Genomic DNA, 230,686 nt, shown 5'->3' with positions numbered 1-230,686 from the left:
ACTTTCTAAAAGAGGAAGAGGGAGAGTATATATTAAATAGAATAAAGGAAAGCAATAGATTTGATTATAAGGGATATTCTTATAAATATACTAAATATAATAATATATCTAAGGGTTGTACTCAAAAAAATGTAGATGTGGAAATTCCTAAGGAAAGTATAGATATAATATTAAACGGAGATAGAGTACACCTTGATTTAATATACAAATTTTACACAAAGAAATTAGAGGATCATATTAGAATAACTACTAGAATAAGTGAAAAAACAAAAGAGGTTTCTTGTCTTTTATATATAGATTATATTCAGGCTAATGATTTTATAAAGGAATTAGAAAACATTAAAAAATTACAAGAATATAATATGAAAAGCTAAAGTAAAAGCACCTATTCCAATGAATTGTAATAGGTGCTTTTACTTTTATATATTTTATATTGACAAATAAGATAAAAAACTATTGACAAAGTATTTTTATAGGAGTATATTGTAGTTAATAAATTATTAGCACTCAACTCAATAGAGTGCTAATAAGAAAATTCTAAATAAAATAAATAATTAAGATTTTACTGAAAATAATATATATTATGATAGTGGAGGGATACATATGGATATAGAAAGAATGACTGTAAGGGTACAAAAAGCTTTAAATGAAGCTTATAATATAGGTGTTAAAAACCATAATCAACAAATAGATGTTATACACTTATTAAGTGCATTAGTCAATCAAGAAGATGGACTTATACCTAATATATTAGAAAAAATGGGTGTATCAGTAGATTCAGTAAAAAATAGTATAGATATGGAACTGAGCAAATTACCTCAAATTCATGGAGAAGGTATAAGTTCACAAGGTGTTACAGCTACAAGAAGAATAAATGAAATTTTAATAAAAGCAGAAGAAATATCTAAAGAATTTAAAGATTCTTATATAAGTGTAGAACATGTAATGCTTGCTATGATAGATATGGAAGGTAATACACCAGTAGGAAAAGTATTAAGACAATACAATATAAATAAAAGTAATTTCTTAGAAGTACTATCACAAGTTCGTGGAAGTCAAAGAGTAGAAACTCAAGATCCTGAAGGCACTTATGAAGCACTAACTAGATATGGAACTAATTTAGTAGATTTAGCTAAGAAAAATAAATTAGATCCAGTTATAGGTCGTGACGAAGAAATAAGAAGAGTTATAAGAATATTATCAAGAAGAACTAAAAATAATCCAGTACTTATAGGTGAACCTGGTGTTGGTAAAACTGCAATAGTTGAAGGATTAGCAGAAAGAATAGTTCGTGGAGATGTACCAGAAGGACTTAAGGATAAAGTTATTTATGCACTAGATATGGGTTCATTAATAGCAGGTGCAAAATATAGAGGGGAATTTGAAGAAAGATTAAAAGCAGTACTTAAAGAAGTTCAATCTTCAGAAGGAAAAATAATACTATTTATAGATGAGATACACACAATAGTAGGTGCTGGTAAAACTGATGGAGCAATGGATGCTGGTAACCTAATAAAACCAATGTTAGCTCGTGGAGAACTTAATTGTATAGGTGCTACTACATTTGATGAATATAGACAATATATAGAAAAAGATAAAGCACTTGAAAGACGTTTCCAACCAGTTATAGCAGAGGAACCAAGTGTATCAGATACTATATCTATACTTCGTGGGCTTAAAGAAAGATTTGAAATACATCATGGTATAAGAATACATGATAACGCAATAGTAGCTGCTGCTAAATTATCAGATAGATATATACAAGATAGATACCTTCCTGATAAAGCAATAGACTTAATAGATGAAGCTGGTGCTATGATTAGAAGTGAGATAGATTCTTTACCAACAGAACTAGACACTGTAAGAAGAAGAATATTTACGCTTGAAACTGAAAAAGAAGCACTTCTTAAGGAAAATGATGAAAAAAGTAAAAATAGATTAGAAAATCTAGGAAAAGAGTTAGCAGAGTTAAAATCTAAGAATGATGAAATGACTGCTAAATATGAAAATGAGAAAAAACAAATACTTGATATAAGAAATTTAAAAGAGGAATTAGATAAGGCTAAAGGCGATGTTGAAAGATATGAAAGAGAATATGACTTTAACAAAGCAGCAGAATTAAAATATGGTATAATACCAAAGTTAGAAGAACAAATACAAAATCATGAAGAAAAAATGGCATCAAGTTATGAAAATGCATTATTAAAAGAAGAAGTAACAGAAAATGAAATATCTCAAATAGTAGCTAAATGGACTGGCATACCTGTAACTAAATTAGTAGAAGGTGAAAGAGAAAAGCTTCTTAAGTTAGAAGATGATCTTCACAAAAGAGTTATAGGACAAGATGAAGCAGTAACAGCAGTATCTAATGCAGTAATAAGAGCTCGTGCAGGACTTAAAGATGAGAAAAAACCAATAGGTTCATTCATATTCTTAGGGCCAACAGGAGTTGGTAAAACAGAGCTTGCTAAAACTTTAGCTAACAACTTATTTGATAGTGAAGACAACATTATAAGAATAGATATGAGTGAGTACATGGAAAAACATGCAGTATCTAGACTTATAGGACCTCCTCCAGGTTATGTAGGATATGAAGAAGGAGGTCAATTAACAGAAGCTGTTAGAAAACACCCATACTCTGTAATACTATTTGATGAAATAGAAAAAGCACATGAAGATGTATTTAATATATTCCTTCAGATATTAGATGATGGTAGACTTACTGATAATAAAGGTAAAACAGTAGACTTTAAAAATACACTTATAATAATGACATCAAACATAGGTAGTCATCATCTATTAGAAGCTGGTGAAAACATAGATGAATTTACAAAAGATATGGTTATGAATGAAATGAAACATAGATTTAAGCCAGAATTCTTAAATAGAGTTGATGATATAATAATGTTTAAGCCACTTAGTTTAGAAGGAATCAAAAAAATAATAGATATATTTGTAGATGCATTAAGAAAAAGACTTAGTGAAAAAAATATAGATATAAAAATAACTGATGGTGCTAAAGAAGTTATGGCAAAAGAAGGGTACGATCCAGTATATGGTGCTAGACCACTTAAGAGATATATATCAAATACATTAGAAACAAAAATAGCTAGAAAAATAATCTCTGGAGAAGTTTATAGCGGATGTACTGTAGTTATAGATGCCGATGGAGAAAATATAGAGGTATCTACTAAAAACTAGTTAAATAAAATTGAAACCGCAAAAATAAAAGACTTAATAAGTTATAACTTATTAAGTCTTTTATTTTTATGTAAATGATAGTTTTAACCAATAGTTAAAAAATTTAATCAGAAGTTAATTATACGTCCATTGTTAACATACAAAACTTAATTTATACTATAAATATAACACATAAAAGGAGTAAATTAATGGAGAAAATAAAAATAGGGGAAAATATTAAGTTATTAAGAAGAAAGAAAAATATTACTCAAGAACAATTAGCAAGTATTATTGGAGTATCAATACCAGCAGTATCTAAGTGGGAAAAGGGTGTAAGTTTTCCGGATATAACATATCTTCCTGTACTAGCAAATTACTTTGAAGTAAGTATTGATGATTTGTTAAATTATAGAAAAGAACTTGATGAAAATGATATCGCAAAAATAATTAAAGAGTGTGAAGAATTAATATCTATAAATTCAATAGAAGAGTCTATTAAACTATGTGAAAGTTATATGAAAAATTATCCATCTAATTACAAACTTAAATTTAAACTAACTCATATTTATTCTCTTGCTATGATAAAAGAAACAGATTTAAATAAAGAAGATATAACAAATAGAATAATAGAAATTTTAGAAGATATAGTAGATAATACAAATGATATAGAGTTAAAAGAATATTCTCTTATGCAATTAAGCAGTAACTATATGATAGTAGATAAAAATGATAAGGCTGAAGAAGTTTTAAAAAAAATATACAAACCAAATTGCAATCCAGATGTAATGCTACCTCTTATATATATGCAACAGGATAAAATAAATGAAGCAAGAAAACTTATGCAACAAAATTTAAATACTTCAATTGGAGAAGCTATAACGTCTTGCATGGGACTAGCCATTTCTTACTATAGTTACAAAGATGATATGGACGAGAATAGTATAGATTACTCTAAAGCTAGTATGTATTATCAATTAGCTATCGATATTGACAAGTTAGTATATGATGGAAATCAAATGGGTTCATTTTTAAATTCAAACTTAGCACATATTAATTTAAAAAAAGGAGATATAAAAGCTTCATTAATGTACTTAAATAGATTGGTAGATAGTTTAGAATATTTGGGTACAGATATACCTAGGCAACTTAATCAAATAGCATACTTTGACAATCTTGATGATATAAAGAAAGAGGAGTCAGTAAATGTAGATGTACTACAAATACTAATAGATTCACTAAATACAACATTTATCAATTTAAAAGGAAATAAAGAGTTTGAAGATATAATATCTAGAATAGTAAATTTAAGAAAATTAGTTAATAAAGATAATAAATAATATAATATTTATTATATACAAGTTAATATTAAATGCCTTTGAAAAGAAAGTAAATTATAACTAATAAGTAATAATGGTACATAGGAGGAATAAATGGAAAATATTAATTTAAACATCAATATCCTAGAATTTATATTTGGTTTTATAGCTCTATTATTAATCCTTTTCTCTATAGAACTATACTTTAAGATAAAGAAAGATAAGACAATAAAAAAAGATATATTAAAAAAATATGGTAAAGAATTAGATATAGAAGATATTAACTATAAAATGGATAGTGTCTCTAGTTACTTTAAAAATATTAATGAAAAAGAATTTATAGATGATATAACATGGAATGATTTAAGCATGGATGACATATACAAAAAAATAAATAATACTCAAAGTACATCAGGAAGAGAAGTTTTATATAATATTCTAAGAATACCTTTATACGAAAAAGAAGAACTTATAAAAAGAGACAACTTAATAGAATATTTTATGAAAAATCCAGATAAAAGATTTGAAGTACAATATATATTAGCAAAATTAGGAATAAGCAATGATTTATATACTACAAATTGTTTAATTAATAAAAGTGATAATAGCAAAAGTAGGTTACTAAGGTATACTATATTATCATACATACCAATAATAAGCTTAACACTAATATTTTTTAATAGGTATTTTATACTACTTTTAATAGCATCTGCTACATACAATGTATTTATAAGTCAAAGAAATGAAAGATACAATTATAATGTAGACGGTTTTACATATATGATATCTTTAATAAATGCAACTAAAAAAATAACAAATTTAAATATAAATGAAATAAATGATAACTTAAAAGATATATCAAGAAACTTAGATAATATTAAACATATTAGAAAAAAATCGCTAGGCGCAGATAGTAATGCAATGATGGATGATATGAAAATATTTAGTGAATATATGAACTTAATATTTTTAAAAGAGCTTAAGAGATATGAAAAAGTCAAAAGTACTGTTATAAAAAATGCAGATGACTTTAAAGCTATATATGATTATGTAGGGACTATAGATGCTCTTATAGCAATTGCGTCATTTAGAGATAGTCTAGATTATTATTCTAAACCAAATCTTGAAATTAGCACAAGTAAATACAATAACCATATAAATTTTGTTGATATATATCATCCACTTATAAAAAAACCTGTATCTAACTCTGCTAACTTTGATAAAAATGTGTTAATCACAGGTTCAAACGCGTCAGGAAAATCAACTTTTATAAAGACTATAGCAATAAATGCAATACTTGCTCAAACTATATATACAACTACTTCAAGGGAGTACAACTCATCATATTTTAACATATATACATCAATGGCTTTAAAGGACGATATATTTAGCAATGAAAGTTATTATATAGTAGAAATAAAATCTCTAAAGAGGATAATAGACAACTCTAAGAAAGATATACCATGCTTATGCTTTGTAGATGAAATATTAAGAGGAACTAATACCATAGAGCGTATAGCTTCTTCTTGTGAAGTACTATCAGCTCTTTATAAAAGTAACACTTTGTGCTTTGCGGCAACTCACGATATAGAACTTACTCATATACTTGAAGATAAATTTGAAAATTATCACTTTGAAGAAACTATAACAAATAAAGATATAAAATTTGACTATAAATTGCATAAGGGAAGATCAGAAACCAGAAATGCTATAAGACTTCTTGAATTTATGGGCTATGATAAAAATATTGTAATTAAAGCAGATGAAAAAGCTAAGAACTTTTTATTAAGTGGAAAGTGGTAAATAATATTATAGTTATACACGAAAAAATAAACATAGCAAAGCTATAACTTTGCTATGTTATTTAATTTGTCAAAATCTAATATACTAATTTTACCTCTACTTGAAATAAGTATACCTTTATTCTTAAAATCAGTAAGTATACGACTTACAACCTCCCTACTAGTTCCAAGCTCCTGTGCTATTTTTTCCTGAGTTAAATATAAGTACTTGCTGCTATTATCTTTTTGAGAAATTAATAATAAATATTTTGCTATTCTAATATCTACACTTTCAAAAGCTAATTCCTCTAATACTTTTAATACATTGTTAAATTTAGTATAAAGATTTTCAAATATATACTTTTGAAATTCTAATGTATTATAAATATACTTATTAAATATAGAACTTGGTATAAAAGTAATAACTGTTGGTTCTATAACTTCTGCAAATGCTGGAAAATGTTTATTAGTTAGCATACAAGACATAGAAAGATAACAAGTATCACCCTTCTCTAATTTATAAAGTGTCACCTCTCTACCTTTATCCGATAATTTATACACTCTTATAGATCCGCTTATTATAAGAGAGAAACCTAAGCAAGAAGAGCTTTCATATATTAATGTATAATCACTATCAAATTCTCTAATTATTAAAGAATTTTTTATAATTGATTTAGTTTCTTCATCTAATGTATTTAAAAATGGATATATATATATTAATTCATTCCAATGATTCATTAAATACCTCCAAGTAAATTTACTCATATTAAAAATATATCAAATTTATATATAATATACTACTATAAGTTAATTATACTTAATCTTAATACAGATAAAAAATAGTTTTTAGTGCATAAAGTAAATATTAAGATAGATTAATATTAGTTTGATAATTCCTGTAAAAAACAAAATTCAATTATTAAAATTATATTTTAAGTTATCATATATGAAAAAAATATTCTCATAAAAAACAAAATAAGGAGATAATTGTAGATAGAAGCACTTATATTTTGATTATGGCATTTTTAGTAGGCGTTAAACTTATATATGAGATAATACTTTAATAATATAACAAAATTAAATTACTATATTTAATAAATATTTGTATTATTATAAACTTTTGCAAAATAAAAGGTGCCTAAATTTATTTGAATTTAGGCACCCTTTACTTTAATGATAGTCCTTATCTATTATTATTTTACATTTATAATGAGGATGTATTTTTTTAACTTCATCTTTTATATATTTTATTATTTCGTCATCAGATGTATCTTTATCATGGGAAGTTACCACATCAAATACTAAAGTTTTTACATCATCATTACCAATAATTCTAAAATCATGCATAGATTTAATATCTTTATGTTTTTTTAATATCTCATTAAGCTCATTTCTTGTTTTAACTATTTCACTATCTTTCATACATATAGGATCCATGTGAATAACTAAATGGATATTAAGTTCCTTAGATATATCATATTCGGCATTATCTATAATATTATGTATGGTCATAATATCTATAGTAGCAGGAATTTCAACATGTACAGATGCTATACGTCTTCCAACACCATAGTTATGAATTATTAAGTCGTGTACTCCTGATATATAGTCGTAAGATAATAATTTTTCATTTATAGCTTTAACTAAATGTGGATCTGGAGCTTCTCCAAGTAAAGGACTTATAGTTTCCTTGACTAACGTAAATCCTGCATAGATTATAGCTAGAGAAACTAAAACACCTATATAACCATCTATCGGAAAAGATATATACTTTGATGCTAGATAAGATAATACAACACAACTTGAAGTAAATACATCACCAAGTGCATCTGCTGCAGATGCTTTAAGTGCAGATGAGTCAATTTTTTGCCCAATATACTTATTAAATCTACTTAGCCAAAGTTTTATTGCAATTGATATAATTAATAATATAAATGGTACAAATTCAAATACTACAACTTCTGGGTTTAGTATTCTTTGTATAGAAGTTTTCGTAAAGCTTACACCAACAAACATAACCATAAATGCAACTATTAAGGCTGATATATACTCTATTCGTCCATGCCCAAAGGGATGCTCTTTATCTGGAGGCATACTAGCTAACTTAAATCCTACTATAGTTATAATAGAAGATGCCATATCAGAGAAATTGTTAAAAGCATCAGCTGTTATTGCTATACTAGCTGTTATAAATCCTACTGAAAATTTAATTATAAACAGTAGTAAATTTAAAACTATACCAACAATCCCAGCTAAGTAACCATATCTATTCCTAACACTTTCATTATTAATATCCTCACTATTTTTAATGAAAGATTTAACTAAAAAATTAGAAATCATAAAATACTCCTTCCTTAATCTAATTCTTAATATAATTGTTTGCAAATTACAATTATATAGTCTAATGTAATATTGATTAGTAAATGGTAAATAGCTACAATAATTTATTCCCAAAATTTACAGTAATAATCATATATTCATAATTATACATAATAACTCTCTATTTATAAACCAAATATTAATATATAAATTATTAATTTAGTATAATTAAAAATAAATCAATATTGTAAACTATTTATCGGTTTTTATTAAATAGTATGTACTTTTTAATGAATTTGATAAAAAATATATTGACCCTTTTGTTACACAAGAGTTTATAATTTTAAAAGAAAGAAAGTGAAAAGGAGTGATATTATGATAAGTGAGTTTTTAAAATATGCAATCCCTTCTGCCTTCGCTATGCTTGTATCGGCATTATACACTATAATAGATGGAATTTTTGTTGGGCAAGGTGTAGGAGATAACGCGTTAGCAGCAGTCAATATAGTACTGCCATTTACAGTAATGTTAGTTGGTATAGCTAATATGATGGCTGTAGGGGGAGGAGCTTTAATCTCTAAAAATATAGGAGCTAAAAATATTGAAAAAGCAGTAAATATATTTAGACAGGTATGTAAATTCTTACTTATAGTAACTGTATTTATAAGTTTAGTATGTGTTATATTTGCAAAGCCTATAGTAAAAATGCTAGGAGCGACGGAAGCTCTTGAAACATTGGCAGTTGACTATTTAAAATACTATGCAATATTTTGTATTCCTAACCTAGTAGGATTAGCACTTAACAGTTTCGTAAGAAATGACGGAAAACCAAAATTAGCAATGTATTCCATAATAGCAGGTGCTATAACTAATATAATATTAGATTATGTATTCATATTCCCATTTGGACTTGGAATAAAAGGTGCAGCTATAGCAACAGGACTTGGACAGATAGTAACAGTAGCTATAATGCTTCCTCATTTTATACAGAAAAAAGGTTGTTTAACTTTTGGGAAAGTAAAAATAGAAAAAGAAGTTATAAGTGATTTATTAAAGATAGGGTTTCCTTCTTTCTTATCTCAAATAAGTTTCTCTTTTATAGTGCTTGTTCATAATTTGACATTAGTAAATGTTATGGGAGAAATAGGAGTATCGGCATATAGTATATTAAATTATATTGGAACTAATATATATATGGTACTATTTGGATTGACATTAGGAGCACAACCTCTTATTAGTTATAACTTTGGGAGAAAAGATAAAGATAAGGTGTTAAAATATTACAAAATTAATTCTATGGCATCTATAGTTACAACAGCTGTATTTGTAGTAATATGTTATGTATTTGGAAAACAAATAATAGGAATTTTTACAAATGATAAACAAATATTAGAAATAGCATATTTTGCTGTTAAGCTAGGAACTTTAAGTTATTTCATGGTTGGGTTAAATATAGGAACAATAGTGTTTTACCAAGCTATAGAAATGCCAAAGTTATCTACTTTAATATGTTTATTTAGATCTGTTATATTCTTACCGATATCTTTATTTGTACTATCTAAAGTATTCGGTGCAGATGGTATATGGGCAGGTACATTAGTATCTGAATCATTAACATTTATAGCAATAAACTTAATAGCTAATATAAAAACTTCAACAACTAAATCAATAAATAAACTTGTAGAAACTGCACAGTAAAAAGTAAAGCTATGAACAATAGAGTAAAATCTTTATTGTTCATAGCTTTTTATTATTTTTGTAAATTAAAAATGTATAGTTTATTTTAATGTTAATTTTATTTTTGAAACTGTTCTTTTATTAGATTTATTTTATAAAAGCATGTTATCTCTTTAAGTATATGGTCATTTAGCATATACTATAAAAAGATATAAATTTAGAGGTGATTAAATGGAAAAATACTTTTCAATAGGAGAAATGGCTAAATTAAATAATATATCCATAGAAACATTAAGACATTACGATCGATATAATTTATTAAACCCAGATTATATAAATGAAAAAACAGGATATAGATATTATTCTATAAAAAGTTTTATGAAGCTTGATATTATAAAAAAATGTAAAGCAATAGGTCTATCCTTAGATGAAATAAAGGATGTAATGAATGACTATGATTCATTAGGATCTATACTAAAAACACTTGAAAAACAAAAGGATCTTGTAAACAAAAAACTACATGAGTTAAATACTATAAAGGAAAGTATAGAACACCTTGAAAATGATATAAAAGACTCGCTTGCTATTGGACTTAATAATGTATTCATAAAATATAATGAAGAAAGAAAAATGATAAAATATAATTACTCTGGAAGGTATACAGAAGAATTTGAAATGAATCTTAGAAAAAGTCTAGTAGAAATAGAAGAAATGTATAATACATTTAATTATCAAATAGTTTTTTCAACATCTTACAATGACTTAATAAATAAAGATAAATTAACTTATACAAGAACTATGATAAAAACAGAAGATGTATTAAATACAGATGAGAGAATAATAATCCTACCTAAAGGAAACTACCTTACAATGTATTTTGATGATACCTTTTATGATATTAAAAAATACTATAATTTAATAATAAACTATATAAAGGAAAAAAATGTAAAAGTTATTGGAGATTTCCATGAAATATATATAATAACAAGAGCAAATAGTAGTGGTGAAATAAAAGCACTAGCACAAATAGAGATACTTATTGAAAATAATATTTAGGGAATAGTTAAAAGGATATATCTTTTTAATAAATTATATTTATGGTATAATAAAAATTTAGTAAAAGATAAAAATAACTATATACAACATAGGAGGCAACAGATGGCTAATACATTTTATATAGTAAGACATGGACAAACCAATTGGAACATATTAGGTAAAACGCAAGGGCATGGAAACTCTGATTTAACAGCTAAGGGAGAAGAACAAGCAATTTGTCTTGGTGAAGCTTTAAAAGAGTACCCAATAGATTACATATACAGTAGTGATTTAGGAAGGGCGCTACAAACTGCTAATCTTATAGGAGAAAAAATAGGTGTTAAGGTAAAAGAAACACCTGCACTTAGAGAAATGGGATTTGGTGTTTGGGAAGGTCTTTTAATAGATGAAATTAAAAAAGATTATTTAGAAACTTATAATACTTGGAGAAATGAACCTCATCTAGTAAATATAGAAGGTGGAGAAACTCTTCATTTAATAAAGGATAGATTAGAAGTATTTATAAAAGAATTAAATGAGAAATATAATGACAAACATATATTATTAGTCAGTCATTCTGTAACTGTTAGAGTATTACTATTATCATTTTTAAACTCAGGTATGGAAAATATATACAGAATAAAGCAAGATAATACGGCTTTAAACATAGTAGAATATAGAGATTATGGCCCAGTAATAATAAAAATGAATGATACTAATCATATAAAAAACAATGAAAAGATAAACAACTCTGCATTAGAATAGGAGATATTTATGTCAAAAGTAATAGTAGTTGGTGGTGGTCCATCAGGTATGATGGCAGCTATTACAGCTTCAAAAAATAATAATGAAGTTATACTTATAGAAAGAAATGAAGAATTAGGAAAAAAGCTTAGAGTCACGGGCGGAGGAAGATGTAATCTTACTAATTATAGAGATATAGAAGATTTCTTTGATAAGATAGTAACTAACAAAAAATTTTTATATAGTAGTTTTTATACATTTACTAATCATAGCTTATTGGGGTATTTTAAAAGTAATGGATTAGAATATATAATAGAAGATTTTAATGATCATAAGGTATATACTAAATCAGGTAGATCAGAAGAAGTTATAGATATCCTAAAAAATGACTTAAAAGATAACAGTGTTAAAGTTATATATAATAAACAAGTTATAGATATAATAGTAGAAAATGATGCAGTTTCTGGTGTAATACTTAATGATGGTCAAAATATAAAGGGAGATAAGGTTATAATATCAACTGGAGGGAAAAGCTACCCTCATACAGGTTCGGATGGATCAATGTATGATATATTAGTTAAACATAATCACACATTGAAAAAAATATATCCAGCACTTACTCCACTTACTATAAAGGAGCATTGGATAAAAAATTTACAAGGTGTATCTATACAAAATGTAGAAATATCTTGTAAGATAAGAAATAAAAAGATATATCAAGTGGGAGATATATTATTTGCACACTTTGGCCTAACAGGTCCTTGTGTACTTAAACTATCTTCTTATATAAATAAATATGTAGAAGATAACTTAATAGAACTTAACATAGACTTCTTGCCAAATACTAGTTCAGATGAAATATCTAAAATAATAAGAGAGAATCCTAATAAAAATATAATAAATAATTTAAGAAGATTACTTCCACAAAACTTTTTAAAAGAAGTGCTTAAGATTCTTAATTTAACTGATAAAAAAGCAAATGAATTAACAAAAACAGATGAAGAGAAAATAATAAGCTATATAAAATCTATGAAACTTACTTGTAATGGTACTAAAGGAATAAAAACATCGCAAGTAACAAGTGGTGGAATATCAGTTAAAGAGATAAACTCTTCAACTATGGAATCAAAAATAATAAAAAATTTATATCTTACAGGGGAATTAATAGATATAGATGCAGAAACAGGGGGCTATAATTTACAAATAGCCTTTTCAACGGGATATTTAGCGGGAATAAGTGTATAGGTGATTAATATGAAAACATTAGCGATAAGAGGTGCAACAACGGTTGTTTCTAATACTAAAGCAGATATACTTGATGAAACTGCAAAGTTAGTACAAACTATAATAATAGAAAATGCATTAGATATTGATGATATAATAAGTATGTGTTTTACAATGACAAATGACTTAGATAAAGTATATCCATCAGTAGCAGTTAGGGATATATTAGATATAACAGATATTCCTATGCTTAACTTTGAAGAAAAATATATAGATGGAAGTCTTAAAATGTGCATAAGAATTATGATGCATGTAAATACAGACAAATCTAAAAAAGATATAAAACATATATATTTAAACAATGCTAAAGACTTAAGAAAAGATCTAATAACAAATATATACAAATAAATTTTATTAGATAATAGATAAAAAGTTAGGAGAAACAATTATGAGAAATTTAGTAATAGCAGTAGATGGTCCTGCAGGAGCAGGTAAAAGTACAATAGCTAAAATAATAGCAAATAGGTTAAATATAAACTATATAGATACAGGTGCAATGTACAGAGCAATAACTTACAAGTGTTTAAAAAATAATATAGATATAAATAACGAAGAAGAAGTAGTTAAGCTAGCCAAGGACACAGATATAGATTTTAGAGATAATAATATATATATAGATGGAAATATATTAAAAGAAGAAATAAGAACTATGGAAGTTAGTAATAATGTGTCTAATGTAGCTAAAATAAAAGAAGTTAGATATTTAATGGTAGATGTTCAAAGAGAAATAGGAAAAAGAAATTCTGTTATATTAGATGGAAGAGATATAGGTTCATATGTATTCCCTAATGCAGATTATAAATTCTATCTAGTAGCAACTCCAGAAGAAAGAGGTCAAAGACGTTTCAAGGAATTAAAAGAAAAAGGATATGAAACAACTCTTGAAGAAATAATTAAAGATATAATTAAGAGAGATGAAATAGATTCAAATCGAGAATTTGCGCCACTTGTTAAGGCTGATGATGCTATAGAAATAGATACAACTGGAAAAACTATAGATGATGTTGTTGAAAGTGTAATATCTAAAATAAATTTATAATAAGTTTAGTTTTGAAGGGAGATAGATGTGAGTTTTTATAATTTTGCAACAAAAGTTCTTTTAATGTTTTCAAAAACATTTTATAAATTTGAAGTAATAGGAAAAGAGAATATTCCAAATGAAGGAAATATAATAATAGCTTGTAATCATAAATCAAACTTAGATCCTATATTTATAGCATCAGCAATACAAAATAGAGAAATAGCAGCTATTGCTAAGAAGGAATTATTTAAATCAAAACCGCTGGCATTTATTTTAAATAAATTAAATGTTATACCGATAAATAGAGATAAGCCTGACGTGTCAACCATAAAAAATATTTTAAGATCTATAAAAGATGGGTATATATTAGGTATATTCCCAGAAGGAACAAGAGTTAAAGAACCAGGATTTGGACAGGCCAAAGGTGGGCTTACAGTATTTGCCGTAAAAGGAAAGGCTGATGTTGTTCCTATATCTATAATAAGTAATTATAAGTTTTTTAATAGAGTTACAGTATATATAGATAAGCCTATATCATTTAAAGAATACTATGGTAAAAAGCTTACTACTGAGGATAATGAAAGATTAGCTCAAAATGTATTAGAAGTTATTAAAGAAAATTATTATATACATTCAAAATAATTATTTTAATATAGGGAGAATGATATGAACGTAAAAATAGCTAAAGAAGCAGGATTTTGTTTTGGTGTAAAAAGAGCTATGAAAATGGCTTGGAATGAATTAGAAAAAAATAGTGGTGGCATATATGCACTAGGTCCACTTATACATAATAAACAAGCAGTTAAAAAGTATGAAAATAAAGGACTTTTAACTATTGATGATATAAACTCTGTTCCAAATTCAAAACATATGATAATAAGATCTCATGGAGTAAGTGAAGATGTATATATAGAAGCGAGAGAAAAAGATATAAGCATAATAGATACAACTTGCCCGTTTGTAAAAAAGATTCATAGAAAAGCTAAATCTTACTATGATAAAGGGTATCAGATAATAGTTATAGGAGACTATAAACATCCAGAAGTCATCGGTATAAATGGATGGTGTAAAAATAATGCTATAATAATAAAAACACTAGATTATGCAAAAAATTTAGAATTTGATAAAACTAAGAAATATTGTGTAGTAGCTCAAACTACAATAAATATAGAATTATATAAAGAGATAACAGATTACTTAGAATCTATTTTAGATAATGTAGTATTAAATAATACTATATGCTCAGCTACAAAAGTAAGACAAGAAGCTGCTAGAGAATTATCAAATGAAGTAGATTGTGTAGTTGTAATAGGTGGAAAACATAGTTCAAACACTCAAAAACTAGTTAATATATGCAAAGAGTATGTAGATACATATGCAATAGAAACAAAGGAAGAATTAGATATAGATACATTAAAAAAATATGAAAATATTGGAATAACAGCTGGTGCATCAACACCAGATTGGATAATAGAAGATGTTGTTACATTTATAAAATCATTATAAGAAGTAAATTACTACTCAAAGCTTAGATTAAATATCTAAGCTTTTTATTTGTATAAAAATAATAATATGGATTTAATGCTTATAATATAGTAAACTAAAACAAAAAAGTAACATACAATTGTTAATTATAGAATAATTTATATAAGTAATAGTTATTTAAATAACGATATTTATAATAATATATAGATAACTATAGCTAAATAAGATAATACTAATATTAATAATTATGTTTTTTTATATAAAGCTTTGGGTATATATATAGTATGTTAAAAATATATCAATATGGAGGTATAAATAATGAAAGTTATAGTTGTAGGATGCACTCATGCAGGAACAGCTGCAGTTATTAATATAAAAGAAAAATATCCAGAAAGTGAAATAGTAGTATATGAAAAAAATGATAATATATCATTTTTATCATGTGGTATAGCATTAAGTATTTCAAAAGTTGTAACTGAGCCAGAAAAGCTTTTTTATAACTCTCCTAAAGGTTTAGAAGATTTAGGAATCAAAGCAAATATGAAACATAAAGTTTTAGATATAGATTTTATTAATAAAAAAGTTAAGGTAAAAAACTTAATGGATAATGAAATATTAGAGGACACTTACGATAAGTTAATATTAACACTAGGCTCATGGCCAATAGTCCCTAGATTTGAAGGAGGAGAGTTAGAAAATATAGTATTATGCAAAAACTACGACCATGCAAAAACTATAATAAATAAAAGTAAAGATGCAAAAAATGTAGTTGTAATAGGTGCGGGTTATATAGGTGTAGAACTAGCTGAAGCCTTCAAAATTCAAGGCAAAAATACTATATTAATAGATGCAGAAGATAGGATAATGTCTAAATATTTAGATTCTGAATTTACAGATATAGCAGAAAAAACTTTTACAGAAAAAGGTGTAAGGTTAGAGCTAGGTCAAAAGGTCGAAAAATTTGAAGGTAAAGATGGTAAGGTAAGTAAGGTTATAACAAATAAAAGCAAATTTGAAGCAGACTTAGTTGTACTTTGTATTGGGTTTAAACCTAATACTCACTTACTTAAAGATAAAATAGATATGTTACCTAATGGAGCTATAATGATAGATGAGTATATGAGAACAAGTGCTAAAGATGTTTTTGCAGCAGGAGATTGTTGCGTAGTTAAATATAATCCAGCTAAAGATACTAGATATATACCACTTGCTACGAATGCAGTTAGAATGGGAACTTTAATAGCTAAAAACTTAGTTGAACCAAAATTAAAATATCTCGGAACACAAGGAACTTCAGGAATAAAGATATATGATTTATCAATAGCATCAACCGGACTTACAGAAGAAATGGCAAATAAAACAACTAAATTTAATGTAGGCTCAGTGATAGTTAAAGATAATTATAGACCTGAATTTATGCCAACATTTGAGGAAGTAATCTTAAAATTGGTATTTGATAAAGATAATCATAAAATTTTAGGTGGCCAAATTATATCTAAAGTAGATTTAACTCAATTTATGAACACATTATCTGTAGTTATACAAAATGAAATGACTTTGGAAGAATTGGCTGTAACAGACTTTTTCTTCCAACCTCACTTTAATAAACCTTGGAGTTTGTTAAATATAGCTGCACTTGAAGCTATAAAATAGAAATTAGAATAAGTATTATAAAAATATAATAGCATATAATATATAAAAAGACATGAATTAAACTTCATGTCTTTTTATATATTTAGAAGAAAAATTCAAGGATGGTATATAAATGAACTTAAAATCCATAAAACTTAAATTATTTAATATAGGCAAAACTATAACTAATAGCTATATAAAAGATAATAATATAAAAGGGAAAATTATTAGATATGGTAATAATAAAAGACAATATTATAAGGTATACACTCCTTATAGCAGTAATTTAAAGTCAACTATATTTTTTATACATGGTGGAGGCTGGTGGCATGGAAATCCATCACTTTATAGTGGTGTAGGGAAATTTTTTTATAAATTAGGATATCAAACTGTATTATGTGGATATAGGCTAGTTCCTTTTCATAGATATCCAACTCAGATAGATGATGTATTTAAAGCTTTAAAACACTATATAGAATGTAATAAAGAAATAAATAGTATAGTAATTGCAGGATATTCGGCAGGTGGAGAATTAGCTTCTCGTTTAGTGTTCGACCATGATAGACAGTTAAAATATAATATTAATAAAGATTTATTAAAGGGTTTTATATCATTGTCTGGAGTGCTTGATTTTTCAAAATGTACTTCTATATACTCTAAAACATTGGTGAACAATTATGTATATAAAAGTAATATTAAAAAAGCAAATCCTATAAGCCTTTTAAACAAAGAAGTTAATTTACCTATACTGTGTATTCATGGAGAAAGTGATTCTTTAATTAATGTTAATACTTCTATATCTTTTATTAAAAAAGTAAATAATCTAGATGAAAATACTATACTTAAAACAATAAAAAGAGCAGAACACGAAGATACAATAGATATAGTAAGAGGAGATGGAAATAAATATTCTGAATATATATTAAGATTTATAAAGGAAATAGATGATATAAAGAAAATAGATATATAGATACATTTTTATGAATAATGATTATAGTAAGTGTTTTAAAAGTAAAGGAGTAACCATGAATAAAATTGAAAATAATTACTACATAGATAATATAAAGTTTGTACTCATATTCTTTGTAGTATTTGGTCATCTAATAGAACGATATATGGAAGGAAATTATATTTTAATGGGTATATATATATTTATATATACTTTTCATATGCCTTTATTTATATTTATATCAGGGCTACTTTCGAAAAATATAAACAAAAGCAGAAAGTTTCTTTTAAGAAAGTTACTTATACCGTATATTGTATTAAATATAATTTGGTATTCCTTGGCATATCTATATACAAAGGAAACTTACATACCAGTTATATATCCGGGATGGACCTTATGGTTTTTATTAAGCCTATTTTTTTGGAGGATATCTCTTAAATATTTAATAAAGATTAAATATATACTTCCTATAAGTTTTATACTTGGTATTTTTATTGGGCTTGTTCCTAATGGTTCAATGTTATCTTTTTCAAGAACAATAGTATATTTGCCCTTTTTCTTATTAGGATATTATACTAATATAAATACATTAAATAAGTTATATAATAGTATAAATATATGGATTAGCATTTTGGGAATAAGTATGTTTATAGCATTAGCTTTATTTATATCCGAAAATAATATTATAAGCTATAGCTTTTTATATGGTTCATACTCTTATTTAGAACTTGGAATGAATATATTTAAGGGTAGTGTATATAGGGTTATTTTATATTTATGTAGTATAATACTTTCTACATTTATATTAACTGTGATACCTAATAAAAAGACCTTTTACACTTCAATGGGAAAGTCGACTATGTATGTGTATGTTTACCATATATACGTAATATTAATAATATTTTATTTAGTACCTGCTTGGAATAAAAATATTTTGACTATGTGGATTATACTTGCAAGCCCTATATTTGTAACATATATATTATCTAAAAAAGTTTTTGCAAGAGTATACGATAAATTCTTTAATAGCATATTTAAGTTAATAAAGTAACAAATACACTCATAAAAGCAACAGCTTAAAGCTGTAGCTTTTTATTTTTGATATCCTTATATTATAGTTTCTTTATATAAATTATAGATGTTAAAGGTATATACAAGTCGTAATTCTTATTGGATGCTTTATCTATATGTTTTCTATTTAAAACAACTTCTATAGGAGTTACTCTTATGATTTCACCGTATAGTTTTTCTTTAGATAGATATGAGTATATTTCAACATATTCATTTAAAAAATCTAAAGCATATTCATACATAGTGTCAACTCCTTAAAATATATTTACTATAAATATATTAAATATATAAACAGATTGTTACATATATTATGAAATTATTTATTAATTTATATAGCTAATAAATTATCATATCTAAGTAAAAGGATTAAAAGTGACTTATGTAGAATAAGAAATAATCTTAAAATAAATCTATTGAAAAACTACGATAAAATATATGGGTATAAATGTAAACTTAGATAAAATCAGTATTAAAACTGGTGCAACAGTAATACTTCCTCATGAGAGCAATATATTTAAAGAAAAACTGTTGACTTAATCTTATTTAATAAATAATTTTGGAAAGAGTAGAGGGTTCATGCAAGTAGAAAAACTTGGAATCATTGAAACACTAATAATACTTACAAATACTTTAAGTGTAGTAACTTGAATTATAGCTTTAGTAAAATATATGATAAAGCAAAATGAAGATTTGAATAATTATTTAGATATAAAATAATAATACAAAAGCTACATTAATTTACATATTTATATGTTAATATATACTTATATACAGCAAGGGAGATGATAATATGAAATGGATTAAACCTATAAAAGAATATAAGCCATTTAATGAACAAGAAAGTAAAGATAAGGAAATAATACTAAAAGCTATAAATGATTTTGACGATGTGTTAACTAGAAATAATGAAATAGCTCATCTAACATCTTCTACATTTGTAGTAAATAAATCACGTGATAAAGTTTTAATGGTACATCACAATATCTATAATACTTGGTCATGGATGGGAGGACATAATGATGGAGATGATGACTTTTTAAGGGTGGCTATAAAAGAACTAGAAGAAGAAACAGGTGTTAAAAATCCAAGGATAATAGGAAATGATATATTTTCTATAGACATATTAGAAGTTAAAAGCCACATCAAAAGAGGAAAATATGTAGCCCCTCATCTTCATTTATCTATAGCATATTTAGTGGAAGCTGATGAAAATGAAGAATTAATAGTTAAAGAAGATGAAAATAGTGGGGTTATGTGGATACCTATAAATAAATTAGATAAATACGTAAAAAATGAGCCTCATATGTTAAGACTATACAATAAATTTATAGATAAAATGAATACCAAATGATAAAGAGGATGAAATTTTATGAAAAATTTAGACGGTTATATTAATATCATAAAAAGATTGCCAAATAAAGAAAAATACACTAGAGAAGATTTGTTAACAGAAGGCTTACTGCTAGATAGGGATAAAAATCTAGAAATATACTATATTCCAATAAGTGAAAAAATAAGTATTTGCACTAGAGTGTTTATAGTTGGTATAACACCAGGATTTGAGCAGATGAGTACATATATATCTAACTTTAAAAATGGATTAGAAAATTCTTATAACATATATAACAGACAAAGTAATTGCAAAATCTCTTCACCATTTAGCAAAAGTTTGACTAAAAATATTATATACATGTTAGATGAAGTTAAATTAAATGAAGCTTTAAACATAAAAAGTTGTGAAGAATTATTTAATTCTAATAGTCATTTGTTATACACAGATGCTCTTATTCCTTATCCTGTTTTTGTAAATGGCAAAAATTATACAGGCCATACTCCAAAGCTTATGAAAAATAAGCTACTGATGAAATACATTAATAACAACTTTAAAAATAAATTAGAAGATTTAAAAGGGGTTTTAATAATACCTATGGGAAAAGCAGTAGAAGAAGTTTTGATACATTTAGCAGATGAAAAAATATTAGATAGAGATCAAATACTAATAGGATTTCCTCACCCATCAGGTGCTAACGCTCATAGATTAATCCAATTAAAAGAGAATAAAGATAATATGATTAAAATAATAAAAAAGCATAACTTTAACTTATAATATTAGGGGGATAACATGGGAGTATGTAAAAATGAGATGAAAAAACTTATTAGAGGAGAAGTGGAAGCTGTATATATAACATCAGAGATAGAGTTACATGATACTACAGCTATTTCTGTTCAAGTATGGAATTATGATAAAGAAAAAGATATAATATCATATACCACATTAACTAAATCAAATATGAGTAAACCATACCTTATAAAAATAAAAAATGGAACTGAATTTGTAGATAAAAAGTATGTAGGTGAGAGTTTAACAGATGATGCGAAACTTACATTAACGACTAAAGAGAATGCATATAAACTTTTAGAAAGTTTAAAATAGATAAAATATCCTACATATATCTTGGTTAAAGATATATGTAGGATATTTTAATATAAAAATTAAATGTATGTATATTTAATCATAAATAAAAGGAATAATATAACATAGGTGATAAAATGTATATACTTAATCTAGATACTAGAGATAAATATGATAATTTTACTGAAGGATTTTACAATAAAAATAATTCTTATATTATACTAAGTGATCCTAAGCAATTAAATCTACTTAAAAATATATTAGAGATAGATGAAATTACTTTTAATGATTGCCTTAAATTTGATGAAAATATAAAATTAGATTTATTTGATAATTATGATTTTCTTAGCATAAATACCTTTGAAATAATGAATAATGATATATACGTAGAAGAAATAAATATATACTTATCAGAAAATTTTGTATTAGTTATATGCAATGAAGAAAATTTTATATTCGAATTTGTAAAAAATATAATAACTAATAATATTAAATTAAATAATACTTCTAATATAGTTATTTTATTTAATATTAATTATTTAATACTTAAAAATATAATAATGCATCAATTTGAAATACTAGAAAAGATAGAAGATATCATATTAAAATTAGAAGATGATATACTTGAAAATGCAATAGATGAACATGTAATAAAAATAAATCATATAAGAGGCATAACTAGATCTATCGTAAAAAATACAAGACCCCTTTTATATATAGGTGATAGAATATTAAAGGAAAATATAAGGTACTTGAAATACTCTGATATAAGGAAGCAAAATCTCGAAAACTTTCAAAGTATAGACTTTGGTATAGAGAAACTTTATTCATTTTCTTTATCCACTAGAGAACTAGCAGATAAGCTTCTTGATATTTATTCTTCTCAAGTAGCAGAAAAAACTAATAGCTTGATAACAAAACTTACTTTACTTACAGCAATATCATCGCCATTGACTATTATAACAGGTATATATGGGATGAACTTTAGATTTATGCCAGAACTTGACTTTGTATATGCTTATCCAATAGTTATAACTGTTATGATTATAATAGTTATAATAGGCATTCTAATATTCAAACTAAAAAATCTACTTTGATTATATCTCTTAATTTAATATTTTAATACTACAAATACTGGAATATAATGGTTAAAACTATTTTTTAATTGAAAATGATTTATTAATATATTTTTTAGAGGGTTTAAACCCTCTTTTTTATTTTATATTAGATTAACTTAATTATTTTAAGTCGTCTCATTTGATCAAATGGCATTTTAGTTTATTTAATTAAGTTAAAATACTTAAAAATTAATATTGTTAAGAAAGCTTTATTCTTTATAAGAAGTAGTGTAAAATTACAATTATAAATAAATTCACAGTAGGAGGTAATATGGAAAAATTATACTATACAAATCAATATATAAAAGAATTCGTCGCAGAAATAGAGGAAATATTAGAAGTAAATGGAAAATATCATATAGTATTAGATAAAACAGCATTTTTCCCTGGTGGTGGTGGACAGTTTTGCGATTTAGGAAAGATAGATGTTCATGATGTTTTAGATGTATATGAAAAAGACAATAAGGTATACCATGTAGTGGAAAAAAAACCTATAAAAATACATAAAGTAAAATGTTTTATAGATTGGGAAAGAAGAGAAGATGGAATGCATCAACATTTTGCACAGCATATATTATCAGGATGCTTTTATACTTTATTTAAAAAAAATACAACTGCTTTTCATTTAGGTAGTGAGATAAGTACTGTCGATATAAAAGGTCCTCTTACTATTGATGAAATAAGAGAAGTTGAAAGAATGGCAAATGATATAATAAGTGAAAATATAGAGGTAGAAACATTGATTCCATCTAAAAAAGATTTAAAAAAGATATGGATAAGAAGAGATTTACCAGATACTTCAGAAGAAATAAGAATTGTTAAAATAGGTGATTTAGACTCTAATGCTTGTTGTGGTGTTCACCCAAAGTCTACACTAGATGTTAGAATGATAAAGATAAGAAGATGGGAAAAAAATAAGGATTCTATAAGAATCGAATTTTTAGCAGGAAAAAGAGCTATAAACAGCTCTCTAAAAAGAGATATTTATTTAACGGATATTTGTAGATATTTAAGTTCAACTGAAGAAGAAGCTATAAATGGTGTTAAAAAACTTCACGATAAACTTGAAGATGCCCTTTATGAAAAAAGGAAGATTGAAGATGTTATTGTTAATTTTGAAATAAAAGAGATGATAAATAATTCAGATAAGGTAAATGATATATCTATTATAAAAAAGATATACATAGATAAGGATATCAAGTATATATCTAAAATAGCATCTAAAATAACTGAGTCAGAAAATGTTATATCTTTAGTTGGAGTTAAAAATGATGATAGAGTTAATTTAGTTTTTGCTAGTTCTAAAAATATAAATAATATTAGTATGAACAATATCTTAAGAGATACAATGACACTGCTTGATGGAAGAGGAGGAGGAAGTACATTCTTAGCCCAAGGTGGTGGTAAAAATAACGGTAACTTAGAAGTAGCTATTGATTATGCTTTTGATAAAATAAAAAAAGAGTTGATTTAGTTGTTAAAGGTAAGTGTAGATTTCTATAAGTGCTATACTTACCTTATTATGTATGTTTTGGATTCTAAAATATATATTTTTAATTATATAACTTACTTTAGTTTACATAATTAAATTATTTTAAAACCTTTTTCTATTTAAATGATTAAAATTAAGTAAAAATACTTAGATTAGATTATAAGTGCATATTATTTATTCTAGATATAAATCAACATGATTTTTATAACTCTCTCTTAAAATCTAATTTAAACATTCGAATTTAGAATAAAACTTATAGAATTTTTATAAAATAATTTACAAATTAAGTCGAGATCATTATTAGACATTTTCAGAATAAAGGAGAATTTATGTTTATAAAAAATAGAGAAAATATAAATTTATATATTGAAGAATATGGGGAAGGTAAGAATTGTATATATATACATGGTGGTCCTGGGTCTTGGAGTGAAGATTTTAAAATTTATTGTAAGGACGAGTTTAGTAAATTTTGTAATATGATATATTTAGACCAAAGAGGGTGCGGACGTTCTGATGGAAACTTGGATGATGACTATTCTATAAACAGTTTAGTTGATGATATTGAGGATATACGTAAAAATCTTAAATTAAATAAACTTATTTTAATAGCACATTCTTTCGGTGGGATAATAGCAGTAAATTATGCATATAAATATAAAGAGCATGCTGAAGCTTTAATATTAACTAATTGCACTTTGAATTTAAATGATTCTTTACAAAGTCAAGTAGAGTATGGATGTAAGTTATTAAATATAGATATTGATATATATAAATATGACGAACTTATAACTAAGTGGACTTTGGTTGCCAATAAACTGATCAGAGATGATTTGTATTATAAATTACAGTATATGAATTATTCTAATTATAAAAATATTGAAATAATAGATAAAAATATGGTTAATGAAAATTTAGCTAAAAAAGCATTTTTTAATGAAGACTATTTTTACGACTATACAAACCTAACTAGAAGCTTAAATGTAAAAACACTTATAATCTGTGGTGATGAAGATTATTCTATTGGAATTGATCATTATAAAGATTTTAATTTTAAAAACAAGACCGTAAAAATATTAAAAAGTAAACACAATCCATATGTAGAAAATACAAAAGAATATATTTCTGTTGTTAGGGAGTTTTTAGAAAGTATTTAATAGTTTACTGAACATAAATTTTATTAAATAATAGTGATGTTAGAAAAGATATTAGTTTTGAACTAACATCACTATTATTTTGTTTTAAAAATTTGATATATAATTTAAATTTGGCATAATTGATGTATCATACATACTTAAGTTTACATAATTAAATTATTTTAAATGTTTTTCTGTGTTTTATAAATAAAACAACTTCAAAATATTAAAAAACTTCCTTAATTCAATTTAAAAGTTATAATTTTTATTAACATATTTACTGTTGAATAAATTTAAATATCGCCTTAAAAACGAATATAAAAAGTTAGTTTTATTATTATTTCATTTTAGAATATTTATCATCATCCTAACTTGAATAAATTTTCAGAGATTTTTTCGCTAGCTTCAACATCCATATTTTTAAGTGCGTGAGCGTAAATATTTAATGTTGTATTTATATTAGAATGACCCACTCTTTCTGATATAACTTTTATAGGTACTTTTGAATTTATAAGTAAAGTTACATGTGAATGTCTTAAATCATGAAATCTTATATGTTCTAAATTATTCTCGCATAAAAATTTACTAAACTTTTTGCTAAGGACATCTTGGGCTATAGGTTGTCCATTTTTATCATAGAATAACAAGTTAAAAGGATTTTTTATGCCTTTTAATTTAGCTTCTAATTGTTTTTTCTTATGTTCTTTTAGTAAAGATATAACCTCTATAGGAACTGATATTGTTCTTTCTGAACTTTCAGTTTTAGGTTCTTTAAGTATAACTTTGCCTTCATTTCTTACAGTTATTTTATCTATTGTTATAGTATTTTCATTAAAATCTATATTATCCCAAGTTAGCCCTAGTATTTCAGATATTCTAAGTCCTAATCCTGAAGCTAGATATATAGGTAGTTTTAAAGGTGTATTTTCACAAGTTTTAAGTAATTTTACCATATTATCTTTATCATATATATTATTTTTAAACTTTCTAATTCTTGGAGTTTCTACACAATCTACAATATTTTCTCTTATAAGTCTTAATCTATAAGCCTTTTTCATAGCTAAATTTAATATATTTATGTGTATCTTTATAGTTTGAGGGCTAAGAATTCCAACTAAATCATCTACGTAATTTTGTATATGTATAGGTTTTAAATCTTCTAACTTATGATTTCCTAGCTTAGGTATTATATACTTTTTGCATATTCTTAGATAACAATTATATGTAGTTATAGATAAATTTATCTTATGTTTTTCTAAAAAATCCAACAAAAAATTACCGAATTTTATAGAGTTTGGTGTAGCTAATTCATCGTTTAAAATGGATTCTTTTAATTCTATTAACTTCTTAGATGCATCTCTTTTTTTATCAAATGAACCCATATTTTTCTGTATCTTTTTTCCACTTTCAACATCTTTATATTCTAAATAAACTATATAGTTTTTGCTTCTTTTTCTTATAAATGCAAAGCTCATTCAATTCCTCCATATTATTACAATTATATATATATATATATTATATCATAAAAGAAAAAATAAAAACATTTAAAGTTCTGACATACAACTGACATAATATGTTATGTATTGCTCTAATATGTTGAAAATACTTCACTTTATTTTTTTGGCATAAAACTATATATTTTATGTTTATAAAGAACAGTTAATGCATAAATCTCATAAGTTATATAAAAGTCTTTTGATTCTATATTGTTTTTTTATAATCAAAATTAAATTTCATCAAAGGGGAGTTAAAAATGTACAACTCTAAAATGAATGTTTTAGAAACAAAACGATGTATACTTAGACCTATAACTTTAAAAGATGCTCCAGATTTACATGAGTGTTATAAGCAAGAAATAGTCGTAAAATATCTCCCATTTAAAGCACATCAGAATATTTATGAAACTAGAGAATTTATAAAAAATTTCTTTTTAAAAAAGTATAATGAGAACAAACTAGCCCATTACGCAATAGTATTAAAATCAAACAAAAAAGTTATAGGTAATATAGGTTTTAACAATATCTCTAAAGATAATAAAAAGGGAGAAATCGGAATATGCATAAACCCATCTTATTGGGGGTATGATTTATCAACCGAATTAGCTAGAGAGATCGTAAAATATGGATTTAAAAAATTAAAACTTGAGGAAATTATAGCTATAACTTATGAAGACAATAATTATTCAATAAAATCATTAGAAAACTTAAATTTTGAATATATAAAAACCTATTACAAAACATTTCATTCATCTAATAAAAAAGTAAAATGTAATTTATATAAAATATCACGAAAAAATTACTTAATGAGTAAATATAAATAAAATTTAACATCTATAATAAGGAGATGAAATTTTTATGAAAGATTTGAATGATAATTGGATAGATGATCATTTAAAGTATGCTATATCTAGTACATTAGGTGTAGAAAATTTTAATGTTACAAAAAATGAACTAAAGTTATTAGAAAAATTAGACTTATCAGATAAAAATATATCAAGTTTAAAAGGGATAGAGCATGCAGTCAATTTAAAACATCTCAATTTATGTAGAAACGAGATAAGGGATGCTTCTTTACTTTCTAAGTTAGTTAATTTAAATACATTAGAGTTATCAGAAAATAAAATTGAAGATGTTAGCTTTTTGAGTGATTTGGTAAATTTAAAATCTATAGGATTAGATAGTAACAATATATCCGAAATAAGCAATTTAGCTAATCTTACAGAGTTACAGATATTAAATATTTCAAATAATCAAATTCAAGATTTAACTTTTTTAGATTCTATTAGATCTGATAATATTAAAATTATAGCTAGCGATCAGTATATAATGCTAAATCCTGTAACTGTTTATAAAGGTCAAGACTATATTTTTAATAGTCCAATTCATTTTAGTGATGAAACTATAGTGTTATTAGACAATGTCCAGGTAAGAGGTAACTATAATTCGATTAAAACAGATAAAAGACCTTCTATATTATATTCAATTTCTAAAGTAATGATAAAAAATATCCTTTCTAATTGTTTGTTAAAGGCTGATTTTTATCATGAAATTCCATTTTCAAAATCTACTATATTAAGTGGTACAATAATCCAACAAATAAATTTAAAGATAAAAAATGTTTTAAGTGTTTTTGAGCCTGACAATATAGTTAAAATAAGTTCATTATCAAGAATATCTGGAAATTTATTTGTAGTAAATAAAGAAGCAGGTACTAATACTAAAAGTATACCATTAAAAGAAAAAACTATTACCATTATAGATAGTAATGGTAATAAAGCTTATTCATTAACCAATGAAAATGGATCATATGAGTTTAAGAATTTAAAAAAAGGAAGATATACATTACTTTTTCCATTTTTAAATGGCTATGAGTACACAACACCATCTTTAGTTATATGTAATTTATCACAAAAAGGAGAAATAATCATAGATTCTAGGGTATATAAAAAATAAAAGCGGTATTTACATACCGCTTTAACTTTCTAAAACTTTAAATCCTTCTCCTAATACCTCATGAACATTACTAACTATTATAAATGCATTGGGATCTTTCAATTTAACCAATCTTTTTAAGTGAACTTCTTGATTTCTAGGAACCACTACTAAAAGTACTTCTTTTTTATCATCAGTATATCCACCTCTACCATTTAATATAGTAACACCTCTAGATAAATCATTAGTTATAACTTCTTTTAAGCTCTCCGCTTCTTTAGATATTATAAGGAAAGCTTTAGAGTAATCAAATCCTTCCATTATTGCATCTGCTACCTTGACCATTGTATAGAGTGCTATAGCAGAATAAAGAGCAATTTCAATATTTTTACTAGCAATTCCTGAAGATATAACTACAAAAGCATCTAAACATACCATAAATTGTGTAGGCTTAATACCTTTAAACCTTTTGCTAAGTATAAGTGCAATTAAATCAGTACCACCAGTAGAAGCATCTGCTCTAAACATTATACCTATACCTATACCTAGTAGTATAGCACCTGATATAGCTGATAATAATAAATCATTTGTCACAATTAGGTCAGAAATTGGAGCCATTAAATTTACTATAATAGAAAACATAACTGTACCTATTAAGGTTTTTATAGAATTTTTTCCTCCAAGTATTTTAAATGAAAATATAACTAGAGGAACACCTATAGCTAACATTATAAAAGATACTGACATGCCCGTAACCTTACTTAATACTACAGAAAGGCCGCTAAGTCCTCCAGGTGCTATTGTGTGTGGCTTTAAGAACATATTAATACCTATACTCATAGATATACACCCTAATATTAATCCAAAAGCTTCTACAAGTAACTTAGAATTTTCCTTTTTCATTTTTACCCCCATTATATTAAATTGTCAAATTTTATCACATTTATATATTATAACAGTAAATACATAGTATATAAAGTATAATAATTATATAGTAAAATAAATTTCGTTTATTATTGATATCAAAGGGTATAATATAAATAAATTTATATAATTTAAATGATATATTTTTATTAATTTCTAGTATATTTTGTAAAATTTAATTGATTATATACACAATAAAAGTATATAATATATATAAATTTAATAATTGAAAGGAAATGATTATATGAAGGTTACTTTACCACAAACAGCGGTAGATACGCTAAAAGACATATTAAAAGATAATCAAGACAGACCTCATAATATAAGAGTATACTTTGCAGGTATAGGCTGAGGTGGTCCATCATTTGGAATTGCTCTGGATGAGCAAAAGGCTGACGATTTACAATACGATGTAGATGGATTACATTTTATAATGAGTAAAGATGACTATACTAAGTATGGAGATATAGTTATAGAAGATACAGGATACGGTTTCAAAGTTATACCTGAAAATATGAAAGATGATAATGGATGCGGTGGAGGATGCTCTGGTTGCGGACATTAATATCTAAAAAGAGTATTAGCAAATGCTAATACTCTTTATTTTTTACTAAAATTAATGTATTATTAATAAATAATAAAGTATAAAGCAAGGAGCAACTTATGAGAAGAAGAAAAGTAAAGGGTGCAGATATAAAATTATTAAGCCATGAAAATTATGTACTAAAAGATAACATAGAACAATTTAAAGGAAAATGGAATAAAAGATTCGAAAATAATAATCCTATACATGTAGAATTTGGTACAGGTAGAGGAAAATTCTTAACCACTTTAGCTAAAGAAAACCCTAATATAAACTACATAGCTTTTGAAATAAAAGAAGAAGTTCTATTAAAGGCTGTGGAAAAGGCTATAGAAAATAACTTAGATAATATTTTGTTTGCATGGGCAAATGTAGCTAATATATTAGATTATTTTGAAAAAGAAGAACTATCTAGAATTTATATAAATTTCTGTGACCCTTGGCCAAAGAAAAGATGGGCAAAAAGAAGACTAACACATAAAAACTTTTTAAATATGTATAATGAAATTTTAAATGCTGATGGTGAGATACATTTTAAAACTGATAATGAAAATTTATTTGAATTTAGTTTAAATGAAATCACTGATAACAACTGGAAATTAAAAAATATATCTCTAGACTTAGCAAATAGTGAATTTGAAAATGTAACAACAGAATATGAAGATAAATTTATGTCTTATGGAATGAAAATATTTAGATGTGAAGCTAAAAAAAAATAAGAGGTGATATCACCTCTTATTTTTTAAAATATTCCGTTTTTTCTTCTCATAGTATATAATCCCAAACATACAACTAACAAATATAGTATATATAAGATAATTCTTGTTGACTGTAACTCAGTATTTGAATGATGAGGTAGCACTGAAAGTATTGCAGATATTCCTATAAGTAGTGGATTTATAACGATTTGCTTATCGCTTCTTAAAACCATGATTTTTCCAATCCAAACAATAGATAAAATTAAAAATAAAATCTTTAATATAAATTCTATAGTGTCTAACATATTCAAAACTCCCCTTAACTCAGTGGATTTATTTTATAGTATTTCCATATAAAGTATATTTAGTCATTAGCTTATGATATTAATGGTTATGTACTAATTTTTAATATACATAAATTTAATTATAATACTATTTGGTATAAAAATAAACATATTAAATAATAATTAATATAACTAAATTAATTAAAGGAGTTTAAAATGTGTATATATAATCATAATCTTAATAATAATAACGAAAATATATTAAAGGAAAATGAACTTATTATACTAAAAAAAATATACAAATGTATAGATATAGGAGATATTAATGAAGCTAAAAAACTAACTAATGATTTAATACAACTTCAAGATAATCTATATAATATAAAAATATTAACTACAGCTTATAATTTAATTAAGTAATTTATATAATATAGAGATATTCAAATAATAAATAGCATATTTATTATATATAGATATCTGGGGGGGATATTATGAATTTACGATTTATAAATTGGTATACTCAAGCCCTTGGAGCCATATTTGGAATAATGGCATGTGTATATGCATATTTAAAAGGATTTATATGTACATATAGTAATATTTCTGTGTTTTTTGATACTATGAATTTCTTTGAAATAGTATCTAGTTATCTCTTATTACCTTTATGCATAACGACTTTTATATTATCTATAATAAAGGCATATGGCACTAACAAAGAACATTTAAATAATAATTTAGATAAATTAAATCTGATCTTTATTTCATTAAATGTCATTATAGGTTTTATTGGAGCTAGGATATATTTTTTAATCCCTGCTTTGTTTATATTATTTAATGTTTTTATGGAGAATGTATTTAAAGAATATAAGGAGATTGATAGTGATGATGAGTGTACTATAAATAATTGTCTGTTAAGCAGTAATGACATGGATTTAATTTTAATGAATACAAAAAAGGAGATAGCATTAGAACTTTTACTGAAAAATGCTGATATAGAGTTTATTGTTGATATTACAGGTTTATCTAAAGAAGAAATAATAGATATCGGTGAAAACTTAAATAAACAATAAAAGATACTAATTTATTAAATTAGTATCTTTTATTGTTTATTTAAAATGATATAGATTCATAATTTAGTGCAAAAACTTAAATGAGATTAAATCTGTTTACAAAGTTATTTTTTATGATATAATATTAGTACCTGGTAATAATATAAGGGGGTAAAAATACATGGAAATAAATGGAATAAAAGAACTTTTAAAGGCTATAGATAATACAAGTTTAGAATATGTAAAATTAGAAAACTCTGAACTAAAACTAGAAGTATCAAAAAAAAATAGTTCTTTAAAAAATAATATTAAAAATAAAAAAGACACTTTAAAAAATAGCGAAGAAATAGAATTAGAAAGTATAAATCACGAAAATATTAGCGAATATGAAAACTCTCAAAATAAAGATAATTTATATATAGTAAAAGCTCCTTTAGTGGGAACATTTTATCCATCGCCAAGTCCTAATGAAAAAAGTTTTGTAAATATTGGCGATATAGTTAAAGAAGGAGATAAGCTATGTATATTAGAAGCAATGAAGCTTATGAATGAAATAAATAGTGAAATAGAAGGTGAAATAGTAGAAATATTGGTTGAAAGTGAAGAATTAGTAGAGTACAATCAACCTTTATTTAAAATTAGGCCATTATAAGGAGGTATATTATGATTAAAAAGATATTAGTTGCTAATAGAGGAGATATAGCTGTTAGAATAATTAGAACTTGCAAAGAACTAAACATAAAAACAGTTGCAATATACTCTAAAGCAGATAGTGAGTGTTTACATAGATATCTGGCTGATGAATCCATATGTATTGGACCTAATAATATCTCAAAAAGTTATAATAATATAGACAATATAATATATTTAGCTCTTAAACTTGAATGTGATGCTATACATCCTGGATTTGGATTCTTATCAGAAAATCATGAATTTGCTAGAAAATGTGAAGAAAATAATATTATTTTTATCGGACCAAGTAAAAAACAAATGGTTTTAATGAGTGATAAATCTAGAGCTCGTGAAACTGTTATTAGTTTAGGTATAAAGGTAGTTCCTGGTTCTGATGGAGTACTAAAAAACAAAGAAGAAGCTTTTGAAGTAGCAAATAAAATTGGTTATCCAGTAATTATAAAAGCTTCTAATGGTGGCGGTGGGAAAGGCATGAGAATAGTCTATACGCAAGACGAACTGTTTTCAAATTTTGATATAGCTAGTTCTGAATCTTTAGCGTCATTCGGAAGTAGTGATTTATATATGGAAAAATTCATAGAAAATCCTAGACACATTGAAGTTCAAGTATTTGGAGATAGATTTTCAAATGCGATACATTTAGGTGGAAGAGATTGCTCTATGCAAAGAAAAAATCAAAAAGTACTAGAAGAATCACTTTCTAACTACTTAAGTGAAGAAGAGAAGAATAATTTATATAAGAGTGCTGTTAATATCGTAAAAGGAACTAATTATATAGGTGCAGGAACAATAGAATTTATAGTAGATAAACACAAAAACTTTTATTTCATAGAAATGAACACAAGAATACAAGTAGAGCATCCTGTTACGGAAATGATTACAGGAATTGATCTTATAAAACTTCAGATATTAATTGCAGATAATAAGCCTATACCTTTTAATCAAGAAGAGATAGTATTTAAAGGACATGCTATTGAATGTAGAATAAATGCTGAAATACCAGAAGAAGAATTTAAACCATGTCCTGGTGAAATAACATCACTAAATATACCTGGCGGATTTGGAACAAGGTTTGATACCTTTGTTTACTGTGGATATACTATACCTCCTCTTTATGATTCTATGATAGGTAAGCTTATTTGTTGGTCAGAGAGTAGAGAAGAGTGTATAAAAAAAATAAATAGAGCGCTAGACGAAATAATTATAGAAGGTGTGAGAACTAATATAGATTTTCAAAAATCGCTTATAAATAGTGAAGCTTTCTTAGAAGATAGGCATTATACTAAATTTATCGAAGATGAATTTCTGGGAAATAAACAGATAGCAACAACTATATAAGGGAGAAATCATTATGATTAAAAAATTTTTACCATCTAAAGAAACTAAATATATCACAGTTTCTCTAGATAATAAATTTAAAAAGAATAGTGTAGATGATAAATTTTGGATATATTGTGAAGGTTGTAATGATCATGTTTTTAAAAAAGATATAGAGGATAATTTAAATATATGTCCAAAATGTGAAACACATTATAGTATTAAAGCTAGAGATAGAATAAGTTTAATTTCTGATAATGGTACTTTTAAAGAGTTTATGTTTAAAATTGACATTCAGGATCCATTAGAATTTCCGAATTATTTAAATAAACTTAATAATTACAAGGAAAAAACTAAAGAAGATGAAGCTGTTATTTGTGGCACTTGTAGTGTAAATGGAATAAAAATAGTTTTATGTGTAATGAATCCAGATTTCATGATGGGAAGTATGGGCAGTATTGTTGGTGATAAGATAACATATTCTATAGAATATGCAGCTAGTAATGATCTTCATATAATTATTTGTACGGCCTCAGGAGGGGCTAGAATGCAAGAAGGAATGGTATCATTAATGCAAATGGCTAAAACTTCTCAGGCCATTTCTAAGCTCGAGGAAAAAGGATTATTATATATAAGTTTATTAACACACCCTACAACTGGCGGTGTTAGTGCTAGTTTTGCTATGCTTGGAGACATAATTTTATCTGAACCAAATACATTAATTGGCTTTGCAGGTAAGAGGGTTATAGAACAAACTATAAATCAAAGGCTTCCTAATAATTTCCAAACTTCTGAATTTTTACTAGAGCATGGATTTATAGATAAGATAGTTAATAGAAAATATTTAAAAGATACATTATATACTATACTTTCACTACATTAAATAAATAGATATAAATTAGCGAATAAATACAAAAAATTTATTCGTTAATTTTTTAGAAATAAATATTAAATAAATGAATATTTACATTTAAGTTGAATATATAAAAATTTAATTTAAGATATTTCTATGGAGGAATAGAATGGATATAAATACTATTGAGATAAATAAAAAAATACAGAAATTAAAGGCAGATATAAATAATTTAACTGAAATATCCAAATCTAATCAAATAGATTTAAGTAATCAAATAAGAAAATTGGAAGAAAAACTAAGTAAATTAAAAGATGAAGCTAATGTTAATTTATCACCTTATGAAAAAGTTTGTTTAAGTAGAGATATAAAAAGACCTACAACAAAAGATTACGTTGATAGAATTTTCTCTAATTTTATAGAACTTCATGGAGATAGGCTGTTTAAAGATGATTCATCTATAATCGGAGGAATAGGCAATATAAATAATTTTAAGGTTACCATTATAGGTCATCAAAAAGGAAATGATGTTCATGAAAATATTAAAAGAAACTTTGGGATGCCTCATCCAGAAGGATATAGAAAAGCCCTTAGGCTTATGAAACAAGCTGAAAAATTTAAAAGACCTATAATTACATTTATAGATACACCGGGGGCATTTTGTGGTATAGAAGCTGAAGAACGTGGTCAAAGTGAAGCTATTGCAAAAAACTTACTTGAAATGAGTAAACTTAAAGTACCTATCATATCCTTTATAATCGGGGAAGGGGGAAGTGGAGGAGCACTCGGAATTGGTATTGGAAATGATGTATGTATGTTGGAACACTCAGTTTACTCGGTAATTTCTCCTGAAGGACTGTCGAGCATATTATTTAAAGATTCCTCTAAAGCTAAAGAAGCTAGTGAAGTAATGAAACTTACTAGTAAAGACTTATATGCGCTTGGTATAATTGATAAAGTTATAAAAGAGCCATTAAACGGTGCTCAAGAAGATGTGGATTTAGTAGCTAACAAAATAAAAGAATTTATATTAGATAGACTTGATTACTATGAAAAACTTACTGAAGCTGAAATAGTTTCTAAAAGATATGATAAATATAGAAAAATCGGAAAATGCTTGTAGATTTAAAAAAATATACCTATATGATAAATTTAATTATATAGGTATATTTTATTTTGTATTATAAAAAAATACACTAATATAAATTCATTTAACAAATTTATCTATTATGCATGCAGATTTATTAAATTAATATTAATAATAAAAATTAAAATAAATTTAATATTGATAATTGGAAGTAGTGGTATATTTATAAATCTTTAAGATTTAACTAGTCTTTAAATGTATATTTAGGGAATAGTTATTATAATTAATAATATTATGCATATAAATTTATTAAATTTAGCAATTTGTACCTATGCTTATATAGATTTAATTAATTTATATTTATTTGCTAATACTCTTTTTTTGTTTCTATATATTTTGTTTATAAATAGTTTTTCATATTGCATTTTATAGTTATCTTTCTTAAAGATATATTTATACATTAATATTAAAGATTTTTCATCTAATATATAAGTATATTTAATATACTTTATTTTAAGCTTCAAATGCTTATACTTAATCTCTTTACAATGTAATTTGTAAGTAATACTTAAATTTTAGGAATAGTTGAAATACGAAAAACCTAGTGTTATTATATTTTATAGTTATAATAACTTTTCATTTTATAGTTGGAGGTAAATTTTGAAAGATACAAAAATATTAAAAATACATAATAAATCAGATAAACCAGATAACATCGTCATACGTGATAACAATCTTATAGAAGAATGTATAATAATAGAAAAATCATTGCCTAATTTTATGAAAGATTACTTTGTTTATTTAAAAGGATCTGTATCTGTCTCTACTAGACATGCATATTTAAAAGATATAAAATTTTTCTGCAATTACTTAGTTGAATCTCAAGAACTAACAATAGCTAAAGAAATATGTGATATTACCTTAGAAGAATTTAATTTAATAAAAGCAAGAGATGTAAACTTATTTTTAGGTGATTATTGTACTAGATACTATAAACATACATCCCAAGATACAACTTTAATTTATGAAAATAATAATAGAGCCCTTGCTAGAAAAAAATCATCTCTCTCTACTCTATTTAAGTTTATGTTTAGAAATGAACAATTAGACAGCAACATAACTGATGGCTTTAATCCAATTAAACTTCCTAAGCCTCAACCAGATGCTATAAAAAGACTCGACATAGATGAAGTCGCTAAAATGCTTGATTCTGTTGAAAGTGGTTATGGATTAACTGATAAAGAAAAAGTTTATTGGAGGAAAACTAAGCTTCGTGATAAGGCTATTTTAGCTTTATTTGTTACTTATGGACTTAGATTAAATGAGCTCAGAGAGCTAAATATTTCTTCTTTTAACTTTTCTAGGGGTGAATTTAAAATATATAGAAAAAGAGGTAAAGAAGTCTTGATGCCAATTAACCATACTTGTGAAGTCGTTGTTAAGGATTATATTTATAATGAGAGGACAAAAAGTGAATTATTGGCTGAAGAACACAAAGATGCTTTATTTTTATCTTTACAAAATAAAAGAATTACACCAAAAGCTATCAGACAACTTGTTAAAAAATATACGTCTATTTCTATGGAAACATCTAGAGATAGTGGTTATAGCCCTCATAAACTTCGTGCTACTGCCGCTACTTCTCTAATCCAAAATGGTTTTTCTATATATGATGTGCAAAATTTATTGGATCATGACAATGTTACTACTACTCAACTTTATGCTGCACATAAAAAACATGTTAAAAGAGATATCGTAAATAATTTCGAATGGATAGATGATGAAAAAGAAGCTTCTTTAGATTAAATAGTAAATACCTTTTATTTTGGAACGAATGTTTGAGAAAAGGGAAACATTGTGCTACAATATAAGTATAATGCAATATTTGATTAGGAAGGAGAGATTTTATGTATATAGATTTGAGTAGTAAGCAAATATTAATATTAGAATTTATAAAAGATCAGATAGCCTCAAAGGGATATCCACCATCAGTTAGGGAAACATGTGATGCTGTAGGGTTAAAATCAACTTCTACTGTACATGCACATTTAAATAAGCTTGAGAAATTAGGGTATATAAGAAGAGATGCTACTAAACCAAGAGCTATAGAAGTTTTAGATAAAGCTGGATTCGAATCAGATTTTCCTACTCCAGAAATGTTAAATCTTCCTTTGGTTGGACAAATTACAGCAGGACTACCAATACTTGCAAAACAAAATATAGAAGAGTACATAACATTACCAGCTAACTTAGTTAAAGGTAGCAATAACTTTGTTTTAAAAGTTAAAGGTGATAGTATGGTTAATGCAGGTATTTTAAATGGAGATTATGTTATTGTGGATAGAAAAAATACTGCTGTTGACTCTGAGATAGTAGTAGCTCTTATTCATAATGAGTATGCTACAGTAAAGACATTTGAAAAAGATGGAGATGTTATTAGACTAATACCTCAAAATGATTTTATGGAACCAATAGTTCTAACATCTAGAGATGTACAGGTTATAGGAATTGTTACAGGTGTATTTAGAGTATTATAATAAATTTAAGTGTTTTTAAATAAATAAAAGATATGGTACTACAGCCATATCTTTTATTTATGATTGAAAATTTAATATTTAAGCTAATTCTAACGCAATTTCCATCATCTTCGTAAATGCTACTTGTCTATCATGAGATGAACACTCTTCTCCAGTAAAAGGACAATCTGATATTGTAAGTATAGTAAGTGCATTAACTCCTGCTCTAGCAGCATTCATATAAAGACCCGCTGCTTCCATTTCTACACATAGCACACCCATCTTCTTCCATTTTTCTAAATTACTTAGTCCTGTATCAGAATAAAATACATCGCTTGAAAGTATATTTCCAACAGTTACTGTAGTCCCCTTATCATTAGCTATATTTACTGCTTTTTGTAGTAATTTATAACTTGCTATTGGAGCATATGAACCTGGTAAATTATATTGTGATGCAAAATTTGAATCAGTACAAGCGCCCATTCCTATTACAATATCATGTAAATTTAATTTTTCATTTATTGCTCCTGCTGAGCCAATTCTTATAAGATTTTTAACTCCATAAAAATGTATTAATTCATAAGAGTAAATTCCTATTGATGGTATGCCCATACCACTTCCCTGTACAGATATTCTTCTGCCTTTATAATATCCTGTATATCCAAACATACCTCTAACAGTATTATATTCAATTACATCTTCTAAAAAATTTTCTGCTATAAATTTAGCTCTTAGTGGATCTCCAGGAAGTAATATAGTCTCTGCTATATCTCCTAGCTTTGCATTATTATGTGCTGTTGGTGTGTTATTCATATTTTAGCCTCCTTAAAATATCAAGTATTAATAAATTTTAACTTATAATTTATTTTTAGCTTATATGATAGTATACTATAATTAGATATACCTTTTCCAGGAATAAATAACTAAATTTAAGCATTTATTTAATTAGAATTGTTAATTTAGGAGGTGATTTCATAAAAAATAAAACTAAGAGTAACCAAACATTAGCATTATTACTTTTAATACCTATGCTTATATTTTCTTTTTTAGCAACGATAAAGTCCGAAGGTATAGAAAAAAATGATACTTCTAGAGAAGTTGTAAATGAATATTTTGACTCAATTAATAAAAAAGACATATCTAAAATAAATCAAATCATTACAGATCAAGATGAAATTAATTTTTTAAGTTCTAAATTAAATTATATAGATAAAATCACATTAAAATCACTAGAACGAGAAACAAACAATAGTTTACTAAAATCATACACAAAATATAGCAAAAAAAGCATCGACAATATTAGAATCTATAAAGTTAAGTACAAAATTGATTATACTACTCCTAAAAATATAAATAATACATATGAGTCTTGGATATACCTTTGCCGAGATAATCATAGTTCTAAATGGTTAATAGATATCTTTGATATGTAAAATTATAAAAAGGTGGTTTATATCCACCTTTTTGTTAATCAACATCAATCTCATACATTAACTCTACTCTTCTTGATGCATCTTTATTTATAGTACCATCGGTATTTTTTATAAGCTCAGCCTCAGATCTACCTATAGCTTCGATATCCTTTAATACCTTATCTTTATATTTATAATCTCCAATTTCCTCACCTACTATAAATGTAGCTACACTATAAGCCCTTTTTTGAGATAGGTCTAGATTATACAAATAACTCCCCACATCATCTGTATGACCTTTTATTACTATTTTTGATATATTACCATCGTAATCACTATAAAGAGCTTCTACGTACCTTGGAATAAATATTTTAAGCATCTCTTTAGCTTCTTGCTTTAACTCATAACTATCTATATCAAACATAGTACTTTCACCAAAAGTTACTAATCCGTTATTTTCATCAACTGATACATCTAATCCTTGATTTATTAATGTATTTTTAACTGAATCATTTATATTTTTTGCTAAATCTTTTTCAACTGAACCTGTTATAGATTCACTACTAAAAAGTATGAGCATTATAACCATCAATACGGTTGCTATCATATCTGTAAAAGTTGGCCAAAAGCTACTCTTTTCAAATTCTTTATTAATAGTTCTTCTATACTTATTTATCATCTTTACCATCTCCAATTAATTTATTTAAAGATGATTTACTTAATTTATTTCTTTTTTTTGAATCTATAGATATGAACTTATTTTGTCTTTTCTTTCTTGATACATCTGAAGTTCTTAATAACTCATTAGATTTACTATAATTAGAATCACTTTCTTCTATATCATAAATTTCTTCTTGATTTTCAGGCTTATATCTATCTTCTTTCATATAATCCATAGCTACAGCTTCTTTATAAATTTCTATGTAATCAAATATCATATTCAATTTTTCATCTATATCTTGACTTGAAATTGCTATTACAGATGCTAAATGTTTTATTGTTTGATCTAGGTTTATTTGCTCTTTGTTTATGTTACCTTGCATATTAGATATATTTTTTTCATAGTCTACAAGCTTAACTAATAAATCTTGAGCAGTTCTTTCATATAAAGCAAAGTTAGCAGATAAGCTTCTTAAAAATTCTCTCATTTTATATTGATTTTCAACAGACTCATTTATGTTTTTAGAAGTAAGCTTTATATCTAATAATATTTCTTTATTTATATCCTCTTGAACATCATATTTATCAAATAATTTATTAAATCTTACATTCAATATATTAAATTGTTTATCTAATTTTCTAATATCTTGATCAAATACTTTTATAGAGTCTGAAGATCCTAGAAGTAAGTTCTCTAACGTCTTTATACTGTTTATAAATTCTTTATTAAATCTATTTAAATCTTTTGATATATCATCAAACTTCTCTATAGATTCTATTGATTTACTAATTTGCTTTATAGTATCTTTTACCTCTTCTATTTTATTATCTAAGTCTTTAGATTTATTATGAGTTACATCAGAAGTTAGTAAATTTTCGCATTTTAGCATAAACATAGTTAATATTTGTTCACAATCATTACGAGAAAGTATAGTATTTAATACAATAGAGCTAACTATTCCGCAAATACTAGTTATAAACGCAGTTTGCATCGAACTTATAGTCTGAGGAAGTGAATTTATTATATCGCTAGTATTTATACTTAAAAGCATTAACGAAAGTCCAACAAATGTTCCTAATACACCAAGCAATATACAGTTAGATGATGAGCTCTTTATCGATTTAATATTATCAAGTACATATCTTTTTTTAAATGTTAAATTGGAACAAACTTCCTCAATAAATGTAGTTATATTAACTTGAGCATGACTATTTTCTAGTAAGTATAAATCATATTTCTCTTTTATAGATTTATATTTCATACTTCTTTGGTTATGCTCATTTAAACTTATATAATCACTATTTATATAATTATATAAAGCTTTATTTAAGATTACATTTATAATGCTATAAATAAGTATTACTAAAACAAAGAAAACTGTTAATATATTTATAAATAAACTATTCAAAACTTCTCTCCTCCCTTAATATTTATATAATTATATATATGTACTAGCCCAAAATAAAATTCAAAAAAATAAAGTGACTTAAACCTAAGTCACTTTATTAACTATCATAACTAGCCTACATTAAGTTAAATTATTGGTTTTATCTTTGAAAAAGCTATATAACTCTTGTCTTAAGATTATTGTAGGGAGTTTTTAATAGTGTTACTAAATACTATGAAAAATTTCTGTAATTTGTTACTATAAAAAATAAATTCAAATCGAAATATATAAATATATATAATTCGTATGTTTACGTATGTTTATAAGAAAGTTAAAAATATAAACTCGAGTTTTTTTGCCATTTATACATATATTATTATTTAAATATTGTTATATAATTCGTTTTTAAGAATCCCCCTATATTTTAAAAATGTATTATATAAAGACTATCATTATATTAATTAAACATATTTAAGTCATCATTTGTACCTTGATTAACATATTCAACTGTAATATACTTTAAAAGTATTATTTAAGATGAAGAAACAAAGGAGAACGATATGAGGCTAAACAATTACATTAGCTCTACTGGAATGTGTTCTAGGAGAGAAGCTGATAAATTAATACAACAAGGAAAAGTTTCTATAAATGGAAAAATAGCCAAAATAGGTCAGCCTGTTGAGGTTAATGATATTGTAAAAGTTAATGGAAAAAGAATTACTCCTAAAAAGAATAATGTATATATAGCATTAAATAAACCTGTTGGTATAACATGTACAACAGAACGTCATGTTAAAGGTAATATAATTGATTATATAAACTACCCAGAAAGAATATTTCCTATTGGAAGACTTGATAAACCATCAGAGGGATTAATACTTTTAACAAATGATGGATCTATCGTAAATAAAATATTAAGGTCTGAAAATAATCATGAAAAAGAATATGTTGTTACAGTTGATAAGAATATAAATCAAAAATTTATAGAAAAAATGAGTTCTGGCGTTAAAATATTTAATCCTGTTAATAATAAATGGGTTATAACTAAAAAATGCCATGTTAGTAAAATAAATGATCGTACATTTAAAATTATATTATCTCAAGGATTAAACAGACAAATACGTAGAATGTGTGAAGTGTTTGGGTATAATGTTGTAAAATTAAAAAGAGTGAGAATAATGGATTTAACCCTAAAGGGAATACCCACTGGAAAATGGAGAAAACTAACAAGTAAAGAAATGGATAATATATTACAAAAATTATAAAGTGTAGGTTTATATAGATTTTACAATCATATAAATTTTTTCTTTTAAAATAGACTTAAGAAAGGTTAAAACTAAATATGAATAAAAAAACAGTTTTAATAACAGGTGCCTCTAGGGGTATTGGTCGTGAAATGGCAAAAGTATTTGCTAAAAATGAATATAATGTTTTAATAAATTATAATAAATCAGAAAAAGAAGCCAATGAACTTTACGATGAACTAATCTCAAAAGGATATTCAGTAGTTTTATATAAGGCAGATATATCAAATCCTTTAGAAGCAGATGCAATGGTTAAGTTTTGTATCGGTACTTTTGAAAGAATTGATGTACTTATAAATAATGCTGGAATAACTGATTATAAGATGTTTACAGATACAACTAATGAAGATTGGAATAATATAATAAATACAAATTTAAATAGTGTTTTTTACACTACTAAATCTGCAGTAAAATATATGTTATATGAACATAGTGGTAAAATAATAAATATATCTTCTATCTGGGGAATGGTTGGAGCATCATATGAGGTAGCATATTCTACATCGAAAGCTGCACTAATAGGTATGACAAAAGCTTTAGCAAAAGAATTAGGACCTTCTAATATTCAAGTTAATGCTATAGCACCTGGAGTTATACAAACAGATATGTTAAATGGTATACATGAAGATGTTATTGAGGATTTAAAAAATGAAACTCCATTGTTAAGATTAGGCACTCCGCTGGATATAGCTAATTTAGCTTTATTTTTAGCTAGTGAAAAATCAAATTTTATAACAGGCCAAGTTATAAGTTCTAATGGTGGATTTGTAATAAATTAGATAGATTCTATGTAAAATACTTATTTATGATTATAATTAATCTAAAGTATTTTACATAGATTTTACACTTTAAATTAATTTATTTTAGAAAACCAGCATCTTGATTTGTCATAACCTCTTTCGAAAAGCATAATGGACATGTTATTTCTTCATTTGTATAATCTATAGTATAAATACTTCCGCAAATAGCGCACCTAAATTTACAAATAGTATTTACTTTTTCCTTTGTCTCACATTGAGTTATTTTTATGGGAATATCTTCTATGATAGCTATTGTTACTTTTTTTCTAATATCTAATATTAGTTGTGAAATTTCATTTAAAGATAAATTAAATTGCTTAGAACATTTTTTTAAATCAAATTGTTCTAGATTTATAAACTTTAATATATCTAATTCTCTAGATGTTATCTCTATATACTCAGCCTTTTCATGTTGCATAAATTATCCTCCTATCTATAAATATATATAATATCTTATGATTAATATATATTCTTATAAGCTAATACATTAGATATATTTTTATTCATTTGCGTAAAGTTTTTTATATACATCTAAGAATCCAGAAGCTAATTTATCTACCTTTACTTCCCACTCCTTATTTTTTCCTTCATCAGGACAATAATGTATCTGTACATCATCTACAGATACCCCTTCATAATAAATAGCTCCTTTTGTAAGGTAGTTTTTAGCAAGGTGCTTAGCGGTATATAAGACTGATTCATATTGAGTAGAAAATAATTTTCCCTTCGATTCATCTGTATAGACTTCAAATCCAGTTAAATTATTATCTTCAACAGCTCTTCTTGATGTAGCAAATCCACTTTCAAGAGCTACTATAGCTGCCATTGTAAATGCATTTACACCATAAAGTTCCTCGGCATCGATAAATGCCTCTGAAAGATGAATCATAGTAGATGCACCTTTATAATTCTCAAATACATTCTCAAGTTCTTCTTTTTTTACTCCACTTTCAACAGTAATATCTTCTCTTTTATAGGTAATATTTGAGGCTCTATTTTTTTCTATGAGCCTTACATTTTCTTTATTTAAATTTTCTTTAGTACTAGATAGAACATAGCTTTTTATTTTAATATTTTCGTTCACTTTCTCATTTGATGAAGATATAAATATTATAAATGAAACTACAAGTATACATATTACAATAGATTCTTTAATAAATTTCATACTATTTTTCTCCTTATTGAACAATAAATATTGTTTTAATATATATTCAACTCTATAATTTGCATTCCCTTTATATAATTTAATACAAAATTTTGCTATATACTTCATCTTTAATCTTTAATATATATTTTTTTCAAATAAAATGTAAATAAAAAGTCCTAATAAATTAATACTAGGACTTTTTATTTACATTTTATTTAATTGTTCTTATATTTACAATTGGTTTTCTTAACATATAATCTTTATCTACTTTAACATCTAACTTCATTTTAACAATTTGTCTTGCATGTGGAGCAGATTCTATCTCTTCACCATCTTCATTGTACATTTCAAGAATTGTTGCATTAACTGTTTCTTTAAATGGACCTATAACTTCTATTTTATCTAACACATTCATTTTGTTTCTTTGCTCTACTATATAAAGGCCAGTTTCTTCTTCATAATCTCTAACTATTCCTATAAAATCATAATTTCTTATATATGAAGCCGAATCATAGTTGTGTGCTTTTTCGCTTGGTCTATCAATGAAAAATCCAGTACTATAATCTCTATGACTTCCTTTTTTAAGTTCTTCTAGCCACATAGGATTAAATTTCCAATCACTAGGGTTTTTGTAATACTCATCAAGTGCCATTCTGTATGCTCTAACAGTAGTAGCCACATAATACGCCGTTTTCATTCTACCTTCTATTTTTAAGCTTGTTATACCACTTTCAATTATTTGTGGTATGTATTCTATCATACATAAATCTTTTGAATTAAAGAAAAATGAAGAATCTATTTCATCTACAACTTTTTCATACTGACCAGGATTAACTTCATCAACTAAAGTATATTTCCATCTACAAGGTTGAGCGCAAGCACCTCTGTTTGCATCTCTTCCTGTTGTATAATTACTTATAACACATTTTCCTGAATATGACATACACATAGCTCCATGAACAAAAGCTTCTATATCCATATCTTCAGCAGCATTGTCTCTTATTTCTTTTATTTCCTTAAATGATAATTCTCTAGCCATAACTACTCTTTTAGCACCTTCTTTATACCAAAAGTTTGATGCTAATGAATTAGTTGTACTAGCTTGAGTACTAATGTGTATTTCCATGTTAGGTATTGTTTCTTTAACTATAGTAAATATACCAGGATCACTTACAATAACTGCATCTACATTTATTCTATCTAATTCTAATAAATATGCTTTTAGTTGGTCTAATTCTTCATTTCTTGGTATTATATTTACTGTAACGAAAACTCTCTTTCCTCTTTCATGTGCAAATTCTACACCTTCAGCCATTTGCTCTATAGTAAAGTTTTTAGCAGCCGATCTCATGCCAAATATTTCTCCACCAAGATAAACAGCATCTGCACCATAAGTAAAAGCTATTTTTAATCTTTCTAAGTCACCTGCTGGTGCTAGTAATTCCACTTTATTCATATATGTCTCCTTAATCTTTTATATCTTTATTTTAATTTAATTAAATTAATTTATATTTATTATAAAATAATTATAATGGGGATTTAAACTCTGTAGTTCTACTTTATTCTACATAATTTACCTAAATATAAATTTATAAAACTTATATTAATATTTTATACAACTATTCATTATACATTATAATTTATTTTTTAGAAAGGTCAGCATTACTCATTTTTTTTGACTTATCAATACAGTTATCTATTGCTTTTATTATAGATTTCCTAAAACCTTCTTCTTCTAAAGATTTTACAGCTTCTATAGTAGTTCCTCCTGGAGAGCACACCATATCTTTTAATTCACCTGGATGAATATTTGTTTCTAATACCATCTTAGCCGCTCCCATAACAGCCTGAGATGTAAATTTATAAGCCATATCCCTTGACATACCATGAGATACGCATGAGTCTGCCATAGCCTCTATAAACATAAATACATATGCAGGAGATGAACCACTCGCTCCTATAACAGCATGTATTAAGTTTTCATCTACTACTTCACTTTTTCCAAATGAATCAAAAATACTCTTTACATCTTTTAAATCTTGATCCGATATATTTTTATTTTTACAAAGTGCACTCATACCTTCGTTTACAAGCGCTGGAGTATTTGGCATAGTTCTTATTATTTTTTTATCATCGCCTATTATATTTTCTATAGAGTATATAGTTTTTCCAGCTGCAATAGTTACTATTATTTTATTATCTATTACGTCTTTAATATTATCAAGTATTATATCATATATATTAGGTTTTACAGCAATAACAATTATGTCTGACCTTAATACAACTTCTCTTGAATCTTTTGTTGTATTTATATTAAATTCATCTTTTGCATTATTTAAAGTATTTTCACTTAAAGCTGACGCATATATGTTTTCGGGTCTAATAAGCTTTGAATTTATAATTCCTTTAATCATAGCTTTAGCCATATTACCACAACCTATAAATCCTATTTTTTTATTCATATCATTCTCCTTATGTTTTTATTTATATATAAACAAGTATAACAAATCATTGATATTATTACATGCAGATTATATAAAAAATAAAGTCACAAGTTTTACTCGTGACTTTATTTTTAACAAAATTTCATATGGTTTTTAATTTTAGAATTATTTATGTTTTATAAATAAAGCTTTGTTTCTAGCCTTCTATCATACTCAGACCATTCATCATCGCTTGTATTATCTTTTATTTGAACTATCTTATTCATAGTAGCATCGACTGAATCTGCATAATTTATTATAAATGATTCTTCCATGTTAGCTGGCCTTGGAGAACCATATTCTATTTTACCATGATGTTGAGTTACACATCCTTTTATTCTTCTTATAAAGTCTTCACTAAATGTATAATCTATATTATTAAAAGCTCTATCTAACATTTGTACTCCAATTACTATATGTCCTTCTAATTCTCCTTGTAGAGTATACTTAAATGGACCATGGTATTCAAGTTCATATAATTTACCTATATCATGAAGCTTAGCACTTAATATTGCTATTTCTTTTCTTTTGCAAGAGTATCTTTCACATAACACTTTTGTCAAGTACATTACATTTAAAGTGTGTTCAGCAAGACCTCCTATATAATTATGATGCATGGATACTCCACCTATAGCTTCTTTAAATTTATTTAAAAATTCTTCATCTTTGAAAAAATAATCATTTAATAGTTTACCTTCTGTAGATATTATATATTTTTTTGATATTTCTTCTATTTCATTTAGTATATTTTCTATAGGCTCTTTAGTTGTTGGTAAATAATCCTTGAGGTCATAATCCTTAATTTCATCAAATTCTTCTATATCTAATATAGAATTCTTCTTACAATCTATAGATAAAACTTTACCTAATGGTACTCTGTAAGGAAGTTTAGCTTTAATATGACCACTTTTATCACTCATATTAAATACATATTTATTACCATCCCTATGAAGATATTTCATAACCATAAGAGAGGTTTTTATTTGTTCATTATTTTTAATATCTCTCAAAAAGATTTTTTTATTACCCATAAAATTCACTCTTTCTTTAAAGATCATTATTTAAGTAAGTTTCTATTCTTCTTTACTTGCATCAGTGTTTTCATCTTTTCCTCTTTTTACCTTCACAAAGTATTCAGTATGAAGCAATTCATGTGCCTTATGGCTTAATGGATGATCTAAGTGATTGTCGTAGATTGCTCTTACCTTAGGATTATCTTTGGATACTCTAAGGTCTAATGATCTATCTATGGAATTTAAACCTTCAGCTCTTTGTTGAAGAGTTTCAAGTCTTTTTTTAGCTTTAGGTTGTCCACCTCCACCAACACATCCATAAGGACATGCCATTATTTCAATAGCATGAAAAAATTCTTCTTTATTTCTTATTTTATCAAGGAGTTTACCAGCTTCTCTTAAACCATAGGCAATACCTATTCTTAATGTTAAATCATTAACTTTAACTTCTGCTACCCTTAGACCATCCCATCCTCTAAGAGATTCAAATTCAACTTTTTCTAGTTTTTTACCAGTCATATTTTCATAAAGAGTCCTAGTCGCAGCTTCTATAACTCCTCCTGTTCTACCAAATATTATTCCTCCTCCTGTGTAGTCACCCAGTACCGAATCAATAGGAGAATCCTCTATTTGACTTAAATCTATATTTGAATCTTTAAATAACGTCATTAATTCACTAGTTGTTATAACGTAATCAACGTCATAATTAAGATCACGTGAAAACTCTGCCCTTGAAGCTTCGTATTTTTTTGCTATACAAGGCATTATAGAAACCAATGTTACCTGGTCTCTTTCTAGCCCTTTTTCTTTTGCCCAAATATCTTTTGCAACCGTTGCAAACATCTGCATAGGTGACTTAGCAGATGATGGTACGTCTAACATATCAGCATAATTTTGTTCTATAAATTTAACCCAAGCAGGACAACAAGATGTAAGTATTGGAAGTCTTACACTTTTATCACCTGAGTAATATTTTTCAATTCTCTCTTGAAGTTCAGCAGCTTCCTCCATAATAGTTAAATCTGCAGCCCAAGTGGTATCGAATACATAATCTACGCCAATCTGTCTAAGCGCCGATGATATTTTATTTTCCACATTAGTACCAGGTTCAAGTCCAAAAGCTTCACCTATTGCAACTCTAACAGCAGGTGCCATTTGAGTTATTACTAACTTATTTGGTGTAGCTAGATCTCTTAAAAATCTAAAAGTATTATTTCCTGTAGTTATAGCATTTACTGGACAAGCAGCTACACATTGTCCACAGTGGGTACATCTTGTATAATCTATGTAATGTCTACTTTTTCTTTCTCCTTCAATACAATCAACCGGACAAACTCTTTTGCAAGCTCCACATCCTATACATTTTTTAGTTATAGATAGCTTTATAAGATGGTTACACTGAAATGTATAACATCGGTGACCTTCTATATGTTCTTTTATCTCATCATAAAACTTATCTATAATTTCTTCCATTATATTGTGTTTTTGATTAACTTTTTCTTTTACTGTACTTGCAAGTCTTCTTAGAAAGAAAATATCTCTCATATTCGCTCTACCTTTGCTGATTCTATCAAGTAGCTTCCACATTCTTATTATCTCTTTTTTAGCAACTAAATAGTTATCTAAACTACCATCTTGCATCTTACCTAAAAGATAATCTATATAAAATTTAGCATATTGTATTATACAGTCTTCGTCAGAAAGAATTATTATAGTTTGACTTGTGTTTTTATCAAATAATTTAAAATCTAATTCTTGATCTAAATTATCTTCAGTTATAAATCCTCCAAATGGCATACCTAGTTGTGCTGCTTTAAATCCACTATCATTTAATAGCCCTCCTGCCATAGTTATTATTTCAGCAAGTGTTGCACCTTTAGGAACTTCTATTATACCTGGAGAATTAATTTTTCCAGAGATAGCAATTCTTCTTTTACCTTCTTTTGTTAATTTTTTTAATTCTTCTTCACTAAAAACGCTAAATACAGAACCAAGTGAACTATGTATTATAGTTTGTCTTTCATTTGCCATGTCTGCACCTCTTATATAATTTTTATAATTTACTATTTAATTTTCCCGTAAGTTTTAATCTTATTCTTTAAAAAGATAAAATAAAAACCTGATGCTATCAGGTTTTTATTTTATCTTTTCTATTAATTTTTTTAGTAATATCTGTTTTATTTCATTATTTATATTTACAGATTCTTGGGGTTTCTTCTTTGAATTTTTCTGATTTATCTTTTTAGTCTTAGAATTTTTGTTGTTTTTTTTAGACATTTTACCCCTCCATTTTATAATTTTCTTTTAGTATATATATATTCAAAAAAATATATATAGTTACATAAAACAAGATAATCTGTCGTTTTAAAAAACATATATAATATATTTTAAGTATAATAAAAAAGTGCAACTAAATTAGTTACACTTTTTTATTTCATTATATACCCAAGTCCTCTTCTAGTCTCTATATAATCCTTAAGACCTATTTCTTCTAATTTTTTTCTAAGTCTATTTATATTTACAGATAGTGTATTATCATCAACATATAAGTCTGAATTCCACATGTAGTTCATTAATTCTTCTCTAGTTACTATTTTCTCTTTGTTTTTTATAAGGTAAGATAATATCTTTATATCATTTTTACTAATTTCTAAAGAACCTATAGATGATTTTACAGTTCCCTTTGATAGGTTTAAACTTAAATCCTTGAATTCAAGAATATCCATATTTTCTGAATCATTATAAACTCTTTTTAATACAGAACTTATACGTGCTAAAAGTATTTGTGTATTATAAGGTTTAGTTACAAAATCATCTGCACCTAAATTTATACTCATAAGTTCATCTACTTCATTGTCTCTACTTGTAACTATTATTATTGGTATATTAGAAATTTTTCTTATCTCTCTACATATATAAAATCCATCATATATAGGTAAATTAATATCTAATAATATCAAATGTGGTTTTTCATTTTCTATATCCTTTATTATATTTTCAAACTTGTCTGATGCAAATACTTCATAACCATATCTATTAAGTAATGCTTTTAACTCTTCTCTTATAGTCTTTGAATCTTCTATAATCATTAGCTTTTTCATATTTTGTCTCCTTATATGACTACTTAACTTCAATTATACATACATTAGTCTGTGGTGGTATACTTAAGGTCATAATGTTAGAATGATATGCGACTACAAAGTCTCCTATATTTAAATTTTTAACAGATATTTCATTATACTCGTTATCTAGTATTAAAGTTTTATCAGAATATACAAGCCTTGTATAAGTGTATATATTACCTGGCTCTTCGCCTATAGTTATAAATATATACTCACCGTTTTCAAAACTAGTTATATCAATTATAACTCCTTTTTTATAGCTAGCATATTTCATAATATACCTCCTAAAACTCATTTTAATGTATGATATTCTTTAGATTTATATTATGTTAATCTATTCTTTTTAAAACTTTCTAGAGAACATCCTTTATAACTCTTAATGCATTTTTATACATCATTTTATCGATTTCACATTCTTTAAATCCAGCTTTTTTTAGTGAGTAATAAAGTTTTTCCATTTCACCTATATCATAAACTTCGACTGCATTTTCTATTCCATCAAAATCACTTCCTATAGAAATTACATCTATTCCACCAATATTTGCTATATGTTTTATATGATATATTATATCATCTATTTTAGTTATGGAGCTTTTTCCTGTAAAATAACTACAGAAATTTATTCCCATAACACCACCACTATTTGCTAATATTTTTATCATATCATCACTTAGATTTCTAGTTACATTAGTTATACTTCTAGCATTTGAATGTGATGCTACAAATGGCTTTTTAGATATATTCGCTACATCATAAAACCCTCCATCATTTAAATGAGAGACATCTATTATCATATTAAGTTCGTTCATGCATTCAACTACTTTTTTCCCAAATGGCTTTAAAGAATTGTATCTAAAATCGTGATTATTATGAGGATAACCTATTTCATTTTCATAATTCCAAGTTAATGTTATTAATCTAACACCTTTATCATGTATTTTATATAAATTATCTATATTTCCATTTATAGCTCCTCCTTCTTCGATTGAAAGAATTGCTGATATTTTATTATTATTAATATTAGATACTATATCCTGATAACTTGTTACTAGACCTATATACTTCCTATTTTTAATTATCTCTTTATTAAATTTTTCATACATGTCTTCAAACCTTTTATATGGATCTAACCTATATTTATTTAGGTCAAAATATAATGCAAATACTTGTAAAATAGAATTTGATTTTCTTAACTTTTTTATGTCTACAGAAAAATTATTTTCATATAAATCTTTATCTTCTTCCAACAATCTATCTATTGTATCACAATGTAAATCTATAAGCTTCATAATAGTCATCTCCCTTATCTTAATTATATATTAGATTATAGATTTAAAATAAAAATAAAGCTACTAATTTAGCAGCTTTATTTTTATTAATTATTTTATATTATTCACTATACCTGTTAGTATACTATCTAATTCCATACTTATTTCATTTACTCCATTGTGAGTTATATTTATTATTTCTTTAGTCATAGGAAGTTCTCCAAGTAACTTTAAATTCATTTCACTCAAGAATTTTTCAGTTTCTTCTCCTTCAAATAACTTTATTTTTTTATCGCAATCAGGGCATTGTATATAGCTCATATTTTCAACTACACCTAATATATCAATATTTAGCATTTTGGCCATATTAACAGCTTTGGCAACTATCATTGATATCATATCTTGAGGAACTGATACCATTACTATTCCAGTTAAAGGAATAGACTGCATAACAGTTAGTGCTACATCTCCTGTACCTGGAGGCATATCTATTAATAAATAATCTAAATCTTCCCACATAACATCCCTATAAAATTGCTTTACAGTATTTCCTATTAATGGACCTTTCCAAACTATTGGCTGATTTTCATTATCTACCATGTAGTTTACAGACATAGTTTTTATATTTTCTTTAGTTATTACAGGGTATATATCTTTACCATTTGGAGATATAGCTCTCTCATTTGATACTCCCATAAGCCTTGGAATACTAGGTCCTGTTATATCAGAATCAAGAATCCCAACCTTATATCCCATTTTATTTAATTTCTTAGCAAGTAGTGCTGTTACAGTTGATTTACCAACGCCACCTTTACCACTCATAACACCTATAACTTTTTTTATATTATTTTTTGGATTATTTTCTATATTACAAGTAGATTGGCTCTTACAACTTGATTTTGATGGACATGAACTACAATTTGACATTTGTATCCTCCTAAAAGTTTTAGTTTATCTAAATTTTAAATTATATATAATATTATTTAATGACTATATACCCATTATATCCTTATATAAACATTTTTAGGCACAAATTTTGTATAGGTTAAAAATCTTTTTATAGATAAATCTATTATTTGAAAGGATATACTATATGAGCAACTTTAGAAAAGATGAATACAAAAAAACTATAGAATATGCTAAAAAGCTTCTTAATAATAATGTAGACATGACAGATATAGTAGCTAAAACTAATTTAAGTAAGGAACAAGTAAAAGATATTATGATAAAAAAAGAAAAAGAGTTAAATGATAAACAAGATAAGTTTTTTACATATATGAAATTTTTTATTTGTTATAGTTTATATAAAGTATTTTAAATTTTCATGAACAAATTTCATCATTTTACTACAAAATAGTTGCATTAAATTTAATATAAATAGTATTATATATAAAGTATGTAAAAGAGGTGAATTAAATGAAAATTTTAGAAAAACTAAAATATAAAAGAAGTTTACTATCTATTGTAATATCAATACCATTGTTTTTTGCAGGATGTACTAGTAAAACTTCTAATTCTAAAGTATTATATAGTCAAATTTCTAATCATAAGAGTAATGTAAGTCAAAGTTTAGATGTAAATTCTAAAGATGTAATAAAAGCTACTGTTGATAGAGTTGTAGATGGAGATACAGTTGAAATAATACTTCCTAATAATAAAGAAGTTGATACTAGATTATTATTAATAGATACTCCAGAAACTAAGCATCCAAATATTGGTGTACAAAAATATGGTCCGGAAGCTTCTGAATTTGCTAAATCATTGCTAAAAAAAGGAGATACTGTTTACTTTGAACTTGATGGAAAAACTTCAACAGATAAATATGGAAGATATCTTGGATATTTATGGTATACATGCCCTGAACACAAAAAATTAGAAATGTATAATGAAAGAGTTGTAGAAGAAGGATTAGCAAGAGTTGGCTATATATACAACCAAACTAAACATCTTGATGCACTAAATAAAACTCAAAGCGAAGCTAAATCTAATAAGTTGAATATATGGTCAATTAATGGGTATGTAACTGATAAAGGATATGATATGTCTAAGATAAATGAAGAGGAAAGTTCTAATACTATAAATTCAAATGATAAAAATGTAGTATATGCTAATGGTGGTAATAGTAAGTCTAACTCCTATCATAAATCAAGAACTTCTCATGGAATGAAGGGCGCTATAAAATTGACTGAAAAAGAAGCTTTAAATAAAGGTTACAGTCCATGTTCTAAATGTTTTAAATAAAAAGTACTATTTACATATATATTTTTTAATTTAATATTATTTATTAGAGAATAAAATTAGAAAAAGTACTTACTAAAGTTATTTAACTTTAGTAAGTACTTTTTCCTTTCATTTTACATGGATATTATTTAATTATCGTATATATTCCATCACAATCAGAGCATTTATAATCTGGCTCTTTATTTTCAGTAATTTGAACTGATATAGATTTACATTTATTACATTTTAACTTATAAATATTCCCTTTTTCTAAAAGTGAATCTATTAAAATATTACCCTTTTTACTCATATTTTTCCCTACCTTTTAATAATATGTATTCTTATATTATCATATATTCTCTTTAAGTATATATATCTTCTTCATCTGGTTTAAATAATGAATTTTTCTGAGATGTATATATAGTACTTCTACCTGCAAACACATAGCTTATTGCACAAACTATAAATAGATATTCTATATTCGAAGAACCAAATAGCTCTATTCCCATTATAAATGATGATATAGGAGTTTTGGTTGCTCCAGCAAATACAGCTATCATACCCATACCTGCTAAAAATGAAATAGGTAATCCAACTATTCCAGCAAGTAAATTTCCAAGTGTAGCACCTATTACAAATAATGGAGTTACCTCACCACCTTGAAAACCTACAGCTAAAGTAAGTGAAGTTAATACTAGTTTTATTATAAATGAATCTTTAGAAACTACTGTTGTAAATGAATCACTTAGTAAATCCAAACTTAATCCTAAATATATTCTGGTTCCAAGTATTAATACAATAATTATAATTATTATTCCGCCTATAAAACTTTTTAAAGTTGAATTTGGTATTTTTTTGCTAAAAAATTTCTTTAATTCATGTGTAAGTTCTGCAAATAGTTTACTAGTAAGACCAAATAAAGCCGCACACAATATTACCTTAAAAAATACATCAACGCCACCTATAACATCAACTACATTGTAATGACTGTGGTGAACATTAAGTAATTTAGCTATAAAATTTCCAATATAACTTGATACAAAACATGGTATTATAGCTTCGTATCTCATTTTGCCAATAGAGCTTACCTCAAGTCCAAATACGGTACCTGCTATAGGTGTTCCAAACACTACTCCAAAACCACTGCTAACTCCACTTATTATTAATATTGTATAATCTAGTCCTTTTAATTTTAGTATTCTACCTATCTTTGCTGAAATACTTGCACCTATTTGTACTCCAGTACCTTCTCTACCTGCTGATCCACCAAATAAATGAGTAATAAATGTTCCAAAAAATACCAGTGGAGCCATCCTAAACGGTATATGGCCTTGACCTTCATTAATTCTTTCAATTATAAGGTTATTTCCCTTAGCTGAGTCTCTTCCAAACTTGGCATATAAGTAACTTACTAATGCTCCTCCTAATGGAAGTAGGTATAAGAGCCAAGGATTAGATTTTCTTGTACTTGTTGCAAATTGTAAACAATTTAAAAATAAAGATATTACTAGTCCAACTACAGCACCAGATATAGATGCTAGCACAAACCATCTTAGAAAGGAAATTAATATCAAGCTACTTTCTTTGATGTGAACCTTAATTTTATGCAACATTTTCACCTCTTATTTCGTTAAATTTCTATTTTTGTACTAACAATATAATACTCTTTTTATTATGGAAGTCAACATTTTTTACTTTTTATAAATATGATTTTATATACTTTCACAATAAATATTTTATAAATTATATAGACATACTAACTATAAAGATATGATAGTAGAAAAATTGTTATGAAGAAAAATACTAGTTTAGAATTTAATTCAGAGAGTAATGTCAAAATGACTAATACTACTAAAAAAAGGTTAGAAGGTACTTGTCCTTCTTTTGAAAAAAGATCTAAGATGTTTAAAAATGAGAAAAATAAAAAGTATACAAATAAATTTAAATAATAAAAAATAGATTATGGTTATATAAGCATAATCTATTTTATCTTTATATAAAATTTAATATATCACTAGGTTCATTTAAACTTATAGTTGCATTTATATTTTTATCTACAGCGCCCCATAAAGCTAAAGCAAAGTCTACTTCACAATTCTTAGAACAATTATAGTCCGATATGGAGTCCCCTACATATAATGTATCATATGGATTTATATTTAGTATTTCCATTACTTTTTTTAGTGGTTCTGGGTGTGGCTTATGATATTTTGTATCTTCTTCTAATACTATAGCATTCATACACTCATGAAGTCCTGTAGGCATAAAGTCAATTTCATATTGAGACTTATTTTTAGAACTTACAATGCCACATATTATATTTTTAGAGTGCATATGTTTTATAATATCTTTAATGCCATCATAGAGTGTTGCCTTTTTTTCATATTCATTTACATACTGAACCCATTTTTCATAAGATTTGTCAATATTATTAAAACCTAATATCTCTAAAGTTTTCTTTCCTGGAAGACCCAAGGCAAATAAAAGACTTTCATATGTCATATCTATTTCTTTTTCTTCTTTAATTAGCTTGATTAATGGATATATGTTCATATTTGCTGTATTTAATATAGTACCATCAATATCAAATATTATATTTTTATATTTTTTCATTATATCCCCCCCTTTCCATTTTATAGTACCTTATTTTATATGTATTTTCTACATATCATTTTAGTATTCTAAATTATTTAGATTATACTTTGATAATTCTTTTTTCAATATTTCTCCCTGTTCCTTCGTTATTATATTTTTAGATACAATATTATCTACATTTTTTATTTTAAGTGCATTTTTTTTGATATTTATAGTTATTGATATGAGCTTCATATCTTTTATTTTCCATTTTATCAGATATATATTTGTTTATAGCTTTAGCATCTGTGTTACTTAATACTTTTTCTTGTCTAAGTTTTTCTATACAGATTCTCCATATAAACTCTGCTCTTTTTACTTTTTGTTGCTCTACGGTAAATTTGTACTCCATTATAGGTTCATTTGCATAAGAATTTATATTAACTGATATAACTAAAAATAAAAATACTATACAAAGTATTGATATGTATTTTTGTATTTTTTTCATGTCTTTACCTCCATAATGTAAAAAGTATTTTTAGTTTATATATAAATATTTTACATATTATATGTAGTAATTTATATATAATGCTAAAATAAAAATTCATATTGGAAAAATATAGATATATCAATCTTTTATTAATTTTTTTATGCTATAATAAAACGACTAAAATTTAATTAGGATGGTGATTTTATGAGAACTAAAACAAAGAAAGGTTTTATAGGAGCTTTAGTTGCAGGAGCTTTAGCTTTAGTTGGATGTTCTTCAAATGATGAAATGGCTGATGAGGTTAGAACTCCACCTGAAAAGCTTCCTATTGCTACTATAATATTTAAAGACTTTGGAACTATTAAGGCTGAACTATACCCTCATATAGCCCCAAATACAGTTAGTAACTTTATATACTTAGCTAATAATGGTTTTTATGATGGCTTGACTTTTCATAGAGTAATAAAAGACTTTATGATTCAAGGTGGGGACCCTGATGGCACTGGTATGGGTGGCCCTGGATATAGTATTTATGGAGAATTTACTAAGAATAAGTTTAAAAATGATTTAAAGCATACTAAAGGAGTATTATCTATGGCTAGAAGTCAAAATAAAAATAGTGCTGGAAGTCAATTCTTTATAATGACTAAGGATTCTCCTCACTTAGACGGCCAATATGCTTCTTTTGGTAAGGTTGTTAACGGGATAGATGTAGTTTCTAAAATAGAAAATGTTGAGACTGACAAAAATGATATGCCTACTAGAAAAGTAATTATAGAGTCAATTAAAGTAGATACATTTGGTACTACTTATGATGAACCTAAAAAAATGTAGCCATATTCTACTTGTAGAATAATTTATTAAACTATAATAAATTATTTCAAATAAATATCACTTCTTGGATAATTTATCTAGCCAAGAAGTGGTCTTTATTTATATAAAGCTTTTTAACCAGTTTTTAGTTTCTTCATCAGAAAATGTTGCTTCTACTGTATTTAAGTATATATTTTTATACTCTATTTTATTAATATTAAACTTCCTGAATATTAAATCTATCTCATTTGTTAAATCTATATTAGATACTGTTCGATTATCTGTATTTAACGTTACATATATTCCATCTTTATAAAAATCATATAATGGATAATTATTAAAATCATCTATTGCTTTAGTTTGAATATTACTTGTTGGGCACATTTCAAGATATACTTTGTTTGATTTTACTAAATCATAAGCTTCTTTCATATCTTTTATTCTAACACCATGGCCTATTCTTTTTGCACCTAGTAAATTTATAGCATCTATAACATTTTGACCACTTGCAGCTTCCCCTGCATGTATTGTTACATTATATCCATACTCTCTAGCTTTATCTATTACAGGTTTAAATTTATTGCAAAATCTTTCTTCCTCACATCCTGCTAAATCTATAGCTACTACTCCCTTATTTATAAATCTTTTCCCTGCTTCTACAACTTTAAGTCCATCTTCTACACTCATAGTTCTTAAACAAGATAATATTACATTACCCTTTATATCATATATATTTTGAGCTTCTTTTATTCCGTCTATTACACTTTGTATTATCTCTTCTACACTTAGTCCTTTATTAGTGTGTAAAAGTGGTGCAAACCTAACCTCTATATATTTTACATTTTCTCTTTGTACATCTTCTAAAAGTTCAAAAGCTATTTGCTTTAAGCTTACTTTACTTTGCATTACTTTATTTGGTAAGTCAAATTTCTCTAAGTATTCATTAAGCGATGCACAATCTTTTTTTATCATTACCAATTCTTTTATTTCATTTTCTTTATATGAAGGTATCTCTATATTTTCCCTCTTTGCTATATCTATTATTGTTTGTGGTCTAACACTCCCATCTAAGTGACAATGTAGTTCTATTTTGGGTAATCTTCTCATAATAAATTGCCTCCCTAATGTTTTATATTTTTAGTTTTTTGTATAAAAAAATTCTTGATCACAAAGAAGTTTATACATTAAAATCAAGTAAAACTCCTTCGTAATCAAGAATTATAGGTTCTTGGTAGAAACTCCCAAACCATATTATTGGGATTATACGTAGACTATTTAAATTGTTTATTTCTAATGATTTTATTATCTTTTTGTAGTATTGTCAACATATTTTTATATTAATAATCCATTTTTTTATGTAAAATAAAGTTAATACATTTATTTGGGGGATTAATCCATTGCATGAAATTAAATACAAAAATAATTCTATAATAAAAAAATCTAATATAAAAAATATTTATATTAAAGTTAAATATCCTGGTATAGTTACTGTAACTTCACCAAGTGATATATCTAATTTCTATATTAATGATTTATTAAAATCTAAGATTCATTGGATATTAAATAAATTACATGAACTTGATGAGATAAATTTTAGTACAAAAAAACTTGAACTTATAGATGGGGATAATATTTATTACCTTGGAAGTCCATATACATTAAGAATTAATAATAATAAATTCTTATCTAAAAATAGTATATATTTAAAAGAAAATGAGTTTATAGTAGACATAAGTTCTCATATAGGTATATCAAATAGACGTAATGTGATTTATGAATTACTCAAAGAATGGTTTATAACTTCTGGTAATAAAAAAATTAAAGAAAGATTAAATATATACTCTAAAATTTTAAATATATATCCTGAAAATATTAAAGTTAAAGAACAAAAGACTACGTGGGGGACTTGCTCTTCTCTAGGTAATATATACATAAACTGGAGGATATTTTTAGCGCCTATTGATATTATTGATTATGTATTAGTGCATGAGTTATGTCATTTAAAACATATGAATCATTCAAAAGAGTTTTGGAACTTAGTTGAAAGTGTAATACCAAATTATAAAAATAAAAGAAAGTACCTGAGAGATAATTCAAATAAATTAAAAATATAGTTATCTTGTAATACTAGGTAAAATTTATCTTAACTAAAAATGTATATCATCATTAACTTTGGCAAAAATTATTAAATACATAATTACTTACTTTCTATATGTAAATGAAGTATTTAATTTTAAAAGCTGGAGGATATAATGAATAAATTTAAAAATGAAAATATACTAATAGGTGCATTTCTTATTTTATTGTCACTATTTTTGCACTATATACATTACTTAATATTTAAAGATGCTCATCACACTTTGATATTTTTATTTGCAGATATAGCCTTTATACCTATGGAAGTATTTTTCACAACATTATTTATAGACAAATTACTAGAAAAAAGAGAAAGAGCGCATATAGTAGAAAAGCTTAGTTTACTAATAGGCGTATTCTTTACAGAGATAGGAACTAAATTACTGAATCAGTTTACTATTTGTGATAAAAATATTAGTAATATTGGAAATATGGTTGATTTAGATAGACTAATAAATGATGTTGATTATTTTAAAAATATTAAATTAATTACATCTAAATATGACTATAAAATTGATTTAAATAATATTGACTTAACTGTAATAAAAGATTCTCTTCATGAAAGCAAGAACTTACTTGTAATTTTAATAAGTAATGAATATTTACACGATCACGAAACTTTTACAGAAACTATTATGGCACTTTTTCACTTAAAAGAAGAAATTGATACTAGATACAATATAGATATTAAAGAATATGAAAAGGAGCATTTGGAAAGTGATATATCTCAAGTTTATCGATATCTAACTTATATGTGGTGTCATTATATCAATTATTTAAGTTATAATTATACTAGTTTATATGTAAAAGCACTTATAAACAATCCTTTCGATACTCGCTCTAAGAAAGAAAAAGATGAAGTATATTTAAAGCATTTTAATGTATATAAATAATTTATAAACTTAAAAGATTATATAGTACTTAAAAATTAAAAAAATAAGCTATATACCAAAATAAGTATATTGTTTATTTTAAATCCATTCATAAATAGAATATTGTAATTATCATCTAGAAAATCTAAATATATAATTTATTTTTTACAATATGACATACAACTTTTGGCATATGCTTAGTATACACTTATGTTCTACAAGTAAATATATAAGCATAGAGCTACAAACTTGTTTAGTATATATGAACAACTAGTATAATTGGACGTAAGTGACCTGACCATAGTCTATACATTTTGTCTTTGGTCTTTTGTATTAAAATTTATATATAAATATATGTAGAAGTACATAAAAATACTCCCAAACTATTACTCTGGGAGTATTGCAGCAAATGCACTGTAATTATACTTTTCAAACTGGTTACTTAGCCCTTGAAATATGTTAATTTGCTAACTATATTTTACTAAGATAAAATATAGCTAATATATAAGATTTTTTTATTTAGTATTTTATTAGAATTATTGTCTACATTCTGTAAAGTCGTAAACATCCATTAATGCCTCGCCAAATCTTTGATAGTGTACTACTTCCCTTTCTCCTAAAAATCTAAATATATCTTTCAAATCAGGATCATCAGTTAAATTTATTAATTGGTAATAAGTCGCTAATGCTTTTTGCTCGGCCGCCATATCCTCATGTAAATTAGTTACAGCATCACCAAACACATTAATATAATCAGTTGTAAAGTTTACTCCATTAGCATCTACTGGTTGAAGTCCATGTCCAAATGTTGCATAATTTGCACCTAGTCCAGCAGCCTTAAGTTCTTCAGGAGTACAATTGTTTGTTAATTGATATAGAATTGAAGAAATTATTTCCACATGAGCCATTTCTTCTGTACCTATATCAGTTAAAAGTGCACGAGATTTTCCAGTTGGCATAGTATATCTTTGTTGAAGATATCTAATTGCTGCAGCCAACTCACCATTAGGTCCACCTAATTGGGTCATTATAAGTTTAGCCATCCTTGGATCTGCATATTTTATGTTAACTGGATATTCTAATGTTTTTTGATAAATCCACATTTTAATGTAGTCCTCCTTAATCTATATTTAATATTTTTAATATTTCTATATTTTTATTCATAAAATTCATTATCCCATGGCCAATAACCACATACCCATCTCCATGGATAATTGCTTGGTGAATACCCAAAATTGGTTAATGGTCCATACTTAATTTCATAATCATATCTGGCTTGAGCATACTTATCGCTATATTGGTTGTATGAATTTAAAGCGTTTTTATCTTCTGGATTATTATCTAAATATAAATTTAATTCTATACAAGCAAAACTGTATTCTAAAACTTTATCTAAAAGATTCCTTCTACTTGATCTCATTCACATCTATCCTCTCTATGTTTAAATTTAACTCTATTCATAGGATTTGCGTATAGCCAATCGTTGTAATTGTTAGATTCTATTAAATCTAATTCTGGAAACAAAGTTCCTCTTCTCAATGCAGTTTTTGGATTATATGAATTATTATAAACCTGACGTTTAACATATGGTCTAGCGAATCCACAACCACACTTTAGTTCAACAGTACTTAAATTATCCATGATTGTCCTCCTTAATTTTTTAATTCGTGAACTTATTTTTTAATAATAGTAAATAATCAAATTGATCTTATTTTCATAGTTAAAATTTTTAAATAATCATTCTGAGTTCTCTATAAATTTTGAGAATATAATATCAATTTAATATATAATATTCATTATTTAGACAATTTGTGAATATATTCAATTAAAAAACATAAAGCATCAAATTTTTCAATAAGATACGACATATACTTATATATCAATAGACTATAATGGACCACTGAAGTACGATCTATCTATGATTAATTTAATCATAAGATTATATATAAATTAAACAGTTATAAAGTAAATTCATATGAATCATTTTAGATAATAACATGATTTTTTAATCCAAAAACAAATTATTAAATGTTTATATAATATTTTTTATAATTTATTTCTTATCATATAAAACACATTGAGTAGAATATTACACTTATTTAATAGATTAAGAAAAAATAATTAAACTTATAAAAAGGGGGAATTTTTAATACATTATCATAATAGGAAAATAAAACGTTAAATTTAATATTTAAGAGGATGGACACTCTTAAAAATAAGAAGTGCAAATATGAAATTATTATTTGAAAGGTTAAATTATCTAAAATCATTTAAAAAATTTAACTTTTTGGCCTTTATAGAACCTAATTACTCTGAAATAGTTGACATAATAAATTTATTAGAAGATCACCCTGTAACAGCAAATAATTAATAAAAATACTTGATAACTTTCAAAAACATATAAAATGTATTCCTGGTAAATCTATACAAAAAATATTAATAAAGGAATTAAGTATTCTATTTTCACATTTCTTTTTAACTGTTGCTTTTCTAGTCTTTTTTTGCATCACTTCTAATCTATGTATTTCTTTATCATATAAGATTTCTTCATTTTGTTCTAAGTCTAAAATTCTATTCGGAGATAGTGTATTTTTATTTTAAGGGCTGTATTATCTAAAAGTTATAGACTAAAAGAGATCAATGAGAATACATGTAATTTTATATAAAAAGATGAATTTGAAGCACATGTTTATACTAAAGAGGAAACATACAAACGTTACATTAGTGTTATTATCTGGAACAAATATTAAAACTGTTGTTAATAGATTAGGACATAGTGATATTAAGATTAGTATGAATAAATATAGTCATGTTTTAGAAGAAATGGACAAAGAGACTTCTATAAATCTTAGTAATATTTTATTTAAATAATTGTCAGTTTTTATATAAATGTCAGTTTACTGCTATTAAATAATATTCAATATAAAAAGAAATAAGCAATATACCCAAGTTTACTGAGAAAGTATATTGCTTATAGAATGTATTCTACTCGTAAACAGAGTATTGATCCCAAATTTTTTCTAAATCACTAAAGTGTTCTTTTATGTCTTCTTTTTCTTTCATACCAACAGATACTATTAAAGCATTCGCTATACTTAATGCAGGTACTAGTGAATCAACAAATGATGCCATATTACTTTTTACTAATAATACATCATCTGCTAAAGATGCAACTGGCGCAAATAAGCTATCTGTTAATGATATTATATGAGCTCCTTTTTCTTTAGCATAACTTACTATTTGATATGACTTTTTAGAATATCTTGGGAAGCTTATAGCTATTATTACATCTTCTTCATTTATTTTTACTATTTGCTCAAATGCGTCCCCCATATCCATTCTTATTATATGAACGTTATCAAGTATTATATCTAAGTAAAAGCCTAAATATTGAGCTATAGTAAATGAACTTCTCATACCTAATATATATATTTTTCTGGCCTTAAGTATCTTATTTGCAGATTCCTCAAATGCTTTTTCATCTATTGTTTCTAGTGTTGATTTTATATTATCTATATCACCTTTTAGTATTTTATTAAGTATTGTACTATCATCTGAATATTCTTTTGCCATTTCCACTCTTTGAACTGTTGTAAGCTTATTTTTTATGAGTTCTTGTAGTGCTTCTTGAAGTTTAGGGTATCCAGAATAACCTAGTGCATTTGCAAACCTTACTACTGTAGATTCACTAACTCCTACTGTTTCCCCCAATTTGCAAGCTGTCATAAAAGCTACTTTATCATAATTTGATAGTATATATTGAGCTATTAGCTTTTGTCCTTTACTAAGTCTTGGATATTGTGCTTGTATGTCTGAGATAAGTTTTTTACTATCTTTTAAGTCTCTAGTATCTTCCATTTCTTTCTCCTTATAATTTATATATTACTAAAATTTCTATATTCTTTTAGAAATGATTCTATATTCAAATTTTCTTTATTTTTAACTTCTGATTGAGCATCAATTATTATTATACCACTTTTACATATATATTTTAAATATTCATTTTAAGATTTTATATAAAAAATGTATATAATTTTATTTTTATCTAACATTATATAATTAATTCTTTTAAAAAAATTTTTCAGAAATAAATCAGCTAAAAAACCATGCTTAAAGCATGGCTTAATACTCTTTTTTCTTTTCTATCAAAATAAGCTCTGGTGGATTATTTATTTGATTTATAAATTTACATTCTAATACATTAAATTCACTTTGATTTAAATTTTTAACAAAATTATACACATGATTTTTTTCTTCTAATCCACCTTCATGCCCTGTATAAATTGCAAGACTTATTACACCATGAGGCTTAAGTAGCTTTAAACTATTCTCTATAGCCTTTATTGTTGTATTTGGTTTTGTTGTAATCATATGCTTGGCTCTTGGTAAATACCCCAAATTAAATACTACACATGAAATTTCTTTATCAATATATTTGTCCATATTTTCATGACCATCTAAAATAAGTTTTACCCTAGAAGATAAGCCTTCTTTTTCTAACTTTTTAGATGTTGATTGTATAGCTTGTTCCTGAACGTCAAAGCTATATACAAAACCATTTTTTCCTACTTTCTTAGCAAGATATGTTGTATCGTAACCATTACCCATAGTAGCATCTACAACTATATCTCCCTCATTTATTATTTGTTCTAGATACAATTTATTTATGTCTATTACTTTAGTTAGATATTTAGCTTTTATCATAATTCACCTACTTTATACTCTTTAAGTATTTTATCTCATCACTAGTTAAGTGTCTGTAGCTTCCTACTTCAGTTTCTTTTAAAGTTATTTTACCCATAGCAACTCTTCTAAGTCTAAGTACTGGATGATTTATAGCTCTACACATCTTTCTTACTTGTCTATTTCTACCTTCATGTATTTTTATTTGACATATTGAATAATTTTTTTCTTCATTTATTTTTACTATTTTAAACTTAGCAGGTGCTGTTTTATAATCTTCTATATACAAACCTTTCTCAAAGTTTTCTATTTCTTCATTAGTTGGTACACCTTTTACTATTGCCATATAAGTTTTATCTATCTCATGTTTTGGATGAGTTAATTTATATGTTAAATCACCATCATTAGTAAGAAGTAATAATCCGCTAGTTTCATAATCTAGTCTTCCAACAGGATATATTCTTTCTTTTATATCAGTTATTAAATCAAGTACACTTGGTCTATCAAATTGATCTTTTACTGTTGTTATATATCCTTCTGGCTTATTTAAAACTATGTATACTTCTTTTTCATCTAGTCCTATTTTTTCTCCATCTATTTCTACTATATCTTTAGCTTCATCTACCTGAAATGATAATTCTGTTATAATTTTTCCATTTACACTAACTCTACCATCATTTATAAGTTCTTCGGCTTTTCTTCTTGATGCTATACCACAAGACGCTATATATTTATTTATCCTCATATTACACCTTCTCTTTAATATTTTATCATGCTAATAATTCACTAATATAAGACTTTTTATTATTACAATTATATATAATAATACATTGTTGTTAAAAACAAAACCCTAATTTTTTTTCGTTTATATGAAATACTATTAATATATCTAATTTAAGTACATTTTTAAGGAGAATATTATGATTTCAAAGGAAAATATAAAGTATTATGTATTTATAGCTTTTATAACTATACTTATATATAAGTTTATAGATTCACCAGAAAATTTATTATCTAATATAAAGGGTTTATTCATTATTCTGAGTCCTTTTTTTATAGGTATTTTATTTTCTCTATTGATAAACCCATTTATGGTATTTCTTGAAAAAAAGTTTAATATTAAAAGAATTTTAAGTCTTTTAATATCTTATATTGGTATTTTTTTATTAGTATCTATCTGTGCTAATATGATAATCCCCTCTTTAATAAATACATTGAGCACTTTATTAAAGGAGATACCTTATTGTATAGATACTTTACATACAGTATTTACTAAGCATATATCTCATTTAGATATATTAAAACTATTGATATATAAAATAGAAGATGGATTAAATATACTATTAAAAGAACTTAATAATTTATCTTCAAAAACTTCCACTGATATCTTAAATTATATACTTAGTATAACTTCTTTATTTTTTAATATTTTAATGGGTATTATATTGTCTTTTTATATTTTATATGATAAAGAAAATATAATACTAAGTTGTAAAAATTTATTATACGCTATTACCACTACTAAAAAAGCTAATTCTTTTTTAGAATTTTTTAAAACCTTTAATTATATATTTTATCATTATATAGTTGGTAGAATATTAGACTCATTAATAATAGGAATACTAGCTTTTTTAGGATTTAAGTTTATAATTAAAATTGATAATGCTATATTTTTATCATTTATAATTTTTTTAACTAATATAATACCTTATTTCGGTCCATTTATAGGAGCTATACTACCTATTTCTATGACTTTTCTTTATAGTCCCCTTAAGGCACTTTGGGTATTTGTATTTATTTTTATTCTTCAACAAATAGATGGAAATATAATCGGACCTAAGATTATGGGAGATCAGGTAGGACTTAGTCCACTTTGGGTTATATCTGCAGTACTTATAGGAGGATCATTATTTGGTATATTAGGTGTTTTTTTATCTGTTCCTTTTGCAGCATTAATAAAAATTTGTTTGGGTAAATACATAAACAATCAGATAAATATTAAAGATTCAAAATAAGAATTTTCATCAATTAAATATTCTTTTATATTATCTATATGAAATAAAATTTACAATTTAAGTACAATAAATAGCTATGATTTAAATCATAGCTATTTATTGTACTATACAACCTTATTTTAAAATTTTATCTACTATAGTTCGTATTTTTTGTTCTACAGTTTGAGGAATAGGTTGAGTATCTGGATTTGTTGAAGGGATTATAGGAGGTGTTCCCGGTTGATTAGGAACTATTGGTTGTGTTATTTCCATATTTTCTTTTGAGTTTCGCTCTTCTTTTTGCTTTTCTTCAGCTTCTTTTCTTCTATTTTCCTCTTCTTTAGCTAGTATTATAGCTTGAATACTTGAAACTTGCTTTTGTGCATAAATTACACCTTTTTTAGAAGCTTCTTTTGCATTTTCTTTCCTTTCTTTCTGAGCTTTTTGATACTCTTCATCTAATTTTATAAGTTCTTTTTTCTTAGTTAATGCCTCATTTTTAATACTTGATGAACCATCTTTTATATCTTCTATACGTTCAAGTTCTTTTATAGCTTTTTTATAATTTCCTTGATTTTCATATTCATTAGCTTTTTCCATATTAACAGCTTGCATATACATAGCTCTGGCCTCATCATCTGCACTATCGGCCTGTAATGCATCTGCTAATATGTCCCTAGCTTTATCATATTCATGTTTTTCTAAAGCAACTTTTCCCTGACTAACTAAATCATCGTCTTCTTTAGAACAACCTACCATTACAATTGATATCAATGATAATAGTAAAATTAATTTTAATTTCATTAAATCCCTCCTTATTATCTAGTAATAATTCTATCATATTTGTTGTTCATATAGGAGAAAATATCGAAATTAATATTTTTAAAAACTTTTTTGTTTTATTTTTAGCTAAAGTGTTGTAAATATTCATTTAGAAACCTAACTTTTTAGCTATTATCACTTTAATTAATAACTTTCTGTAATGTGTTGTATATTTGATATTATTAAAAATATGATTAAACATATTTAAAGTGTAGGCATAATAAATATCTACACTTTTTTAATATTAAATACTATATTATATATAAATACAAATCTTTTATATATATCTAAACAATTTATTTAAAAATATATCTACTATTTCAACTTCACCATCTAACTTATTTACCCTACTTCTTTGTAAATCATCTATTTCTTCCCCTGTTATAACTAATACTTTTGGAGTTTCAAAAAAAGGTATTGTTGATTTTTTTATTTTTTCATCCATGTTTTCATACTTAGAAGTGTTTAATTTCTCATCTATTTTTATGTCTATCAAGATTTGCTTTATATCTCCATATTTATCAATATATTCTACAAATAAATCATACTTTGAATTTCCTACTGATATATTTCTATAGAATCTTTTTATATCATATCCATTATTATTTAGTTTGATTGCCACTTCTGATCCAACAACTACCTTTATAAGTTCTTTACCTTTGTATTGTTTACTTCCATTTAGGTAATATACATATGAATTGTCTTTATACCCTGAATAATTTATATTACATGGATACTTTCTAAGTGTATAATCATTGCACATCTTTCTTAAAGTTTTTTTAAAAGATTTTTTTTTGAATTTCTTCCTTGTCCCAAAAACTTTTCCAAATTGATTTTCCGTCATACACCTAACTCTACTTACTAAAATCAATATCTCTTTTTCTATCCCAAGCATATTGTCTATCTCCTTGAAGTTATTTGATATTAAAGGTCATATATTATTATATTAAGCAAGTACTATAAAATTTACAAATTTTAGGTGATTTATTTAAAAATTCAAATATTATATTTAATTAAACTAAAAAGAAGTAGCAAATTTGCTACTTCTAACTTAAATCATTTATTTTCTTTAGTCATGTTACCTATACTTAAGTTATCAAATTCAACTATATCCACAAATCCCTTTTCCCCTTTTTGGTAAGTTATTTTAACCTTATCTCCTACTTGAGTAAGTGGTAAGTCTATAGATACTTTTGATGTTGCATTAAATACTTTATCACCATTATTTTCTAAAGTCAGATAATAGAAAGTATTCCCTGACTTTACATCTGGGCTAATTCTAGATACAGTACCCTCTACTATTTCTGTTGTTGTATCATTTTCTATTTTTATATTATTTCCTTTCGAAGAAAGTGCCTCTCTATAATTCCTAAGTGCTTCTTCTTTTGTTTCTCCAAGCCCTAATATGCTAAAGTCTTCTACTGATATAAATGCAACCATCTTAACTAATCCTGCTTTATCTTTTAAAGATGAAACATATGTAGGAGTTCCAAGTATATTATACATCACAGGGAATGTTGCTTCATAGTTTTTCTCTTGAACTTTACCCTCTGCAGATCTCATAGCTGCTGCTTCTGTTGCACCTGGTTGTTTATATAATTTAGCTTCTTTAGTACGAGTATCAACTAACATAAACCCTATAGTTGATTCATCTCCACCAGAAGAAGTTATCCCTGTATACCAATATGATTTATCATCATTTCCGTAAACTAAAGATGTTCCTTCAGTTGGAACTAAAACGCCTTCTTCTGATATTACAGAATTTAAAAATCCTTTCACATATAATCCCCAATCATTTATTTGATCTGTTACAAATTCTTGAGGCTGTATTCTATCTATCCATTTTGGTGCATTTTTTATATTATACCTCTTAGTTTCTCCAGTTTCTGCATCTACTGTAGCCACCCCAATAGCATTAGCACCGCTATATCCTATATCATGTTTGTATAATGTTGTAACCCAATAAGGTCTGCCTTCATCATTTATTTCAAGTGTAAAATCTGTCATACCTACATTTACAATTCCTTTTAAATACATATGTCTGTGTAAGTCTTGATGTAGATATGCTTCTGGTTGATATACTATCTTAACAGGTTTCCCGTCTATCTTTTGAACTAATCTTACATCTTGAGGATTACTAGCAGATACCATTACATATCCGTTAGTTCCATCCATGGATGTTATCCATTTTATTAAATCTCTATGTACAAGTGGTGCCACCCAATATAAATTTCCATTTACACTTTGTATATGAAATTTACCAAGTTTAGCAACACTTCCTAATGCTGGTACTTCTCCAACTTTTTTGTCTCCCAATTTCATAGCCATATCTTCATCTACTAAACGAATATCTGCTACACTTACAGGACTTACATCTTTTGTAAAGGTGCTTTCCTTAACCTCTCCTAATAAGTTTCTATATGATTTGGAATGAAGTATTGGTGAAGATGTTATAAATGGAACAGCTATATTATAAACTATAAGTATTATAGCTATAAAAAAATTGTATTTTGCCATTTTAGAAGTCTTTTCTGACCTATCAAGCATCATGTCTAATATGCCTGATAAACCAAAAAATAGTATAAGTGTTGATGTAAATGATATGAAGTCAAAACTTAAAACTGGTAGTTTTATGATTAAATATATCAAAATGACTATAAGTGATATTATGTACGGTTTTATTTTCTTTACCATTAAATACTCCCTTTCTTATTATTTGTATTTAATTACATTATATCCATTTGTTGTAAAAAAATAAATACCTCTTTAAAATAAGAGGTATTTATGCATTAACTGTTCTTCTTAAGTACATATCATTTTTATTTCTATCGTAGTATTTAGAAAGTAATCCTTCGTATTCTAGCACTAAACCTTTATAATCATAAAAATCATTAGGCCTTACTTCATAGGAAGGCTTATTCATAATATCTATATCACTTTTTTCTAGCATATCAGCAACAAAATGTGAACATACATATTTAAATTCTTTTTCTCTAGGTCTATCTATGCTTAGATATAAAAGTGCTTTTACATCATAATCATATTGTTCTCTATTTTCACTTACATTCATTATATTCTTGTATAATTTATGATATTGTTCATCAGTAACATCTAACGAGTAAACACGACACATAGTGTTAGTTCTTATAGCGTATAAACCTTCATTTATATTTTCCTCCACAAACCCTGCAAATATAGGAGTTTTAGGATTTAACCTTCCAAATGAATACATAGGTCTTAATTGTTCATTTAAAGATATTGATACATGTGCATATGGGGTTTTACTTATACGTCTTATAAGAAACGATAATACTGTACCTGTATATGTTGTTATAATATATACTTTTTTCATATTACTCTCCCCCTTCATTAAAATATAACTATAAAATTATATCACAAAAATATATATATAGTAAATGTTTTTGTGAAATTATTTGTCGAAAATTATAAATATTATATTTATATTATTTAATTCTATTTAGGTACATTTCCTGTATGTATTCTATTATTTATTTTTCTTCCAAGTATCCAAGATATAATTACAGCTAAAGCAAATACTACTACTTTAATAGGTTCTTGTAAAACTTTATCCAAATCTTCCCCAATGTAACTTATAAGTAAAAACATTACAAATTTTCCAAATACCATTCCTGATATATAATTTTTTATTTCTGTTCCTGCAAATCCAGATGAAATTGTTACTAAAAAATCTGGTATAAAAGGACATGCATAAGATATAAATATAGTGTTAAATCCTTGCTTATGAATCCAAGAAGTTATCCTTTTTACTTGTTCTTTTGATTTATACTTTTGAATGTATTTTAACCTTGAAAACTTATTTGCTATATAGTACAAATTTACAGATGCAATTGCTGAACCTACCCATGACACTAAAAAACCCATCCACATACCAAGAACAAAAGCATTTGCTAGCACTATCGCAATTAATGGAAGTATTGGAGCAAAAGTCTCAAGCATTATAAGTAAAAATCCAACTATTATGGCTAATGCCTTGTGGTCTGTTAATGAATATAGTATTTGTTCCATAGTTAACTACTCCTAAATATATGTTTATTAGTTTAAAAAATGACTATCATATTATTATTATTTAGACTTATCTAGTAAGTATACATTTTTTTATAGCATTTTAGGATTTAAGTTCACTATTTAAACAGAAATTTATCATAATTTTATATTTATATTATAAAATTTAGTCATTCGTATAATAATTTTAAGTATATATATTTAATTATATCTTTATTTTTTTACAATATTAGATTAAAATTAATATTATGGATTATAGTACTTTTTTGTACTATGGATAAAAAATTAATAAATGAGAGGTACTATTAATATGTCAAACGAAAATGTTTCATCTAATTTCATAAAAAACATTATAGTTAATGATTTAGAAACTGGAAAACATGACAGCATTATAACTCGTTTTCCACCAGAACCAAATGGTTACTTACATATAGGTCATGCTAAAAGTATATGCTTAAACTTTGGTCTTGCAAAAGAATTTAAAGGAAAAGTAAACTTAAGATTTGACGACACTAACCCTGTTAAAGAAGATGTAGAATACGTAAATTCTATAAAAGAAGATGTTAAGTGGTTAGGATTTGATTGGAATAATTTATTCTTCGCATCAGACTATTTCGATACAATGTACGAAAAAGCTGTGCTTCTTATAAAAAAAGGTAAAGCTTATGTGTGTGAATTAACACCTGAAGAAATGAGAGAATATCGTGGTACATTAAGTGAACCTGGTAAAGACAGTCCTTATAGAAACAGAACTGTTGAAGAAAACTTAGAATTATTCGAAAGAATGAGAAACGGTGAATTTAAAGATGGAGAAAAAGTATTAAGAGCAAAAATTGATATGTCATCTCCTAATATAAACTTTAGAGATCCTATAATATATAGAATAGCTCATTCAACGCACCATAACACAGGAGACAAATGGTGTATATATCCAATGTATGCATTTGCTCATCCATTAGAAGATGCAATAGAAGGAATAACTCATTCTATATGTACTTTAGAATTTGAAGATCAAAGACCATTATATGATTGGGTTGTTAGAGAATGTGAAATGGAAAATATCCCTAGACAAATAGAATTTGCAAGACTTAACCTTACAAATACTGTTATGAGTAAGAGAAAGCTAAAGCAACTTGTTGACGAAGGTATAACTGATGGATGGGATGATCCTCGTATGCCTACTATATCAGGTCTTAGACGTAGAGGATATACTCCTGAAGCTATAACAAACTTCTGTAGAGAAATTGGTGTATCTAAAGCTGATTCTAAAGTTGATAGCCAAATGCTTGACTTTTTCGTAAGGGAAGATTTACAACCTAAAGCTCCACTTGCTATGGGTGTTTTAAGACCTTTAAAATTAGTTATAACTAATTATCCTGAGGGTCAAATAGAAATGTTAGAAATCGAAAATAATGCAAAAGACGAAACTAAAGGAAAAAGAATGGTTCCATTCGGTAGAGAACTTTATATAGAACAAGAAGACTTTATGGAGGAACCTGTTAAAAAATACTTTAGATTATTCCCTGGAAACGAAGTTAGATTAAAAGGTGCATATTTTGTAAGATGTAATGAAGTTATAAAAGATGAAAATGGAAATGTAACTGAAATACATTGTACTTATGACCCAGAAACTAAGAGTGGTTCAGGATTTACAGGGCGTAAAGTTAAATCTACTATACATTGGGTTGAAGCAACTACTGCTAAGCCTTGTGAATTTAGATTATATGAACCATTAATACTTGATGATGCTCCTGAAAATGAAGGTAAGCATTTCTTAGAACAAATAAACCCAGATTCTCTAGAAATACTTCAAGGATTTGCAGAACCTACTCAACTTGAAAATGCTAAAGTTCTAGATAAATTCCAATTTGTTAGAAATGGATTCTTCTCTGTCGATACTAAATATACTACTGATGATAAATTAGTATTCAATAGAGTTGTTCCTTTAAAAAGTTCATTCAAACCTTCAAAATAATAAATAAAAAAGGAAGCTAAATTTAGCTTCCTTTTTTATTTTACTCCAAGTATTTTTATTCCATCTTCTATACATTCTATATCCAGAGGAAAATCTGGCCCTCTTTCTCCATCTATATCAGTTAATAAACCATCACAACAATCTATTCTTACTTTTTTAGTTTTAAAATATAATATCTCACTTTCATTGTATGTATCTAAGTGCTCACCCTTTAATATACTTATAAGCACTGGTATTGATTTTGGTATAGGCATTGCTTTAAATATAATAACATCTAGGTAACCATCGTCTACTTCTGCTTTGTATGCCAAATTTAAATTACCTGCTGTTTTTCCATTAAAGACTAACATAAGATACATATCACCCTTGTACATAACTTCTTTGGAATTTACATTTATATTGAATTTTCTTAGGTGAAGAGCTTCCTCTATACCTGTAATATAATAAGATACTTTTCCCATATAATTTTTTAATTCTGGATTTATCTTCTGAGATACATCAGTAAACATCCCTGCACTAGCTACATTTATAAAATATTTATTATTTATTTTTCCTATATCTATACTTTTAGGCTCTGAATTGAGTATATCTTTAACAGCTTTATTTATATCTAATGAAATATTTAACGCTTTAGCAAAATCATTAGCTGTTCCTGTTGGAAGTATAGCAATAGGTATATCTACATTAAATTCTTTCATAGCATTTAGAACTATGTCTACTGTTCCATCTCCTCCTGCTATTAATAAATGGTCATAAGTTTCATCCATATCTAAAAAGGCTTTACTTATGTGCTGATGTTTACTTAATCTATATGGTATAAGTATGTAGTTATATTTTTGATATATTTTTATTATATTATCAAGTTGGTTTGTTATTTTTTTCTCACCTGAGTTTGGATTATATATAAGCTTTACTTTTTTCATATTTCCTCCTTACTACCCTTGGTGATATACATATTATATATTATTGACAAATTATGTATTCATTATGTGTAGGATAAATTGTATACTATTTTAATACCCAAAACTTTCATTTATAAATATTATATGTATTCTATTTGGTATTCTTTGTTTTTTTATAATAGTATATTCACAGCATATTCGTTCACTGCTACTACAGTCCATACAATAGCCTACCTCTTTACATGGCGTCTTAGTATTTAACCTTTTAGCATTCGCAGGGGCAGATACTACTTTATTTCTATTTATAGCTTCATCTATATTTTTTACTATCTTATTTACTCCACATACTACTATAACTTTATCAGGTCCATAAAGCATGGCAGCCACTCTATTTCCCATTCCATCTACATTGTATAACTCTCCTTCTTCTGTTATAGCATTAGTACTAGTGAAGTATGCATCTGCACAGAAAGATTTTCTAAATATCTCTTTCATCTCCTGAGGTGAGAGATTTTCTTCGTATCTATCTAAAAAATTATATCTACCACTTCTTAATAAATCTATAATACCTGTTTTAAATAAAGTCATAGAGCCACCACAAGCTACTAATGACTTTTCATCAACTAACTCTTTTATTATATTTATAATATCATCCGTATCTTTTGCTAAATAACCATTCATATTATTTTTTTCTAAAGCTTTAATTGTTTTTTCTATTCTTTTTTCATTGATCCAAGTTATATTTTTATCCACAATAATTCACTCCTTAAAACTATATTTTATATAAATTTTTCAATACATGTTAATTCTATCACAGTTATATACTATTTCTAAATATTTTTATATTACATACTTATATGATTAAAATTTTTATATTAAGGGTATATAATAAACTTATGAAATTCAACTTAAAATATTAATCAATTTTACTTTAATTGGTGTAAGTATAAATTAGTAAATAAATATATGAGAGGTGTAAAATGATTACTATAATTTCTCCTACTACAACTATGAATTTTGATAAGAATATAAGATTGAATAAACAATCTATACCTATATTTAAAGATGATATAGATTATTTAATTAAACTTTTAAAATCATTGAAAAAAGAAGAACTATCAAATCTTATGAATCTAAGTGAAGATTTAACTATATTAAACCATAATAGACATAAAAATCTATCTACTAAAAATAATCCAAAGTGCGAAAGTATCTTAGCTTTTGATGGAGAGGTTTTTAATTGCATGAAAATTTGTGAATTTACACATGAAGATTTTGATTTTGCTAATGGAAATATAAGAATACTTTCAGGACTTTATGGTATACTTAAGCCATTTGATTTAATAGAACCCTATAGACTTGAGATGAAGTCTAAATTAGTTAATAATCGTGGGGATGATTTATATAAATTTTGGAAAGATAAAATAACTCAAAATATAATGAATGAATTAAGTACACATAAAAACAAAATACTAATAAATCTAGCTTCTTCTGAGTACTTAAAGTGTATAGATTTAAAATCTATAAAGAAAGACTATACATTTATAGATATAAACTTTAAAGAATATAATTCTAGCAAAGACACTTATCAAACTAAAGGTCTTTATGCAAAACGTGCCCGTGGATATATGACATCTTTTATAATAAGAAATAAAATAGATAAAATCTCAGATTTAAAAAAGTTTAATATTGATGGTTATAGTTTTAATGAAAATTTGTCAGATGATAATAAGCTTGTATTTACTAGATAGTATTTTTTAATATTATTATATATCATATTTAAAGTTATATTTTAAAAGTAAAAAAGTGCTTTTAAGTTAGTATTTATACTACTTTTAAGCACTTTCATTATTTATGTGATATATTATTTCTTCCTTTTTGTTTTGAAAGATAAAGCATTTTATCAGCAGATTCTAAAATAGATTCTACTGTTTTTGTATCTTCATCTAACGTGCTTATTCCAAAGCTTGATGTTATTTTTATAACCTTATCTTTCCATTTAAATTCATGTTTTTCTATTTTATCCTTTATAGCTTGCACTCTCTTAGTTACATTTTTTAATGACATATTATTAAATACAATTATAAATTCTTCTCCTCCATATCTTGCTACCCAATCTATATCTTTTCTTATATTATCTTTTAGTATTTTACCTACTTCTTTTAGTACAAAATCTCCACACAAATGCCCATATGTATCATTTATCTGCTTAAAATAATCTAAGTCTAGCATACAAACTGATAATGTCTTATTTTCATTTATACTATCTAATATATTAAAAGGTAGCATTTCATTTACATATCTTATATTAAAGCAACCTGTAAGTTCATCCTTAACAACTATTTCATTTAATCTGTTAACTTCTTTTGTTATATCACTTATACTTTTTTTACTTATCTCTTCTAATATGTTATCCTCCGTTACATCCTTTAACGCTTCTACTATATATTTTGTACAATTTATTTTGATTAAAGTTGCAATTACAAAATATACTTTTTCTTTATTAAACTCTATTTTTGAAAAAGATTTTTCTTCATTATACGCTCTAATTGATATACAATTTTCACATACTTGATTTCTATTCCAAAACTCATAACAAGGTAGCTTTTCTATATCTACCTCATTTTTTATTTGATGTATAACTACTTTTCTTATTGGATCTACTATTCTAATACAATCAAATAAATTATAAAGTATATCTCTTTCATTTATATATTCATATGTATTCATACCTTATTTATCTCTCCTAATTACAAATAAGTGTCTATTATTATTATATTTTTTCATTAAATTTATATTTGTATATATTTCTTCTTAAGTAAATTTTAGCATTGATTTCTATACCTATCAATATAGCCCAACTACTTAAATAAATCCACGTTATTAAAACTATTATTCCACCAATACTTCCATATATAACTTCATAATTTGCATAATAATTAGAATAATAAGAATATCCTAAAGATACTAATATCCATCCAAGAGTTGATATTATAGCACCTGGTGTTGCTTCTGACATTTTTACTTTTTTATTAGGGCTATATCTATATATACTTATAAGTATTATAACTAAGGTTAATATACCTATAGTGTATCTTAGTATATCCCAAATATACATAAATATCTTATCAAGCCCAATAAGTCCAAATATAAAGTATCCTATCTTTTCTCCATATACTAAAAATACCATTGATGAAAATATTAAAAATAATAAGGTTATAGTTGATAATATACTTATAAAAAACACCTTTATAAATGATCTAGTTTCCTCTACCTTATAAGATTTATTAGCACCTCTTATCATAGCTCTTACTGCTCTTGATGATGTCCACATAGTTAGCAGAAAACTTGTTATTATAAAATTTTTGCTTTTATTTTTCATAGCAGAATAAATTATAGCTGATATCATATTAAAAGCACTTTCTGGCATCATATGCTCAAATAATAATATATATTTATTTATTTGAATAACAGGCATATATGCTATAGTACTTATAGTAAACATTAAAAATGGAAAAAGGGATAATAGTAAATAAAAAGACATTTCAGCAGCTTTTGAATTTATCTCTGTATAGTTTGAATTTCTAAATACATCTATAATCTTATCTATCTTTTTCATATGCCCCTCCTTATTTTCATAGTGTAAATTTTTCTATTTTATGGTAATATTTTATTCTAAGCTAATAATATATAAGCCACTTAAAATATTCACTATTTTACCATTTTATCATACTTTTTAATAAAGTTAAATTTAGGAATATTTCATAAAAAAAGAATGTAGCTAATATACATCCTTTTTTATTATTTGTATTTTTATAGTTTTCACAAAACTATTATATTTTTTTAATATTTAAATATGTAAGTTTTTTGTAGATATGTTCTTTTATTTTTTAGTATTCAATTCTACTAGGAATTTATGTTAATAATTATATATTCCTTATTATACAATATAGTGAACTAACTGTATCAAGTTTCATATATCTTAAATAAAAATAGCCCTCATTTATGAGGGCTATTTTTATTTAAGCGCTTCTATCTTCAGTTGTTACTGTATTTTTTCTATTGTAAATATCTTTATCGATTTTGCCAAGTGAATTACCAACAGCTATTGAAGTTACCGATGCTCCGTTTACATTTATCATTGTTCTACCCATATCTAGTATTGGATCTATTGCAAGTATTCCACCAGCTAATGGGAAATAAGCTCCAAGTCCTACTCCTGATACAACTACTGATACTGCCATTGTTGCAGTTCCTGGAAGACCAGCAATTCCTAATGAGCTTATAGTTATAACTACAAGTAGCATTACATAGAAACTTATATCTTTATCTATCCCAGCCATATTTGCAACTGTTATAGCCATTAGTGCAGGGTATATACCAGCACATCCATTCATCCCCATATTAGCACCTAAACTTGCTGTAAAACTTGCTACACCTTCTTCAACACCATGCTTTTTAACAAGTGTATCTATAGTTACAGGAAGTGTTCCTAAACTTGAACGAGATGTAAATGCAAGAAGTAGTGGTTCCGCCGCATTTTTTATATAAGTAATTGGGTTTAACCCACAAGCTGCTATTATTATTAAGTGAACAACAAATAGTATTGCTGTTGCTACATATAAAGCTACTACAAATTGTACAACAGATATCATTGAAGATAATCCTCTTGCAGTTATAGTATTTGCTAAAAGTGCAACTACAGCATATGGCATAAACTTTATAACTGTCATTGCAACACTTACTATTATCTTATAGAAAGCTTCTACTAAATCTATAAATGGCTTAACTGTATCCATATATTTTTTCTTTGTTCTGTTTGTCGCAAGCCCTAAGAATGTAGCAAATATTATTATTGCTACTATATTTCCATCTGCCATAGATAGTACTGGATTTGATGGTAATAATCCTCTTAAAGTGTCAACTAATGGAGTTATTTCTCTCATTTCTGGTGCTTCTATGCCAGTTGCTTCAAATCCAACTCCTAGTTTCATAACATTTCCTACTACTATACCTATTATTGCTGCTAAACATGTTGTCCCAAGTAGCATTCCTAAAGATTTAAATGTTAATGCTTGTAAATTGTCCCCTTCTTTCATATTTATTATAACTCTTATTATCGATACAAATACCATTGGAACTACTAACATTTTTAATAAATCCATAAATCCATACCCAAATAATCCATACCACTTACTTACTTCTTGTAACCAATCAACTTGTGATGGATCTTCAGGAAGACCTGCCACTAATTGGATTATAACCCCTAGTATAAGTCCTATTATTGTCGCATAGATTGTTCTTGTTGAGAACTTTACTTTCTTCTTTTCAAAGTGTTTAACTATGAAAAACGTCCCTATTAATAGTGCGATAAAAATAATTGTTTTGATGTTTGATATCATCAAAAACCCTGTTAAGAATGAACTCTCTCCCATTTTGTCCTCCATAATATTATTTAATTTTTATAAATTAACCAGTACGTTAATCATTTTTTAATTAACTTGGCTAATTTTTCATCTAACTTTCCAATATTAAAACTTTATAAAAATACGTTTTCATATTTAAAATCATAGTTAAATTTTTGTAAAGTATTTTCTTATTTTTACTTAATATTGTTAAGTTTTTCTCCTCTTATATAAACTATGATATATTATTAACATTCTATTGTCAATATAACTTTTAATATATTTTAAAGTTTTTTATGCTTTTTACTATATTTTTATAAGAATTAATATAATTTACCTGTATAAAACTTAATTTTAATTAGTTTTCTTACTTTTACAAATTCTTACTTTTGTCTTTTTCATACTTTATTTTTTTAACAACTCTAGAATCAATTATTCAAAATAATTATTTTTTAAATACAAAAATAAAAACTACATAATTATGTAGTTTTTTGTACCAATTTATTGTTAATCCAATCTAATATATCTTTTATAACGTCATCTTTATTGGTTTCATTTAGCATTTCATGCCTTCCACCTTCATATAATTTACAACTTACATCTTGTACTCCTAAATTTATGTATCTATCCCTTAAATTAAAAACACCTTTTCCAAACTTTCCTATTGGATCTTTATCTCCAGATAATATATATATAGGTAAATCAAGAGGAATTTTAGCCAAGTTATGTTTATCTTCTATTTCTTTTAATCCTTGTATAAAATCATAGAAAAAACCACAAGTAAATATTAATCCACAAAATGGATTATCTATATATTTTTTAACCTCTTCTTCATCCCTACTTAGCCAGTCAAATTCTGTTTTAGTATTTTTAAACTTTCTATTATTTCTACCGAATATTAAGTTATCTATAAATTTACTTCTATATAATCGTCCATGTTTTTTTATTTCTCTATTTATTATTATCTCTGCTAAATTTAATATAAATCCATGGTCTCCATTTGAACCTGATAATATAACTCCATCTATATTATGTGAATACTTCATAATATAGTTTTGACTAGCAAAAGATCCCATACTGTGCCCAAATAAATATATAGGAAGTCCTTCATTTTCATTTTTTATAATATTTGTTAATATGTTCATATCCTCAACCAAATGATAGAAGCCATTTTCCTTCGCTAAATATCCAACATTTTCAACCGTCTTAGCAGTCTTGCCATGACCTCTATGATCGTTTATATAAACTATATAACCATTTTTAGTTAAATGTTTCGCGAAATACTCATACCTACTAGCAGTTTCGTTCATACCATGTGCTATTTGAATTATACCTTTTGGCTTGTCTGTTTCCCCTTCATACTTATATACATGTATATCTAAATTATCATTTCCCTTAAAATAAAAATTTGTACACCTCATATATTCTTTCAATTCCTTCTATTCATTTTAATAATTATTATATCAAACTTTTATAATCTATAATATATTTTTTTATATAAATTTACCCAGTATTAACTTTTTATTTTTAAATAAAAAGTAACCAACCTACAATATGTGCATTGGTCACTTTACCTTTTTAATCTTTTTCTTTTTATATTTCTTCTTTTTAGGTTTTCTAATTAGATCGGCTATCATTTCATCATCAACAGTCTCTCCTATAGCATCAGCTAGGGTGTCCGTCTCTTCTAATACTTCTTCCTCCTGCTGCTGGCTTAATTCTGTTTCTCTTCCCGCTCTTATAGCTTCTTGCGTTCTTAGCATAACTAAATCTCCATTTAACATATTTATAAAAGATATTAATAAGCTTAAATCTTCCTCATTTAATTCTTCTACTATTGCATATGCTAATGTCGAAGATAGCAATACAAAGTCTGCATAAGAAAACCTATCTAATCCCAGACTTTGAGTACCTTTATTTGATTTAATTTTGGAACACTTATCAATTGCCTTTTTAATTTGTTTATTTTCTCTATTTATATTATTTTTATTATCCATAATTAAATATACTCCTTGTAAAAGTATACGAGTTATAAATATTCTATTTGAAAAATTTATATACTATATGTTATATTCTTACAGTTTTTTAAAAATTCTACTTTGTCTACTTTTTCAATAAATTACATTAGGTTGAAAAATTTTTTTAAACTAGTATAATTAGAGTTGAATTTAATTTTAGACATCTAAGGAGGAACATTTTTGAGTATTAAACATATGAGAAAACCTATAATAGCATTGTTATTGTCTTTATCATTTATGTCAAATATGACTATATCAAATGCCCAAAGCTATAAAGTATTTATAGATGCAGGCCACGGGGGAAAAGATAATGGTTCAAGCTATGGTGCTAGAATAGAAGATAATCTAAACCTTCAAATAGCGGAAAAAGTAGAAAAGCTATTAAGAGAAGAAGGCATATACGTTGAGACAACTAGGAATAAAGATGAATATGTATCTTTATCTAAAAGAACTAAAAAATCAAACTTATCTAATTCTGATTTATTTATATCAATACACCAAAATACATCAGAAAGTAAAAGTGCAAATGGTATAGAAACTTATTACTACGATAAAACCAATAAAGGTCTTGCTAATATTTTTCAATCTAATCTATTAAATTCTACTAAAGCTAATGATAGAGGTGTTAAAAAAGGTAACTTGCAAGTTTTAAGAGATAATAATAAGCCATCTATTCTTATCGAATGTGGCTTTATATCAAATGATAATGAAGGATTCAAATTGTCTACAAAAGCATATCAAGAAAAAATAGCTAATGGTATAGTTAATAGCGTCAAAGAATTTTTTAACATTAAAGGAAGTTTTTCCAATATAAAGACTGTATTAAATGACAATGTTAAAGTTAGAGCTGAGAGAGGTACTTTATTTGCACCTATTGGATATTTGCAAAAAGGAGATAAAGTTAAGATAGTAGACACTAAGCATGATTGGCACAAGATAAAATTTGGTAATACTTATGGATATGTATCCTCTGTATATGTTAAGTAAATTTTTATATTATTGTTAGATATAAAAGAGATACCTAAATTTAGGTATCTCTTTTTTATATAGCTATTTATAATATACACCCCAGAAAGTTTCTAAAACATCTTTATCTGGAGCTTTAGTATTTTTAGATATTATTATAAAAGTTATTAATGATAATACTAATGGAAGTACTATAGTATGCATTCCAAATGGTCTACTCCATACTTGACTAAATAATATATATGAGCCTATCCCGACTATAATAGATGCTATTGCACCAAATGAATTTGCTCTTTTCCAATAAAGACCTAGTATTATTGGCCATAAGAATGTAGAAATTATTCCTGCATTAGCATATAGATTTAGCCAAACTATTAGTTCTGGTGGATTAAAAGCTACTAAATATATTATAATACCAAGAAGTGCAGTACATAATATACTTATTTTTCCGCTTAAATTAGAATTAGTCTTTAAACTGGGATTTATATAATTTGAGATTAAATCATTAACTATAGAACCTGATGCTACTAACAACTGTGAATCTACTGTTGACATTATAGATGCTAGTGGTCCCGCAAGTAAGATTCCTGCTATTACCGATGGAAATAATTTAGTTGTTAATGTTGGTACTACTAAATCACCTGATTCTATACCAGTAACTAATGTTGATCCAAAAGCTCCTACTAAGTGCATTCCAAGAAGTAATATCATAGATACTATCGTTCCATATTTTATACCATCATGTAAACTCTTAGTATCTTTATAACTCATAGCTCTTTGAGATACTGATGGGATACCTACCACTGCAAATCCCACTAATATCCAAAATGATGTTACCCAAGCTATAGTCATATTTCCTGGTGTTACTCCAAATGGAGTTATCATTCCCTCATTAATAGCTGCCATATTTTGAATTATATTATTTATTCCACCACCTGCAATTATAGTACCTATAAATATAGCTATAGTTGCTATAGTCATTATTACACCTTGAATTGTATCAGATAATGTAACTGCTCTAAATCCACCTACTACAGTGTGAACTATAACTGTTATTCCAAATGCAGTTAATGCAATGTTGTAATCAAGACCTACTGAACCTTGTAAAAGTCTAGCCGCTCCTACCCACTGTGCTGCCATTGCCGCTATAAAAAATATAACTATTGATATCGACGTCATTATAACTACTATGTCTGATTTATATCTTGCTCTTAAAAAGTCTGTTATAGTCACTGCATTTATTTTTCTAGATATTATAGCAAACTTTTTTCCAAGGACCGCTAATGTAAAATATCCTGTTGGCATTTGTGCCATCGCTAAAAACACCCATCCTAGTCCTTCTTTGTAAGCAGTTCCAGGTCCACCTATAAAACTTCCTGCACTTAAATATGTAGTAACTAAAGTCATAGCAAGTACAAATCCACCTAAATCTCTTCCTCCTGTCATATATTCGTCCATAAAAGAATTATCTTTATTTGAATTTCTTGCTCTATTTACAAACTTCATAGAGTAAAAACCTACTCCAAATATAGCTATAAAGTATATAACTATAGGAATTAATACTTTGTAATTTACATTTTCCATTACTTAAACTCCTTTTTGTACATCTCTACTTCTTCTTTGCTTAAACCATCAAGTGGCATATCTTTAAAGAACTTATTTATTGTAATAACTGTAAGTATAGAAAAAAGTATTCCTCCTACTATACAGCTCATAAAAAACCATGCAGGAAAACCTAGTATATATGTATACTCTTTAACTGGTCTATTTGAAAGTCCATATCCAAATCCAAACCACCATATAAGATTTAAGAGTCCAAGAATAAGTCCCATTATAGCTTCTTTATTACACTGTTTATATCTTGGATCTTCTACTATTTTTTTATCATCCATAAATTTAATCCTTTCTATATTATTTAAATAATATAACTATTTTAACCATGTCCTATTTTATTATTTTTTGTATTATTTTGTCTAGTAAAAATTTTAAGTAAACAAAATAGCTATCATTTTGATAGCTATTTATTTAGTATTAATATTCCAAAAATTCTTTGGTATTTGTTTTTCATTTATAGGAAGTATTTCATATCCTTCTTCATTTAAATAAGTAAGTACTTCATCTAATGCTTGTACTGTTTGTTTTTTTTCGTGCATAAGTATTACTACTTCTTTTTTATTTTTAACCTGTTCTTTTACAATTTCTATTATTTTATTAGAATCATTTTTCCAATCTTGAGTATCTATATTCCAATCCCAAAGCTTATATCCTGCATCAACTAAATTTTCATATGACTTGACTGGTGTATACGGTTTGCTTCCATAAGGAAGTCTTATTATATTTGATGTCCTTCCAGTTATCTCATAAAAAGTTTCCTTATTTTTATCAAATTCTCTTTTAGCTGAATCGTAATTTTCATAAAGTTTATTTACATCATGCGAAACACTATGAAATCCTGCACTATTTCCACTTTCGACAATCTCTATTACAGCATCCTTATTTACTTTCATATTCATATCTATCATAAAAAATGTCGCATGTGCATTATGCTTTTTAAGGATTTGTAGTATGTCTTTTGTGTACTTGCTTGGACCATCATCTATCGTTATATAAGCGATTTTATTGTTTGTATTAGTAGTTTCATTTACATCATAATATATAGGTAAACAAGTATATTTATCTATATATTCTAAAGCACTTGTGTTATTTGGTATCATAGCAAATGTTAAAAGTCCTACACTTATTGCTAGTTTTAATCTTACATTTTTCATATGAGTTCCTCCTTTATAGTTATTATAAATTTATGCCTTTTAAGGAACATATTTGTATAAATTTTTACGTTTTAAACGTTTTTATAATCTTAGTATTGGTAAAAAACCTTTTTTATATCACTAAAAGATAAAACTTATTCTGTAAATATTTATGTAATAAAAATAAAAATTTACTTTAATTTATAAGTGTATCAATAAAACTCTTCACATTTTTATATTTAACATAAAATCCTTCTAATAAAAAAGTACAAGCAATACGCTTGTACTTTTTTATTAATTAGTTTTATTTTGCATATAATTATAAATTGGTAATCCTATAAGAGTTATTATTATTCCTCCTAAAGATATCATTGTTGTTTGTAAACCAGCAAAACATAGTTGGTTTATTACAACGAATAATCCACTTAATATAGCTATAGCTGGTATAAATGGATATAATGGAACTCTGTATGGTCTAAATAAATCTGGTTGATCTTTTCTAAGCTTTATAACACCTATAAATGTTAGTACGTAGAATATCCATATAGCAAATATTGATAAATCTGTTAATAAGTTGAACTGTCCTGATAATGCATATATAGCTGATAATGTTGCCATTGCTATTATTGAGTTAGCTGGAGCTTGAGATTTATTTAATTTAGTTAAAGTCTTGTATCCTGGTAGAGTTTTTTGTTCTGCTAAAGTATACATAACTCTTGGTCCTGTTAATAAGTATCCGTTAAGTGTACCAAATACTGATATTAATATACCTATTGTTATTAATTTACCACCCATTGGTCCAAACATAGCCTCTGCAACTGCTGCTGCTGGTGCTGAATAGTTAGCTAATTCACTTGCTGGAAGTACCCAAAGATATGCTAAGTTTATTACTACATAAACTCCCATAACTACTGCAAGCCCACCAACTATCGCTCTTGGTAAATCCTTACCTGGATTTTTCATTTCTCCAGCTAAAGCACCAACATTTATCCATCCATCATAGGCAAATAATACTGCTATTAATAATTGACCTATAACTCCTGCTGGGCTTATTCCATCTCCTACTAATGGTGTCATTACTGGATTTGTTCCGCTCCCTTTTATAAATCCAAATACCATTATAAGTGCTAAAGGTATTAACTTACATATAGTAGCAATTGTTTGTATAGCTCCACCAGCTTTTGATCCTAATGTATTTAACGCTGCAACAAATAATATAATACCTACTGCTATAGGAAGAGTTAAAGACTCATTTCCTATTAATGAAACTGCTTGTTGTGCAAATATAACTCCTAGTGCTGCTATTGTTGCTGGGAAGAATAATACCGTTTGCATCCACCCTGTTAAAAATCCTAGTTTCTTGCCATATATTTCTTCAATATATACCATCATACCACCAGTTTTTGGTATAGCTGCTGATACTTCAGCTGCCGTTAATCCTGCTGTTATAGTTATGATACCTGCTACTACCCATGCTATCATTCCAAGTCCTGGCTCTCCACCTGTTGTTTGATAAACAGCTTGCGGCTTAAAGAACACACCTGCACCTATAACCATACCAACAACTGTTGATAAAGCTGCAGACATCCCTAAACTTTTTTGAAGTTCTTTACTTTCCATATATGCCTCCTTATTTATTAAGTTTTCTATAATTTCATTATAATATTTTTTGAAATACTTTCAATACATTTTTTTATTTTTTTCGACAACGTTTTTCTAAATTATGTATTTTTAGAAAATTTTTTTAAGATTACTTTAATTTTTATATTTTTATTTATTATATAAATTTTCTGTTATTTTTTATATTTCAGCTATTTAGCCAAATTAACTTTGTATACTTAAATTTAAATATGAATTTTTTTCTTTACAAAGATAATCTATTTAATCTTGTAATTATTTTTTTCAATAAAAAATCTTTTTGAAAAAAACTTAGTTTTTTTGTTTTTTGTGCAAACATTTTCTTGAAGTTAATTTGCAATAATTTAGACAAAAAAAATAGAACTTCTAAAGTTCTATTTTTTTACTTTGTGTATTTTAAGTTTTCTATTATTTTTGTGTGTTTTTATTCGTAATTTATTATGCTGCCCTTTTTATATCTTTTTCCTTTTGATTCTTCTTCATCATATAATTATATATAGGCAAACCTATAAGAGTTACTACAACTCCTCCTAATGACATCATTGTATTTTTAGGTCCTGCAAATAATAATTGGTTTATTACTACAAATAATCCACCAGCTATTGCTATTAAAGGTATTACCGGATAAAACGGAACTTTATATGGTCTATGTAAGTTTGGCATAGTTTTTCTCATTTTTATAACTCCTACAAACGTTAACACATAAAATGACCAGATAGCAAACATTGATAAGTCACTTAGTAAGTTAAATTGTCCAGATAATGCATAAAGCGCTGATAAAGAAGCCATCACCATAGTTGCATTTGCTGGTACATCATATTTATTTAATTTACCTAAAAATTCAGGTAATGTTTTTTGTTGTCCTAATGTGTATATTATTCTAGGTCCTGTAAGTAGATATCCATTTATACATCCAAATACAGATATTAATATACCCATAGTTATTATTTTACCACCAATAGGTCCAAATATTTCTGTTGCAACAGCAGATGCTGGTGATGCATATTTAGCTAATTCACTTGCTGGAAGTACCCAAAGATACGCTAAGTTTATTACTACATAAACCGCCATAACTAAAGATAATCCACCTATTATTGCCTTTGGTAAATCTTTTCCCGGATCTTTCATTTCCCCCGCTAAAGTACCGACATTTATCCATCCATCATAAGCAAATAATATAGCAACTAATAATTGTCCTATTACACTAGTTGCACTTATTCCCTCTCCTACTAATGGAGTAGTTATTGAATTATTCCCTGATCCACTTATAAATCCAAATACCATTATAAGTACTAAAGGTATTAATTTACACACTGTAGATATTGTTTGTATTGCTCCACTAGTTTTAGAACCTAATGTATTAAGTCCACCAACTAATAATATTACCCCAACTGTCATAGGTATTACTAAATTTTCATTTCCAAGGAGTATCGCTGATTGTTGCCCAAACATAACTGATATTGCAGCTATTGTTGCTGGGAAAAATAATACTGATTGCATCCATCCTGTTAAAAATCCTAATTTTTCACCATATATTTCTTCTATATATACCATCATACCGCCTGTTTTTGGTATAGCAGCTGAAACCTCTGCTGCAGTAAGACCTGCTGTTATTGTCATGATACCTGCTATTACCCAAGCTATCATTCCAAGTCCTGGCTCTCCACCAGTTAATTCATACACTGCTTGAGGCTTAAAAAATACTCCCCCACCTATAACCATACCAACTACTGTTGATAAAGCTGCAGCTGCCCCAAGATTTTTTTGAAGTTGCTTATCTTGCATATTCATATTCCTTTCTTCACCAAGTTTTGTCATAAGTTGTCGCATTTATAATTATAATATAAGTATAATTTTTTTCAATACAAAAATTTTTAATTTTAAAAAGTTTCAATTTCTAACTTTTTAAAATTCAAACTATCATTTTTCCTCAATTTGATTCATTATTTCCTCAAAAAAATCCACCTAATTTTATAGGTAGATTTTCTAATAATTTTATTTTCCTGTTATATGTTCTATTGTAATTCTTATTACATTAGTGACATTTTTTCATTTAAAATATATTCTATTTCTTCTTTAAAAAAGTCTTTGCTATACTTTTCTATTAATTTTATAAGTGCCCTTCTCCTTCCTTACCGTCTACTTTACATGCTATACCAAATCCTATTACTCTTTCATAATTTGTAGAAAATTTACTTGGCAAAATATTTGTATATCCCACTACACTAAAATATACTTTTCATTGCTTTTTATATTTTCTATCTTATGACCACTCTTAGCACTATGTAAATATATAAAATTATTATGATAAATATATCTTAAATGAAGACTATATGGATACCCATTCTCACTTATAATTGCTAGTGTCATATACTCCCCTTTGTCTAGTATTTTTTATTCGATCTACATCTAATTTTCTTTTTGTTTTCTCATTGATTTAAACAGCTTTTCCTCCATGTATATTTACTATTATTTTTATAAATTTTAGCATACCTTAGCCTTAGTAGTAAAAATTTCAATAAAAATAGGACATCTAAAAGATATCCTATTTTTATTGAAATTTTTAATTATTAATTTTTTCAATGTAATTACAGTTTGCATCTATATGATTTAAAAAAATAAGTAATCTTTCATATAGAGGATGTGATTTTTCTCCATACTTTAATTCTAGCTCTTTACCAATTTCTTTTACAGTTTTTTTCCCGTCAATATTAGAAAATACAAAGCTGCCATATTCATCTAGTTCAGTCTTTTTATACATTGGAATTTTAAACTTTAATTTTCTAAAAAACTGTTGAATTTTATGATCTTGTTTTTCAAGTATCGTTACAACACCTTCATTTACTTCATAATCTATTTTATCATTTATTTTAAATACAATATTTAAAATATCTTCATTAGTTTTCATTGTTTTTTACCTTAGAGCTTACAATTGGCCATGTAGTAAGTACAACTAATACTAAAAGAAGTATAATAGCCATCATATTTGAAGCTGCAAACCCACTAGGACCAGCACCTTTTATAACACCTGTTACTTGTAATATTATACCGACTAATCCTATTATAGAACCACCAGCAACAAGCCCTGATGATAAACTTATACCATTAGCAACTTTGACCTCTTTTTCTTTATCACTTCTTGAAGTTTTTTCAACAAATACACGTATTAAAGCTCCTACTAATATTATAGAAGTTGTTGCAATTGGTAAGTAAAATCCTATAGCAACTGTCATTATAGGTAGATTTAAGAAGTATAAAACTATAGCCATAACTACACCAACTATTACCATAACCCAAGGTAATTGACCAGACATAATTCCTGATGTTAATGTTGATATTAAGTTAGCTTGAGGTAATGCAAATGGAGGATTATCTCCTGTTACTACTAATTGATTTGCAAGTAGTAATGTAGTTCCTACAACTACTATTACACCTACTATACCAGCTATTGCAAAATATTTTTGCATTTCATTTTTGCTACCACCTATTATATAAGTTACCTTTTGAGATTGGCTATATCCTCCAGCTATAGATATAGAAACAACTATAAATGTACCAAATAATAATAGTGATTTATTATCTGCTAAATCAGTCCATCCCATTATAACAAATACTAATGTCGCTATAACTAAAGATGCTATTGTCATACCAGATACAGGAAGATTTGATGTACCTATAGTCCCTGTTAAACGTCCAGCAACTATAACAAATAATCCTGCTAATAATAAAGATACTACTACACCAATAATTGTCATTACTATACCATTTGATATAAAGAATGCTCCTACAACTGCTGCTACAATTCCGCCTAATAGTATAATACTTTGTAATGCGCTACCATCTTCACCGTCAACAGATGTTGATGATTTTGCTTTCATAGTTTCTTTTACAGATGCTATTATAGTTGGTATTAATTTAACTGCACCTATTATACCTCCACAAAGCATCATACCAGCCCCTATGTATTTTACATAGTTACCAGCTATATCATTTACACCCATTTGGTTTATCGCCATTGTAGGATCATTCCATACCTTAGCACCTTCTCTTGCCATATCAGTAAAGTATCCTATTAGAGGCATAATACCAAAATGAGATAATAAAGAACCTGCAAACATTGTAAGTGCAACTTCAAGTCCTACTATAAATCCTATCCCTAAAAGAAGAGGATTAACTTCTACTTCAAATTTACATTTATAAAACTTATTTCCAATAAAGCTTATAACATTATTGGCTACGTTTAAAAATGAACCTGTTAATACAGTTATAAGTCCACTTATACCAAATCCCATACCCATATACTTCATTGAATCTCCACCAGCATCTGAAGCAACTAATGTTTCAGATATAGCCATTGATTCTGGGTACATAAGCTTACCATGTTCTTCAATTATTAAATAATTGTACACAAGTGATGCAATTCCAATACCAAATAAAACTCCACCTACTCCAACTATAAATCCTTCTAAAAATGTAACTTGACTACCTATTAATAAAATAGCAGGTAATACGAAAATCATACCACTTGCAACTGATTCACCACCACTTGCCATACCTTGTACAATATTTTTACCAAGAATACCTTTTCCTTTTGCGAATGCTGCTATAAACGCTGAACCTATAATAGAACCTGGAATACCTGCGGCAACTGTAAGACCAGCTTTCATTCCTGAATATGCTGTTGATGCTGCAAATATTACGGCTAAAATAATACCTATTATCAGTACTGCCATATTTGCACCAGTCTTCGATTTGTCTGTTATGTAAGGAACATAGTCTTTACCTGATACTCCTCCATAAGCACCTTTAGATAATTTTTTATTATCCATTGAGATTCACCTTCCCTTTATTTAATTTTCTTTATTATATCATACTATTTCGAATTCTAACTTTTTTACACAATTTTAATTTAATTATGAACATTTATAATTTTTACTATATTTTACCTATTAAGTATTTTGTATAACAGCTCTCTTAAGTTAGATATTATTATATGGTTATTTTGCACTATTTTTCAATATATATTAGTCTATATTATTAATTTAAATATAAACTATATTATTTACCATATATCAACTTTATTTTAACAATTTACATATACGCAATGATTAGATTAAAAGCATATAGATATGAACTGTGTTTTTTCCCATCATAGTCTTTGATATTATGAGAATATATAAAGAGCTTGGTAGGTAAGTTATAACGATTAGTTCTAATTTTCATAAAGAGAGGATTTTTGTAGATTTTTTGGTATAGTGCATAAATATCTATGCACTATATTTTTCTATTTATAAAAATTTATTAAATTTTATTTTTGTCTAATAGAAAGCCAGTTATTGAATAAGATATAAATAAGGAATTGATAAATGTTACAACCAATCTACCAATACCTATAAAAGCACCTGTTTTAACAAAAATAAATATGGAAACAATCATAGTAATTATGAATACTAATACAAGACTTAAGTATATCTTAAATTTGTTTATCTTAAGATAAAAAATATTTTTACCTTTAATAGTATAAAGATATATAAATATAACTAAAAGCCTATCATTGTACTACCATGTTGGATTATTTTATAAATTGGAATAGACATATTAAATATATTAATGCTATCTCTTAAAAAAGCTATATTGTTAACAAAAAATCCACTAATATGAGTAAAACTATCCCAAAGTACATGAGTTATCATACCTATTAAACATGATATTACAAACTTTAATATTTCTTTTTTATTAGATAATGTGTTTTTTAATTTAGTAAGGTGTATATATTTATTTGATATAAAATTAGGCATACTTAATATAAGTGCTTTTTGTATATATTTGTAAAATACATAATTTATTAAAAAGCACATTGGAAGATTAAAAAAGAAAAATCCTAAAAATTCATGACCTATATTGCTACTTGGACTAAATAGTACAAAGTATATAAAATCAGGTGCCATAGATCCTAGTATTAATCCACTAAAATTAAAGTACTTATTTTTAAATGGAATTACTATAGCAGGATGAGAAAATGTAAATGGCATATTATAAATTCCTTTCTAATATTAATTAAAAAAATATTATATCATAAATTAATATTAGAAATACATATAGTTATTTTTTTATATATTTTATTATATCTATAAAAATTCTAGGTAATAAAAGATATATTATTTTAATATGTTTCTATAATTCACTTAATAATACAAAAAAATCTAACCTATAAAATCAAGTTAGACTTTTTGTTAATTATTTTTACTCTACATTAATTTATTTATTAAATCTCTATGTGGAGATGCTATAGAAGATGTACTTGTTATCTCCCCACTTTCTTGTAATTCATTTGTACAAGATTTTATAGCAGAATTTATAGATGCTATATCTCCACACATTACTATAAATCCCTTTCCACCAAGGCCTCTTGCAAGTCTTATTTCTATTAATTCAATATTAGATGATTTAAGAGCTATATCTCCAGCTTTTATAGCTGTTAGTGCTGATATTGTTTCTATACATCCAATAGATTTAATATTTACTGGTTCTATAGTACCTGTTAAGGCTGGTATTACATCTTCATGTATATTATTTATCACATGACTTTCAATTAAAAATATTCCTGCTTTATCTTTACCTGCTTTTATAGCATTTTCTACTGAACCTACGTTCCCACTCACTATTATCACATATTTTCCCGGACAAATTGGATTAGCTAATATTAATTCTACATTTGCTGTTTTTAGCATTGTATCTGCAACTTCTATCCCTATGGGAATACTTTTTAATTCCACAAGTCCAATTGATTTTTTCATATTGTGTCCCCCTAATTCTTATCATGTTTGCTAATATGTTTTATCTAAATTATATTTATCTATAATTCAAATATGTAAAATTTTAAAAATTATTGTTTAGTTTTAATTAAAATATGAAGTTTATTATAAATGTACATATAAATATTGAGAATGCCGGTGGATCTATATGAGAGTCACAATTACTATTAAGTGTATTAGCTCCGAAATCTCCAATTAAACAACTTATAATTCCAAACAATACTCCAAATATGGGATTTCCTGAAACAACAGCTGCAAGTGCTGATATTAATGTTATATGATGTGTTGCTGGTGTAGCCGAGCCTGTTTGTGTAAATATTAAAGAAAGTGCACTTATTCCAAAACATAGTGTTGGGAATAATGATATTACCTCTGGAGCTACTTCAAAGGTATTGGAAAGTGATGCTGCCACATAAGAAACTACTATTCCTAATGATGCACCTAATACTATATTATATCCAAGCATTTTTTCGGTAGATAAGTATTTTCTTTTTTTATTTTTATCATATTTACCAAATAGTCCACTATTTCCAAGAGTTAGCCTTGCTATTACACCCAGTGTAAAAACTGTCATACCTGGAGTATCTGTTGGAAGTACTAGAACTGATGCATATAAATAATTTATTAAAAAACCTAATATCCCAAATATCCCACCAACTAACAAAACTTTATAGTCTCCTGTTAGGTTTAAGGATAAACCTATTGATGTTCCACTTTCTACTTCATCACTACCTAAGATTTTTTCTCCAGTTGATGTTACTTTAGATGTACTTGTGCTTCTTTTGTTTGCTGCATATGCTGCTGCAACCCCACCTGCAAATGCTATATGAGGTCCCAAAAAAGAACCAAAAGCTACATTTCCAACAACTAAATCTGATCCACCTGCCATCCCTATAGCTGCACCTGCTATCGCTATCACACCTGTAAGTATAAATGCTGGTAATGCTCCTATTAAAGCTCCAAATGCTCCTCCTCCAAAAGCTGCTACCATTGCAAATATATCCATGTTACTCCTCCTAATAAAAATTTAGCTTTCTATTAATACATACTTATCATTTACTTCTTTTACTAATCCTTCTATACTTGAATGAATTGATGTTCCTAATTTATCTTCTTTTGTAAATGCAATTAGCTGTCCTTTAAGAACTTTATCTCCTTTTTTTACAATAGGTGTTGCACTTATTCCTATATGCTGATTTAAAAGTATTTTTACCTTTGTAAAATTCTTATAAATATTTGTTATTTCTGCGTTTTTATCATACTTCGAAAGATCTAACTTAGATATTAATTTACTTACTGGATATCTTTTATATTCTCTAAATGGATGTACATCTATTGGTGTATTGTTATTATCGTTTTTTATATTTTTTGCTGACATTTGTTTTTTTAGATTTGAATGTAATTTCCAAGGTTGTAAATTCATAATACAAGCATATTCACATAACCTACATTCACAGCATAAAAATGCTGTTGTTAAACTAGATTTGGTATCGCAAATACTTGAATAACTTGCTATTCTTATTAGTTTATGTGGATTTATATTATGACCCAATAAATTTCTAGGGCATATTTCACTACATAAACTACAATGCATACAAGAAGTTTTAGCTTCTTTTAATGTTTGAGATATATTTTTATTTATAGATTTAACTAGACTATGTTCTTTAGGTAATACTATAAGACCTTTAGTTGTTTTTGTAATTACATCATCTAATGAAACTATTTTACCCATCATAGGTCCACCATTTATAACAACAAATTCATCTAAATTACTCCCTCCTGCTAAATCTATAACTTCTTTTATGGATATACCTATAGGAACATTAACTGTTATTTTTTCTTTAACATCTCCAGTTACAGTTACATATTTATTAGTAACTTTTAAATCATTGTAATAAGCTTCATATATATTTAATAAAGTCTCTACGTTTAATACTACAGCTCCTACACTAAGTGGAATTGAACCTTCTGGTATTATTTTTTTAATAGTTTCATACACTAATACCTGTTCATCTCCTGCTGGATAAAAATTAGGCATTTTATGCATTTTTATATTTTCATACTCATTAATTATAGTTTCTATATTTTCTATGGCTTTTTTATACTTAGATTTTAATCCAATTATTGCAACTTTAGCGCCAATATATTTTTTAACTAAATCTATAGCGTCTAAAAGTTTTCTAGATTCTTTAGCCATAAGTTGTTGGTCTACTCTTAAAAGAGGTTCACATTCAGCACCATTTATTATTAGATAATCTGCCTTTGCATTTAATTTTACATGAGTTGGAAATCCAGCTCCACCAGCACCTACTATACCAGCGTCTTTAATAATGCTTGTTAAATCTTTTTCCATAGTCTCACCTCTTACCTGATATCAAATCCATCTACAAGTACACATCTTCTTTTTCTAGCAAAAGTTTTAGCACTTGTTAAACCTTCTCCTGTTGGTCCAGCTATTGTAAATGTTGTATATCCTTCTCCACCTACACCTATACCAGAATATGATGGTCCATTTTTAACAAATATAGTAGTTTGAATTAATTTAGCCATCTTACTTAGTTTATCAATATTTTTAGAGTGCATTATAGCTGTATGTCTATTTCCATGTTCAACTTCTATGGCAAGTTCTATAGCTTCATCAACATCCTTTACTCTAACTATTGGAAGTATTGGCATCATTAACTCTTCTATAACAAATGGGTGATTTTTATCTGTTTCCATTATTATTACCTTTATATCATCCTCAACTTTTATTCCTATATTATCCAATAAATATTTTGCACTCTTTCCAACGCATTCAGTATTTAACTTTAAATTCTTAGACAAAACTAAGTCTTGTAATTTATTTAAGGTTTCCTTATCTTTTATTTCATAAGCTCCATTTTTTTTCATATTAAATATTAAATAATCAGTAATTTCATCTACTGCTATAACTTCTTTTTCTGCTATGCATGGAAGATTGTTATCAAAGCTACATCCATCAACTATATCTTTTGCTGCTTTTTCTATATCTGCAGTTTCATCAACTACTGCTGGAGGATTTCCAGCCCCTGCTCCTATCGCTTTTTTTCCAGTAGATAATACTGATTTCACAACACCCGGCCCTCCAGTTGCTACTAGCAATTTAACTTTTTCATGGTTCATCATTATATTTGCATTTTCTATTGTAGGATTTTTTACCGTTACCACTAAATTATCTGGGGCTTTAGCTTCTTTTAATGCTTTATTTATAAGTTTTATGGTGAATAAAGATACTTCTTTAGCTCTTGGGTGAGGACTAAAAACAATTGAATTTCCTGCTGCTAACATTCCTATAGTATTACAAAGAATGGTTTCTGTTGGGTTTGTTGTAGGTGTTATAGACCCTATTACTCCATATGGAGAAAGTTCTACTAAAGTAAGACCTTTATCACCTGTATAAGCATCTGTTTTTAAATCTTCTACACCTGGTGTTTTCTCTAGTACTAATCTATTTTTCAAAAGTTTATGGCTGTAATTTCCCATACCAGTTTCTTCAACTGTCATTTTGCATATTTTTTTTAAATTTTCTTCTTTATAAAATTCATTTTTTATAGCTTTTATGTATTTATCTCTATCACTTAGGCTATGCTTTAAGTACTTTCTCTGAGCTATGAATGATGCTTCTATAGCATCGTTCATACTTTCAAATATTCCATATTCACACTCTTTTAAAGAATTTGCATTATTTAATTCACTTATAACCTTTTTTACTATTTCCTCAACATTTAACGCACTCATTATTATCCCCCCATTACATTTTGCTTAATTGCTTTTCATTTTCATCATTTGTATTGAGTATAAAGCTATCTCCATATCTTCTTCTACACTGCCGCCACTTACCCCTATAGCTCCAACTATTTTTTTATTGTTATATATTGGATATCCTCCACCAAAGACAACTATTTTATTGTCATTAGTATTTTGAATACCATAAAGTGCTTCTCCACTTTTACAAAGCTTACCTAGTTTATCAGTTGATATTTTTAAGGCATTTGCAGTATATGCTTTATTCATGCTTATATTTATACTACCAAGTAATGAATCTTCCATTCTATGAAGTAATATAAGATTACCTCCACTATCTACTGCAGAAAAAACTATAGGAACATTTAATTCTTTTGCTTTTCTTTGAGCATAATTAGCCATTTTTATTATATTTTCTAGTTTAAACTCTATACTCTCTTCATTTTCTTTTTCTATATTATTAAATTTTTCTAACTTATCTATAACCTTGCTTTTTATATCATCTATCTTACAATAAGTTTCTTCTAATCTTGCTAAAGCATATAATGTATCCGATAATCTATTTACGTATTTTAGTAATTCATCTCTAATATTACCATTTTCTTTTAATGTAACTATATTTCTTTCTGCTCTTCTTATTATAGTTCTTGCAACATGAATAGATGCTGAAGACTCATTTTTCCCAGGTATTATAAAACTTTTTTGTCTTCCATTTAGCTTACTGCACTCATCTACTATATGTTCTAATTCTTTTATGTCTTCTTCATTTACTGTATATGACAACATAGATAATCCTTTTTCATCACTAGCAAGTTCAGCACCTACTATAAATAATTTTCTTTGTATTTTATTTAGATAACTTTTTATATCTTCATTTTTACTTTGAGAATACGCAACTCCAAGCATTGATATAGCCTCATCTATTGTTCCATAGCATTCTACTTTATAATCATTTTTTGATACTCTTTTACCACCAAACAGACTAGTACTTCCTTTATCACCTGTTTTTGTATATAAATTAGCCATATTATATCACCTAATTATTAACTTCTATACTATCTACTATTCCAACTATTGCACAGTCTATAGGAGAATCAGATGAAAATATCTTTCTTGCAGAGCTCCCTGTTGCAACAATTACAGTCTCTCCAACTCCAGCGCCTACTGAATCTACTACAACATGTGTGTTTCCAACCACTTCTAATTTTTCATTTAATTGCTTTACAAGTAGAAGCTTTGTTCCTATTAATCCTTCATTTTTAGTAGTTGATACTACTGTTCCTACTACACTTCCTAGATACATATTTTTCACCTAGCTTTATATTTTTAATATATTTATATTGTATTTTAATGCCTCATCTTTAGCCGAAGGCGTGATTATAGAATCTTGATTTATTTTTATTACTTTATAGTGTTTTAAGTTATATACATCTATTTTACTTATTATTTTCTTATTTAAGAGTATTTCTTTAATCTCTATATTTTGTTTACTACATATATAATCAATTTCATCATTATTTTTTTTATTAGTGTTTAAACTAAAATTATCTTTATATATTTTTATAACTTTTTTTTCTAAATTTACTGATGTAGTTAATATAATATTGTAATCTTTTAATTTTTTTATATTATTTCTAAGTAAATCTTTATATGAATTGCTCATATTATCTTTAAATATAGATATTCTTTCTTCGTTGTCTGGGCAGCATCCATTAATACTTGCTATTACTTTTTTACCATTAATTAAGGAATAACTTATTATATTAGTAGCTATATTATCATTTATTCCATTTGCAATTTTGCTACAGGTATTAACTGTTAATGTAGGTATCATTATAATAGTATTTTCTTTTACTAGACTTATTATATTTTCATTGTCATCTTCTTTTATAACTTTTTCCACTTTAAAAAATTCTTTTATTAAATTTTCATTAAATACATTTAAAGCTCCATTTGATAATACTATTGTTAATTTAAATCCTCTATCTTGAAGCATTTTAATGCATTTAAATGCATCTTTAAATCCAATACTAGCACCAGTAAATACTACTAACAATTTTTTATTGTAGCTTTCTAGCTTTTCAAATACTTTTTCTACTATATAATCTATAACTACACTTTCTACACTTTCTACATTTTCACTAATTATGTTTTCAAGTTTTTTTAAATCCAATTTATCACCTTCTATATATGGCAATTCATTGCTATTCCAAGAGGTGTTACAAGTAGTGGTTCTAATGGTTTTACTGTTTCTATTTTTATTTCTTTTTTAAATACTTTTTCAAATTCACTAAAGCAACAAGCACCACCGACTACATAGATAGTGTCTATATTGTAATCTTTTATATACTTTTTAACTATAGATGCCATTTTTTCAATGACAGGTTTTACTATTATAAACGTATCTTTTTCATACTTTTTCTCTTTTTTTATAACTTCTGCTTCTTCAAAAGGTATTTTATTAAACCCTGCAAGAACTAGTGTCATATGAGTTCCACCTGTTGCTTCATCAGCTGTAAACACGACTTCCCCATTTTTTATTATACTTATCCCAGTAGTCCCTCCACCAACATCAACTACTGCCCCATTAGTTATTTTAAGTACTGTAGCTGCTGCACTTGGCTCATCTATTATATTTAAAACTTCCATATCACAAGATTCTACTACATTACATATAACTTTAGTATTTCCCTCAGTAATTCCTGGAGGGATTGCAGTTGAAGCATAAGTTAATTCACATCCTATAATTTGTTCTACTTCTTCTTTTAATTTTCTAAGTATATTAGTTGCACCTATATAATCTACAACTATCCCATCTTTAACTACAGATGAAGCTTTCATAGCTCCAGCTATAGGATTATTATTTTCATCTACAACAGATAAAACTATATTTGCAGTTCCTAAATCTACTCCTACTTTTAGCCTACCGTTATATTTATTGCACTTTTTTTCTTTTATAAGTCTTGAAAACTCTTTTACCTTATTATTGCAGTCATTTAGATTCACATTCTCACCTATTTTCTACAATTTTAACTAAGTCGTTATTTTTTATTAAGCACGAATTAGCTTCATCCATATCTAAATGCATTTCTAGTTCAAAATTTTCATTTACTCTAATTAATACGTTTCCTAGTATAGCTTTTCTAATCCCCGTTATCTCAACATCTACTATATCTTTATCACATAAATTTAATTTTTTAGCATCATTTGGTGACATATGTATATGTCTTAATGCACAAATTACACCTTTTTCTTTGACAACTTTTCCTTTAGGCCCTATAATTTCAATACCAGGAGTATCTTTTAGATTTCCTGATTCTTTTATAGGTGGATTTATACCTAATTTAAAGCCATCCGATACAGAAATTTCAATCTGAGTTTCATTTCTTAAAGGCCCTAAAATTCGAACTTTTGTTAATTCTCCTTTAGAGCCTTTTATAGTTACACATTCATTTGCAGCATACTGACCTGGTTGCTTTAAATCTCTAAATTTACTTAGTGATTTATCTTTGCCAAATAGTATTTTAAAATCTTCTTCACACAAATGTATGTGTCTATTTGAGATACCGATAGGGATTAAAACTTCTTTTTCTTCTTGTAATTTTTGTATTACTATTTTAGTTATTTTTTCTACTAATTCCTTATTGTTAAAATCCATTTTAATCACCTATTTATATATTATTCTGATTTTGGTAATATCTTTTCAACATCAGTATGAGGTCTTGGTATTACATGCTTAGATACGAGTTCTCCTACTTTCTCAGCTGCTACTGCCCCTGCATCTACAGATGCCTTAACAGCTCCAACATCTCCTCTAACCATAACTGTAACTAATCCTGATCCTATCTTTTCATATCCTACTAGCTCAACATTTGCAGATTTAGTCATCGCATCTGCTGCCTCTATAGCACCTACTAATCCTTTAGTTTCTATTAATCCTAATGCCTCTCCCATTTTCTATTCCTCCTTAAAATCATTTAGTTCATTGTAGTGAATACAACTATTTTTTAATTCTCCTTTTTGTCTTTTACATTCTGGGTCTTTACATAAATTACAAGTATAATTTTCTTTATTATTTAAATTGTTTTCTTCTATGGTATTTCCTAATTCTTCACTTTTTATATAATTTAAATCATCCTCTAGATTAACTATTTTTACATTTTCTACTATATCTTTAACTAATTCTTTATCATCTTCATTGTATAAATCTACATTTTCCTTAGACTGATTATCTATTTGTATTTCTTTATATCCTATAGTTTCTTTGTTATTAATTAATATATCTATTTCTTTACTTGGTCTAGGTATTATTTTATAGGAAAATACCTTGCTTATTTTATTGGCAGCAACAACAGAAGCTTCTATAGCTGCCTTAACAGCACCTACATTTCCCTCTATTTTTAATGTCGCCATACCTCCACCTTTCGAGAGCTCATATCCTATTAAATTAACATTTGCAGATTTTACACATACATCTGCTGCTTCTATACAAGCTGCAAGGCCAATTGTCTCTATAATTCCAATAGCTAATTGGGACATTTTACCCTCCCCCTAATCTAATGTTTAAGTAATATTTATAATAAATATAAAACTTTATACAATTGTTAGATAAACTATATGTATCTTATAAATATTTTAAAGTTCTTTGAAAGGTTTTTTTATGACTAATCTAGCTGCATTTTGACCTAGTGTTCTCATTATAGATTCTTTAGATGATATTTTTATAGTAAAAAGAGGACTATCTTTTTCTAGTTTATTATAGTGAAGTATTATAAAATCTTTATTTACTCCAATCCCCACTCCTAATATAGAGTCATTGCAGGCATTATAGCCTAATTTTATAACATCTTCTTCACAAATTCCTAAAATTTCATAAGGTACATTCTCTTCTTCTATGCCAAGTATAATTTCTCTAAATTTTAACTCATCTATTTGATTTTTATTATAGTATATTTTTATACTTGGCTTTTTCGTAACACTTATATTCTTAGCCATAAAATTCACCTATTCTTCTTTTAAATGTAAAACAAGTCCTGTTGCAACTGCATTTCTAGGTCCTTCTACACCCCTGATATTTGCTCTTCCTGCAACTACATTATACTGAGATAATGCATTTGTAACTAATTGAGGAATCTCAAAATCAAGTGCACTTCCTCCAACCAAAACTACAAACGCTATATCTCTTACATTATTTGTTGGGCTTACCTTTTTTAGTGCTCTTATAGCATTTGTAACAAATACTCTTTCTTTAGCACTTTTTCTAATTAATTTTATTTTTTCTAGTGATTCATCTATTTCAATAGGAACCATACCTTCTGGTTTTAGTATTACAACCTTTGCAAATAATTTAGAATCTAATGCTTTGTTAAAAAACTCTACAGCTCCACTTTCATGTCTTATATTGAAAAGACTCTCTACCTTAGCTAATGGATACTTTTTTATGTCTTCTGCTAGTTCAAAATCATCTATTCCTAATTCTGATTTTATAAGCATAGTAACCATATTTCCAGCACCTGCTAAATGTATTGACTTTATTTCATTTTCTTTTGTAATTATAGAAGCATCCGTAGATCCTGCACCCATATCTAATATTGCAAGTGGTTTGTTACTTCCTGGAGTAGTTAATGCTCCACGAATTGCCATATCAGCTTCTACTCCACCTACATTGACATTTACCCCTAGGCTTTTTGTTAATTCATCTGCTATTTTTTGCATTTGAAGTTTATCAGCTTTTACCATAGCTGCTATTCCTACTGCATTTTCTAGTGAGAACTCATTAGCAATACCACCTTTTACAATCTGAGGAACAAAAGTATCTACAGATAGTAAGTCTTGTATTTTAATGTTTTTTGGGTGTTGATTTGTTAAATTAGACATAACATGCCTTACTTTTTCAAGCATTCCTCCCACATTAGTCCCAGGTTCTCCTTTAACATCACAAACAATATTTACGCTATTTATAGCATTCATAATTTTTTTAGCACCTTCATCAATTCCAACAAAAGCTTTTTTATTTAGTCCAACTATTTCAATATTTCCAGCAGGTATTTTTCTTTCTTTAACATCTCCCTTAGGAGTTTTTATAACAACTGCTGATCTGTTTCCAATTAATGCCCTAGCTATTGGAACAACATGTTTAGTTTCTTCTGAAGTTAGATTAAACAATGTTGCTATTCCATATGGATTAGATAATACTTCAACAACTCCTCCAATTGGTGCAACTTCTATGGCACACTTCATATTTAGAGGAACTTTTTCAACTAAACTAACCTCATCTACTATAGGAATTTTCTTGTTTAATCTATTATTAATTAGTACTCCATCATCTTTTTTTACTATAGCTCCATTTATATTTAATTTATCTGAATATAAATTTATTAATTTAGATGAAACTTCAAAGTCAAATTCTTTAGGTATAACAACTATTACATCTTTGTTCTTATCTACACTTTCTAATTTATCAATTTTTACAGTTTCACCAACACCAACTCCTACTCCACCTGGTGTTAAAGGGTTATGGCCTATCATTGTAGACTCTGTTATTATGGTTTCTGTTATAGTTTCCATAGCTACGTCTCCTATTACTGGAGCAGCTTCATTTACTCTGATTTCATCTAAATTTTCAATTTTTAAATTAGACTTATCTAAAGAATTTTTTAAAGATTTAAATACTCCATTTATATTTTTCATAGTTCCTTTAATTCCTGTTGTTTTAACTATAGAACTTGATAAAAATTCAATATTGTTTTCATCTATTTTTGCTAAGGCCACTTCAGTAGTAGCATTACCTATATCTATACCAGCTACTATCTTCATTTAATACCCTCCAAACTACTTTTACTCCACTACCTTTAACCTTCCTCTTTGTTCATAAACATTTGCAGCTTCTATAACAAACTCTGCATTTATAGTGCATCCATATTTATTTCTTAGTTCATCTGCTATATCATATAATTCTTGTTTCGTTGATCTATATGGTCTTAGTGCATCGTATATTTCAAGAATTCTATCATCTGGAACTACTATAAGTTCTGCTGCCTTTCTTAAGTTTTGAGCAAATGCATTTCTTCCAACAGATTCAGCTACTTGTGCTTGTAATTCTAAAGTTTCTTTAGATATTCTTATATCTTTAGATCCAATTTCACCTCTTATTACTTTGTCTAAAGTTACATCTGATAATTTTATTCCAGATTGTGATTTTATTTTTTCCGGTATTTTCTCTCCTAATGGATAATTAGCGCTTGTGACTTTATCACTTTTTAAAACATTTTTAACAGCATTTGAAACTTCATTTATATTAGTAGAGTTCATATTTTTTAGTACTTCCTCTACGATTTGTTTTATTAATAAATCTTGATTCATCATTACCCTCCTTGTTTATTTAAATGTTATCTTCAATTCTTGAGGTTTTTTGTTTCTATCAACATGTTCTGTTTCTTTTATATGTAAAAGTGCTGCAATTGCTTGATATTTTGGTCTTGCCATTTGGTCATTTTTCACTGGCACTGGAGCTGGTGATTCATTTTTAGCATATTTAGCTGCATTTTTACCTATTTGTCTAAATGTTTCTAAATCTATAAGTGGAGCTTGGGGGAATAATTCTAAGTTACTTAAAGGAAATAAATCCTTTTGATGTATTATTGTTGTACCTTTTGACTGTATACCTATTCCTATTCCTGAACCACTTAGTTTTGCTGCATCATGTGCTATAAAAGAAACATCAGACGTTCTATAAATTTTTGCTAGTCTATAAGTTAATCCTTCTTCTTCAATACCTGCTATAACTTCTTTTAATACTTTATCGTGTTCTATACCAACTATAGTTTTAGTTTGATGGTTAAAAAATGCTGGCGCTAAACCTATAACTACTTCATCGCTTCTAGTACCTTTTTTCAAATCTCCAACTTCTACTAGTTCTAATTTTTTATTATCATCAAATACTACATTTTCTTTCTTTTCTTCTTTTTTGCTATTGCACTCTACATTATCATTTTCTACCATTTCTTTTAATACTTCTTCTATTACACTTTTTAATAATTTCTCATCTATAGACACAATTTTCACCTCTTTTTCTATTTTTAGAAATCTTCTGGACTTACTGCATTTTCAATTTTTTTGATTTGTTCCCATCTTTCATCACTTATTTGATATCCAGTTTTTGGCCCTCTATAATCATTTGGATAGTTTACGGCACTTTTTACTTTAAAATCTTTGTCAAGTATAGCTGCTGTATGCAAATAATCCCCTGCTATTCTTTGCTTTAACATATTAAACACACTATCTGCTACATCTTCAAATCCACCTTTATAAAGTGCTTTAACTACATCTACCCCTGTAACTTCTTTGTTCATCATTTCTTCAGTAGCTTTTAAATCTTCAACTACATTTCTATTTGGCATATCCTTACTTCCATGTGCATAAGTTGCAGCAGTTACTTCTTCTTCTGTAACTTCTGGAAGATTTAATTCTTTAAATAATACTTGTATAACTCTAGCTGCCTTATTTCTAACTTTAACAACTTCATCTTCACTAACAGGCTTTAGACCGCCATCTATTTTTAAATCTCTTTGAATTATATTCCAATCATCATAATCTTCTGCATCCCAGTTAGAACCTGCAAACATATTATCATAATTTGGAGTTGCACTATATCCTGAACATATAAAATCTGTTCCTGGCACCATTTGCATTAAACTTCTTGCAACTCTTCTTAAATCAGAATGTGTAAATGTTTGGTCATTACTAGATGCACACTCAAGATCTAACATTGCAGCTATTAAGTTTTCTGCAAGTATAGCTCTAACTCCACTAGGTACTCCTGCTGGTACTCCAACACAACTTACTGAACCATTTTGTATTCCTTGAACTCCACAACCTTTAGTTAAGAATAGACATCTAGCTTCGAGATATAGCATTGACTTTCCTTCTGCGTATCCCATTTGAACTTCAGAACCTGTTCCTGATGTAAATCTCATTTTAAGTCCTCTTGATGCATATGAAGATGCTAGGAAACCTTTAGACCAAGGAGTATCATCTCCATCCATAAATACAGACTCTGTTCCATAGACAGATACAGTTTCAGCGTATCCTGTTAATCCTCTCATTCCTAATTTTAATTCTGTTGCTTCTTCAACAGCACATTGAGTAAGTATTCCAGGGCGACCTACTTGAGCTCCAACTAATAAAGCTAGGGCATTAAATGGAGCATATCTTGCTATACCTACTGTAGTTTCTTGTTCATCAAATCCTCTTAAAGCTGCTTCTGCTGCATCTGCTGCAATTTGAACTGGATGATCTTTTACATTAGTAACATGACATTGATTTGAAGGCATCTTTCTAGCTCTCATCTTTGTCATTGACATCATCATTTCAAGTACATTCATCTGGCTTACAACTTCAACTATCTTAGCTGGAGTCATAGCAGTTGTAAGTTTTACTATTTCTTCTCTTCCAACATTTATATCAACAAGCATTCTAGCTAATTCTAATGAATCCATGTTTAAAACTTCTTCTGCTCTTTCTAAATTTATAGCATGATCTGCTATAAAAAAGTCTAGCATATCAAAGTCTTCTCTTTTCTTTCCATCTAATTCTATTACTATTTTATTTTCTATTTTTATACTAGGTGTTGGGTCATTTGGTCCATCCATTGCTATAAGACCAACTTCTGGCCACTCCTTTACAAAACCATCTTGGTTTACTGGTCTATTTTTTAAAACTTCAAAACGTTTAGATTTCAATGTATTCACTCCCCTTATTTAAAATCTTATATGTATGGTATTGTTGATGACTTTAATTCTTCATTGCTTAAAGTTGATAATAATTGCTTTCCTACTTCCCTTGCTGCTATTATAGACTGTCTAACAGCTCCTGAATCTCCTGAGAATGTAAGAATTACTTCGTTTGAGTAACTAGTTCCACCATTTCCTGGAGTTGAATATCCTACAACATCAACATTAGCTGCTTTTACAGCAGTATCTGCAAGTAATACTCCAATAGCAGCTGGTGCTCCAACTGTTATCCCAAAAGATTTTCCAATAGGTGCTCCAAACGCTTTATTAAGAGCATAGCTAGCCCTTGCTGTGTATTGGAATTCTAAATGTCCTGCGCTACTTCCATAAACATCACCAAAAGTTCTTTCTAATTCATTTAATGTAACTTCAACAGCTCTTCTAGCATCTGATACATCTTCTGCACCAAATATTATTAAAGAACCATGTCCTGCTCCACCTTCTGTATCTCTAGGAAGCTCTATTAACAATATTTCACTATTAGTTGCCTTTACAGCCTCATCTGCTGCAAATATATGAGGTCCAGCCCCTGTTCTTCCACCAACTATCCCTATTGATCTATATTTTTTATCTATATTCATTAACTCGTGTAAGTTATAATCTACATTAGCTATAACAAGACCTATAGTGTTTCCTATTGCTGTTCCTACAAACTCTGTTAAGCTACAGCTATTAGGCTCTTCATATTTAGCTTCTTCTACTGTTTCTTCTTTAACTTCTACCTTTGGAGTTTCTCCCATTTTCTTCATTACTTCATCCATTATTTTTGACATTAAATCTTCTTTCATGAAAATTTCCCCCTTAACCTAAATTCTTATTTAATATTAGTTATTGCTTGGTAATATCTTTTCAACATCTGTATGTGGTCTTGGTATTACATGAACTGATACAACTTCTCCAACTTTCTCTGCTGCTACTGCTCCTGCATCTACAGATGCTTTAACAGCTCCTACATCTCCTCTTACCATTACTGTTACTAACCCTGAACCTATTTTTTCATATCCTACTAGTTGTACATTTGCTGATTTTACCATAGCATCAGCAGCTTCTATTGCCCCTACTAGTCCTTTTGTTTCAACCATTCCTAAAGCTTCTTTTTGCATAATGGGAGTACCTCCAAAAATTATTCTTGTTCTTATTTAAATTCTAGTATACTTTTATGGAAATATTTTATTTAAATAGTACAAATTTTAAGACTTTTTAAATATTTTTATGATAAATTTTATCTTAATAGGATAATTTTTTGTACTATATTTTTCTTTACATTTTTAATTTAATATTAATACAAAAAAATAGTAAGGAATTATCCTTACTATTTTTTATATTCTAATAATTTATCTATTATTTCTTCTTGTTCTTTCAAATCTTTATTCCTCTTATAAAGTTGTATACCCTATTCCATATTTTTATAATAACTTAAAGATATATTATTAGATTCAATATCTTCAATTATTACACTTTCAGCCTTATTTGTCTTTTCGTCAAATACTAAATTTAAATTTAAACCATCCTTATTTAAAGAATAAGATACTAAATTTTCATTATCATTACTAACAAATCCATCTATTTTTTTTAACTTATCATCTATTATTTTGCCTAACTCTAGAGAACTATCTTCCTCTATACTTTCTGCTACTTTATAATATGCTTCATACAAACTACTTTTATTTTCATTTAGTAAGTTTACTAATTCCTTTTGTTCTTGTACGCTTTCTGGATACATCTGAAAACTTAATATTCCATTTGCTTCTAATATGTCTTGATAATAAACTTCTACATAAGTTTCTTCTTTATCTTCCTTAGTTATAATATATGAAGCAAATTTTATATCTTCTAAATTTTCTTTTTTATCATTATCTAAATAAGAAACACTAAGAGATTTATTACCTTCTTTGAATGTATAAATTTTAGTTGAATAATCTTTTTGTTCTCCATTTTCACCAGTTAAATATACAATTCCATCTGAAATATCTACTGTTTTATCCTTAAGCCTTTCTTCTAAATCCACAGCTTTTATTTCATTACTATTTTGTTCACTTTTTACAACTTCAAAGTATGTATTTTTTAAGATTTCTTTATTTTCTATTGTGCTAGTGTATCCTGTAATAAGTAAACTAAATATAGTTGTAAGTCCTATTATTTTAACATGTAAATCTTTTATCACATCTATTTCCCACTTTTTATTTAGTTTATTATTTCTTAATTAAATTGTTTTATATTTCATGTATCCACATTTATTTCAACTTTCATAAAGGTTACTTTTCCTACCAATTGTACTCTACTATATCTATAAGTCTATTAATACACTTTTAAGATTCTCTATCCAATAATATATATTTAAATACTCATATTTATCTTCTAAATTTGAATTAGCTAATAGTGATACTAAATACATTTTGCAGGAAGCTAAAATTCCAACTTTCAATAAAGTGTCCCATGTTCTTCTAGTTAATTTATATCCAATATAATTTTCTAAATTCATTTTATAATAATTTAGTAGTATAGTTTTATCAAATTTAACATTTACAGATGTCATAAGATACCAAAATACATCTAATGTACAAGGTCCACATACACTATTAGCCCAGTCTATAATTCTTATATCATTTTGATTTATGTAAAGTGTATTATCTGGTCTATAATCTCCATGCAAAAAGGTTTTAGGATAATAAGAAAATATACTATCTATTTCCTTTATTTCATCATATTTATTAAATAAATTTTCTCCTAAAATATCTTTTAATATTATTTCTCCTTTTTGATAATTTTCTTTAAACTCCTCAACTTCACTTACTTTAGTCTTTGTTAAAAAATTACAATATTCATCTACATTTAATAACTCCTTATAATTTATTACATCATGTTCTTTAAATTTAGAGTGGAATTTCGCTAAGTTATTTAAATAGTAAAGACACTCTTTCTCTGAGTTATTTGTTTTTTTGTATACAGACATATCATTCATAAGTATTGCATAGCTATTATCCCCTATGTAATAACCTAAATAAATGTCATTTATAAACTCTTCTAATTTTGAATATATATCATCTTTAAATATAGCTAATTCTCTGCCTTCATCTTTATTTACTTTTACTAGCCAATCTTCCTTTAAATTATTTATTTTTAGATATAGGCTTTTTTTATCTTGCCTAGAAAATAATGTAATTTTATATATTTTAGCTCCTGATAAACCGTTTGTTTTTATATTTTCTAACTTTATATCTCGTAAACCAGGTAGTATTTGCATTAAATAATCCTTACTTAGAAGATCTTTTATTGATTCTTTTTTTAATACACTCAAAAAATTCCTCCCTTAGGTATCTATTTGATCATTCTGTAATGTGCTCCTATACTCACTAGGTGTTAAACCTACTATTTTTTTAAAAACTTTACTAAAATAGTTAGGTTTATTAAAAGATAAATCTATAGATATATTTAGAATAGGTGTATCTGTATCTTTTAACATTTCTTTTGCTAATTCTATTTTTTTATTTGTTATATAGGTTATAAAGTTTATACCAATATCTTTTTTAAAAGTCTTACTCAGATAATTTGGACTTAGATTTATATGATTTGCTACCTCCTCTAGTGTAATATTTTTTTTTATGTTTGAATGAATATAATTTAGTGCTTTGTGTATTTCTTCAGAGTATTGTTCACTCTCTAAATTATATTCCTTTATTAATTCAATATTAGTAGCTCTATCTATTTTAGCTTTATTGCTATTAAAATCAGAATTTATTTTGACTATATCTTTATTTAAAATATAATTTGATATTTGGTACATAAGATCTGCTGCATATTTGACTTCTTCATAAGTCTTTATCTTTATATCTTTATAATATTTAGATAATTCTTCATTATATTTATCCTTTAAAACATTGTTTTCTTCTTTTAAATCTTCTTTTAATCTTACTTGACCTCCTAATATTGCTCCTATATATGTATTATTTGCCATTATAGGTATAGCAAAGTCTACTAATCCTGCATGACACTTGTATATATGTGGCTTTTTTGTAATAGCTGATTGTACCCCTCCATATGCATCACATTTATAACACTTTCCTTTTAATTCATCATTATTTCTTATATATGTACAAAATTTAGTGAAATTACTTTCTTTTGTTATAGGTTCACCTTTATAGTCTACTATAACTGCTCCCATACCAAGTGAATTTGCAAAGCTATCTTGGATATTTTGGAGAACTTCAATTTGAGCATACTCTTCTAGTTCAAAAAACTTCTCCATTAAACTCCCCCTTAAATTATTATTCCTAATTTATAATTTATATTATTTAATTATATATATTTCTACTTATATTTGTTAAACCCTGTCATAAAATACATTTTATTTTTTAGTAAACAAGTTAAATATATTTCTAAATTATTTTAACTGTTATTATAATACCTTTATGACAATATCTAAAATAAATATCTTACTTGTACAATAAAATAGAGCAATAGTTTTTACACTATTACTCAACTTAATTCTTAGTATATATAAAATTATTCATATAACTATATATTTCTAATTAGATAAATTGTAATTTATATAATACCTTTTATTTGTTTCCATTCGTCTTCTAGTATTGCCATCAGAATATCATTAGCATATTCTTTGCCATTCCAAACTGCATCTCTCAATACGCCTTCTCTTTTAAATCCAGCAGCCAAATATGCTTTTTCAGCAAGAGAATTAAATGAATAAACATCTAGTTCTAAGCGATGAAGATTTAATTTTTCAAATGCAAAATCTCTTGTCATTTTTATAACCTAAGACCCTATGCCTTTTCCACATTCGTCATAATGAAATATTCCAATTCAATAATTGGCACTTCTATTATACTTTCACCAATAATTCTTCCATCAGGTGAAATAATTAAAAAGTCATATCTATCTTCTACACATTTTTTGAAAAATTCAACCACTTCATCGTGATCAAATTTTACTATAAAATCTGTCTTGCTAACTCAAACTCAGAATTTATTTCTTCAAATACTTCAGTTATAACAGGATCAAAAGCTATCCCCTTACCATCTAATATAATTTCAACTGCTTTGTCATGTGTAAAAGCTTCTTTATAAGGTCTCTTTGTTGTTAGCGCATCATAAACATCTGCTATTGCCATTACTCTAGCGCTAAGTGGTATTTCTTCTTCCTTTAATCCATCTGGATAACCTGTTCCATTCCACTTTTCATGATGAGATTGCGCCATATCCTTCGCTATATATAAAAAACTTTCTCCATCAGTTTGATTTATCATCCTTTGAATAGTCTCTCCTCCAAGTTTACTGTGAGTTTTCATAAACTCAAACTCTTTTTCATCTAAATAACCATTTTTAAGTAAAGTTTTATCATTTATACCTATTTTACCTACATCATGAAGTGGAGCTGAACGTATCATATCCTTTACATAATCTTTGCTTAATATATCACTATATATATTTCTTTCTACCAAAGCTTTAGTTAGTATTTCTACATACTTTGCAGTTCTTTTAACATGACCCCCAGTATTTTCGTCCCTACACTCAACAAGCTCTGCGATGGATATCATCATAACATCTTGGAGATGTTCTATCATCTCGGTTTTTTCTATTACTTTTTTTTCTAAATCTATCCTATAGTCATATAATTCTAGATGCATCTTTATACGACTTATCATAATTTGAGGAACAAATGGCTTTCTAATAAAGTCTATAGCTCCTTTTTCAATGCCTTTTAATTCACTTTCTATATCTACTTGTGAGGTTAGAAATATTACTGGTATATCAACTAAATCTTTATTAGATTTTATCTTTTCTAAGGTTTCATACACATCCATATCTGTCATATTTATATCTAATAATATTAAGTCTGGTTTGTTTTTAGTTAGAAACCTTAAAGTCTGTACACCAGATGTAAGTAAGCTAACTTTGCAATGTGGTTTTAAAATTTGTTCTGCTCTTTTTAAATTTGTTACGCTATTATCTACGATCAATATATGCTTATTTTTCATAAGTTCTCCCTTTTAATCTTTTATATTCCTTTATATTATACTATCATTCATTAGCCTTTCTAATATTTCAATTTAAATTTTTTCTATTGTAAAATATTAAAAATAAAACTAATATATTTCTTAATAATAGTTAACTTTAAATGTTATTTACTATTATTCATTATTTTATACAATGCATGTGAAGCTTAGCCTCACTTCCTTTTACAACATAACCTTGTCCCTTTGAACAAAATATAGAGTTTGATGTATATTCATTATCACTATTTTTATCATAAGACCTGTGTTCTAAGACATAGTCAGAATTATGACACCTATCATATCCATCAAATATGAAGCTAACACTTGAACTTCCCTTACTAAAAGCAGATAACCCTAAGCTATAATCCATAAAAGTAGCAACAGGCCCTCTACCTTCTATGGTTACTAAATTTTCATTGATAATCGGCGTTTCAAATTCTCCATTCATTTTTTGAATATCTGATATGATTCTTCCCATATAATCTAAGTTTGTCTCAATTTTAAACTTATAGTATGGTTCAAGTAATACATTTTCAACTTTTTCTAATCCTTGTCTTAATGCTCTTAAAGTAGCTTGTCTAAAATCTCCACCACTAGTATGCTTTTTATGTGCTCTACCAGTAAGCAAAGTTATATTTAAATCAACTAATGGGTATCCACCTAATATTCCTCTATGCTCTTTTTCAAATATATGAGTTTTAACTAAATTTTGATGACCTATGGCTAAATCATCTACATGTGCTTTGCTATTAAAAGTGATACCTAAATTTCTAGTATTTGGTTCTACTAGCAAATGAACTTCTGCATAATGACCAAGTGGCTCAAAGTGACCATATCCTATAGTACTTTTTAATATACTTTCTTTGTATAGTATTTCACATTTTCCAAAGTCTACATCTAAGTTAAATCTTTCTTTTATTACTTCTTTTAAGATTTCTAATTGAATTTTTCCCATTACATGTATGTGTATTTCTTTAAGATTTTCATCCCATAAAACATTTAATGCAGGTTCTTCTTTATTTAACATCTCAAAAACACTTAATACTTCTTTTATGTTTAATAGACCATCAAATATAACCTTTGATTTTAATGTTGGAGTCATTTCATATTTGGTTTTTATATTATAAATTTTCTCTATTTCGTCTTTTTCAAAACCATGTTCCATTATGAAATCTCCTGCTACAGTATTATTTAAACCGCTTACAACAAATAATTCTCCACAATTAGCCTCATTTACAGCTTCAAATTTGTTAGAATTGTATTTTCTTATGTTATTTATCTTTTCAGTTATTATTTCTTCATTAACTTTATATAAAACTTCATTTTTCACTTTAATACTTCCTTGTAGTGCTTTTATATAAGTTAATTTATTTTTGTTGTCATCATGTTTTATCTTATATACTTTACCTATAAATTTTTCTTCTAACTTGTAATTTGTATATGTTAAAAAATCTAGCTTTTCTAGGAAATTATCTATTCCTATATCATTAAGAGCTGACCCACTTAATAGTGGATATATTTTTGATTCCTTTATCATTTCTTTGAAATTTTTAATCCAAAGATTGTAGTCATAGTCATCATTTAAATATTTTTCAAATAATTCATCATCTCTTTCAGCAATAAATTCTATAAGCTCTTCACTTAAAGTATTAGTTATATTAGTATTAGTTATATCTATAGCATCTTTAGTTAAGCTATTTTGTATATCTTTTATCACTAAGTTTAAATTAGAGTTTTCTCTATCCATTTTATTTACAAAAAATATTATAGGAACTTTGTATTTATTAAGTAGTCTAAATACTGTTTTTGTATGTGATTGTATTTTATCTACTCCACTTATTATTATAACTGCGTAGTCCATTATAGATATAGACCTTTCCATATCTGGTGAAAAATCTATATGTCCTGGTGTATCTATTAAGTAATATTTAGAATTGTTGTAATTAAACATTCCTTGTTCTGAAAATATTGTTATACCCCTTTGCTTCTCTATGTTATGATTATCTAAAAATGTATCCTTATTATCTACTCTGCCTCTATTTCTAATTGCATTTGTATGATATAGTACTTGTTCACAAAATGTAGTTTTACCAGCATCAACATGAGCTAATACCCCTATTGTCTTATTCATATGTCTCTCCTATTTATATAAATATCAATATTATCCTTAATTATAATAACATTATGTTTTTTAATTTTATAATTTATATTTTATCATATTTAGTAGTTTTGTAGTATTAGTCATATTTTTTAATAGATTTACGCTTTTGATATAATTCTAATTACTTTTCTCATACTGATTTAATCAATTAAATATACATAAGTAAGTCTATGTTTTTATAAATATTAAAAAGAGCAATAAATTTTATATTATCGCTCTTTTATATCATAATTTAGTAAAATTTATAATTTTTAAAATTCTAATAAAAATCAATTTGATGGAGAGAATATAATATTCTCTCCATTTTCATATAAATATTATTCACTTACCCTAATTCTTTCTACTATACTTTCTTTAGAAGTTATTTTGTAAACAATTAAGGGAACAGTTACACTTACTAAAAGTACTAACACTATACACATTGCTAAAGCTTCTATTGAATAGGTATATACAGAATATCTAAGCTTCATAATATTAAATCCTAGAAAAGTAGATAAACTACCTAAAGTAAGATTTACAAAGGTTATTATAACTCCATAATACATACCTTCTAGTGCTAACATCTTTTTAAGCTGTTTTTTAGTCATTCCTACTGCTTCTAGCATTGTAAATTCTTGATTTCTTGACATTATATTCGTTACCATAGTATTTATAAAATTTAAAAATCCAATTAATCCTATTATAAACACTCCACTCATTCCTATAATAGTTATTGTAACTTGAGTTTCTTTAGCTTCTTCTATATATGTTCTTTTTGAAGAAATATGAGTATATGGATTAGAGTACTTTTCATTTAATTTTTCTATATTCTTTTCAACTTCATCTACGTTTTCATCTACATTAACTACTACATTTTGTACATATGATTTTGGTACTATTTTTTTATAGTCATCTTCATTTACATATACATCCATGTTGAAGTTTTCTCCTGCACCAATTATTGCCATTACCTCAAATTCATTCTCTGTATACCCTTCTTCTATAGTATTTCCTTTAAGGTATTTTAACTTAATTTTATCTCCTATTTTTATCTTACTATTTTCATGTCCTCTAATTATTATGTATCCACCTTTGTTAAACTTTTCTATATCTAACTTTCCTTCTATTATATTTCCTTCACCATAATAATCTAACATATTATTTTCTATCATTTCTTTAATTATTTTCCCTGAAGATACTCCATTTATATCTAATGTTACACTTTTGTTAATATCTGCAGCTTCTTTAAAATCATACCCTTGCCAAAATCTTTTTACATGGTCTTCATTTATTGGTTGACTTAATAATTCTTCTTTTATTGCTCCTTCATAAGCTACAGGGCCTAGATAGTCTTTATATATTCTATCTACACTTTTTACTCCATCTAAATTTTTAACATCTTTTATAAATTCTTCATCTATTGGTATGATATTTTCATGTATCCTTGAGTTTTGTGCTTCTCCATGTTGTATTTCTATATCACCTACCATCATACCTTCTGCTGCTCTTTTTGGGTCTGAACTACTTATTATAGTTGATACACTTAAAAATATCATACAACTTAAAGACATAGACGTTAAAACTAATAATGCTTTTTTCTTATTTCTAAACATATTTGAAAGTGCCATTTTATGAATTTTAGAACCACTCTTACCTTTTTTTGCTTTACGTTTTATATTACTATCTCTATCACTATATCTTGTAGCATCTACTTCAGATACACTACTTGCAAGTTTTGCAGGTTTCATACAAGATATTCTTACTGTTATATATGAGAATATAATAGCACCTATAAATATAGCAGGATTGCTTGAATCTATTGATTTTAAACTTGATATAGTAGTAAATTTCATAGCCATAGGAAGTAATATCTTTCCTATTATAACTCCTAAAAATAGTCCTATTGGTATTGCTATTAATGATAATCTATTAGCTTGATTTATTATTAATTTTTTTAATTGTTTTGGTGATGTTCCTATAGTTTTAAGAAGTCCATAGTGTTTTATGTCTTTTACTACTGATATATAGAATATATTATATATTAAAAGATAACCACTTGTAAGTATTACAATTACTAATAAAACTACTGGAAGAGCATTTTTTATAAATTCACTAGGATTTGTTACTTGATTATCTAAAAATGCTGGATTTACACTGTATTTTCCTGAATATGGTTTAATTTCATTAATTAAATCTTCAAGTTGTTTTTCTAAGTTTTTATCATTTTTAAAATTAAAATTTATACATAAAGGACCTATTTCATTATATTTTTTATATTCATTGTAAAAATCATCACTTACATACATATCATGAAGTGGAATAGCTGTTGCTGTCTTATATGTGAAATATCCACTTAATTTAAACTTATAAGTTTTATTTTCTCCAGTATAAGCACCATCTTTAACTACTGGAATATCTATACTCACATTAGTACCTATTTTATGAGGCAGTTTTAACATATCTAATACTTCTATTGGAATAACTATATCTTCTTTAGATTTCGGTAAACTCCCTTCTATCATTTCTGTGTGTATAGAATTTTTTACACTTTGTTTATCATAAACTGCTAAGTTTACAGTTTGAGTTGAAAACTCTGGATTTTTAGCACTATCAATATTTTTAACTATACCTATACTATTTTTGTCTACACTTTCATTATTTTTTATTGTATCTATCTGGCTTTTATCTACCTCTTGCATCTGTACGTGAGAACTTGTTCCATATTCCATCATCATATAACTATTAAAAGCATCCATCATAGATATTCCTACTGTAAATAGTGATGTAAATAAGACTGTGGTTAATGCTATGGCTATAATAGATATAGTATTTCTAATTTTATTAACCTTAAAGCTCCTTTTACTTAGCTTTTTTATAATTTCTTGATTGTTATTTCGTAGCATGGCTCTCACCTCTACTTACAACGTTTCCATCTTCAATTCTTATAATTCTGTCTGCCATTTGTGCTATTTGTTCATTGTGAGTTATCATTATTATAGTTTGACTAAATTTATTGCTAGTTACTTTTAAAAGCCCAAGGACATCTTGTTCAGTTTTACTATCTAGGTTTCCTGTTGGCTCATCTAGTAGTATTATAGATGGTTTTGTGGCTAAAGCCCTTGCAATTGCTACTCTTTGTTGTTGACCTCCTGATAAATTGTTAGGTAAGGCGTCTATTTTTTTACTAAGCCCTAATGTGTTTATTATTTCATATATATATTCACTATCTATCTTACATCCATCAAGTTCTATTGGTAGTACTATATTTTCAAAAACGTTAAGTATAGGAACTAGATTATAGTTTTGAAATACAAATCCAACATTACGTCTTCTAAATATGGTAAGTTCTTCATCGCTCATTTTAAATATGTTATTGTTATCAATTACCACTTCTCCTTCACTAGGTCTGTCAAGTCCTCCTAACATATGTAGTAATGTACTTTTACCACTCCCTGATGTACCTACTATAGCAACAAACTCTCCTTTATCTACTCTTATATCAACTCCATCCAGTGCTTTTACTATATTTTCTTCTGTTCCATAGTATTTTTTTAAATTTTTACTTTCTAATATTTTCATTTAATTAAAATCCCCTTTTAATTTTTTTCATCTTATTTACTTAAATGTTATCATATAAATATTTTAAAAATCCTCACAGTATTGTAATATTGTTTATATGAATAATAACAATTTTGAGATATTTAACAAAAATAAACACTGTTAAATTAACAGTGCTTAATATTTTGTATCTTAATTTTTCATATATACATAAAAAGTTGTTCCTACATCCTTTTTAGATTCTACTTTTATATATCCACTTTGCTTATTTATAATCTCTCTTGCTAGATAAAGACCCACTCCAACACCTTCTGTGTTTATTACATCACAACTTCTATAAAATCGCTTAAATATATGATTAATCTCACCTTCATCTATTCCAATACCATTATCTACTATACTTATTTTAGTAAATAGCTCCATTTTATATAATTTTATATTTATATGCCCATTATCTTTGGTATATTTTACTGCATTTTCAACAATATTAAATATTGCTTCACTAGTCCATTTTTTATCATGATAAAGTTCTAATTTTTCATCAATATCTACATCTATGGATATGTTTTTTTCTTCTGCTTTTAAATATACACCACTAAGTGCATTTGCAATTGTATCACTTATTCTATATCTTTGAATATTTAATGCTATTATTCCATTTTCTAACCTAGACATTTTTATGAGGGACTTAACTAGCCACTCTAATTTATTAACTTGATGTTGCATATTTTTTAAAAATGTTATCTGTTTATCTCTATCTAGTTCTCTATTTATTAAGGTTTCATTATACATAGAAATATTGGCTATTGGAGTTTTTATTTGATGAGAAATATTAGCTATTAAAGACTTTATATTGTCTTTTTCCTCTAAGTATCTGCTATTTTTATTTTCCATAATTTCTATCATATATTTAAATTTATTTTGTATTTTAGATAGTAAAGTGTCATCATTAGTTTCTAAAATTATTTCTTTATCAGATATAAAAGCGTCTATATTATCTATAATATCATTACTAAATTTAATAATATTTACTCTCACAATATATATAAATAATATCCCTATTATTAATGATAAAAATAAAAAACAAAAACTTATATTGTTAATTTTTTTAACTTCCTCAAAAGAGTTTGGATACATATATATAATACTTTCTGTTTGTTGTCGGATTAAAAGAAGTGCTATTATTGATATTATTATATATATAATAGAAAAGTTTATATAATAGTTACTAAAAATATTTTTACTATTTTTCATTCTTTTCACCAACCCACATATATCCCATTTTATATACAGTTTTTATGTATTTATGATTAGACGATTTATCTTCTATTTTACTTCTTAGTCTATTAATATTTACTGTTAGAGCATGCTCTTCTATGTATTCTGAATCATTATCCCAAATTGAATCTATTAGTGCTTGTCTTGTAACTATTTGATTTTTACACTTTACTAATTTTTTTAGTATTTTGTATTCTATTGGTGATAGTAAAATATTTACTTTATTTTTAGTTACTAGCATTTTTTCAAAATTAAATTCAAATTCCCCTTCAACTAGAGTATCTTCGTGTTTTTCTTTATTACTACAACGTCTAAGCAAAGCTCTTACTCTTTGCATTAATATATTTATATTAAATGGTTTTGTTATATAATCATCAGCACCTATTTTAAATCCATTTATAATGTCTAATTCCATATCACATGCAGTTAAAAATAGTATCCCTACATTAGAATTTTCTCTAATTTTTTTACAAAATTCAAATCCATTTCCATCTGGTAAGTTTATATCTAGTATTATTAAATCTATAGTATTACTATTAAAAATATTTTCCCCTTCTTTTAGATTGTATGCATGTATTACATTAAACCCATCTGCTTGTAGATTAAAGCAGATTCCATGGTTTAACATAATGTCATCTTCTACTACTAGTATATTTCTCATTTTGATTTTTCCCCTTTATAAGTTATACATTTTATTATATTACCAAATAATTATATCATTATTTTAAATAATTTTTCAAATTCATATATGCCTTTGTTTAAACTATATCATGTTCAATAAAAATATCATTATATGTTAATGATAAAACTGTAACACTCTAGATTTAAGTATAAAGAATAAGGGTATAATTAATAAAAATTTAAACTTTCAAACTGCAAAGGAGCTTTGACATGGATAAGAAAAAAGTAATTTCAACAACTATAATGTTTTTAGTTATAGTTGCTGCTATAATAGGTTTTAAATCTATATTTGGTGAAATTAATACCTTAGTTGGAGTTGCAGGCATTACAGCAGCTCTTTCTTTACTTGGTACTGATTATACAATAACACCAATAAAAAGTACTATATATTTTGTATTTATTGAAGTATTACTTGGGGTTAGTTCATTTTTAGCATCAACTAATGCTTTTTTAGGATTAGTTATAACTTTTGCCATTATATTTTTTATATTATACCAATTTACATATAATACAAAAAAACCTACATATATTGCTTTTACACTAGGTTATTTCTTTATGCTTTATACACCTGTTAGCATCAATGAATTGCCTACTAGATTAGTATCTCTTATATTTTGTGGACTTTTTATAATGACAGTACAAATGATTGCAAATAAAAATAAGTTACAAAAGCAATCTAAAGTTACTATTAAAACGGTAATAGAGTCTATTAATGAAGAAATAGTATTAATGATAAATAATGATAGTATAGAAAGTGTAAATAATTTAAATTCTAAAACTTATGATACACTAAAAGAGCATATATCAGATGTATATAAAAGATTGGATAAAAATATTGAACTTCCAGTTTCATTAATCCAATCATTATTTATATGTCAATTTTTAGAAAGTGTAAACTTAATACTAGATGAAGTTAAAAACAATACAATTAATGAAGAATTTACTTATATCTTAAATAAAATAAACGCATTACTTTGTAATATAGATGAGTTTATAGATAGAAATATAACAGTTGATGATGTTATACTTAAAATAGATGAATTCTTAATTGCTAGCGAAAAATCTAACTCAAAGTACTACAAAATTTATGAATTACAAGGTTGCGTAATTTTATTAAAAGAAGACTTAATACTTTCAAAAGAAAAAAATTCAAAAGAAGTTTGTGAAAAGTATTTCGTATCAAATGCAGTTGATAGATTAAATGATTTAAAAAATAATTTAAATAAGGACTCTCTTAAGTTTACTTTTGCATTTAGAGGTGCATTAATTACTAGTATTGGTGTATTTGTAGTTGCTTTCTTTAATATACCACATGGTAAATGGTTAGTTTTCAGTTTATCATCTATTGTCCAGCCTTATCTTGAATCTGGACAAACTAAAGGTAGGGAAAGAATCTTAGGAACTATAATTGGATTAATTATATTTGAAATTTTATTCTCTATAGTAACAGATAATTCTATGAGAGCTTTTATTATACTTATAGTTGGATATATTAGTAATTACCAAACAGAGTATAAGTATCAAATGATATGCACAACTATTTCGGCTCTAGGAGCAGCATCTATTGGTAATAATATAAATGAGCTATCTATCAGTAGAATATTTTTCGTTCTTTTAGGTACTATAATTGCTCTATATGCAAACAAAGTAATTTTACCATATAAAATGAGTGATGTTACAAAAAACGAAGTTAAAAATTCTTTAAGTTTAAATGAGCAAATACTTGCCAAATTATACAATACAGGATTAGTGAATGGAACTATTAATGACGATTTAAAGGATGTAATTACTCAAAATATACGTCTTAATAAAAAGATATATTTTAATAATAATATTTTGTTATCAGATGATTTAAATGAATTTGTACATAAGCAACATATATTTATTAATAAACTACGTTTCTTAGTAAATAACTTTAAGAAATACACTAATAAAAATTCATCACATAACTTAGTTTTATTTTACGATATAGATATGCTTTTAAATAAGGATATTTCTACAAAAGATATTATAGATTTCTTAAATAATATAGATGATAGATTGAGTAAGTTAATATTAATAAATGTACTTGAGTTAAAAGAAACTATTATAGAATCTAAAGATATATCAAAAGTTATATACAAAACTCTATAATAAAATAAGGTTATTCATTAAACAAAGTGAATTACTATTAAAAGCTAAATAAACTAAAATAAAAAGCCAAGCTTAATGCTTGGCTTTTTTCTATCTAAATATTATTTACTGCTTTCTTTAATTTTATCATAAGCTTTAACTTTATTTTCAAGTAAAGAATCATAAATAGGAGGGCAATTTAATAAATTAGCTACTAAATACGCAACCCCACAGACTACTATAATAGGTCCTAGCTGAGTAAGTGCTCCACTCATTTCAAATACTAATATAAATCCAGTAATAGGAGCTCTGACAACAGATGTAAACATCCCTGCCATTGCTAATAATATAAAGTTATTTAAATATGAAGTATCTATAGCTCCCATTAAAACTAAAACTTTTCCAAATATAATTCCTACTAATCCACCTAATGTTAAAATAGGAAATAGTATACCTCCAGGAGTTCCTGGTGCAAAACTTATAAGTGAGAATATATATTTTCCTATTAATAATATTATAGCTAATTTAATAGTAAGTCCACTAGCTAATATACTATTTATAAGCTTATCCCCACCACCTAAAACTTGAGGTAAAAACATGCCAAATACAATAGCTAACATAAAAGGTATAATCATTTTATATCTTAGTTTTGTATTTATATTTGAATATATGTCTATAGTTTTAAGTAATCCTTTATTATATATAACTCCACTTAACCCAATAATTATTCCAAGTACTATTAAAGATATGTAGTAATTAGCTGGCATATTTAAAACTTTATCAACTATTAAAGTATGTGTTTCTCCAAAAAATATCCATGTAACTAAATCAGAACTTACACAAGCTGCAACAGCTGTTATAAATAGTACTGGCGAAAAACTTTTATGTACTTCTTCTAAGATAAACATAACTCCAGCAAATGGTGCATTAAATGCTGCTGCAAGACCAGCTCCCGCTCCTGTTGAATATAAATATACAAATTCTTTTTTACTTAGTTTAAATCGTCTAGATATAGCATGTGCAAAACTCCCACCTAATTGAATAGATGGACCTTCTATACCAAGAGATAGTCCAGCTCCCATTGCTAGTACACCATTTACAAATTTACTTACTAAAATTTTAAAAGAATGAATTATTTTTAATCTTCCTTTTAAACAGCCTTCAATTTGTGGAATACCACTACCTGATATCATAGGATTTTTCTCAACTGAATATCCAACAATATATCCTATAATAGCAAACACTAGTATTCCCAAAATTACATATTCCAAGTGATTAGCCATAAAATTATATATATTTAAACTAATTTTTTCTGCATATTTGGAGCATAACCTATACAAGGAAACTATAAATCCTACACCTACTCCTATTAAAATACTTTCAAAAACAATTCTTATTTTAAAAGCCTCTGAGCAATTTCCATTATCAGGTATACAACTATTTTCTAAGTTATCCATTTTATCACCTCGTATATAATATTACCCAATTAAATAGCTACATAACTTTTTCTATTTAAATTTTCTAAAAATAGATAATCTTTATTTATTGTATAGTAAAGCCAAGTCTTAAGCTTGGCTTTACTGTAATTATTCACTTTTTAGTATGTTTATATTATTGTTCTTTTTACCTTCTTTTGACCCGTGTGTATATCCAATTACTTCAAAATGTTTAGCAAATTCTTTAGCATACTCTTCATAATGAGAGCATCTCCCTCTTATGCATGTAGATATATGTATTACATCAACTTCTGCTTTTTTTAATTTTTCTATTTTTATATCTAAACTTTCTAATGGCTTTTCATCACAACCATTACAAGTATTAAAAGCAACTAATTTACAATTACCTTCATATCTTTCAAATGAATCTTTACATTCATTAAATGCTCTAAAGCATCCATTAGCGGTACACCTTTGTGAAACATCCCCACAAGTATATATAGCAACTTTTTTCAATTTCTTCCTCCTATGCTTTTTATTTTTACTGTATTTATATATAATTATACATTATTTTGCCTTTTTTTCAAATTAATAGTAAAATTTATTTTTAAATTTAAATTATAAATATATTTTACAACTATATAAATATAAGCAATTATTCTTATAAATTTATACATTTAAAGGATACTACTTAATGAAACTTAGTTATACAAAATTCCATTCGAATACTAAAAATATTATAAGTATAATAAAATAGGGTATCGTATTTCACGATACCCTATTTTATTCTATATGTTTATCATTATATACAGTATAAATTTCTTTTGTAACTATCAATATGTTCTACTTACTTATTACTTGATATCAAATTCTCTATTTATTTCATTAACATGAATAATTCTATCCTTATAATCTTTAGATTCCTCCATTTTAGATAACTTATCTACAAGAGAATAGTCCCCGCAACAATGCATAGGAAAAGCTAATTTAGTATTAGTGTTTCTCATAAATTCATCAAATCCTAAATAAAAGTATTTTCCTTGTCTAGAATCAAGTGGTACAAATGCAATATCAAAGTATCTATCTTTTATCTTTTCTATTTCATGTTTATACATCTTTTCCATCTTTTTATTTTCACTATCAATTTCACCTTCCCAATGCCACCAATTCAAATCACCTGCATGGTAAATAGTTTTACCTTCTACAGTTATTACAAATGCTACTCCTAGATCTGTTGATTTTAAAGTTTCTATTTTTAAGTCATCAATATACACTGTTTCATTTTCTTTTACAAGGTGAATATCTTCTTCTTTTTTAACTTTTATATCATCTGATAATATGTATTTTATATTTTTATACTTTGACCTTAAGTCAAATATTACCGGACTAAAATGGTCACTATGACTATGACTTGCAAAAATATAAAGTTTTTTGTTTTTGTCAAAGTCTGGTAAATTTCCTTCAAAGTAATCAAATAGTAAGATATTTTTTTCAAGCTCTAAACAAAAGCTACTATGATGAATATATGTTATTTTCAATGTTAACACTCCTTTTACTCTATTTATTATATTCTATATTATTTTTACCCTTATTAGGTCATATAAATTATATACTTTTAAATGTTGTATACTTTTTACCATTTTTAGATTTAATTATATTATATATTATTCAATTATTTTCCTATTACAATATCTATACTTATATATTTATAATGTATTAAACATAGAGTATAATAAGTAAATATAAAAAAACTAGAGGTGAAACGAATGAAGAAAAAGGTAAAAGTAGTTGCTGCTATAATAGAAAATGATAATAATGAAATATTATGCGCGCTTAGATCACCACAAATGGTACTTCCAAATATGTGGGAGTTTCCAGGCGGTAAAGTTGAAGAAGGCGAATCATTATATGAAGCTATAGAGCGCGAAATAAAAGAAGAGTTAAAATGTAATGTTAAAGCTATAGATATATTTAATGATATCGATCATGAATATGAAAATTTCATTGTAAATCTTATATGTTTAAAGTGTAAGTTAGTTGAAGGTAATCCAATAGCTTGCGAGCATTCTAAGCTTATATGGTTAAAAAGAGAAAACTTAGATTCTTTAAAGTGGGCTCCTGCTGATGTATCTGCTGTTAATAAATTGATAAAAGAAAGGTAATAAAAATTATGAGGATGTAATATACTTGTGTGAAAACAATTTAATTACATCCTATTTATTATTTTTAATAATATTAAGAAGGTAACTTTATTTAACTTTGTTTGTTATTTAATCATTGATATTTTCAAGTTCTAATACCTTTTTTATGCAGTTATCGTCTTTAAAATTCAAAGTCCTTTTGCAATCTTTTATTTTAAAATCTGGAGTGGTTTTAAACTCTTCATCACATATTCCATCTTTGTTTAAATACATACCACTTGCCATCCTCGCTATTAAGCCACTGTTTTTTAACTTAAACAACACAGGATCTAGTCCTCCACCATCTCCTCCAGTAGTTTGTCCTATTAATGTTGCAAATTTAGTTCCCTTGCAAAACATAGAAAATGACTCTGATGATGAATATATTTTTCCATCTACAAGCAAGTATATACTGCCTTCAAATTTTAAATTAGGATTAGCTTTTATAGTATAAGACGTATTTTCAAAATCACTAAACTTTTTTAAAGTTTCCTCTGGCGCATTCTTCTTTACATTCATTGGTAGCTTTTCTATAGGTTCTAACTTTATATGTCTTACATCGATATATTTTTTAACGATTTCACTATTATTTCTATAAGTTCTATAGCCATTTACTTTAATATCATTTTTTATAAGCTTAGATACTATTCCTTGCCAATACCTATCGCTTCCTCCTAAATTTCCTCTTATATCAATAATTAAAGCTTTATGTTTTCCTAATGTACTAATATAATCTCCAATCATCTTTAGATCTTTATCTGTAGATCCATTCTTTGATGCCATTGATGGTAAATATATGTATCCAACCTTATCTTTAATTACATCTTTTAAAATTAACTCTTTTTTAAAAAAAATATCCTTTGATATTTTTATTTTAGGCTTTATAGAATTATATCTATCTACCACTTTTTTATCGTCAAGAAAGTCATACCAATTATTATTAGAATATGATTTTTTAAAAAGTTCATATCGTTTTTTATTATCTATTAATTCAGTGTGCCTATTATCTAGGTCAGATAATATAGATGACATTTCTTCTATAAATTCTTCGTCATTTTTAGTATTTTTAATTCTTTTTAGATATTTATCCTTATTTCCTAGCCAATCTATATTGTTACATCTCTTATTTACATCTAGATAAGGATATCCATTTTTGATAGTATTATACACATACTCAAAGTCCTCTACCTTTTCTCTCTTAGAGAGTTGTTCCTTTTTAGGATAAATGCAATTACCTATTGTTATTATAAATATAAAAATAATTGCTAAAAATAATATTTTCTTTTTCATCAAGTTCACATCCTTATTTTTCCAATAACCTTAAACATTGTAACATTACTTTACAAGAAAATCTAGATTACTACATTCTCTATGTATTTAATTTTATACAGATATTTTGTGATATAATTTAAATAATAATCGAGAAGTTCTATCTATATGTTGATAATCGTAAAAAAGGATATAAGTAAATTTTTTAAAATATACTTATATCCTCTATCTTTATAAATATTATATTATTATTTATCTCTATACTCTAGTTCTTGGTAACCACTCTCCATATTTAGGAGCCACTTCTTCATTATAAAATTTATCTAAATCATTCATCATTTTAACTACATTCTCCATATCTATATCATCAACAATTTGTTCTATAAGCTCTATACCACGTTTAGCATATTCTAATCTTTGTTCTGCAGATTCAACTTTAGGAGTTGGCATATGGTCTTTAGGATCTCCAAAATAATATCCTATAGATCCAGATTGATAAGCCATATCAAATAAAGGATTTGCAAAGGCAACTGTTTGCTCTACTTGTTCTGAAAAATCCATTCCTTCGCCTGTGCTAAGTGGTATATCTTCTAATCTTCCCATTATCTCATATGCACCAAATGATATGTAATGAAAATCATTAATGTCTTTAAATACTCCAGATGACTTCTTAAACATCGACATACATAAGTCTAAGTATAGTATTGGCACTTTAGTATCATCAAAGAAATCTCTAACCATCGGGCTACAAGTCATATGTGCTGGTCCATGAAAACTTATATATATCTGTCTTTTAAAACCTTTTGTTAATAAACTTTTAGCTATTTGATATAAATAATCTATTCCAGCCCTTATACTTACTTGAACTGTACCTCTACCTGAAGCCGTAGCTCCTGCATAAAAATATGGTAAATTATTAAGTACTAATCCATTAACTTTTTCTGCCATTTTCAATGCAAAAGCTTCAGAAATTACTGTTTCACAATCTAATGGCATTGCACCGTGCATCTCTACTGTTCCAACTGGAACTATTATAATATCATTTTTATCTAAATATTTTTCAACCTCATAATTTGTTAATCTAGGTAAAAAACGAGTACGCATTTATTATTCTCCCCTTTATCTTCTTTGTTTTAACTCACTATACATTTGCTGGGTTTTTTTATTATTTAAATTAAATATTAAACCTATCCCTATAAGTTCAAGTATACATGTTACAACTATTATACCTGTGCTTAAGTATCTTATATTTTCAGCAACACCTATTGGTTGAGATGCAGCTCCTGCAACATATCCTATTAACCCTAAGTCATAACTTGCCACTGTTGAAGCTAAAGTTGACCCTATTTTACGAGAAAATGTATATATAGAGTACATTGACCCATCATTACGTTCACCTGTTATCCACTCATGATAATCTAGACAATCTGTTACTAAAGCCCAAATTATAACTGTAAATACACTTTGCCCTATACAGAATATAGTATTTAGAATTAAAAACACATACGGGTTTGGTATCGGTACCAAGAATAAACCTACAGAACCAACTGTATTAAATAAAACTGTATAAAGTATTAAGTTTCTTTTACCAAATTTTTTAGTAAGCGCAGGTATAAATACTACACATAGTATTGTAATTGGTAAAGTTGCAATAGTAGCTATTGTTAATATTTGAGGAGCATTATAATACTCTTTATATAAATATGTACCCATTGAACTATTAGCAGTAATATATAATAATGAACCTACTGTAGCTACCATTACACCAATTAAAGGTCTATTTTTTACTACACTTTTTAAAACCTTAAGATAGTTGAACTTGCTACCTGTATTTTTTTCTTGACTATATCTTTCTGTTGTAAGTGTTAGTAATCCTATATAACAAAGTATAGATAATAATCCAAATACAATAGCAACTTTAAAAAATGCTGATGGTACAACATTTCCACTTTTATCAAATAAAATTTGAGGTAAGGCTGCTAAAGCACCAAATCCAACAATCATTCCTCCAAGAGAGCGAGCACTAGATAATTTAGTTCTTTCAACTGGATCTTGAGTTATTACAGCTGCCATTGATCCATATGGCATAGATGTTCCTGTATAACACATACCGTATAATATGTACGCTACAGATACCCATACATGTTTTGCCGTATCATTAAATGAAGATACATCTGTAAAACATAATACCCCTGATATAGCTAATGGAACTATAAATATCTTTATCCATGGTTTAAACTTGTCTCCTGATTTACCTATTCTCCATCTATCTGGAAAAGATCCCATAATAGGGTCATTTATAGCATCCCATAAACGTGAAACTAAAAATAGTGTTCCCATGTAAAATGGTGATATTCCTAAAACATAAGTACAAAATGTTAAAAAGAATGAATCTACATATAAATTAATAAAACTTCCACCAGTATCACCTAATGTATATCCTATCATATCTTTAAAACCAAACTTTCTTTGACTACTCTCAAGTTTAATCCCCATTATTCTCCCCCTTAAGATATCGTTTTCAAGAATTTTAAAAATGATTTTAATGTATGTAGCAATATGTCGTTATAACTTTATATTAAAATAGTCCCTCCCTCCTGAATGTATTAAGTATTATAAATATAAATAATAACTTAAATATTGCTTCATATACTATATACTAGTATACCGAGAAAACATTTTGAATATTATATTTTGTTGTTAGTATTGGTAATCTTGCTGTTATTGTTTATTTTTTTCATATATTCACTTGGTGTCATATTATTCTCCATTTTAAATGCTCTGTAAAATGTAGCATAATCATTATAACCGCATTTTTCATATATCTTGCTTGGTAATAACCCTTGATGCATTAATTTTTTTGCATTTTCCAACCGTTTATGTGTTATATACTGACCTATTGAAATGCCTAAAAGTTTCTTAAATTCATGAGAAATATAATATTTACTTACAAAAAAGTACTTCTCTAGGTAATCTAATGTTATTTTTTCGTTATAATGTTTATTTATATAATCAACAATATAAGATATTAGAAATCCATTCCCTACCCCATTAGATATGCAGCCAACTTGATTCATACTCATTCTATTAAACTTAGCTAACATTAGCCCTAATATAGAAGTGGCGTATATATCACTTGCATAATCATCACGATAATACTCATCTACTAACTGATCTAACATAGAAATTATGTATTTGCAATCTGGTGCATTTGGATGTAAATAGTTGCAATAATAAATGGAATTTTTATTAAAACATAAAGATAGGTCACTTTTCATTGTCGATATTTTTTCCATATAAGACTTACTTATCCATAAAACCATACGCTCATATGTATTCTTAGTATCTAAAAATATAGGTCCATGCTCCTCGCCTGGAGAAATTAATATAACGTCACCATGCCTTAGTTTGTACTCTAAGTCATTAACTCTATACTTAATATTACCAGATAAGAAAACACATACTTCATAAAAATCATGTATATGTATTGGAATTTCATTTTTGACTATATCTTTATAATAGAAAATTTCAAAATCTTTACTATTCATGTTCTGGTTATATTTGAAAATATTAACCTTTGACTTCAATATGCTCCCCCCTAAAGTTGTAACTTCTATCTATTTATAATTATTATATTCTTAAAATTAACTAGATTCAAATAATAATTATAAATAAAAAAGACATGTTTCAATATTTAATCGAATAAAGATCTTTTTTATTTTTGCCATTGGTACATGACTGAGAATCTAAATTTTCTTGAATTAGTTGATTAATTTAATTATACCATAACTCAAAATTTTAATATTTCTCATCGCTTTTGAGTCAGCTTAAATTCTACTTTCTATATTTCCTCTACATTTTCATTGATAAATTTATCTTTACACATTTCTCTTAATATTTTTAGCTCTTCACTATAATCAACTTTACCTTCATCCTTATCATAAGGAAGTATCTCTACTATCTTTATTTCAAAGTTCTCTTCTTTATTTTCATTCCAATCTTTTTGAAGTTTTTTACATCTATGATTGTTTAAATTTAATTTAAATCTATCACCATTTATTGTTGCTTTTATATTTTTGTCACAACCTAAATAAACAGTATTTGTGTTTATAGACTTAAACATATATACCCCCATCTCTGGTTTCATTTCTTTGTATTGTTGTATTAATTCTTTTTTTCTTGATCTATCCATAACTTATCTCCTATATATTCCGTAATAACTTGCTTTACAAAATGTTACTACCTAATATCATTGTAAACGCATATACAATTTTATGGTAATTTGTTTTTCTATGCAATAAACAATCCGTAGAGTTAAACTCTATATAGCGCTTATTATATATAATAATAAATTCCTATACTACGATAATACTTTTTTGGATTTCAATGATGACGTCGAATCTTGCAAAGACTTTATATAAAATAATTTAATCCTACTAGGTAATTACTACACATTTTTATTGTTCTACCTACTACAGCTTCATCTAATTCTATTAATCTTTTAAAACCTAATTCTCTACCTATTATAATTGGTCTCTTATTTAGGTGTTTATAGTTTACAATTTCAAACATTATGTTAACATTATTTTTACTCTTTTATACTTTTTTATTATCCCTTCATAGTATACTTCACCATAACATTTTACTTTATTTAAATTATTAATTCTCTATATAACATTTTTTTGATACTCGTCAAAGCTTTATATGATAAGTATATATAGGCGTAGGAAGTAAAATAAAAATATTAAGAAAGCAAGTGTTGAATATATAAAAAGTTCACTTGAAGTATATACTTATAATTGTAAATAAACTTATAGTAATACTGTCTCTTTATTATACTGAGTCTAATAAATCCATAGATACAATTTACCAAATATATAATGGAGTTGATAAAATAATTCTATCATGTTATCCTCATAAATACAGTAAATACTATAAAAATTTGCGCATTTAAAAACAAGTGCAAGTGATATTGATTTATGTTTAAATAATTAATATAAATTTCCCAAGAAATATTTTCTGAATATTTTTGTAACTATACTTATTTAATCCAAAAAGACAGGGTATATACCCCGTCTTATTATAATTCATAGAGTTATTTTTCTAATCAATTAACTTTATTACCCAAGGTCCATTTACTGTATAATCAGATGGTGACATATTAAATTCCGTACCTCTGGGTTTATTTGTACCTTTATTACTCATATATATATCAATATTTCCATACATCCCATCTTTTATGGCATCTTGTGATGAACTAACAAAATTAGATTTAAATCCACCCAATATACTCGGTATAGGATCTATACTTATATAATTTAGCTTCACATTATTATCTTTGTTATCTGGATAAGCAATCTTTATATTATAAACATCTTCTTTGTTTAGTATTTTCCTTTCTACACTTTCGATTATTACTTTGCTGTTTTTAAATGTTAACTCATTATTTTTATCTTTGATATCTATAGTTTTATAAATTTCTAACTTCTCATTAACTTTTAGCTTCGGTAATTTTACCTTTGCACTTTTAAGCTTTTGTCCCTCTCTATTAATACCTATATCAATACTACTTACTTCTATCTTATAAGGCTTTTCTAATTCTTTAGTATTAAATTTAAATCTATTGTTACTAATACCTTCTAGTACATATTCTCCCTCTATCTTATTCCCATTAGAATCTATTAAATATATTCCACTACCTATATTTTCATTTACATCATTCCCATAGTTATCTACTTCAAAATGCATGTTTTCATTTTTAGGTATCGCCATAAAATCTATATATAAATTATCATTTTCCTGAGTAGTTAAAGCACTTAGTGTTATATCATTTTTAGTATCTTTGGGGATATTTTTATTATATTCTTCAACTGATTTTGCTTCTATTAAGTCTATATCAAATTCAACTTTAGTTATATTATTATTTTTATCTTTTAATTTTATTATGTACTTAACCTTATCATTTTTATTGTACTTATTATTAATATATGTTCCTGTATGCTTTGTCCAAGTATTTTCATCTAATTTTGTATAAGTATCCTTCATTATATCTTTGTTATTTACTATTAACTCACTTTTAATATATTCAAATCCTTTTATATTTTTTGCAGTTTCATTTATTATTATATTTTCGTCTTTTGTATCTATATAAAAGCTATCTATTGTTATATTTCCATCACCTACTTTTTTAGTTATAGGTTCTTTTAGGATATATACAGCTTCTTCACTTTTTATTATTTTTCCACTAGAAATATCATACTTATATAGATGGTCTACTAATGCTCTTATTGTAGGAGTTCCTATTATTAATATTAATGATATAGATGCTACTAGAGTTCTTATTTTTTTATTTTTGTATTTTTTTAAATTGGATTTTCCTATTTTATCATAGGTTTTTTTCTTTATATTTTCTATATCTTTTTTATCTAATTTTATATCTTCATTGAAATCATCAAATTTAAAGTCTAATTTATCTATATTCTCAATACATTCAATTAGTTTTTGTGTATACTTATCTTTCATATTAATACCTCCTCTCTAGCATTTCTTTTATTTGTAATCTACATCTGTATAATCTATTTTCTACTGATGCCCTCGTGGTTTTGTATTTATTAGCTATGTCATCAGTCTTATAATACATAAAATATTTAAGATAAAAGTAAGTTTTATCAGGTTCTTTAAAACTATTTATAACTTTTACAATTTCTTCACTACTTTCTCTATCAAGAACTATATGTTCTATACTTATATCATTTGATATATCCTTCTCTAAATTGTTATGTAACTTGCTTTTTTCCAATCTTCTTTTATAGTCTAATGCTAAGTATTTAGTTTTCATATATATAAATTTGCTAAAATCTCCTCTCTTTTCATCAAATTCATTTATACTTTCCCACACCTTATAAAATACATCACTTATGCATTCTTCCATTTCCTCTTTACCATAAAAGCCTATTATTTTATTTACTAAAAAATAAACCTTACTACTATAGGTATTAATTATATAATCTAGACCTTTTGGGTCTTTTCTTTTTATTTTCTTAATCATTCTTTTTTCCATATATATCCTCCCCTATATACTATATACTACGTCTAATATTTTTAAAATCTCTTAAACTTTTTCAATAAATTGTATTAAATAAATTTATTTTAGTTGTAACATTCCACCTATCTGTTATATAATATATATAACAGATAGAATTTATAGATTAGGAGGTACAATATGCTTTTAGATTTAGATTTTAATAGCGAGATTCCTATATACACCCAAATAAGGGAACAAATAATAAAATCGATTGCTAGTGGTGATTTAAAAATAAATGAATCACTTCCATCTGTCAGAAATATGGCTAGTGAAATTGGGGTTAATCTACACACAGTAAACAAAGCATATAATTTACTAAAAGATGAGGGTTACATAAATATAGATAGAAGAAAAGGAGCTGTTGTAAATTCCCTTCCTCTACAGAAAAATGATACTAATGATAAAAATATAAAGTCAAATTTAGATTTATTAGTAGCACAAAGTTATCTTTTAGGTATCCCTCGTGAGGAATTTTTAGAGTATAGTATCAAATTATTTGATAAATATGAGGTGAACGACTATGAATAATACTTTAGCTTTAATTATTAATTTACCTATTTTAGCATTAGTATATATACTTACTTATTTTACACAAGCTTTAAGTGGTAAAAGACAATTTTATGGAGTTAGCTTAAATAGTGATTATTTTACTAAAGATGAATTTAAGAGATTAGATAAGAGATTTAAAAGTTTATTGACTCTTGGATTTATATCATCCGTTTTACTTTGCTTATTTATGATATATGTTCTTAAAAACTATGTAGGATCTTCTATAGTTCCAATACTAGGATTTGCTATATATGAATTTGTCATATATATAGATGTCTACAACAAAGTAAAGGCTTTAAAAGGAAAGTTAACATCAACTGTTGATGATATAGAATTAGAAAGAACTAATATTATATTAGATACTGATTTCTTAAATGAAAAAAATAGAATCATAAAAAGATACTCTATATTATACACTATACCTATGATTATAGTTTTTATTGTTGGTATTTATGCTTTAACTAAATACAACTCTATGCCTGATATAATTCCTATCCACTGGGGATTTAATGGAAAGGCTGATGATTTTACTGAAAAATCATTTATGAGTGTATTTGGAATGATAAGTATGCAAGTTGGTATATCAATTATAATATATATCTCAGCTGTCTATTCTTTAAAATCTCGTGCAAAGCTGTCTAGCAAAGATTTTGAAAATAGTAAAAAAGCAAACCTTAGGTTTTTAAATCAGAGTGGTATAGCATTTTTAATATTAAATGTCCTTACTCAAATTTTATTTATAAATATGATAATAGCTATAGCTCACTCTGGTGATATAAATCAAGCTATAATGATAGTTTGTACTATATTAATTATACTATCATCTATATACTTAACTTATATATACTATAAATCGCCAATTAAATCTAAGGACGCCGTATATTCTATTGATGATGAAGATGATTTATGGATATGGGGGACTTTTTACAATAATCCTAATGACCCATCATTATTTGTCAATAAAAGATTTGGTGTTGGATGGACTATTAATATAGGGCATTTAAAAGGAAAATTATTCTTTATACTACCATTTGTTATAATATTAATTGCACTACTTTCAGTATAACTAATAGCTTTAAGGATATATTATATCCTTAAAGCTTAAACTCTAATGCTTTTCATAATTAACAATTCACTAAAATAATTTATAAAATTAGCATAATTTAATATAACTATATAATAAAACTTATAAGCTATCATCACTTAATAAAATTTACAAAACAATAATTATAAAGGGGTTTTTAAAATGAAAAAGGTAAACATATTTTTATTAATAACTTTTTTTCTAACTTGGTCAATAACATTTATAATATTTAAAAGTGGGGGGCTAACTGGACCTTTTGCATCTATCGGTCTGATACTTTGCATGATGATGCCTGCCTTATCTGTATTGATTACAACTTTAATTACAAAATCTAGTTTTAAAGAAATTTGGATAAAGCCAAACTTCAAAAAAAATATAAAGTACTACTTTATAGGATATTTTTCACCTGTAATTTTAATTATACTAGGTTCAGCTTTATACTTTATAATCTTTCCATCTCATCTTGATTTAAGCATGAATAATGGAGTGGAAAATCTTAAGCTTCAGTTACAATCACTAAGTCAAGCACTTCCAAGTGATTTAGAGCTTAAATCTGCTATGATTATCCAATTATTTGTTAGTATTTTTTTATCACCTATATTAAACTTTATCCCTTGTCTTGGAGAAGAGTTAGGTTGGAGAGGATATTTGTTACCTAAATTAATAGAAAATAATAGTTACTTTAAATCTAGTTTAATAGCTGGTGTTATTTGGGGTATATGGCACGCGCCTATGATAGCTATGGGACATAACTATGGTGTAGGATATATTGGTGCTCCATTTATAGGAATATTTGCTATGGTTGTATTTTGCATAATGACTGGTGCTATATTTAATTATATAACTATAAAAACTAAAAGCTGTATTCCAGCTACTTTTGCTCATGGTAGTTTAAATGGTTTTGCATCAGCGGGCGTTATATTCTTATCTATACCTAATCCTAACATGTTTATAGGTCCCGCTCCTGTTGGCATTATTGGAGGGTTCTTCTTTATAGTAGTTGGTGCTATATGTTTATTAAAAACTAAGAAATTAGATGAAGAAAATATAGAAACTAAAACAAAAGCTTAGTTTATAAGTTTATAATAAAAGAGTAAGTTAAGTTATATAATAAATAACCTAGCTTACTCTTTATATTTATATTAAATATTTTATTTCTTATATGAAAATATAAATATTTGTAATAAATAGTTCTACTATTAAGTAATAATTAACTATATTTTTTATTCTAAACTTTTTATAAGTTCTATATTATACCTTTCTATATCATTTAAATCTTCTATATTTCCAGAAAAAGTACTATCTGGGTAATACCAAGGCATAGAGTTAAAATAGTTGTTGTATACATCATTTTTAAATATATATCCATACCTTGCAAATATCTCATTCCTTATATATCCAAGCTGACTTTTATTATAATTTAATAATTCTTCCTTACTTAAGTATCTTATATGACTATCTGGTATTATAAAATAACTCTCATCATTTCCATAAGCGCTATCATAATTATAGGCAAAATGATTATTTTCTACTATATATACAGTTTCTTTTTCTTTAGTTTCTTCTTTAGCCTTATCCAGTTTTTCTTCTTTTTCTCTTTCACTCGCTTCATTTTCTATAGCTACTAAGTCTTCATAGTACTCAAAAGTTTCTATATCATAATTATAATCTTTAGCTAGATCTAAATACTTTCTTGTAGTTTTGTAATTTTCTTTATTAAAATTTTCCTTAGCTTTTTGAATGTATACATTTAGATACATGCTATTTAAGTCATCCTTTTTAACTATACCTTTTAACTTACTAAGTTCCATTTCTGAATTTTCACTTTCCTCTATTTTGCTTTCTAGCTTTTGTACTACTTCATCAGAATATTTTGCATCTAGGGCTTTTATGTAGTAGTTTATAGCTTTACTTTGATTTTCACCATCCCCCTTTTTTATATAATAACTTTGTACTATATTATCTTTTAGTGAAAATACTACTAAAGCTATTACTACAAGTATAAATACTACTATCATTATTATGTTTTTTAGATTGTTTTTCTTAAGATCATCTTTTAAAGTGTCATATCCACATTTATTGCAAAATCTTTGGTCTTTATCTAAATGATTATTACAATTTTTACAAGTTTTCATATTCCCTCCTATATGATTTACTTTTTAAGTACACTATATCACTTTATATTTATATGATGTTTATTATACATTATTGCTTGTCAGCACTATCTTTGATTTTTCTATTGATTTATTAATAGTTGAAGTTATATATATTTTTTCCTAGAGAATAAAAAATAGCTATCTATACAGATAGCTATTTTAAGCAATATAATAAGTCATTATGAAACAACTAAAGCAAATTTTATTAAATATTTTTATTTATATATATTTTCAAAGCTTTTATTCCTAAAAATAATGCATATATAAGCATTATCCATAACACCAAACATATAATCATAGGTATAATACCAATAAGCATCATAGAAAAGTTATTCATAAAACACCATCCTTTTAAATACTTTTTATTAGTATAACCTACTCTTTTTTTTAATACTCCTCTAAGAATAAAGTTTTACTTCCACCTTCACTTCCACTTCCTATCATAAGTGAGTTTGATGAAGTTCTAAACTTATAAAAACTTACATTGTAGTTTATTATAGGGTGCTTTATATCAAATATCTTTTCATCTAAACTAAGTCCCTTTGGTATTTTAAATACTATATCTTTGCTTTCACCTGAATCTATCCCCATCTTATGATTTTCTTCAAACCTATCTTCTTCACGACCTACAATTCTTACATCACTTGGACTTATTCCTCCGAATTCTTCCATAAATTTTTCTGTATGGTCAAATGAAAGCTCTGTATCATATAAACTAGCTATATCTTTTGAATTATTAGTTATCTTTATAGTTAATATATAGCTATATTTATCTTCTTTATAATTTTTAAATTCTATTTTTAGTCTTTCTTCAAAATCATCATAAGAGTAATCATTTATATCCTTAACATAAAATACACTAAATACTATTAAAACTATTATAGGTATTAATACTATAGTACTTGCTTTTATAAACTTTTTATTCATATTGTCCCCCTTAAAGTGCTACTTCTTTTTTATTGTATATTTTAGTAGATATATACATAGATATTATGTAAATAACTACACAAACACCACTTATAATAAGTAGCTTAGGATCACTTATAATCAAATTTTCTTGTCCCTCTATATGTATATCAGCCCTTGGCTTTAGTGTTATATATAAGCTAGATACAAGTATAATACCCATTACTAAATTTATAGGTATATAAGATTTTTTGTATCCATATTTAAACATTATAGGAAATGATACAGATACTAGTATAAGTAATATATTTAAAGTACTTAACATTGTTTGAGTGTACATTAAATCTATATAAAATATATGCTTTAATATTTTTGAATAAAAATAAGTAAATAATATAGATAATACTATAATTAATGTAGATACTATATATTTACTATACACTATATCTTCTTTATCTATTGGCATACTATTAAAAAAATAATCACATTTATTAGCTTCATCTAAATAAAAGCTTCTAAATATAAACATATAACTTAAAAATAATGGAATTGCTACACTAGATAATCCCATTAATATAGATGAAAATATAAAAAGCCCTACTACTAACTTTATAATGGTTTTAGTATCTGTCATAAAACATGCCCTTAAATCTTTTTTTATAATATTAATCATTTTAATCTCTCCCCATAAAATATATAATATCTTCTATAGTTGCTATACTTATATTATTAGTAGTTTCGTATCCACTTTCTATAAATAGCCCCTGACTATAGTAATTTTTGTCTTCTCTTTTTATAAAATTTATATTACTATCATCTAATTCTTTTTTACTTCCTTTTATTACCTTGTAGTTTTCTTTTATATATTCACTACTTTCACTTAATACTAATTTCCCATTTTTTATAAGTGTTATATAATCTGCACATTGTTCTAAATCAGTTAATATATGTGTCGAAAATATAGCACATTTATCTCCACTTTCTAATTCTTCTTGAATTATACTTATCATTTCTTTTCTAAATATAGGGTCAAGTCCACTACTTGGCTCGTCAAGTACTAGTAACTTAGCATTATGACTTAGTGCATTTGCTAGCATTAATTTTATACTTTGCCCTTTTGATAAGTTTTTTATTTTAGTGTCTTTATCTATTTTAAATTTTTCTAAATAATTATCAAATTTGTTATTTTCAAAGTTTTTGTAAAAACTTTTAACTATATTTTTAAATTCTTTAACCTTAAGATGTTCATAAAAATATAATTCATCATATACAAATCCTACTTCTTCTTTAAATTTTTTAGAAATTTTATTTATATCTTCTCCCATATAATATATATTTCCACTATCCACATTAAGTAAATTCATTATTAATTTTATAATAGTAGTTTTTCCACTACCATTATGACCAATAAGTCCCATAATATATCCCTTTTTTAATTCAAAAGATATATCTTCTAACTTAAATTTACCAAAGTCTTTGCTCACCTTTTCTAGTCTTAACATATTACTCCCCCTCGTATAGACTCTCTAATATTTCTATTAATTCACTTTTTGATAAACCCATCATTTTAGATAGGTTTATAGATTCTTCTAACTTTTCTTCTATCTCTCTCATTTTAGCTTCATATACTAGTTCTTTATTAAAAGAAGATACGTAACAGCCTTTTCCCGGTACGGTGTTTATAAGTCCTAGTTTTTCTAATTCTTCATAAGCTCTTTTAGTAGTTATAAAACTTATTCCTAAATCTTTAGCTAATGCTCTTATAGATGGTAGAGCTTTTCCTTCTTCTAAAGTACCACTTAATATGTTCTTCTTTATATGATTTACTATTTGCATATATATAGGTAAATCAGAAGCATTTGAAATTATTATATTCATTTTATCTCCTTTCTGTATAATATGTATATACTGTATATATACATATTATACAGTTAGTTTGTGCTTAGTCAATAAATTTTAAATAAATATTATTTATAAATCTATATATTTTAAGATTTAATTAAATTTTTTAATATTTTTTTATAAAAAATAGAGGAATATAATAAAAGTTGTAGTATTATATAAATATGTGATAAATTAAAAATTTGTATTTTAGGTTTTTTTAATTAAAATTAATAGGGAAAGAGGTTAGATTCCTCTGCAGCCCCCGCTACTGTAAAGCTGATGAAACTTTCAAAACCACTGTAATTTATTATGGGAAGGGAAAGTAGTAAAGTGAAGCTAAGCCAGGAGACCTGCCTATAATACTTAAATTATATTCTTCGGGGTGAAGGAAAATAATAAAGAATAATACCTTATTTTTAATAAATAGGTATTAATTAGAAAGTTATTTAAATCCTAATCCAATGATTAGGATTTTTTAGTTCGTGACAAAATCTATTTAATTTTGAATGTATATAGTTTTGATAACTTAATTTAAAATTAAATATATCTAATCAAACTAATCTAATTTTTGATTATGAATAATATAAATTTTAGACATCTAGTTAAAGCAAATCAAATTTCGTCTTTACCCATTATATACTTACATTAATTTATCACATAAAAATTTAATAAACTTTGAAAGTGAGGTATAAAGATGAATTTTTTACCACTATCATTAGTAGCAGGTGTGCTACTTATCATTTTAAATCCATTAAATGCTAGTGCTATGCATATTATGGAGGGTTATTTACCCGCAAAATGGTCTATACTTTGGACAATAGTATTTATTCCATTTTTCATATATGGGTTAAAATCTATTAATACCATAGTAAAACAAGATCCTAAAAAGAAGGTTTTATTAGCCTTAGCAGGGGCTTTTGTATTTGTGTTATCAGCACTAAAAATACCGTCTTTAACAGGTAGTTGTTCACATCCTACAGGAGTAGGACTTGGTGCAATATTATTTGGACCAGCTGTTATGGCAGTAATAGGAACAATAGCTTTATTATTCCAAGCATTATTACTTGCACATGGAGGATTAACTACTTTAGGTGCTAATGCATTTTCAATGGCAATAGTTGGACCAATAGTATCCTATTTAATATTTAAATTTTGTAGAAAAAGAAATGTAAATGTTGGAATGAGTGTATTTTTAGCAGCAGCCTTAGGTGATTTAGCTACATATACAGTAACAGCAACTCAACTAGCACTAGCCTTCCCTGATCCTAGTGGAGGAGTTATGATGTCTTTAGTTAAATTTTTAGGAGTATTTTTCACGACTCAGATACCAATAGCTATAGCAGAAGGATTATTAACTACTTTAGTATATAATTTAATAACACAAAATGAAGAAGGAGTTGAAATTAATGAGTACAAATTCTAAAACTAAAAACAAACTTAGAAATAAAAATTTAATATTATTAGCTTTAACCATAATACTTATAATAACTCCTTTATTATTAAATTCATCAGCTGAATATGGTGGTGCTGATGGAGAGGCAGAGGGCCTAATAACAGAGATAAATCCGGATTATAAACCTTGGTTTAGTAGCTTATACGAGCCACCTAGTGGAGAAATAGAGAGCTTACTATTCTCTACACAAGCAGCTATAGGAGCTGGATTTATAGGCTACTATCTAGGAAGAAAAAAAGGTGAAAAAAAATAAATGCTGGAAATTGATAAATGTGCATATACAAATGCTTTAAGAAATACTAACCCTATGGCTAAATTGCTTATTAGCTTTTTAGCCTTAACTATTTCTGTAATTATAAATAATATAATGCTTCATTTTTTGGTAATGTTAATAGTAAGCTTTTTAATCATTTTTATAGCAAAAGTTAATATTAAACTATATATAAAATGTTTAAGGATACCTATATATTTTTTAATTATAGGAACTATACTTAATATGATTAACATATCATTTGAAAATCAAGGCTTTATATTTAACATCAAAGTTTTTAACTTATATATAGGAACAACTTTATTTTCAGTTAAAAACTCAATTTATATATTACTAAGAGCTATAAGTTCAGTTATATCTATTTATTTTTTAATACTTACTACACCATTTAACCAATTAATAATTATATTAAAAAAATTACATATCCCAGATACATTAGTAGAACTTATGGTTTTGACATATAGATTCATATTCATATTTTTAGAAGAAATAAAAGATATTTATAAATCTCAAGAATTAAGATTTGGTTATATAAATCTAAAAAATTCTTATAACTCAACAGCACTACTTATAAAAATCTTATTCTTTAGAATGATGAGAAAATATGAAGATATGAGTATAACCTTAGATATGAAGTTGTATGATGGGAAATTTCATATATAGGAGATTATCATGTTTAAGGTAAATAATTTAACATATAAATATGAAAAAGAAAATAAAGCAATAAACAATATAAATTTAGATTTTTCAAAAGGAAATATGATTGGGATAATTGGAGCTAATGGTTCTGGTAAGTCTACTTTATTTATGAATCTAGTAGGTATATTAAAGCCCTCTGAAGGAAGTATATTTTATAACAATAAAGAACTTTCATATAAAAAGAAAGATTTGTACAATTTAAGAAAAGAAGTAGGTATAGTATTTCAAGATCCAGATAAGCAAATATTTTATTCAAGAGTATATGATGATGTTGCTTTTTCACTAAGAAATATAGGTGTACCTGAAGATAAAATAAAAGAAAAAGTACATAATGCATTAAAATTAGTCAATGCTTTAGATTTAATAGATAAACCAGTCCACTTTTTAAGTTATGGTCAGAAAAAAAGAGTAGCTATAGCTTCTGTTATAGCTATGGAAAATAAAGTGGTTCTTTTAGATGAACCTACAGCAGGACTTGACCCTAAAAGCACAAAAGCTATAGTAAATATTTTAAAAAATTTATGCGATAATGGAATTAAAGTAGTTATTTCAAGTCATGATATGGATTTAATATATGAGATTTGTGATTATATATATGTTTTAAATAAAGGTAGTATTGTTATTGAAGGTAATTGTATGGAAGTTTTTAAAGAAGCTAAGATTATTGAGGAAGTAGGATTAAATATCCCTTGGCTTGTAAAAGTTCATAAAAATATGAATCTGCCTTTATTCAAAAAAGAAGAAGATTTGTATAATTACTTTAATCAATGTGTAAATACTAATCAACTTACATCTCTTGTATAACATGTTTTATTTTAAACTTAATAAATAATTAAATGCTGGATAAGGCCCATTACCTTATCCAGCATTTTTATTATTTAATATTTTTATCTATTGTACTTACTATATACTCTCTATTAAAAGTAAAGTATTTAACTAGCCCATCATAAAACATATAAGAAATATTTAACATACCTTGAATATTTTCTAAGTTTTTATCAAACTCTTCTTTGCTTAAGTATCCCACTATATAACTTATAAGCTTTTCAACTAAGCTATTAGCAATTATAGCCACATCTTTATTATCTTTAAGTTCTAATTGAACATAAGGTATTAAACTTGTGTAAGTTGCTATTTCACCTACTTCTACTTCATCACAGTTTTTTATATTTTCTTTTACTCCCTTTTTTAATTCTTCCCCCATAGGTATAAAGTTTACTAAATCACATATAACGCTACAAACATAATTATTTAAATTTACTTCACTATCTTTAGTCATTCTTTTTAAGATATTCTTATCAAAATCATTTAATATGTAATTGTTTAAATCTACTAATTTCATATTTGCCCTCCATGAATTTCATATTAATAATTTTATCATACACAATTGTTATTTATTTTACAAGTTTTGTAAAACCATTGGCAAAATGGACAAATCAACCTTTTTGTTATTGAAACATAAATTAATAATAGCTATTTTAATCTATTTAAGTATATAATTTAATGTTTTATAGATTATTTTTTTATCTTTTGTCAATAATCTAATTATAATATATTCTAAGGAGGAATTATATGGATGACTATATAAATTATCTAGAAAAAAACTTAAATCTATATGACTATACCTTAATAAAAACTACTAGTACTAAAGCAGTAATTATTAAAACCTACTTTAAATATACTAAATGTATATATATAAGTTATATTGATGATTTTATAGAAATAAGAATAGATAAAATATTTGATTTTTATACTGTTGGCAATAATATAGAAAGACTTATAATACCTAGAAAAACATTTAATAATTTAGATGATTCTTTAAATTATATACAAAAAAATATAGCTACTTAAGTTAAACTTAAATAGCTATATTTTAAAAGTTTCAAACATGAAATTTATTTTACTAATCAGTTATATTCTAGCTTGCTTTTTTTGTACTATTTTTGCTTAAATGATTCTTTTCATATCTACTATATAATAAGAACGCTATTAAACCAAATAATGTTGGTCCTAATATCATCATTATTGTATCAAAGAACTTTCCATCTATTGCAGGTTGTACTATTGAGAATAAGTTAGCAAATCCAACCATTATTCCTATTATCCAAGCAGCAAGTGTTGCAGCACCTTGTTTCTTGTAAGCTACGAATGCTTTATCAACTTCACCATTTAATTGCTTTTTCTTGAAAGCTGGGAATGCTGATGATAAGAATAAGTATGGTATAGTCATAGCTACGTTAGTCATAAGAACTAATATATTAAAGAAGTCAGCTGCTCCTTTACCACCAAATGCTACTACTAATATTATAACTATAACTATTATAGCTTGAACTTTCATAGCGTTTACTGGCATACCATTTTTCATCTCAGCAAACTTACCTGGCCATATTTCTTTAGGTGAACCAGATATTAAAGTTTTAAGTGGTGAATATGTTAATGTGAAGAATGCTCCCATGAATGCTAAGAACATTGATAAACCAACGAATCTAGCTGTCCAAGCACCCATTTGCATAGCTACAGCATCAGTAGTTCCCATAGCATGTCCTAATTGGTATCCTAAGTTTTGCATTAAAACATATGCAACGTTACCCATGTGAACGCTCTTGTCTGATAGTATATCAGCCCAGTTAGTGAACATACCACATGCAAATATACCAATAGCATATCCTATAGATATAACTATAGCAGATATAGCAAGACCTTTAGGGAATGTTTTCTCAGCATTTTCAGTTTGGTCAACTAATCCTCCTAAAACTTCAAGTCCTCCAAATGCAAATATTGCAAATGTAACAAATGATAATACCATTAATGGACTTTGGTAAGCAGGGTTTGGAGAAGTTAAAAATGCATCTGCAAAATTGTTTACTGGTTGAGCTAATTCTCCACCGTTAAATATAACTACAGCTAATGCTCCAACTAATAATACTATGTTTAATAAGGCAACAAATGTACCACCTATAGAAGTAACCTTTGTTATCTTTTCAACACCTTTACTTGCTACTACTGTAACAAATACTATCCATAAAGCACCAAGTATTCCTATAGTTTGAGTTGAACTTAATCCAAATAAACTCCAACTTTGAGTTATATCTGCTCCAAATATGGCATTCGAAAACGGTATCCATATACCTGAAGATACGTTAACCATCCATATTATATAAGAAGCATACCACATGAATGTTCCTATGAATGCATACTTAGGTCCTACAGATTTTTCCATCCATGAATACATACCACCACTTTCATTTTTGAAAGATGATCCGTATTCTGCCATCATGAATGCATAAGGTATGAAGAATACTAATGCACTTAGTATATACCAAGGTATAGCTCCATATCCCATTAAGTAGTATGATCTTGGCATGTTAGCAAAACCAAACACTGATGTAAATATCATTAATATTAATGACATTAAAGTAAGTTTCTTTGCACTACTTGTGTTGTTTCCCATTTTTGCACCTCATAATATTTATTTTTGATTATTCCTTTTGTAATTTCATCTGTATTACTTAAGGGATGATAAAATTATAACATTCGACAAGCTATTTCGACAATACTCTGCAGTGTTTTCACAATATTTTCTATTTTGTAACTTATTTTATTTTTCTAAAAATTGATTTTTTATTAATTTTAATTTTCATTTTTATATATTTTTTTCTTTGCATAAGTATTTGCCTTTTCAAAATTAACATATACTAATACTACATTTTTCAATGTGTTTACTTTATTTTGATACTAGTATTTTCAAATCATTTAATCATTTAATTCATTAATTATTTTTAATAACTTTTCAATTTTTGATTTTTTTGAATAATTGATTAAATTTTATTCAAACGAAAGATTAATAAGAAGATTTTAAAAAAATAATTTTTCTTTTATTTTTATTACTGTGATTACTTCATTTCTAAATTGATAAACTTTTAACTATAAATTTGCAATTGTTTTCTTCTTTAAAAATATAAAGTTCAATTTAGAATTACTCAATATTTTTATTATATATTAAACCACTGAAAATAGTTAAAAGGTTAAAAGTATAAGTGATATATAAAAAAAGATATAGAGGCTTTTGCTAGCTTCTATATCTTTTATTTTACATATATTTGTTTATATTGTATTGTTTAAAGTTTTGTTTTTTGTATAAAATAGCATTAGTAGGACATCTATGTATACACTTTAAACATCCTATACACTGATTTTTAAATGTCAATTGCTTATTATTCATAGATATATTATTAGTAGGACAATTTTTTTCACATATATTACAGTCTATACACTTATCTTTATCCAATGAAAATTTCTTTTTAGGAAATTTTTTAGTATACAATAAAAACATATCATAAACTATTTTACTGCTAAATACCTTTTTACTATAATTTATAATTTTTAAATTTTCTTCTAAAAACTTATTTACTATAGCCTCTACCTTTGGTTTTGCATTTACTATGCTTTGTTTTATTTCTTCTTCACTATCTCTTTTAAAGAAAGCTACATAGTAATTATTTGGCATAGAAATAGCTTCATCCACTAATACTTCAAATCCTTTTTTACTAACTACTTTACCAAGATATTTTCTTCCTTGTTTGTCTTCTTTATCTGCAAGTGTTGAATATATTATACATTTTTTATTTGTATCTTTTATATTTTTTATCCAGTCTATTAAAATATCAGGTATCATATCAGCATGTATTGGTCCACCAAATATATAAAAATCATACTCTCTATCTAATTTATTATGCTTTTGTATATCTATAAGATCTATACTTATATTTCTTAACTCAAAATTTTCCTTAAATAATTTTGCTACGTACTCTGTATTTCCTGTTCCTGAAAAATAAATTACTGCCCCTTGTTTATACAAATAATCGCCTCCTTTTTATAACTCATATAACCCTAATACAAAGCTTTATTTTGACTCTTTTAGCATTATATTTTCTAAGTTTATTATCATATCAATATTAAGTCCTTTAGAGTTTAATTTAATCTTTTCTAATTTTATATCTTTGAAATTTTCTTTATGTACTATCACATTTCCTTCATTAAAATCTACTAATATACCTTTTTCCTTTGGGAACCAATCTTTTATAAAACTATTTAATCCCATATCTACTATAAAATTAGCTATCTTTAAATCAAGTAATTTTACTTCTTCTATATTTAATACTAAATCTTTATCCTTATTTAAAGATGGTATAACTTTAACTTCTATTGGAGTGGTTATATTTTTCATTATTTCATAATTTACTCTTGCTTTTATATATCCATCTTCTATATTTATGCTTAATTTATTTATTTTATTATTTTTAGTTTTTTCTAGAAAATAATTAACACCATTTAAAATAGCTTCTTTAGGTGCTATAAATTCGCCTTTTATACCTACTGGATTTTTTATTATCTCTACGTTATTTGCTTTAATTCCAGCCACTGCCTCTAAAAATTCTATGCTTTCTGTTTTATTTGATACATTTTCTTCTTTTTTAGTAGGGGTTATAGTAACTTCTTTTTCTTCTTTCTTATTAAATATAAAAAAGCCACTTATGATTAAAACTGCTACTATGATGCTTATTATAATTTTTTTTCTTTTGTCCATACCATGTGCTCCTCATTTTTTATTTGTCTATATTTAATATTCTACTACAATTTAAAATTATATAAACAAATTTATATTACATCTATATATAAATTTGCTTATATAAAAAGCTATCATTAATAGATAGCTTTTTATATTTCTATTGTTTTATTTTATATTAAATATCTCATAAACTAGATCTCTTATAAGTTTTGGAGCTACCTCATAAGAATAGTCTACTAATATTCTTTCAGTAAACTTATGAGGATCTCTTCCATGAGGTCCATAGTTTATAACAGGAAGATTTAATTTTTTAATATCTTCTAGTGGTAACTTATATTTATACCCAAGTGAAGGCATATTAGGTTTTAAAAAGTCTATAACATCATCTGCATCTTGTAGTGCAAAATAACTTAAATCAGATAATCCTTGGAAGTATTTTTGTTTTTTAATATCTACGTTATACTCTCTCTTGCCTTTTTCTATTATTTTATCAGCTACTTTGATAAGCTTTTTATCAAATTCTCTGCTCTCATCAAGTCCTACATGCGGATAATATGGTGGTGCAAAGAATATTATTATCATAGGATTTCTGTCTTTTGAAAACTTATGAACCTCTTTAACAATATTTGTACTAACATCTCTCTCATCTAAAGTTTCATCTTCTATCCATATATTTATCATTTCATCTAAGTGACTTTTAAAATCCTCACCATTATCTTTTAATACTTGACTATAAAATTCATCAAAAGTAAGAACTTTAACATCTAAATCCATGTCTTTTACTGGCAAATTGCTTTTATTTTTGTATATTTCTTGATATTTCTTAACTTTATTATAAGCTTCATTTATAGATTCTTCACACACATCCCTAAATTTATCTATGGCTTCTTTAGGATTCATTTTGAATGTTTGTAAATTATAATATATTATAGAAGATATTGGAGTTTGAACATTATATAAATCCTTAGTGTCTTTATATTTTAGACAAGTTGGAGGCATAGTAACTTCACCGCTTACGTCTTCACAAAAATCTGTATTTACATCTAATCTACTTATAAGCTCACTAGCTATTAAGTTAGCATTTATTCCAGATAAACTTTCTCCAACGTGAGTTTCTTTTCCTACTACATAAAAACCTGGAAGTAGTTTACCGCAAGTCCCTAGATATATATATTTATTGTCATCACCTGGATAAGATGCAAAATCTGGTTCACAATTAAGTACTGTTATAGCTTCTAAATTTTCTTTTTCTAATAGTTTATTAGCAAAAGGAATGGCACTTATTGCACCTTCTGAATTTGTTTCTTCATCTGGTACAGCAAGCAACATTATATTTCCTTCAAAGTCCTCTAATTTGCTAAAATACTCTATTAAAGACATTTGTATAGAAAGACCTGTCTTCATGTCCATTATACCTCTACCAAATAACCATTCTCCAGATAATAAATCTTTTTTAGAATCTTCATCTAAATTGTCTATATTATCTCTTAATCTTTTAGTATACTCATATGGTTTTAGTATATATTCCTTTAAATTACCTGCATCTTCTATTCCTACTGTATCCATATGCGCTACTGTAAGTAATGTTTTTTTAGTCGGCTTTTTAGATTTCATAAGTGCACACACAAAATATCTATTTAAGCTATCATTTAAAGGAACTAAGTGTAGGTGATTTGGATTTTCTTTGTAATAGTCTAGTTCTGATAATTTTTTATACACTAACTTTGCCATATTTTCTTCGTTATTAGTTCCTGATACACTATTTTGACCTACTAACTCAATAGCCAAACTTTTAAGTTCTTCACTACTTAACCACATAAAAATTCCCCCTAATTTTATATATAAAAATTATAGTAATGCATTTAAAAATAAATCAGTTAATAACATTTAATCTAAACTTATTTATAATAACTATTTATTCATTAACTCTTTATTGTTAAAAAAGCTATCAGACTCTTTTTTAACTTCTTTTCTAAGTAGTAAAACTCCTATCATATTAGTAACTATTACTCCAGCTAAAGTAAAGTCTAATAATACAATTACACTTCTTAAATCTACTAAAGCACCTACTATTATAAATGCCAAGTAAACTATTCTCATAACCTTAGCAAACTTACTTCCAAATAAATATTCAGCTTGTTTTTCTCCGTAAAATATTATTACTATCATAGTTGAGAATACAAATAAAAGCATACAAATAGTTAACATTCCTCCACCAAAACTACTTCCAAATACAGTTTGCATTGCCATAGCTGGCATAGCTGCTGCCTTACTAGCACCAACTTGCGTCCATATATCTGTTGTTAATACTAAAAATCCTGACATAGTACATATTATTAATGTAGCTACTATTATTTCAAATACTCCCCATAAACCTTGTCTTGCAGGATGGTCAGTTATTGCTGCACTATGTGCTATAGTAGATGTACCCATACCAGCTTCATTTGAATAAGCTCCTCTTGCTGCTCCTGCTTTTATGGTAGATGCTACTGCTGAACCCGCGAATCCACCAAAGGCTGCTACAGGTGTAAAAGCACTCTCTATTATTAGCATAAATGCTCTAGGTATTTCAGTAAAATTAAGACCAATAACTATTAAAGCCATAACTATGTATAGACATGCCATTATAGGAACTAACTTTTCTGTTATCTTTCCTATTCTTTTTATACCACCATATACTACAAAACCTACAAATGCAACTAATAATATTCCAGATACAATAGGTGCTATATTTATGGTTTCTGCACTTTGAACAAAAGATGCTGATTGCGTTGCTATTGAAGGAGCTATTTCTATCATTAAGAAAAATGCAAATAAACTACCAAGCCAAGGCAATTTTAATCCATCTCTTATATAATACATTGGTCCACCTACATACTCTCCTTCTTCATTTTTCACCCTATACTTTATACCAAGTATTATTTCTGAGTACTTAAGGGCGCATCCAAATAATGCTATAAGCCACATCCAAAAAATAGCTCCAGGGCCTCCAGTAGCTACCGCAAGTGGAACTCCTATTATGTTTGATGCTCCTATAGTAGATGCAAGCGCTGAAGTCGCTGCTTGAAATGGACTTATAGTCCCATCACCATCAGTTTTAGCGAACATCTTCCCGAAAGTCTGTTTTAGTATAAATGGTAACTTAGTAAATTGAAAAAACTTAAGTGTGAAAGTCATTACTATACCACCACCTACTAATATAACTAAAACAGGATATGTCCATAGCCAATTAGTAAAACTTTCAAATAATTCAAACATTATACCAACTCCATAATTTTATTAAATAGAGAAGTTTCTATTTATTAAACAATATTCCTATACTGTCTAATAAATGTATAAAGTTATTATTTTTAATATAATAAAAAACACCAATGTATAAGAAATTATCACTACCTATACACTCGTGTTTTTATTTAATTAAATATTAATTTACCTTTATAGCTAAAGCCTTTTTGTCTTCTCTAATACCCATATTAGCAGATATTAAAGCTATAATATTCATAGCTATAAATATCACAAATCCTAATTTATATCCAAGTACTACATTACTAGCATTCATATCTATAGTAAAAGCTATAAATAAATTTATTATACCACTACCTATAAATTCACAAGTATTTACAACGCTAGTAGATAATCCTGAGTATTTTTCTTCATTTTTATATTGAACATCATTAAATGCTTGTATATGACTCATATTTATAGTTCCCACTATAAAAAATAATATCGGAAGAGTGAAAATAGGTGGCTTGACATTACTTATAAGTATTATATAAGACCATATGAATATATTTATTATGTTGCCAAATTTTATAACATTAAATTTATTAGTTTTTATTCTAGCAAATACATAATCCATAAATAAAGCACCAAATACAAGACCATAAGTCAAAAATGATGCAATAAAAGCTGCTACACTCTTTTTAACTTCATAAACATCTGTAATATACGATACTATCCACAAACTACTAAATGCGGTAGTTATACCAACCATAGAAAACATAATTAAAGAATTATACCAAGTCGCTTTATTTCTAAATACAGACTTTAATCCTTTAAGTAAATTTAATTTTTCTTCTTCTATAACTTCTATATCAACTTTAAATCCATATTCTTTTGGGGTATCTCTAACTACTAAATATATTACTATCCCACATAAAACTCCTATAATACCTATTAATATAAAAGAATTTCTCCAACCTATAATATCATTTAGAAATACTAATGGAAATGTTGCAAATACACCACCTAAGCACCCTATAAAAGAAAACTTAGCTGTAGCTGATGTAAACTCTTCTTTTTTAAACCAACCTCCTTGAAACTTTAACACAGAAAGTAAAGTTACAGATACTCCCGCACCTATCATTACTCTAGATAGATAGGCTACTTTTATCCCTTCTATAAATCCAAACAATATAGAACCAATTCCACCTATAAGCATACCTATACTACATACTTTTCTAGGTCCATATCTATCAAGAAGTATTCCCCCTGGTATTTGCATAAGTGCATATGCATATAAAGTAAATGATGCAATATTAGATATTTCTATATTACTAAATCCTAATTCTAAGGATAAATTATCAGATATAACTGCCGTAGATAACCTTAGAAAATAAGCTATTACAAAAGAAAATGTAAGTACAGACCATATACCCCATTTAGTTTTATTATAGTTTTTCATCTTACTCCCCTATCCTTTTACTATTTTTAATTATTTTACCTTACTATTTCAGTATACAAATATTTTACTTGTTAATAAACTATAATTTTTATAAAAGACTTTTTATTTTGCTAAAATGTAATTTTAATTATGCTTTTTTATTAAAACTACCTTTATAATAAATGTACTCTAAATATTTATAAAAAAAATGCCATATAAATGGCATTTATCTTAAAGAATTTATTCTTATTTTATCAAGTTCATCTTCATTAAATATATGATTATTATAAAGCACTAAATACTCTTCACTTACAGTGGAATCAAATACTATTAAATCATCAGTGTTTATACTTATATTTATATTTTTATCATATATTTTTCTAACTGGATGATTTTTTATATCATCTACTGCCCCTAGATATATATTACTAGTAGGGCATATATTTAATCTTATATTTCTTTCTTTTATCATGTCCAATACATAATCACTTTCAACTGCTCTAAATCCATGTTGAAGTTCATCTATATTAAGAGTTTCTATAGCTTCTTTAACATTTTCTGCACCTAAAAACTCTCCTGCATGTACTTTTAATTTTAGTCCATTTTTTTTAGCATAATCATAGTATATTTTATATCTATCAAATCCAACTATTTCTTCATCTCCATATAAATCTATAGACTTAAACACTTTACTATCTATAATTTTAGGTATTAGTTTTTCAAGATTTTCATCACTTATACTTTTAGCTATACCTATTTCTGGTCTAAAATCTATTTTATCCTTGTACTTATCAACTAAGCTTCCTATACAATCAAAAAAATCTTTATCATTTTCAAATCTTAATATATCATGACAGTCTACACTAGCTTCAAGTATTACTATATTATCATCTATAGCATCTTTAATAGTTGCTTCTATTGTCCATAGAAAATCTTCTTTAGTTTTTATATGATTCATATATTCATTAAATATAAAATCATCTAATCCTTTTATTCCCTTCATCTCTTTAGAAGGTCTTTTTATTTTACCTTTTGTATAGCTATGTATATTATCAAATTTCATACCTAAGCCACAATGATTGTGAAGTTCTGATTTTTTTATAGTTTTTAATCCTTTTAAGTCATTTTCTTTTAGATATCTCTTAAAGTTTTGGCTATTTGTCATATTTTCCTCCTTAGGCGTTTTAATCCATTATAACATATCATAGTTATTTTTCTTACTATATTAATTTTTTAATAGAATTTATTACTAAATCTATATCACAAAAATCATGAGTTGCCATTAGTGTAACTCTAAGTATAGCTTCTCCTTTTTTTACTGTTGGATATCTTATTGCTGGTATATGTATACCTTCTTCTAGTAAACTTTCACTTATTTTAATTGCCTTTTTTTCATCTCCTATTAATATAGGTATAATTGGTGTTTCTCTATTAATATCAAATCCAATATTTTTAAGACCTTTACATAGATATTCTACATTTTCTTTTAGCTTTTTGACTAAGTATGGATTATTTTCAATAATTTCAAAACTTTTAATTGATGCCCCTATAACTGCTGGAGAAAGTGCTGTTGAGAATATGAAGCTTCTTGATTTATTTCTTAAATAATCAATAATATCACTATTAGCACATACAAATCCTCCTTCACTTCCTATTGCCTTAGAAAGTGTTCCTATTGTTATGTCTGGTTTTATATTAAAATACTCACTACTTCCTCTTCCAGTTTTTCCTATTACTCCTGTAGCATGTGCATCATCTACTATAGATATAAGGTTATGTTTTTTAGCTATTTTAACTATTTCATCTAGTTTACATATATCTCCATCCATACTAAATACACTATCAGTAACTATTATTCCATGCTTTGGATTTATTTTATTTATCTTGTTAGTTAAATCTTTAATATCATTATGTTTATATACTATAGTTTTTCCTTTTGATAACCTACACCCATCTATTATAGATGCATGGTTTAATTCATCACTAAATATATAATAATCTTCATCACATATAGCTGCTATTACTCCTATATTTGCCATATACCCAGTATTAAATATTATTGCATCTTCATACCCTTTAAACTTTGCTATTTTTTCTTCTAGTTTTTTGTGTAAATCATAGCTACCTGTAGTTAATCTTGAACCTCCAGAACCTAATCCATATTTGTTAATAGATTCTATTGCACTTTTTTTAACCTCTTCATTATTACAAAGGCCAAGATAATTATTAGAAGACATTAAAAGTATTTTTTTGTTATTTATAGTTGTATATTTATCTTGTGGTTTATTTAAATATTTTATCTTTCTATAAAGATTATTCTCTTTTATTTGTTGTAGTTTTGCTTTTATTTTATCCATTATATCTCCTTATTTATTATTTAAATATGACTTTGTCTTTAACTATTACTTTGGTATTTTCTAGATATTTTATAGTATCTTCAAGTGTATATTTAGAATCTATAGTAGAGTCATATAAAAATATTCTTCCCCCTCTATCCTCACCTATGTCTTTCATATGTTTAACTCTTATATATCCAAATTTTTTACTTGCTATATATCCTGTTGTATAATTTTTATCATCAGAACAACATATTTCACCTACTATATTAGGAGCATTGCATACCTTAGATGATAAGCATAACGCTTCTATAAAATGTGTATTTTGAAGTAGCTTTTCATTTTTATTTAAGTTGTCAGTACATTCATATTGTTTATCTAACATATCTACTTTTGAATCTTCAAAATCCATATAAGTGGCTCTTATTCCTCTTAACTTATCTTTTTCTAGTCTTTTAAGATTATTAACATCAAGAAGTACTGCACCTCTCATATTTTTTATACTTTTAAATAAATCTATAATATATATAGCATTTTTACTATTTATATTTAATTTTAGTAAATTATTATATAGAAACTCATAGCTTTCTTTTTTATTTTTGGTATTTAAAGTTGTAACATAAAGTGGATCTATATATTTTAATTCTTCTTTTTTAACCTCTTCTATTTTTATATTAATATAATCACTTTTTCCTTTTGAATGAGTTAATGCTCTTTTTATTAAAACACTAACTGTATTTTGTAAATCTTTTTCACTTACTATACTTTCAGCTCCAGATATATGATTATGCTCTTTTGACCCTCTCATCTTTATACTATATAAATTCATTTGTTATCATCCTTTATATGATTTTAGAGTTATAATTAAAATGCTATATTCAGATAAAATATTAATTCTGAATATAGCATTTTATATTTTTAAACTATTTTAGTTTATGATTTACTAATTTCTAATTTATTTTTATAATTTTATACTAATTCTTCTTTAATATTTACTACTGTATTTTCTTTTTTATCATACTTTTTTATAAATGACTTATAAGGTGTTACTTTTACTATTTTTTCTATTATTTTATATACAAAATATGAAGACAATAATGTGTAAATCATCCCGGGTAGTGCTGATAAAATTAATGCTTTAAATGGTGTACCTGTAATTCTTGCCATTACTACTCTACCTACTGCTGTACCTACTATACCGGCTGTTGATACTACTATTATATTACTACCTAAAATACCTATTAGTGAACCTGCTACTACTCTAAATGTCATAGCTACTATTACATTTAAAATTGTATGAGTTCCCATAATAAGGTTTATCATACTAGCTATTATTCCTGAACTTATATATCTTTTAAATCCAAAAGTAGAACATATACCTATAGCAATTGGTGCTGACATTTGAAATTCTGTTCCTGGTATAATTCCTGGTAATTTAAATGTTCCTGATATTGCTATTATTACTGATAATAATGCCACTAGTGTTATTTCTCTAGTTTTATTGTTCATATTACATCTCCTTATCAATAACTGGATTTTCCTTAAAGTATTTTATTATACTATCTCTAGCTACTTCTACCATAAAATCTATTTCTTCTTCACTTATAACATATGGTGGCATAAAGTATATTATATTTCCTAAAGCTCTAAGTAAAACTCCCTTTTCTAATGCATTTTGATATATGTTGTACCCTACTCTTTTTTCACTTTCAAATGGTTCTTTAGTATCTTTATTTTTAACTAATTCTATAGCACCTATCATACCTATTTGTCTGTACTCACCAACATATGGTATATCTTTTAATACACTTTCTACCTTTTTTCTTAAATAATCACTTTTAGCTTTATTTTTATCTAATACATTCTCTTCTTCAAATATTTTTAAAGTCTCAACTGCTACACTACATCCTAGTGCATTTCCTGAATAACTATGACTGTGTAAAAATGCCTTCATTGTATTATATTCATCATAAAAAGCATTATATATTTTGTTACTCATTAAAACTAATGATAATGGCATGTACCCTGCCGTAAGTCCTTTTGATAAACACATTATATCTGGTGAAATATCACTATGCTCACAAGCAAACATTTTACCAGTACGTCCAAAGCCTACTGCTATTTCATCAGCTATTAGATTTATATCATACTTATCGCATAACTTTCTTAAATGAACTAAATACTTAGGTGAATATATCTTCATTCCTGCTGCACATTGAACTATAGGTTCTACTATTATTGCACTTACTTCTTCATGAATTTTTTTTATAGTATTTTCCATATTTATAAAACACTCTGCATTACAAGTGTCTCTATTTTTATCAAACTTACATCTAAAGCAATCTGGTCCTTCTACTTTTACAGTATCAATTAACATTGGTTTATATATTTTACTGTATAAATCCATATCAGAAACTGCTAAAGCTCCTGTAGTTTCTCCATGATAAGCATCACTAATTTTTACAAACTTTGTTTTTTTGCACTTTCCTATCTGTTGATGATATTGAAAGCTTAATTTTAAAGCTATCTCTATAGCCGAAGATCCATTATCTCCAAAAAATACTTTATCTAATCTATCTGGAGTTATATTTATAATTTTTTCACATAGGTTTATAGCTGGTTTATGGCTAAAGTTTGCAAATATAGTATGTTCTAAAGTATTTGCTTGATTGTATAAAGCCTTATTTATTCTTTCGTTTGAGTGACCAAATAAATTTACCCACCAAGATGAAACTGCATCTAAATATTTTTTTCCATTAACATCTTCTAAAAATACTCCTTTACCTTTTTCTATTACTATAGGTTTAAAAGTTTCATAGTCCTTCATCTGAGAGCAAGGATGCCATATATATTTTAAATCTTTTTCTTGAAGTTTTTTCATACTCATACTTTTTCTCCCTTACTTTTATAAAAATCATCTATGTTTAATACAATTTTTACTCAAACAATGAAAGTATATTTTCTAAATCAAGTTTGTCGTATTCTTTACATATACTTTCTTTATTAAACTCTTTAATTTTATTTAAAATACCTAGTACCTTAAGGTTGGTTATTTTTTCTATCATTTTTATATTGTCATCTTCATAAAACTGATTATTGTAATTATTTATAAATATTCCTCTACATTTTATATTCTTAGACTTTAAAAACTCATAGGTTAGTACACTATGGTTTATAGTTCCAACAGATGCATTTGCTACTATTACTACATCCATATTTAAGTCTTTTATAAGGTCATATAAAAAATAATCATTAGTTATTGGAACAACTATACCTCCAGCACCTTCAACTACAACATAATCATATGTTTTTAAAAGTTTGTTATAATGATTTATTATATTTTCTTTATTTATATATACATTTTCTATATTACACGCTAAATGAGGTGACACTTCTGTTTTTAGGCAGTAAGTATTCATAGTATTATAATCTATATCTAAATCACAAATATCTCTTATATATTTAATATCTGGCGGTATTATTTTTATATTTTCTTCTATACCTCCACTTTGTACTGGCTTATATGGTATTACATTTTTATTATGTTTTTTTAATTTATAAGTTATAGCTCCACTTACAAAAGTCTTTCCTATGTCTGTGTTAGTTCCTATTACAAATATGCCTTTTCCCATATTTATCATCCAATCTTTTAAATTATCTAATTTCAAATCCTAATTTTTCTATCATTTTTATATCGTCAGCTATGCTATTTCCGCAAGTTGTCAATAAATCACCACTTATAGTAGCATTAGCACCACATTTAAAAGCTAATTCTCCATAGTTTGTTAGTAAATTTCTACCACCTGCTAATCTTATTTGAGCACTTGGGTTTATAAATCTATATATGGCTACCATCTTTAAAAAGTCTTCTTCCTCAATAGATTTACTATCTATTTTTGTTCCTTTTATATAATCTAGTGCATTAAGTGGTATCGACTTTATCCCTAAATCTCTAATCTCAAAAGCCATATCAATTCTATCTATTTCACTTTCTCCAAGACCAAATATACCGCCACTACAAACTTCTAGTCCTACACTTTGTGCGTCTTTTATAGTTTTTATTTTTTCATCATAAGTGTGTGTTGTGCATATATTGTCAAAGTAATTTCTTGATGTTTCTAAATTATTATGATATCTTTTGACACCAGCTTCTTTAAGTTTTCTTAAATCTTCTTTACTAAGCAAACCATGTGATGCGCATGTTTTTATGTCTACATATTTGTTTATAGCCTTATAGGAGTTTACTATTTTATCTATTTCTATATTGCTTAATTTTTTTCCTGATGTTACTATTGAATATCTTTTTATCCCTTTATCTTTATGATATTTTGCATCTTCTACAAAGTAGTCTGTATCTTTTAATGGGTAAACTTCTATATCTGTAGTATGATAAGATGACTGTGCACAGAACTTACAGTCTTCACTACATTTTCCACTTTTACCATTAACTATTGAGCAAATATCAAATTCATTTTGTAAAAAATATTCTCTTATTTCATTTGCAAACTTTCCTAAACTTTCAAAGTCATAGTCTAATAGTTTTATTGCTTCTTTTCTATTTATTAAATGTCCATTTTTTATTTTATTTGTCATTTCATATAACATTTTGTATTCTCCTTTTATTACCTGGTACTAATTATATAGTAGTTTACTTTTTTATTTACGTCAACCTATTTTTTATTTTAAGTTTACATTAAATATATTTCTTATATAACTTAATTTTTTATATAATTATTTTTTCATATTGACAAATTTGAAATTTATTAATACCATAATATAAATAAATATTAATCCATTGATAAGGGGTAGTAGTTAAGTTTAGGTTCGTTATAGAGAGCTAAGGATGGTGGAATCTTAGCATGAAAAAACTTAATGAATGGGCCTTTGAGGAGTAAAGGGAAATCTATTTAGAGAGTACTATTTACCGTGTCCTTCACGTTATAGAAGGTAGAGTATGTTAGTACTTGATTTAAGAGGCATTTTTATATTTAGTGTTATGTTAAATATATTTATATTTGATATCACACTGTATATAAATTGCAATTTAGGTGGCATCGCGGAGAAGACTTCGTCCTATTTATTTAGGACGGAGTTTTTTTATTTTATATACAAATATATTTAAGGAGGTGATTTCTATGGTATGAAAGATTGATTGTGATAATAACACTCATTGGTTAGATTTTATTAAAATATCAAAATTTAGGAGGTTTTTCGTTTATGAAAACAAAAAAAATAACAACAAATTCAATACTTTTAGCTATAGGTTTAATACTTCATCAAATCACCCCTACTTTAGGTTTACCTATGCAACCTGATTTTGCACTTGCTATGTTATTTATAGTAATGATGCTTAATAAATATGATTATAAAACTTGTGTAATATCTGCAATCATCACTGGAATATTTACAGCTTTAACTACAAAGTTTCCAGGTGGCCAAATACCAAATTTATTAGATAAAATTATAACTGCTAATTTTATATATTTACTAATGTTTATGTTTTATAAAATAAAGCTTTTAGATAAATTTCTTAAAAGTAAAAAAGAAAGTGTATTAGCTATGATTATACTACCTTTTGGTACTTTAGTTAGTGGTACAATATTTTTAATCTCTGCTAAAGCTATAGTAGGACTTCCTGCTCCATTTTTACCTTTATTTTTAACAGTAGTACTACCTACTTGTATTATAAACTTATTTGTGGGTATATTTTTATATAATATTGTCAATTTATCTTTAAAAAGAAGTTTTAGAGCTTAAAATAAACAATAAATAAAGCTACCTATAATTTAGCTAATATTAGGTAGCTTTATTTATTATTTATACACTTATTTATCTTTTTTATCTAATTCTTCTCTTAACTTCTCCTCTGTCAAAACATAAGCATTTGCAATTATCTTATTGCAGAACCTGCAACTATATTCGGCTCCACCTCAACAAGTTTTTACTTGTAGTCTGTTTTTACAGTAAGGACAATAATATGCTTTTGTCATATCTTCACCCCTTACTATACTATTGCATCTATCTACAAATCGTTCTTATTTATAACTTATATATCTGTAATTATTTTATTTATTTTAACTTTTTAATTAAGTTAGATGTATATTCTAATAAGTTCGTACATATATTAAGAGTTTCATCGTTTTCATCTAAAATTGGGTTAAATTCTACAAAATCCATAGATTTAACAAGTCCACTATTTATAAGTTCTTTTAATATAAGTTTTGTATCCTCTATGCTATATCCATCACTAACTCTTGTTCCTGTTCCTTTAACTATATCTTTATCCATAAAATCTATATCTAAACTTATATGGATTGCATCTACATTTTGTTTTTTACATTTTTCAATTATTTCATGTATTATCTTTTCAATTCCTAATTTATTAATTTTAGTTTTGTCATACATACTAACTTTAGTATTGTCTAACAATTTTCTCTCCTCTATATCTATATCTCTTCCACCTATATGAAATACATTCTCTTCATGTAGTTTAGTTTTATGCCTATATAAGTTTACTAATCTTTCATCTCCATAACCACATAAGAAAGCTAAAGGCATACCATGAGAATTTTTACTTTCTGATATTACTTCTGTGTTAAAGTCTCCATGTGCATCTATCCAAACTACCCCTAAATTTTTAAAGTATGAACTTGCACCTGATATACTTCCTAATGCTATACTATGATCTCCACCTATTATAATTGGAAAGTCTTTATTATTTAGAGATGTATATACCATGTGTGCTAAATTTAGATTAACATTATATATGCTATTATAGTACTTTATATTTTTATCGCTAAAAAACTTATCTTCCTCTCTAATATCTTCTACATAGATATCTCCCATATCATATATACTTAGTTCGCTTTTTTTCATTATGTTTACTATATTAGCTTCTCTAAGCTTTTTAGGCCCGTATTGAGCTCCATTTCTGTCACATCCATGATTTGTAGGTACACCTATTAAATTTACATTCATAAAAAATCCCCCTTGTAGAAATTACTTATTATAGTTAAAAATCTACCTTTACTAGTAATTATTTTATGATACATTTTTTAAGTTATTCTTAAGCTATTTTTATTAATTACTATTTAGCTTGTCCTTTTATCTTCTTATTTTTTAATAATAATCTAAATCCATCCATGTTATATAAAAATAGAGAGCTAGTTTTTAGCTCCCTATTTTTATATAAAATATTTATAAGCTACATCAAAGCCCTCTAGTATTCTAATTAAACTTTAATGACCCAATCTTTTGGTCCTTGTATATCTTTATATTGTATTCCTCTTAATATATCATAAAGTTCATTAGTAATAGGTCCAATCTTATTATTTTGCACTATATACTCTTTATCTTCATATATGATACTTTTTATAGGCTTTATCATATATTTAGTAGAACAAGTTCCAATTTCACAAAAGTTATCTATTTCATCTAAATATATATCTCTTTCTTCTACCTTCATATTTAAATAGGTTTTAGCAATATACATAAGGGAATTTTTAGTTATACTAGGTAGTCCTGATGAAGATTTTAAACTTACAAACACATCATTTTTAGTTATAATAAAAAGATTTGTATTATTTATGTCTTCAAGTTTGTTATTTTTATTTATATATATAAGTTCTTTATCTTTTAAGCTTTTAGTACTATTACTGACTTCATCTATTCTTTTCCTATCTTTGGTTATTATAATATTTGAAAGATTCATAGGTGTAGGCCCTACTGGCGTTACATATATAGAAAATATGTATTCTTTTGGTATTTTAAGGTTTGATTGGTTTGATATTTCACTTATAAATGGTCTTATATATAAGCTAGCTTTACTATCATATGGTGGTACAAATCTTTCATTAGCTCTCACTACATCTTTTAATGCTTTTATAAACTTTTCTTTTGGTATATTTGGGATTAATAGCTTTTCACAATTTCTATTTAATCTCATTATATTTTCATAAGGTCTAAATAAGTAAATATCTCCTTCTTTACTTCTATATGCTTTTAGTCCTTCGAAACACTGTTTTATATAATCTATATCTAATTTTTTTTCATCTATACTTAGTCTATTTTGTTTTACTTTACCTTCATCCCAATCATTAGCTATATATCTAGATATATAACTATAATCTGTTTCTCTATATTTAAATCCTAGGTTTTTCCAGTCTAAATCAGCATACTCCATAGATTATCCCCCCCTAGTTTTATATTTAATTATATATATGTTATTATTTTATTTTTAATACAAAACATATAAATTATAATCTATATATCCCTACCAGGAAATTTTTATATTTTAAGTTTACAAGTAAAGAGGAACGAAACGTTCCTCTTTGTATTTAATATGTTATATTTGAATTGATTATATTTCTAACTTGTACAAATATATATAAACCCTACGTCGATTTTCCAGACGTAGGGTTGTATGATTAAATTTAATATAAAATTTTATAAATCTAACTTTATCCCATTTTCCTTTAGCCAATGTCTTCTCACTTCATAATCTGGCATCACAGAACTCACTCTATCCCAAAATGCCTTGGAATGATCCTTATACTCCATATGACAAAGTTCATGGACAACAATATAATCAAGCACAGAGCTATTAGCCATTACACATCTCCAATTAAAAAGCAAAATATTACTAGCCGTACAACTTGCCCATCTTTTCTTTTGTTCTTTAACTTTTATATCACTTACTTTTTCCTTAAAATACCCTTCATAGTACTTTACTCTTTCTTTTACTTTTTCTAAGGTCTTTTCTCTATACCATCCTTCTAATGCTTTTCTTATTACTTCTCCATCTTTATTATAAGTTCTTACTACAAACTTGCCTCTAAATAACTTCACTTCTATATCTTTAATACTTTCATCAAGCACTATATCTAAAGAATAGTTCCTTCCAAGATACATATAAGACTCTCCACTAACAGCTTCTCTTTCTATCTTTTGATTACTTATTGTTGCTACTTCATACTGTTTTTGAATTATCCACTTTGCTTTTGATTTAACTTTTTCTAGTATAATGTCAGTGTCATAACCTAATGGAGAGATTACATTTATCTCTCCACTTGGCTCTACTTCTATACTCATTGTTTTTCTATTTCTATATATTAAATTAAAATTAATATATCTTGTTCCGTATTCAAATCCTAGCTTCATTTTATACCTCTTCTATACACTACTTATAATGTTATACTTGATGTTCATATAGATAATGTGTATATAATTAATCTATACTAGCGTAGTGTATTTTAGCAAGTTTTAGTATTTGCTCTTTTAGTTCTTTAATTTTTGCTATTGTTTCTGGTCCGTAGACTTCTCTTATTTTAGCTGATTTTGATAATAGATACATATATATCTTAGTATCTACTTGTGATATTTTAGTTTGGTTTTCACTCCAGCCTGTCATGTGCCATTCCTTTATCATCTTCTCATTAAATTCTTTTGAGAATTCTTTTGCAAAGTTTGTTGTTGCATCTGATGTATATATAGCTTCTTCTTCAGCTACTTTTGATAAGTCTTCTTCTTTTCCTTCTAATACTTTTCTTAGTGTTTCAAATACTGCAAACTCCTTAGTTGTAAGTCCTAAGTCACTTGCTTCATCTTCTTGCCCACTTTTTAATTCTCTATCTATAAACTCTTTAAGTCTTGCTTTTTTCTCTACCCAATCATTTTTAGTTTCTTCTAATATTTGTGATAGTTTTTCTAATAAACTTGTAAAGTAAACTGGGTTTTCATCCATCTTTACGTTTATTACGTTTTTAGCGGCATGTTCCATACTTGATGCTACTGCTTCATCAGACATATTTTTTTCTATTTGCATTTCAAAGTCTGATTCAAATAGTGTTATAGGAGATATCCAACTTATTACACCACTTGACTCTAGGTGCTTTGATATTATTTCTTTTACCTTTTCTCCACAGTCTGATATGTCTAGCTTATCTTGTGGATTGTATCTCATCTTTGCTGCTGCTCTAATATATGATAACCACTTTACATCATTTAATATGTTTTTTGATACATTACCAGGCATTAGACTTTCTACTGCTCCTGCAAATTTTTTATATGCTACTTCAAACTCAGCTCTTTTATCTTCTGGCTCTATTACTTTAACCAAATCATCTATGTTGTTTTTGTCTACTCCTGTGAACATTCTCATTACATTTTCTCTGTATGATAACATCTCATTGTGTAGGCTATCCATAGATTCCATAGGACTACCAAGCTCATCTTTATCAAATATAGCTAAAGCTTCTTCTAAAAAGTCTAAAACTCCATAGTAGTCAATTACATATCCACACTTTTTTCTATCTCCGCAAGTTCTATTTACTCTGGCTATTGCTTGAAGTAGAGTATGCTCTTTAAGTGGTCTATCTAAATACATTACTTGCTCTATTGGTGCATCAAATCCTGTAAGTAGCATGTCTTTTACTATAATAAAACATAACTTACTTTCACTTGTACTCTTTTTAAATTCTTTTAGTATTTCTTCTTGTTCCTTAGAAGTAGTGTGATGCTCCTTTAGATAAGGCTTGTCATTTTGACTTCCCGAGAAAATTACCCTACACTCTAAATCTTCACCTGTTATTTCTTTCATATGCTTTTTTAGGGCATTATAGTATTTTACACATGCATCTCTTGATACACATACTATTTGAGCTTTAAACCCATTTGGATATATATAGTCCTTGTAGTGTTTTAGCATATCTTTTGCTATTTCTTCTATTCTGTCATCTGCTTCTACCACAGTTCTTTTATTAGCATATTTATTTTTTATAGCTTCTTTTTCGTCATCACTTCTATCGCTAAACTCTCTTTCAAATATATCTTCTAGAGTTTCACCCTTAATATGTAAGTCTGGTCTTCTACCTTCGTATACTATCTTTACAGTAGCTCCGTCTTTTACTGCATCCTTTATAGAGTATTTATCTATATATGAACCAAAGGTTCTAGGTGTAGATTTATCTTCTTTATCAATAGGAGTACCTGTAAACCCTATAAAAGTAGCATTTGGTAGTGCATTTCTAAGGTTTGCAGCAGTAGAGCTGTATTGACTTCTATGTGCCTCATCACTCATTACTATTACGTTATTTTTAGTAGATAGTATCTCGTACTCTTTTTCAAGATATAAATTACCTATATTATTTTTTTCCTCATCACTTAACCCAACAATATTATCTTCTTCCTTTTCACTTTGGAATTTTTGTATGGTTGTAGTTATTATCTGAGCGTTAGAGTTTCTTAGTAGCTCTTTCATCTCTCCTATACTTTCTGATCTAACTGGCGTAGTGTTGGTTAAGTTGTTTTGGAAGGTTTCAAATATTTGCTTATCAAGGTCTGTTCTATCTGTTACTACTACTAAAGTAGCATCACTTATTTTTTTAGTACTTCTTACTTTTCTAGCCAAAAATACCATAGTTAGTGATTTACCAGATCCTTGAGTATGCCATACTACACCACCTTTTTGTAGTGGAGTTTTTCCTTCAAGTATGCGTTTCATACATTTCTCTACTGCTCTAAACTGTTGGTATCTACATACTTTCTTTATTTTTATGCTGTTTTCTTTGTCTAAGTCGTATACTATAAAGTTTTGTATTATATCAAGTAAATTTTCTTTTTTAAATACTCCTTGAAGTAGTATGTTTTGTGGTGTTTCTTTATAGTCAGATACTTTAGTATTTTCTAAAGGATAGGCATCTTTCCATTCTACATAGTGCTTGTATCCACTGCTTATTGTTCCTATAAATGCTGTGTATTTGTTAAGTATACCTGTTATAAAGTTTGTATAAAATAGACGCTCTGCTCCTTCTATAAAGTTTGCATCTCTACCATTCATATATCTTCTTAGTTGTTGAAATCCATCATATTTTCCTACGTTTTCATTTGAGTTTCCTTCTTTGAAAGGTGATTTACATTCTAGTACTGCTATTGGCATACCATTTATAAATATTACTATGTCTGGTCTTATTGTTTCTTGTTCACCTTTTACTACAAATTGGTTAGCTACTAAAAAGTCGTTGTTGTTTATGTTATCAAAGTCTATTAGTTTTACTGTTATTTTTTCTTTTTTATTTTCTATTATTTCGTCTACTGTTAGCTGTAGATTTACTATATAGTCGTATATTTTTTCGTTTATTTCAAGAAGACCACTTCCCAAGAATTCTGGTCTTTGTAGTTGTCTTATTATTTTATTTATGTTTTCATCACTTATTGTTGGGTTTAGTTTTTTTAGTGAGTTAAATATTCTTTTTGTTAGTATTACTTCGTTTAGGCTATCACGCTCATTATTTTCTGGTGTTAGTTTTTTTCCATCTATATATTCATATCCTAAGGATATTAGATACTCTATGGCAGGAAGTTCTACTAGTGTGTATTCATTTCCTAGGTTCAAATTTATTCCCCCTTGCTTTATGTATATAATACTAATATTTTATCATATTTAAACGTAAAAAAGGTATTATCTTGGCTTACTAGATAATACCTTTTATTATTTATAACTTATTAATACTCTAAATAGTCTTTTAGCTTATTAAATTCTACGATATATTTTTCTTTTACTAATTTAACTATATTAACTGCTGTTTCTTCATCATACATGTGAGATGTTCTATTTCTATCTAACATCATTTCTATCCATATATCACCATCACTTATTAACTTATGCTTAAATGCACATCTTATCGTACTTCTTGGAGCTAATGCTTCATCTAATATCCCTTGGTCCTCTAAGTATAGTTTCATTACTTTCCAAGCTTGCTCAAAGGTAAATTCAAACCTTTGTATTATTCCATCTATTATAATATCGTCAGTGATATCTTTATTTAAAGCTTCTTCAAGCCTTTTTAATGCTTTTTTAAAGTCTTCTTTTCTTTCATCTAATTTTTTAGCCATTATATATTACTATCCCTTCGTTCATTATGTTTTCAATCAATTTTTCTTTAGTTAGTTCATTGAAGTTTAATATATCAAAGCTTAGAGGTGTATTTATCTCATCTATATCCATAGCTACTTTTGCTTGTATTAAGTGAGTTATTTGTTCACCAAATAAACATAAATCTACATCCGAATTATACTTATTGTCTTGTCTAGCTCTTGAACCAAATAAAATTACTTTTTCTATTTCTTTATATTTTTTAAATATATTTTCTAACTCTATTCTTAATTTTTCTTCAATCATTTACTCACCTCTTTATTATGAATATTTCACAATTGCTTTTATTTATTTCTATATTATATACCCATTATAACATATATCATAATTCTATATTCATATAAAACTATTAGTCTCTTAAAACATAAGTTTCCTAATTTGTACTTTCCACAATTTGTTCTAGAACTTCACTATATGAACCTCTTATATTTACAACTTCATTTAGTGCTTTTTTCATACATTTTAAGGCTATATTATCTTTCATAAACATACCATCTTCTTTACTCTCACTCATTACATTTCTAAACTTAGCTTCTACATCTTCCTCGCTTAGATTTAACTTTTTAATTATTTTATTTATCCAGTCAATAACAGTAGGTGCTAAAAATATATCTTCACTGTCAAAGGGATTATAAGAATTAGAAGCCCCATTTAGATCATAATAACAAACTTTTAAATATATATCTAAAGCCTTTTCTAATTCACCTACACGCTCATGTATTTTTCCTATATCTAATATATTACATCTATATATACCGAAGTCCTTAGATTCTTTATTTTTAATAGCTATCTCTTTAATTTCATCAATTAATACATTTTCTATGGTAATACCTTTTTCATCTACTATTCTTCTTATATTATTAATATCTAACTGAGAATTGGCTATAGTGTTATTAATAAAGTTCCTTCTTACACGCTCATTTTTTATATCATTCATCTCTATATTTTCTTGTATAGTTAATGCTACTTTCTCCCCTGTAAATATACTGTTCTTTATTAGTATATCACTCTTACATAAAGAACACTTATCTTTTGATACAGGCATTTTATCTACCTTCTCTTTACAGTTTGGGCATATATAATTGATATAATATTCTTCATTAACATCAAACCTTGTGGTATCTACTCTATCAAATAAAATACTTTTATTATAAACTCTATCTGGCTTCTTTTTTGACTTTGGTTTGTGTTCTTTCTTTACTACAGGCATATAAGCTCCATTTTTTCTTAGATCTTTTAGAGTACGTTTTGTTGCTTCATGTGCTTGTGTTAGTAATTCATTTAATAGGGATTTAAATTCTTCATTGTCTATTATGCTTGGTAGTTCTACTATCCTTTGATTTGTATACATTGAATAGTTTGCCATTATCATAACTGGTTTTTGTGGGCATTTGTGTAAGTCTATATTTGATAATTCTATATTTACTTTGTTAAATCTATTTATAATTATATTGGTTAATTCATTTTCAAATATTTGTTCATCATTTTTTAAGTATCTGTTATTTTTAAATCCTACTCTACTTGCTATTTTCATTATTTCTTTTGGTGTAATTTCTCCGCCTAGTTTATGTTTTGCAAGTAAGTATAAATCAGATACTACTATATCATCTATGTCATCAAGATTTTGTAGTAGTTGTATAAATAAATCTGCTCTATTATGTACTATACAACTAGCTATTAGTGCATTTGTTGAGTAATTAATAAATGAATTATTTTTATGATGTTTTCTTAATCTATTTATAGTTTCCCATGCTTTTATAAAGTTTCCTGTAAATAGGTGTCTTTCTAGCCCGTAGTAAAATATGAATACATAGCTTATATCTATTTCACTGTCTATGTTTTTTATCCATTGTAGGTATATATACCGTTGGTCTGGCGTTAGTTTCTCATATGATGGGTAATATCCTGGAGGTTCTATGTCGCTTAGTATAGGTTTTGCTATTTTATCTTGTGTGCTTATAAGGCTTGGCTCTGTACTGTAGGATGTTGTTATTGTGAAAATTATTCCTCCTATGTTTATTTCTTCGGTATTTTTGTTTTCTATGAAGTTTTTGTATTTTCCATCTTTAAACCATAGTAGGTCTACTATATCTTTTGGTATATCTATAAATTGTGATTCTTCTTTTCTTGTGGTTATTTTGTTAAATATTTTTAGTAATCCCATATTATATCCCCTTTTATTTTTATGTTAATAAAATACATATTTCTCTAGTATTATTTTAGCATAAAAATAAGTACCAGGTATTCTGATACTTATTTTATAATTATACTTAATTTATAAATGATTTTGATGGATTATATACCTATTAATGCATAAACTTAACATGAAATATCAAATTACGCACCCCCGGAAGAAATTCAGAGGTACGAAGCTCCTCTGTTGATAACAAAACTCATTCGATATTTATTCAAACTTTACCTTTTTCTTTTTGTAATACTTTATTTTATATAATTCTTGTTCTAATTCTTCAATTATATATTCTAAAGTCTGTAAAATTTCATAAGGACTGTTTGATGCTTCTTCATGTAAATCTTTTATTTCTTTAAATTTTCCTTTAAACTCATACTCACTTTTATAATATAATTTCTGACATAAGTTGCTTGCTTCTAATACCTTTTCAGTAGCTGCATTTAATTTTTCTTCACTATAAGGAAATTTTCTATTAAAATTAAATGTGTTTATTAAATATTCCATAAAATTAATTATTACAATATTTGTATTAGATGAATAATGACTATATTTAAAATAGTCTTCAACATTACATGTTTGGTATGCTATAGATAACTTAGGCCAACAGTAATGGTATGCATAATTTAATTTTTTATATCTATCTTTAAGTAATGGAATTATTTCTTCATAGTATGTAATATTTCTATCACGAGAATTTGTAAATGCTAAAATAATCAAACTAGCTAATAGCCCCGAAGAGATACTCATAAATAAATTACTAAACCATACACTTATCTTATCTGTATATCTTAAAAGATAAAACGATATAATCATACATATTACAATGCTAAAAAAATTTATAATAAACCACTTTATTGGTTTGAATTTTTTAGGTTTATTTAGCAATATACTATTGTGTTGATAATCAAATGGACTTTCTACATCACTTAAATATTCTTCAAACCATTCTTTATATCCTTTTTCAAAACTCACTCTACTCCTCCATAATTTCTCTTATATTATTTATCTTTAAAGTTTAATGTTATCTCAATATTAGAAATAAAGTCTTCTATTATCATAGCATTTCCAGCATCTCGTAAACTTCCAACTGAAAGTACATTTATATTGTTCTTATTTTTCCTGTTAATAATTGTTGCATTAATCCTTTTTTAAGTTCTTGCAATCTTTGTTTTTTATTTTCATATTCTACTATTTCATTGTCTACTGATGTTAATATATCTGCTATTCTTTCTTGTTCTTCATCTGATGGAATTGGAATGCTAAACTCTCTTATTCTAGTCAAAGCTAATTTTGGTTGTGCACTTGTAGTTTTCTCAGATTCAATAATATTTTGTATTGATTTTGATTGTAAAACCCTCATCAAAAATTCTTTATTTATTTTTATGTCACACAATTTATCTGCATTTTCTGTCAAATTTGCTCCATCTAATTCTTCTGGTACCATACCTACTATACCTAAAGTTCCTGCTACAGAAATAAATAAATCTTCTTTAGCTATTTTATAGCTTTTTATTTTATCAGCAACTTCACTTGGCACATACTTTATATCATCTAGTTTAACTCCACCCTCATACATATCGGCAACCCTTATATAAGGATTATCTGTTTTTTCATCTAATAATTGATATCCTTTTGGAAGCCTTTTGCCTCCTTTTACCGAGCATATTTCTTCTAATTTTTTAACTTCCCAACCAACAGGAATCTCACCAACCTCAGTCTTCTTAAACTCAGTATGACCAATCCCCTTAGTCAACAACCTCTGCATCAAACCTTTCTTAAGCACCCTACACTTCTCAATAAGCTTCTCAGTATCATCAATCTGACAATCAACAGTAGAAAGAATCTCAGCGATCTTTTCTTGCTCTTTTAAACATGGAAGTACTATTTTTAAGTCTTTTATATCTCTTAATACAATTCTTTTTATTGCAGAACCTGTCTTTGTATTCGTCATCCTTGTTAAAGTTCTAGAATCCCTTAAATATTGATTTAAATACTTTCCATTAAGCTTTATTGATGATGGTCTTAATATCGCTATAGATGATAATAGTACAACATTCTCATTTGATTGTTCAAATAAAATTGTTTTTCCAATAGTTCCATCCTTTGATAGTAAAACATCTCCATATTCCGGTCCACATCCATTTTTTGTCAATTTTTCAAAATCTTCTTCTGAAATATTAGCCGAAGAACTTAAATCAAGTGAATTACCCTTCATATTTGCCACTGTACATATTTTATAATTTGAACCCTCTACTGGTACGGGCGAACTATGTGAACCATCAGTTATTTTTTCGGTACAATCACTTAACTTGACAACTTCCCAATCCTCAGGAATAACTCCAACCTCAGTCTTCTTATAACCTTCCTTCAACACACTCACCTCCTAAATTTCTCCAAATCCTAACTCTCTTAAAAATCCATTAAGCTTAACCTCATTCTCACCAAGTCTTGCCTTCACATCCCTTATTTCACCAATAACCTTATCAATATCTACCATCTCTTCTTCCTCAGTCGTATCCACATATCTACTAATATTTAGATTATAATCATTCTCCTCAATAGCACTTAACTCAACAACCTCAGCATACTTTTCCACACTCTTAAAACCATCAAAAGTACTTATAATCTTCTCTATATCCTCATCCCTTAACTTGTTCTTATTACCATCTTTCACAAATCCATTAGATGCATCTATAAACAGTACCTTGTTTTTTCTATTTTCATCCTTGTCCTTATTTATCATAATCACAGCAGCAGGTATACCTGTACCATAGAATATATTTTGAGGAAGTCCTATTATCGCTTCTACTAAATCATCCTTTAAAATAGCAGTTCTTATCTTTCCTTCAGCACCACCTCTAAACAGCACCCCATGAGGAACTACTGTAGCCATTCTTCCCTTAGAATTTAAACTAGCTATCATATGCTCAACAAATGCCAAGTCACCATAACTCTTTGGTGGTATACCATAAACAAATCTACCATAAGCATCAGCCTTAGCTTCATCTATTCCCCAATTTTTAAGAGAAAATGGAGGGTTTGCAAGTACCACATCAAAAGTTTCAAGTACTCCACCTTTAGTGTGCTTTGGCTCCCTTATAGTGTCTCCCTTTTTTATTACTGCTCCTGTTGCATCATGGAATAGCATGTTCATTTTACATATTGCCCATGTTGATAAGTTTATCTCTTGTCCGTTTAATGATACGTTTTTAGGATTTCCTCCATTGTTTTCTATGTAGTATGTAGAGTGTATTAGCATACCTCCTGAACCAGTAGTTGGGTCATATATTGCTTCTCCTTCTTTTGGCTTCACTATTCCTACAAGTGTCTTAACTACTTGTTCTGGTGTATAGAATTCCCCACCTTTAGTACCACCTTGGTCTGCAAATTGTTTTATCATATATTCATATGCGTTACCTAATACATCTTTATTTTCTAAGTTTTTACTTGCTAGGTTTACACTACTAAATAATATTAATAGTTGAGATAGTTTTTTATCTGGTACTCTTTCTTTATCATTATAGTTTGCTGTTGTTAGTACTCCATTTAGCTCACTATTTTTAGGCTCGTCTTCTATTGCTTTAAATGCTTTGTCTAGTTCTGGTCCTATGTTTATTGTTATATCTTTTAAGTTTGACCATCTAGCTCTTTCTGGTAGATAAAAGTTTTCGTATATATTTGGATCTTCTACAAGTAGATTGATATCTTCTTCTGGTAGCCCCATTGCTTTAAATTCTTCTTTCTTTTCTAATTGTTCTACTTCAAATTGATCATTTAATCTTTTTAAGAATAATAGTCCAAATATGTAATCCATGTATTGAGCTGCGTTTAGTTCTCCTCTTAGTATATCTGCAGCATCCCATAGTGTTTTTTCTAATTTTTCTAATGTTAGCTTTTCCATGTTTTTACCTCTTTCTATTTTTTCTACTTAATTATTTTACCATTTTACATATTAAAAATGTTACTTATTTGTGATTATAAGATTTATCATATTTATCTATGTGGTTAATACTGTTAAATAGCATAGATTTTAACTCTCTATATAAATAAAAATAGTAGCTAATTAACAGCTACTATTTCGTTAAATATTATCCTTAAACCTCAAGAATAATCATTTTAAATTCTTTTTCATTATTAATACCAGAAAATTTATATATTTTAAGTTTACAAGTAAAGAGGAACGAAACGTTCCTCTTTGTATTTAATATGTTATATTTGAATTGATGATATTTCTAACTTGTACTTCACTTATACCAAACTTTCTAGATAGCTCTTTATAGTTACCATTAAAAGATTTTCTAATTATCTTATTTCTAATAGGTTTTAATACACTATTTTCACTAGGTATATAAACACTACTTCCACCAGCTAACTTTATAAGTTCCTTAACATTATCAAGTCCTATTACTTCTTCAATATCAATTAAAGACTTTGGTAAATCTTCTTTAGTTAGATACTTAAGCATAATATCCCTCCATATAATAGATATAGATTGTAATACTTATAATTATTTTACCACCTATATATACCTATATAAACGTTATTTATTCTGCTTATTTCAACATAATATTTATTTTAATCATATTCTCTATGCTTCACTATTATATTCAATTATGTCTAGCTACATATTAATATACGTTCTATAATCATTTTAGGAAAATCAAAAGATGAAAACTTATCTTTCCATAGTAATAATTAAAAGTATTTTAAAAAAATCAAGCTCCTAACTAACGCTAAAAGCTTGATTTCTTATTTTATTATAGGACTATATTTTAAATTATTTAATTATTCAATACTTAGTCTTATTTTTAAAACTATAGTATTAATATATAATGGTTACTTTGCTATTTATACTTTTTTATTTTTTCTATACTCTTTTTAAATAACACCTAATCTATTTTTTATATTAGGTAATTTTTTTGTAAATACAAAGTAAAAATTCTCTTCTTCATCTATCTTAATACGATAAAATTCATCTAGTAAAATTTCATTTATTTCCTTTATTTCGCTCTCATCTCTTACAAACTTTAAACGGAAAGTTAATGCCTTAATAAATTTATGCCACTCTAAAATAAACTTCTTATTTTCATCATAGTTTTCAATTCCTACCCACTTTTTAACCTTAACATCTTTTAAATTTTCTTTAGGGCAATTTCCTACCTGTAAAAAGTACTTAAAATCATCATCTTTGTACACTCTTCCAAGAGGGAATAAACGACAAATATTTGGTCGTTTAGCATGAATAGTACATCGCCCTTCTTCATTTAAAAAGCTACATCTTTTCTTATTATCATCTTGCATATTTAAATATGGTAATAAAATTTTGTTGTTTTCACGTAATTTAATTTTGTTTCCTAGTAATTCATCAAATCCTACACCTAAATAATTCACCATTTCATATATATCAAAAGGTGTAAGCACTACTAGTTCTCCAACATCACAACAACAATCACTACATCCATCGCAACCACATGTATCTGCTTTTACTGTGTCTTCAATGTCATATAATTTTCCATCTGATATTTCTTCTAGTATATTTATTCGTTTCATATATTTCTCATCCTCATTTATTATTTAGATTTTATTAAATTTCAAATAAGATATTACCATACTAAAAATATTCTTACAACTTATCATCATCCTATATTATATAGTCTAGTTTTTATATAAAAAAATCCTCTTAATCTTAAAGAGGACTTTGTGTTATACAGTAAAATAGTAAAACTATTTTCATAATATTTTCACAAAGAAAGTGTTACAGTATGTAGCTTTTAGTCAGTTTCTATATTGACAGTTTTTAAATAAAGTTATAATATCAAAAAGACTGTAGTTTTTTATAGTACATAGAAAATTATGTTCATTTTAAAACTATTAAGTATAGCTTTTTATATTTATATAATCATAAAATTAAAATAAAGGATGATAAAAAATGACACAACAAAATTTAAGCTTGATTGATGAGGTTAAAAGAAGAAGAACCTTTGCAATCATTTCCCATCCCGATGCAGGAAAGACTACATTAACTGAAAAGTTTCTATTATATGGTGGTGCCATTCGTGAAGCAGGATCAGTTAAATCAAGAAGATCTCAAAAACATGCAGTATCTGACTGGATGGAAATTGAAAAACAAAGAGGTATATCAGTTGCATCAAGTGTTCTTCAATTTGAATATAATAACTTTTGTATAAATATACTTGATACTCCTGGGCATCAAGATTTCAGTGAGGACACTTATAGAACTCTTATGGCAGCAGACTGTGCAGTAATGGTTATTGACTCTGCTAAAGGTGTTGAGGATCAGACAAAGAAATTATTCCATGTTTGTAAAATGAGAGGAATTCCAATATTCACTTTCATCAATAAAATGGACCGTCAAGGAAAGGATCCATTTGAGCTACTTGAAGATATTGAAAATGTTTTAGGAATTCGCTCTTGTCCAGTAAACTGGCCAATTGGTTCTGGTAAAGAATTTAAAGGTGTGTTTAATCGTCATAAAAATCAAGTTGAATTATTTGATGATGGTAACCATGGACAATCTATTGCTAATTCTATAACTGGAGATGTATCTGATGAAAAATTTAATACTTTATTAGGTGATGCTCTTCATTCAAAATTACTAGAAGATATTGAACTTTTAGATATTGCTGGAGATAATTTTGACTTAGATAAAATATTAAATGGTGAATTAACTCCTGTGTTCTTCGGAAGTGCCCTTACTAACTTTGGTGTAGAACCATTCTTAGAATCGTTCCTAGAAATAACACCACCACCAACTCCTCGTAGTAGTAATTTAGGTGATATTGACCCTAGTTCGGATAACTTCTCAGGATTTATATTTAAAATTCAAGCCAATATGGATAAATCTCATAGAGATAGAATTGCATTCCTTCGAATTTGCTCTGGTAAATTTGAAAAAGGTATGACAGTAAATCATGTACAAAGAAAGAAAAAGATAAAACTTTCTCAACCTCAACAGTTTGTAGCACAAGACCGTGTTATAATAGATACTGCTTACCCAGGTGACATTATAGGTATACATGACCCAGGAATATTTAATATTGGTGATACATTAAGTGAAAAGCAATCAAATTTACAATACAGTGGTATACCACAATTTGCGCCTGAATATTTTGCAAGAGTATCTACAAAAAATGCTCTTAAGAGAAAGCAGTTCGTAAAGGGTATTACACAGTTATCAGAAGAAGGTGCTATACAGGTATTTAAACAACCTAATTCTGGTATGGAAGAACTTATTATAGGTGTAGTTGGAGTTCTTCAATTTGAAGTTTTAGAATATCGTCTAAAACAAGAATATGGTGTTGAGATGCTAATGAATTCACTACCTTATCGCTATGTACGTTGGATTGAAAATGATCTTTCCAAATATGGTAAGCTTTCAATGCCAATGGATACATTATTAGTTGAGGATAAAAATAGCAACCCAGTAGTGTTATTCCAAAATGAATGGTCTATTAGAACTCTAATTGAGAGAAACGAAAATATAGTTTTAAAAGAAACTTCTTTATAAAAAAATAAATAATAAATGTTAATCCCCCTACGTCTATTTTTAAACGTAGGGGGATTAATTATTTGCATTTTCGCTTGTTTCCCAAAGGTTGTTGTATTTTTTTTATTACGTCTTGTATAAATGGAGCTTCTTCCTTTGATATTATTTCTACGTTCCATTCTATATTACTTTTTAGTGCACTTTGTGTTAGGTTTGATGATCCTATTATTACCTTGTAGTTGTCTTCATTTTTAAATATGTAAGCTTTTGTGTGAAATCCTATTTCTTTGTTTATTACAAATACTTTTAGGTCTATGTTTTTGAAGCTTCTTATTTTGTCTAGTGCTTTTGGGTCTGTGAAGTTTAGATATGTTGATGTTATTATTTTACCTTGTATTCCTTTGTCTTCTAGTTCTTTGAATGTGTCTAGTAGTAGTTGCAGGCCGCTAAAGTTTATGAATGCTACGCTAAAGTAGAATGATTTGCATTCTTTTAAGTATTTTTGTAGTTCGTTTAGTAGGTTTTTGTTTTGTGTGTTTGTTATTAGTTTATTTGAATTTATTATTTATTTTCTCCTTGTTGTTTTGGAGGAACGTTTCGTTCCTATGTTTCGTTCTTATTAGGATTTTATATTATTTTTGGATATTAGAAAAGCCCCTAATGTTAGGGGCTTTTCACTCTTTTTATTTTATTTATTATAAATATCCATTTTTCCATGCATCTTTTTCTATTTCATCCTCTGCCTTTGCTTTATTAATTATATCTTTATCTAGTCTTGGCCTACTCTTATATTTATCATATGAATCACAAGAATAGCGAGCATCACAATGTCTACATACCGCTATTCCAAAAGGCATTTTTTGCCCATTTACTACATCCTTTAGCTTATCAATAGATGGAGCTTCAAATTTTCCATCTTCAATTTTATCTACAGTTTCTCCAAAACTTATTATCTGATTGATTACATCATCTTCATCAAAATTTAAATCAACTAACGGATTCCATTGCTCCATCAACTTTTCTATTTTAGATTCATCATCATCATAGATAGCTGTTTTTAAGTCATCTGATGGAAATGTAGCTATTATTGCCATATTATCAATTTCACTATTTCTTAAATTCTTCCACATATGAGCATACACACTTAGCTGAGCTTTATACAAATCTTTATTGGCTTTTACATCTTCACTTTTATGAGTCTTTATATCATACATTACTATATTATCTTCTTCATTTACTATATCTACAACTCCCTGTATAGTATAATTTTTACCTTTAGGTGTGATTTGGTTTGGCAGTACAAGTTTGACTTCTGTTTCTGTTACTTTGCTTGCAATATGTTCTAGTTTCTCATAATATAGCTTTATTTGCTGCCATGCAAATTCTTTCATATGAGGGGCTATTGAACGACCTGACTCAAATTTTAATTCTTCAAAGTTATCTTCAAATATATCTCTTAGTTCCTTTATACTCATCATACTAACTCTCTCTCCTTTTGATCTATATAGTAATTATGTAGATCTTCTAGTGTCTTATGTACTAAATTTCCAAAGAAACTAATCGTAGTTCTAGCTGGAACAAAATTATACTTTCTATATATCATATATTTTCTAGGACAATCATTATAGGCTAGATAATCTGCAGTATATGAATATACTTTAGATATGTTATCTAGTTTTATTTTAGATTTTGGGATTAGATTCATATCTAAATCACTTAAAAATGGTATTTTACCACTTTCAAAATCACATTTAAAATGAGCATGCGTTCTTTTTCCCTTACCTATAAGATGTGGTAATATAAGTAATTTTTCTGCTCTTGATATAGCAACATAATAACATCTTATTTTATCAAATTCAGCTATCTTATCTAATGGCTCATAATCACCGTCTAGATACGGCCTTACCATTTCTTCCATCTTCTTGCTCTTTTTTACTGATGATGAGTTAGTTACTGGAACAACATTACCTAATATAACCACAGGAAATTCTAGACCTTTAGATTGATGTATTGTTAAAAAAGATACTCTTCCCTTTGGTATTGGCTCATCTTTCATTTCATATTCACCTTCTTCTCTTTTATATAGTGATCCTATATAAGAAGTGAAGAATATATTTCTAAAACTACTATTAACTAAATTTTTTCCACTTATCAAGCTAAATTTATTTTCTATAAAAAATTGCAGATAAGTTGTTATTGAAGATAGATTATACATTGGACCTTCATCTATACCTTTTTCTGCATTATCAAATATAATCTTAAATCTATCAAATCCACATAATTTATAAAATAAATCTAGTAAATTCCAGTCTAGAGAATTTATTCTTGTAATTAACCACTTGTATGTTAAATTATTCTCTTCTTCTAATTTTCTTTTAACTATTCTTCTCAAAGATGGTTTATTTATCTCTTTAATTCCTGTATTTGATAATTCATTACTTAGGTTTTTCCTAAATTCTTCAAATTCTTCTAAAGTTAGTGCATCATCATAATGTAAATTATTATTTTTCATATACTCCGCTATAATAGAATAATTACTTTTTAAGTCTTGTATTTCTTCACATGTTTCTTGAATAAAATCAGCTAATTTCTCATCTGACTTAATCAATTCACTTGCCATATTAACACATTTTTCAATCCATTCATTAAATTCCTTATGTACACCTTTATTATATTCCTCATCTACTACCGGCAATCCAAATATACTTCCTATAAGTCCTAAAATTAGCATTGGTTCCTCATTATCAAAAAATTTCTTTGCCCTTGGTGCATATACATTTATACCCACTTGTTCAAATGCCTTTCTAAGAAGTCCTACATTAGAATTGTCTCTTAAATATGTAAATAATACAGATACCTCAGAAGGGTCATTTATTATTTTTTCATCTAACATAAATCTTACTTTTTCTGCTATTTCCTTAAATGCTTCTTCAGGGGATGATGGATGAGTTCTAACTACTGCACTTTTATTATCATTACTATTTGCAACTATCTTTTTATTATTATTTCTATAGTATTGACCTTTATTATTTTTATTTTCCCAATCTTCTTTTTCTATAAATCTAGTATAATAATCAACAATATCTTTTCTTGATCTATAGTTAGTACTTAGTTTTATAGTTTTAGCTTTTTTTCCCAAGTAACTTTCACTTCTTGTACTAAATTGAACAAAATTCTCTACTCTTGCACCCCTAAATCTATATAATGATTGATCATCATCTCCAACTACACAAATGTTTTTGTGCCCAGATGCTAACTTGAAAAATATCTTTTCTTGTATACTATTTGTATCTTGATACTCATCAATAATAATATATTTAAATATATTTTCACTATCATCATTATTACACAATATATCATATGTATACTTTTGTAATAATGATAAATCTACTATATCTCTACTATCTTGCTTTAAACTATCAATATATAATTTATACAACTTTCCAAATAAAATTAAAACCTCATCTTTTCTGTAATCATTTATAATCTCGTCAGGTTCTATACATTCTTCTGAAAATCTATTAAAAACACTCATTAAGCAATTTACTATTTCATTTGCTCCAATTGATCTAAGATACATATATGATTTAATTTGTTGTTTATTATCGTCACTAAATCCTAATTCTATCTTAGCTTTTTTTAATAATTTATCCTTAATATAAAAATATTGTTCTAACTCCTGCATTATTTTAGGTGCCTTATTTTTTAACCTATTTTTTAACTTTCTATTTGTAATAAGTCTTTGACATAAAGAATGTACAGTTCCTACATACATCTTAGAAATGTCATAATTTATACCTGTTTCTTGTGATGCTATAGCAAGTAAAGATATTAACCCATCTTTTAGTTGTTGCGCTGCTTTTTCTGTAAATGTACTTAAATATATTTCTTCTGGATTAACATTATTAAATACTATCAAGTTTACAACTCTCCATAATAAAACTCTAGTTTTTCCTGATCCTGGACCTGCTACTAAATTAAGTGGTCCATCTATAGTTTTTATCGCTTCTTCTTGAGCTTTATTGGGTTTAAATCCACTTTTTCCAAATAAATCATCTAAAGTTATAATAACTATCCCCCCATATTAACATTTACTCAGTTCCGGTGAAACCAACTTTTCAAATGCTTTATCAAAATTATCAAGTCTCTCATCTTTATTATAAAAAGGAAGTCCTATAATCTTATATTCCTCATTTGAATACTCTTTTACTTGAGCATTTTTTTCTAGTTGTAATAAAAATTCTTCCTTCCATTTATCTTGTTTTAATAAATGAGCTCCCTTCGGTTCTATAAATATTTGTTGCTGTTCAATCTGTGAGCCATCTTTTCTTTTTAATAAAAGTATATAATCTGGTTCAAACCTTGCGCCATCTTCAAAGGAGTATATATGCAAATTTCTTTCATTTCTTATAAGGTATACTTCTTCATAAGTCTGCTTTAGCTCATTTACTTTAGTTGCAAAATATGAGACAAATTTCTTTTCTTCTGTTGTCCCATAGTTATCATTGTATACAAACCATTCTTTATCGGATAAATCAAGTCTATAATCACCCTTTACATTATTTTGTGATACCCCTTCTCCTTCGTCATCAACTTTTAATTTTTTTCTTAGAGTATCTTTTACGTATTCTTTTAACTCTTTCTCTTCAAAGTTTTTAGTACCCTCTCTATGTTTTATTTTCTTAATTTCTGTAGAAAGTTTTTCAAACATCTTTACTAGTCCTTTATATAACTCTTCATTTGTAGGTAATTCACCATCTGTATTTATAGTTAATTCGAATCTGCCAATGTAATTATCATCTAAAATAAATTCATCTATCCCTTTTAAATTTGGTAAATATGTCTTTATAGTACTAAATTTCATCATAGTGTATTTTCTTAATGCCTTTAATACTATTCTTCTATCAATATCTTTAACCCTGATGTTATTGGTATAACTATGTTTTTTATTAGATTTTTTTATAATATCTTCCATTAGGTTTATATCTTTAGTGACACCTATACTTAAATCTATAGATGTATCTATATTGATATTAGATGGAATACTATTTATAAGATCTTTTGATTTTTCCTTATAGTCATTTACAAATAACTTTCCTTCTTTATATATCTCTTTTTTAATAAACTCTTTTTTTACTTTGTATTCAAATTCAACAGGCTTATCTTTTGGTTCAAATCCTTGTTCTTTTAAAGCTTCTTGTAATTCTTTAATATATGTTGAATTATTTATACTATGATAGTAAAGAGTTTCACAAATACGAAGCTCATGTTCTAAGTCAATATCAAACTTTCTTTTATACTTATCGTCTGTATGCTTCCATTTAAATGGGAAATACCTTGCACCTCTTCCTATTAACTGTGCTTCCTTTGTTGTAGAACTTGATTCTTTATTACTACTTTCATAAAGCCTTACAATATCAAATAGATTTAAAACATCCCATCCTTCTGTTAGCTTGTCAACTGTAAAAATCATTCTATATTTGTTATCTGGATTTTCTAAATCATTTATAACTATTTGCTGATAGCTTGAATCTATTTCTTCATCATTCATGAATATTAAATTCTCTTTTTTAAAATCATTCTTTAAAGCTACTACTAAATCCTCTACTTTTATATTTTCATCCTCAAAGAATTTATACATCTTGTTTATTATTTTATTATCTTCACTTTTAAACTTTTCTATATCATCATTAGAAAATTGAGTTTGCATATAGTTTATAAATTCTTTATAAAACTCTTTACTTTTTTCTATACGAAAAGACTTAAGGAGTATAACTGGCTTTACATTATATCCATATTTTTTGAAGAGTTCTAATCTGTATTGACTTAACAACATTGCTCTTATAGTTCTGTCTAGTGCATCATAATTAGATGCTGAATTATAAAACTCTTTTGTATATCCATCATCTCTAAATTTCAATAAATAATAATTAAAAATTATCTTATCCTTATATTTTTCTAACACTGCTTTATTCTTGAGCTCGCATGTAGCAGTAAACTCCAATAATACATTTTCTTTGTTTACATTTAATATACTTTTAATTGTCTTTTCCCATGATTTATTATTTTTTGCTTCTTCATTTGAATTATTTTTAGTGTCTGAATTTATATGATGTGCTTCATCTGCAATTAAAACAACGTTATTTTCTTCAAAGTCTTTAATTGTGATACTATTTTCTTTGGTTTTATCTAGGTCCTTATGTAGTTTCTGTACTGATGTAAATTTTATGTTTATTGAATTGTCATTTTTATTTGTAAAGTTATTTACTTCCTTTATCTCCACTTCATTTCCATCTATAAAGATCTGTTCATTAAATAGATATTTTGAATAGTACTTATCCAAGAAGTTTGCTTTTGTTTTTTCTATTATATTTTTGTCATTTACAAAGAATAAAAAGTTTCTATATCCTTTTTTATATAAATGGAGTATTGCTCCAGCCATTATGTATGTTTTCCCTGATCCCGTTGCCATATGAAATAATAAATGTATTTGATTATTATTATGCAATTTAGGAGTATCTAGATATGTTATAAAATATCTAAAAGCATCTTCTTGATAATCTCTCATATTAAACTTAGGAGATAAATTACTGAGTAAATAATTTGGTATATCCTTTAGTGTAAGTAGTCCACTTTTTACTTGTTCCTCTATTTCTTCATAAAGAAATTTAGATACTTTAGTTTCTTTATTTCTTTGCTTACTCATCAATTCCCCTCCTATCTACTTATAGAAGCTATCGTTAAATAACTTATCATTTTGTGATACATTATAAGCTTCGTCTTCTATATCACTATAATTTACATAAAGCATATTTTTATCTATTACATCTATTAATAATTTTCTTTTCTTATCTTCTGATAACGCTAAAAATCCTTTTTTATTTTTTTCTACTTTATTAATATCAACTCTATAGCTTACAAATTGATTATTTTTTAATTCTTCATATATTGAAATAAGTTCTTCTTCTGATGCTTTATTTACTTTATCTATAAATAGATGAGCTAACTTCTTTAATTCACAATAAACGAAAGATCCTCCCTCTTGCCAATTTACATCTTGTGATACACCTGTTTGATCCCCATTTATAACATTTTGCATTCTTTGTAATGATTTATCAACATGTGAGTCTAGTTGCTCTATTCCTATATATTGTCTATTCATTTTATGTGCTACTGCTGCTGTTGTACCCGATCCTAAGTATGCATCTAATATTATATCTCCAGGTTTTGTAAATACATTCAATATATCTCTTAATAATCTTTCTGGTTTCTTACCATTTTTTAACTTAACATTACCCTCATCATCAATATTTCTCATATCATAGTGATACCCCTTCCATAGGTCTCCTCTTGCAGTAGCTCTACATATCTCAGGTTTATAGTCACTTGTTCTATGGACGCTATCTCTAAATGATTTATAGTATCTAATTGTATTATTTTTTGTCTTAAATATAAGTAAATCTTTATACTTGTATATTTTTCCATACTCATATTTACTTATTAATTCATTAGGTATTATTTCTGTTAATGGTTGGTCCTGGTATAACATGTTCGCAATCTCATTGTTTATAAAACCTTTAAACCTTTCATCCAATTTCATCATTCTTGATACATTATCAATTTTTAATTTTAATTTATAAGAATCAAATAATTCAGTTATCCATTTTATACTCTTTAGGTATTCAATAAATGAAATTTTCTCCAATTCTTCATTTATAATAATATTATAGTGACTGTCATATAACTCATTCATTTTGCTATATAAAGGCGTTAATTTTAAATCATATTTGTTTTTGCTATATACTAGAGTATAATCTTTTACTTTTACAATAGTCTTATTTATATGACTAGCTTTAGTCCCATAAATCTCTCCACTTTCTATAACAATTGTACTTACAAAATTTTCCCTATTAAAAATTTCATCACATAATACTTTAAGATATGCCATTTCATTATCATCACATTGCAAACAAATTACCCCATTATAATCTAAAAGTTCTTTTGCAATTTCTAGCCTATTCTTCATCATTGTAAGCCATGAACTATGTTTAAATGAGTCATTATATGGAACTTTATCATTATCAGTATTATATAAAATATCCCAATACATACACTTTATCTTTCCTTTGTATCTTGGCAATAAACTATGTAATGCTAATAAATTATTTCCTTTAATTATTAAATTGTCTTTATCATCTATCTCTGTTATATCACTAACTCCATTTTCATCATATCTTTTTGCGTTAGTTAATACTTTAGGATCAAGTAATACATCTATTTCTTTTTTCATTAATATTTCATTAAAAAATATTTCATTTCTTTTATCACTTTCTTTAGTGGAATCAAACTCTAAAACACAATCTTTATACGGAAATTGTAATACTACATCTTCACAGTATTTTATAGAATTTCCTGATTTATCAAATAGTCCTATACTGTTTTTAAAAGATGTATATGAGTCTGGTAAAAAATCTTTATTTTCAATGTAGTTATTAAATCGTTGGCTATCAAATACTTTTAGATCATCTATCTCTATAAAAAATAAATCTCTTGTTAATTCATTATTATATAAAAGCTTTATTAAGCTCTTGTCCATTTTTCTAGCATATTCACATACTTTATTTTTAAACATATTTCCATCATTATCTAAAAATTGTTCTTCTTGTTTTAATACATCATATACATTGTTTAAGCCTTTCATTTTGTGCTTACACCCCCTATTATTTTTATATGATGTATTGTAATAGCTTATGTTAAAAATAAGAATCTCTTCCTATTAATTTATAGAAAGAGATTCTTATAATTATCATATTAAATTTCTAAACACAATTGATTATTTAAATTTGTATAATCAGCTCTAAGATATACCTTAAAATTATTCGTAGGTATATTATATAATTTCAATAACTTAATTATTAAATTTCTAATGCTATTTGCACTCATATTAGTTTCAATATATATTCCTGATCCTATATGTACTGGTCTTCTCATAACCTTTTTATCTGAAGAAAAATATGCACTTTTTCTTCCATTTAACTTTGGATTTCTAACTAGTTCTTTAAACCTTAACTCATCTAACTTTATTAAATACTTACATGTGTCTAGTATCATTTCCTGCCATGTATTTACTATAGATGTATAACTTTCACCTATTCTAAATGAACAAGGTCTTTTATGCGTAAAATCTTCTTTTAAAGTATGTTCTATTGTATCATCTACTTTATATTCTTCATAATTAGGTAGTTCTTTTTTAGAATCTATTTTATCTTCTATATCAGATATTTGCATATCTTCTATATTTATATCTTCTAAAAGTTTGTCTAGTTTCGATTCATATGTATGTAATTCCTGTGCTAGTTGCATGTAATATATAGATTTATCAAAATTTCTATTTTTCATTTCTTCTGATGATTTCTCATTTATTGATTCCATTGTATCTTTTATTGTTTCTAATAATAAATCTATACTTTCATAAAAGTCTATCGCTTTATCTGGAAAGTCTTTATTTATATTTAATAGTAAATCGTTTATATCCATATTTCCTATCCCCTTATTCAGTATTCATAATAATTGTGACATGTTTTATATTTAATTATTTGTTATATATAAAGATTTTACTTTATTATAGTTTCTTATACACAATATAATAAAAGTCCTTCTATTCCTGAAGAACTTCTATTACATTTAGAAATTTTATTATTTATGATTGTATAGTTCTTTATGTTCATTCATAGCATAAGTATCAGTCATTCCTGCAATGTAATCACATATAGTCCTAAGTAGTAACTGTTTATATATTTTTTCTATTTCTGTATTACTATCTATAACTTGATAATGGAATTTTGATATAATTTCTCTAAAGGTTCCATTATCACAATCTTTTGCAGGTTTAATCTCTTTAATTAAATCCTTGTATTTTTCTAATTCTTTTATATTATTATTTAATACATATTCTAATACTTCTTTATTATTATATATATTTTCATATAATTTTTTTATAGTTTTATCCCTTAGCTGTTGCGGATTATGGGTGTATGCTTCAAATAATTTAGTTATAATATAACTACCTGATCCATCCATTCTTTGAGCTTCATAAGACTTAAGTATTCTGTTTTTCAGAAACTCTTGAAGTTTTTTATCCCCATATTCTACATCCTTTGAAAACTCTATAACTGATTCTGTATAACTTTTATTACCTTTTATTGTTTCAATCGTTGTATTAAATATTTTATCCTTTTTACTATAAAATGCATCTTTGTCTTCTATATTAAATTTATTTTTCATATCTAATAAATTCTTTTTAGACTGATTTATTAAATCTGTAGTTAAAAAATCTACTATAAATTTAGAAAAAGCACTGGTTATTTTGTACTTATCTTTTTCTGTTTCTAAATCTTCTATTACTTCTTTATATTCATCATACCTTTCACAATCTTTAAATGACTCTGATATTGTTTTAGATAAATTTTCTGTAGACAGTATTTTAAATTCTATTGCATCTTCTATATCATGATGTCTTTGTGCAATTTCATCAGCCATAGCAACTACATATGCTTCTAACGTCCAATGATCTCTATCCTCAATATTATCAATTATATAATTATAAAAATCTAAGTTGAATTTTTTATTACAATTTTTATTATTATCATTTTTATGCTTTACATCACAGTTAGTAACTCCATTTTTATCACACTCTTTGTATTTTAATGAACTATGATGTATAATTCCCCATATAGTTTCCATTGTTAGGTTTAACGGCTTTTCTTCAAGTTCGTTGACTACTCTAGCACCTTGTAAATTATGTTTAAATCCTCTTTTACCCTCAGATTTTACTATTTCTGTATTAAAATCTGATATTGTGTAACACCCATTCATTATATGATTTAGTGTTCTCTCTCCAACATGACCAAAAGGAGTATGTCCTAAATCATGACCTAGCGCTATAGCCTCAGTCAAATCTTCGTCTAAACCTAACTCTTTAGATATAGTTCTTGCTATTTGAGAAACCTCTAATGTATGTGTTAATCTTGTTCTTATATGGTCATCATTTCCTGTTCTAAAAACTTGAGTTTTTCCACTAAGTCTTCTAAACGCTCTCGAATATAATACTCTATCTCTATCTCTTTGAAATTTATTTCTTATATCATGCTTTAGTTCTTCATTTCCCCATCTTTTAGCTTTTTCTTCTTGAGCTCTAAATAATTGTTTTAATTGTATTTTATTCTCAAATTCTTTCTTTAATTCTTCGATATTTTCCATTTTACTCCCCCTAATTACTACTTTTATAAACTCTATATCTATTTATATTTTCTTATATATAGTAATTTTTGTCAATTTGTATGTAATATCTTACCTAATGTAAATAAGTCTAGAAATTTTGCTCCTAGACCTATTTATACTTATTTAATTAAATTTTTTAATAATTCTATACTACTTTCTTCATTTAAATCATTGCTTCCAAGCTCTCCTCTGAAAGCCTTAGCAAGAATAGACTTCTTTATAACATCAATACTTCTGTCAATATTAGAACTATCTTCTATTTTAAACTCTTTCTCTAAAAGCTTATCTAATATATCAACTATCTTTTTTTGCTCATCAATAGGTGGTGCAGGTATCGCAACTTCATTCTTTAATACGTCCTGATTTACACCAGATTGACCTACCCATTGTTTGCATATACTAGCAAAATGGCCTTGCTTCCATAAAGTATTTATACAATATGCTACCCATTCAGGAATCACCCTACTTTCATCAACTCTTATTCTAGTTAAGTGATTACTAAAAGCAGTGTCCATATCCTCCCTAACAACTACTGCTCTTCCAACTAGCTCAGTACTATTAGTATTATTAAATATAATATCACCTTTACTTAAAGTACCTTTTCCTTTTTGTACTTTTTCTTGTGGTATATATACAATTTTATCGTAATTAAATTGGTTATAAAATCCAACATTATTAGGTCTAAAGTGTGGATAAGCACCATCTTCATCTTTACTAATTTCATTTTGCTTTCCACAAGCAAATCCACTGCTTACATCTGTTATTAGCTCTCCTAAATTAACTAGCTCAGTATATTCTTTGCCTATAACTTCTCCTTTAAATCCTTTTTGTAATATAGATGTTTTTCGACTCTCAAAATCTTCCCTAGCCTCATCAACAAGACCTGCCGCCTTATCAACCTTTTCAAAAAGACTCTCAATCCTATTAACAATCCTTACTTGCTCAGCCAAAGGAGGTAATGGTATTGGTAGCTGCTTCAGTTTATCAATAGTTAGTGCACTATATGCACTTCCAGAAACTGTTGAATTTACCCAATTAATAAAGTATGTACTTTTTATGACTAATTCAATATATCTAGTATTTATATACTCATTAGAATCAATTTGGATTATATTACCATCCTTATAGTAGAACTTTCTATCGTCTACTATCCATGTTTCTCCTATCGTACCAACACATGTTATAAGTAAGTCTCCCACTTTGGGTACACCAAACTTATCTTTTATTTCATTATATCTTTCTTCCGTTATATATATGCTGTCTGTTATTTCCTGGTTAGATGATAGCTTCACAACTTCTTTAGATCTGAAAAATGGTATTCCACTTTCTTGATACTCTTTAGCTAATATACGCTTACTAGATTTTATAGTCGTTAATGCTCCTAATTTAACCCAACACCAATTCTCAGGTACCTCATAAGGAATCTCCTCTTTCGGCACTAGCATATCATCAATCGTCAACTTCTTTTTCGCCATCCTACTCACCACCTAAAGCCTTTAATTCCTTAATAACGCTCATAAGTAAATCAGTAGCTTCCTCTAACTTAGCCACAGCTTCCTCAGCACTATCAATAGGATCAGGTAAATCCTCATAATCTAGAATACTATCATCCTTAATAAGTCCTAAATCAAGGTTATCATTTTTCTCTCTTATCTCATCCCTACTTACCTTGTTCCATCTCTCATCCTCTATAGCTTCTCTATCATCAGATGTATAAGCTTTTATAAAATCATCAAAATGACTTTCCTTAAGTGGATTAGTCTTACCAAAGTTAGGCATGTTAGTTCTTAAATCATAGAACCATACATCCTTAGTATTATCTTTTTCTTCCACACCTCTAGTAAAGAATAACACATTAGTCTTTACCCCTTGTGCATAGAATATTCCTGTAGGAAGTCTAAGTATAGTGTGTAAATTACACTTATCCATTAAGTCCGTTCTAATCTTAGTACCATCACCCTCTTGGAATAACACATTATCAGGAAGAACAACTGCACATCTTGCTTTTCCATCTGCTTTAAGTGATCTATATATATGTTGTAAAAAGTTTAACTGCTTGTTTGAAGTTTGATAAACTAAGTCATCACGAGTAGTTCTCTCTCCACCTTTTTTCGTACCAAATGGTGGGTTAGATAGTACTACATCTAAGTTTTTCATTTGCTTACCTAAGTTTGATAATGTATCTCCTAGGTATATATTTCCTTCTATATCATGAAGCATAGCATTCATCATAGCTAGTCTATGCGTATCATGTACTAACTCACATCCTGAGAATGCTTCATTTCTTTGGAATTCTTGTTCATCTAATTCTAAATCATCTAAGTTATCTGTTTTAGATTTTATATAATGGTCTGCTGCTATCATAAATCCAAATGTACCACATGCTGGGTCATTACACCTTTCACCTGGTTTTGGATCTATTAATTTAACCATAATGTCTATTAAAACTCTTGGAGTGAAGTACTGTCCTGCTCCTGATTTTTTCTCAGATGCATTTTTTTCAAGTAGTCCCTCGTATAAGTCTCCTAGTCCTTCTTCTTTTGCTGAGTACCAGTCTAGTTCGTCTATGCTTTTTATTATTTTTTCTAAGTTTTTAGGCTCTTCTATATTTGTAGAAGCTCCGTTATATATTTCCCTTACTCTACCATCACAGTCTTCTCCTAGATGTGTTAGCAATTCTTTGTAGAACTTTTTAAGTTCTATTCCTGACTTACTTGTTAAGTCGTCCCATCTATAACCTTCTGGTATATTTTCTTCTACTCCTGTTTCCTTTGCCATCTTTAGGAAAAGTATATATGTTAGTTCTGTAACGTACTGATGATATGTTATACCATCATCTCTAAGTACGTTACAAAGATTCCAAAGTTTATTTACTATTTCTTGTGTGTTCATGTTGTCTTCCCTTTCTTATGCTAATTCATTATCACTAAACATATGCTCTTTTAATTTATCTATAACTGCATCTAATTTATCATCAAATACTGTGTTATATCTCTTAAATCCACCTTCTCTTTTAAAGTTACCAATTTCAAATACTTCTTTGTCTATTATAACTTCTTTTATCATATATTTCTCTATTTTTTGTAACCATTTTTCTTGAAGTGGTGTGAATTTAAATTCTTTCTTTATTTTGCTCATAGCTTTTTTAACTCTTTCTTCTTTAGACATAAGCACGCTTCCTATGGCCTTTTGTCTTATAAAAGCTATTATATCTGCTGTTATTTCTTCGTTTGTCATATCTTTGTATGCAGTTTTTAGATATTCTTCACTAAATCCATTATCATCAAGTATTGCTTTTATAGCTTTTAAATCATTTCTAGTCATTTGCTTTGGTTTTGTGCATAATACATTTAGCGCTACTATTTCATTCATATTTTCCTTTATATAGTTTTCAAATTCATTTATATAATCTTCTGGTCTTTTACCTTTTCCATATCCTCTAGTGTGTTCTACTACTTCATCTTTTTCATTAGCTACTATTATTAGATTTTTATTTATTGCTTTTTCATCTAAATAGTTTATTAGTTTGTCATTTTCTATTAATGTCTTTATAGCACTTTGAGTATCTAATTCTTTTAATTCTTTTATAAACTCTGCTGGAGATTTATTTCCACTTAATGATTTAAATACTGCTTCTTCTTTTATTAGTTTTTTCTTTCTTTGTAGTTTTGCTATTACTTTATTTACTATATTTTTCTTCGCTTCTATATTTATATCCCCAGTTAGTTGTTCTTGTAATTGTTTAAAGCTTTCTTTACTATCAACTACTACTGGTTTCATAGTTGTAACGTGTTTTAGTGCTTCGTATAGTTTTACACAGTCATATATTTCAAAGTGAGTTTTTCCTATATCATCACAAAGTCTTGTTGCTCTTCCTAGCATTTGTTCATATAGTATTCTTGACTTTACTCTTCTTAAAAAGACTAGTTTATTTATTCTTGGTACGTCTATTCCTGTTGATAATAAATCTACTGTTACTGCTATGTTTGGATATTTCTCGTTTTTAAATTGTTTTATAGCAAGTTCAGGATCTTTTAACTTTCCTGTTATTTTTAATATGCTATCATCATCTACTCCACCTAGTAGTTCTGTATATATTTCTTTTAGTATTCTAACTATCATATCTGCGTGATAATCATTTGTTGCAAATATTAGTGTTTTTCCTTCATCATCTGGACTTATATATTTAGCCACTTCCATTAAAGCTTCTCTTGTATGACTTTCTACTATTATTCTTTTGTTAAATGAATCTATTTCAAATTCTACATCATCTTCAAGTTCTGCACCGTTTATTACTTCTTTTGTTACAGGATCATATTTTACTACAGTTTGTCCTTTTTTAAGGTGTATTCCTTCTTCACTTAGTTTTGTTTTTATAATGTGTGGTGGTTCATGGTCTACTAAGTATCCATCTATTACTGCATTTCTATATGTATAACTATATACTGGTGGTCCAAATATTTGTGTAGTGTGCAGTGCTGGTGTTGCTGTTAGTGCTATTTTAAATGCATCAAAGTAGTCTATTACCTTTTTATATTTACTTAAGAAGTCTTTTTCATCTTTGTATTCTAATTCTTCTTCTAATACTTCTTTGTCTAGTATATATCCTCTATGAGCTTCATCTATTATTATAGCGTCATAATCTCCTACTCCTGGTATTTGAGATTCATCACTATTGTACATTATACGTTTTACCATTGCTTGTACTGTTGCTATATGTACTTTTGTTTCTTTGTCTATTTTTTTATCTTCTAGTTTGTTTATGTTGTATATTTGATTAAGTGTTAATAAATCTGTTATCTTTACCTCTTCAAATGTTTCACTAGCTTGGTTTCCTAAACTTGTTCTATCTACTAAAAATAGTATACGTTTAAATCTATTTGTCTTAAGTAATCTATATATAAGACCTAGTACTGTTCTTGTTTTTCCTGTTCCTGTTGCCATTGTTATAAGTGCTGCTTCTTTTTCTTCTTTTATAGCACGCTCTACTGCTTTTATGGCATCTACTTGGTAATATCTAAGTCCTACTCCTTTAGGATCTTGTAAAAAGTCAAATGATAGTTTGTCTAGTTCTTCATTTGATTTTTCTAAGTCACTTTGTAAAAGTTCCATTATATTTTGTGGTGTGTAGAAGTTTTGAAGTACTTTAGGGTTATTTGTAGGCTTTCTACAATCTAGAAAATGTACTCCACTTTTTTCTTTTATTTCTTCTATATATTTTCTACCATTTGATGTAAATAAAAATGGTACGTTGTATTCTTCCCATCCGCCAACTACATAGTCTATGTGTTCTTCTTTTACACCTTTAGCGTATATTTTATTTTCTATCATATGGCTACCTACATCTTGTGAGTATTTTTTAGCTTCTATAAATCCTACTAATTTTTCTCCACAAAATAGTGCATAGTCTACATATCCACTTTTTTTGTATTTAGATGATGTTGGCCATTCTGCTATTGCCATATTTTTGTTTTTTACAGGTCTTGTTCCTTTTGAATATCTTAAGTTTTTAGTGTCTGCTTCCCATCCTGCATTTCTTAGTTGTTCATCTATTATTACTCTTGTTTCTTCTTCACTTAAATCCATGTTTTTAGCAATTTTTTTAGAACGTTCTTTTCTTAGATATTTTTCTTTTTTAATTGTATCTTCTGTTTTATCTTCATTAAGTGATTTTAGATTTTTAAGTTGACTTTCGTATTCTTTTATTTTGGCTTCATATTCTTCTTCTAGTTTTTTTAGATTTTCACTACTACTTTCTATGCTGTTTTCCTCTGGCATTACAAATTCTACTGGCTCAAAGTAGTAATCCCCATATACTTCCATAAACCAGTTTGCTAGTTTGTGTGCAAGTCTTAAATTTACTTTTGCTTCTTCTACATTTTCGTATCCTTCGTGTGCTGCTGGGTTTCTTTTCTTTCTTAGTATTTGTAATATGCTTTCTATTTCTTCTGGTAGTAGGTCTTCTTTTTTTAGAAGTTTTATTCTATTTATTTGACTTTTGTCATGACTTATATATATTTCGTCTATATCTTCTAGTTTTATTATATATTTTACTATTGTTTCTCCAAATATTCCTAGCTTTATGAAAGCTGTATTTGAGTCTTGGTATATGTATTTTTCAGCAAACTCGCCTAACTTGGCAAGCTCTGGATATTTTTCATTTAGAAAGTTAAAGTTACTCATAGTTCTCCCCTTAAATTAATTATTTTATAATGCTAAATAATTATCTATTATCTATTTGTTGACAATTACTCTTATACAATAATATTTTAACAAAATTATCATTAAAAATCTTAATTTAAGATTTTACTTTATTTTAACATATTTAAATTCATTTTTCTTTATTTTAATTTGGAAGAAGTTGTATTAAAGCTTATTATGATATATTTCTACCAGGAAATTTTTATATTTTAAGTTTACAAGTAAAGAGGAACGAAACGTTCCTCTTTGTATTTAATATGTTATATTTGAATTGATGATATTTCTAACTTGTACTTCACTTATACCAAACTTTCTCGATAGCTCTTTATAGTTACCATTATATTCTCTATGTTTCACTATTATATTCAATTAGGTCTATCTACATATTTCATTTATGAATAAGAATTATCTAATATTTTAAATTCTTTATTATACTTTTTTATATTGTTTATCTTAAATTGTAAATAAAAATAATGGAGGTAAATAATATGAAATGGTACTTAGACTTTGGCCACGGTGGAAAAGACTCTGGTGCATTAGGAACTAGCTCAACAAAGGAAAGTGATACAGTATTAAAAATAGGAATGATAATAAAAGCTAATCTAGAAGAAGCTTTTGAAAAAGTAATAACAACTAGAGAAACTGACAAATACTACTCACTAGATTATAGAAGCCAACTGGCAAATAAATGTAACTGCGACTACTTCATAAGTCTTCACATGAACTCATCAACTAACAAATCAGCAAAAGGATGCGAAGTATGGATATACGATGAAAATAGTAAAGTATACCCCCTAGCTAAAAACATATGCTCAAACTTATCAAAAACTATAAATACACCTAACCGAGGGGTTAAAATATCAAAAGACTTCTTTGTACTTAGAAAAACTAAAATGCCTGCTCTTTTAATAGAAATAGACTTTATATCAAATTCTGTTGTTGAAAATAACTTAGCTTCTCCTAAATACATAAAAGACATAGCAAACTCCATATCATCTACATTACTTTCATTTGTAGATAAATCAATAATAGATGAAATGACCAACTCGAATTTTTATAGAGTATGTATAGGAGCATTTAAAGATAAAACTAATGCTATAAACCTTAAAAATAAAGCAATATCCAAAGGCTTTAATGACACTTATATAATCTAGTACCCCTACGTCGTGCTTTCATACTCAAAATACCCTACGTCGCATTTTCAGCCCCCGGGTATTTAAATATTTTCATAAAAAACTTTAATATCTTTAAAAATCCACTTTACCTATACTTATTATCAAGAAGTATAAAACTTCAATAAAAAATTCGCTATGCTTGAGCCACTGTGTGGGCGAACTATTTCATAGCGTCAACGGCCTAAAAAACAGGCCCGTTACTAAAAACAAAGGAGGAATACTTATGGCAGTAACTGCAACTAAAAATCCATCAGGATTAAAAATAAGATTTGACTGTGGGCTTGATGATGTAACTGGAAAAACAAAAGTAAAAAGTAAAACTTACTCTAATGTAGATCCAGAAGCAACAAATGATGATGTATATGCTGTTGGAGCTGTTATAGCATCACTTCAAAACAATACACTACTTGAAGTAGCTATAATAGACAATACTACATTATCAGAATAAAATTCGCTTAGCTTTAGCCACGTGTGGGGGAACTACTTCATTTCGCCAACAATATGACATTCGCATACGCTTTGAGCAACGTGTTGGCGAACTACTTCAGTCACATCCGTTGCTCAAATTTATTAAATTATATGGAGGTGTATTATGGAAGTTTCAAAGAGATTGTTAATGAGTTTTATGACAACATCTGGAAAGAAGGTTTCTATATCAGTAGATGACCCTAGGGAAAATTTAACTGAAACAGAGATAAAGACAGCTATGACTACTATACTTTCTAAAAATATATTTAAACCAGCTGGAGAAAACTTTGCATCTTTAGTAGAAGCTAAGGTTGTTGAAACTGGAACTACTGAGTACGACTTGGTTTTATAGTTAATAGAGCTATGCTATTTTTAGCATAGCTTTTAATTTATTGAAGGGATGTGTTTTTGTGAATTCTGAATTACAAACTCTTATAGCTTCTGTTGGCTTTCCTATAGCCCTTAGTATGTATTTACTTGTAAGGATTTAGGGAAAGCTTCAGGTTCTATCTGATAGTATTAATGAATTATCTAAAACTATCATAGGTATGAAATAATTTTTATAATAATGTATAATTATTCCATTTTAGGAAATGCTCTAAATATCCTACTAATATAAATCTATTTTGTACTTTTTATATTTAAAATGACTTAATAAATCAAAAGACAGGCAACAAAAGCCTGTCTTTTTTATATTCCTTAAGTTTTATATATTATTCACTTATTGTTATTCCTAAATCAACTATTCTATTATATAAGTAGTTCATTTGTACTTCATTAAGATTAGCTTTTTTAAAAGCATTTACTATCTCTACTTTTGTAAGAATACCTTCTTTTTTACCTTTTTCTATTAAATCAGCTAACTCTCCTACCATTAATTTTTCTATAAATTCAATCACTTTTTTCATTTCACCTTTATCAAGTTCTTTAAATAAATTTATAAATTCATCCATTACTTCTTGCTTTAATTTTTCGTTCATTTTAATCTCCCCTTATGTTTAGTCTATATATCCTGATTCTAATTATAACAAATTTCAACCTATAATTATAATTTTATTTTCCATATATTCTAAAATTTAATTTCTTTCCAATAATCTTTACTAAATAATTTTTACTCATTTCAATAATCCTACTACCAATAGCCTCATCAATACCTATAAGTTCCTCAACACTTTTTTCCGAACTAACAATAAGTGGCAAATTATTAAAATACCTATGATTAACAATCTCAAAGATAATATTAACATCACTATCACTAATCCTGCCCTTAAACAAATCATCAATCAAAAGCACCCTAGCATTTTTATATCTGTTCATCACCCTATTATAATAAGCCTCATCCATAATATTTTGCTTAAGTTTAGTAATAATATCCCTATACCCCATATACACAACACCTACCCCATCATCCATAAGCTCATTAGCTATAGCCAGGCAAAGATGGGTTTTTCCACACCCAACTTGTCCTATAAACATTATAGAGTTACATTTATCCTTTTCAATATCTTTAAAGTTTCTTGAATAATTACAAGCTTCTTTATAAGCACATATAATTTGTTTTTCTATATCATAAACAAAGTTGCTAATTCTCTTGTTTCTAAACTCTTCACTTATACCACTTTTTATTAAAATATCTTCAGCTATCCTTACTTGCCTACATACACAAGGAATTGCAACACCTTCATCTATAATAAAGGTCATATCTCTACACTTATCACATTTATACTCACTAACTTTAGTTTCTAAACCTTCCAAACTCTCGTTCAACTTCTGCGATTTCTTCTGGTGTTAGCTTTCTATAAATGTCTTCATCCTCTCCTTCATCATATGTGGCATATTCATTGTTTCTATAGTTGTTACTACCCTTTCCATATTTATCTCCCCTGTTCTTTAAGCTTTTTTCATATGCTAATAAATCACTATAACTTTTTATGTTGTTATCATTCCATTGATTTATTATTCCATTTACATATCCTTTGTTACACTTACCTCTATCTGTAGCAATCTCTATAGCTCTTTTAAATAATTCATAATCTATAGTTTCTGTAATATCTATTAACCACTGTGCTACTATACCATTTATAAGTCCTACATTTTCTTCATATAATTTTTTAAACTTACTTAAAGATGAATAATACGATAAGTGTTCATTTTCTTTTTCTTCTTCTTTTTCTTTTTTATTTTCTTTTTCTTTTTGCCCACCTATGGTAGATATACTATCCAACGAATCGTTAGACGTATCGTCTATATACTTTTCAAACTCTCTTTTTATCTCTTCTTTATCTATATTTTGTGCTACATAAGCCAATAAGCTCCTATCCTATCCTTTACTTCTTTGACTTCTTTTTTTACACAGTCTATTATTGGCTTTCCACCTTTTACTAAATTGTATTTTCCCCATCGTCTTATGGCTAATTCACGTGTTTGTTGATTATATCTTATAATTTTGTAGTAATTTTCAAATCTATATATAAGTGTATTTATACTTTCTACTGAGTACCCCAATTCAAAAGCTATTTGCTTTTTAGGTATTTTATATATTCCTATTTGCGTTGTGTTTGTATTGGTTAAAATATATAAGAAAAATAGCTTGTCCTCTGGTGTCATCTCTTCTAATACTTTTTCATCTTTCCAAAATTCAGTTCTTACATGTCTAAATATTGCCATATAAAATCCCCCTTAATTTAAACTTTCTATAGTATATAGTGAATTATCTACTAAAAACATATCATTATCAATACTACCTTTAACTACCCCTACGTCTAAAAACTCGACTCCCTCTTTTTTGCATAATCTAATTATTGCATCTCTTGGATTTGAGTATCCTAATGCCCTTGCTATTGGTATAGCCTCAAAATATTCTTTTTTATTTATTACTACTACATTTATTTCTCCAAATTCTTCATTTGAAAATATCTTTAAATCATTCATTTGTATCCCCCTTATTTTCTGTATCAGCATATTCTTAATTTTTTTTAGCTCTTTGGTAATTTATTAGAGAAAAAAATATCATTAGCTTCATCAAGTGTTAAATCCAAACATTCAATTACTTTTAATATCTCTCCAACAGTAAACACTATTTTGCCATTTTCCTTAAAGTTGTATGTCTTATGAGAAATTCCCATCTTCTCTGCTAGCTCATATTGGTATAACCCCTTAAGTACCCTCTTTGATTTAAGTAATCTTAATTTCAATTTTATCCCCTCCATAATTTTGCTGCCTTTCTGTAATTTAATATTAACTGGAAGTAATATCCATAGTCAAGAAAAAACTTTACCATTTGTATAAATTTACACTTTAATTTACCATTTAGTAAATATATATTACTTTATGGTAATATATATTTGTATCTTACCATTTGTTAATTTTTCTTTCCTTACTGGTAAATATATACTATAATATTTTTAGAGGTGATATTAATGGAAAGCATCGGAGAAAGAATAACAAAGGCAAGACGTTATTTAGGTATGAATCAGAAAGAATTGTGCGAAAAAGCTGAAATAAATGAAGCAACTCTATCAAGGTATGAAAATGGACTTAGAGAACCTAAAGCTGCTACACTTTCAAAGTTAGCAGAGATTTTAGAAGTATCTACTGACTATTTACTTGGTATAACAGATATTAGAAATTATAAGACTTTAAAAGACGATATGAACAAAAACGTTGAAAGTATATATGAAAATACTAAGGAAATGTTAAAACAAGACGGTTTAATGCTTTATGGTAAGCCTGCTACTAAAGAAGATATAGATCACATACTAAAAGCTATGAAGGTTGGTATGTTAATGGCTCTAGAAAAAGATAATGATTAATTTTAAGTAGGTATGTAAATTCTACATACCTACTTAAATAAAGTCATTATTAACATAAATTATATAACCAACATATAGCTTAAGATAAGTAAACTTATATATTGATTATAAAGGGGGAGGACTTTTAGTGAATATAAATCATATAAGAGAGGCAATTAGAAGAATTACATACTGTTATGATACTTCTGATCCAAAAGAACTTATAGATGCAATGGGGATTAAATTAGGTTTTTTACCTAATGATACAGATATAAATAAATTAAAAGGATGTTATGGCATGATTAATGGGGATAAAGTCATTCTTATTCATCCTGATTTAAATGATGAATGTCGTCGTGAGGTTTATGCTCATGAGCTAGGACATGCTATACTTCATCCTACTACTAATGCTTTATTTTTAGCTACTTATACATATTTTAGACTTGGTACTCTAGAAATAGAAGCTGATACCTTAGCTTCTGAGCTTTTACTAAGTGATGATATATATTATAAATATATGGGTAGAAACAATGGATTTATAGCAAGTTGTGAAAAAGTTCCTGAAAGATTTGTTGAACTTAAACTTAATAATTTTAGAAAAAGATTAAATAAGTTTTGGTAATAAAAGAACAATAATACTGTAATTAATTATTTTTTTGCCTTTTCATAGAACATAGGTTTGTTTTTTATTAATTATTATTGCTTTAGTCTTAAAAGTATAGAAAACATGTTTTAATATCCCTCATATATTTTTAAGACTAATTGCTTTTAGTAATAACAAATAAATAGCGGCATGAGTTCAATTGAATATGAAATACATGCCGCATAAGCTTTTTTTATGAGTGTCTACTTGATAGGGTCATAAATATAAATATGTGGAGAATATCTATAAATTTGTGTATCTTATTTAATTCATCTTTTATTATTTGAGTAGATGTTTTAAATGTTTCATCATTAAACCTATTTCTCAATATTATGCACTGTGTCCAATTATTATTATAAATTAAATTATCAATATTTTCTAATCTTCTAAATGATATTATTATAATTTTTTTCATTTAATATATCTCCAGCTTACTATTTATGTGCTTATCATAGTTATATTTTTAATATCTATTTTTAAATTTTTAAATAATTTTTAAATTTTTGAATAATTTTTAAATAAATAAAGTAAAATTTGTATTAATTTTTAAATAAATAAAGTAAAATTTATATATATAAAATTTTTTTTAAGCCTAAATAATCTAAAGTCAAAATTTGTCTAAATTAAGTTTAAAAAATTTTTATTATTTTAAGTTTCATACCTATTTTTTAATTTGCCTATAAATTCCAATAGTGTTATATTAAAAAAGAAAACAGCAGCAATCGTTTTCATGAAGTAAGACACTACTATATTAATCAAAATCTAGGAGGAGAATTACTATGGAAAACTTAAAAAACAAAAGATTTGCTACAAAAGCGATACATGGAGGACATCATAAAGATCCTGTATCTGGAGCATTAACTACACCAATATGCCAAACATCAACATTTGTATTTGATAGTGCTGAACAAGGTGGAAGAAGATTTGCACTTCAAGAAGGTGGATACATATACTCAAGATTAGGAAATCCAACTAATGCTCAATTAGAAGAAAAAGTAGCTTTACTAGAAGGCGCAGAGGCTTGTATGTCTACTGCATCAGGAATAGGAGCTATATCTTCAGCATTATGGACAGCCTTAAAAGCAGGAGACCATGTAGTTGCGTCTAAGACATTATATGGATGTACATTTGCATTATTAAATCATGGCTTAACAAGATATGGAGTTGAAGTAACTTTTGTAGATGCTACTAATTTAGAAGAAATTAAAGCTGCTATGAAAGAAAATACTAGAGTTGTTTATTTAGAAACTCCAGCAAATCCAGACTTAAAATTAATAGATATAGAAGCTGTTGCTAAAATAGCTCATGAAAAGAAAGATTGTATAGTTATGGTAGATAATACTTTCTGTACACCTTACATACAAAGACCTCTAGAATGGGGAGCTGATGTTGTACTTCACTCTGCAACTAAGTACTTAAACGGACATGGAGACGTTATAGCAGGTTTTGTTGTTGGTAAACAAGACTTTATAAACCAAGTAAGATTATTTGGTGTTAAAGATATGACAGGTGCTGTACTTAGCGCATTTGATGCTTACTTAATATTAAGAGGTATGAAAACTTTACAAATCAGAATGGATAAACATAGTAAAAATGCACTAGAAGTTGCTAAGTTCCTAGAAGGACATAAAAATGTAGTAAAAGTTAACTATCCTGGACTTGAAAGCTTCCCTCAACGTGAATTAGCTAAAAAACAAATGCATTTACCAGGTGGTATGATAGCATTTGAAGTTAAAGGTGGCTTAGAGGCGGGTAAAAAATTACTTAACTCTTTAGAATTATGTACTCTTGCAGTTAGCTTAGGTGATTGCGAGACATTAATACAACATCCTGCTTCAATGACTCACTCTCCTTATACAGCTGAGGAAAGAGCTGAAGCTGGAATCTCAGATGGATTAATAAGAATTTCTGTAGGTCTTGAAGACCCTGAAGATATAATAGATGATTTAAAACAAGCCTTAGATTTACTTTAAGCTTTAAAATTGAACCTAGTTTAATTAAGCTAGGTTCAATTTTTTTAAAGTCTTAATTGTCACAATTTTAATTCAAAAGGAGAATTCTTATGAGAAAAGAAGAAAAAGTCAAACCGAGTTTTAAAGCTTTAATTCCATTTTTAGTTTTTATAGCAGTTTATTTAGGAAGTGGTATAATTCTTCAAGCTCAAGGCGTAGAAATGGCCTTTTATCAATTCCCAGCCCCAGTAGCTGTCAGTTGTGGTGTCTTAGCAGCTTTTTTCTTAATTAAAGGTTCCATTGATGAAAAATTTGATATTTTCGTTAAAGGTTGTGGTAACTCAAACATTATAATAATGTGTGTAATATATTTATTAGCTGGAGCCTTTGCTAGTGTCTGCCAACAAATGGGAGGCGTTGATTCAACAGTAAACTTAGGTTTAACATACATACCTTCACAATTTATCGTAATTGGTATATTTTTAATTTCTGGTTTCATATCTACTGCTACAGGTACTTCAGTAGGATGTATTGCAGCAATTGGTCCAATTGCAGTTGCAGTAGCTGAAAAAACTGGTGCTTCTCTTCCCCTTGTAATGGCTTGTGTTTTAGGTGGAGCCATGCTTGGAGATAACCTTTCTATAATTTCAGATACTACAATAGCTTCTACAAGAACTCAAGGATGTGATATGAAAGATAAGTTTAGAATAAACTTTTATTTAAGTTTGGTTCCTGCCATTATTACAATTGTTTTACTATTTGTATTTGGTAAGCCAGAAGTTCCTACTACAATTCAAGCTTATGATTTTAACTTAGTTAAAGTTTTACCTTATTTATTTGTATTGGTATTAGCAGTTGCTGGAATGAATGTATTTTTAGTTTTAACTGGGGGAATATTTTTAGCTGGAGCAATAGGAATGTATTATGGAGATTTGACAATATTAACTTTTGTAAAAAGTATTTACACAGGTTTTACAAATATGACAGATATCTTCTTGTTATCTCTTTTAACAGGTGGTCTTGCCGAAATGGTAACTCATGCTGGTGGTATAGAAGCACTTCTTGTAGCTGTTCAAAAGTTTATTAAAGATAAAAAATCAGCAGAAATTGGTATAGGTGTTTTGGTTGCCTTAACAGATATAGCTGTTGCAAATAATACAGTTGCCATTATAATAAATGGACCTGTAGCTAAAAAACTTTGTTATAGATACAAAGTTGACCCTAGACGAAGCGCTGCTATTTTAAGTACTGTTTCTTCTATTTTACAAGGATTTTTACCTTATGGTGCTCAAATGTTGATTTTAACTAGTTTCACAAATGGAAAAGTATCTCCTATGCAAGTTATGCCTTTAGTTTGGTTCTGTCAATTGTTATTAGTTTCAACACTACTTTCAACTTTCATACCATTTGCAAACAAATTAATCGTAAGAGATCCTTGGAATTTTTCTAGTGAAATGCCTGAAAGTAAAATTAAAAATATTGGTAGCGAGAGTATTCAAAATTAATAGATATATATAAATTTTTATATTTTATAAAATAAAAGAGTAGGTAAATTTTTACCTACTCTTTTATTTTTAATATTTTGAAAATCTATTTTTTTATCTTATATAATTTTAAGAAGCTAAGCTTCTCTTTATCTCTGGATTTTTAGTTGTAAACTTAATTAAAATAGGAATAAATATTAGTTGTATAAGCATTCCAGGAATAGCATTAACTAAATTTCCAAACACAAACATAAATGGACTAACTTGAGGTGCTATAGTTAAAGAAACAATGAATGCCCCCAAAACAGCAAATAATCTACCACCTATCATAGCACCTATAAGACTTATATATATTTTATTAGTTTTTTCAAATAAAAATCCACTTATAACTCCGTATGCACATAATTCAAAAGCCATTATAGGCATAACTGGAACTAATGGTGGCATACCTGTCATAAACCCACTTAATATAGGTGTTAATAATCCTACTAATCCTCCATAAAGTGGTCCTAATAAAAATCCACCTATTAAAACTGGTATATGCATTGGTAAAAATATTGATCCTGCCATATTAAATGTATGGAAAAACATAGGTAATATAATTCCAAATGCAATAAATATCCCCGATAAAATTATTTTTTTTGTTTTCATAAAAATATCCCCCTAAAAGTTAAATTATTAATTTTTATCTATTATTAAATAATAAATTTCATCATTTTCAAAAGCTTCACTTACATTTAACCCTACATCTTCAAATAATGACTTTTGTTTTTTAACACATATAAGCCTATCATTTTTAACAGTTTCATCTTTTTCTTTGTGCATATTATTTAAAAACTCTCTACTATTAGAATGAGCTATCATAAGTTGCCCATTTTCTTTTAAATTATTTTCTACTAATGACTTAATAGTTAACGTTTTATTTTGTAAATGTGGAAACATTGAATATAAAATTATTTTATCAAACTTTTCATTTATATTATCGTTTTCAACATCTAACTCCTCAAAGGATAAATTTTTAGTATCCTTAAATTTTTCTTTTGCTATATCTAGCATTTGAGTAGATATATCAACACCTTTTATAAATCCAGTTTTATTTAATTTTTTTAAAAAAGATATTAATACGCCAGTTCCTGTTCCTACATCTAATATACTTTGATTATCTTTAATATTTAGCTTAGATAAAAGAGTATTTATTTTTAATTCATTTACTTCGATTATGTTGTCCCAATCTTTTGCTATACTATCAAAAAACTGTACTTGATTCATAGCATATCTCCTCCATTTGATAAATTATTTCCATCTTAGTAATATCTAAAAAAATCTTTTATAATCACTATAACAATCTAAACAAACCTTCTTCCCCTCTTGAAGTCTTATAAATTGTTCAGATGATTTTTCCTTACATACCTCACAAGTCTCAGATAAAAATAATCTAGCCTTTTCTGGAAGTTTTATATTAGTTGGTGTAAAATCAAATAAATCTTTTGGATTAGCATTTATCAAAAGATTTTTATAATCTTCTCTTGATAAGCTTTTATCCCTATTTTTTAGAGACATTCTAACAGATTTATTATTTTTTCTATTATAAAAATGATAAACACTTTTTCCTCTAAGTCTTATAAGTAAATTCCCCTTACCTATAGTACATCCAAGCATTAATTGTATTGCATCTAATCCACATGCATCATTTTCAGCTATACAAACAATCTCTTCGTCCTCAGAAAATTCTAATTCTAAGTATTCTTTAGCTCCCTTAGAAGCTAAATACCCTATAGCTAGCCCTGGACATTCATGTCCATGAAATTTGATTACTTCTTCCCAAGTTTTCATAAGTTTTCTCCCCCAAAAACAAAAACCATGAAGATACACTTATATTATTCGTGTAAACCTTCATGGCTTAATTTCTAAATTTAATAATTCTTTTTTCAATATAAATAGTATATATTTATGCATTATTTGTCAACAAACATTTTATTTATTAATATTTTTAGTATTTTAAAATTATCACTACTTTTTATTATCACAATAAACATTCATAGCATCACTTAAAAATTTAGCAAGCCCTTCTTTATACTTATCTATATTTTTAGTAAATCTTTCATCTGCTACATACATAAGAGCTAACCCTCTAAATATTTCTACCGTACAGTTATAGTAATTATTGCTTATATGATCTCTCCATTTTTGTACTAATACTTGAACTTCTTCATCATCTGGATTTTTATCCATTAAATTTGCTAGCTCAATATATATATTATTAGCTTCTTCACTTATTTTTTCCCAGTCTTCTTTTGAATACTTTGATGTCTTTTCCCTACTTTCTTTATAAGCATCACTATCTTTATATCTTCTTTCTGTCTCTTCTTTGTACTTTTCTTCATGCTTTTTAATATCATCATAACTAAAAGCGTTAAAATTCTTTTTACTCATATTATTCTCTCCTAAATTTTTTATTGTTTCATCAATAGAATCTATTATATTTTCTAGCCTTTCTTTCTTTTTCATTATAAGTTTTCTTTGTACCCTTAAGGCATTTTCTATATCAAAATTTTTATCATCTAATATATTTTTTATTTCGCTTAATTTAAAGTCTAATTCCTTAAATACTAATATTTGATAAAGTCTTAATATATCATCTTCACTGTAATATCTATAGTTAGATTCATTTTCTCTACTTGGACTTAATATACCTATACTATCATAGTGGTGTAACATTCTTACACTTATGCCTGTTAATTTTGATACTTCACTTATTTTATACATTTTTACACCTCCTAATGAAATTCTATTCTATAACATTATGTTAGAGTAAATAGTTTTTTATATAATTACCTTAAAATATTTAATTTTATCATTTATTTTGTATATATTTTTTACATTTGCAAACTTATTGATATATCTTATTTTCATGAATTATCAACAGGTTTATGCCTAATATAATTTCATTGCATGTAAAAAACTAGCTCAAATCTAGTATAGACTTTAAGCTAGTTTATTGTTTTATACTTCTATTAATTCATATTCTTTATTTCCTATACCAAGACTTACACTATGGTCAACACATACTTCCCAATTAGTTTCAGGGTGTGTATTTATAAAATGATCGTGTGTATTATGTTTTTTCTCATCTAAATAACTTCCATTTATTACACTTTGTTTATTTGCCATATCTACACAGGCCATATCAAGTGCTACTGGATCAAATGATGCAAATATACCTACATCAGGTATTATAGCTAAATCATTTTCAAAATGACAATCACAATTAGGGCTTACATCTATTACAAAACTTATATGAAAATGTGGTCTATCTTTAAGTACTGCATAAGTATACTCTGCTATCTTTTTATTTAATATATCATTAGCTTCAAATGTTGTAGTACCTACTGCATCAAAATTACAATTTCCTATACATCTACCACATCCTACACATTTATCATGATTTATAGCTGCTTTTTTGCTTTCGTTAAAACTAATAGCATCATGTGCACATACTTTTTTACAGGCACCACAAGATACACATTTTATTTCTTTAATTTTAGGCTTACCACTACAGTGCATTTCCATTTTACCTGCTCTAGAACCACACCCCATACCTATATTTTTAAGTGCACCACCAAATCCTGTTGATTCATGACCTTTAAAGTGATTCATAGATATTATTATATCAGCATCCATTATTGCCTGACCTATTTTTGCCTCTTTTATGTACTCTTTATCTATTTTAACATTGACTTCATCTGTTCCTTTAAGCCCATCACCTATTATTATATGACATCCTGTTGTAAATGGATTGTATCCATTTTCATATGCTGCATCTAAATGTTCTAGTGCATTTTTTCTTCTTCCTACATATAAAGTATTACAGTCTGTTAAAAATGGCTTTCCTCCATTTTTCTTTATTAAATCTACAACTACTTTAGAATAGTTTGGTCTTAGATATGCAAGATTTCCTGGTTCTCCAAAATGAATTTTTATAGCACTAAATTTTCCATTAAAGTCAATATTTTCTATCCCTGCTTTTTTTATAAGATTTTCTAATTTCATAAGTAAACTTGTATTTTGGTCTGTTCTTAAATTAGTAAAATATACTTTTGATTTTTGCATTTACCTTATCCCCTTACCCTTTTATTTATATAATAATTATATCTATTTTTTCTTTTATTTTAAGTAATAATCTTAAGATTACTAAGTATAATTTTTATTTTTTTACTCTAAGTAATCTATCTAAATATATAGATTTCATCTGATCACTTGCCATAGCTTTATGTATAGGAGATAGCTTAAGTATACTAGAAAGTATTGAAGCCATAGCTCTATGACTATGAAGTGCTCCTTTATCAAATATTAAATTTTGTAATTGTCCTTTTTCAATAGCCATAAGTACTACTCTGTGAGCTGATGATGCTGGAGTTATTATTTTTTCTTTTCGCTTTTTTAGATGTATACATTTTTTAGGACAGCTTCTTGCACACACTCCACATCCTAAGCATATATCCTCATCTATTTTTATAGTAGTTTTGTCTAATTCTTTTACTTCTACTATTGAATATATAGGGCAAGTATTTAGACATTTTTTACAGTTTATACACTCATCATAATCTATATACGGTATAAAGCTACTAGTAGCTACTGGTTGTAAACTTCCATACTCTCTTGCAGCAACTAATGCTTCACAGCAACATCCACAACAATTGCATATAAAATTTACTCCTTTTTGTACATTTTCTCCACATTGTACTAAATTACTTTCATAAGCTTGGTGAAGTAATTCCTTACACTCTGATACATCTATTCTTCTTGCAAAGTTATTTTTAATTAAAGAATTTGCAGTATTATTAAAGGTCATACATATATCCATAGGTGCATCACAAGCCTTTCCTACATGTTCCATTTTATGTCTACAATAACACATACTAACCCCTATATGGCTTGCAGTTTCTATTATATGTGTTGCTCTTTCATAATCAAGTATAGTTATTTCATCATCATTAGTTAAAACTTCTTCCTGTACATAAACTCTTCCTAATTTAGTTTCTGCCGAATAAAATAAATCTTTTATAAAATCTTCTTCTACATTCATATATTGATAGTAAAGTTCACCTAAAAGTTTTTGGTCTATATCATTTCTTGTTCTCATTAGTGCAAACTCAAAAAAACCTGCCATAGGAGGTGGCAGAATATATTTTTTACCTTTATCATCTTCTAGATCTAAAAGTATTGCCTTTGCAGCAAGTGAGTCTAATATTTTTAAAGCTTCACTATCACTTACACTCCATATTTTAGCTGCTGTTTTTACTCTAAAGGGCCTTATTGGAAGTTGAGCTACTAAAGTTGCTTCCCTTTCTGTAAATAGTACCTTTAATATGTCATAAAGTGTTTTAGATGGTGGTACCCCTTGCGGAAATTTATTTAATCTTTCCTCTAAGCTTTTATAAGCATTTTTAGCACTTATATGGCTCATATTATCACCTCTTAAATTTATATGATTTAATTATTTACATATTATCTAATATTAATAACTAAAACTTTTTATATATATTCTTTATATTTCTATAAATTTCCTTTAAAGCTTTATATTTATTATCTTTTTTACGAAATTATAATTTTTTTATTAATTATCTATATTTAATAAAATGCATCTACTTAATAAAAGTAAAATAACATAAATTTACTATATAAATAAAAGTCCAAAATTTTTCTATCATAAATAATTCTTAATACTAAAAAATGAGCAACTTCAATCAATATGAAGTTGCTCATTATATATTATCCATTTAATTATAATAGCTCATCTTTTAATTCTTTATTTACTTCTTTTACTAGTTCTTTTTCTTCTTTTTTAACTTCTCTTATTATTTCTTTTGCTTCTTTTTTTGCTTCTTTATCTTCTTCTTTCATTTGATGCTTTAATTCTTTTGCAAATTTATGTGCTTCGTGCTTTTCTTCTTTAAACTCTTTTCTGCTTTCATGTTCATACTTTAAACATTCAGCATCTTTTTTTAATTCTTCTTCAATATGTTTTACTTCTGATTTAAATGTCATTTTTAACATCTCCTGACTAATATTTTATGTAAGCTCAACTTTCTTGTTGATAGTTTATATATACCCATAAAATACCAACATAAACATATTATTAGTTTTTTTATATATTTTTTTCTAAAATTATAATTTCTAATTAAAATTTGCTATTATACTAAATTTTGTAATTATTATTTAGATATTTAATTTTTCTTTTATATTTTTACATAACTTCCCAAGTAATAACCCCTAAAGTTACTTTGCTTTCATGATAAAATATACCATCTTTAATTTCTCTATTAACAAATTCTTCTATTTTATCTATGATTTCATACTTATCTAAGTAATCTTTATATCTATTTTTTAATTTATTTACTGAACCTTCATAACTTGTTTTATATTTCCAAGTAGTACCTATATAAAAAATGCTCGGTCTATACCCACTAAAATATAGTATATTAAATGGATATATAATATCACTTACTCCACAAAATTCTAGCCTTTTTCCTAATATGAATTCATCTGCCTTTTCTAAAACATCATCTTTTGACTTTCCATCTGTTGCTATGTAACAACAACTTTTATTTGAAGCTTCATTTATTTTTAATAAACTATTTTGGTTATAACATCCTGGGTTTAAGCTACTTATTACTAAGTCAAATTTTTTATACATATTCTCTTTGTTTAAGTTTATATCATTCCAATTAGCTTTAATAATTTCTATATTACTTATATTATTGCTTTTTATCTTTTCTTTTAGAACATTAAGCATACAATCTGAATAATCAAGTGCATATACTTTTTTGCATATTTTACTTAATTCTATAGAATATGAGCCTGTACCACAACCAATATCTAATACCTCGCTATTTTCATTAATATATCCCTTTAATTTTAAATTTTCTATAACATCCTTAACTCTATTATTACAAATTGTTTCATCATAATTTTTTGAGGACTCATCCCAAACCTTTATGTTCTTATCTTCTGTGTTTTTGTCTAAAATATATTCTTTACCTACTTTAATCCATTCCTTTTTCCAATACTCTAAATTCTCCATACTCCACCTCTGATAAATAAAAAATTAATTTTAATACAAAAAGCCATAAAGACAAATCTATTATAGATTAAAACCCTTATGGCTTTGTATTATAAATCCTGCTAATTTAATGATAGTATTTTTTTTAACAAACTTCAACATATTTTATATTTATAGCTATTTAACTCTTATTTTTATATTCCTAAATTTATTAAATATTAGGTATAATAAACTATAGAACCTAATATTTGGAGGAAATTATGAATCTACGCATAAAAGCACTTTTAACATCATTGTCACTTATACTTATATCAACTACTGCTGTATCTTGTAAAACTAATACTAAAAATACATATACTCCACCTAAATCAGATGCAGTTTTAAATAATCCTTTTATGGGATGGGCACCTGATGCACAATATACAGATTACGCTCAACCACACAAACTAGTTTATGCAAATATATATTTTAGCGAACTAGAACCTAAAAAAGGAGTATACGATTTTGATTATATAGAAAAAAAATATAACTTTGATTATTGGAAAAGCAAAGATGTAAAAATAATAATAAGACTAGTTATGGACTTACCTAACAGTGAAAACAAAATGTATATCCCTAACTGGTTGTATAAAGAAATTGATAAGGACGGTACTTGGTATAATATATCTTATGGTAGTGGATTTAGCCCAAACTATGAAAATAAAAAATTAATCAAGTATCACGAAGAAGCCATAAAAGCTTTATCAAATAGATACAATAAATCTTCTGACATAGCATTTGTAGCTCTAGGTAGTATAGGTCATTGGGGAGAATGGCATACTTATCAATCAAATGATTTTTTCATACCATTTCCTAGACAAGAAATAGCAAATATTTATGCTTCTCATTATGTAAAATACTTTGATAATAAAAAATTATTAATGAGAAGGCCATTCAAAGTAGCTAAAGATAATAATATGGGATTATTTAATGATATGCTTGGTAATAAACATTCTACAAAAGAATTTATATCTTGGCTAAATGATGGATATACAGATTGGCTAACAAAGGTTGATCAACCTTCTATGAAAGATTTTTGGAAAAATGCACCTTCTGGTGGTGAATTTGCAAGTGGTAACTCTGGAATGAATTTTTTAAAAGATTTTTCTATAGATAATACTATAAAGCAAATACAAGATACTCATATAACCTATATAGGACCTAATTGTCCTGCTGATAAAAAAGGGAAATTTCAGTATAATTTTGATAAAGTACTAAAAACCTTAGGGTATAGATATGTTATAGATACTGTAAAATTTAATAATAACTTAAATCCTAATGATAATCTTAAACTTAATATTAATATAAAAAATGAAGGTGTGGCTCCTTTTTATTATAAATGGCCTGTAAATATTTCATTAATAGACAAAAATAATAATATTATTTTTAGTTTAAATATTGATGAAGATATCACAACTTGGTTACCTGGAAATATAAACTTTACTACGTCTATAAAATTACCTTCACATATATCTAGTGGAAATTATAATATAGCTTTATCTATATTAGATCCATCTAATAATAAACCTAGCATAAAATTTGCTAATAATAATGAAATAATACCTAATTACTTTAAATTAGGAGAAATAACTGTTAAGTAATATATTAAAACTTAGATAATATATATTTATAAAAATAACCTATAAAGTGGATTCTTTATGTTACCCACTTTATAGGTTATTTTATTTATACTACTTTGTTTTTATTAAATAGACCATATATACTACTAAATATGCCCTTTTTCTTTATATTAAACATTGGTTGGTCTGCGAATATATGGTATTCTATCCTATTAAAGAATTTATTTATTTCATTAAAAGCAAATACCATAGATATTATACTTGAAAAGAAAAATCCATATCCATAAAAGTCTTTCCCAATAAATACAGTAATTATTGATAGTACTATTGTAGTTATTAAAAATACTGTTGCTATTTTTAAACTTTCACTTCTTGCATCAAAATAAAGTAACATTATAATTAAAAAGTTCATACATATATATGCTAGTGCTCCTAGTGTTAATATACCAAATATCTCAATAGAGTCACTTAAAAAGCCCATATATGGAAGTAACTTAAACCCTAATACTATGCATGCGAAGCTTCCTATAAACTGTACCTCTATCATATGAGTCATATGCATTACTACACAATCTATCAATTCTTTTTTAGCTCTTTTTATTTCATTTATACTGCCAGTATCTCTTACAAAGTTATAAAATTCTTTATACTTTGGATATATTAAAGTTTCAACTTTTACAGTAAATATTACAACTGCTGGTATAACACTTAAAAAAGCATAAAAACTAGGAACATCATAAAATGAGGCTACTCTAAAAGTATTGTCAACTACTGTGGCGCTATCTGTCATCCAAATTATAAGATTATGAGAATATGCACCTAGTGCTAAAAATATTCCTATTAAAAATAGTTCAAAATACTTGTCTAAACTCTCCATAAATTTCATGCACCTTGATAATTTTAAACTATCAAATCCAAATGCTCTATAAATTATCCCTATAAACATTATAGATATAAATATATACCCTATTAAAGTAGCTAAAAGTGCTATGTATAACTTAGGCATATTTATAAACTTTATTCCAAATATTGTTCCTAAAGTTATAATTAACATACCTATTACAAACCCTAAAACTATTTTTAAATAGTCTTTTACAGCTGATAAATACACCACTTCTATCCATATTATTCCTATTATTATAGTTATCATAACTGTCGCCAACTTTATATATATATCTAAAGTTGAATTTATAAATAATAATGATGTTATTATTAATGCACTTATACTGTATATAATTATACTTCCTATTAAAGATTCAAATATATATCCTATCTTTTTTTCATATATGCAATCTGAAACAAATCTTGATATAAACATACTTATACCATTAGATAATATATATGATATAAAAAAGGCATATATTATTATAGAACTAAACAGTTGTATGTTTAAGTAGGTTTCTCCAACTTTTTTTAATATATGTTGCATAATTAAAAATGACAATATTGAGATGATCATTGGACCTATGGTTATTAATGAAGACATAAAATAGGTTCTAGTTTTAGAAAAGTATCCGTCTTTATCTATTATCTTTTTAAGTTCAAATCCAATTCCTGCCATATTTATATTTCTCCATAAATTTTTCTATAATTTTGTATAAATTGATCTTGTGTATAAAAAGTTGATACTCTTTTATATCCATTTTCGCCCATTTCTTTTCTTAAATTATCATCTTTTGCTAGATTTACTATTTCATTTGCCATTTGAGAATAACCCATAACGGGTACTACTACTCCACAGTGTCCTATATTATCATTATTTCCATATAAAAGTTCCCTACATGCTCCTACATCTGTAGTTATATAAGGCTTTTTAGCTGCCATACCTTCAAGTACTGATAGTGGCTGGCCTTCACTTATACTTCCAAGAAGTAACATGTCCATTTTACCTATATACTTTGATATATCTACTCTCCCTGTAAATACTATATTTTTATTTCCTAACGACTGGACTAGGTCTATACATTCTTTGGTATAGTCTTCATCCTCATCCATAGGACCTATAATATATAGTTTCATATTTTTCATTTCTTCATTTGCATTTACAAAAGCTTGTATTATAGTTTTTACATCCTTTATAGGTACTACCCTTACTATAGCACCTATATATATAATACTTTCATCATCTTTTTTAGTATCTATATTTTTAAATCTATCAAGCTTTACACCATTTGGAACAACTTTTATCTTATTACTATCACACCCTAGTTCTATTTGAAGCTTTTTATTTTTTTCAAATAAACTATAAACCTCATCACTATAAGTATACGCAGCTCTTGATAAATTGTAAAAATACCTTATCCAGTTATCTTTAAAGTAACCTTTAACCCAATCTGCCTTTATTATCTCTTCTTCTCTTTCTCTTGTATATATTCCATGTTCTGTTAATATAAACTTAGAATCTTTGTTGTAGTATTTCCCTAAAGCTCCCACTAATCCTGCATATCCAGTAGATACACTATGATATATATCACATTTTGGTATATCACTTTTTAGAACTTCAAATACAGTCATCATCATAGACCTTATAGTCCAAAAGAAATGGTTAAATATTATATGTGGATAATATTTACTTGCTATATCGCTTACTACATCAAAAAAATCTTCACTCATTAATATATCCACTGTATTTACATTTTTAAGTCTATTTATGCAGTCAAATAAATCTTTCCAGTTAAAGTATTCACCTACTATAAACTTACCTATAACTTCTTTTTCTATATCTGTAAGATTAAATTTTACTTTGCTTTTAACCTTTTTATTATCGTCTATATCTAAGTATATATCTTTAATTTCTACAACATTATCTGGTATTTCATACTTATAGGTAAGACCTTCATCATTTTTAGCACTTATTGCATATATTACAAATTCAATTTCTTTCATACTACTAACTAGCATTTGAATCCAGCTTGAAACTCCACCTGTTACATATGGATAGCTTCCTTCTGCGATTAAACATATCCTCATATTATTTACCTCCTGTTGTTATACTAAAATCAGTATTAGTTGAATGTATAAGGTAAATATCTTCATCTATTTTTTTATAACTACATCCTTTAGTTTTTATTATCTCTTTATCACTTCTAAGTATATAATAATCATTCTTTGAAGTATCTTTTGAATATCCTTTTATATTATTTTTTTCATAAGAAAATACACTTTTAGTTTTTAGATAAGTGTCTAAGGATTTTACACCTTGAGATATAGTATCAGCCTCTAACCATCTAAAGTCTTTATAAACTATCGCCATAATTTTTTCAAAGTCCTTTTTAAGTTCTTCCCAGCTCATACCATGATTTCTTTCTGGATCTAATATGTCATCTGGATGTATAAAGTGAGAAAATACTCCATTTATAGTTATGCCATTGTATATCATCCACTTTTCAAATTCTTCAAAATCATAACCTGAACTATATCTAGGAAAATTGTATATTCCATCTTTTCCTTTTGAAAACTCTTGTTCATAAGCTAGTTCATCGTTACCTGCTACATATAAAGATGCTATAACATTAATACTTGGTATACCTTTTTTTAAGGCTTTTATACCTTCTTCTGTTATAATATTAGATGGTGGTACATATCCCCTTATTATATAGTTTGGGTATATCTCATGTATAAATTTATTTAAAGCTCTCTGCGCTTTTAACATTTCATCGTAGCTTTTCCATGGCTTATATCCAAGTTCTTTACCTACTAAGTATTTATTAGTAGTAAGTGGCTGATGATTAAATCCATGTATACCTATTTCTCCACCAACCTTTAGTAAATTTCTACCTAAAGTTACTAAATTTTTAGAATATACATCTCCATTAAACTTTTCTATATTATTTGTTACATCTTCGTAGTTGTATATTAAAAAACCTGTTGGAACTGCATTGTAATTTTCACACATTCTAACAATATCTGGCCACCATATATTAACAAAGAATTTTTCATCATTAACATGATAATATTTATAAATTATATCTGAATTTCCATTAGGCATTGGAGCTGGGAAATCATCTATATCTAAAACCTTAGAGTTTATAATAGGATATATAAACTCATCTCCAGTTCTATAAAGTATACCAGTTAATATACCTCGATTAGACTTTTCACCTAAAAACTGTCCATTTGAAAATATTACTTTACCACTACCTAACTCTTCCTCCCAAAGTAGAGGTATATTATTATCAGCACTTATATGAACCTTAACACCTTTTTTTAACTTAACATCTAAAGAGCTATTTTCTGTATCTTCAGTTCTTTTAAGGCCCTTACCTTTTATAAGTATATTAGATTTAACATACATATTCTCTGCTTCTATTAGCTCATTAATACTTTCTATTCCTAATTCACTTGAATATCTTTTTATATTATCACTAATCAATGGCCTTTGTGCAAATATTAAGTTTCCTCCTGATTTAGCATAATTTATAAGTTCATCTAAGTAACTAAACTCTTGTAATCTTTCAGAATTTATTATAACTGCTTTATATCCATTTATATCACCATTAAAATTTTTAATATTTTCATTTACTATAGACTTATCCATAGATTTTATAATCTCATTAAAATTTCCTTCAACCTTTTTAGATTCTTCACTCTCATCACTTAGTAGTAAAAACTTTTCAGTGTATTTCTTACTAGCACTTTCATATTTTTTTGATGTGTATACTTTTTTATCTAAGCTTGTGGTTTTTGTATTTTGAATTTTATCAAATATATAGTTATTTTTCATAAGAGATATTAAAAAACCTAAAACTAAAATTATAGATGTAAAAGTTATTATAAATCTTTTTCTAAACACTATTATCACCTTCTATCCAAAATCTTAGTATATCTAATCCTTCTTTGTCTAATTTAATATCAGATTCTCTTAATGACTTTATAACTTTTTCAAAATTTTTTTTATCGTTAAGTGTATAGTAAACCTCTAATAAAAACATATATGGTTTATAACTTTGTACAAATTTTTTCATATACTTATAAGAATATATTATAGCTTTATCATAGCTTTTAATATCTATATATATTTTTATAAGCTCATTTAAGTAATTTTCATCATCTTCTATGCCTCTTATATAGTTTTCTAATGCTAATTTATAGCTATAAGTTAACCTCGTTCTTTCTTTTTTGTCTATTAAATTACTATCTATACATTCTTTGAGCGCTTTTATATACTCTTTGCTCACCTCTTTATTCTTAGAGTTTTTATAATACTCAACTTCCATATCTTGTATAGCAACAGTAAGCTTACTTTTAAGCTGCGTTATAGCCGTTGCTGCATAGTGTGACGTCTCACTATCTTCATCTTTAAGCGCTTTTAATAAAAATTCTAAGTATTTATATGAATCTTCTTTTAGCATTTCTATAACTAGATTTCTTTTTATACTATGGTCATTTAAATTTAGTGCATCTTCTATTGGTATTAAATCTTTTTTATTTTTAAGCTCTGCTTCTCTAATAAGCAAACTTATATTTCTATCATACTCATTTTCTTTATCTATCAAATACTGTCCATTGTCACTTTTAATAAAAAATTTAAATAAATAAATAAACAATATATATATAATACCTAAAAAAGGAATAGCTATAATTAGTAAGAAATTGGTGTAAGCATTTTTCACTCTAAAAATTTTCATAAGTAGTAGTATAAATAGACCTATTAAAAAATTAATGACATATATTTTAATCATCTTCATCTACTCCATCTACTATTTTTACTGTTAGATTTTTACCTATCAATCTGCTTACTACTACACTACTTTCTTCTTTATTAGTATTGTTAAGTATTATGTATACATGATTATTACATACTCCAGCTAAATCAGTACTTCTTATGCACTTAGATATTTCTTTAGATAAATAGTTAATATCATTTAACATATCAACTTTTAAAAGTGTATAATCTGATTTCTTCTCTTTCTTAGATATCTCACATACTTTTAAGGCACTTTTTAGATACTCTTTTCTTAAAAAGATAGTTTCGTCTATATATCTTTGCTTTATAGTTGCTTCTTCGTAATTATAAGCTTTTATTATAGATGTCTCAATTAAACTTACTATAACTTTAAATAGATTTTGATAGTATAAATTCATCTTTGAAAACTTAATTTTATCTACCATTATAATACTTATTATTTTATTGTCTTTTACTATTGGTGCTACCATAGAAGGTAACTTTGGATTTAAGTTTTTATTTATATATATTTCTTTATTTAGTAGTTTATCTTTAGCTTCGTATAAATCATTTATTTTGATACTTTTTAGTGGGTTAAAATCCTTATTATTAGATTTTACATTAAGCCTTAAGTAATCATTATTTAAAGTATATATAGATATATTATTATTTTCTAAAAACTCTTCCATAATATCTATAGATGATCTTAATATATATTGAGGCTTTAAACTATCTAGCTCTTTTACATAAGAATATATCTTACCAAAACTATCCTTAGAGCTTATAACTTTTTCTTCTAACTCTCTTTTTTCTTCGTATGTTGAGTTGTATATATCTTCTAAAAATTCATATTTACTATTTTTTTCTTCATTTATTCTTTTTAATTCTTTTATTTGATTGTTCTTAAAGTCACTAGCATATCCTGTATATATTCCTAGCAATACATACATTAACATTTGAACTAAAGATTGACTAAGTACAAATATTGATATAATAGATATTCCCTGTGATAATTGGTTTAATATTAATAATAAACAAGATAATATAGATGCTATTACAGATTGCTTCATTCCATGCATCATACCTATTACAATTATATATATAATTTTTAAGTCTATTATAGTAAATATTGAATTATTCTTAGATAAAAATGAAGATATAAAGCATACAATCAAAAACATACCTATGTTTTCTACATAGGGCTTAGTTACTTTTATAAATTCATTTTGTTTTTTATCTTTTTTAATTGCTTTTATTTTTTCAGTACTATTAGATTCATTTATATACTTATTGTATATAGTTATTATCTCTTTACCTAAACTAAATTTTATATAAAAGTTAGTATCTTCTTTAAATTCCTTAAATCCTTTAGTATTTATTTTTTCTAATATATAACTATCTTTATTTTTTATAGTACTTAATACTAAATTATATATGTCTTTATCACTAGCTAATTCATACCCACAAATATAATACTCTTTATTTTTATTATATTTAGATAATAAATATACAGCCTCTTCCACATCTAAATAGTGAATATATCCATTTTTTAAGCTATTATCATAATTCTTATTTTTATTATCTACTACATCTTTAATTATGTTTAATACTATATCTTCTTTTTCTTTTAAATTTACTTCACCATATACTCTATCTATGTATAAAATAGACATATTTATATCATATAATCTTTTAAATTCTCTAAAAATATTCTCACAAAGTATATGTTCTTTACTTTTATTCTTTAAATTTACCATTATAATTTGAGAGGTTTCATAAGTTTTAGATAACTCTAAAATATTTAACAATATACTACTTTCAATATTATGATTTATATATATAACTTTATCAAAGTGTGTATTTTTAAATATATAATCATATTTATAATTTAATGAATCTAGTTTATAATTTTTATAATATGGTTCTCTTAATTCATCATCACTTAAAATAAACACTTTGCTTCCCTCTTTATAGAATCTATGAGCTATTGATTTTATTAGAGAATCAACCCTCCCCACAATAAGTATTTTCATCTTACACCACCTTTTTATAAATATTACTTTCATCATAATATTTTAGCACTTTTAGTCGATTTTTTGTGTAGATTAATCTATTTGTCATATATTTCAATAAAAGATTAAATATTTCAAATTATATATAAAATGAAAAAATTATAATTTTCTTTCTATTAAAAAAGTAGCTAATATAAGCTACTTTTCATCCTTATCACTGTCTTTTTCTAATGCATATTCTTCTAACTCAGCTTTTAATATATCTTTTCCTTCATCATTTAATATCTTATAACTTCTTAATTCTTTGTATAAGACTATTATAGTAAGTATAGTAGATATTAAATCTGCTAAAGCTTGAGATAACCATACACCATTAAGTCCTAAAAATTGTGGGAGTATTAATATAAATGGTATTAAAAGTATTACTTGTCTAAGTAAACTTAAGAGCATAGCAATTTTAGCCTTACCTATAGACTGTATAAAGTTACTTCCAGTTATTGATATACCAACGATTGGCATCATAAACAAATAGATTCTAATTCCTTGTATGGATATTTTCATAAGCTCTTCATCTTTATTGAATAATCCAATAAAAAATTTTGGATACATTTGTATAAAAAATGTACCTATAAACAATATAATTGTTGCTACGCTTAAAGACATTAAATATGCTTTTTTGACTCTATTATATTTTTTAGCTCCATAGTTGTATCCAATTATAGGTTGTGCACCTTGGTTAAGTCCAAATATAGGCATTAAAAATATCATAGCTATAGAAGAAATTGTTGTCATTGCACCAATAGCTAAGTCTCCGCCATAAGTTCTTAGTGCATTATTAGATATAACTTGAACTAAGCTTGCAGCTAACTGCATAAAAAATGGCGACATACCTATAGCAAATGTGCTAATTACTAAATCTTTTCTTAATATTAAATTATTTTTCCTTATTTTTAAATTAGATTTTTTAGATAGATAATACAAAATAGTAAGTATCGCCGTTACACATTGCGCTATTATAGTAGCTAGAGCCGCTCCTTGTATTCCTAAATTAAAAATAAATATAAATAAATAATCTAAACTTGCATTTAATATGCACCCTAGAATCATGATTCCTGATGATATCCTAGGATTTCCGTCTGCTCTTATAGAATGATACAGAGAAAAAGAAAGTAAGTTAACTACACTTCCTACAAGGATTATATCTATATAAGTTTTTGCATATATTAAAGTATTTTCACTAGCACCAAATAGTATAAGAATATCTTCACTAAATATAATACCTATTATAGTTAATATAATACCTATTATTAAGGATAATGTTACTGCATTTCCTAGCAGTACTTCTGCTTCATAATTTTTCTTTTGGCCAAGTTTGATAGATATGTTAGTAGTTGTCCCAATACCTATTAACATTCCAAATGCAAGTATTATGGTAGCTATTGGCATAGTTATTCCAAGGCCTGTTATAGCAAGTGGTCCAACTCCAGGAATTTTTCCTATAAACATTCTATCTATTACATTATATAAGGCATTAACAAGCATTCCTATAATTGCTGGTACTGAATACTTAAATAATAAAGAATTGACATGTTTTACTCCTAGTTCAGTTTGTGAATGCATTTAGACTCTCCTTTTATAATTTTCTTTATATTAATATAGATTCTAAATTTTAATATATATTTATAGTTATTGTTCTACTATTTCTTATAAACTATTTGTGACAAGTTTTGTGATACTTAAAAGTTTTTAATCTATATTCCATTATTTATAATATGACTTAAAATTTTTTTAAATAACTTCTGTTTAAATTTTTCATTAAAATTTTATTTCATTTTAATTATGCCTATTTATATCACTTTTATAAATTATACAATTTTTTATATATAAAAAATTCGCTTCGCTCATGTCGCCAACGACTTAGTCCGTTGCTCAAAATGTCTTTTTTACGCTCTGCAAACACTTAAACCTCAATAGTTATCCACAGTTTTTTAAGTATCATAATTTCCTTGAGCGTAAAAAAGGCTATCTTTTAAAGATAGCCTTACTTACTATTTATTGCTAAAATGTCTTTTTAATAATCCTAAAAATGCTTTACCATGTCTTGCTTCGTCCTTACACATTTCATGAACTGTATCATGTATTGCATCTAAGCCTAATCGCTTTGCTTTTTTTGCAAGTTTTAATTTTCCATCTGTTGCACCATATTCAGCCTCAACCCTTGCTTCTAGGTTAGACTTAGTATCTGCAACAACAACTTCTCCTAAAAGTTCAGCAAATTTTGCTGCATGTTCAGCTTCTTCATAAGCTATTCTTAAATAAGCTTCTGCAATTTCTGGATATCCCTCTCTATCTGCTTGGCGGCTCATTGCTATATACATTCCAACTTCAGTACATTCTCCAACAAAATTAGCTCTAAGCCCCTCTAGTATTTCTTCATCTATCCCCTTAGCTATACCTATTCTATGTTCATCAGCCCATATTAATTTACTATTCATTTCTTCAAACTTTTCACTTCCTACATTACATACTGGACAAGATATAGGCAAGTTTTCACCTTCATAAACATAACCACAAACTGTGCATACAAATTTTCTCATAACAACAATACCTCCAAAATTTTTAATTTATCTTAATTTTTAGTTAATTTTAATTATTGCATTTTTTATATACTTGTATTTTTTATATACCCTTGCTTTTTATTATATAAACAATATATATCATCCAAATTTTATTTTTTATAATATTTAGAAATATAGTTATATTTCTAAATATTATAAAAAAAACGCAACATTATCACTATAATTAGTTTTCTTACTATATTATACATTTTTTTTTGCATTTTATAAGTAAAATTACAATATTTAGAAAATTTTTTTATTTTTTTAATTTTAAATAAATTAACCGTATATTTTTTTGTATACTTAATTAAATTTTAAGATGAAAAAATATTTTAATTTCATGCAAAAAACCAGTAAAAAATAATTACTGGTTTTTTATTTTATATATGCTTTTAGCTACTAATTCTTCTCGTTCTTTTTGATTGTTATTATCTAAATATACTCTATAAATATTTACATATATTTTTTCTTCTTCATGTTTTTCATCAGTCCTTATATATAACTTCTCTCTATCTTTATCACATCCATATATTTTAGTTGTTATAGCTCCATTTTTTATTATATTTTTTATATAAACTGGATGACTATATGGATTTTTAAACTTAAAATCTATATAACCGTAGGATACTGCTGCATCTTTTCCTCTAGGTGCATATCTAGATGGATAAGTATGATTGTGTACTTCTACTATTTCCATATTAGATATAAGAGCTGCATTATATATTGTAGTTGAAACTTGACAAACTCCTCCACCTTCTCCGTTTACATATTTACCTCCTACTATAACTTTTGCACTTTTATATCCATTAGACCAAGTTCTAGGTCCTGTAGCTGAATTATATGAAAAAGTTTCATTTGGCATTATAACTATATCACTTGTACTCTTTCCTGCTATATATATATTGTTTCCTCTTGAACTTTTATCATTAAAGCTAGTACTATATTGGCCTAATATAGCATTAATACTTTTTACATCTGATGTATTAATTTTGGGCTTTATTACTTTAACAGGAAGATATATATCTTTTATTTCTTTTTCTTTTATCATTTCATATATTTTTTCTTTTAACTTAGAAACATCTACTTCTAACCCATCTTTTGACTCAGTTGTTTTTATTTGTGAACTTTCACTTATACTTACAGTAGCATCTATCTCACTTTTATCTATTTCTTCTTTTATAGATTCTATTATTTCACTAAGCTTAGCTTCATCATATGATGCTTTTAGCTTTATTTTATGTTGTTTTTTTATAGCTAAATCAAATATTCTTCTTAGATTTAATAAATTATCCTCAGTTCTTGTATAATCTTTTGCTAATTTTACTGCTTTATCTACATTATAATTTAATTTTATTATATCTTTATTTATTACCCATGTTTTTTGATTGTATCTTATATTTATATTTTTAGGATGATAATATTTATTTATTTTATCTTCTGCTTGCCTTGTAGTTAAGTCTTCTACATTAATATCTTCTATATATATATTTTTAAATATTTTAGGATCTTTTATAATTTCATTTTTTTTCATACCTAAATTAAAAAGTGATATTATAACTAGTATAAGTACAATAGTTATTTTGTTTATTTTAGTAGTCATATTTTTCTCCTTAATTTGTTGTCTTTATTATTTTCTCCTCTTAAATATTTTATATTCCTATATATAGCAATGATTTCAAATTGATTCAACTTTAATTTCAATTTTGAAATTTGAATTATTATGGTATTTTTGAAATTTCATTTAATATTTAAATTTTTTTATAAAAAAATATAATTTTTAATATACTTTTTTAAGTATTATGTTATAATAAATTATCAATGAATATTAAATTGAAATCCATCTAATAATATTTGTATTTTTAAAATAAGAAAAGAGGTAAGCTTAGCCTCGTATGTAGAGAAATCTGCATATGGTACAACCTGAATTGCAGGTAATTCCTAAAGCCTAAGTGCCACAACGTAAAAGCGAATAGCTTTAAGCGTGAAGGAACGAAAGTAGAAAGAAGTCTTAGGATGGTATATGGTTAAACCCTAAGTACCAAAACAATGGATGTTCTTGCAGGGAAGTCCCGAATAGGGAAACCTTCAACGACTAGAGATTTATCTCGTACACTATAAGCGATTGATAGTGGAAGTAGGTTGCCCCTAACGAGTAATGTCGAGGGTGAAGAAATAGTCTGCTCTCATATGAAAGTATGAGAAGTTTTTTAAGAAACTGCATAAGCCTAGCGAACTTGTGTGAACAAATGGTGTCTATTATGATAAAAAGAGTAAAGTTATCTAAATTTAATGGAGAACTATGTGAAAACTTATATGCTGATGTATGTTATATAACAGCAACTAACTTTAATGATGTTACTAATTTATACAATAGGGTGAGTGATGCTCTAGATAATAAAAATTGGTTAAAGTCTCG

225 protein-coding genes, 2 riboswitches and 1 other annotated feature (2 of these 228 running past the window's edge) are annotated in these 230,686 nt (G+C 26.6%); of the genes, 69 read left to right on the top strand and 156 right to left on the bottom strand.

Annotation, left to right across the window (positions count from 1 at the left end; translation table 11 throughout):
* The 4 genes from ABCP60_RS04465 to ABCP60_RS04450 all read left to right on the top strand — a co-directional run.
* Positions 1-374, top strand: partial view of a hypothetical protein gene (locus tag ABCP60_RS04465; RefSeq protein ID WP_092925796.1) — the 3' portion only. 55 nt of this gene lie to the left of the window's left edge; only the last 374 of its 429 coding nucleotides appear in the window; the start codon falls outside the window, past its left edge; it ends in the stop codon at positions 372-374.
* A gap of 229 nt (positions 375-603) precedes the next feature.
* Complete coding sequence (clpB, locus tag ABCP60_RS04460) at positions 604-3,201, top strand: ATP-dependent chaperone ClpB (protein ID WP_343101329.1); 2,598 nt, start codon at positions 604-606, stop codon at positions 3,199-3,201.
* A gap of 188 nt (positions 3,202-3,389) precedes the next feature.
* Positions 3,390-4,517: a helix-turn-helix transcriptional regulator gene (locus tag ABCP60_RS04455; RefSeq protein WP_092925800.1), complete on the top strand. Its 1,128-nt coding sequence runs from the start codon at positions 3,390-3,392 to the stop codon at positions 4,515-4,517.
* A 93-nt stretch (positions 4,518-4,610) separates the two neighbouring features.
* Positions 4,611-6,299, top strand: coding sequence for a hypothetical protein (locus ABCP60_RS04450; RefSeq protein ID WP_092925802.1), 1,689 nt, complete (start codon positions 4,611-4,613; stop codon positions 6,297-6,299).
* Between the two features lie 41 nt (positions 6,300-6,340).
* Here ABCP60_RS04450 and ABCP60_RS04445 read toward each other — a convergent pair whose 3' ends face one another.
* Together ABCP60_RS04445 and ABCP60_RS04440 are read right to left on the bottom strand one after the other, a co-directional pair.
* Positions 6,341-7,015: a Crp/Fnr family transcriptional regulator gene (locus tag ABCP60_RS04445; RefSeq protein ID WP_176698678.1), complete on the bottom strand. Its 675-nt coding sequence runs from the start codon at positions 7,013-7,015 to the stop codon at positions 6,341-6,343.
* A gap of 432 nt (positions 7,016-7,447) precedes the next feature.
* Positions 7,448-8,617 (bottom strand): cation diffusion facilitator family transporter, encoded by a 1,170-nt coding sequence (locus ABCP60_RS04440; RefSeq protein ID WP_092925806.1) that lies wholly within the window; start codon positions 8,615-8,617, stop codon positions 7,448-7,450.
* Positions 8,618-8,971: 354 nt separating this feature from the next.
* Here ABCP60_RS04440 and ABCP60_RS04435 point away from each other — a divergent pair, with 354 nt between their 5' ends.
* From ABCP60_RS04435 to ABCP60_RS04385, 11 genes are all read left to right on the top strand, one after another.
* The gene (locus ABCP60_RS04435) at positions 8,972-10,294 is read left to right on the top strand and encodes an MATE family efflux transporter (protein WP_092925808.1); all 1,323 of its coding nucleotides are present in this window, start codon (positions 8,972-8,974) and stop codon (positions 10,292-10,294) included.
* 210 nt (positions 10,295-10,504) lie between these two features.
* Positions 10,505-11,329: a MerR family transcriptional regulator gene (locus ABCP60_RS04430; RefSeq protein ID WP_092925810.1), complete on the top strand. Its 825-nt coding sequence runs from the start codon at positions 10,505-10,507 to the stop codon at positions 11,327-11,329.
* Between the two features lie 102 nt (positions 11,330-11,431).
* A complete protein-coding gene (locus ABCP60_RS04425; protein WP_092925812.1) occupies positions 11,432-12,073 on the top strand; it encodes a histidine phosphatase family protein in 642 nt (213 codons plus the stop codon).
* Positions 12,074-12,082: 9 nt separating this feature from the next.
* Entirely contained in the window at positions 12,083-13,297 is a 1,215-nt protein-coding gene (locus ABCP60_RS04420) for an NAD(P)/FAD-dependent oxidoreductase (RefSeq protein WP_092925813.1), read from the top strand.
* A 9-nt stretch (positions 13,298-13,306) separates the two neighbouring features.
* Positions 13,307-13,684 carry a chorismate mutase gene (gene aroH / locus ABCP60_RS04415; RefSeq protein ID WP_092925815.1) on the top strand — a complete coding sequence of 126 codons (378 nt, stop codon included), beginning with the start codon at positions 13,307-13,309 and terminating at the stop codon, positions 13,682-13,684.
* Between the two features lie 40 nt (positions 13,685-13,724).
* The gene (gene cmk / locus ABCP60_RS04410) at positions 13,725-14,375 is read left to right on the top strand and encodes a (d)CMP kinase (RefSeq protein ID WP_092925817.1); all 651 of its coding nucleotides are present in this window, start codon (positions 13,725-13,727) and stop codon (positions 14,373-14,375) included.
* Between the two features lie 27 nt (positions 14,376-14,402).
* Positions 14,403-14,999 (top strand): lysophospholipid acyltransferase family protein, encoded by a 597-nt coding sequence (locus ABCP60_RS04405; protein ID WP_240275826.1) that lies wholly within the window; start codon positions 14,403-14,405, stop codon positions 14,997-14,999.
* 24 nt (positions 15,000-15,023) lie between these two features.
* A complete protein-coding gene (locus tag ABCP60_RS04400) occupies positions 15,024-15,863 on the top strand; it encodes a 4-hydroxy-3-methylbut-2-enyl diphosphate reductase (RefSeq protein ID WP_092925819.1) in 840 nt (279 codons plus the stop codon).
* Between the two features lie 297 nt (positions 15,864-16,160).
* The gene (locus ABCP60_RS04395; protein ID WP_092925821.1) at positions 16,161-17,495 is read left to right on the top strand and encodes an FAD-dependent oxidoreductase; all 1,335 of its coding nucleotides are present in this window, start codon (positions 16,161-16,163) and stop codon (positions 17,493-17,495) included.
* Positions 17,496-17,607: 112 nt separating this feature from the next.
* Positions 17,608-18,444: an alpha/beta hydrolase gene (locus ABCP60_RS04390; RefSeq protein ID WP_343101328.1), complete on the top strand. Its 837-nt coding sequence runs from the start codon at positions 17,608-17,610 to the stop codon at positions 18,442-18,444.
* Between the two features lie 55 nt (positions 18,445-18,499).
* Positions 18,500-19,474: an acyltransferase family protein gene (locus ABCP60_RS04385; RefSeq protein ID WP_166505398.1), complete on the top strand. Its 975-nt coding sequence runs from the start codon at positions 18,500-18,502 to the stop codon at positions 19,472-19,474.
* Positions 19,475-19,535: 61 nt separating this feature from the next.
* On the opposite strand, the gene ABCP60_RS04380 is transcribed toward ABCP60_RS04385, so the two are convergent.
* On the bottom strand, positions 19,536-19,736 hold the full coding sequence (locus tag ABCP60_RS04380; RefSeq protein WP_092925827.1) for a hypothetical protein: 201 nt from the start codon (positions 19,734-19,736) through the stop codon (positions 19,536-19,538).
* A 548-nt stretch (positions 19,737-20,284) separates the two neighbouring features.
* Here ABCP60_RS04380 and ABCP60_RS04375 point away from each other — a divergent pair.
* The 6 genes from ABCP60_RS04375 (at position 20,285) to ABCP60_RS04350 (ending at position 25,671) form a co-directional block, all read left to right on the top strand.
* The gene (locus ABCP60_RS04375) at positions 20,285-20,845 is read left to right on the top strand and encodes an NUDIX hydrolase (RefSeq protein WP_092925829.1); all 561 of its coding nucleotides are present in this window, start codon (positions 20,285-20,287) and stop codon (positions 20,843-20,845) included.
* Between the two features lie 18 nt (positions 20,846-20,863).
* Entirely contained in the window at positions 20,864-21,601 is a 738-nt protein-coding gene (locus ABCP60_RS04370) for a hypothetical protein (RefSeq protein WP_092925831.1), read from the top strand.
* A 15-nt stretch (positions 21,602-21,616) separates the two neighbouring features.
* Positions 21,617-21,928, top strand: a complete 312-nt coding sequence (locus ABCP60_RS04365) for a hypothetical protein (protein WP_092925833.1) — start codon at positions 21,617-21,619, stop codon at positions 21,926-21,928.
* A gap of 116 nt (positions 21,929-22,044) precedes the next feature.
* Positions 22,045-23,004: a CorA family divalent cation transporter gene (locus ABCP60_RS04360; protein ID WP_092925835.1), complete on the top strand. Its 960-nt coding sequence runs from the start codon at positions 22,045-22,047 to the stop codon at positions 23,002-23,004.
* A 292-nt stretch (positions 23,005-23,296) separates the two neighbouring features.
* The gene (locus tag ABCP60_RS04355; RefSeq protein WP_343101327.1) at positions 23,297-24,499 is read left to right on the top strand and encodes a DHHA1 domain-containing protein; all 1,203 of its coding nucleotides are present in this window, start codon (positions 23,297-23,299) and stop codon (positions 24,497-24,499) included.
* Between the two features lie 347 nt (positions 24,500-24,846).
* A complete protein-coding gene (locus ABCP60_RS04350) occupies positions 24,847-25,671 on the top strand; it encodes an alpha/beta hydrolase (RefSeq protein WP_343101326.1) in 825 nt (274 codons plus the stop codon).
* Between the two features lie 341 nt (positions 25,672-26,012).
* On the opposite strand, the gene ABCP60_RS04345 is transcribed toward ABCP60_RS04350, so the two are convergent.
* Positions 26,013-27,125: a site-specific integrase gene (locus ABCP60_RS04345; protein WP_092925841.1), complete on the bottom strand. Its 1,113-nt coding sequence runs from the start codon at positions 27,123-27,125 to the stop codon at positions 26,013-26,015.
* A 278-nt stretch (positions 27,126-27,403) separates the two neighbouring features.
* On the opposite strand from ABCP60_RS04345, the gene ABCP60_RS04340 reads away from it, so the two are divergent.
* Entirely contained in the window at positions 27,404-27,970 is a 567-nt protein-coding gene (locus ABCP60_RS04340) for a GNAT family protein (RefSeq protein ID WP_092925843.1), read from the top strand.
* A 34-nt stretch (positions 27,971-28,004) separates the two neighbouring features.
* Complete coding sequence (locus ABCP60_RS04335; RefSeq protein WP_092925845.1) at positions 28,005-29,102, top strand: leucine-rich repeat domain-containing protein; 1,098 nt, start codon at positions 28,005-28,007, stop codon at positions 29,100-29,102.
* A gap of 21 nt (positions 29,103-29,123) precedes the next feature.
* On the opposite strand, the gene ABCP60_RS04330 is transcribed toward ABCP60_RS04335, so the two are convergent.
* On the bottom strand, positions 29,124-29,984 hold the full coding sequence (locus tag ABCP60_RS04330; protein WP_092925847.1) for a YitT family protein: 861 nt from the start codon (positions 29,982-29,984) through the stop codon (positions 29,124-29,126).
* A 454-nt stretch (positions 29,985-30,438) separates the two neighbouring features.
* Here ABCP60_RS04330 and ABCP60_RS04325 point away from each other — a divergent pair, with 454 nt between their 5' ends.
* Together ABCP60_RS04325 and trmB are read left to right on the top strand one after the other, a co-directional pair.
* On the top strand, positions 30,439-30,570 hold the full coding sequence (locus tag ABCP60_RS04325; protein WP_271892928.1) for a hypothetical protein: 132 nt from the start codon (positions 30,439-30,441) through the stop codon (positions 30,568-30,570).
* A gap of 98 nt (positions 30,571-30,668) precedes the next feature.
* Complete coding sequence (gene trmB, locus ABCP60_RS04320) at positions 30,669-31,307, top strand: tRNA (guanosine(46)-N7)-methyltransferase TrmB (RefSeq protein WP_343101325.1); 639 nt, start codon at positions 30,669-30,671, stop codon at positions 31,305-31,307.
* Positions 31,308-31,330: 23 nt separating this feature from the next.
* On the opposite strand, the gene ABCP60_RS04315 is transcribed toward trmB, so the two are convergent.
* The gene (locus tag ABCP60_RS04315; RefSeq protein WP_092925853.1) at positions 31,331-31,591 is read right to left on the bottom strand and encodes a hypothetical protein; all 261 of its coding nucleotides are present in this window, start codon (positions 31,589-31,591) and stop codon (positions 31,331-31,333) included.
* Positions 31,592-31,786: 195 nt separating this feature from the next.
* Here ABCP60_RS04315 and ABCP60_RS04310 point away from each other — a divergent pair, with 195 nt between their 5' ends.
* The 8 genes from ABCP60_RS04310 (at position 31,787) to lexA (ending at position 39,106) form a co-directional block, all read left to right on the top strand.
* Positions 31,787-31,990, top strand: a complete 204-nt coding sequence (locus ABCP60_RS04310; RefSeq protein ID WP_092925855.1) for a hypothetical protein — start codon at positions 31,787-31,789, stop codon at positions 31,988-31,990.
* Between the two features lie 71 nt (positions 31,991-32,061).
* A complete protein-coding gene (locus tag ABCP60_RS04305; protein WP_343101324.1) occupies positions 32,062-32,640 on the top strand; it encodes a hypothetical protein in 579 nt (192 codons plus the stop codon).
* 160 nt (positions 32,641-32,800) lie between these two features.
* Complete coding sequence (gene accB / locus ABCP60_RS04300; protein ID WP_343101323.1) at positions 32,801-33,271, top strand: acetyl-CoA carboxylase biotin carboxyl carrier protein; 471 nt, start codon at positions 32,801-32,803, stop codon at positions 33,269-33,271.
* A gap of 11 nt (positions 33,272-33,282) precedes the next feature.
* Positions 33,283-34,650, top strand: coding sequence for an acetyl-CoA carboxylase biotin carboxylase subunit (accC, locus tag ABCP60_RS04295; RefSeq protein ID WP_343101322.1), 1,368 nt, complete (start codon positions 33,283-33,285; stop codon positions 34,648-34,650).
* Between the two features lie 13 nt (positions 34,651-34,663).
* On the top strand, positions 34,664-35,512 hold the full coding sequence (gene accD / locus ABCP60_RS04290) for an acetyl-CoA carboxylase, carboxyltransferase subunit beta (RefSeq protein WP_092925863.1): 849 nt from the start codon (positions 34,664-34,666) through the stop codon (positions 35,510-35,512).
* Between the two features lie 139 nt (positions 35,513-35,651).
* Entirely contained in the window at positions 35,652-36,605 is a 954-nt protein-coding gene (locus ABCP60_RS04285; protein ID WP_343101321.1) for an acetyl-CoA carboxylase carboxyltransferase subunit alpha, read from the top strand.
* Positions 36,606-37,229: 624 nt separating this feature from the next.
* Positions 37,230-38,375: a tyrosine-type recombinase/integrase gene (locus ABCP60_RS04280; protein ID WP_343101320.1), complete on the top strand. Its 1,146-nt coding sequence runs from the start codon at positions 37,230-37,232 to the stop codon at positions 38,373-38,375.
* A 101-nt stretch (positions 38,376-38,476) separates the two neighbouring features.
* A complete protein-coding gene (lexA, locus tag ABCP60_RS04275) occupies positions 38,477-39,106 on the top strand; it encodes a transcriptional repressor LexA (protein ID WP_092925871.1) in 630 nt (209 codons plus the stop codon).
* A 78-nt stretch (positions 39,107-39,184) separates the two neighbouring features.
* On the opposite strand, the gene deoD is transcribed toward lexA, so the two are convergent.
* A complete protein-coding gene (gene deoD, locus ABCP60_RS04270; protein ID WP_195938853.1) occupies positions 39,185-39,898 on the bottom strand; it encodes a purine-nucleoside phosphorylase in 714 nt (237 codons plus the stop codon).
* A 215-nt stretch (positions 39,899-40,113) separates the two neighbouring features.
* Between deoD and ABCP60_RS04265 the strand changes: the two genes are divergently transcribed.
* Positions 40,114-40,518, top strand: coding sequence for a DUF4829 domain-containing protein (locus ABCP60_RS04265; protein WP_195938851.1), 405 nt, complete (start codon positions 40,114-40,116; stop codon positions 40,516-40,518).
* A 34-nt stretch (positions 40,519-40,552) separates the two neighbouring features.
* Here ABCP60_RS04265 and ABCP60_RS04260 read toward each other — a convergent pair whose 3' ends face one another.
* Both ABCP60_RS04260 and ABCP60_RS04255 read right to left on the bottom strand, forming a co-directional pair.
* Positions 40,553-41,176 carry an OmpA family protein gene (locus ABCP60_RS04260; RefSeq protein WP_343101319.1) on the bottom strand — a complete coding sequence of 208 codons (624 nt, stop codon included), beginning with the start codon at positions 41,174-41,176 and terminating at the stop codon, positions 40,553-40,555.
* Entirely contained in the window at positions 41,166-42,566 is a 1,401-nt protein-coding gene (locus ABCP60_RS04255) for a MotA/TolQ/ExbB proton channel family protein (protein ID WP_343101318.1), read from the bottom strand. Before ABCP60_RS04255 ends, ABCP60_RS04260 begins: the two co-directional genes overlap by 11 nt.
* Before the next feature lie 539 nt (positions 42,567-43,105).
* Here ABCP60_RS04255 and rluF point away from each other — a divergent pair.
* Together rluF and fabG are read left to right on the top strand one after the other, a co-directional pair.
* A complete protein-coding gene (gene rluF / locus ABCP60_RS04250; RefSeq protein ID WP_092925881.1) occupies positions 43,106-43,810 on the top strand; it encodes a 23S rRNA pseudouridine(2604) synthase RluF in 705 nt (234 codons plus the stop codon).
* 77 nt (positions 43,811-43,887) lie between these two features.
* Complete coding sequence (gene fabG, locus ABCP60_RS04245) at positions 43,888-44,628, top strand: 3-oxoacyl-ACP reductase FabG (protein ID WP_092925883.1); 741 nt, start codon at positions 43,888-43,890, stop codon at positions 44,626-44,628.
* A gap of 79 nt (positions 44,629-44,707) precedes the next feature.
* On the opposite strand, the gene ABCP60_RS04240 is transcribed toward fabG, so the two are convergent.
* The 11 genes from ABCP60_RS04240 to ABCP60_RS04190 all read right to left on the bottom strand — a co-directional run bounded on the left by ABCP60_RS04240 (position 44,708) and on the right by ABCP60_RS04190 (position 54,609).
* Complete coding sequence (locus ABCP60_RS04240) at positions 44,708-45,067, bottom strand: hypothetical protein (RefSeq protein WP_092925885.1); 360 nt, start codon at positions 45,065-45,067, stop codon at positions 44,708-44,710.
* An 81-nt stretch (positions 45,068-45,148) separates the two neighbouring features.
* Positions 45,149-45,814, bottom strand: coding sequence for a glucosaminidase domain-containing protein (locus tag ABCP60_RS04235; protein ID WP_176698680.1), 666 nt, complete (start codon positions 45,812-45,814; stop codon positions 45,149-45,151).
* Positions 45,815-46,007: 193 nt separating this feature from the next.
* Positions 46,008-47,252 (bottom strand): U32 family peptidase, encoded by a 1,245-nt coding sequence (locus ABCP60_RS04230; RefSeq protein WP_092925889.1) that lies wholly within the window; start codon positions 47,250-47,252, stop codon positions 46,008-46,010.
* A 184-nt stretch (positions 47,253-47,436) separates the two neighbouring features.
* On the bottom strand, positions 47,437-48,258 hold the full coding sequence (gene proC / locus ABCP60_RS04225; RefSeq protein ID WP_092925891.1) for a pyrroline-5-carboxylate reductase: 822 nt from the start codon (positions 48,256-48,258) through the stop codon (positions 47,437-47,439).
* Positions 48,259-48,416: 158 nt separating this feature from the next.
* A complete protein-coding gene (locus ABCP60_RS04220; RefSeq protein WP_092925893.1) occupies positions 48,417-49,310 on the bottom strand; it encodes an HD domain-containing protein in 894 nt (297 codons plus the stop codon).
* A gap of 42 nt (positions 49,311-49,352) precedes the next feature.
* Positions 49,353-51,323 carry a [FeFe] hydrogenase, group A gene (locus ABCP60_RS04215; RefSeq protein ID WP_092925895.1) on the bottom strand — a complete coding sequence of 657 codons (1,971 nt, stop codon included), beginning with the start codon at positions 51,321-51,323 and terminating at the stop codon, positions 49,353-49,355.
* Positions 51,324-51,428: 105 nt separating this feature from the next.
* Positions 51,429-51,569: a hypothetical protein gene (locus ABCP60_RS04210; RefSeq protein ID WP_166505387.1), complete on the bottom strand. Its 141-nt coding sequence runs from the start codon at positions 51,567-51,569 to the stop codon at positions 51,429-51,431.
* 152 nt (positions 51,570-51,721) lie between these two features.
* Positions 51,722-52,393: a response regulator transcription factor gene (locus ABCP60_RS04205; RefSeq protein WP_092925897.1), complete on the bottom strand. Its 672-nt coding sequence runs from the start codon at positions 52,391-52,393 to the stop codon at positions 51,722-51,724.
* Between the two features lie 19 nt (positions 52,394-52,412).
* Positions 52,413-52,688: a hypothetical protein gene (locus ABCP60_RS04200; RefSeq protein ID WP_343101317.1), complete on the bottom strand. Its 276-nt coding sequence runs from the start codon at positions 52,686-52,688 to the stop codon at positions 52,413-52,415.
* A 79-nt stretch (positions 52,689-52,767) separates the two neighbouring features.
* Positions 52,768-53,703 (bottom strand): dipeptidase, encoded by a 936-nt coding sequence (locus tag ABCP60_RS04195; RefSeq protein WP_092925901.1) that lies wholly within the window; start codon positions 53,701-53,703, stop codon positions 52,768-52,770.
* Positions 53,704-53,793: 90 nt separating this feature from the next.
* Entirely contained in the window at positions 53,794-54,609 is an 816-nt protein-coding gene (locus ABCP60_RS04190; protein ID WP_092925903.1) for an Mrp/NBP35 family ATP-binding protein, read from the bottom strand.
* 166 nt (positions 54,610-54,775) lie between these two features.
* On the opposite strand from ABCP60_RS04190, the gene ABCP60_RS04185 reads away from it, so the two are divergent.
* Both ABCP60_RS04185 and ABCP60_RS04180 read left to right on the top strand, forming a co-directional pair.
* Positions 54,776-55,000 (top strand): hypothetical protein, encoded by a 225-nt coding sequence (locus tag ABCP60_RS04185; protein WP_092925905.1) that lies wholly within the window; start codon positions 54,776-54,778, stop codon positions 54,998-55,000.
* 98 nt (positions 55,001-55,098) lie between these two features.
* Positions 55,099-55,923 (top strand): thermonuclease family protein, encoded by an 825-nt coding sequence (locus ABCP60_RS04180; protein ID WP_092925907.1) that lies wholly within the window; start codon positions 55,099-55,101, stop codon positions 55,921-55,923.
* Positions 55,924-56,047: 124 nt separating this feature from the next.
* On the opposite strand, the gene ABCP60_RS04175 is transcribed toward ABCP60_RS04180, so the two are convergent.
* Together ABCP60_RS04175 and ABCP60_RS04170 are read right to left on the bottom strand one after the other, a co-directional pair.
* Positions 56,048-56,212, bottom strand: a complete 165-nt coding sequence (locus tag ABCP60_RS04175; protein ID WP_166505384.1) for a hypothetical protein — start codon at positions 56,210-56,212, stop codon at positions 56,048-56,050.
* Positions 56,213-56,264: 52 nt separating this feature from the next.
* Entirely contained in the window at positions 56,265-57,515 is a 1,251-nt protein-coding gene (locus tag ABCP60_RS04170) for a chloride channel protein (RefSeq protein WP_202819469.1), read from the bottom strand.
* Between the two features lie 177 nt (positions 57,516-57,692).
* On the opposite strand from ABCP60_RS04170, the gene ABCP60_RS04165 reads away from it, so the two are divergent.
* Positions 57,693-57,851, top strand: a complete 159-nt coding sequence (locus ABCP60_RS04165) for a hypothetical protein (protein WP_166505383.1) — start codon at positions 57,693-57,695, stop codon at positions 57,849-57,851.
* 43 nt (positions 57,852-57,894) lie between these two features.
* Here ABCP60_RS04165 and ABCP60_RS04160 read toward each other — a convergent pair whose 3' ends face one another.
* Both ABCP60_RS04160 and ABCP60_RS04155 read right to left on the bottom strand, forming a co-directional pair.
* Positions 57,895-58,515 (bottom strand): HAD-IA family hydrolase, encoded by a 621-nt coding sequence (locus tag ABCP60_RS04160; protein ID WP_166505382.1) that lies wholly within the window; start codon positions 58,513-58,515, stop codon positions 57,895-57,897.
* A 169-nt stretch (positions 58,516-58,684) separates the two neighbouring features.
* Positions 58,685-58,984: a hypothetical protein gene (locus ABCP60_RS04155; protein WP_343101316.1), complete on the bottom strand. Its 300-nt coding sequence runs from the start codon at positions 58,982-58,984 to the stop codon at positions 58,685-58,687.
* 270 nt (positions 58,985-59,254) lie between these two features.
* On the opposite strand from ABCP60_RS04155, the gene ABCP60_RS04150 reads away from it, so the two are divergent.
* Positions 59,255-59,800: a peptidylprolyl isomerase gene (locus ABCP60_RS04150; RefSeq protein ID WP_240276264.1), complete on the top strand. Its 546-nt coding sequence runs from the start codon at positions 59,255-59,257 to the stop codon at positions 59,798-59,800.
* Positions 59,801-59,899: 99 nt separating this feature from the next.
* On the opposite strand, the gene add is transcribed toward ABCP60_RS04150, so the two are convergent.
* A complete protein-coding gene (add, locus tag ABCP60_RS04145) occupies positions 59,900-60,886 on the bottom strand; it encodes an adenosine deaminase (protein ID WP_343101315.1) in 987 nt (328 codons plus the stop codon).
* Positions 60,887-60,967: 81 nt separating this feature from the next.
* A riboswitch (purine riboswitch) is annotated at positions 60,968-61,067 on the bottom strand.
* 109 nt (positions 61,068-61,176) lie between these two features.
* Between add and ABCP60_RS04140 the strand changes: the two genes are divergently transcribed.
* Complete coding sequence (locus ABCP60_RS04140) at positions 61,177-61,893, top strand: SprT family zinc-dependent metalloprotease (protein WP_343101314.1); 717 nt, start codon at positions 61,177-61,179, stop codon at positions 61,891-61,893.
* A gap of 138 nt (positions 61,894-62,031) precedes the next feature.
* Positions 62,032-62,808 (top strand): hypothetical protein, encoded by a 777-nt coding sequence (locus ABCP60_RS04135; protein WP_343101313.1) that lies wholly within the window; start codon positions 62,032-62,034, stop codon positions 62,806-62,808.
* Between the two features lie 515 nt (positions 62,809-63,323).
* Here ABCP60_RS04135 and ABCP60_RS04130 read toward each other — a convergent pair.
* From ABCP60_RS04130 to ABCP60_RS04120, 3 genes are read right to left on the bottom strand one after another with little or no spacing between them, the layout of a single operon-like run.
* Positions 63,324-63,890: a manganese catalase family protein gene (locus tag ABCP60_RS04130; RefSeq protein ID WP_195237722.1), complete on the bottom strand. Its 567-nt coding sequence runs from the start codon at positions 63,888-63,890 to the stop codon at positions 63,324-63,326.
* A 53-nt stretch (positions 63,891-63,943) separates the two neighbouring features.
* Positions 63,944-64,207 (bottom strand): spore coat protein CotJB, encoded by a 264-nt coding sequence (locus tag ABCP60_RS04125; protein ID WP_195237720.1) that lies wholly within the window; start codon positions 64,205-64,207, stop codon positions 63,944-63,946.
* Complete coding sequence (locus tag ABCP60_RS04120; RefSeq protein ID WP_195237718.1) at positions 64,204-64,428, bottom strand: spore coat associated protein CotJA; 225 nt, start codon at positions 64,426-64,428, stop codon at positions 64,204-64,206. Before ABCP60_RS04120 ends, ABCP60_RS04125 begins: the two co-directional genes overlap by 4 nt.
* Before the next feature lie 589 nt (positions 64,429-65,017).
* On the opposite strand from ABCP60_RS04120, the gene ABCP60_RS04115 reads away from it, so the two are divergent.
* On the top strand, positions 65,018-65,158 hold the full coding sequence (locus ABCP60_RS04115; protein ID WP_343101312.1) for a hypothetical protein: 141 nt from the start codon (positions 65,018-65,020) through the stop codon (positions 65,156-65,158).
* Positions 65,159-65,472: 314 nt separating this feature from the next.
* Complete coding sequence (locus ABCP60_RS04110; RefSeq protein ID WP_195237714.1) at positions 65,473-65,658, top strand: integrase; 186 nt, start codon at positions 65,473-65,475, stop codon at positions 65,656-65,658.
* Positions 65,659-65,772: 114 nt separating this feature from the next.
* On the opposite strand, the gene ABCP60_RS04105 is transcribed toward ABCP60_RS04110, so the two are convergent.
* From ABCP60_RS04105 to ABCP60_RS04095, 3 genes are all read right to left on the bottom strand, one after another.
* The gene (locus ABCP60_RS04105; protein WP_092925918.1) at positions 65,773-66,645 is read right to left on the bottom strand and encodes a MurR/RpiR family transcriptional regulator; all 873 of its coding nucleotides are present in this window, start codon (positions 66,643-66,645) and stop codon (positions 65,773-65,775) included.
* Between the two features lie 264 nt (positions 66,646-66,909).
* Positions 66,910-67,491 (bottom strand): class I SAM-dependent methyltransferase, encoded by a 582-nt coding sequence (locus ABCP60_RS04100; RefSeq protein WP_166505375.1) that lies wholly within the window; start codon positions 67,489-67,491, stop codon positions 66,910-66,912.
* 7 nt (positions 67,492-67,498) lie between these two features.
* A complete protein-coding gene (locus ABCP60_RS04095) occupies positions 67,499-68,215 on the bottom strand; it encodes a pseudouridine synthase (RefSeq protein ID WP_343101311.1) in 717 nt (238 codons plus the stop codon).
* 175 nt (positions 68,216-68,390) lie between these two features.
* Between ABCP60_RS04095 and ABCP60_RS04090 the strand changes: the two genes are divergently transcribed.
* A complete protein-coding gene (locus ABCP60_RS04090; protein WP_166505373.1) occupies positions 68,391-69,485 on the top strand; it encodes an AI-2E family transporter in 1,095 nt (364 codons plus the stop codon).
* A gap of 114 nt (positions 69,486-69,599) precedes the next feature.
* Here the strand turns inward: ABCP60_RS04090 and ABCP60_RS04085 are convergent, their stop codons facing one another.
* From ABCP60_RS04085 to ABCP60_RS04065, 5 genes are all read right to left on the bottom strand, one after another.
* Positions 69,600-70,268, bottom strand: a complete 669-nt coding sequence (locus ABCP60_RS04085) for a tetratricopeptide repeat protein (RefSeq protein ID WP_166505372.1) — start codon at positions 70,266-70,268, stop codon at positions 69,600-69,602.
* A gap of 295 nt (positions 70,269-70,563) precedes the next feature.
* Complete coding sequence (locus ABCP60_RS04080) at positions 70,564-71,181, bottom strand: hypothetical protein (RefSeq protein ID WP_092925928.1); 618 nt, start codon at positions 71,179-71,181, stop codon at positions 70,564-70,566.
* Positions 71,182-71,342: 161 nt separating this feature from the next.
* Complete coding sequence (locus ABCP60_RS04075; RefSeq protein WP_092925930.1) at positions 71,343-72,980, bottom strand: hypothetical protein; 1,638 nt, start codon at positions 72,978-72,980, stop codon at positions 71,343-71,345.
* A gap of 88 nt (positions 72,981-73,068) precedes the next feature.
* A complete protein-coding gene (locus tag ABCP60_RS04070; protein ID WP_092925932.1) occupies positions 73,069-73,638 on the bottom strand; it encodes a hypothetical protein in 570 nt (189 codons plus the stop codon).
* A gap of 122 nt (positions 73,639-73,760) precedes the next feature.
* Positions 73,761-74,333, bottom strand: coding sequence for a VTT domain-containing protein (locus ABCP60_RS04065; RefSeq protein WP_343101310.1), 573 nt, complete (start codon positions 74,331-74,333; stop codon positions 73,761-73,763).
* 307 nt (positions 74,334-74,640) lie between these two features.
* Between ABCP60_RS04065 and ABCP60_RS04060 the strand changes: the two genes are divergently transcribed.
* The gene (locus ABCP60_RS04060) at positions 74,641-76,305 is read left to right on the top strand and encodes a glutamine--tRNA ligase/YqeY domain fusion protein (protein ID WP_092925936.1); all 1,665 of its coding nucleotides are present in this window, start codon (positions 74,641-74,643) and stop codon (positions 76,303-76,305) included.
* A 35-nt stretch (positions 76,306-76,340) separates the two neighbouring features.
* Here the strand turns inward: ABCP60_RS04060 and ABCP60_RS04055 are convergent, their stop codons facing one another.
* Positions 76,341-77,228 carry a YegS/Rv2252/BmrU family lipid kinase gene (locus ABCP60_RS04055; protein ID WP_092925938.1) on the bottom strand — a complete coding sequence of 296 codons (888 nt, stop codon included), beginning with the start codon at positions 77,226-77,228 and terminating at the stop codon, positions 76,341-76,343.
* Between the two features lie 90 nt (positions 77,229-77,318).
* The gene (locus ABCP60_RS04050; protein WP_195237700.1) at positions 77,319-77,960 is read right to left on the bottom strand and encodes a lactate utilization protein; all 642 of its coding nucleotides are present in this window, start codon (positions 77,958-77,960) and stop codon (positions 77,319-77,321) included.
* Between the two features lie 227 nt (positions 77,961-78,187).
* On the opposite strand from ABCP60_RS04050, the gene ABCP60_RS04045 reads away from it, so the two are divergent.
* On the top strand, positions 78,188-78,958 hold the full coding sequence (locus tag ABCP60_RS04045; RefSeq protein ID WP_343101309.1) for a YaaA family protein: 771 nt from the start codon (positions 78,188-78,190) through the stop codon (positions 78,956-78,958).
* Between the two features lie 97 nt (positions 78,959-79,055).
* On the opposite strand, the gene ABCP60_RS04040 is transcribed toward ABCP60_RS04045, so the two are convergent.
* The 5 genes from ABCP60_RS04040 to ABCP60_RS04020 all read right to left on the bottom strand — a co-directional run bounded on the left by ABCP60_RS04040 (position 79,056) and on the right by ABCP60_RS04020 (position 84,609).
* The gene (locus tag ABCP60_RS04040) at positions 79,056-79,937 is read right to left on the bottom strand and encodes a GGDEF domain-containing protein (RefSeq protein WP_092925944.1); all 882 of its coding nucleotides are present in this window, start codon (positions 79,935-79,937) and stop codon (positions 79,056-79,058) included.
* Positions 79,938-79,980: 43 nt separating this feature from the next.
* Entirely contained in the window at positions 79,981-80,826 is an 846-nt protein-coding gene (locus ABCP60_RS04035; protein ID WP_092925946.1) for a YihY/virulence factor BrkB family protein, read from the bottom strand.
* A gap of 403 nt (positions 80,827-81,229) precedes the next feature.
* A complete protein-coding gene (locus ABCP60_RS04030; protein ID WP_240275840.1) occupies positions 81,230-82,642 on the bottom strand; it encodes a cation:dicarboxylase symporter family transporter in 1,413 nt (470 codons plus the stop codon).
* Between the two features lie 449 nt (positions 82,643-83,091).
* Entirely contained in the window at positions 83,092-84,033 is a 942-nt protein-coding gene (locus ABCP60_RS04025) for an alpha/beta hydrolase (protein WP_343101308.1), read from the bottom strand.
* 144 nt (positions 84,034-84,177) lie between these two features.
* Positions 84,178-84,609: a hypothetical protein gene (locus ABCP60_RS04020; protein WP_166505368.1), complete on the bottom strand. Its 432-nt coding sequence runs from the start codon at positions 84,607-84,609 to the stop codon at positions 84,178-84,180.
* A gap of 201 nt (positions 84,610-84,810) precedes the next feature.
* Between ABCP60_RS04020 and ABCP60_RS04015 the strand changes: the two genes are divergently transcribed.
* Positions 84,811-85,617 carry an N-acetylmuramoyl-L-alanine amidase gene (locus tag ABCP60_RS04015; protein ID WP_166505367.1) on the top strand — a complete coding sequence of 269 codons (807 nt, stop codon included), beginning with the start codon at positions 84,811-84,813 and terminating at the stop codon, positions 85,615-85,617.
* A 63-nt stretch (positions 85,618-85,680) separates the two neighbouring features.
* On the opposite strand, the gene panF is transcribed toward ABCP60_RS04015, so the two are convergent.
* The 37 genes from panF to ABCP60_RS03830 form a co-directional block, all read right to left on the bottom strand.
* Positions 85,681-87,180 carry a sodium/pantothenate symporter gene (gene panF / locus ABCP60_RS04010; protein ID WP_092925955.1) on the bottom strand — a complete coding sequence of 500 codons (1,500 nt, stop codon included), beginning with the start codon at positions 87,178-87,180 and terminating at the stop codon, positions 85,681-85,683.
* Positions 87,180-87,488: a YhdT family protein gene (locus tag ABCP60_RS04005; protein ID WP_092925957.1), complete on the bottom strand. Its 309-nt coding sequence runs from the start codon at positions 87,486-87,488 to the stop codon at positions 87,180-87,182. The genes panF and ABCP60_RS04005 overlap by 1 nt, the downstream gene beginning before the upstream one ends.
* Positions 87,489-87,617: 129 nt before the next feature.
* On the bottom strand, positions 87,618-88,364 hold the full coding sequence (locus ABCP60_RS04000; protein ID WP_343101307.1) for a polysaccharide deacetylase family protein: 747 nt from the start codon (positions 88,362-88,364) through the stop codon (positions 87,618-87,620).
* Between the two features lie 273 nt (positions 88,365-88,637).
* On the bottom strand, positions 88,638-89,963 hold the full coding sequence (locus tag ABCP60_RS03995; RefSeq protein WP_092925961.1) for an amino acid permease: 1,326 nt from the start codon (positions 89,961-89,963) through the stop codon (positions 88,638-88,640).
* A 456-nt stretch (positions 89,964-90,419) separates the two neighbouring features.
* A complete protein-coding gene (locus ABCP60_RS03990) occupies positions 90,420-91,766 on the bottom strand; it encodes an amino acid permease (RefSeq protein WP_092927479.1) in 1,347 nt (448 codons plus the stop codon).
* A 435-nt stretch (positions 91,767-92,201) separates the two neighbouring features.
* On the bottom strand, positions 92,202-92,372 hold the full coding sequence (locus ABCP60_RS03985) for a pyridoxamine 5'-phosphate oxidase family protein (protein WP_343101437.1): 171 nt from the start codon (positions 92,370-92,372) through the stop codon (positions 92,202-92,204).
* A 172-nt stretch (positions 92,373-92,544) separates the two neighbouring features.
* Positions 92,545-92,889, bottom strand: coding sequence for a PqqD family protein (locus ABCP60_RS03980; RefSeq protein WP_092925963.1), 345 nt, complete (start codon positions 92,887-92,889; stop codon positions 92,545-92,547).
* Complete coding sequence (locus ABCP60_RS03975) at positions 92,879-94,810, bottom strand: oligopeptide transporter, OPT family (RefSeq protein ID WP_092925965.1); 1,932 nt, start codon at positions 94,808-94,810, stop codon at positions 92,879-92,881. The genes ABCP60_RS03980 and ABCP60_RS03975 overlap by 11 nt, the downstream gene beginning before the upstream one ends.
* A gap of 711 nt (positions 94,811-95,521) precedes the next feature.
* Positions 95,522-96,013: a DUF4184 family protein gene (locus ABCP60_RS03970; RefSeq protein WP_343101306.1), complete on the bottom strand. Its 492-nt coding sequence runs from the start codon at positions 96,011-96,013 to the stop codon at positions 95,522-95,524.
* A gap of 216 nt (positions 96,014-96,229) precedes the next feature.
* Complete coding sequence (locus ABCP60_RS03965; RefSeq protein ID WP_092925969.1) at positions 96,230-96,778, bottom strand: BMC domain-containing protein; 549 nt, start codon at positions 96,776-96,778, stop codon at positions 96,230-96,232.
* 106 nt (positions 96,779-96,884) lie between these two features.
* Positions 96,885-97,802 (bottom strand): hypothetical protein, encoded by a 918-nt coding sequence (locus ABCP60_RS03960; RefSeq protein ID WP_343101305.1) that lies wholly within the window; start codon positions 97,800-97,802, stop codon positions 96,885-96,887.
* A gap of 21 nt (positions 97,803-97,823) precedes the next feature.
* Positions 97,824-99,149 (bottom strand): 4Fe-4S dicluster domain-containing protein, encoded by a 1,326-nt coding sequence (locus tag ABCP60_RS03955; protein ID WP_092925973.1) that lies wholly within the window; start codon positions 99,147-99,149, stop codon positions 97,824-97,826.
* 11 nt (positions 99,150-99,160) lie between these two features.
* Entirely contained in the window at positions 99,161-100,555 is a 1,395-nt protein-coding gene (locus ABCP60_RS03950; protein WP_343101304.1) for an aldehyde dehydrogenase family protein, read from the bottom strand.
* 24 nt (positions 100,556-100,579) lie between these two features.
* Positions 100,580-101,587 (bottom strand): cob(I)yrinic acid a,c-diamide adenosyltransferase, encoded by a 1,008-nt coding sequence (locus ABCP60_RS03945; RefSeq protein WP_092925977.1) that lies wholly within the window; start codon positions 101,585-101,587, stop codon positions 100,580-100,582.
* A gap of 10 nt (positions 101,588-101,597) precedes the next feature.
* The gene (locus ABCP60_RS03940; RefSeq protein ID WP_092925979.1) at positions 101,598-101,864 is read right to left on the bottom strand and encodes a EutN/CcmL family microcompartment protein; all 267 of its coding nucleotides are present in this window, start codon (positions 101,862-101,864) and stop codon (positions 101,598-101,600) included.
* Between the two features lie 15 nt (positions 101,865-101,879).
* A complete protein-coding gene (locus ABCP60_RS03935; protein WP_343101303.1) occupies positions 101,880-102,734 on the bottom strand; it encodes a flavoprotein in 855 nt (284 codons plus the stop codon).
* Between the two features lie 11 nt (positions 102,735-102,745).
* On the bottom strand, positions 102,746-103,567 hold the full coding sequence (gene eutJ / locus ABCP60_RS03930) for an ethanolamine utilization protein EutJ (RefSeq protein WP_166505358.1): 822 nt from the start codon (positions 103,565-103,567) through the stop codon (positions 102,746-102,748).
* A gap of 4 nt (positions 103,568-103,571) precedes the next feature.
* The gene (locus tag ABCP60_RS03925; RefSeq protein WP_092925985.1) at positions 103,572-104,219 is read right to left on the bottom strand and encodes a phosphate propanoyltransferase; all 648 of its coding nucleotides are present in this window, start codon (positions 104,217-104,219) and stop codon (positions 103,572-103,574) included.
* A 20-nt stretch (positions 104,220-104,239) separates the two neighbouring features.
* Positions 104,240-104,515, bottom strand: a complete 276-nt coding sequence (gene pduA / locus ABCP60_RS03920) for a propanediol utilization microcompartment protein PduA (RefSeq protein WP_092925987.1) — start codon at positions 104,513-104,515, stop codon at positions 104,240-104,242.
* Positions 104,516-104,518: 3 nt separating this feature from the next.
* Positions 104,519-105,100, bottom strand: a complete 582-nt coding sequence (locus ABCP60_RS03915; RefSeq protein WP_195237689.1) for a BMC domain-containing protein — start codon at positions 105,098-105,100, stop codon at positions 104,519-104,521.
* A gap of 96 nt (positions 105,101-105,196) precedes the next feature.
* Positions 105,197-105,556, bottom strand: coding sequence for a glycerol dehydratase reactivase beta/small subunit family protein (locus tag ABCP60_RS03910; protein WP_092925991.1), 360 nt, complete (start codon positions 105,554-105,556; stop codon positions 105,197-105,199).
* Between the two features lie 9 nt (positions 105,557-105,565).
* Entirely contained in the window at positions 105,566-107,377 is a 1,812-nt protein-coding gene (locus ABCP60_RS03905) for a diol dehydratase reactivase subunit alpha (RefSeq protein ID WP_092925993.1), read from the bottom strand.
* A gap of 21 nt (positions 107,378-107,398) precedes the next feature.
* Positions 107,399-107,923 (bottom strand): diol dehydratase small subunit, encoded by a 525-nt coding sequence (locus ABCP60_RS03900; RefSeq protein WP_092925995.1) that lies wholly within the window; start codon positions 107,921-107,923, stop codon positions 107,399-107,401.
* Between the two features lie 15 nt (positions 107,924-107,938).
* Positions 107,939-108,616 carry a propanediol/glycerol family dehydratase medium subunit gene (locus ABCP60_RS03895; RefSeq protein ID WP_092925997.1) on the bottom strand — a complete coding sequence of 226 codons (678 nt, stop codon included), beginning with the start codon at positions 108,614-108,616 and terminating at the stop codon, positions 107,939-107,941.
* Positions 108,617-108,639: 23 nt separating this feature from the next.
* Positions 108,640-110,301 carry a propanediol/glycerol family dehydratase large subunit gene (locus tag ABCP60_RS03890; RefSeq protein WP_343101302.1) on the bottom strand — a complete coding sequence of 554 codons (1,662 nt, stop codon included), beginning with the start codon at positions 110,299-110,301 and terminating at the stop codon, positions 108,640-108,642.
* A 26-nt stretch (positions 110,302-110,327) separates the two neighbouring features.
* Positions 110,328-111,140, bottom strand: coding sequence for a propanediol utilization microcompartment protein PduB (pduB, locus tag ABCP60_RS03885; protein WP_343101301.1), 813 nt, complete (start codon positions 111,138-111,140; stop codon positions 110,328-110,330).
* Positions 111,141-111,176: 36 nt separating this feature from the next.
* Positions 111,177-111,455: a propanediol utilization microcompartment protein PduA gene (gene pduA, locus ABCP60_RS03880; protein WP_092926003.1), complete on the bottom strand. Its 279-nt coding sequence runs from the start codon at positions 111,453-111,455 to the stop codon at positions 111,177-111,179.
* Positions 111,456-111,745: 290 nt separating this feature from the next.
* Positions 111,746-112,516 (bottom strand): hypothetical protein, encoded by a 771-nt coding sequence (locus ABCP60_RS03875; protein WP_343101300.1) that lies wholly within the window; start codon positions 112,514-112,516, stop codon positions 111,746-111,748.
* Positions 112,517-112,639: 123 nt separating this feature from the next.
* Positions 112,640-113,650, bottom strand: coding sequence for a phosphotransferase (locus ABCP60_RS03870; protein WP_343101299.1), 1,011 nt, complete (start codon positions 113,648-113,650; stop codon positions 112,640-112,642).
* A gap of 12 nt (positions 113,651-113,662) precedes the next feature.
* Entirely contained in the window at positions 113,663-114,598 is a 936-nt protein-coding gene (locus ABCP60_RS03865) for a PocR ligand-binding domain-containing protein (RefSeq protein WP_343101298.1), read from the bottom strand.
* Positions 114,599-114,897: 299 nt separating this feature from the next.
* Positions 114,898-115,113: a GNAT family protein gene (locus ABCP60_RS03860; RefSeq protein ID WP_343101297.1), complete on the bottom strand. Its 216-nt coding sequence runs from the start codon at positions 115,111-115,113 to the stop codon at positions 114,898-114,900.
* 184 nt (positions 115,114-115,297) lie between these two features.
* Positions 115,298-116,344 (bottom strand): HD domain-containing phosphohydrolase, encoded by a 1,047-nt coding sequence (locus tag ABCP60_RS03855; protein ID WP_092926013.1) that lies wholly within the window; start codon positions 116,342-116,344, stop codon positions 115,298-115,300.
* A gap of 160 nt (positions 116,345-116,504) precedes the next feature.
* Complete coding sequence (locus ABCP60_RS03850; RefSeq protein WP_343101296.1) at positions 116,505-118,493, bottom strand: translation factor GTPase family protein; 1,989 nt, start codon at positions 118,491-118,493, stop codon at positions 116,505-116,507.
* A 347-nt stretch (positions 118,494-118,840) separates the two neighbouring features.
* Positions 118,841-121,405, bottom strand: coding sequence for an FtsX-like permease family protein (locus ABCP60_RS03845; RefSeq protein ID WP_343101295.1), 2,565 nt, complete (start codon positions 121,403-121,405; stop codon positions 118,841-118,843).
* Positions 121,392-122,081: an ABC transporter ATP-binding protein gene (locus ABCP60_RS03840; RefSeq protein ID WP_343101294.1), complete on the bottom strand. Its 690-nt coding sequence runs from the start codon at positions 122,079-122,081 to the stop codon at positions 121,392-121,394. Before ABCP60_RS03840 ends, ABCP60_RS03845 begins: the two co-directional genes overlap by 14 nt.
* 171 nt (positions 122,082-122,252) lie before the next feature.
* Complete coding sequence (locus tag ABCP60_RS03835; protein ID WP_240275854.1) at positions 122,253-123,314, bottom strand: HAMP domain-containing sensor histidine kinase; 1,062 nt, start codon at positions 123,312-123,314, stop codon at positions 122,253-122,255.
* On the bottom strand, positions 123,304-123,999 hold the full coding sequence (locus ABCP60_RS03830; protein WP_343101293.1) for a response regulator transcription factor: 696 nt from the start codon (positions 123,997-123,999) through the stop codon (positions 123,304-123,306). The genes ABCP60_RS03835 and ABCP60_RS03830 overlap by 11 nt, the downstream gene beginning before the upstream one ends.
* 230 nt (positions 124,000-124,229) lie before the next feature.
* Between ABCP60_RS03830 and ABCP60_RS03825 the strand changes: the two genes are divergently transcribed.
* Positions 124,230-126,152, top strand: coding sequence for an FUSC family protein (locus ABCP60_RS03825; protein WP_343101292.1), 1,923 nt, complete (start codon positions 124,230-124,232; stop codon positions 126,150-126,152).
* Positions 126,153-126,253: 101 nt separating this feature from the next.
* On the opposite strand, the gene ABCP60_RS03820 is transcribed toward ABCP60_RS03825, so the two are convergent.
* The 3 genes from ABCP60_RS03820 to ABCP60_RS03810 all read right to left on the bottom strand — a co-directional run bounded on the left by ABCP60_RS03820 (position 126,254) and on the right by ABCP60_RS03810 (position 129,105).
* The gene (locus ABCP60_RS03820) at positions 126,254-127,588 is read right to left on the bottom strand and encodes a ClC family H(+)/Cl(-) exchange transporter (protein WP_195929173.1); all 1,335 of its coding nucleotides are present in this window, start codon (positions 127,586-127,588) and stop codon (positions 126,254-126,256) included.
* Positions 127,589-127,717: 129 nt separating this feature from the next.
* The gene (locus tag ABCP60_RS03815; RefSeq protein WP_195237674.1) at positions 127,718-128,083 is read right to left on the bottom strand and encodes a CGGC domain-containing protein; all 366 of its coding nucleotides are present in this window, start codon (positions 128,081-128,083) and stop codon (positions 127,718-127,720) included.
* Between the two features lie 338 nt (positions 128,084-128,421).
* Positions 128,422-129,105 carry an MBL fold metallo-hydrolase gene (locus tag ABCP60_RS03810; protein WP_343101291.1) on the bottom strand — a complete coding sequence of 228 codons (684 nt, stop codon included), beginning with the start codon at positions 129,103-129,105 and terminating at the stop codon, positions 128,422-128,424.
* Positions 129,106-129,333: 228 nt separating this feature from the next.
* On the opposite strand from ABCP60_RS03810, the gene ABCP60_RS03805 reads away from it, so the two are divergent.
* Entirely contained in the window at positions 129,334-129,729 is a 396-nt protein-coding gene (locus ABCP60_RS03805; protein WP_195581099.1) for a (deoxy)nucleoside triphosphate pyrophosphohydrolase, read from the top strand.
* Between the two features lie 108 nt (positions 129,730-129,837).
* On the opposite strand, the gene ABCP60_RS03800 is transcribed toward ABCP60_RS03805, so the two are convergent.
* The 8 genes from ABCP60_RS03800 to ABCP60_RS03765 all read right to left on the bottom strand — a co-directional run bounded on the left by ABCP60_RS03800 (position 129,838) and on the right by ABCP60_RS03765 (position 138,076).
* Entirely contained in the window at positions 129,838-131,037 is a 1,200-nt protein-coding gene (locus tag ABCP60_RS03800) for a S41 family peptidase (protein ID WP_343101290.1), read from the bottom strand.
* Positions 131,038-131,274: 237 nt separating this feature from the next.
* Positions 131,275-132,120, bottom strand: coding sequence for a creatininase family protein (locus tag ABCP60_RS03795; RefSeq protein ID WP_092926037.1), 846 nt, complete (start codon positions 132,118-132,120; stop codon positions 131,275-131,277).
* A 15-nt stretch (positions 132,121-132,135) separates the two neighbouring features.
* Positions 132,136-133,512 carry a glycoside-pentoside-hexuronide (GPH):cation symporter gene (locus ABCP60_RS03790; RefSeq protein WP_343101289.1) on the bottom strand — a complete coding sequence of 459 codons (1,377 nt, stop codon included), beginning with the start codon at positions 133,510-133,512 and terminating at the stop codon, positions 132,136-132,138.
* Positions 133,513-133,703: 191 nt separating this feature from the next.
* Positions 133,704-134,603: an AraC family transcriptional regulator gene (locus ABCP60_RS03785; RefSeq protein ID WP_343101288.1), complete on the bottom strand. Its 900-nt coding sequence runs from the start codon at positions 134,601-134,603 to the stop codon at positions 133,704-133,706.
* Between the two features lie 254 nt (positions 134,604-134,857).
* The gene (locus ABCP60_RS03780) at positions 134,858-135,208 is read right to left on the bottom strand and encodes a GIY-YIG nuclease family protein (protein WP_092926043.1); all 351 of its coding nucleotides are present in this window, start codon (positions 135,206-135,208) and stop codon (positions 134,858-134,860) included.
* Between the two features lie 221 nt (positions 135,209-135,429).
* A complete protein-coding gene (locus ABCP60_RS03775) occupies positions 135,430-135,588 on the bottom strand; it encodes a hypothetical protein (protein WP_176698684.1) in 159 nt (52 codons plus the stop codon).
* A 531-nt stretch (positions 135,589-136,119) separates the two neighbouring features.
* Entirely contained in the window at positions 136,120-137,538 is a 1,419-nt protein-coding gene (locus ABCP60_RS03770) for a hypothetical protein (RefSeq protein WP_343101287.1), read from the bottom strand.
* Between the two features lies 1 nt (position 137,539).
* Positions 137,540-138,076 (bottom strand): sigma-70 family RNA polymerase sigma factor, encoded by a 537-nt coding sequence (locus ABCP60_RS03765; RefSeq protein ID WP_343101286.1) that lies wholly within the window; start codon positions 138,074-138,076, stop codon positions 137,540-137,542.
* A gap of 162 nt (positions 138,077-138,238) precedes the next feature.
* Between ABCP60_RS03765 and ABCP60_RS03760 the strand changes: the two genes are divergently transcribed.
* The 3 genes from ABCP60_RS03760 to ABCP60_RS03750 all read left to right on the top strand — a co-directional run bounded on the left by ABCP60_RS03760 (position 138,239) and on the right by ABCP60_RS03750 (position 140,804).
* On the top strand, positions 138,239-138,628 hold the full coding sequence (locus ABCP60_RS03760) for a GntR family transcriptional regulator (RefSeq protein ID WP_195929159.1): 390 nt from the start codon (positions 138,239-138,241) through the stop codon (positions 138,626-138,628).
* Entirely contained in the window at positions 138,621-139,715 is a 1,095-nt protein-coding gene (locus tag ABCP60_RS03755; protein ID WP_195929157.1) for a DUF5808 domain-containing protein, read from the top strand. Before ABCP60_RS03760 ends, ABCP60_RS03755 begins: the two co-directional genes overlap by 8 nt.
* Positions 139,716-139,895: 180 nt before the next feature.
* Positions 139,896-140,804: a CPBP family intramembrane glutamic endopeptidase gene (locus ABCP60_RS03750; RefSeq protein ID WP_092926052.1), complete on the top strand. Its 909-nt coding sequence runs from the start codon at positions 139,896-139,898 to the stop codon at positions 140,802-140,804.
* 152 nt (positions 140,805-140,956) lie between these two features.
* Here ABCP60_RS03750 and ABCP60_RS03745 read toward each other — a convergent pair whose 3' ends face one another.
* From ABCP60_RS03745 to ABCP60_RS03720, 6 genes are all read right to left on the bottom strand, one after another.
* Complete coding sequence (locus ABCP60_RS03745) at positions 140,957-141,868, bottom strand: YARHG domain-containing protein (protein WP_166505330.1); 912 nt, start codon at positions 141,866-141,868, stop codon at positions 140,957-140,959.
* A 226-nt stretch (positions 141,869-142,094) separates the two neighbouring features.
* A complete protein-coding gene (locus ABCP60_RS03740) occupies positions 142,095-142,226 on the bottom strand; it encodes a hypothetical protein (RefSeq protein WP_271932849.1) in 132 nt (43 codons plus the stop codon).
* 50 nt (positions 142,227-142,276) lie between these two features.
* Entirely contained in the window at positions 142,277-142,816 is a 540-nt protein-coding gene (locus tag ABCP60_RS03735) for a hypothetical protein (RefSeq protein ID WP_240275865.1), read from the bottom strand.
* A 10-nt stretch (positions 142,817-142,826) separates the two neighbouring features.
* Positions 142,827-143,468, bottom strand: a complete 642-nt coding sequence (locus ABCP60_RS03730; RefSeq protein ID WP_240275866.1) for an ABC-2 transporter permease — start codon at positions 143,466-143,468, stop codon at positions 142,827-142,829.
* Between the two features lies 1 nt (position 143,469).
* Positions 143,470-144,297: an ABC transporter ATP-binding protein gene (locus tag ABCP60_RS03725; protein ID WP_271934471.1), complete on the bottom strand. Its 828-nt coding sequence runs from the start codon at positions 144,295-144,297 to the stop codon at positions 143,470-143,472.
* A 1-nt stretch (position 144,298) separates the two neighbouring features.
* Complete coding sequence (locus tag ABCP60_RS03720; protein WP_166505326.1) at positions 144,299-144,673, bottom strand: GntR family transcriptional regulator; 375 nt, start codon at positions 144,671-144,673, stop codon at positions 144,299-144,301.
* A 198-nt stretch (positions 144,674-144,871) separates the two neighbouring features.
* Positions 144,872-145,052, top strand: a riboswitch (cobalamin riboswitch).
* A 321-nt stretch (positions 145,053-145,373) separates the two neighbouring features.
* On the opposite strand from ABCP60_RS03720, the gene ABCP60_RS03715 reads away from it, so the two are divergent.
* The 4 genes from ABCP60_RS03715 to ABCP60_RS03700 are packed head-to-tail and all read left to right on the top strand — an operon-like array spanning position 145,374 to position 147,906.
* On the top strand, positions 145,374-146,102 hold the full coding sequence (locus tag ABCP60_RS03715; protein ID WP_343101285.1) for an energy-coupling factor ABC transporter permease: 729 nt from the start codon (positions 145,374-145,376) through the stop codon (positions 146,100-146,102).
* Positions 146,086-146,385: an energy-coupling factor ABC transporter substrate-binding protein gene (locus ABCP60_RS03710; RefSeq protein WP_092926066.1), complete on the top strand. Its 300-nt coding sequence runs from the start codon at positions 146,086-146,088 to the stop codon at positions 146,383-146,385. The genes ABCP60_RS03715 and ABCP60_RS03710 overlap by 17 nt, the downstream gene beginning before the upstream one ends.
* Positions 146,386-147,066 carry a cobalt ECF transporter T component CbiQ gene (cbiQ, locus tag ABCP60_RS03705; protein ID WP_092926068.1) on the top strand — a complete coding sequence of 227 codons (681 nt, stop codon included), beginning with the start codon at positions 146,386-146,388 and terminating at the stop codon, positions 147,064-147,066. It begins immediately after the preceding gene.
* A gap of 9 nt (positions 147,067-147,075) precedes the next feature.
* Positions 147,076-147,906: an ATP-binding cassette domain-containing protein gene (locus ABCP60_RS03700; protein ID WP_092926070.1), complete on the top strand. Its 831-nt coding sequence runs from the start codon at positions 147,076-147,078 to the stop codon at positions 147,904-147,906.
* Between the two features lie 70 nt (positions 147,907-147,976).
* On the opposite strand, the gene ABCP60_RS03695 is transcribed toward ABCP60_RS03700, so the two are convergent.
* A complete protein-coding gene (locus tag ABCP60_RS03695) occupies positions 147,977-148,444 on the bottom strand; it encodes a hypothetical protein (protein WP_343101284.1) in 468 nt (155 codons plus the stop codon).
* A gap of 230 nt (positions 148,445-148,674) precedes the next feature.
* Between ABCP60_RS03695 and ABCP60_RS03690 the strand changes: the two genes are divergently transcribed.
* On the top strand, positions 148,675-148,953 hold the full coding sequence (locus tag ABCP60_RS03690; protein WP_092926074.1) for a hypothetical protein: 279 nt from the start codon (positions 148,675-148,677) through the stop codon (positions 148,951-148,953).
* 67 nt (positions 148,954-149,020) lie between these two features.
* Here the strand turns inward: ABCP60_RS03690 and yjeM are convergent, their stop codons facing one another.
* The 13 genes from yjeM to bioB all read right to left on the bottom strand — a co-directional run bounded on the left by yjeM (position 149,021) and on the right by bioB (position 164,275).
* The gene (gene yjeM, locus ABCP60_RS03685; RefSeq protein WP_092926076.1) at positions 149,021-150,553 is read right to left on the bottom strand and encodes a glutamate/gamma-aminobutyrate family transporter YjeM; all 1,533 of its coding nucleotides are present in this window, start codon (positions 150,551-150,553) and stop codon (positions 149,021-149,023) included.
* A 639-nt stretch (positions 150,554-151,192) separates the two neighbouring features.
* Positions 151,193-151,960, bottom strand: coding sequence for an EFR1 family ferrodoxin (locus tag ABCP60_RS03680; RefSeq protein ID WP_166505321.1), 768 nt, complete (start codon positions 151,958-151,960; stop codon positions 151,193-151,195).
* 45 nt (positions 151,961-152,005) lie between these two features.
* Positions 152,006-152,689 (bottom strand): hypothetical protein, encoded by a 684-nt coding sequence (locus ABCP60_RS03675; RefSeq protein ID WP_092926080.1) that lies wholly within the window; start codon positions 152,687-152,689, stop codon positions 152,006-152,008.
* Between the two features lie 147 nt (positions 152,690-152,836).
* Positions 152,837-154,489: a M20/M25/M40 family metallo-hydrolase gene (locus tag ABCP60_RS03670; RefSeq protein ID WP_092926082.1), complete on the bottom strand. Its 1,653-nt coding sequence runs from the start codon at positions 154,487-154,489 to the stop codon at positions 152,837-152,839.
* A 93-nt stretch (positions 154,490-154,582) separates the two neighbouring features.
* Entirely contained in the window at positions 154,583-155,929 is a 1,347-nt protein-coding gene (locus ABCP60_RS03665) for a sodium:alanine symporter family protein (protein WP_343101283.1), read from the bottom strand.
* A 166-nt stretch (positions 155,930-156,095) separates the two neighbouring features.
* Positions 156,096-157,355, bottom strand: a complete 1,260-nt coding sequence (locus ABCP60_RS03660; protein WP_343101282.1) for an MFS transporter — start codon at positions 157,353-157,355, stop codon at positions 156,096-156,098.
* Positions 157,356-157,560: 205 nt separating this feature from the next.
* Positions 157,561-158,499: a hypothetical protein gene (locus tag ABCP60_RS03655; protein WP_195929087.1), complete on the bottom strand. Its 939-nt coding sequence runs from the start codon at positions 158,497-158,499 to the stop codon at positions 157,561-157,563.
* A 55-nt stretch (positions 158,500-158,554) separates the two neighbouring features.
* On the bottom strand, positions 158,555-159,691 hold the full coding sequence (gene bioF, locus ABCP60_RS03650; protein WP_343101281.1) for an 8-amino-7-oxononanoate synthase: 1,137 nt from the start codon (positions 159,689-159,691) through the stop codon (positions 158,555-158,557).
* 16 nt (positions 159,692-159,707) lie between these two features.
* Entirely contained in the window at positions 159,708-160,499 is a 792-nt protein-coding gene (locus ABCP60_RS03645) for a 6-carboxyhexanoate--CoA ligase (RefSeq protein ID WP_343101280.1), read from the bottom strand.
* Positions 160,500-160,639: 140 nt separating this feature from the next.
* Positions 160,640-161,179, bottom strand: coding sequence for a hypothetical protein (locus ABCP60_RS03640; RefSeq protein ID WP_343101279.1), 540 nt, complete (start codon positions 161,177-161,179; stop codon positions 160,640-160,642).
* 1 nt (position 161,180) lies between these two features.
* Complete coding sequence (gene bioA, locus ABCP60_RS03635) at positions 161,181-162,557, bottom strand: adenosylmethionine--8-amino-7-oxononanoate transaminase (protein ID WP_343101278.1); 1,377 nt, start codon at positions 162,555-162,557, stop codon at positions 161,181-161,183.
* A gap of 49 nt (positions 162,558-162,606) precedes the next feature.
* Complete coding sequence (gene bioD, locus ABCP60_RS03630; protein WP_343101277.1) at positions 162,607-163,302, bottom strand: dethiobiotin synthase; 696 nt, start codon at positions 163,300-163,302, stop codon at positions 162,607-162,609.
* Positions 163,303-163,324: 22 nt separating this feature from the next.
* A complete protein-coding gene (bioB, locus tag ABCP60_RS03625) occupies positions 163,325-164,275 on the bottom strand; it encodes a biotin synthase BioB (protein ID WP_343101276.1) in 951 nt (316 codons plus the stop codon).
* A gap of 181 nt (positions 164,276-164,456) precedes the next feature.
* Positions 164,457-164,749, top strand: a binding site (T-box leader).
* Positions 164,750-164,887: 138 nt separating this feature from the next.
* Here bioB and ABCP60_RS03620 point away from each other — a divergent pair.
* Positions 164,888-165,427: a tryptophan transporter gene (locus ABCP60_RS03620; protein WP_195581079.1), complete on the top strand. Its 540-nt coding sequence runs from the start codon at positions 164,888-164,890 to the stop codon at positions 165,425-165,427.
* 312 nt (positions 165,428-165,739) lie between these two features.
* Here the strand turns inward: ABCP60_RS03620 and rocF are convergent, their stop codons facing one another.
* The 12 genes from rocF to ABCP60_RS03560 all read right to left on the bottom strand — a co-directional run bounded on the left by rocF (position 165,740) and on the right by ABCP60_RS03560 (position 180,342).
* Complete coding sequence (gene rocF, locus ABCP60_RS03615) at positions 165,740-166,648, bottom strand: arginase (RefSeq protein ID WP_343101275.1); 909 nt, start codon at positions 166,646-166,648, stop codon at positions 165,740-165,742.
* Between the two features lie 253 nt (positions 166,649-166,901).
* Positions 166,902-167,852: an aminotransferase class IV gene (locus tag ABCP60_RS03610; RefSeq protein WP_343101274.1), complete on the bottom strand. Its 951-nt coding sequence runs from the start codon at positions 167,850-167,852 to the stop codon at positions 166,902-166,904.
* 263 nt (positions 167,853-168,115) lie between these two features.
* Complete coding sequence (locus tag ABCP60_RS03605) at positions 168,116-168,829, bottom strand: SprT family zinc-dependent metalloprotease (RefSeq protein ID WP_343101273.1); 714 nt, start codon at positions 168,827-168,829, stop codon at positions 168,116-168,118.
* A gap of 67 nt (positions 168,830-168,896) precedes the next feature.
* Complete coding sequence (locus tag ABCP60_RS03600; RefSeq protein WP_343101272.1) at positions 168,897-172,061, bottom strand: type I restriction endonuclease subunit R; 3,165 nt, start codon at positions 172,059-172,061, stop codon at positions 168,897-168,899.
* Between the two features lie 110 nt (positions 172,062-172,171).
* Positions 172,172-172,561 (bottom strand): nucleotidyltransferase substrate binding protein, encoded by a 390-nt coding sequence (locus ABCP60_RS03595; protein ID WP_343101271.1) that lies wholly within the window; start codon positions 172,559-172,561, stop codon positions 172,172-172,174.
* The gene (locus ABCP60_RS03590; RefSeq protein ID WP_343101270.1) at positions 172,554-172,847 is read right to left on the bottom strand and encodes a nucleotidyltransferase domain-containing protein; all 294 of its coding nucleotides are present in this window, start codon (positions 172,845-172,847) and stop codon (positions 172,554-172,556) included. The genes ABCP60_RS03595 and ABCP60_RS03590 overlap by 8 nt, the downstream gene beginning before the upstream one ends.
* 127 nt (positions 172,848-172,974) lie before the next feature.
* Positions 172,975-174,765: a TerB N-terminal domain-containing protein gene (locus ABCP60_RS03585; RefSeq protein ID WP_343101269.1), complete on the bottom strand. Its 1,791-nt coding sequence runs from the start codon at positions 174,763-174,765 to the stop codon at positions 172,975-172,977.
* A 240-nt stretch (positions 174,766-175,005) separates the two neighbouring features.
* Positions 175,006-175,764: a hypothetical protein gene (locus ABCP60_RS03580; protein ID WP_343101268.1), complete on the bottom strand. Its 759-nt coding sequence runs from the start codon at positions 175,762-175,764 to the stop codon at positions 175,006-175,008.
* A 127-nt stretch (positions 175,765-175,891) separates the two neighbouring features.
* Positions 175,892-177,163 (bottom strand): restriction endonuclease subunit S, encoded by a 1,272-nt coding sequence (locus ABCP60_RS03575; protein WP_343101267.1) that lies wholly within the window; start codon positions 177,161-177,163, stop codon positions 175,892-175,894.
* A gap of 12 nt (positions 177,164-177,175) precedes the next feature.
* Positions 177,176-178,693, bottom strand: a complete 1,518-nt coding sequence (locus ABCP60_RS03570; RefSeq protein WP_343101266.1) for a type I restriction-modification system subunit M — start codon at positions 178,691-178,693, stop codon at positions 177,176-177,178.
* A gap of 300 nt (positions 178,694-178,993) precedes the next feature.
* Complete coding sequence (locus ABCP60_RS03565; protein WP_343101265.1) at positions 178,994-179,257, bottom strand: Mor transcription activator family protein; 264 nt, start codon at positions 179,255-179,257, stop codon at positions 178,994-178,996.
* A 413-nt stretch (positions 179,258-179,670) separates the two neighbouring features.
* On the bottom strand, positions 179,671-180,342 hold the full coding sequence (locus ABCP60_RS03560) for a YkgJ family cysteine cluster protein (RefSeq protein WP_343101264.1): 672 nt from the start codon (positions 180,340-180,342) through the stop codon (positions 179,671-179,673).
* Between the two features lie 379 nt (positions 180,343-180,721).
* On the opposite strand from ABCP60_RS03560, the gene ABCP60_RS03555 reads away from it, so the two are divergent.
* On the top strand, positions 180,722-182,320 hold the full coding sequence (locus ABCP60_RS03555) for a peptide chain release factor 3 (RefSeq protein WP_092926110.1): 1,599 nt from the start codon (positions 180,722-180,724) through the stop codon (positions 182,318-182,320).
* Between the two features lie 58 nt (positions 182,321-182,378).
* On the opposite strand, the gene ABCP60_RS03550 is transcribed toward ABCP60_RS03555, so the two are convergent.
* The 10 genes from ABCP60_RS03550 to hsdR all read right to left on the bottom strand — a co-directional run bounded on the left by ABCP60_RS03550 (position 182,379) and on the right by hsdR (position 199,762).
* Positions 182,379-182,741 carry a phospholipase D-like domain-containing protein gene (locus tag ABCP60_RS03550; protein WP_343101436.1) on the bottom strand — a complete coding sequence of 121 codons (363 nt, stop codon included), beginning with the start codon at positions 182,739-182,741 and terminating at the stop codon, positions 182,379-182,381.
* Positions 182,742-182,994: 253 nt separating this feature from the next.
* Positions 182,995-183,777 (bottom strand): PD-(D/E)XK nuclease family protein, encoded by a 783-nt coding sequence (locus tag ABCP60_RS03545; protein ID WP_343101263.1) that lies wholly within the window; start codon positions 183,775-183,777, stop codon positions 182,995-182,997.
* Positions 183,774-186,365 carry an ATP-dependent helicase gene (locus ABCP60_RS03540; protein WP_343101435.1) on the bottom strand — a complete coding sequence of 864 codons (2,592 nt, stop codon included), beginning with the start codon at positions 186,363-186,365 and terminating at the stop codon, positions 183,774-183,776. Before ABCP60_RS03540 ends, ABCP60_RS03545 begins: the two co-directional genes overlap by 4 nt.
* An 18-nt stretch (positions 186,366-186,383) precedes the next feature.
* Positions 186,384-189,005, bottom strand: a complete 2,622-nt coding sequence (locus tag ABCP60_RS03535; protein WP_343101262.1) for a DEAD/DEAH box helicase family protein — start codon at positions 189,003-189,005, stop codon at positions 186,384-186,386.
* Between the two features lie 15 nt (positions 189,006-189,020).
* A complete protein-coding gene (locus tag ABCP60_RS03530) occupies positions 189,021-191,000 on the bottom strand; it encodes a site-specific DNA-methyltransferase (RefSeq protein ID WP_343101261.1) in 1,980 nt (659 codons plus the stop codon).
* 110 nt (positions 191,001-191,110) lie between these two features.
* Positions 191,111-191,836, bottom strand: coding sequence for a hypothetical protein (locus ABCP60_RS03525; protein WP_343101260.1), 726 nt, complete (start codon positions 191,834-191,836; stop codon positions 191,111-191,113).
* 159 nt (positions 191,837-191,995) lie between these two features.
* Positions 191,996-193,558, bottom strand: a complete 1,563-nt coding sequence (gene dgt / locus ABCP60_RS03520; RefSeq protein WP_343101259.1) for a dGTP triphosphohydrolase — start codon at positions 193,556-193,558, stop codon at positions 191,996-191,998.
* 140 nt (positions 193,559-193,698) lie between these two features.
* Complete coding sequence (locus ABCP60_RS03515; RefSeq protein ID WP_343101258.1) at positions 193,699-195,054, bottom strand: restriction endonuclease subunit S; 1,356 nt, start codon at positions 195,052-195,054, stop codon at positions 193,699-193,701.
* A 1-nt stretch (position 195,055) separates the two neighbouring features.
* Positions 195,056-196,471 carry an N-6 DNA methylase gene (locus ABCP60_RS03510; RefSeq protein ID WP_343101257.1) on the bottom strand — a complete coding sequence of 472 codons (1,416 nt, stop codon included), beginning with the start codon at positions 196,469-196,471 and terminating at the stop codon, positions 195,056-195,058.
* Positions 196,472-196,486: 15 nt separating this feature from the next.
* Positions 196,487-199,762, bottom strand: a complete 3,276-nt coding sequence (gene hsdR, locus ABCP60_RS03505) for a type I restriction-modification system endonuclease (RefSeq protein WP_343101256.1) — start codon at positions 199,760-199,762, stop codon at positions 196,487-196,489.
* Between the two features lie 506 nt (positions 199,763-200,268).
* On the opposite strand from hsdR, the gene ABCP60_RS03500 reads away from it, so the two are divergent.
* From ABCP60_RS03500 to ABCP60_RS03490, 3 genes are all read left to right on the top strand, one after another.
* Complete coding sequence (locus ABCP60_RS03500; protein WP_343101255.1) at positions 200,269-200,934, top strand: N-acetylmuramoyl-L-alanine amidase; 666 nt, start codon at positions 200,269-200,271, stop codon at positions 200,932-200,934.
* Positions 200,935-201,178: 244 nt separating this feature from the next.
* Positions 201,179-201,403 (top strand): DUF1659 domain-containing protein, encoded by a 225-nt coding sequence (locus ABCP60_RS03495; protein WP_240275885.1) that lies wholly within the window; start codon positions 201,179-201,181, stop codon positions 201,401-201,403.
* A gap of 144 nt (positions 201,404-201,547) precedes the next feature.
* A complete protein-coding gene (locus tag ABCP60_RS03490; protein WP_343101254.1) occupies positions 201,548-201,775 on the top strand; it encodes a DUF2922 domain-containing protein in 228 nt (75 codons plus the stop codon).
* Positions 201,776-202,136: 361 nt separating this feature from the next.
* Here ABCP60_RS03490 and ABCP60_RS03485 read toward each other — a convergent pair whose 3' ends face one another.
* From ABCP60_RS03485 to ABCP60_RS03460, 6 genes are all read right to left on the bottom strand, one after another.
* Positions 202,137-202,403 carry an RNA polymerase sigma factor region1.1 domain-containing protein gene (locus tag ABCP60_RS03485; protein ID WP_343101253.1) on the bottom strand — a complete coding sequence of 89 codons (267 nt, stop codon included), beginning with the start codon at positions 202,401-202,403 and terminating at the stop codon, positions 202,137-202,139.
* Positions 202,404-202,476: 73 nt separating this feature from the next.
* Positions 202,477-203,190: an ATP-binding protein gene (locus tag ABCP60_RS03480; RefSeq protein WP_343101252.1), complete on the bottom strand. Its 714-nt coding sequence runs from the start codon at positions 203,188-203,190 to the stop codon at positions 202,477-202,479.
* Positions 203,159-203,731, bottom strand: a complete 573-nt coding sequence (locus ABCP60_RS03475) for a DnaD domain protein (protein ID WP_343101251.1) — start codon at positions 203,729-203,731, stop codon at positions 203,159-203,161. Before ABCP60_RS03475 ends, ABCP60_RS03480 begins: the two co-directional genes overlap by 32 nt.
* Positions 203,719-204,090, bottom strand: a complete 372-nt coding sequence (locus tag ABCP60_RS03470; protein WP_343101250.1) for a hypothetical protein — start codon at positions 204,088-204,090, stop codon at positions 203,719-203,721. Before ABCP60_RS03470 ends, ABCP60_RS03475 begins: the two co-directional genes overlap by 13 nt.
* A gap of 12 nt (positions 204,091-204,102) precedes the next feature.
* A complete protein-coding gene (locus ABCP60_RS03465; protein WP_195581060.1) occupies positions 204,103-204,354 on the bottom strand; it encodes a BRO family protein in 252 nt (83 codons plus the stop codon).
* A 44-nt stretch (positions 204,355-204,398) separates the two neighbouring features.
* Positions 204,399-204,617: a helix-turn-helix transcriptional regulator gene (locus ABCP60_RS03460; RefSeq protein ID WP_240275892.1), complete on the bottom strand. Its 219-nt coding sequence runs from the start codon at positions 204,615-204,617 to the stop codon at positions 204,399-204,401.
* Between the two features lie 225 nt (positions 204,618-204,842).
* On the opposite strand from ABCP60_RS03460, the gene ABCP60_RS03455 reads away from it, so the two are divergent.
* Entirely contained in the window at positions 204,843-205,235 is a 393-nt protein-coding gene (locus tag ABCP60_RS03455) for a helix-turn-helix transcriptional regulator (RefSeq protein WP_092926145.1), read from the top strand.
* A 127-nt stretch (positions 205,236-205,362) separates the two neighbouring features.
* Entirely contained in the window at positions 205,363-205,836 is a 474-nt protein-coding gene (locus tag ABCP60_RS03450; RefSeq protein WP_195581059.1) for an ImmA/IrrE family metallo-endopeptidase, read from the top strand.
* 214 nt (positions 205,837-206,050) lie between these two features.
* On the opposite strand, the gene ABCP60_RS03445 is transcribed toward ABCP60_RS03450, so the two are convergent.
* The gene (locus ABCP60_RS03445; RefSeq protein ID WP_343101249.1) at positions 206,051-206,272 is read right to left on the bottom strand and encodes a hypothetical protein; all 222 of its coding nucleotides are present in this window, start codon (positions 206,270-206,272) and stop codon (positions 206,051-206,053) included.
* Between the two features lie 364 nt (positions 206,273-206,636).
* On the opposite strand from ABCP60_RS03445, the gene megL reads away from it, so the two are divergent.
* Both megL and ABCP60_RS03435 read left to right on the top strand, forming a co-directional pair.
* Positions 206,637-207,830, top strand: coding sequence for a methionine gamma-lyase (megL, locus tag ABCP60_RS03440; RefSeq protein ID WP_195237117.1), 1,194 nt, complete (start codon positions 206,637-206,639; stop codon positions 207,828-207,830).
* 89 nt (positions 207,831-207,919) lie between these two features.
* Positions 207,920-209,314, top strand: a complete 1,395-nt coding sequence (locus ABCP60_RS03435) for a Na+/H+ antiporter NhaC family protein (RefSeq protein WP_092926153.1) — start codon at positions 207,920-207,922, stop codon at positions 209,312-209,314.
* 108 nt (positions 209,315-209,422) lie between these two features.
* Here ABCP60_RS03435 and ABCP60_RS03430 read toward each other — a convergent pair whose 3' ends face one another.
* From ABCP60_RS03430 to ABCP60_RS03395, 8 genes are all read right to left on the bottom strand, one after another.
* Positions 209,423-209,944, bottom strand: a complete 522-nt coding sequence (locus ABCP60_RS03430; RefSeq protein ID WP_343101248.1) for an ECF transporter S component — start codon at positions 209,942-209,944, stop codon at positions 209,423-209,425.
* 27 nt (positions 209,945-209,971) lie between these two features.
* Positions 209,972-210,562 (bottom strand): methyltransferase domain-containing protein, encoded by a 591-nt coding sequence (locus tag ABCP60_RS03425; protein ID WP_343101247.1) that lies wholly within the window; start codon positions 210,560-210,562, stop codon positions 209,972-209,974.
* Between the two features lie 45 nt (positions 210,563-210,607).
* Positions 210,608-211,126 carry an FmdE family protein gene (locus tag ABCP60_RS03420; RefSeq protein ID WP_343101246.1) on the bottom strand — a complete coding sequence of 173 codons (519 nt, stop codon included), beginning with the start codon at positions 211,124-211,126 and terminating at the stop codon, positions 210,608-210,610.
* 177 nt (positions 211,127-211,303) lie between these two features.
* Positions 211,304-212,059 carry a MerR family transcriptional regulator gene (locus ABCP60_RS03415; protein WP_166505289.1) on the bottom strand — a complete coding sequence of 252 codons (756 nt, stop codon included), beginning with the start codon at positions 212,057-212,059 and terminating at the stop codon, positions 211,304-211,306.
* A gap of 237 nt (positions 212,060-212,296) precedes the next feature.
* Entirely contained in the window at positions 212,297-213,403 is a 1,107-nt protein-coding gene (locus ABCP60_RS03410) for a DUF362 domain-containing protein (RefSeq protein ID WP_343101245.1), read from the bottom strand.
* Positions 213,404-213,497: 94 nt separating this feature from the next.
* Positions 213,498-214,760, bottom strand: a complete 1,263-nt coding sequence (locus tag ABCP60_RS03405; RefSeq protein WP_195237110.1) for a 4Fe-4S dicluster-binding protein — start codon at positions 214,758-214,760, stop codon at positions 213,498-213,500.
* A gap of 317 nt (positions 214,761-215,077) precedes the next feature.
* Positions 215,078-215,341 (bottom strand): hypothetical protein, encoded by a 264-nt coding sequence (locus ABCP60_RS03400; RefSeq protein WP_092926167.1) that lies wholly within the window; start codon positions 215,339-215,341, stop codon positions 215,078-215,080.
* Between the two features lie 199 nt (positions 215,342-215,540).
* Positions 215,541-216,377, bottom strand: a complete 837-nt coding sequence (locus ABCP60_RS03395; RefSeq protein WP_343101244.1) for a class I SAM-dependent methyltransferase — start codon at positions 216,375-216,377, stop codon at positions 215,541-215,543.
* A gap of 239 nt (positions 216,378-216,616) precedes the next feature.
* On the opposite strand from ABCP60_RS03395, the gene ABCP60_RS03390 reads away from it, so the two are divergent.
* Positions 216,617-217,996 carry a DUF4832 domain-containing protein gene (locus tag ABCP60_RS03390; protein WP_343101243.1) on the top strand — a complete coding sequence of 460 codons (1,380 nt, stop codon included), beginning with the start codon at positions 216,617-216,619 and terminating at the stop codon, positions 217,994-217,996.
* Positions 217,997-218,081: 85 nt separating this feature from the next.
* Here ABCP60_RS03390 and pelG read toward each other — a convergent pair whose 3' ends face one another.
* The 8 genes from pelG to ABCP60_RS03350 form a co-directional block, all read right to left on the bottom strand.
* Entirely contained in the window at positions 218,082-219,536 is a 1,455-nt protein-coding gene (pelG, locus tag ABCP60_RS03385; protein ID WP_343101242.1) for an exopolysaccharide Pel transporter PelG, read from the bottom strand.
* A 2-nt stretch (positions 219,537-219,538) separates the two neighbouring features.
* A complete protein-coding gene (gene pelF, locus ABCP60_RS03380; protein WP_240275905.1) occupies positions 219,539-220,945 on the bottom strand; it encodes a GT4 family glycosyltransferase PelF in 1,407 nt (468 codons plus the stop codon).
* 1 nt (position 220,946) lies between these two features.
* Positions 220,947-222,767 carry a DUF2194 domain-containing protein gene (locus ABCP60_RS03375; protein WP_343101241.1) on the bottom strand — a complete coding sequence of 607 codons (1,821 nt, stop codon included), beginning with the start codon at positions 222,765-222,767 and terminating at the stop codon, positions 220,947-220,949.
* Positions 222,760-223,470: a hypothetical protein gene (locus tag ABCP60_RS03370; RefSeq protein WP_343101240.1), complete on the bottom strand. Its 711-nt coding sequence runs from the start codon at positions 223,468-223,470 to the stop codon at positions 222,760-222,762. Before ABCP60_RS03370 ends, ABCP60_RS03375 begins: the two co-directional genes overlap by 8 nt.
* Positions 223,471-223,648: 178 nt before the next feature.
* A complete protein-coding gene (locus ABCP60_RS03365) occupies positions 223,649-225,673 on the bottom strand; it encodes a hypothetical protein (protein ID WP_343101239.1) in 2,025 nt (674 codons plus the stop codon).
* A gap of 177 nt (positions 225,674-225,850) precedes the next feature.
* On the bottom strand, positions 225,851-227,272 hold the full coding sequence (locus ABCP60_RS03360) for an MATE family efflux transporter (RefSeq protein WP_343101238.1): 1,422 nt from the start codon (positions 227,270-227,272) through the stop codon (positions 225,851-225,853).
* Positions 227,273-227,700: 428 nt separating this feature from the next.
* Entirely contained in the window at positions 227,701-228,249 is a 549-nt protein-coding gene (locus ABCP60_RS03355) for a ferritin family protein (RefSeq protein WP_343101237.1), read from the bottom strand.
* Between the two features lie 385 nt (positions 228,250-228,634).
* The gene (locus tag ABCP60_RS03350; protein WP_343101236.1) at positions 228,635-229,870 is read right to left on the bottom strand and encodes a VanW family protein; all 1,236 of its coding nucleotides are present in this window, start codon (positions 229,868-229,870) and stop codon (positions 228,635-228,637) included.
* A 658-nt stretch (positions 229,871-230,528) separates the two neighbouring features.
* Between ABCP60_RS03350 and ABCP60_RS03345 the strand changes: the two genes are divergently transcribed.
* On the top strand, positions 230,529-230,686 hold the 5' end (the start) of the coding sequence (locus tag ABCP60_RS03345; protein WP_092926190.1) for a GNAT family N-acetyltransferase. 430 nt of this gene lie beyond the right edge of the window; only the first 158 of its 588 coding nucleotides appear in the window; it begins with the start codon at positions 230,529-230,531; its stop codon lies beyond the right edge, outside the window.

The sequence above is a fragment of the Romboutsia sp. MSSM.1001216sp_RTP31141st1_G3_RTP31141_220114 genome (assembly GCF_039031195.1).
Lineage (GTDB): Bacteria > Bacillota > Clostridia > Peptostreptococcales > Peptostreptococcaceae > Romboutsia_C > Romboutsia_C hominis.
The sequence above is the reverse complement of the archived record's forward strand: the minus strand, read 5'-3'. Positions and strand labels throughout refer to the sequence as shown.

Coding starts and splice junctions, on each gene's coding strand:
- clpB (WP_343101329.1), top strand. CDS start 604: ATGGATATAGAAAGAATGACTGTAAGGGTACAAAAAGCTTTAAATGAA.
- ABCP60_RS04455 (WP_092925800.1), top strand. CDS start 3,390: ATGGAGAAAATAAAAATAGGGGAAAATATTAAGTTATTAAGAAGAAAG.
- ABCP60_RS04450 (WP_092925802.1), top strand. CDS start 4,611: ATGGAAAATATTAATTTAAACATCAATATCCTAGAATTTATATTTGGT.
- ABCP60_RS04445 (WP_176698678.1), bottom strand. CDS start 7,015: ATGAATCATTGGAATGAATTAATATATATATATCCATTTTTAAATACA.
- ABCP60_RS04440 (WP_092925806.1), bottom strand. CDS start 8,617: ATGATTTCTAATTTTTTAGTTAAATCTTTCATTAAAAATAGTGAGGAT.
- ABCP60_RS04435 (WP_092925808.1), top strand. CDS start 8,972: ATGATAAGTGAGTTTTTAAAATATGCAATCCCTTCTGCCTTCGCTATG.
- ABCP60_RS04430 (WP_092925810.1), top strand. CDS start 10,505: ATGGAAAAATACTTTTCAATAGGAGAAATGGCTAAATTAAATAATATA.
- ABCP60_RS04425 (WP_092925812.1), top strand. CDS start 11,432: ATGGCTAATACATTTTATATAGTAAGACATGGACAAACCAATTGGAAC.
- ABCP60_RS04420 (WP_092925813.1), top strand. CDS start 12,083: ATGTCAAAAGTAATAGTAGTTGGTGGTGGTCCATCAGGTATGATGGCA.
- aroH (WP_092925815.1), top strand. CDS start 13,307: ATGAAAACATTAGCGATAAGAGGTGCAACAACGGTTGTTTCTAATACT.
- cmk (WP_092925817.1), top strand. CDS start 13,725: ATGAGAAATTTAGTAATAGCAGTAGATGGTCCTGCAGGAGCAGGTAAA.
- ABCP60_RS04400 (WP_092925819.1), top strand. CDS start 15,024: ATGAACGTAAAAATAGCTAAAGAAGCAGGATTTTGTTTTGGTGTAAAA.
- ABCP60_RS04395 (WP_092925821.1), top strand. CDS start 16,161: ATGAAAGTTATAGTTGTAGGATGCACTCATGCAGGAACAGCTGCAGTT.
- ABCP60_RS04390 (WP_343101328.1), top strand. CDS start 17,608: ATGAACTTAAAATCCATAAAACTTAAATTATTTAATATAGGCAAAACT.
- ABCP60_RS04385 (WP_166505398.1), top strand. CDS start 18,500: ATGAATAAAATTGAAAATAATTACTACATAGATAATATAAAGTTTGTA.
- ABCP60_RS04380 (WP_092925827.1), bottom strand. CDS start 19,736: ATGTATGAATATGCTTTAGATTTTTTAAATGAATATGTTGAAATATAC.
- ABCP60_RS04375 (WP_092925829.1), top strand. CDS start 20,285: ATGAAATGGATTAAACCTATAAAAGAATATAAGCCATTTAATGAACAA.
- ABCP60_RS04370 (WP_092925831.1), top strand. CDS start 20,864: ATGAAAAATTTAGACGGTTATATTAATATCATAAAAAGATTGCCAAAT.
- ABCP60_RS04365 (WP_092925833.1), top strand. CDS start 21,617: ATGGGAGTATGTAAAAATGAGATGAAAAAACTTATTAGAGGAGAAGTG.
- ABCP60_RS04360 (WP_092925835.1), top strand. CDS start 22,045: ATGTATATACTTAATCTAGATACTAGAGATAAATATGATAATTTTACT.
- ABCP60_RS04355 (WP_343101327.1), top strand. CDS start 23,297: ATGGAAAAATTATACTATACAAATCAATATATAAAAGAATTCGTCGCA.
- ABCP60_RS04350 (WP_343101326.1), top strand. CDS start 24,847: ATGTTTATAAAAAATAGAGAAAATATAAATTTATATATTGAAGAATAT.
- ABCP60_RS04345 (WP_092925841.1), bottom strand. CDS start 27,125: ATGAGCTTTGCATTTATAAGAAAAAGAAGCAAAAACTATATAGTTTAT.
- ABCP60_RS04340 (WP_092925843.1), top strand. CDS start 27,404: ATGTACAACTCTAAAATGAATGTTTTAGAAACAAAACGATGTATACTT.
- ABCP60_RS04335 (WP_092925845.1), top strand. CDS start 28,005: ATGAAAGATTTGAATGATAATTGGATAGATGATCATTTAAAGTATGCT.
- ABCP60_RS04330 (WP_092925847.1), bottom strand. CDS start 29,984: ATGAAAAAGGAAAATTCTAAGTTACTTGTAGAAGCTTTTGGATTAATA.
- ABCP60_RS04325 (WP_271892928.1), top strand. CDS start 30,439: ATGAGTAAAGATGACTATACTAAGTATGGAGATATAGTTATAGAAGAT.
- trmB (WP_343101325.1), top strand. CDS start 30,669: ATGAGAAGAAGAAAAGTAAAGGGTGCAGATATAAAATTATTAAGCCAT.
- ABCP60_RS04315 (WP_092925853.1), bottom strand. CDS start 31,591: ATGTTAGACACTATAGAATTTATATTAAAGATTTTATTTTTAATTTTA.
- ABCP60_RS04310 (WP_092925855.1), top strand. CDS start 31,787: ATGTGTATATATAATCATAATCTTAATAATAATAACGAAAATATATTA.
- ABCP60_RS04305 (WP_343101324.1), top strand. CDS start 32,062: ATGAATTTACGATTTATAAATTGGTATACTCAAGCCCTTGGAGCCATA.
- accB (WP_343101323.1), top strand. CDS start 32,801: ATGGAAATAAATGGAATAAAAGAACTTTTAAAGGCTATAGATAATACA.
- accC (WP_343101322.1), top strand. CDS start 33,283: ATGATTAAAAAGATATTAGTTGCTAATAGAGGAGATATAGCTGTTAGA.
- accD (WP_092925863.1), top strand. CDS start 34,664: ATGATTAAAAAATTTTTACCATCTAAAGAAACTAAATATATCACAGTT.
- ABCP60_RS04285 (WP_343101321.1), top strand. CDS start 35,652: ATGGATATAAATACTATTGAGATAAATAAAAAAATACAGAAATTAAAG.
- lexA (WP_092925871.1), top strand. CDS start 38,477: ATGTATATAGATTTGAGTAGTAAGCAAATATTAATATTAGAATTTATA.
- deoD (WP_195938853.1), bottom strand. CDS start 39,898: ATGAATAACACACCAACAGCACATAATAATGCAAAGCTAGGAGATATA.
- ABCP60_RS04265 (WP_195938851.1), top strand. CDS start 40,114: ATGCTTATATTTTCTTTTTTAGCAACGATAAAGTCCGAAGGTATAGAA.
- ABCP60_RS04260 (WP_343101319.1), bottom strand. CDS start 41,176: ATGATAAATAAGTATAGAAGAACTATTAATAAAGAATTTGAAAAGAGT.
- rluF (WP_092925881.1), top strand. CDS start 43,106: ATGAGGCTAAACAATTACATTAGCTCTACTGGAATGTGTTCTAGGAGA.
- fabG (WP_092925883.1), top strand. CDS start 43,888: ATGAATAAAAAAACAGTTTTAATAACAGGTGCCTCTAGGGGTATTGGT.
- ABCP60_RS04240 (WP_092925885.1), bottom strand. CDS start 45,067: ATGCAACATGAAAAGGCTGAGTATATAGAGATAACATCTAGAGAATTA.
- ABCP60_RS04235 (WP_176698680.1), bottom strand. CDS start 45,814: ATGAAATTTATTAAAGAATCTATTGTAATATGTATACTTGTAGTTTCA.
- ABCP60_RS04230 (WP_092925889.1), bottom strand. CDS start 47,252: ATGAATAAAGTGGAATTACTAGCACCAGCAGGTGACTTAGAAAGATTA.
- proC (WP_092925891.1), bottom strand. CDS start 48,258: ATGAATAAAAAAATAGGATTTATAGGTTGTGGTAATATGGCTAAAGCT.
- ABCP60_RS04220 (WP_092925893.1), bottom strand. CDS start 49,310: ATGGGTAATAAAAAAATCTTTTTGAGAGATATTAAAAATAATGAACAA.
- ABCP60_RS04215 (WP_092925895.1), bottom strand. CDS start 51,323: ATGGCAAATGAAAGACAAACTATAATACATAGTTCACTTGGTTCTGTA.
- ABCP60_RS04210 (WP_166505387.1), bottom strand. CDS start 51,569: ATGTCTAAAAAAAACAACAAAAATTCTAAGACTAAAAAGATAAATCAG.
- ABCP60_RS04205 (WP_092925897.1), bottom strand. CDS start 52,393: ATGAAAAAGCTAATGATTATAGAAGATTCAAAGACTATAAGAGAAGAG.
- ABCP60_RS04200 (WP_343101317.1), bottom strand. CDS start 52,688: ATGAAATATGCTAGCTATAAAAAAGGAGTTATAATTGATATAACTAGT.
- ABCP60_RS04195 (WP_092925901.1), bottom strand. CDS start 53,703: ATGAAGCTTATAGATTTACATTGTGATACAATAGATAGATTGTTGGAA.
- ABCP60_RS04190 (WP_092925903.1), bottom strand. CDS start 54,609: ATGTCAAATTGTAGTTCATGTCCATCAAAATCAAGTTGTAAGAGCCAA.
- ABCP60_RS04185 (WP_092925905.1), top strand. CDS start 54,776: ATGAGCAACTTTAGAAAAGATGAATACAAAAAAACTATAGAATATGCT.
- ABCP60_RS04180 (WP_092925907.1), top strand. CDS start 55,099: ATGAAAATTTTAGAAAAACTAAAATATAAAAGAAGTTTACTATCTATT.
- ABCP60_RS04175 (WP_166505384.1), bottom strand. CDS start 56,212: ATGAGTAAAAAGGGTAATATTTTAATAGATTCACTTTTAGAAAAAGGG.
- ABCP60_RS04170 (WP_202819469.1), bottom strand. CDS start 57,515: ATGTTGCATAAAATTAAGGTTCACATCAAAGAAAGTAGCTTGATATTA.
- ABCP60_RS04165 (WP_166505383.1), top strand. CDS start 57,693: ATGAAGAAAAATACTAGTTTAGAATTTAATTCAGAGAGTAATGTCAAA.
- ABCP60_RS04160 (WP_166505382.1), bottom strand. CDS start 58,515: ATGAAAAAATATAAAAATATAATATTTGATATTGATGGTACTATATTA.
- ABCP60_RS04155 (WP_343101316.1), bottom strand. CDS start 58,984: ATGAAAAAAATACAAAAATACATATCAATACTTTGTATAGTATTTTTA.
- ABCP60_RS04150 (WP_240276264.1), top strand. CDS start 59,255: ATGGCTGATGAGGTTAGAACTCCACCTGAAAAGCTTCCTATTGCTACT.
- add (WP_343101315.1), bottom strand. CDS start 60,886: ATGAGAAGATTACCCAAAATAGAACTACATTGTCACTTAGATGGGAGT.
- ABCP60_RS04135 (WP_343101313.1), top strand. CDS start 62,032: ATGAATAAATTTAAAAATGAAAATATACTAATAGGTGCATTTCTTATT.
- ABCP60_RS04130 (WP_195237722.1), bottom strand. CDS start 63,890: ATGTGGATTTATCAAAAAACATTAGAATATCCAGTTAACATAAAATAT.
- ABCP60_RS04125 (WP_195237720.1), bottom strand. CDS start 64,207: ATGAGATCAAGTAGAAGGAATCTTTTAGATAAAGTTTTAGAATACAGT.
- ABCP60_RS04120 (WP_195237718.1), bottom strand. CDS start 64,428: ATGGATAATTTAAGTACTGTTGAACTAAAGTGTGGTTGTGGATTCGCT.
- ABCP60_RS04115 (WP_343101312.1), top strand. CDS start 65,018: ATGAAATTATTATTTGAAAGGTTAAATTATCTAAAATCATTTAAAAAA.
- ABCP60_RS04110 (WP_195237714.1), top strand. CDS start 65,473: ATGTTTATACTAAAGAGGAAACATACAAACGTTACATTAGTGTTATTA.
- ABCP60_RS04105 (WP_092925918.1), bottom strand. CDS start 66,645: ATGGAAGATACTAGAGACTTAAAAGATAGTAAAAAACTTATCTCAGAC.
- ABCP60_RS04100 (WP_166505375.1), bottom strand. CDS start 67,491: ATGATAAAAGCTAAATATCTAACTAAAGTAATAGACATAAATAAATTG.
- ABCP60_RS04095 (WP_343101311.1), bottom strand. CDS start 68,215: ATGAGGATAAATAAATATATAGCGTCTTGTGGTATAGCATCAAGAAGA.
- ABCP60_RS04090 (WP_166505373.1), top strand. CDS start 68,391: ATGATTTCAAAGGAAAATATAAAGTATTATGTATTTATAGCTTTTATA.
- ABCP60_RS04085 (WP_166505372.1), bottom strand. CDS start 70,268: ATGAAATTAAAATTAATTTTACTATTATCATTGATATCAATTGTAATG.
- ABCP60_RS04080 (WP_092925928.1), bottom strand. CDS start 71,181: ATGCTTGGGATAGAAAAAGAGATATTGATTTTAGTAAGTAGAGTTAGG.
- ABCP60_RS04075 (WP_092925930.1), bottom strand. CDS start 72,980: ATGGTAAAGAAAATAAAACCGTACATAATATCACTTATAGTCATTTTG.
- ABCP60_RS04070 (WP_092925932.1), bottom strand. CDS start 73,638: ATGAAAAAAGTATATATTATAACAACATATACAGGTACAGTATTATCG.
- ABCP60_RS04065 (WP_343101310.1), bottom strand. CDS start 74,333: ATGGAACAAATACTATATTCATTAACAGACCACAAGGCATTAGCCATA.
- ABCP60_RS04060 (WP_092925936.1), top strand. CDS start 74,641: ATGTCAAACGAAAATGTTTCATCTAATTTCATAAAAAACATTATAGTT.
- ABCP60_RS04055 (WP_092925938.1), bottom strand. CDS start 77,228: ATGAAAAAAGTAAAGCTTATATATAATCCAAACTCAGGTGAGAAAAAA.
- ABCP60_RS04045 (WP_343101309.1), top strand. CDS start 78,188: ATGATTACTATAATTTCTCCTACTACAACTATGAATTTTGATAAGAAT.
- ABCP60_RS04040 (WP_092925944.1), bottom strand. CDS start 79,937: ATGAATACATATGAATATATAAATGAAAGAGATATACTTTATAATTTA.
- ABCP60_RS04035 (WP_092925946.1), bottom strand. CDS start 80,826: ATGAAAAAGATAGATAAGATTATAGATGTATTTAGAAATTCAAACTAT.
- ABCP60_RS04030 (WP_240275840.1), bottom strand. CDS start 82,642: ATGGGAGAGAGTTCATTCTTAACAGGGTTTTTGATGATATCAAACATC.
- ABCP60_RS04025 (WP_343101308.1), bottom strand. CDS start 84,033: ATGAGGTGTACAAATTTTTATTTTAAGGGAAATGATAATTTAGATATA.
- ABCP60_RS04020 (WP_166505368.1), bottom strand. CDS start 84,609: ATGGATAATAAAAATAATATAAATAGAGAAAATAAACAAATTAAAAAG.
- panF (WP_092925955.1), bottom strand. CDS start 87,180: ATGGAAAATGTAAATTACAAAGTATTAATTCCTATAGTTATATACTTT.
- ABCP60_RS04005 (WP_092925957.1), bottom strand. CDS start 87,488: ATGGATGATAAAAAAATAGTAGAAGATCCAAGATATAAACAGTGTAAT.
- ABCP60_RS04000 (WP_343101307.1), bottom strand. CDS start 88,364: ATGAAAAATGTAAGATTAAAACTAGCAATAAGTGTAGGACTTTTAACA.
- ABCP60_RS03995 (WP_092925961.1), bottom strand. CDS start 89,963: ATGGAAAGTAAAGAACTTCAAAAAAGTTTAGGGATGTCTGCAGCTTTA.
- ABCP60_RS03990 (WP_092927479.1), bottom strand. CDS start 91,766: ATGCAAGATAAGCAACTTCAAAAAAATCTTGGGGCAGCTGCAGCTTTA.
- ABCP60_RS03980 (WP_092925963.1), bottom strand. CDS start 92,889: ATGAAAACTAATGAAGATATTTTAAATATTGTATTTAAAATAAATGAT.
- ABCP60_RS03975 (WP_092925965.1), bottom strand. CDS start 94,810: ATGGATAATAAAAAATTATCTAAAGGTGCTTATGGAGGAGTATCAGGT.
- ABCP60_RS03970 (WP_343101306.1), bottom strand. CDS start 96,013: ATGCCATTTACATTTTCTCATCCTGCTATAGTAATTCCATTTAAAAAT.
- ABCP60_RS03965 (WP_092925969.1), bottom strand. CDS start 96,778: ATGAAAAAATCAATTGGACTTGTGGAATTAAAAAGTATTCCCATAGGG.
- ABCP60_RS03960 (WP_343101305.1), bottom strand. CDS start 97,802: ATGGATATATTTGCAATGGTAGCAGCTTTTGGAGGAGGAGCATTTGGA.
- ABCP60_RS03955 (WP_092925973.1), bottom strand. CDS start 99,149: ATGGAAAAAGATTTAACAAGCATTATTAAAGACGCTGGTATAGTAGGT.
- ABCP60_RS03950 (WP_343101304.1), bottom strand. CDS start 100,555: ATGAGTGCGTTAAATGTTGAGGAAATAGTAAAAAAGGTTATAAGTGAA.
- ABCP60_RS03945 (WP_092925977.1), bottom strand. CDS start 101,587: ATGGCTAATTTATATACAAAAACAGGTGATAAAGGAAGTACTAGTCTG.
- ABCP60_RS03940 (WP_092925979.1), bottom strand. CDS start 101,864: ATGTATCTAGGAAGTGTAGTAGGAACAGTAGTATCAACTACTAAAAAT.
- ABCP60_RS03925 (WP_092925985.1), bottom strand. CDS start 104,219: ATGGATTTTAACAATAAGGAATTAGTAGAAAAAATAACTAAAATAGTA.
- pduA (WP_092925987.1), bottom strand. CDS start 104,515: ATGGGAGAGGCATTAGGATTAATAGAAACTAAAGGATTAGTAGGTGCT.
- ABCP60_RS03915 (WP_195237689.1), bottom strand. CDS start 105,100: ATGTCCCAATTAGCTATTGGAATTATAGAGACAATTGGCCTTGCAGCT.
- ABCP60_RS03910 (WP_092925991.1), bottom strand. CDS start 105,556: ATGGCTAAGAATATAAGTGTTACGAAAAAGCCAAGTATAAAAATATAC.
- ABCP60_RS03905 (WP_092925993.1), bottom strand. CDS start 107,377: ATGAAGATAGTAGCTGGTATAGATATAGGTAATGCTACTACTGAAGTG.
- ABCP60_RS03900 (WP_092925995.1), bottom strand. CDS start 107,923: ATGAATCAAGATTTATTAATAAAACAAATCGTAGAGGAAGTACTAAAA.
- pduB (WP_343101301.1), bottom strand. CDS start 111,140: ATGAAAGAAGATTTAATGTCAAAAATAATGGATGAAGTAATGAAGAAA.
- pduA (WP_092926003.1), bottom strand. CDS start 111,455: ATGCAAAAAGAAGCTTTAGGAATGGTTGAAACAAAAGGACTAGTAGGG.
- ABCP60_RS03865 (WP_343101298.1), bottom strand. CDS start 114,598: ATGGAGAAGTTTTTTGAACTAGAAGAGTATGCTCAAATTGAAGTTCTC.
- ABCP60_RS03860 (WP_343101297.1), bottom strand. CDS start 115,113: ATGACAAGAGATTTTGCATTTGAAAAATTAAATCTTCATCGCTTAGAA.
- ABCP60_RS03855 (WP_092926013.1), bottom strand. CDS start 116,344: ATGAAAAATAAGCATATATTGATCGTAGATAATAGCGTAACAAATTTA.
- ABCP60_RS03850 (WP_343101296.1), bottom strand. CDS start 118,493: ATGAATAAGACAATAGGGGTATTAGCTCATGTTGATGCTGGTAAAACT.
- ABCP60_RS03845 (WP_343101295.1), bottom strand. CDS start 121,405: ATGCTACGAAATAACAATCAAGAAATTATAAAAAAGCTAAGTAAAAGG.
- ABCP60_RS03840 (WP_343101294.1), bottom strand. CDS start 122,081: ATGAAAATATTAGAAAGTAAAAATTTAAAAAAATACTATGGAACAGAA.
- ABCP60_RS03835 (WP_240275854.1), bottom strand. CDS start 123,314: ATGAAAAATAGTAAAAATATTTTTAGTAACTATTATATAAACTTTTCT.
- ABCP60_RS03830 (WP_343101293.1), bottom strand. CDS start 123,999: ATGAGAAATATACTAGTAGTAGAAGATGACATTATGTTAAACCATGGA.
- ABCP60_RS03825 (WP_343101292.1), top strand. CDS start 124,230: ATGGATAAGAAAAAAGTAATTTCAACAACTATAATGTTTTTAGTTATA.
- ABCP60_RS03820 (WP_195929173.1), bottom strand. CDS start 127,588: ATGGATAACTTAGAAAATAGTTGTATACCTGATAATGGAAATTGCTCA.
- ABCP60_RS03805 (WP_195581099.1), top strand. CDS start 129,334: ATGAAGAAAAAGGTAAAAGTAGTTGCTGCTATAATAGAAAATGATAAT.
- ABCP60_RS03800 (WP_343101290.1), bottom strand. CDS start 131,037: ATGAAAAAGAAAATATTATTTTTAGCAATTATTTTTATATTTATAATA.
- ABCP60_RS03795 (WP_092926037.1), bottom strand. CDS start 132,120: ATGCGTACTCGTTTTTTACCTAGATTAACAAATTATGAGGTTGAAAAA.
- ABCP60_RS03790 (WP_343101289.1), bottom strand. CDS start 133,512: ATGGGGATTAAACTTGAGAGTAGTCAAAGAAAGTTTGGTTTTAAAGAT.
- ABCP60_RS03780 (WP_092926043.1), bottom strand. CDS start 135,208: ATGGATAGATCAAGAAAAAAAGAATTAATACAACAATACAAAGAAATG.
- ABCP60_RS03775 (WP_176698684.1), bottom strand. CDS start 135,588: ATGTTTGAAATTGTAAACTATAAACACCTAAATAAGAGACCAATTATA.
- ABCP60_RS03770 (WP_343101287.1), bottom strand. CDS start 137,538: ATGAAAGATAAGTATACACAAAAACTAATTGAATGTATTGAGAATATA.
- ABCP60_RS03765 (WP_343101286.1), bottom strand. CDS start 138,076: ATGGAAAAAAGAATGATTAAGAAAATAAAAAGAAAAGACCCAAAAGGT.
- ABCP60_RS03760 (WP_195929159.1), top strand. CDS start 138,239: ATGCTTTTAGATTTAGATTTTAATAGCGAGATTCCTATATACACCCAA.
- ABCP60_RS03755 (WP_195929157.1), top strand. CDS start 138,621: ATGAATAATACTTTAGCTTTAATTATTAATTTACCTATTTTAGCATTA.
- ABCP60_RS03750 (WP_092926052.1), top strand. CDS start 139,896: ATGAAAAAGGTAAACATATTTTTATTAATAACTTTTTTTCTAACTTGG.
- ABCP60_RS03745 (WP_166505330.1), bottom strand. CDS start 141,868: ATGAAAACTTGTAAAAATTGTAATAATCATTTAGATAAAGACCAAAGA.
- ABCP60_RS03740 (WP_271932849.1), bottom strand. CDS start 142,226: ATGAATAACTTTTCTATGATGCTTATTGGTATTATACCTATGATTATA.
- ABCP60_RS03735 (WP_240275865.1), bottom strand. CDS start 142,816: ATGAATAAAAAGTTTATAAAAGCAAGTACTATAGTATTAATACCTATA.
- ABCP60_RS03730 (WP_240275866.1), bottom strand. CDS start 143,468: ATGATTAATATTATAAAAAAAGATTTAAGGGCATGTTTTATGACAGAT.
- ABCP60_RS03725 (WP_271934471.1), bottom strand. CDS start 144,297: ATGTTAAGACTAGAAAAGGTGAGCAAAGACTTTGGTAAATTTAAGTTA.
- ABCP60_RS03720 (WP_166505326.1), bottom strand. CDS start 144,673: ATGAATATAATAATTTCAAATGCTTCTGATTTACCTATATATATGCAA.
- ABCP60_RS03715 (WP_343101285.1), top strand. CDS start 145,374: ATGAATTTTTTACCACTATCATTAGTAGCAGGTGTGCTACTTATCATT.
- ABCP60_RS03710 (WP_092926066.1), top strand. CDS start 146,086: ATGAGTACAAATTCTAAAACTAAAAACAAACTTAGAAATAAAAATTTA.
- cbiQ (WP_092926068.1), top strand. CDS start 146,386: ATGCTGGAAATTGATAAATGTGCATATACAAATGCTTTAAGAAATACT.
- ABCP60_RS03700 (WP_092926070.1), top strand. CDS start 147,076: ATGTTTAAGGTAAATAATTTAACATATAAATATGAAAAAGAAAATAAA.
- ABCP60_RS03695 (WP_343101284.1), bottom strand. CDS start 148,444: ATGAAATTAGTAGATTTAAACAATTACATATTAAATGATTTTGATAAG.
- ABCP60_RS03690 (WP_092926074.1), top strand. CDS start 148,675: ATGGATGACTATATAAATTATCTAGAAAAAAACTTAAATCTATATGAC.
- yjeM (WP_092926076.1), bottom strand. CDS start 150,553: ATGGGAAACAACACAAGTAGTGCAAAGAAACTTACTTTAATGTCATTA.
- ABCP60_RS03675 (WP_092926080.1), bottom strand. CDS start 152,689: ATGGACAAAAGAAAAAAAATTATAATAAGCATCATAGTAGCAGTTTTA.
- ABCP60_RS03670 (WP_092926082.1), bottom strand. CDS start 154,489: ATGTGGTTAAGTAGTGAAGAACTTAAAAGTTTGGCTATTGAGTTAGTA.
- ABCP60_RS03665 (WP_343101283.1), bottom strand. CDS start 155,929: ATGTTTGAATTATTTGAAAGTTTTACTAATTGGCTATGGACATATCCT.
- ABCP60_RS03660 (WP_343101282.1), bottom strand. CDS start 157,355: ATGAAAAACTATAATAAAACTAAATGGGGTATATGGTCTGTACTTACA.
- ABCP60_RS03655 (WP_195929087.1), bottom strand. CDS start 158,499: ATGACAAATAGCCAAAACTTTAAGAGATATCTAAAAGAAAATGACTTA.
- bioF (WP_343101281.1), bottom strand. CDS start 159,691: ATGGATAAAATAAAAGCAAAACTACAACAAATAAAAGAGAATAATCTT.
- ABCP60_RS03645 (WP_343101280.1), bottom strand. CDS start 160,499: ATGAATTTATATAGTATAAAGATGAGAGGGTCAAAAGAGCATAATCAT.
- ABCP60_RS03640 (WP_343101279.1), bottom strand. CDS start 161,179: ATGAACAATAAAACTAGAGAAATAACACTAGTGGCATTATTATCAGTA.
- bioA (WP_343101278.1), bottom strand. CDS start 162,557: ATGAGTATGAAAAAACTTCAAGAAAAAGATTTAAAATATATATGGCAT.
- bioD (WP_343101277.1), bottom strand. CDS start 163,302: ATGGGAAAAGGCATATTTGTAATAGGAACTAACACAGACATAGGAAAG.
- bioB (WP_343101276.1), bottom strand. CDS start 164,275: ATGTTATATGAAATGACAAATAAAATAAAAAATGGACATTTAATAAAT.
- ABCP60_RS03620 (WP_195581079.1), top strand. CDS start 164,888: ATGAAAACAAAAAAAATAACAACAAATTCAATACTTTTAGCTATAGGT.
- rocF (WP_343101275.1), bottom strand. CDS start 166,648: ATGAATGTAAATTTAATAGGTGTACCTACAAATCATGGATGTGACAGA.
- ABCP60_RS03610 (WP_343101274.1), bottom strand. CDS start 167,852: ATGGAGTATGCTGATTTAGACTGGAAAAACCTAGGATTTAAATATAGA.
- ABCP60_RS03605 (WP_343101273.1), bottom strand. CDS start 168,829: ATGAAGCTAGGATTTGAATACGGAACAAGATATATTAATTTTAATTTA.
- ABCP60_RS03595 (WP_343101271.1), bottom strand. CDS start 172,561: ATGGCTAAAAAATTAGATGAAAGAAAAGAAGACTTTAAAAAAGCATTA.
- ABCP60_RS03590 (WP_343101270.1), bottom strand. CDS start 172,847: ATGATTGAAGAAAAATTAAGAATAGAGTTAGAAAATATATTTAAAAAA.
- ABCP60_RS03585 (WP_343101269.1), bottom strand. CDS start 174,765: ATGGGATTACTAAAAATATTTAACAAAATAACCACAAGAAAAGAAGAA.
- ABCP60_RS03570 (WP_343101266.1), bottom strand. CDS start 178,693: ATGGAAAAGCTAACATTAGAAAAATTAGAAAAAACACTATGGGATGCT.
- ABCP60_RS03565 (WP_343101265.1), bottom strand. CDS start 179,257: ATGCTTAAGTATCTAACTAAAGAAGATTTACCAAAGTCTTTAATTGAT.
- ABCP60_RS03560 (WP_343101264.1), bottom strand. CDS start 180,342: ATGAAACGAATAAATATACTAGAAGAAATATCAGATGGAAAATTATAT.
- ABCP60_RS03555 (WP_092926110.1), top strand. CDS start 180,722: ATGACACAACAAAATTTAAGCTTGATTGATGAGGTTAAAAGAAGAAGA.
- ABCP60_RS03545 (WP_343101263.1), bottom strand. CDS start 183,777: ATGATGAGTATAAAGGAACTAAGAGATATATTTGAAGATAACTTTGAA.
- ABCP60_RS03535 (WP_343101262.1), bottom strand. CDS start 189,005: ATGAGTAAGCAAAGAAATAAAGAAACTAAAGTATCTAAATTTCTTTAT.
- ABCP60_RS03530 (WP_343101261.1), bottom strand. CDS start 191,000: ATGAAAGGCTTAAACAATGTATATGATGTATTAAAACAAGAAGAACAA.
- ABCP60_RS03525 (WP_343101260.1), bottom strand. CDS start 191,836: ATGGATATAAACGATTTACTATTAAATATAAATAAAGACTTTCCAGAT.
- dgt (WP_343101259.1), bottom strand. CDS start 193,558: ATGGAAAATATCGAAGAATTAAAGAAAGAATTTGAGAATAAAATACAA.
- ABCP60_RS03515 (WP_343101258.1), bottom strand. CDS start 195,054: ATGGCGAAAAAGAAGTTGACGATTGATGATATGCTAGTGCCGAAAGAG.
- ABCP60_RS03510 (WP_343101257.1), bottom strand. CDS start 196,471: ATGAACACACAAGAAATAGTAAATAAACTTTGGAATCTTTGTAACGTA.
- hsdR (WP_343101256.1), bottom strand. CDS start 199,762: ATGAGTAACTTTAACTTTCTAAATGAAAAATATCCAGAGCTTGCCAAG.
- ABCP60_RS03500 (WP_343101255.1), top strand. CDS start 200,269: ATGAAATGGTACTTAGACTTTGGCCACGGTGGAAAAGACTCTGGTGCA.
- ABCP60_RS03495 (WP_240275885.1), top strand. CDS start 201,179: ATGGCAGTAACTGCAACTAAAAATCCATCAGGATTAAAAATAAGATTT.
- ABCP60_RS03490 (WP_343101254.1), top strand. CDS start 201,548: ATGGAAGTTTCAAAGAGATTGTTAATGAGTTTTATGACAACATCTGGA.
- ABCP60_RS03485 (WP_343101253.1), bottom strand. CDS start 202,403: ATGAACGAAAAATTAAAGCAAGAAGTAATGGATGAATTTATAAATTTA.
- ABCP60_RS03470 (WP_343101250.1), bottom strand. CDS start 204,090: ATGGCAATATTTAGACATGTAAGAACTGAATTTTGGAAAGATGAAAAA.
- ABCP60_RS03465 (WP_195581060.1), bottom strand. CDS start 204,354: ATGAATGATTTAAAGATATTTTCAAATGAAGAATTTGGAGAAATAAAT.
- ABCP60_RS03455 (WP_092926145.1), top strand. CDS start 204,843: ATGGAAAGCATCGGAGAAAGAATAACAAAGGCAAGACGTTATTTAGGT.
- ABCP60_RS03445 (WP_343101249.1), bottom strand. CDS start 206,272: ATGAAAAAAATTATAATAATATCATTTAGAAGATTAGAAAATATTGAT.
- megL (WP_195237117.1), top strand. CDS start 206,637: ATGGAAAACTTAAAAAACAAAAGATTTGCTACAAAAGCGATACATGGA.
- ABCP60_RS03435 (WP_092926153.1), top strand. CDS start 207,920: ATGAGAAAAGAAGAAAAAGTCAAACCGAGTTTTAAAGCTTTAATTCCA.
- ABCP60_RS03430 (WP_343101248.1), bottom strand. CDS start 209,944: ATGAAAACAAAAAAAATAATTTTATCGGGGATATTTATTGCATTTGGA.
- ABCP60_RS03425 (WP_343101247.1), bottom strand. CDS start 210,562: ATGAATCAAGTACAGTTTTTTGATAGTATAGCAAAAGATTGGGACAAC.
- ABCP60_RS03420 (WP_343101246.1), bottom strand. CDS start 211,126: ATGAAAACTTGGGAAGAAGTAATCAAATTTCATGGACATGAATGTCCA.
- ABCP60_RS03415 (WP_166505289.1), bottom strand. CDS start 212,059: ATGTATAAAATAAGTGAAGTATCAAAATTAACAGGCATAAGTGTAAGA.
- ABCP60_RS03410 (WP_343101245.1), bottom strand. CDS start 213,403: ATGCAAAAATCAAAAGTATATTTTACTAATTTAAGAACAGACCAAAAT.
- ABCP60_RS03405 (WP_195237110.1), bottom strand. CDS start 214,760: ATGAGCCATATAAGTGCTAAAAATGCTTATAAAAGCTTAGAGGAAAGA.
- ABCP60_RS03400 (WP_092926167.1), bottom strand. CDS start 215,341: ATGACATTTAAATCAGAAGTAAAACATATTGAAGAAGAATTAAAAAAA.
- ABCP60_RS03395 (WP_343101244.1), bottom strand. CDS start 216,377: ATGGAGAATTTAGAGTATTGGAAAAAGGAATGGATTAAAGTAGGTAAA.
- ABCP60_RS03390 (WP_343101243.1), top strand. CDS start 216,617: ATGAATCTACGCATAAAAGCACTTTTAACATCATTGTCACTTATACTT.
- pelG (WP_343101242.1), bottom strand. CDS start 219,536: ATGGCAGGAATTGGATTTGAACTTAAAAAGATAATAGATAAAGACGGA.
- pelF (WP_240275905.1), bottom strand. CDS start 220,945: ATGAGGATATGTTTAATCGCAGAAGGAAGCTATCCATATGTAACAGGT.
- ABCP60_RS03365 (WP_343101239.1), bottom strand. CDS start 225,673: ATGAAAATACTTATTGTGGGGAGGGTTGATTCTCTAATAAAATCAATA.
- ABCP60_RS03360 (WP_343101238.1), bottom strand. CDS start 227,272: ATGCATTCACAAACTGAACTAGGAGTAAAACATGTCAATTCTTTATTA.
- ABCP60_RS03355 (WP_343101237.1), bottom strand. CDS start 228,249: ATGAGAAAATTTGTATGCACAGTTTGTGGTTATGTTTATGAAGGTGAA.
- ABCP60_RS03350 (WP_343101236.1), bottom strand. CDS start 229,870: ATGACTACTAAAATAAACAAAATAACTATTGTACTTATACTAGTTATA.